The sequence below is a fragment of the Candidatus Bathyarchaeota archaeon genome (assembly GCA_026014745.1).
In the GTDB taxonomy this organism is placed as follows: Archaea; Thermoproteota; Bathyarchaeia; order Bathyarchaeales; family Bathycorpusculaceae; genus Bathycorpusculum.
The window spans coordinates 459,012-689,697 of the sequence record JAOZHS010000002.1; the positions used below are offsets into that span (position 1 = coordinate 459,012).

Sequence of the window (230,686 nt, forward strand, 5' to 3'; positions counted from 1 at the left end):
GAGCGCGTCACGGATGGCTTCGTTGCGGCTGTTATAGACCCCTTTCTCGATTAGGGTGTTTAGAAGGTCAAGGTAACGTTTAGTTAATCGGATAGTTATTCGTTCTCGTTTGTTTCCATCGGACACGGATTCATCGCCAACAGAGATTAATTTAGGTGTACGAATGGTACATCTCTATGTACCCACTACGCACCCACGATATAAGTTCTTGGCAGACACCAAGACACCATTTATCTGCCACTACAGGGGGCGCCAAATAAACCTTACCGCTAAAGAAGACAAAAATTCGGGGCTTCCTTAACGAAAAGTGCCCATTATCACTCGGTACCCACTTTCCCTTGATAGAATCGTGCAGTTGCCGAAGGTTTTTTCAAAAAGGGCAGGGAGGGCTTTGGCGCCGATTTTGCTGCGAATCACCATCTGGAATGTGCCGTTAGTTGCCAATACTTTGGGCGCCTGTGATATTATTGCTTTGACTGTATCCATACCCGCACTTACTGGCGGATTGGACAGAACACAGTTGAAGAGTGTGCCTTCCACGGGTTCGTATAGGTAACCATACTTTACTTCGGCATTAGAAATCCGATTGGCGGATAGGTTCTGTTTAGCTAAGCGTACCGCGCGGATGTTTACGTCTGTTAGTACGACGTGGAGTTGGGGGTTTGTGGCGGCTGCCACGATGCCTACGGCGCCATATCCGCATCCGATGTCGAGCACGTTGCCGGTTTTTGGTAGAACCATGGCTTCGATTAGGATTTGGGTGCCGTTGTCGATTTTGCGTTTGGAGAATACGCTTGAGGAGGTTAAGAACTGGAAGTTTTTGCCGAGGAGGTTAGCTTTGATTATGCCGAATTGGTCGTTGCATTTGGGGGCTGAGGTGAAGTAGTGTTCAGTGGGTTTTGGGGGTTTGGTCATGGGGTTTTTCACTGCCCGTCTTCCAAACTTTCGGGTAAGTTCCTCGGGGCATAAGCACCCGCGCCAAAGATGCAGCCTCGCCATGGTTCAAGTCAAGGATTTCTTGGGTTGAGAGGGTTGCTTTTCCCAGCGCGATTACTTCGCCTTTGAGGGTAAAGATTGCGACCATGGAGGTTTTTTCTATGCCGCTATCGACCGATAGAATGCCTGGGATGGTGAGGTTGGCGCCGTGGCAGAGGGCGTCAACAGCAGAGTCGCGGACAACGATTTTGGGGAGTTGCGCCAACGCGTTTTCCATGGGTTCAATAAATTTATGCAGATAAGCAGGGTCCTTGGTGGTTTGGTACTGGCTGAAGTAGTAGGCAACGTCGTGTAGGGTGACGCATTTTGGGCTGGATTCCATGAAGGGTCCTGCGCGGCTACGGCGGAGTTCTTGCATGTGTGCGCCAACGCCAAGGACTTCTCCGATGTCGAAGCATAATTTGCGGATGTAGGTTCCGCCTTCGCATGCGACTTTGAACAGCACGTTGCGACCATCACGTTCGAGGTAATCGATGTAGTAGATGCGGCGGGTGCGGATTTGTCGTTTGACCGCAGAACGGAGGGGTGGGCGTTGGTAGATTTCGTCTTCAAACTGGCTAAGAACATAGCGGATTTGGGATTCGTCCACGTCGCCGTGGAGTTTAAGCACGCAGACGTATTCTTTGCCGCTGTATAGGAGGGCTTGAACCATTTTTGTGGCGTCTTCAAGTGTGATGGGTAAGACGCCTGTGACTTTGGGGTCGAGGGTTCCGCCGTGTCCGATGGTTGGGATTTGGAGGATTCTTTTGGTCCATGCAGCGACCTCGTGGCTTGTTGGGCCAGCGGGTTTGTCGAGGTTAATGGTGCCAAATTGGATGATTTGATTGGGTGAGCGCTCCGCTGGTTTGCAGCCGTAACGCGGGTCAGTTGAGTCTTCGGCTTTTATGCGGGTTTCACGTTTGGTTTCCCAAGGCGGAAGGGTTCGAGGCACAGGATAGCTTCTCCTACCAGACAAAAAGAAAGTGAAGTAATTAAAGGTTAAAACACGAAGGGGTTTACTCGTCTTCGGTCATGGCTTCAGTTAAGCCTTGAGCCTGCAGAGCAGAGGCAACATCATCGTCAGAGGCGCCACGTTTAATGTCGAGCTTCTCTGGCAGCGGCATAACATGGCCAATGTTGACGCGGCGGCGTTTAATGCCAGTAACCTTTTTGGGTCCGGTAACTAATACGAAGCTTTTATCCATGACGTCAATGATGACACATTTACTGCCGGCTTCACGACCAGCCACTTTAATGCAAATTCTACCGACTTCAATAGCGGGCATGTTTAGAGTTCTCCTAAAAAGCAATACTACCATCGGGAAATATAAAGCCTAACACTACGCTAACCAGAAAAACGGCGAAACCCACAGCTCAATAGGCAACATAAGGCTATCGGGATAGGACAGTTGGAGGTACCTACCGCTCACTTATTTTTGGCGAGGATTTCTACTGGTTTTCAACATGCTAATGAGCTGTTTCTGCGTCAATAGTGACCTACCCCCCTTAGGTTTCTGCATAGAACCACTAATAGGCTCCAAATATGCCCGCTTAGCCCCTCCCCTCTATCGTTTCTGCATAGATTGGATATTAGCATCCAAATAAACCCCAAATCGGTTAGTTGACAGCAAAGCAAACAGCAGAAAAAGATGTCTACAGAGGGTTTTGTTGAATTTGTGTGCTGGGTGCTCTGATGTAGGGAACCAAGGGGAAAACCTTTGAGGAGATACCCTACCTCTGGAGGCAATGTGTTTCGAGAGCTTCTTCAGAGCACCTTTCAGCCGATTGTTTGGTCAAAATCTTTTGCCTCATGTATAACGATAGGCGCTGTTTTGCCTACATATCAAATTGGATGCGGTTTTCCGCAGACAAAAAACTCTATTGATAAAAAAATCCTAAACTTTTTTTAAAAAATAAAGCATCATATCAGCTTGTTCGTGCCCAAGTGGTGTCGAAGTAGATTTGGCAAAGGGCAACCAGAGCAGGGTTAGTGGTCCACAAGTCAGGTCCTTTTGTTAAGTGTATGTTGGGGTCTAACGCAATCGAGGCGGAGACTCCATCGAAAATGATTATGGCAGCAACGGACGAGTTGGGCGTTGTTTTTAGTTCAAAATTTGGGTATTTTTGTAGAGTACTGTTGACCCATTTGGGGTTTGAACAGTTAGGCGGTTTATCCGTCAGTATTCGCACTACCACGCCTCGTTTAAGGGCCTCTTTTAAAAGAACCTCGAAAAGAAAACACGCTTTTTTAAAACGCCCCCAGCTAGTAACCATTTCAAACCTTTGCTCAGTCTCAGATAGGGCGTTTTGATATTTTTTGGATAGGTTGCCTTCGCAGATTTCACCAAAAGAGGGCCTAACAATAACAGAGGGTAACTGCTCGGTTTGGTTGAACTTTTTGGATAGGTTTTTTACTTTTTGGGTTAGGTGTGTCAGGTCAATTGTTTTCTGGTTTAGCAGTATCGCTAAGCCTTCTGAGACGGGTACAGCGGTATAAGTTGTGGGTAACGTAACGTTTTGCCTAACTAAGCCCAACAGTCGCAGATCATCAAGTAAAGGATAAACCTCTTGGCGATTAATTACGGCTAATTTCGCAATCGTACGCGCCCTAGCCTCGCCACACCTCAGAAGGGCCAAATAGACATGCGCCTGCCTACTAGAAAGACCTAAACCAATTAATGTATCCACATCTTCGATGCTAATTCGCGGTTTATCGGTATAAATGGGGATGATTTGGGCAGATTGTAAGTCGACGCTTAAAGATTGAAAATCGCAGTCTGTTTCTTCGGGTTCTTTGGCATTATGAATAGCAAAATCGGTCAACCGACTTTTTTTCCGAGTACGCATTTAGCTATTATTTCGGAATTTTACCTTTTAAATCGCTGTGATGGATAAACTATACATACGATAGTATAGTAAACAAATGCAAATACATTAAGCGGTTTAGACTATTTTAGTAAAATAATTAAAGGTTAATACGTACTATGAAAAAAACTAAGACGGTCACCAATAATGCCTGAAAATGAAAACTCATTATCAATCCGGAAAGTAGTTCCGTCTTCAGACCAAGAAGAAATAGACATCCTTGTAAATTTAGGCTGTTCGTTCTCTCAATCCCGCGTCTATTTGGCTTTAATCCAGAATGGCAGTTCCACTATAGGGTCAATCGCAAAGGTTACGGGAATACACCGAGAAAACCTATACAAAATCATCCACAGCCTCATACAGAAGGGACTTGTCGAACAAGAAGTAGATTCCCCCAGCAAGTACTACGCTTTGCCACCCGACGAAGTATTGACCATGCTGATTAATCGTAGGCAAACGCAGATTTCCCAACTTAAAATACAATCAGAAGCAGTTGTAGAAAAGCTAAGGAAAAAAAGGTTACAAAATGCTGTAGGCGAAAACGAAAATGCACACTTTATAGTAGTTTCAGGAAAGGATATTGTAATTGAGCGGCTTAAAAAAGTGCTTGATAAAACTCAAATCAGCGTCGATACAGTGACTACCCAATTACGTTTTTCTCAAGCGATAATAGAATTCGCCGAAGGTTATCGGCAAGCCTTAAAGCGAGGCGTAAAAATTCGATTAGCAACAGAAAAATATGTTCCTGAAAAGGAAGCACTTGAAATTCTAAAAGAACTAACAAAGAATCCCGATTTTCAAGTCAAATGTTTTCCCAATCCTTTACAGGCTATTGCGGCAATATTCGATAAAAAAGAAGCCCACGTTTCAATATCCGTGACCGCTAACCTTTCAGGCGCGGCGGGTTTATGGTCGAATAATAGCTGCTTTACAGCGATAGCACAGGCTTATTTTGAAGAAAAATGGAGAAATTCAACCAATTTACTCTAACAGTGAAACAACATAAAAAAAATTAGATAGCCGAGGCAGAGTTCTGTGTTCTATAGATTATGGTTCTGTTTTTGTTCGTTTTTTCAAGAATACGAAAACGAAGGGCAAAATTATGAGGACAAAAGTAACGAGAAGAAGATATGTTGCGTTTGGCGTTGAGGGCGCATCGTTGTCTGATGGGCTGCTGGAAGCTGGTGTTTGGGATGCTGACGGCGTCCCAAAATTTGAACCACCGTAGCCTAATGCTTCACAACTAATGACGTCTCCTGAATCTGCCCAGAGCATCACTTCAATGTAGGATACACTCCCCTGATGAAGAGAGGTTAGGGGCAAATCAACAATCCAGATGGGATACAGAACCGTGTAGTCCCCGCTGGACAAAAACGACACGTGTGAACGGATGTGTTCTTGGGCGATGTCGCTTGTGGAAATAGAGTAGTTTGTGGTTGTGTGTTGTAGGGCAATGTCTTGGGCTTCTTGCTGGGAAGTATTGACCTCGGAGTTGCCTAACGTGTAGATGCTGCGGTCGTCGTGGAAATCTGTAACTTCTGAACCCTGCACGCTCAATCTGAGTCGATTATAATCCGCATCGCGAACCACGTTGCCGCAGGTTATCAGCGTTCGGTCGCCTTGAACGTTCACTTCTATTAGGAGATTGTCAACCGTTTCGGTAGAATTAACCGAAAAATCAGTGTTCTCTAGTAAAGTTCTGAATTGTGTTAGTTGGGCGTCGCCGCTGTAGGTTTGGTAGCGTTGCAGAAAAGCCAAAGCTGCAGCTTTAGTGTCAGAAGCCAAGGGCAAAGCATAGTATGGGGGTCCTTGCGACAACTCATCGAACGAGCAGGTGGTTAGGGTGGAGCCCCAAAAAGTGAATGACACAGTCAAAACGCTTGTGCCGCAGCGGTCAGGTGAAATCAACAGCCCCGTAGAGTCAAGCCGATATTGACCCGTAGATTGAAACATGTTTGCAGAGCTGTTTGCGGTCAGAAGCGCCTGATACTTTGAGAGGTCAAGCCCAAAGACTTTATCCAAAAAATCCAGTACCTTTTCGGTGTCTACGGGTGGCGCAGCTTCTGCAAAGTCTAATGGCACAACAAATGCACCTAAAAGGATGGATAGAACAATGACTGCTTGAAACGTTCTGTTTAGGGGAAACCTCAGTACACGTTTTGGCATCGCTTAATTGACCTCTTTAGGGCTGCGTTAACCGATACGTACGGGGTGGGTGATGCCATAAGAGGCTTTTCGTCAAACATATTTGACTAACCAAAAAATAGTCTTAGTCAAGGTTTCTTGACAAAGTTAGCGGGCGAGTTCCCGAATGTTTTAAAGCGTAGGGCTGACATTAGTTGTTTGCAAGTTCAGGGGTTTGCTTTGAATTCAAGTTACCATTACATGCAGTTGCCACGCGAAGTCATCGTTGGACGAGGCACCCTTAACTGTATCCCCGACGTTGCACGGCGTCTGGGGCTGCACGGCAAGGCGCTAGTTATTTCGGGGCAGAGAAGCTACGATTTAGCGGGCCAAACCATCTGCAGCTTTTTAGAGCAGTCAGGATTGCGTGTAGATGTGGTCAAGATTAAAACCATGAACGAAGCCGACCTCGTCTTAATTGAAGAACAAATCGAAGACGTGGAACCACAGGTTCTCTTCGGCGTAGGCGGCGGCGCCATAATCGACGCAGCCAAAATCAGCTCCTGCACCCAAGACGTCCCCTTCATAAGCGTCCCCACCACCGTCAGCCACGACGGCATCGCCAGCCCCCTCGCATCCTTTAAAGGCTCAGATAAACCCTACTCCATCCTCGCCCAAGCACCCCTCGCCATCATCGCAGACACAGAGGTCATCGCGCAGGCGCCATGGCGATTTGTGGTCAGCGGTTGCGGAGACATCATATCAAAATTCACCGCCGTCAAAGACTGGAAACTAGCACATCTAGAAAAAGACGAATACTACGGCGGTTACGCAGCCAGCCTTGCATTGATGAGTGCCAAGCTAGTAACAGAAAATGCCCAGTTAATTGTTAACCGAGAGGATGAGGGGTTGCGGGTGCTTTTGGAGGCATTGATTAGTTGCGGTGTTGCCATGAGCATCGCGGGAAGCAGCCGACCCTGCAGCGGAGCAGAACACCTCTTTAGCCACGCGCTTGACCTAATCAGCCCCAACCACGCCATGCACGGCGAACAATGTGGAGTTGGCGCGATTTTCACTTCTTTTCTGCACGGCTCCAATTGGCAACGCATAAAAGCCACTCTCAAACAGATCGGTGCACCCACCACAGCCTACGAATTAGGCGTTAAAGATATGGATGTGGTGAAAGCGTTGCAGGTTGCAGTGCAGATTCGCCCCGAGAGGTACACTATTCTGCATAAATTGAACTTGAATTTTGACGCCTGCGAAACGGTAGCCCGCGCGACAGGCATTATTTCTTAGGAACGCGTAGGGGTTGGAGCAGGGCGAATTGGTTGCCTTCAGGGTCCTCTGCCGCAGCTATCCAGCCGACTTCGGGCACTTCCTGTGTAGGTTGGGTGACTTTGCCGCCGAGCTTCTCAATCTTTGCTAAGAAGCTATGGATGGATTCAACCGCGAAATAATTGATAGGTTTGCCTTCGGGAATCTGCTTTTTGTACATGCCGCCATTGACGCCGGGACGCTGCATCATGCCGTTCTCGTCCGTTGGAACGGTCTGGATGACCCAATAATCAATCGGTCCAGGCGTCTGCGTTATTTTCCAGCCAAACACCTGCTCATAGAAAGTTTTGAGTTTCTCAACGTTATCGGCTGGGATTTCAAAATGGATTATTGTGTGGTCCATTTCTGGTTTTCACCTCCCTCACAAGAGGATATTGAAATGGTAAACGACTACAATATCTACTATAGAGCATGAGGAATTAAGAGTTTCCTTGAGCCAACAGAGTTAGAGGCTTACTGTAATTTGCATTGCGTTGAACCCTAAAGGGCACTTTGCGCACAGTCACCGTTTATTCAGCAAAGATACTCACAAGTAGGTCATGAGAAAGTAAACAAAAAATTAAGAAAGAAAAGAATGGTTAAAGAATTTACTCTTTAGCTTTTGCTTCTTCGACAGGAGCAACGGGTTCAGGGGCTGGGACAGGTGCGGCGGCGGGTTTAGGTTCAGATTTGAAGGTTTCCACGAAGCTTGTTTCAGCGAGTTCAGGTAGGAATTTCTGGATATCCATTGCGATGCCGCGTTTTGCGATTTGGACGCCTTCTACGTAGAAGGTGTCTTCAGGCATGTCGATGGTGAGGCTTTGGTCTTTTAGGGTTAGTTTGAATTTGGATTCTTCCACTACGGGGATGCGGCGGTGAATAAGTGCGCCGATTTTAGCTTCAGCGGTGTCGAGTTTTTTGGTTGCGGTGACATCGTAGATGAGGGTTCTGCCTGCAAGGGGTGGGTTGAAGTCAAGTAGCACGCGGCCTGCGCCTATGGCACGGACTGTGGCTTGTTTGCCTTGGAATTCGATACGGGCGCCGATAACGGGGTTGATTTCTTTGGCGTAGAGTTGTTTTATTGGGACGCGGCGGATTTTTTCGGGGTCACGTGGACCAAATGCTTTGTCCGCAGGTATCTCTACGGTTTGGGCTTGTTCTATCTCCATGCTTAGGAGGGATTCGTCGAGGGCTTTTAGCACCCAGCTTTCGCCGACAACGACGAGTTTAGGTTCATAAATTTCGCCTTCTTTGTGAAGGTGCTCTTTTTTTGCAACGTCTTCTTTGGTAGTGTCGAAAACTTCGTTTGTCTCTTTTACTTTGGCTACGTAATCGATTAGTATGAAATCTCCTTTTTGTAGGGCCATCTTGAATCATCCTTGTTTTAACGGGGAACTGTAAGAGTTTCAAACGCGCATAAAAACTTTGTCCAGCAAATAACAGGGTTACGTTTCCTACGCAAACAATTCAGACAAACGCTAAGAAAATTTAGAGTTCGGCGTGTTGATTAGTTAAGACGTCGCTTATCGAGTGGATTTCGTAATGGTTAAAAAGCCGTCGGAGGGCGTCTTTGACAATTTCAGCGTGGTTCTCATAGAGGCCACCTTTGATTAGGCAATCCATACCTTCAAGGTATGGGGGCGCCATAGCTACTGTCACCTGTTTCCGTTGGTTCGTCACAATCTTCCATTTCTCCTATAATTACTGTTAAGATAGGGAGGCTTTTTAAGCTTAAATTGGATTCAGAACTCGGACATGCATACAACCGCCAAAACTCCAGCTTTAACCCTCATATTTACCTAAAACGCCATTCCTTAACTCATATGTCACCCCCAAACGCGCCGCCTCATACAAATCCGTTGACGTCGCCACCACTGTCACCCCCTCCTCCCGATTAATCCGCCCCAACATATCCCAAACCAACCCTGAATTCTCATCATCCAAACTCGAAGTCGGCTCATCCGCCAACAACACACGCGGACGATTAACCAATGCCCGAATCAACGCCACCCGCTGCCGTTCACCCCCGCTCAAACTCTCAGGAGACCGCTCCGACACAGCCTCCAACCCGAAATACCCCAAAAGTTCACTCGCCCGCGCTCGACGCTGAGGCTTCTTGACGCCTGCTAGCGCCATCGGCAACTCGATGTTCTCCATTACAGACAGCGTGGGCAAGAGGTTAAAGAATTGGAAAACCAGCCCAAACTGATGCAGCCGCAAACTGGCTTTTTGGTCGTCCTTGAGCGTCTGGGTGTCCTGTCCGAGGTAGGTAACGGTGCCATGGGTGGGGGTTTGTAGGAGTCCGAGGATTTTGAAGAGGTTGGTTTTTCCTGCGCCTGATTTGCCGCGTATTGAGACGAATTCGCCTTCGTGAATGGTTAGGTCTACGTTTTTTAATACTTTGGTAGCGCCGTAGATTTGGGAAACGTTGGTTAATTCTACGAGGGGCTTAGGGTTTTGCGTAAATGGTTACCTCCGGGTTCACATAGATGATGCTATAATTTGAAAGCGTGCTTGTCCAGTTCTGGGGCAACTCGACGGGACTGCTCTGATAGAGGACAAATCCATTGCGGTACATTTGACCATAAACGTAAATGACATCGGGTGCGGTCGCGTCTTCGGTGAAGTAGCGTAAGCCGCCAAGCACGTTTACCGTCTGGTTGTAGTAACCGCTAAGCAGATAGGAGACTTTGACATCGCCAGTGACTGTTTGATTGTCGTTGTTTGTTGCAGTCCAGCCCGCCGCTGCATATTCGGAGGGTTCATAGCGCCAGAAATACCCCAAATAGGGCTCCTGCAACGAAACTGCCGCGTATAAACTAAAAGAGTTAACCACCACCAAAAAGACAATTATAGCTGCGGCTGCGACTTTGGGCAAAGCCTGGCTTTTTTTCCATGAGCGCCGGGTTAGTTTGTAAATGCCGACAGCTACCAGCAGCATCATAGGGGGCAAAAGGAAGTTTAAACATCTAGACACCAAACCGACGCCATTAGGGAGGTTACCAAAGAAACAGTACAAAGCAAAACCAATGACGGGCAGCAACCAAAAAAACGGCAAAAACAGCGATAAACCCCGATTATACAGCCTGTTGAGCGCATAGATACAAAACGGCGTAGTCACAATAAAGGGCAAGGCAAACAAAAAGTAAGATCCAGGCAAAAGTGGGGCACCCGACAAAACGGGTAGCTGAGTCAAGACAAAAAAAAGGGCAACAAGCACGACTAAACCTAAAGCAGCCTTAAGGGCGGTTCTAGACGGCGTGCCACGTTTTGGCGTGAAAATTATGTAGAGGGCGGCTGTTAGGGTGAGGGCTTGGTAAGCTGCTACAGAGAGCAAATCGCTTGCGATGATTGTTTGAGGCAACGCCCAGTAGGCGTAAAGCCCAAAATAAAGCACCACCGCCACCAAGAGGACGACAAAGTAGTAGAAGTTGGATTTGTTAGAGTTGGTTTGCGGTTGGGGTTTGCTGAAATAGAAGGCAAGGGTGAGGCTAGCTATTATACCCAGAGTGAGAAACGCTGTGAGTTGATGGGTTAACACGAGCCCAACCGAGAGAAGAGAAAAAGCTAACGTTCCTTTCCAACCGTGCCTCAACAGGAAAACCAGAATTAGCGTTATGTATATGGGGTTTGCGAAGGTTTCCTTGGTAACGCCAGCTGTGAATAGAGTGTAGGGAAACGCTGTAGCTAAAAGGGCAGCAGCAATTAGGGCAATTGTGGTATTCTGCGTGATTTTCTTGACCAGCACAAAGTAAATCGGGATGGTTAAGGCGGCGACTATGGGAACAGCTATCCCCATAACGCTCATAGCGGAGGAATCGGTGAGTTCCGATATGGCGACTCCAAAGATGCTGACTGCGGGCATGTAATTGTTGTATCCGTCAAAGAGGTCACTGTTAAGCGGGATAGGCGTGTTCTCCATAAGCAGCTCGGTGTTTCGTATTAGGGGCCACGCGTCAGTGGAGAAAGGCATACCCGTTATTAGGGTTGGGTAGAGCCGTAAAGCCATCCCAAAAGCAATCAGCATCAAGAGGAGGAGATAGATTTTGTTTATGGATTAAACCTCCTGCGAGATATGCTTAGGCTGAGCAGCAAGAAAAGAAAAACAAAGTTTGCGACGACAATAAGGGGTTCAAACTCAAAAACAAGAGCGTGAGACAATACTTCAAGGGTACCGAGGTTTCTGAAAACCGTCATCACCCCCGCGCTGACTAAAGTTCCGATTACGGTTGCAACTAAAGTCCAGCCGAGCAATTGCAGCACGAGGTCCAGTTTTAAGTTTTTACTTGAAACGCCAAGCGCACGCAACGTTTCCAATTCCGCAGAATGCTGCTTAAAAAATAGGGTTAACGCGCATAGGGCGGTTCCACTCGCCAACGCTAAAACAGCCACGGACAAAATTAGCAGGGTTTCTTTGCTTACGCCGTAACGGTCAAGGTAACTTTTCATGAACTGCTGAGAATCCTCAACGCTTACTTTACCAGTCAGGTTGAGGTTGGCTTGAGGCAGCGGAAGAAGAGCTTCGAGTTCACGTTGGGTTTCGCTTTTAGGAGTCGGTGCAGGTTGACTAGTTTGGTTAGATAGGATGTGGGTGAGTTGGTTACTGTTGACTATTTGGGGGTCAATTTTGGTGCGTATCAGCGTAACGGTGTCGTAGTTAAGACCCCGCAGCCATTGTCCAACATAAAGCGGCACCAGAGCTTCATCATCTAAAGCGGAGTTAGACTCGAAAATGCCTTTGACAGTTAGTTGCACGTATTGACTTGACAACACGCCAAAGGCAAGTATTTGGTCACCGATTTTGAGGCTGAGTTTTGAAGCAAGTTTTTTTCCGATAAGGGCAGAGTCGGTGTCACTCAACGTCAAGTTTTCGCCCTCCAACATCGTTAACGAGTTGAGTTTAACGAGCTCATCTGGAAGAACTCCCCGCACAAACACAGATTGCCCCTCAATAGTTACGGGCGCGATAACTTCGGGGCTTGCCGCAAGCACCCCATCTACGGTAACTATTGGGTTGATTAGACTAAGCCATATCGTACCCGTGAATGGTGTGGCACCTACGTTGCTATAAACCGCCAAAATATCGGTTTGTTGCCCCGCATAGTTGGTGAATCCATTGTAGAAGCCCAAGAAACTATTGGCGGTTATGGAGAAAAGAACGGATATTAAAGACAAAATAACGACGAAACTGAGGACCCGAGGCGTTTTGAGGTAACGAAAGCGAATTAGCGTCAAAGGGGCACCTCCCGTACGACTGATCGGGCTGCGTTAAAAATTGGGTAGAGACTTCCAATCAACGCTGCGGCAAGGGCAGGCAACAAAATTGCGGCTGCTTGCAGGGGCTCAAGAAACGGCGCCAACGCCATGTTACCCCAAACCCAACGCACACCCGTAGCCGCCACCTGAGCCCCAACAACACCCAAAGCTACCCCTAACGCTGCACCAACAAGGGCAACAATCAAGGTGTACGCGAAAAGCAGGCTGATAATCAGAGGTTTTTGCGCGCCCAAACCTCGAAGAGCACCCAACTCGCATTGAGCTTCATGGATTAAACGAGCCGTCAAAACATACGCAGCAGCCAAAACTACAACATAGATTGCGATTGACCACAAGGTTATGAAAAACACAGTTTGGTTGTTTATGTCCTGAGCAAACGTCACGGTCTGCTGGGTCTGGAGGAGTTTTGTGTCAGCGGGGAGCGTTCGGGTAAGGTTAGATACGGCAGCGTTGTTTTTTAGGGATAATTCTATAAATGAGACCGACCCGCCGTTTTGGGTTAAGGCTTGGAGGCTGCTAAGCGGCATGACGATTTCTGTGTCAACCTGCTTGTTGGCTTGTATAACGCCTACAACCTTAAACGTCGCCGCATGGTCTCCAACAGTTACGGTCAGGTTGCCGTTCAGGTTGACTCCTGCAAGTTTGGAGCAGATAACGCCAATGTTTGTCTCCGCTGGATTTTGGCTTATGGAACCGTTGATGTAAGCGTGGTTATTTTTTAGAAATGCCTCTAAATCGTCCACGCCGCGGACATCTACGCTTAGGTTGGCGAATTCCGAGGTGAGGGCTGCAGGGGTTATTTGTTGGGCAACTGCATAGGCGACATCAGGGTTGCTTTGCAACTGGATGACATAGGCATAATCTACGTGACTATCAAAGAGTCCCTGCGAAGTTTTGCTTACCAAAAGGTAGGTTTCACTTATGTTCGCCAACTGTGTTAAAGAGGCGGTTTGGGCGGCGACATTGTTTAGTAAGGAAAAAATCGAGGCTACCAACGCGATTAGCAAGGCGATGGCGAATATGGCGGACGCTGTGCCTTTTTTCCGAAGAAGCATTTTGAGGATTAAGCGTCGCATGCCTATTCTCCAATAATTAAGTTAGGTGACTGCTGTGACGTTTAGCCAGAGTTGAGCCCAACGCTGAGGCTGGTACTGGTTTTGGTTTGTGGTTTCGTTATAAAACCAAAGTTCAAAAATGACCCGCTGGTTGTCGCCGGGTTGAGTCAAATTTATTGTGACTGGAAAAATCCAAGATTGGTTGTTTGCAAGAACCTGCTCAAACATCCAAATCGGCTCCACGGGGGCAGGGTTGGTTTGGGTGTAGTTGTTGCCTACCTTTACGGGTATGGTGTAGAGCATAGGTTTGCCCATTTGGTTATCCACGTAGATGTAGAGTTTAACGGGTTGGTTGACAACGATTTGGGAAGGATAATCGCCCAGCTTCTGGTTTGGGCCCAAAAGTCCCAGAGCAGTAAAGGGTTCAGTTTGGCTGGGGGGAAAATAAAATTCGGAAAACGTGACGGCTGCCACAAGAACGGTGCCTGCTAAAATTAAAGCGCAGATTTGCCGGAGAGTCACAACGAAAGATTTCGATTTTTCTACGGGTTGGAAAGTGACACGGTATTTTTTGTGAAGTTTAAACCAGACCTGCAAAATAAGCCGTGGACCCCAAAAATACGCCACAACACCTACAATGAGCAGGCAACAAACAACTATCAAGGGAACAACGGGGATGGGAACAGATGCAGCTTGTTTTAGGTCTTGGGCGGTTTGGGTTACGTTTTGGATTTGGGTTTGGGCTTGGCTTGTCAGCGTCGCGGCTTTTTGGGAGTCGGTTTCTTGTTGGGCTTGGTTCGTTAGGTTGAGTGCTTGGTTAAGTTGGTCGATTAGGCTGCTAGGGTCAGCGCCTGCGTGATAGGCGTCTAGGATAGCTTGGTAGGCTTTGTCCACTGTGTTTTGGGTGGGTTGTTGGGCGTTGACTACTGCGGCGGCTAACGTCAAAGCCGTCAATAAACAACCAATCAGAAACAGTTTAGGCATCATTAGTCTGCCAGCCACTGGATACAAATCTAGCCAGAAGACATATATAAAAATTCTATGAAACCCTTTCTAGTGATAGGGAGCCAATGAAATGAACGGTGACCTACATCAAATAATTCTACAAACTGCCCAAAAACTTGGTCAACCAACATTATCAGAACTAATTGACAGCATTACACAACAGAAAGGCGTAAAATTCGATGACGCCGCCCAAGCAGTGTATACTGAATGGAAAAGAGGCAACCTAAACCTCACAACACCCAACCCAGCCACCTCATTTACAAGCTACCTACTTAGCTTAGAAAACTCGGGATTCTGGGCAGTCACAGTTTTTCTAATTGTAACTACAGTGGTTGCCTTCACGGTTGAATCCTCCGTGCTGCTCTTTGCCCGTTACGCGTTAGGCAGTATTTTGGTTTTTTTCCTGTGTGGGCTTATGCTTATGATGGCGCTTTATCCGCGTAAGGACGATTTAGGTGGAGTGGAGCGGATTGCACTGTCTATTGGGTTTAGTCTAGTAATGGTTACTTTTGTGGGATTGATACTAAACTATACGCCGTGGGGGCTACAGCTGGGAACGATTATCGTCTCGTTGGTTGTGATTTCAGAGATACTGGCGGTGGTGTGGGTTGTTCGGAAATTTAGGTATCATATGATGGCTCTTAGGGTTTAGTGTGAAGCTTCGACTGGTCAGTTAAACCTTATTAAATGCCTTTTACACCTTGAATAAATGCAGACAATTGTCATATAATTGTCATCTATTTGTCAGCCAGACAGGGGGAACCTGCCATTTTATCAACCAACAAATACACTTCTCTAACGTTAGGCTTAACATTAAGCGGAACCCTACTCAGCATCCTTGCCTACTTCCTACTACATTCAACTCCAATAACAGCACTAGGAATATCCATTGTACTTTTAGCAACAGTCTCGTACACCATAACCAAAGAACAGCCTAAAATTCCGCCACAAGCCAGCGCAACTCTGCTAAAAACAGGCGTAGAGAACATCTCCACACTCGTGGAAGAACTTGGCCTAAAAAACCAAGCTATCTACCTACCTTCCTCAATAACAGGAAATAAACCAAAAGCGCTAATCCCCTTAGAGTCAACCATCGAGTTCCAACAGAAACCTCTACCACAAAGACTCATAGTCAAATATGGACCCAAACCAAACCACATGGGTTTACTCATCACCACAGCGGGTTCCTCAATTAGCGAAAACCTAAAAGCCAAACCTGATGGTTCAGCAGAGGACGTGGAAACAGCGATTTCGCAGGTCATAGTCAACACTATGGACTTAGCGAGCGCCGCCCGCGTAATTTTCGGTAATCAAATGGTCATAGTTGAGGTGCTAAAACCCAGATTTGAATATGACAAAATGTGGATTTACCAATGCATCGGCAGCCCTATTGCGTCGATAGTCGCGTCGATTGCTGCCCAAGTTCTAAACCGACCGTTAAGCATCCAAAAAGAAACTTTTGGCAACGGCAAACACAGCATTGAATTAAAAGTGCTGGAGAAAACAAGTTGAGAGCCCCCGAAAGATGGTTACTGTCTTTCGCATTGACTTTTACAATCACCAACGTTGTTTTAGCATTCATCAGCAACGCCGGTTTAAGCCTCTACCTTGCAGTTTACATTATTGAATACTTGGTGTTAACATTTTTCCTCGCGCCACGGGACCCAGGCACTCAAAAAATCAGTAACCTCATCAATTATGTGCTTTTCAGCATTTTTATTTTAGTGGTGATTCAAAAAGTCATAGAAATCTGGGGGGCAAATCTACCATGAAGCGCCCAACAGTAATTCTGATTTTGTTGATGCTAACGTCCACTTTTACTTCCTGCGCTACAGCATCTGAACCAGGATATATTCCTCATGAGGACCCTACAGGCACCCAGGGCACAAGCATCGACGCATATTATTTTCTAACTCAATATGCAAGCATCTTTGCTCTTTTAGCAGACAAAAAATTCGAGAATGCCAGCCAATTAACTCAAGACGTGAGTCGCATCAAACTTCCTGAAGATATAATCTTCATACTAAACAGGTATAACAATTTAACACAACAATTAATCAGCACCTTAAACCAACTCCAAAACACACTAGATAACGCATCGGCGTTACTTGACCAAAATAGGCTCAACGAAGCAGAACGCGCCCTCAATCAAGCTGGAATTTTGGTTTTGCAAGCCCGGAATTATTTAGGCGACCTCAAAGACGCCACAACCACGGTGAGCAAAAGATTAGGGATATGGGCTGCACCAGCAGATAGCGACATACTCCAAGCCTACAACCGACTTGAAAGCATGCTTCAAAGACTAAACGACCTCATAGACCGATACTACGAACTGCTTAAGCAGGCAAAACAAAGAGCAAAGGAGATAGCTACAGAAAACCTAAGCGCTACAGAATTGACACTGAACCTAAGCGTAACTGAATGTTTCGTGGGAGAAACCGTGACAGCCTTGGGGATTCTAACTGCAAATGGAAACGGCTTGGGTAACCAAGAAGTGAAACTGTTTTTAGACAACAATGAAACGGCAACGGCAAAAACCGATTCAAACGGCGCTTACAGTACAGCCATAAAGATTCCCTACAAGTATGTAGAACATGTTTTGATTAACGCGAAATATACTCCAGAAGGCAGCAACAAAGATGCATATCTGGCGTCAACAAGCCCCACGGTGAGGTTGAGGGTTCTTTTTTACGTAACAGTCTTGGAGATAGATGTGCCCAAGGAAGCTTACCCCGGGGCACCGCTCACTTTGCAGGGTAACGTCACAACAGAAAACGGTCCCCCGCTCAACCCACGTCAAGTGCAAATTCGACTTGACGGCAGCAACCAATCAGAGGTCCAAACTAATGATGCAGGGCGCTTTACGTCGCAATTCATAATTGACGCCCGTGTAGAGGTCGGTAACCATAACTTAACCGTCAATGTCGACCCCGAGGGCGTTTATACAGGAGCAAATGGACTTTTCACGTTAAACATAACGAAGAAAGCCACAGATTTGCAGGTGGAGACGCCTACGTTTATTTTTCTTCCCACACAAATACAGGTTAGCGGAACAGCACATGTACAAGACAAGCCCCTAAACAATGCCAAAATAATAGTTGACTTCTTGAACATTTCCAAAACGACTCGAACAAACACCGACGGCACCTTCAACATAACCTTAGACATACCTGTAGATACTGTTTTAGGCGGGTACCAGACGCTTGAGGTGGAAGTGCAACCTGCTCAGCCATGGCAAGCGCCCGAACAAAACCAAACAGGCGTTTTTGCATTGAACATTGTAAGCATCTGCGTAGCGTTGGCGTCTTCTATAGCGGTTGGAGTTGGAGCATATCTCAAGTTCTCAAAAACAAAACAGAACAACAAACCGCAAACGGTAATCAAAGAACAAATAAGCCAAACCCCCGAAAAAGCGCCAGCCATTTTTGAGCCAGTCAGTTTTGAGGGAATAAAAGGGCAGATTCTCAAAGCATATCTGGAAGCACAAAAAGCAGTGCAACAAGCAACAAAACTAACCTTGGAATCTAACATGACACTGCGTGAATATGCTCATCTTATAAGCGCCAAAATAGGGGAAGCTGCCGCGGGATTTTTTGAGTTGACCTCTTTGGCGGAAAAGAGTCTTTATTCGCCGCATGAACCTCAAATAGAAGACGCTGAAAAAGCAGAAGATTCAGCGAGCAACATTAGGAGGTTTTTGTCTGAGGGTTCCTAAGGTTTTGTTGTTATTGATTTTCGGGGTTATCCTGTTGCTGTGTGTGGTTATCTGGTTTTATCCACCCGTGGGAGATTTTAATGTAGAGAACCCCTCATGGAACGGCTTAACTGCCTTTAGCAGTCAAACCAACGCCACACCCGTAACGTCAATGGATAAACTGCCCGCCCAGAGCCAAAACACGGCGCTAATCATAATCCCCTACAGCGAATACACCCCCGCTGAACTTGAGCAAATCAAAAATTACGTTGAATCAGGCGGAACACTTCTGGTTATGGATGATTACGGTTCAGGAAACCAGATACTGGAAAACTTGGGCGTGAACATCGAATTTGTTGGTAAACCACTTCTGGATCCCTTGTTTGATTATCAAAACAAACAGTTACCGATAATTACAGATTTTAAAAATACCAGTCAAACCGCCAATGTAAGCAGCGTAGTTTTTAACCACGCCACAAGCCTAAGGATCTTAGCAAATTACACAATCCTTGCCTATTCATCGGGTTTTAGCTTCATCGATGAAAACAACAATCAAGAATGGGACAACGAAGAAACAGTTGGAGCCCAACCAGTGGCGGCTTATACACAAATAGGAGAGGGTTATGTGGTTGCGGTTGCGGACCCAAGCGTGCTGATTAACAGCATGATAAACCTCAACGACAATCAACGATTCATAACCAACCTCGTGCGCATCCAAAGCAGCAACCCCAAAATCTACCTGGACCAAACACACCTAATCAACTCACCGCTAAGCGACGCCAAAACAAGCCTCAACCTGATTTATTCCGCTGCCGCTTCACCAATAGGGATCGTCTGTGTAGTGGCGGCGCTTTTGGCGGTTATGTTATACCCTTTTTACAGGAGGAACAAAAATGATTGAAGAGAAAACAAACAACGACGTTGCAAACAAAATTCTAAGTGAAATTGCAAAAGTCGTGATTGACAAAAGAGATATCCAAGAACTCCTTCTAATCGCGCTTCTAAGTGAAGGGCACATCCTTATTGAGGGTCTTCCAGGAACGGCGAAAACTTTGCTTGCGAAAACCTTTGCCCAAGTCATCGGGGGGCAATACAAAAGAATACAATTTACCCCCGACATGTTACCCGCTGACGTTACAGGCTTCTATCTCTACACACCGGACGGAAAAAGCCGCTTAATCGAAGGCCCCATCTTTGCCAACATTGTCTTAAGCGATGAATTAAACCGCACCACTCCACGAACGCAAGCCGCCTTAATCGAGGCCATGCAGGAAAAACAGGTTACATTAGAGGGCGAAACCCGCTTTCTACCTAGGCCCTTTATGGTTGTAGCCAGCCAGTTACCATACGGGTCAGAAGGAACATACCCGTTAACTGAGGTGCAAACGGACCGTTTCATGTTAAGTGTTTGGAGTGACCATTTAGATGAGGAATACGAAAAGCAGGTGCTCCAAAAAATTGACTACATAGAACAGCCAGACATTAAACCCGTGGCATCCTTAAGCGAGATTATGGCAGTTCAGCAGCAAATAAAAAAAGTCTATGTTTCTGAAGAAATCCGCCAATACATCATTTCGTTGCTTAGCTATGCTAGAGTCGACCCTGATGTGGTGGCGGGTCCAAGTACAAGAGCAAGCATTGGACTTTTCAAAACCGCAAGAACCCTCGCGTTTCTGCAGGGCAGAGACTACGTGATTCCAGATGACGTAAAAGCCCTCATAGAACCAGTCTTCAAACATCGCCTAATAGTTAAAACCGAGGCTGAAATGGAGAATGTGACCCCCAAAACCATCGTTGAACGTCTGCAAAAAGAGGTGCCTGTTCCAAAAATCGAATAAACCATGGAGCAACAAGATGGCGTCTCACTCATTTTTAATCCTAAAAATATATTTTGTGATTGTTTTGTTAGGGGGAACACTAGTTTCGCCACTACCCCTATTCGGTTTAGCCCTCGCATTGCTTCTGCTACAGGTATACACTGCAGCTAAACCGCCTCAGCCAAGTGCAAACATAGCTATAACAATCGCAACCCTGATTTTTGCGCCTTTAACATTGACAATGCTTGTTGGCGAATGGGCGGCAGTTCTGTTTATCCTTCCGGGAATTGAACTCTTAGATTTGAACCTGCAAGCCAACAAAACGTCACCGTCGGCTTTCTCAAAAGTCCCCCGAAGAGCCACAACAGTGTCGAAAACACTTGTTGCAACCTTGGCAGTTGCCTTCCTCGCGGCTCTAACCCTTCAAAACATAACGTTGCTTCTCGCCGCGTTTGTGGTATTGATTTATTTAGCGGCAATTTTAGGGTATAGTCTGCATAAGATTCCGCTAAATCCATTAAAGGAGACAAACACCTGGAACCGTATCATAGTCGGCAACACAGCCAACAATCACACAAAGATAACCTCAAAAACCAGCCTGCCACTCACCGCCACTTTAACCTCAACAGAACCGTGGGTTGTAGTGGAACCAAAAAAACTCATATTCACAAACCAAACCCCTGAAAAAATAAGCTTGACCTATACGCCTCCGCTTGCGGGACCCTCAAGCCTGCAGTTACAAGCCATCACCCTTGACCCAAGGGGACTATTACAACATAATCAAACGCTTGAACCACTCAGTCTACACATTATCCCCCGCGCTAAATACGCTCGGTGGCTTGCTGAAAAATACCTCAAACAGACCACTTCCGGAACTACTACAGCGGCAATTCTGCTTCCGCGCGCGTTAAAGACTGCTAAACAGGGGATAGAATACTTTGGCAACCGCCTCTACAGTCCCGGAGATAGACTTCGAGACGTAGATTGGAAACACACTATCATGCTTAATGAATTAATCACTAAGGAGTTCACGGGTGCTCAGGGGCAACCCAACATCATTGTTGCAGATTTGATGGTCAATGATGCCGAAGGCGCAGACCAACTTGCCTACAACATGGTTATGGCAGCATTAACCTCAGCTATGGCAGCGTTGCCTGCAGGACTAGCGGTGTATAACCAAAAAAAAGTTATTGCAGCTACTCCGCCTGAGGAACCAGCGGAAACCCTTAAAAAAACCTTGAATATAACCCAAAAAATTGTAGTCCAAGACCCGCCACTGAAACTAACTAAACCCCCCGAACTGGTTATAATAAAAAAAACAATTCGAGACCTAAACCAAACCCAAACGCAACCCGCCCAGAAACTCGCAGAAATGATGCAATTCGAGTATGAAGCCATCTTCAACTCGGCAAAAACACATCCAGCTATGCAAGCGCTTAACCGAGCCATTAGCAAGACACCACCACCCGCTACTTTGACGGTTGTATCCAAGTTCGGGTATGATGCGGATGCGTTGATAGTATCCTTGGAATTACTAAAAAATAGAGGGTATGGTAACATCCGCGTTTCTACAGATTAGCTTGTCTAGCAAAGGTGTTGCTTGGCAAGCCACATAGCGGAGCGACTGAAAAAATAACAAGTTTAAACCTAAAAAATTGTTTACAATACATTAAAACCTCAAATTATTAATTAAATTCAGCTTAATCCAATTGATTTATATCACATCAAGCACAAATATTCTTCAGGTAAAGGCGTTATGAGCACGGTTAATGTTGCCATAATAGGCTGCGGATGGGCCGCAGAAAGCCACATATCAGCATGGAGACAAGTCAAAAACTACAACGTAATATCCGTAGTAGACATTAACGAAACCCTGGCCTCAAAAACAGCAACAAAATGGAACATCCCCTCAAACTACTCATCCATGACGGAAGCCCTAAAACAGCAAAACGTCGACATCATCGACATCTGCACACCCCCCAAAGCTCACAGACCCCTAGCAGTTGAAGCCATGGACAAAGGCAAATCCATCCAAATTGAGAAGCCGCTAACTATGACCATAAAAGAAGCAAAAGAAATCGTAGATTGCCAAAACAAGACCGGCTTAATGGCAGGAGTTGTTTATAATTGGCTGTTTGAGCCATGCGTTATGGAAGCCACCGACGCCGTAAAAAAAGGGGAAATAGGTGAAGTCATTAACGTAGAAATCCAAGCCCCCATGCTCCCGACCGATTCAATGGCGGCCAATGAACAACACTGGAGCCACAAGCTGCCGGGGGGAAGATTCGGCGAGTTCCTCTTGCACCCCATATACATATTGAGGAACTTTTTAGGCGATGAACTCAACCCAGTTAGCGTCGCGGTAAGCAAAATAGGAAACATCCCATGGATGAAATACGACGAGCTGACCGCCATCTTAAGCCATAAGGGCAGATTTGCAACAATCTACGCCTCGTTTAATTCGCCCTTTCCAGGAATCTTCATCAACATATATGGCACAGAAGGGCTCATACGGCTGGATGTTATAAACTCAATCTACATGATACTTCCCAAAATTGATGTGACAACCAAAACTAGCAGGTTAGGAGTATATTCACGTGAGTCTGGGCAACTCACTAAATCAGTAGTCAAAAACCTCGGGTTATACGCATCCAGAAAATGGATGTCGGGACACGAAAAATGCTTGAAAATGTATGCCGAAAGTTACCTCAATCACGGCCAGCCTCCAGTCACCCTTGAAGATTCCTACAAGGACACCATAGTGCTAGAAAAAATGTGTAACCTTATCGACGCAAACGAACCCTGAATTAAGAACGCTTTAAACCAACGATTACCAGTTTTTCATTCAACACTTCTTCTCTATGCAAATCAGGAATTTTTTTAGTTAACTCACTCCAAATCTGATCAGACATAACATCGCTTGCCTTAGGTGTAGACGGCGAAGAATAAGAAACGTGCACTTCGAAATAGTTTGAGAAAGCTTCCACAAAACGTTTTGCCCTAAACTTGTTTAGATGAGCAGGCAAAACAAACTTGCAGCCTCGAAGATGATCCCAAGGTTCAAACTCCGAGAAATTAGCCCATTGTGGGTTATGTCCGCCCGAGATGCTGGTGAATAGGTGAATAATGTTTACGGTTATCCCCCCATTTTTTAAGACTTCAAAAATTCGTTTAACAGCCAACTCAGGGTGTTCAAGATGCTCAAAAAGATCTTTGGACACCACAATATCGGCGGAGTTGTCCTTTATTGTTGTCAGCAACTCTACGTTGTCTTGATGAAAACATAATCCGGGGATTGCCTCATAATGCTGGTGGTTTAACAGAATTTTTTGGTAATTGATCCTTTTGTGGGTTAAATCAAGCTGAACAAAACGCGAGGTTTCAACAAAACCATTTGCCTTAAGAGAAGCAAAGTAGTTACCCAGAGAAGGTCGCTGAAATATGTAGGAACTGTCAAGCCCCACTACGTGGTGACCATCGAGCGCAAACAGTAACGTATGCGGGAAATGTTTGCCGCACCCCAAATCCAGTATTACTCGCGGTTCCGCCAAAAAGTCCCTGCCTAAATATTGCTGGATTTTCTGGGTAAGGATGGCGTGTGCTTGGAGGTCGTTTTTTGCCCTATAGGGTTCTTCTTCTTTGAGAACCATTAAAACATATTTTAATGGATTAGGTGGCAAAAGTCCATCCAAAATTGAAAAGTAATTATTTTTGGTGATGGGCGTAAATTGTGCCGTCTAACTCACAGATGTTAAAGTCTGCTTCATGAAGCATACGCTGCACATCAATAGCTAACTGAGGTGTGTGGGTATCGATTACAAATTTGACGTTAGGTTTTTTGAGTGTTTGACTCGCACCTTTTAGGATGTCAAGCTCGGCACCTTGTGTGTCAATCTTTATGATGTTTGGAGAGATACCTAAGCCGCCGACTAAATTGTCCAAAGTTAAAGCTTTAACAGTTATTTTGCGGCCAGTATAGGTGTCAGAGAAGCCGTCTCGGATGTCGGTTTTTATTGTGTGACCTCCGCTACTTCGGCATTCAAACAAATTCACGTCTGATGACACATTCGAAATTGCCACATTCAACAAGTGAATGCTTTTCCGTTTAGGCATATTTGATTTCAAAAAGCTGTAATTGGCAGGGTTTGGTTCCACAGCCACCACGCTGTCAGCGCCGCGCATGACTGCTTTCAGGGAGTACATGCCATGATGAGCGCCGATGTCGATGACAGTTATACCTTTGACAAGTTTGAAACCGTTGAGTTTTTCTAATCCGTCAAAAAAGAAGGTGTCAATCACCTGTAAACCATGAAACAGGTCTGTCGTAAAAGTTACCCCACAAACATTCAATTTGCCCAGAAACCTGCCCAAAGCATGGTATAATATGAATGAACGGAGTTTATGGGGAAGAACAGCAAGCATGAGGGTCAATAACCCAAATTTGGGGCTGGCCCTAATCAGCGAAGAGTACTCTCTATATTTAAAAACAATATCCAACTTTTTTCACAGTCCATTGAGTTGATTTATGGGGAAACCCGAAGGTCGTAGGATGTAGTTGAGTAAACTATGTCATAGTTTGAAGCGGTAAAGTTCCCCGGAGACGCTATAAAATAAGAATCGTCCACTCTCACAAAATAAACAGACGAAGCATCAATTACTCGTGAAATCTCATACCAGTTACCCTGAGGTACATCGCCATAGGTTCCAAGGCACAACGCAACATCGTATTCATCTACGGGCAAATCAACTGGCGCCACATTATATACTACATACGCGTTGTCAGTCGCGGTTTCATTTAGAAACTCCGCACCTAAGTAGACGGCGCGGTTAAAAAAGGGCAGTTGACGAGGTTGTCCGTCTAAAGTTGAAGTGAACCAGTTGGACTGCTGTGCTAATGAACCTACAGCCATGACGGCGATAATGACCGCCATTAACGAGAGGCGGAGTAACTTTTTGGCGTCACCTATTTTCTCGTAGAGAAGCACAAGCCCAAAAGAAGCTAACAAAGCAAGACCAACAAAAGCGAAACTAAGAATTCTTTGACCTAGCCCCCCCACAAAGCTAACGTTATAAAACCGAATCAGCATAGCAGCAAAAAACAACCCAGTACAAGTGAGCACAAAAACTGTTGTCACCGACAGTTTTAAGGAAAAAAGTTTGCGCAACCCAAACAACCCGAGCAGCAACAACAACACATATTGTGCTATGGCAAAAAAAATGTTGAAAGGCGATTTATCGGGCATTATCGCAGAAGTCTGCTCGGATGAGAAGGCACGAGTGAACACGTCTAAAACGCTGTTGAATCCGGTTTCTAGGACGCCCTGAGAAGCGGATACGGAAACAAAAAAACCCCAAAACGCCACTAACCCAATAGCTAATCCAACAAATTTTATGTAACGCGAGTTTTTAGGTGCAAAAAGGGCGAATAAAACCAGAAAAGCCACCATCATGTAGGAGGTGAAGTGGTGCCCCATAACTACTAACAGCATGACAGCGAATGTTAAAGCGATGTAACTGACTTTTTTGACGCCTTCAAATTTAAGGAAAAGCGCAAAAACCAGAAGCATCATGGGGAAAGCTAAAGATTCCCGGACAAATTGAGAATGGAAAAAAGTGCTCGAATAGGACGTTAAGAAGATGATTGAGGAGACGCCGGCGACTTGTAAGGTTGCGCCCAATTGTGTGAAGATTGTTAGAAGAGAATAAACCAAAACAACACATAACAAAGGAAGCAGAATAAACCGCCATAAAACAAAGGGATCCAACCCCGTCACTTTTGAAGAGGAAGCCGCCAAAACGTGTATGGCTGGAAAAGAACTGTACTGATACGTTCGCCTGTTATCACCTACTTCCCCAACTGTAAAATGAGTAGATTGAGTTATGATGTCGGCGATTCGGTAGTCAATCATTGAGTCGGAAAACCAACCCTCCCCATATGCGGGTTCAGCGCTAACTATGGGACCGCACTGGGAGATAGCAAGCAAAATCAATGAAAAAACTACAAGTCTCCAACTTGGCTTTGCTAAGCAAATGATTATTGGGGGTATAAAGCAGAGAACCACAAACAAATAAAGAATCGGTGAACGGGAGAAAAGATAAAGCAGGGGCAACACGACAAGTTGCCAGCCGATGAGTAATTTGATAGGTAACTTCAAAGGGTACTTACCCAAGATTCGGTTTGCAAAGATTTCTGGCAAGCATCAAGAATACCAATAACCGCCAAACTCTCAAATGGAAGAACGGGAGGCGCCCTATTTGCGACTACGCAGGAGAGAAATTGGTTAATGAAATCTATATGCCCGTTTACTCGGCGAGCGTAAACACCTGAAACTGCATCCAACCCAATTTTGAGAACCTGCATCGTAGAATGCATTTGCGTATTTACAATAGTCTTGGAGGAATGCGTATGGGTGAGCAGGTCATATTTCAGGTCAATTTCCGCATTGGAACCAGTACCAAAGAGGCGCATCTTGTTTTCGCCATCGCCGCCCAAATAGGAAACATCAAGGTAACCAAACACTCCGCTTCGAGTTTTTAACAATGCTACCACATGAGTGGGGAACCCATAGCTTTCAAATGGGTCAGACCCAACAGCTAACACGTCAGTTACGCCACCGACAAGCCAGTTAAATAAGTCGATTTGGTGAACAGCCGTCTCAAAGATTATGCCCCCTGAAAGTGCAGGGTCACGAAGATACGAAGACGAGGGCACACCACACATGTGAAAGGTCATGTGGGAACCCAAAAGTTTACCCATGCATCCCTCCTCAACCAGCGATTTGACTTTCTTGGCGCTGGACAGGAAACGATAATTTTGGATCGCGGACAACTTTACCTTTTTTTGCTCAGCGGCATCCACGATTTTTTTTGCATCACCATAATTGAATGCTAAGGGTTTTTCCACCATCACGTGATGACCGCTACTTACGGCGTCGAATGCGATTTGGGCATGCAACGCAGGCGGAGTACAGATGTCGATTACATCTAAATCAGTATCGAGAATTTCGCTGTAGTCTGAGAGACACTTTTTAATGCCGTACCGTTTGGCGGCGCTTTTAGCAAGGTCAATGCTCACATCAACTGCAGCCGCTAATTCGACTCCGGGAATTTGCGTTAAGATAGGCAGGTGAACTTCGGTGGCGATTTTACCGCAGCCCACTATACCAACTTTTAATTTGTGTCCTGTCATTTTTTTAACACTTTTTTGGTTGAAAGATACGTTTTGGTTAAAACAAAATCCAAAAACATGTAGCGGCTCAGTTGGGGAGTAGCATTGAGAGTGCTGCTGACAGCCCCGTATTTTTTATTACCCAAGGCTTTCTGTTGGGCTTTCTCTAAATGCACGATTTTTTGGGGGTTACATTTCAAAGTGACCGCACATAGGGCGTCAACGGCAACGGGGTCAACGCCACCCAACAACAAACCATGATTCCTCGGAATACCCGCAGACGGACCAAAGAAGCCCTCCAAAACGAGGATGCCATCAACAAGCGAGAAGTCGGGTTTTCGCATCAAATTCGCGTCCACGATTACGTCGTCTAAAAAGGGGTGGTAGTCAATTTTGCGTTTATAGGGTAAGCAGCCAAACTGGTTTTTTAGAATACAGGAAATACCAGTCATAGTGTGCCGTTTAAGTTTGGCAAGGCTTACAAAAAAGTCGCATTCTAACAAGGTATTGGGAACGTCAACCTCTTTGAAATGAAAACCATCTATGGCTTTTTTGGTCAAGGTATCCTTGGATAAATTAATTAGCTCCACGCCTAACTCCGACGCAAGCTTCTCAAAACCCAACCAACGGTACAGATATTTGACGTATTCACCGGTTGAATCGCTTTCAACAAGACAGATTGATTCAGGTGCACAGTTGTCTTGAAGATATTTTACCAAGGCAGCCACTACTCGCGGGTCGCTTGTTACTCCTGTTTCATAGGACCGGGCGCAGCTTAGGTTGAGTTTGATGGCGATTTTGCCGTGGCTGGGTACTTTGGTTTGGGATAAAGCAAAGATTTTAGCGATGCTGCCATAGCAACCGCCGATGTTTGTGTGTTCAATGACAACCCTTGACGCGTTCATGATGTTTCAGGGGTTCTGTTTTTATTTAGGTTGATTTGAACCAAATCGAAGAGACCTTGAGTTAACCCAACAACCTTGAGGGCCGTATCAAGGAATACGTTGAATGGAATAATTGCAAGTTCACTTTTTGTGAATTTCTTTCTTGCCCTAAAAACAATCGTTAACGCATAGAGAAACAAACCGGTAACGCCTAAGACGAACTCAACGCCGATTATGGTCAGGATGTTTTGGGGAAAAAGAAAACCAAAAAGCAGGGTTACAGCAATGAAGCCAAGCAGGGCGCCGCATAAGAGATACGTGGTGAAGGCTGCGGAGTAATGGGCTTTTAGGCTAGTCATGAAAATGTCACGCTTCGTTAGGACCGGGACGCCATAGCGCATGATTTTTCGGATTCGATAAGGGCTCTCGGCGTGGCGATAATGATTTATGGCGATACGGGGTTCAAACAACAGTTGGTTTTTTGTGTTGGGTTCACAGAACATTCGGACGTGAAGTTCGGATTCTTCCCAGTACTTAAGCGACGGGTCAAATCCGCCCAATCTAAAGAAAGCGCCCTTTTGGTAAGCAGAGTTGCAACCCTTAATTCGAAATACTGCGTCAATATCAGAAGCTGTTTCTTGACGACCATACGTGTCAAAGATGCCACGGCTTCTACTGGACAAGGTGTCATCTTCAACGTTGACATCTAAGCCGCCGAAAGCAGTTAGATGGGGATTTTTTGCAAAACAATCATAGACCTGGCGTAACCAGTCAGGGGGGAAAAGGCAATCGTCGTCTGTGAAAACAAGTATGTCGCCTTTGGCGTTTTGGGCGCCAACGTTGCAGGCGCCGCCTCGGGTACCATAGTTTTCGTAACAGACAGTGACGGGAAAAGCGGAAGCCAATCGTACGGTGTCATCGGTAGAGTGCCCATCAACAATTATGACCTCAAAGCTCTTGAAGGACTGGTGGAATAGCGATTTAAGGCAGTTGCTGATGCGTTTAGCAGAGTTCTTGGTAGGTATGATTACGGACAGAGCGTAAGTTTGAGTTTCTGCCAAGAGGGTTTCTTCACTCATAGGGGCACTGAAGAAAAGGGCATAGAATAGTCATTTTCAAGCACAGAGTGGTAGATTTTTAAAATGCCCTCGCTAACTTCGTCCCAGGAATAGAGTCTTTGCTCCGCCAAATCTCTTTTAGAGTAATTGGCCAAATTCGGCGAAGCCAGCACAGATAACATGCTCTCGCAGATGCGCTGCGGAGTAATTGGAGGGGCAATACCCACACTTAAGCCATTGTTAACAAAATCACTTAAAGCAGACGTGTTAGCGACCAAAGTTGGGGTACCTACCGCTATCGCTTCAGCGACAACCATGTTAAAAGCCTCCAATTCGGAGGGCATTACACACAAAGAGGCAGATTGGTACTCATCAAAAAGCTCAGACTGCTGCAAATTAGATTTAAAGACTACCCGGCCTTGCAGGTTTGCTTTCTGAATGTACTGTTTTGCGGTTGATTCGTAACTACCCAAACCTACAGCAGTCAAGGTCGCGTCATATTTTTTTTCATTCACCAGTATGTCGAAGGCTTTTAAGAGTTTATCAAAGTTTTTTTGTTTCTCCAACCGACCAACATACAAGATTTTTGATTCACTAGGAGGCTTCCAATGACGGTTGCTGATTTGAGTCCAATCAATTGCGTTTGGCAAAACGACTGTTCTGCCAACTGCTTCGCTGAAATGTTTCTCGAATAAGTGTTGCTCGTAGGGGGAAACACAAATTATTCGGGAAGGAACCTGAAGAACACTATGCATAATTGACCGATAAAACCTAAGAAGAATATTTCGTTCAACCGAATAGGACCGCCCGTGATAATGGGGCGTAAAAACCAGAGGCTGAGTTTTGCGTTTACCCAACAACGCCGCAAAGGAAGAAAATGCTTGGAAGCTTTGAACATCCATAATGTCAGCGTTGCAATGTTTAACTGCACCATAAATCTGGGGGCTTGATAGGACATATGCGCTTTTAGGCCCTGAAGAACGGTACCGCCGCACTGCAACCCCGTTGATTTCTTCTTTAGAGGGAAGGTTACCTGAATAATCAGTTGTAATAACGTCAACCTCTACTCCCTTCTTGACCAGACGAGTTGCCAACTCATATAATCTCACTTCTATACCGCCAATCTTAGGGTAAAACTCGGGAGAAATAAAAGCGACACGCAATAGAAAATGCACTGTTATTTTATCAAAAACAAGGGGTACCGACGAAACTTGTAAGAAACGTAGCCGAGACCAAAAAAACACATCAACAAAACAAAAACCTTAGCTTTCCGAAACCCAATCCGAGTTTCGCGAACCATAGAAGCAAAGATATCCACCGTGAGTTCTTTTAGCATTTTAGACCGCATTGATTCGCGCCTGTTTTTGGAGTACCATTTGTCGGCGTATCGGGCTTCGGCGCATCCCTGCCAGAACGCGTATTTTTTGATGTACTTGTTACTTAACCGATTAGAATACACTTTATGGTGAACCCATACGTCAGGGTTGTAAATTATGGATTTCTGGGTTAGCGCGGTTATTTTCATAGCGAAATCGTTGTCTTCGTTGGGGAACCCAAGTTTTCCCTCGGCACTTGCGCCAGCGCCCAAATTAACGGGAAACTGGGCAAATTTGAAAGCCTCCGCCCTAAAAGACATGTTAACACCCGAGGAGAGGTTGGTTTCGCGTTCGCTATTCCAGCCTCGAAAAGCGGTGCAGCCAATCATCCAGTAAAGGGACTCAGGAAACCAAGAATCGGACTTATCAATCCACAGCGGCACCGCTTGACCAGTAACGCCTATGGCTTGAGGATACCGCCGATAAGTCTCTATCAGATTTTCTGCCCAGTCAGGAGACAAAATCGCATCGTCATCAGTTATAGCAATTATTTTCCCAGACGAGTTGGCTATACCCAAATTTCTAGAAAAAGAAATGCCTCGTAACCCAGGACTAAATATAACTTTAACCTGCAAACCGGAATCTCCAAGGTGACGCAAGAGGTCATGGTAGAGCTGCTTTGATTCTTCAACCACCACAATTACTTCTATGTCGGAGCGGGTTTGTTTTCCCGCTGAATCCAAAAACTCAAAGAGGTCTTTTTTTCTTTGAGCATTATACGTTGGAACTATTACGGATAAAGCGGGTTTCATGGACAGATTCTCTGTTTTGGCGTTAGGTTTTGTTTTAAAAACTGGAAGGTTTCGATTGCGTGCGCTTGCTTTGAAACGCCTACAGCGACCCCGCGGAGGTTGGGCAGACCCTTAAGGTAGTCAACGGCCTCGGGTACACTCAGGTAGCCGGAAGCCAAAACGTTCATCGCCAACACGTTAGCCTCAGATAGCGTGTTTAGAGCTGCTTCACATTCTTCTCGCGAGGGGTTCATTTGAAAACCGACCGAGTTAAAAGGCGCCACTAAAACAACATCATCAAGGCTTAATCGCCATTGACGGATTTTTTTGAGCAACAATGCGAAATTGCGGGTTTCAAAACCTGCCACAACGTTATGTGACTGAACCTCGGCGATGAATGATTCAAAAAACCACTTCAAATCCAGAGCTAAAGCCATGTCGGTCAGCAGTTCGTGCAGCAAAACCGAGTTTAACTCGCCTTTTTTTCCTGATGCAGACTTAATTTGGTCAATCTCCAGCGATAATAAACCAGCTAAGAGACACTTAACATCGCGTTTAACGACGCCCTGAAAACAGGCAAGTGCCGCACCAGCGTCATGGGAGGTTATCATTTGATGAGTAAAATCTTTAACCATCCCCTCCATGCCCTTCTGACCGCTTACCCTCACATAATCAACTGCGCTGGGAACAATAGCGTGAAGATTCAGGGTTACGGAGGGGTTTTTGTTTTTTAGGGCGCCCAGAATGGATAGCATGCGATCATTGACGGAGAACATGAAACCGTCTGCGCCGTTTCCTATTGCTGTGAGAACCAGTTCAGCGCAGTAATCAGGGCTAGTTATATCGTTGACTCTGACGCGTGCACGGTCCTGTGATAGGTGGTTGACGCCTTGGAAAGCGTTGTCGCCGACTAAGAGCAAAGAATCGGTTTTAGGATATTCGCTGGTATTCATCGATTATTCTCTCGACTTTTAGGGCAGCAAGAAAGTCTGGTTGTGCCACGCTGCCTTCGGCTATGGAGGCAATGAAGGCTTTGCTTTCTCGATAGTATTCGGGTGCGCCAAGAAGAAAATCAACGTTATCGCCCAAGTTTAACCGGTACAACTTAGTTGGAGCCTCATCGGGGCGTTTTAGTGTTAACTGGTCATCATTGACGTTTATGGCGCCTTTTGTGCCATCAAGTTCTAACCCAATCTCAGGTAAACGGTAACCGGCCTTGCACCATGAAGCATCAACCATCCCCACAACATCTTCACCTTCAACGTTTATGGTAAGGGACTCGACGAAGCCGCTGTTGTCGAGTTTATTTTCCCGTTTAGAAACCACTTTTAAGTCGCCAAAAAAATGCAACGACAAATCAATCGCATGTGAACACAAATCGCGCAACAGCCCACCTCGTGCAAGAGACGCTTTTTGGGCTTTCTCACAGTCGAGCGTTGAGAAGTCAGAAGAATACGCATATGCCTTAAACGAAACGGGTTTGCCGATGGTACCATTCTGCAGAAGCTCATAGGCTTTTTTGAAGGTTACAGCGTAACGGCGTTCGTAGCCAACCATGTTTTTGCCACCGCTGCCAGCGGCTAGTTTGCAGATGATTTCGGCTTGGTCAACAGAGGAGGCAAGTGTTTTTTCGACAAAAATATTTGACGTAATATTTTCTTTAAAGATGCTCTCAACGATTTGGGCGTGTGACGGAATTGGAGTAGTAACGTAGACAACATCTAGATTTAATGTTGCAAAATCATCCACTGTGTTTACGAACGTGATTTCTTTGAGGGCATTTTTAGCAAAGCCAGTTATCAGTTTGCTTTTGTCGCAGGCAGCTACAACTGTCACGTTTGGCATGGCACTAAGCATGCTCATGTGCAAAAGCCCCATTTTGCCCAGCCCCACAATCCCTGCACGCAACAAAACAAGCACTCAGCTTTTAGGAGAATCGTTGTCGCAGAATCGCAAAAACCGCTTTAAACCCCTGCGTCCCCATTGGTAATTTGCTGTTACCTGTTTTTCTGCCAGTATCTCGGCAATGTATCTCTGCAACTTTTAACCCTGCCTGCTTTATTTTCACGCAAAGAACAGGTTCATAGTCAAACTGGTCATCAGATAGGCTGATTTTGCTTAGGCAACTTTTCCAGAACGCGTTATAGCCGCAACAGACGTCAGTGTACTTTGTGCCGTATAGGAAGTTTGTGTAGCGCGCCAACATTTTGTTGCCGATTTTTCTGTGAAACGGCATAACAGGATCCGCGTCTAAAAAACGGGAACCTTTCGAAAAATCGTAGCCCTGAAGAAGCATAGAGACAAAGATAGGGATCTGTTCGGGGTCAGTTGAGCCGTCGGCGTCTAAGGTTACAATGATTTCTCCAGTAGCGTTTCGAAAACCATACTTCATTGCAGTGTCTTTTCCGTGTCCAGGCTGATAGAGCACTCGAATAGAGGGCAGAACCTGTTTAGCAACGGAAACCGTGTTGTCAGTAGAGTGCCCATCTACCAAAATGACTTCTGAGATCCATTTGGGAATTTTTCTTACCACCGTGGCTACGTTTGCTTCCTCGTTTAAGGTGCAGATTACCACAGAAACCCGGGGGAAAACAGAAGATACATTTTCGTAGCCTAGAGTCATTATTAACCAATTAAGAGGATAATTGAATAATGCAGTGTTTGTGAGCTGAATCATAGGCTGCATTGACAAGCTGCAAAACCCTTAAACCGTCAACACCATTTGCAAGCGGCTCACGGTTTTCACGAATTGCAGCTGTAAAGTCCTGCCACTCCAAAAGCCATGAGTGGTCTTCACCTCTAAATTCAGTGACTTCTTCAGTGAAGGGTTTGGAGCAATCTTTTTTGCCAAATACTAAGCGTTCCGTGCCATAACTGCCGCCTAAACCCTCTACCGTTAGGTAGCCCTCGGAGCCGAAAACCTCAAAGGAAAACAGGTTTTTCCATTGACTTAAACTTGCATGGATAGAAGCTATTCTACCTGAGGTTGTTTTTAGAAGGAGAAAACCGTTATCCTCCACCTTTTTTAAATCAGGGATGTAGTTAGCAGTAAAAGCTGCAACTTCGCTAAAATCTCCCAGAAACCATCGGGATAAGTCGATGGCATGCGTGCCTTGATCCATTAATTCGCCGCCGCCCGCCATCGTGGGGTCTGCACGCCACTCTTTGCCGCAGTTAGGACGCGCACCGATGCCGTATCTGCAACGAACAAATTGTGCTTCGCCGATTTCGCCTGCATCAAAAAGTTGTTTGGCTTTAGCGATTGCTGGGTGGAAACGGTGGTTTAAGCCACATTTGAGTTTTACCTTATTGTTTTTTGCGGCATCCACCATTGCCTGACCATCCGAAAGTGAGGTGGCTAAAGGTTTTTCACATAATACGTGTTTGCAGGATTCCATGGCGGCTATGGCGATTTTTGCATGTAAATGTGGAGGAGTGCAAATTACTACGGCGTCTAAATCGTCACGCTTAACGACTTGTTCCCAACCTACGGTGGCTTCGCACGCGCAGGTTTTTGCTAAATCCCCCGCCTGCATCGGCTCCTTAGGGTCAGCGCTTACCACGACAAGCTGGTCTCTTGCGGCGCATATTATTGGGGCTCTTCGGCATCCCTGCAAACCTGAACCAACTAAGCCAACCCTCAAGACAAATCAGCCTCCGCAAAAACCAGGTTTTTTCCCCGTCCAGTTCCCAGATAAGTGAACCCAAACTTCTCTAACATGACTCCGTCAAGCATATTTTGGGGGTCAATTATTATTGGAGTCTTCATGGCGGTTTTGATTTTTGTGAAGTCGAGGTTTTTGAATTCGGGCCATTCGGTTACGAAGATGAGGGCTTGGCTTTGCTGGGCTGCTAAAAGAGGGTCCGAGAAGAACTCGAAGTTGTAGGTTTTTAGTTCCGACAAGTCCGCCTTTGGGTCGTAAGCCTTGATTTTGGCGCCTTCTGCCTCGAGGGTTTTTATGATTTCTAAGGCTACCGAGCGACGCAACGTGCTGGTTCCAGGCTTATAGGTTAACCCGAAAACAGAGAAAGTGAGACCGTCAAGAGAACCAAATAGTTGTTTGAGTTTTACGAGGACTGCTTGGTTTTGTTTTTGGTTAACTCTAAAAACGGCTGTTACCAACTCCATCGGGCAACCATGTTCTGAGCCTACTTTTTGAAGCACCTTAACATCTCGGGCTAAGGTACCTCCGGAAAAGCCCAATCCGGGCTTAAGCAACGCATTTGGTCCAATTCTGCTATCGAGCCGTAAAGCTTGAGCGACCTTCAAGAAGTCGGCGCCGACGCAGTCACAGAGGTTGCCAAGTTCATTGGCGAAACTTATCGATGTTGCGAGAAAGGCGTTTAGGGCATGTTTGGTCATTTCGGCAGATTTTAGGTTCATCCGAATTTTTGGGCAGTTAAGCGGCTTGAATAATTCGGCGACTCGGTCAAGTGTAGCTTGGTTGTCTGCACCCAAAACTAACAGGTCAGGTTTCATGAATCTGGAGATGGCTTGACCTAATCGAAGGTTCTCAGGGACGTAGGCAACTTCAAAATCCAGCAGATGCCGCGCCTGTTTGATTGATTCTTTTATTTGGTTACAAGTTCCAACGGGCACTTGACTACTCAGGATAATGATTGAATGCTCTTGTATCCAAGGCGTTAGAGACCTGATTGTCTGGAAAATGCCGGACAAGTCAACTTCGTCATTTTCATCAACGGGCGTATCATAAGTAATCAAAATAAAAGATGAATCTTTGACTGCGGCTTCTAAATCAGTAGTGTATCTTAGCCGTTTTTGTTGAATATTCTTCGAAATAAGTTCGTCGAGTCCCGGCTCAAAGAGGGGAGGCACGCCCTCATTTAAACGAGAAACTTTTTCAGAGTCTGCATCTACACCGGTTACGTGATAGCCTAATTCGGCTAAGCACGCCGAATATATAGAGCCAAGATGCCAAATACCAACGACACAAACGCTGACGGTCTTCATAGTCAATCAGTTTGTGGTAAATATTTTTTTATGACAGCCATTTGTTGACTGTGCCGTTGGGGTATTAAGCAGAAAAAATCCACGAAGTGAGGAAAAGTTATGAGACGCTCCATTTCGTTGGCGCTTAGACAAGGAACGATAGTGTCTTTACCCAAAAAATATACAGAATAACCATGTTCAGTTAGCAGATTAAACAAGTCTTGAATTGTGAAGCCAAAGTCCTTTAGCCAAGAGGGAAACGCCTCCAGCATCAACATTGGCGGAGAGGGACCTTGCAAAAGTTTTTCCATACCTTGCAACACCAGCATTTCAGCACCTTCCACGTCCATCTTAACAAAATCCACCCTTTCGATGTGGTTGACTTCAACGTAGTTATCTAAAGTTTGCAGGCGGCAATCAAAGGATTGCACAGATTGAGAACGCCAGCAAGCGTAGGTATGGCCAGTTAATGATGCCTCGGTGGTTTCAGAGATAGGCATGTATATTTTTGCGTTTCCTAAATGGTCACTCAGGGCGATTTCGTTTAGAACCACCTGCTTTTTTATTGGAGATTTAGCAACGTTTTGGGACAATTTTTCGAAGGTTTGAGGTACAGGCTCGAAAGCATGGACTTTCCCGTTGGGTCCTACAACGTGAGAAAGGAGGATAGTGAACTCGCCGATGTTTGCGCCAACATCAAACACGATGTCGCCTTCTTTTACGCCGCGTAAGAAAACAGAAATCTGTGTATTCGACTTATGCATCAGGGATAGAGCAGTTTCTAAAATATCAGGTTTGAAGAGGACATTGGGAAAGCGTATCACCAGATAAGTGCTTACTCGTTTCCATATCTGATAAGATATACGCTTGATTTTTAGTGAGGCGTTTATTGGTTTTTTTACAGTTACAGTCAAAAAAACTTCGACACCTAAAGGTGCTGTAGGGTCCATCGGGCGGTTTGTCTAATTGCTTCTTCAGAAGGCACCGACTGCTTCCAACCGTGCTTCTTTATCTTTTCAATGGACAAAACGACTTGAGGATTATCGCCAATCCAGCCGCGATTTCCACCACTGTAGCGACGGGGGACTTTGGTTTTATCTAAACCCAGCTCGTCCATGATAAGGTCTGCGACATGGTCCACACTGGTTTGTTCTTCTAAGCCTAAATTGAAAATGTTGGTTTTGCCATGGGCGCGTCTGTAGCCAATCAAAATGCCTTCCACACAGTCCTTAACATGCAGGTATTCTTTGCTTTGTTTTCCGTCGCCTAAAATTTCGAGTTCGGAGGGGTTATTTTTGAGTTTATGAGTGAAATCCCAGATTACGCCGCGTCTGCAACGTTCACCGATAACGTTTGCGAAACGGAAGGCCCAAAACTTTAGGGGTGCAAACTCTGTGTAGGCTTCAGTGTATGCTTCACAGGCAAGTTTTGAAGCGCCATAAAGCGAGGTTTGGTAGGGGAAATAGGTTTCAGGGGTGGGCCGCAGGGTTGCTTCGCCATAAACCGCGGATGTGGAAGCAAAAACGAGGTCAGAGACGCCGTTCTTTATCATGGCGTCCAAAACGTTGAGGGTTCCGATGAGGTTGTTGTCTAGGTCGGAACGATGGTCAAGAAGGCTTTTTCGGATGTTAGCTTGGGCGGCTAAATGGAACACAACATCGTGTCCGCTGAAAATTCGATTTAAGGCTTCAGCGTCTTTTATGTCAACTTGGTGGACTACCAACCGAGTGTTCCCTGCATGTTGAGCCAGATTTTCCATGCGACCACAGGACATATTGTCAACAACCGTCACCGTGTGACCTTCTTGGAGTAGACGGTCAACAAGGTGGCTACCTATGAATCCTGCGCCGCCTGTCACTACTGCATTCATTTTTTAACCTTCAATCCAGTTTTTTGTAACACGCCTAAGCGTGTAAATGTCAGATAAAGCCACAGTCCGAGGCATATTCTGCCAGTCATCCCAAACTGCACTAATCAGTTTGCCACTCAACCAATCAGACTCTTTAGAAGCAAGAAAAACCGCAAGCGACACCGGTTTCTCCATGGGGGTTCCGCCGGTTGCCTTGATTTTTTGGGCGTTAGCAAGTCCTTCTTTGCCGGCTAATTCGCCAGCAGCTATAACATCATCTTGAAGACTTGTCGCTATACCCCCAGGGGCAATGGCGTTAACTTGTATGTTGTAGTCTTTTAGTTCTTCACTTATGGTTTCAGTGAAACGTACCACAGCCGCCTTGGAGGCTCCATACGCTGAGAAGTTAGGGTGTGGGTTAGCTGCGCCTCCGCCTGACATGTTGATGATTTTTCCCGAACGCTGCTTAATCATAAACGGCAAAACCGATTTGCAGCAAAGAACTGTCCCGATTAGGTTTACGTTAATGGTTGCTATCCATTTGGCGACGTCATTTTTGAATAGGGGACCTATGGGGCCAAACATACCTGCACAGTTCACCAGTACGTCAATTTTAGAAAACCTATCTACAGCAAAATCAACTAAGCTGTTGACGCTGTCAGGGTTTGAGACATCTACTTCTTTTGAAGCAGCTTCTGCGCCTAATGTTTTGATTTGATTAACTGTGTCGTTAAGCTCGGAGCGGGTTCGAGAAGCGACCACGATTTGGGCGCCTTCACGGGCAAACGCTAAAGCAACAGCCTGCCCAATGCCTCTGCCTCCGCCTGTAACTAACGCAACTTTATCTTTAAGCTTCAAGCGTACATTTACCCGAAGCACTGAAGTGTTCGTTGCATGCCCTGTAAGCCTCATGGGTTCCAATGTCCCACAATGGATCTGCCAAAGTATAACCATAAACGGGAACACGCTGATAGAGCCATTCCAAAAAATGCCCCGGCTGATCCATCGGCAAACCCAACGTCAAATACTCGTTAAACAGCTTGCTTATCGACTTTGGAAACATGTAAACAGCGCCGCCTACGAGTAGAGTTTTGGGGTTAGAGGGTTTCTCGGTGAACTCCACGATTTTCCCCTCCTTGTCGAGGGCTACAACCGCACATCTCTTAGCTTCCTCAACATCAGCCACCTCATAGGTAGCTACTACGGGGGCGTTTCTGCGGTAAAAGGCATCTAACATGCCAGTCAAGTCATCGTTGAACATACCATCGCCCGCCAACACCAAAACATCGTCAAGCGGAGAGGACAAAATGATGCTTGAAAGGGCTTTGACAGCGCCAGGTTTTTGCGCCTCGCTCACAGTGTCGTCGGGTACAAGCTCAATGTTAGAGTATCCACGGCTGTCTAGCCAAGCCTGAAACTGCGACTGAAACAGCATGTTGGTAGATAACACAATCTTGCTCAGGGGAGGCTTGAGTGCATCGATTTTTTCGATAATGTAGTCAAGTATGGGTTTACCGGCTATAGGTAGAAGTGCTTTGGGGGTGTTTTGAGTTAGAGGCCAGAGGCGCTTTGCGTATCCTCCAGCAAGAACAATAGCGTACACTAAGCCATCACGGTTAACACTTTTTCGACGGTAGCTTCGGATTTTTTGAATTCAAGCCAAGCTTGGTCAAATTCTTGAATGGTATCTTCGGTTTTCTGGTGGAAGGGCATCTGCAAAAGCACCTTTGGCGTTATGGTTATGATGTCAGCGCCCGCCGCTGCTGCTTGAGCTACATCGTCGGGTGAGCGGATGCTGCCCACGATGATTTTTGTTGGGAGATTGCTTTCTTGGATTATTTTTTTGGACTCTTGGATGACTTTCACTGGGTCGCCGCCGGAATCTCGGACGCGGCAGAAAAAGATGCTGGCGTAAGTTGCGCCTGAAAGAGCGGATAGTAGCACCTGATTGGTGGTTATGAGGCAGGTGATGTTGGTTTTGATTTGGGCATTATGCAGTTTCTTTGCCAAAGTGAGACCGCGGCCGTTGCCAAACATGGGCACTTTGATAACTATGTTTTGGGGATTCCAGCTGGAGTACTCTTTAGCCTCTGCGAGCATGGCTTCGTCAGATTCGTTTGTTTTTGTTACTTCAATGCTAAGGGGCGCATCGATTGCGGAGAGGATTTCTTGGACGCGTTCCTGGAAGTTTACGCCTTTCTCGTTGGAAAAAATCTTCTGATTTGTGGTGACGCCAGAAATGACGCCCCAAGGCAGAAGCTGTTTTATTTCCTCTATATTTGCGGTATCAAGGAATATTTCCATTGTTTAGTCACTTCACTTTTAATAATTTCTGAGGCTTCAAGCAGGCTAGACGCGATTATGTCGGGTTTCGCGTCCATTTCCTCCATGAGCCTACAGCAGTCACATTTTTTTTGTCCAATCAAAATTGATTTACACCCCGCAGCGTTCCCCGCTTGAATGTCAGTTAAGCCATCACCAATCATGTAGCAATTCGAGAGGTCCAAACTGAAGTCTTCAGCAGCCTTGAGGATTAAGCCAGGGCGTGGTTTGCGGCAGTCGCAGATGGTTCGTAATTCGGGGTCTTTTGCTTTGGGGTGATGCAGACAGTAATATTCCGCGTCTACGAAGGCATGTTGCTTTTCGAGAAGATGCTTCATTTTTTGGCAGATTTTATCAAAAAGTTCCAGCGTTGTTTTACCTTTAGCGATTGCAGGCTGGTTAGATACCACTATAACTTTGATGCCTAACTCGTTGAAGGCGCGGATAGCTTGGGCTGCGCCAGGGATGAGTTTGTAGCTTGCGGGGTTTAGAGGTGAATCTATTAAACCGTACTCGGGGAAAAAGACGAGTTGATTAATTACGCCGTCTCTGTCTAGAAAAACTGCGTCAATCATTCATTTTCCGACTCTATTACTTCGCACGTTTCAAAAATGGTGTGTTCGATGCCTGACTGCGTTAAGTAATTCTTGATGACGCCCCGCACCCGTGACGCTTCGTTATCGGCGCTGTCTACCCAAACAATTATGCGTTTCATGCCGAAGAACTCCGTGAGATATTTTCTCGAAGACCTGCACACATCAGATGGGTAAGGACAGCATGGAAGCCTTCAACTTGAGGGGTAGAATTTACGGGGGCAACAATACAGGCGTCTGCAATCTGCTTAAGAACGCCGCCATCAAATCCAGCGAGAGCGATGACTTTGCCGCCGTTGTCCTGTACCAGTTTGGCAGCTTTTAGCAGGTTCTGGGACCACAGTCCTGCTTTGTCTGCGCCTGAACCACCGTGAACGCTAAGGACAATGAATAGGTCGCCGTTATTGAGGAGATTTTTTAATTGCTCTGAGTAAACGTTTTCCCATCCTAAGTCGTTCGTTAACGCCGAAACTAAAGGGATGTTATCGTTTAGGCAGATGACTCTAAAGCGCGGTTTACCTTCGACACAGGTGAATTTGGCGAGGTCGCATGCGAAATGTGTAGCAGTGGAAGCTGAGCCGCCGTTGCCTGCGATGAAAACCTGTTTGCCTGCCTTCCATGTGTCATAGAGGATATTGATCGCGTTGTTTATGTCTTGTAGGGATATGTGGTCGGTGACAACTCGGGTTTCTTGGAGATAATTTCGAATAAATTCTTCACTCAGTTCTATACACCTCTAAAGATGGAGAGATATTTTTGAGCCATCAGGTTCAAAACAGAAAGCAACTTCCCGTAAGCCTTCCTTCGCCATGGCTTTGCGCAGTTTGTCGCGTCCATTCTCGCAATAAAACATCAAAAAGCCTCCGCCGCCTGCACCCATAAGTTTCCCGCCTAAGGCACCGTTTTCAAGACCCCGTGTATACCATTTGTCTATGGCGTTGTTAGAAATCGTGTTTGAAGTTTGTTTTTTAACCAGCCAGTGCTCATGTTGTAGCCTGCCGAACTCGGTTATGTCTCCTTTTTCGAGCGATTTTTTTACTTTGAAGCCGATTTCTTTGATTTGATGCATCGCCTCAAGTTCTTTTGAGCCGTCTTTTTTGACCGCAAAGCCTTGCTCGCATAACACTGTAGAGGAACTGCGTTTGATTCCGGTGTAGAAGAAGACCAAGTTGTTTTCGAGTTCCCGGATTGCTTCATCGGGGATGCTAAGCGGAGAAACCACAACTTGTCCGCTGGGTTTTATGTCAAGGCAGATGAATCCGCCAAATGTTGCAATGAAGGTGTCTTGGAAGCCGCAGGGTTCTTTTAGAATCTCCATCTGTAAACGGCAGGCTTCCTCAGCTAACATCTGTCGAGTTAAATGCTCGTCTTTGTACATGTGAAGCGCATGCAGAAGCCCCACTGTAAAGCTGCTAGAAGACCCTAATCCCGTTTCAGCAGGCAGTTCAGCAATAGAGATTATTTCCAAGTTGCTTTTTAGTTGTAGCATCTGGAGGGCTTCGCGGATAACGGGGTGCTTGATGTTTGTTATGGGTGACACGATTTCAGTTATGGAATAGCTTGCGCGGATGGGTTCTTCGAATCGTTGGTTAATCACTAGGTAAATGTATTTGTTTATAGCTGAGGTTACCACGAATCCACCATAATTTGAGCTGTACGATGGCAAATCGGTTCCGCCGCCGCCTAATGTTAATCGAAGAGGGGTTTTGCTTACAATCAAAAATTACACCTTTAGCCGCAAGGTTTTGTGGGGTCTCATCGCGGAGTTGAGGAGATTAGAATGAAGAGTTCTCCCGCTCGACCCTTTCACACCATGTTATAGTAATGGTAGAATGTTTTGCGACTGAAAATCAGATGATTGGTTTAGAGGTGAAGGTTGTGATGTTCCAGTTTGGTTTATCGATAGATACCGGATGAAACAGGTGTCTTTTGCCCATTTAGAAGCAGTTCTATTGCCCCAGTCTTCTGCGATTTTGCTTATTTTTTGTGCTAAGGGTCGCCCATAAGTGTGCATTCGGTATGTAAGGGGGCTGATTAAGCCGCGGATGCCTCCGATAGCGGGTAGCAGTTTTTGCGTATACTGGGTTAGTATTTTTAGAAGCAGGGTGCTTTGGATTTTGTCCACGGTTTGGATTACTGCATCAATAAAGCGGCGCTTATCTAAGCTTAGGATACGATACCACGAATTGTGGCTTCGCAAAGATTTCCGTTTGAGGGTGGATAAAAATTTTCGTCCACCGGCACGTATCATAGCAAAGATGCCGCAATCCAGTTTTCCTTTTCCATACTCCAATGTGGATTTTTCTGAAAACGCAAGGGATTTAGCCATTATTAAACCTCTTTTTTGTTATCGGGAGTTTTTGTTTGATTTTCCAGTCGCTCAAGGATGCTTGTGCAGACGTTTAGGCAGTTTTCGCAGAGGTTGAATCCGTATTTGAGGAGCAGAATTTTTTTAGTTTCTTTGCAGATGTCGCATTTCCCGATTTGTGTGCCGATGAGTAAAATATGTTCGGGCTCAGGGTCGCTTTGGGCAGCGACTTCGTAGGTGGAAGTTTTGGTCACGCAGAAACACCTTGTTTCAGCTTGAATTTGACCCAGAATGCAATGCGGGGTCTAATTCGTTGATATTTTTTAGAAAGCAAAGTCCGCGGTTGAGCAGGGTTCTCCAAATTATATTCTCCTACGATTTACGGCAGACAAACAGTGAATATTTGTCTGCTACCTATATTAAACTTCTCATCAAAACAAGAAACGAATAAACTCAAATCAACCGCTGCAAAATCACCCGAAGATGACAAAAACAGGCAGAATGCGATTCATTTATTTTTCACACCGAGAATCTATCCAACCCAGAGACCAAACCATGCCAGATAACAAAGAAAAAATCACGATGCTCCACGGCGCAGGCGGCACAGTAATGCATGACCTCGTCAAAAACTACGTCGTCAAAGCCTTCGGCGGCATAGGAAACGCAGAAGTGCCCCTAGAAGCCATGGATGACGCGGCAGTGGTTGGCGACACCGTAATAAAAAGCGACAGCCACGCCGTAAAACCCATCTTCTTCCCCGGCGGCGACATTGGACGCATCGCCATATCCGGCACCGTCAACGACATAGCAGCAGTCGGCGCCCAACCCTTCGCTTTAGCCTGCGGATTAATCCTTGAAGAAGGCTTGCTCATTTCTGATTTTGAACGCATCCTTGCCAGCATGCGACAAACCTGCCTTGAAGCCGACGTTGGCATTGTCACTGGCGACACCAAAGTCGTAGAGAAAGGCGCACTTGGCGGCTGCGTCATGAATGTTTCAGGCATTGGCAAACGCACCCCCGCCTTAGAACACAACCTAAGCGTTGCTAGACAGTATCGCAGCGTCGCGGCTCGATGGACCTTAGACTCTAACCTTGCGGCAGGCGATAAAATCATACTCACTGGCGCCATAGCAGACCACGGCTTAGCCGTCCTATCCGCGCAGCAGGGATTATCGTTTGCTAGCAAAATAGAATCCGACGTAAAACCCCTCAACCGCATGATACAGAAACTATTCGCCGAAGTCGGAGGCGTAGTCGCAGTAAAAGACCCCACTCGAGGCGGCTTAGCGGATGCCAGCAACGAGTGGACAGAGAAATCCAAAGTTGGCATCCTAATCCACGAAGACAAAGTCCCCATTCACCCAGATGTGCAGACAGCCTGTGACATGCTCGGATTAGACCCCCTAGAAGTGGGAAATGAAGGCAAATACATCATAGGCGTCGTCGCAGAGAAAGCTCAAGAAGCCTTGGCGTTTCTTAAACAGACCCCTGAGGGCAAAGAAGCACAGATAATCGGAGAAGCCACCAAAGAGTTCCGGGGCGTAGCCATGCAGACAGTTGTTGGTGGCAAACGTATCATTGCGCGTCCAGTCGGCGACCCCGTCCCAAGAATCTGCTAAGCAACCGAAAGCAGTTATGAAAGCTTCCTTTTGCCCTAAGATCTTGGTCTTGTGGAGAAAAAATCAGGCTATACATGCATTCACACTCACACTGCGGCGGCTTCAACATAAAACTATGTTAAGCGTGTGGTAAAATATGGTTACTCCACACCCAAACAGACGCAGAAACACGCCGCAAACCCAAAAAGCAGCCGCAGACGCAATCCATCTTGTAAAATTTTTAAAATCGCCACACCCACACAAAGAGGCAAAAACGAAAAATCGATCTACTGCTAGAGGGGGGATTTGGATTAAACAGTTGCGGCATTTTTTGCCCAGACACGGCAAGTACCTTCGCTACTAACCATGCAAGCACCTACGGGTTTTTGCGGTGTGCATTCTTTGAGGAAGAGGGGGCATTGGTTGGGTTTGATTTTTCCGATTATGACGCGGTGACATTGGCAGCCCGTCTGGAGGTCTCTGCCGTGCTCGACGTGAACGTCATATTTGAGGCGAGCGTCGTACTGGGAGAGGGTTGGGCGGAGTTTTAGGGCAGAGTTGGCGAGGTTACCGATGCCGCGCCAGTTGCCGTCAGCTACGGTGAAGGCTTTCTTTATCATTTCTAGGGCTTTGGGGTTGCCTTCGGGTTTAACGACGCGTGGATACTCGTTTTCGAGTCTAGCGTCTGTTTCGCTGACCTGTTTTAGAATCATGTAGACGGCCATTAAGACGTCGAGGGGTTCGAACCCTGCCACAACCACGGGCATCCGATACTCCCGTGTGAACAACTCATAAGGTTTTAAACCCGTGATGGCACTGACGTGTCCAGGCGCGATGAAGCCGTCGATTTGGAGGTCATCAATACCGAGCAGCAGCTCCATGGCAGGCGGGATTAGGCGGTGACAAATCAAAAAACTAAAGTTGCTTGGCAAATCACCTAACGCTTCAACCGCGGTGGATGGCGCAGTGGTTTCAAATCCGACTGCGAAAAACACGAATTCCTTGTCAGGTTCAGCCTTCGCCATTGCTACGGCGTCGGAGGTTGCGTAGACCACTCGGACATCGGCGCCGGTTGCTTTTGCTTCTATGAGGGAGGATTCGCTGCCTGGCACGCGTAAGACGTCGCCGAAGCAGGTGATGACTTTGCCTTGTTTTGCGAGTTGTACGGCTTCGTCGATTTCTGATGCGGGGATGACGCAGACGGGGCAGCCAGGTCCCGCGATGACTTCGACGTTTGAGGGTAGAAGGCTGCGTAGACCGTAGTGGGTTATGGTCCATTCGTGTGTTCCACAGACGTGGCAGATTTTAACTTCGCCCATTTTGGAGGCTAAAGTTTTGATTCTTCGGGCTATGGTTTGTGCGAGGTCGGGGTTTCGGAATCGAAGGTCTACAGCCACAGGATTCGCCTTGCCTATTCTTGTCCTTTGGCTAAAATGTCATTCCAGAGGCTGAGGGTTTCTTTGGCGTCGTTTTCTTCGATTAGCTGAATGGCGTATCCTGCGTGTACCAGCACGTAATCGCCGACTTTAACGTTTACCAGCGAAATGTTGACCTCGCGCAGTACACCCTGTCCGAAGTCCACGTGGGCTTTGTCGCCGCTTAAGTCCATAACTTTGGCGGGAATAGCTAAACACATAATTATCAGTCTATAAAAGACGTATTTTGTGCGATAAAAACAGATTGGTCAAAAACCACAGAATCCTCCAACAACCGCCTGACCAAACGCGACGCCCCCGTCGCCCGCCGGAACCGCCTCATGAACCACAAACCGCAACCCCGACGCCTCCACTACACCACGAATTTGCTGGGCAAGAAGCAGATTGCAGGCTGCGCCGCCTGTGAAACCCACAGTTTTGATGCCTTGAGCTTGTGCGTTTTGGACTGCGATGGTAGCGAGCCCTTTTGCGAGGTAGGCGTGGGCAGAGTAGGCTAAGTCTGCTGTGAAGAGTTTGCTTTTGTTTTCATAGATTGCCCTTATCAGGTTGGTGGTTTGTAGTACGTCACCTTGCAGGACAGGAGCAAGTTTGAGGGCGTCTTTGCCGCCTAAAGCCGTTGATTCGAGCTTCATGGCTGGTTCCCCCTCGTAGCTTCGCGCAAAACAAACCCCTAACACAGCAGCAACGGCGTCCAAAACCCGTCCGCAACTGGTGGTTTCCACGGCACCTAACCCTTTTTGAAGTTGATCGAGGATGAGTTGGGCTTCGATTTCTCCATGGGGCAAGTGACTGCTGTTGCCTATCAGCCATGCTCCGATGTCTATGCCTGCTTTGTTGAGTATGGCTGCGGCAATGCGCAGAGGGTAGCGGCTGGCTAAGTCTCCGCCCAAAAGCGGCTGCGCCTCAAGATGCCCCAACCGCCCAAAACCTGCTTCGCCGCAGACACATTGGAGAACTTCGCCGCCCCAAGCCCCGCCGTCTGAGCCGTAACCGTAACCGTCACAGACAACCGCAACGACCTCGTCTAAACCGTGTTCCGCCATCAACGCCGCCGCATGAGCATGATGATGTTGCACCTGAATCAGCGGCAACCCAGCGGCTTGCGCCATTTCCTTTGCCATCGCGGTAGTGTTGAATTTGGGGTGCAAATCGCAGGCGACGGCTTGGGGTTTGCTGTTGGTTAAATGTTGAAGGTGACGTGTTGCTTCGGCGAGGAAGGTCTGGGTTTCAAGGTTTTCGACGTCGCCGATGTGTTGGCTCAAAAACGCCTTGTCGTCGAGGAGTATGCAACTGGTGTTGTTGAGTTCGCCGCCTAAAGCGAAAACAGTGCGTTTTGAGGGGTTTTTGAGTTTTATGGGTGTAGGGGCGTAGCCGCGGCTTCTGCGCAGAAACACCTGCTGTTCGCCGTGGGTGCGCATGACGGTGTCGTCGCATCGTTGGGCGATTTGGCGGTTATGAAACAAGAAATAATCGGCTGTGCCGCCAAGTATGCGGAGGGCTTCGGCGTTGTCTTTGACGATGGGTTGGTTAGCGGGATTAGCGCTGGTCATAACAAACGCTGAGTCAGCAACTTCGTCAAAGAGCATGTAGTGGAGCCCCGTGTAGGGGAGCATGACGCCGACGTTATGGAGGTGGGGCGCTACTAGCGGCGAGAGGTTGTATGAGTCGTTTTTGTTTAGGAGGACGATGGGACGTTGGGGGCTTGTAAGAAGTTCTTTCTCTTTTGGGGAAACATCCGCGAAGGCTTCGACGGCTTGGAGGCTTCTTGCCATGAGCGCGAAGGGTTTTTCGCTGCGATGCTTGGTTTGTCTAAGCCGCTGCAGGGGCTCCTCGAGCACGGTTGAAGCCGCGAGATGGAAGCCACCATAGCCTTTCACCGCGACTATGCTGCCTTCGGAGAGGAGCGTGCCCGCGAGGCGTATTGGGTCACAGGAGTCTACAGGCCGCCCCGTATTAGTGGTAAGGTACACTTTGGGTCCACAGGTGGAGCATGCCACGGTTTCGGCGTGGAAGCGTCTGTTAGCTGGATTCTCATATTCTCTTTGGCAGAAGCCGCATAGCGGGAACTCTTTCATGGTGGTGTTTTCGCGGTCGTAGGGCAAGTGTTCGATGATTGTGAATCGTGGACCGCAGTCGGTGCAGGTTATGAAGAAGTAGTCGTATCGGTGGTCTTTGGGGTCGCGGAGTTCTTTTAGGCATTGGTTACAGATGGCACCGTCAGCGGGGATAACAGAACCCGATTGTTTAGCGGTGCTGCTGCTTTGGTGAATTGCAAATGTGTGATATTGGTTGGGTCCTGAAAGTTCGGTGCGGTTTACGTGTTCGATTTGGGCTAGCGGCGGCTTAAGAGAGGTCAAATCCGTCATGAAACTCTCAACACTTCGCAGGGTGCCTTCTAAGAGCACTTCTACACCTGCGTCGCCGAGGTTGCGCACGTAACCTGTCAAACCATTTTTGACGGCGATACGGTAGATGAAGGGACGAAAGCCGACGCCTTGCACGATACCTGTGATGCCGAGTTTAACACGCAAAGCCTAAACCTTAGCTATCTGTGGGTCAAGTTTTTCTCTTATACATTTCGAAATTCCCCGAGAACCACAAGGGGGCGTTCTATGCGCAGTATTAAATAGAATAGCAGCAAATAACAAGCTTGAGTGTACCTCAACCATGGGAGCATTAGAAGAGATATTTGCGTTCCTTACTGGTGGAAGCATCGGCGGTCTAACACCGATTATCTTTATGATTATTCCCTTGATTGTCGGCTTAATCATTGGATACCTCGTGCATAAGTTCCTAAAAATCGCCGTCATAATCGCCGTTATCAGTGCAATCGCCATTTACTTTGGCTTCCTAAACATCAACACCGCCGCTATGGCTCAACTTGTCGACCAGTATGGACCAATGGTGGTTCAGTATGGAACACTGTTGATAGGCTTACTGCCGTTAAGCATCGGATTAATCGTAGGCCTAGCAGTGGGGTTCCTGCTCGCAAAATAAACCAACCAACCCCTCTTCTTTTTTAACCAGCAAAAGAGTAGTCAGGCTATTTTTTTGGGGGAAAAGGGGTAGCTTTAAAATACAAAGCCATACCTTTGAGCAGTCATGAAAGCCGTGACGTTTGCAGTTGCATTCATCCTAACCATATGCCTAGTCATCGCAGGCGTCATACTCTACCCCGAAATGTTTGGGCAAGCGGTCACGTCAAATAACGAGTTTGTATTTGCCATGTTTTTGGGACCATTCTGTATGCTACTCGTTTTGGGGTGGATAGGCGAAAAACTTGTTCTGCGGGTTTTAAAGAAAGAGTAACGGATCCTCTAACAGGTAGCGGCGCTTCGATGTTGACTTTTGGTTTTTTTAACAGTAAGATAATTAGTTGTCAACACGCAAACTCTATGTTTGGTGAATGACATGAGTGTGTATGACCAGTTTCAGCGCCCCACAGGACGCAAAGGCAAAATCGTTGCCGCAATGATGAACCACGGACACAAATCACTCACCACATGGGGCTTAACACACGTAACCATCAACCCAGACTTTGTGATTTTGGATGCAGGTTGTGGCGGCGGCAAAACCATCAACCGATTAGCCAAACGGGTCCCCAACGGCAAAGTGTATGGCATCGACTATTCACCTGATATGGTGGCGTACGCGACGAAACTAAACAAAAAATTCGTCGACCAAGGCAAAGTCGAAATCACTGAAGCCGCAGTTGACAAAACAGGCTTCTCAAACGGCTTGTTTGATTTGGTGACGGCATGTGAAACCTACTATTTCTGGCCCAGCCTATCAGATGCCTTCAAAGAAATAAACCGAATACTAAAACCAAACGGCAAGCTCCTCTTGATTAATGAAATGGTCAAAGACGGCGTCCACGACGTTAAACAAGCCGAAATCATAGAAAAAACACACGTACACCTCTTGACGCTTGAAGAGATAGAGAGTATGCTGCAAGCCGCAGGGTTTGTTGGTGTGGAGGTTTCAAGAAAAGAGCAGTCACCGTGGAACACGATTGTTGCCCAAAAACCAGCTGATTAAGCGCGTTCTTTGAGGGCGCGTTTGAGGACTTTTCCAGCGGCAGTTAAGGGCAAAGCATCTAAAAACACGACGTCGCGGATTGCTTTGTAGGCGGCTACTTTTGCGTTAACGTAACCTTTGATTTCTTCAGCTGTAGCACTAACGCCGTCTTTTAGCACGATATAAGCGACTGGGATTTCGCCTGTTTTGGGGTCGGGTTTACCGACGACGGCACATTGTTTTACGGCGGGGTGTTCATAGAGCAGGTCTTCGAGTTCGCGGGGATAGACGCTGTAGTCTTTGTATTTGATGAGGTCTTTTTTACGGTCCACAATATAGCAGTAACCGTCCGCGTCGATTCGGGCGATGTCACCTGTAAGCAGCCAACCGTCGCGGAGCACTTGGGCGGTTTCGTCTGGGCGATGCCAGTAGCCTGCCATGACTTGGGGTCCCCGAACAGCCAATTCACCCCTCTGACCCACACCAAGGGGCACGCCAGTTTCGGCGTCCACAATTTTGGCTTCGGTATCGGGCAGCGGCAAACCAATCGAGCCCACCCGCAACGCCAACGCCTTATCCACAGGACTACAATGCGTTACCGGCGACGCCTCCGACAATCCGTAACCCTCCGCTAAAAAGCCCCCTGTCACCTCCATGAAGCTCCTCTGCACCTGTGGCGGCAAAGCGGAAGCACCAGAAATACACACCCGCACAGACTTCAAATCATAGTTGCCTAAGTCAGGGTAGTTGATTAGCATCGTGTACATGGTCGGTACCCCGCAGAACACCGAAACATGCTCTTGCTGGATAGTGGTGAGGGTTTTGACGGGTTCAAACTTGGATAGAAGCACCATTTTTGCGCCTAAACTGATGGGGACAGTTAGGCTGGTGGTTAAGCCGTAGATGTGGAAAAGCGGCAATGCCGTGAGGAACACGTCTTGGCTTGTGCCTTTGATGGTGGCGGCGAAGGCAACTGCGTTTGAGACGAGGTTGCGGTGGGTGAGCATGGCGGCTTTGGGGGTTCCTGTTGTTCCGCCTGTGTATTGGAGGGCAGCTAAGTCCACAGCGGGGTCAAACTTGAGTGAAGTATGGGAGGAGGATGCTTCTAGGAGCAGTTGCCTAAAAGAAAACGTGTTTGGAAGAGAAGGGGAAGGGGATGTTTGGGTATCGTAATCGTTTAAGCCCGTGGTTATAACGTTTTTTAGGGGTGTTTTTTCTCTAACTTTCTCCACAATGGGGAACAGAGAGTCTAAAGTGACGATTGTTTGGGCGCCTGAATCGCAGAGCTGATATTCTACCTCGCGTTCCCGATGCAGCGGACTAATCGTTGTCACCACCCCGCCTATTTTTAGGGCTCCGAAGTAGCTGATTACGAATTGGGGGATGTTGGGCAGATAGAGCGCCACACAGTCACCTTTCTTGGCGCCTAAAGTGGATAGGGCATTTGCGAATTGGTTAGCCAAAATGTCGAGTTGCGCATAGGTCAAGGTATTTGCGCAATAGGCAATTGCGACGTGGTCGGGAAAGTTTTTTGCGTTTGCCTCAAGCAACCCCGAAAGAGGCACCTTTGGATATTCTAGGTGCTGGAGGGTTTTTTTCTGAGGGGACAAACGCATCATCTTATGGTGTAGATTCAGGTTCAATTACGACGGCTGTTCCCGTTGCCGAAAATAGCAAAATCCCATTCTGGGTACCCATGTCAGAAGTTTCCACATCTAAGCCTACAATCGCGTTGGCGCCTAAAGCAATTGCGCGGGATTTGGCGCGTTCAATGGCTTCCCAGCGTGCCTTCTCAACCTCAGCAGTGAAAGCGGTGACTTCGCCACCCATCATGGATTCAAATCCAGCGATAAATTGGCCAAGTATACCGCGGGTGCGAGGAGTCAACCCCGTAACTACGCCGAGAACTTTGGTGATTTTGTAACCCGCCACCATAGGAGTAGTCACTAACAGGAAGGGCTGGTTTTGGGTAAGGGAGGCTCCGCATTTGGGGCAAAAAGATGCGCCGTCAGGAGCATAGTTTGAGCATCGGGGGCAATTCATAGGGGACACCTTGGCAGTCTATGGATACGCTTGTTATAAAAGCTGTTGCCAACCAGAGACAGGCGTTATTTGAAGGTTAAGCGTTTAGGCTTGTTTTTTATTTGGATTTTGCCGTCTGAGTCTTTTAGTTTACTAGTGTGGCGGTAGAACTCGTAGATGTGCTCCATCTCCTTGGTGTAGGCAAAAGAGTAAGCGATGACTTCGGATAAGTCGAAGTTTAGGGTCAAGGCGTTGTCGGTGATTGTGAAGAGTTGGTCTTGGGGCTTATCGGTTAAGATGACGGTTACGACGTCGCCGACCTCAAGTTTGTCACCGAGCGTTTCGCCGCTGCCGAACGTTTCACTTAAGCTTATGGTGCCGCCATAGTCAAAGACGATACAGGGTTTGCCGTTGCGTATCGTCGCCCAGCAAGCGAGTTTGGGATTTTGGGTTTCGAAGCGGTTTTTGAGGGCAACGAAGTCTTCGGGTTTGATTTGTATAACGAGGTAGTTACGCCAAGTTTTTGTTTCGTCTTCTCTTAAGTGAAAGAACTGCATATCAACCACCAAGGTAAGCTTGAGTTCCCGATAAATAACTTCCTCCAAGCGGCGCGGAAAAAAATCTTTAAGCACCGCCCAACAAACAAGCACATGACTGAGAAGTGACACCGATGGATGAATGGAAAGCTAAACTCAAAGCGGACCCATCAGCATGGCTCCTAGAAGAAGATAACCCCTCTGTGCGATACTTCACCCTAACCGAACTTTTAGCAAAACAAAAAGACGCTACCGAAGCATCTGAAGCGAAAAAAGCCATAATGACCCAAGGCGTAGTCCCCAAAATCCTCTCCAAACTCAACAGCGATGGCTACTGGGGAACCCCCACAAACTTCTACACCGCCAAATACAAAGGAACCGTATGGCAGCTATTGATTTTGGCGGAACTCGGCGCAGACCCAACTGACTCCCGCGTCAAAGGCGCCTGTGAATTCATACTCAACAACAGCCAGCACCCCCAGAGCAGCGGCTTCGCGATGGCGCGTTCAGAGAGGGAGGGCGGCGGCAGGCAAAGCGCGGTGATTCCCTGCCTGACAGGCAACATGCTTTTTAGCCTCATCCGACTGGGCTACCTCGACGACCCACGGGTGCAGGCGGGGATAGATTGGATAGCAATGTTTCAACGCTTTGACGATGGGGATGGAGCAGCCAGAGGCGAGTTCTATGACCGCTTGAAGGCGTGTTTTGGCAAACATACCTGTCATATGGGCGCCGCTAAAGCCCTAAAAGCCCTCGCCGAAATCCCCGCAGACCAAAGAAGCGCCAAAACAAAAGCCACCATCGAAGCCGGAGCAGAATACTTCCTTAAACATCACATCTTCAAAAAAAGCCACGACCTAACCAAGGTTCCTAAGCCGGGATGGATGAAATTCGGGTTTCCCTTAATGTACCAGACTGACGCGTTGGAGTTGCTGGGAATTCTTGCAAGCTTGGGGTATAAAGATTCGCGTATGCAGGAGGCGGTGGATTTGGTGCTTTCAAAACAGGACGAGCAGGGCAGATGGACGCTGGAGCACAGTTTTAACGGCAAATTCCAAGCCAACATTGAAACGGTAGGGCAACCCAGCAAGTGGGTGACGCTAAAAGCGTTAATTGCCATAAAACAAGTCTACAGCTAAGACGCGGTACATGGAGATAACCATATTTACGCTAACAAAGAAAACAATCCGTCAGCAGCAGGAAGGTAAAGCTTGAAAACCATAATTGTACTGTACTCTTACCATCATCTTAATACTCAAAAAATTGGCGAGGTTTTTGCAAAAATTCTCGATGCAGAAATCAAAAACCCCAAAACCACCGACCCAGCAGAAGTAGCAAATTATGATTTGGTGGGGTTTGGAGCAGGAATCGATAGCGGAAAACACTACAAGGAACTGCTAGATTTCGCCGATAACCTACCAGAGGTTAATGGTAAAGAAGGATTCATTTTTTCCACCAGCGGAATTTCAAATCCCAAATACCAAACCAAAATACACACTGAGCTGCGAGAAAAACTGCAAGTAAAAGGTTACCAGATTGTTGGCGAATTTAATTGTCACGGATTTAACACAAACAGTTTCCTCAAAGCTTTCGGCGGCATGAACAAGGGCAGTCCAAACGCAGAAGACCTCGCCAACGCAGAGGAATTCGCGCAGAACCTGAAATCCAAAAAATAATTTTGGTGCCGGGGGCGCGATTCGAGCACGCGACCTTTGGACAGGGGCGTTTGGCCCTCTAGTTCTCCAGATTATGAGTCTGGCGCCCTGGCCAGGCTAGGCTACCCCGGCACATTTGCCTCTTCGGTTTTTACACCGATGCCATCTTAGTTTCCAAACATTGATTTAAACCTTAAGCCCCAGCCGCACCTTTGACAATGCACAGGAAGAATCCAGCGACGTACCTTTTAGAAAAATCGTTTCAGACTTAACTGGCACCTGCTAAACACTTGTTTGCTGCGACAGGATAGATAGAGACCTACCGGTTTTTCACCAATACTGACCTACCCCTCTATGGTTTCTGCAATGAGTTTCTAATATGCTCCAAATATGTCCGCTTAGACCCTCCCCTCTCTATCGTTTCTGCATAGAACCACTAATAGCATCCAAATAGGAGCCAAATAGGTTCAATGTAAGCATCTGAAAGCATTGAACAGCACAATGCAAGCGGGCTAGCATTGTCCATTCGGTTGGTTTCTGCCATATCTCACCTAAGAGCCTCAAGCCGACTGCGGCTATGAACAATCTTGCCATTGAAAAGGTCTAATAAAAATCTGCATCCAAGCAGTTAAACACTGATTTTCAACATACTAATAACTCAACTTTCAACCAATAACCCTCTATACCCCAATTAGGAAAAAGAGTCAGCTCAGAGACTTACCTCCGCCCTTATGTAGAGTGTACAAAGCAACATGCCAGTTTTGAAAAGGAAAAGACCCAAACAAGCCCCAAAAAGCATGTATTGTCAAACCTGCAAGTCGCCCCTAAGTTATGAAAGGGGTTAGGTTTAAATTCTGAGGTCTTACAAGCAACTAGTCATGAAACTCTTACCTATACTTGGAGGTGTTGTGGCTGCGGTTGTGTTCTTCTTCGCAGTCATATTTGCGCTTGCAGCTTCGGTTGCGGCGCCTACCACGCGGCTTGCCACCAGCGGCATCCTATTCGTCATAGGCATCGTCATAATCGTCGGCGTATACTATACCACGCGCAAACCCAAAACCGTCATCCAGCGCTTTGAGGTCTCTGGGCAAATGGGTGCTGCCCAAATCAAATGTCCCCACTGTGGCGGCAGTGTTGAGGCTAGCCAAATCCAAATATCGGGTGGTGTGCCTTATGTTAAGTGTCCGTATTGTGGGACAACGTTTGAGGTTGTTGAGAAACCAAAATGGTAAACCTCCGCGTGTTTGTGTTTGTTGCGTTGTTGGCTGTGGCGCTCTCAGCCTCCACCCTATGCCTCGCAGGCGCTCAAAGCAGCTTAGCGTATACAGTTGATCATGAATGGGCGCAGATATTCATCAATCAGGACGGCACCATCGACTTAATCTACAACATTTCTGTCACGATTACACAGGGGTCTATGGGTGGCTTCTATGTGGGGCAACCCAACGGCGACTACACGATTGGGGAAGCCCGTGACCAAAACGGGAACCCGCTTGAGGTTAACTATGCTGATGAGGGCAGCAACTACCGGGTGGATGTGCTTTTTAACCCGCGGTTGCAGGCGGGTCAATCCATGTGGTTTGAGGTCTCCACTAACGTGGCAGGCATGATAAGCAACGACACCCAAAACCCCGGCAACTACGGCATGCAATTCATCCCCCAGTGGATAAGCGACACCCCAATCGACGATGTGCGCATCCAAATTGTGCTACCCCCGGGGGTTTCTACAGGTGACGTGAAAACCACACAGGAGAGCTATTACAATGGCACATCTATGGTGGATGGGCAATTGGCTGTTTACTGGGAACGCCCCCAAATCGGCGCAGGCGAACAGTTTATGGTTGGGGTCTCTTTTCCCAGCAGCGCCCTACCCAACTACACGCCCTCCGAGCCTTCAAGCGGTGGCCCCGATCTCTCCATAATCTTCCCAATTATCTTCGGCGTCTTTGCACTTATCCTCATCATAGGCGTCATACGTGTTGCGCGAAAATCAGCCTACACTTCGCCTAAAGTCAGCATGGAGACACTCGGCGTCAAACGCGGCTTAACCGCCGTGGAAGCCGCTTACCTCTTGGACCTAAAACCGCCTCAGCTAGTCACCGCCATCCTCTACAGCCTACTTCAAAAACGCGCGGTTTGGGCACAAGAAACCAAGCCCTCCCTCAAACTCAAAGTGCTCCCACCCTACGAAGACAAAGTCGGACCCAAAGACAGTCCCCTGCGTTACTACGAAATAGATTTCCTCCGCGCTCTCCGCGCCGACGGAACCCTTGACGAAGAGAAACTGGCGCGAACAGTTATGTTTCTGCGAGATACGGTGGAGCAGAAGATGGAGGGTTTCAGCCGCAAGGACACAGTGGCGTATTATGGGCGGATTGTAGCGGAGGCTTGGACGCAGGTGGAGCAAGCAGGAACCCCCGAGTTAGCCTCTAACGCTTACGATCAGCAGCTACTTTGGCTCATGTTAGACCCCAACCAACGCACCAAAACCGAAACCGCATTCCGAGACCGCGTGTTCACGCCTAACCCGTTGTGGTTCTGGTGGTGGTACGGCTACACAGTTTATCATCCCCACCCCACCTATGTCCCCAACGTTTCCGTACCAGCCCAGTCGGGTCCAGCCCCAACCATTCCCGGCGCCCAATTCGCAAACAACATCGCTACAGCCATCGAATCCACAGGCAACAACATCGTAGTCAACCTCGAAAAATTCGCCAACTCCATCGTCCCCGCCCCACCCAAAGCCAGCCACGAACCAGCTCATAAAGGAGCCAACTGCGTATGCGCCTGCGCCGCATGTGCCTGCGCCTGTGCATGCGTCTCATGCGCTTGTGCCTGCGCTGGAGGAGGCGGACACTAAAATGAGTTTCCTCAAAAAACAAAAGATACCCACAGGACGGTTTAGCTACCGCGCCGAAGACAAATACAAGGGCATGTCCCTGCAGCTCCGCGTTGAACCCAGCAGACAGGGCGTCATGGCGATTAACGCTAACACGATTCTGCACCTCAACCACACCGCAACCGCACTGGCATACTTTTTCATGCAGGGGCTACCTCAAGCGGAGGTGGTTAAGAAGATGCGAAGTCTCTACCGCGTCAGCGAGCAAACCGCCAACGCCGATTATGAGCAGCTTGTCTACACGATTAGTACGCTGGCGCAGACCGAAAAAATCGATCCCGTTACGTTTCTGCGCATCGAAAAGGAGGATCCCTTCACTTACCAGTACACCGCCCCGCTACGCATGGACTTGGCGTTGACTTTCCGTTGCCAAAACGACTGCGTGCACTGCTACGCTGGAGGACCACATGAAACCCCAGAATTGACGACGGAACAGTGGAAGGCAGTCATTGACAAACTCAGCGACATCGGTGTCTTCATCTTAACCTTTACCGGCGGCGAACCCACACTCCGAGACGACCTGCCCGAGCTTTTGCTGTATGCTCAACATCGTGGCATGGTCACGGGGCTAATTAGCAACGGGCGCCGCCTCAAAGACCCCGCCTACGTGGCACAATTAGAAAAGTCTGGGCTGGACTTTGTCCAAATCACCCTTGAATCCCACAAGCCATCCGTACACGACGCCATGACTCAATCTGAGGGCAGCTGGAAAGACACTGTGGTAGGCATCAAAAACGCGGTGCACTCCCAAATCTACGTCTCCACCAACACCACCCTTAGCAAACAAAACGCTGACCACTTCCTAACAACCATCGACTACATCAAAGAACTCGGCGTCGACGCATTTGGCTGCAACAGCCTCATCTACAGCGGTAAGGCGTCCCAAGCCAGCGATGAATTTGCGCTGTCCATCGAGCAGCTTAAGGTGCTGTTGCCGCAGGTCCGCGAAAAAGCGCAGATGCTTCAACTCAAATTCCTCTGGTACACGCCCACGCAGTACTGCCAATTTGACCCCGTCCAATACGGGCTGGGCCTAAAATCCTGTACAGCGGCTATGATTACGGCATGTGTCGGACCCAACGGCGACGTGTACCCCTGCCAAAGCTACTTCGAATCACTCGGTAACATCCTCACTAAGCCGTGGGATACGATTTGGCGCAACCCCCTTGCCGAAAAGCTCCGCAAACGCGAATACGTGGAGGATAAGTGCAAGGATTGCGGTCAGTTGCAGGTTTGTGGCGGCGGATGCCCCCTTGAACTCCAAAATAAAAATATCAATAATCAAGCGGAAGGGGGCGCTTAACTTAGCTAAGAAATCCTTCGTTGTCGCAATTATTTCGGCATTAATACTGTCGATGCTATCCGCAGTTTCTTTTGCTAGCGCCAATTTTATTCCAACAAATGCGGAAATTGACTTAATGGAGCCCTTGCCTAAAACAGTTAAAACCTACGATGCGGCGGACATCCCCATTGTTGTGGTTGTGAAAGAACCCCTCAATGCACCACAAAACTATCATCGCATCACCAACATTTACTACAGCATAGACGAATACCCGAACACAGAAATAACAAATATAACCGAATCGGAGAAAGATTGGTTTAGCGGCACCTGTACGGAGTATCGTGCAAGCGCAAGCATAGCGAATTTAACAGCAGGTAACCATACTTTGAGGGCTTACAGCGTTGATGACCTTGGAAATCGCTTATCAACAACTCGCGAATTTGCATACCAACCAGATTTATCCTCAAACGAAATAAATACTGAATCTTCAGGTTTTGATTATACACCTGTTTTGATTGTTGGTTTAATTGCAATCAGTGTAGTTGGATGCGGCGTATTCTTTTTCAAAAAACACAAAGCTCAGCCGCTAACCTAAAAGGGTAGGGTAAACAAATTTATCCTAAGAGCCGTAATTCTCTTTTGGCAATGGCTGACTTGTAGGTTAAGGTATAATGGAGTCCATGCAGAAGCCCCGCCTTGTTGTTTTCGACGTTGAAGGAGTACTTATCCCCAAAAACCGCTTCTTCTTTGAAGTGGGCCGAACCTTGGGGTTCTGGAAGCTGATTCGACTGCTCCTGTTGGGTTTTCTCTATGAAGTGGGCGCGCTTAGACTAGATTCTGCTCTTCGCCGCATCTTTGGCGAAATGCACGGCATGAAACTCGAAACTATGGCGGAGGTTTTTAATCGGATTCCCGCGTCGCCTTATCTGCAAGGTTTTTTTGAGCAACTCCACAGTCGCGGCTGCAAAATCGCGCTTATCAGCTCTGGGCTGCCCACGATTCTTGTCGAGAAGTTAGCGGAATGCGTCGGCGCACAATACGCCTATGGCATTGACGTGGAGATTGTGAACGGTAGAGTGACAGGGAAAATTGGGGGCGATGCCATCGAAAAAAATGGCAAACTCAAAATCTTTAGCCGCATCATCACCCAAGAGAACCTTCGCCTACGGGACTGCGCCGTGGTGGCAGATGACCGCAATAACAGTTGCCTCTATTTGCCAGGGATGCTTAAAATCGGTTTTAACCCCGACTTCGTATTGCGGGTCAAAGCGGACCGCGTCGTGAACGGTAGACTCCAAGGCATAATCCCCATAATCGACGGCGAACCCCACAAACGCTCCTTTCCCTCCACCAACGATTTCGTTCGTGAAGATATCCATGCTTCAGGCATCTTTATGCCCGTCATCGCCTCCCTCATCGGCGTCCCCATAGTCGCATCCATAATCATTGTAATCGCCATAATCTACACGGCATCCGAGCTTTTCCGTCTCCAAGGCCGCCAACTCCCCTTCATCTCCGCCGTCACCCGCCACGCAGCTTCCCAGTCAGAAATCTACGGTTTCGCCGCTGCCCCGCTCTATTTTGCCTGCGGCATAGTTTTGACGTTGGTGCTTTTCCCTGCTCAAGCCGCGGGGGCAGCCATCGCGATGTTTTGCCTCGGCGACAGCACGGCTTCTTTGTTTGGCGGGATGATTTCGACGTCTCTGCCGTTTAATAAGGGTAAAACTTGGGAGGGGTCTTTGGTGGGTTTCTTTTTTGCTTTTTTGGCAGGCTGCTTCTTTGTTCCGCCTCAAATCGCGTTGATAGGCGCCGCAATAGCCATGACAGTAGAAGTTTTGCCGCTACCCCTAAATGATAACGTACTCATACCCGTCATAACTGGCGCAGCGCTGACGTTGCTACTTTAGCTGGTAGAGGGCGTTTTGGTAGTCTTTGACGTAGCTGTTTTTTCCCTTCTTGACTACGGTGTGACCTTCCCCTTGTAGTAGTATGGTTTGGGTTTCGACGCCGCCGGGGTATTTCTCGTTAATCATGCCTTTTACTTTGAGGGTGCGCCAGTAGGGTGTAGTGTCGGTTTTGCCTTCTTGTTTTTGTTCTTCTGCGGCGTTGGCTGCTATCCACGCAAAAATGCCCGTGGTGATGGGACAACCGATGGTGGCGCCATGTTTAACGGCTAAGGCTTGGCGTATTTCATTAATGGTTATCACTTTGCCCTCGGGAACCTGCCGCATGTACGCGTCTACTTCAAGAGGCGCAGGTATGACAACTGTTCCTGTGCCCCAGCTTTTGCGCAGTTTATCGTTAATTGGAGAAACTTTGGGGCAGCCTTTGCTGTCGTGGAGTTTTTCTTGCCAAGTAGGCTTACGTTTTGGCATAACAACAACCATTTTCTATTCGGTGGAGGGGTTATTTTTGTTTTTCCTGCTCTGTTTTTGTTGTGATTAGATTCATTTTTTGTTGGTGGCTGAGTTTTTTGATTTCGCGTTCCCGCTTCATTGCTTGGCTTCGGTTGTCAAAGGTTTCGGTGTAAGCGAGTTTTTGGGGTTTATGCGCTTTGGTGTATCTGGCGCCCTTCCCTTCCGTGTGCTGTTTGGTGCGTTGGTCTATGTCTTTGGTGTAGCCTGTATAGAAGCTGCCATCAAGGCATTGCAGAATGTAAACGTAGAACGCCATCGGGTTTAGGGCTCCATAACTTGGGTAATGTAGTCAGGGACGACCCCTTTGTGCATTGCCCTCTTAAGGTAAGCTTCAGGGTCAATTTCCTGCACCCAAGCGAGATCCACATCAATTATGTAAATTTCATGTATGCGCGCGTTGCGGATTTCCTCCTCCGTAACCGGGGGCTTTTTGTAGTAAGCGTCACAGAGGTTTTTTATCTGCTCGATTTCTTGGTCAGTGCGGTTCCGCGGCGGCTTAGCCAAAATACGTGGAAAAGGCAAAACATAATGCGGCGGCACACCCAACGCGAATTTGCCTGCGAAGCTACTGTAACGGATGATTTTGCTGGCTAACCGCGCCGTCGTATAGGTCAGGGGGGCTAGGGCGTTTTCGGGTGGGATGTAGCCTGTTTCGATTTCTATTATGAGGTTGCCTAGTCCTTTGGTGCCGAGTAAGTCGCAGGTTAAGAGGCTGTTTAGGGGATATTCAAGTTGGACCTCGTAGGCTCGTTGGATGAGGTATTTGGCGCAGGTTAGCTCCATAACGGAGTGATTAATCTTTACTATGTTTTCTCGGTGAAGCTTGATAAGCCACTCTCTTAACTCGTCGAGCTTCTTTTTTTCAAGCTCACTGGTATCCCAGTTGAGCCTCTCTAAAAGTTTAGTTAAGTCCTGCTCAAATTTTTGGCGATTACTCATTTCCATTTGCCCATATACGTGGCTGCTAGACTATCTAGTTGCATTTGGTATATAAGCAGAAAATGATGGCTGACGAAGACTTCTCTGTCGTCAGTTGTTGGGTTTCTTATATTTTGGTGATTACGAGTCGGGTGTTGGGGACATCGACTTCTACGATTTTGTAGCCCGCGAATTCTTTGGCTTGACCGAGGATGTTTTTGACGACGACTTTGTCGGCATCCACTTTGGTGTAGATTACGTCTTTGAATTGGACTTTTCCGTCCGCTATTACGTCAAATTCACACATGATGTGTCACTAAAATAAGTTTGAAGATTCTTAGTTATAAGGAGTTTCACCTAAAACCGAAATAGTCCATATCGCTACGATGAGAATTTGTGGGTCGCTTTTTTTGTCAATGCTTTTTCTAACAATAAATTTATTGGATTGAAACCTCAAGGATACGTTGGTGAACGCGTGTGTCCTCGGATAACGATAACAATTTCCCTGAATGGTTCAAGAAACGCCGCAACCCCTCCAAAGACCCCTTTTTCGGCGACATAGATGACATGTTTCATGAAATGGAGAAGTTAATGGATGAAGAATTCAAAACCTTCACCGAGAAGGTTCCAAAAGAATTCGTAAAGGAACGCAAGCTTCCCGACGGCAGCACCGTCAAGGAACTGGGTCCGTTTGTGTATGGTTACAGCATGAAGATTGGTCCTGATGGGAAACCGGAAATTCAAGAGTTCGGCAACGTCAAAAAGGGCCTCAAAGGAACCCCGCAAATCAAAGAGGAACGGGAACCCCTCGTGGATATCATTGAGGATGAGCGAGTTGTCCGTGTGGTCGTGGAGTTGCCTGGCGTGGAGAAAACTGACATTAAACTGCACGGTACCGAGGATTCACTGGAGATTTCGGTGGATACCAGCCAGTACAAGTATTACAAAGAAGTGCAACTACCAACCAAGGTCCGTGTCAAAGAAGCCACCTCCACTTACAAGAATGGCGTGCTGGAAGTGGTGCTTCCAAAAGCGGAGCCCTCAAAGCCCCGCGGCGAACCCATAGACATCAACTAAATCCCTTTCATAGTAGCTAGTGTAATGATGACTGACTCCTCAGAAGTGGATACCCTAAACGCCATATGCCGCGAAGCCAAAGCAGCAGGTAAACTCTCAGGCGACAACCTAACCAGCCTCTACGAGTTGTTTGGGCAACGCTTCACCAAAGCCCTTGACGCCTTAACCGAGGGCAGAGTCAAAAAATACGTGTTCAAACCCTCAGGACGGGTGGTTTGGATTGTGCTGGGGCGCGAACGCGACTACCTCATTATGCCTGAAGCCGAGTTTTGTCCCTGCGATGACTTCTACTTCCGTGTGCTTGACAAAAAAGTGCATATGTGCTATCATCTTTTGACACAGAAGTTGGCGGCGAATCTGGGTTGGTTTGAATTGTTTGAAGAGAACGATGAATGCTACGATATGCTCATGAAGGAGTGGAAAAAAGCTACTCCTTAAATATGAAGATGTGCAAGAGTAGATAACAACAGGAGAACCTCTATGGATTTAACGGGCTACTTCACAATCTTGCAATATGTCCTTATGGGCTCAGTGTTTATTGCATTAATGCTCATCTTCCTCTATGCCTACTATGGCAAGGAAGATGAAGAAACCGAAGAAGAATAAGCCGCCCCAACTTCCCTTTTAACTTCTTGGGCGTCTATTCAATACCCAAAACAAGCCAACCATTATTACAGCAATAATTATGCTAATTGTTATTAGCCAGCCTGAGTCGGGTCCCGCGCCGAACACTATCGGTATGGGTCCGATGAATATGACGCCGCCCACACTACCTGACCCGTCTGCCATGAATGCGGCAACAGCCAAAACAGTCACACCCACAAACACAAACCCTATCCCCAACATTATAAGCCTCAAAAATCGACTCGAAACCGCGACGCCTTCTTCAGGGGATTCTTCTTGGCTCCACATTTTACCTCACCAGCCAATAATACACCAGATACGCAATTAACGCCATGATGGTTAGCGCCAACGCGAGCAATAGCACGGTTTTTACGGATTTTTTGTCTGTTCCAAAAATAATTGGAATGGGACCAATCATGATTATACCCGCCGCATGCGTCTCGTTTTTCCCTTCAGCCTCGCCTTCACCTTTGCTACCGCCTCGTCTGAGCGAAGCCAAAATCACCGCCAACACAATCACCACTATCCCAGCCACAATCAATGCGGTGCCCACGGTGTAAAAGACCGCTAAATCCATTTCAGCAGCGCCTCAATCAAACAGAACATGCGATTTTAATAAACATAGCCAACTTCCGCGGGTTTAGCAAAAAATTAAAAGCCCCCGCACCCTTAACGTGTCGGCGCATATGACCACCCAAGACCTCATCGCAGAGTTGCTCTCAAAAAACCCCCAGCTTAGCCAAGAGCAAATCTTAGCGCAGCTTCAAGCTGAACGCGCCAAAACCGGCGGGTTACTAGGCGATGAAACCCTGCTGCGGTTGATTGCTGCCCGATGCGGCGTCGCGGTCGCGCAGACTCAGTTTCAAAACAAAGACACCCTCTGCACCAGCCGCCTCTTCAAAGGCTTATACGATGTAACGGTGACGGGGCGTGTGGTTGCAGTGTTTGGGGTCAAGACTTTCCAAGGCGAGGAGAAGTCAGGCAAGTTTGCGACTTTGATGCTAGCCGACGAGGAGGGGCTGTTGCGGGTGGTGCTGTGGAATGAACAAGCAGAACTCGTGGAACGGGGCGAACTGAAAGCTGGGCAGTCCGTGCGGTTTGTACATGGCTACACACGCGACGACCGCTACGGCAAAACCGAGCTACACATGGGCAACAAGAGCCTAATCGAAATCGAACCCGACGCCAAAGCACCCGACATATCCTTTGAGAAGTTTACCACAAAAATCAAAACCCTCAACCCAAACTTGGGCAACGTTCATGTTTTCGGCACCATAAAAGCAGTTTTTGAGAAACGCAGCTTCACAAAAAATGACAACACTGACGGCGCCGTGTTGCGTTTGGTTGTGATGGATGATTCTGGCGAGGCAATAGTGGTTGCATGGAACGAAAAAACCGTCGAGGTAGAACACGCTAAACCGGGTATGCGGCTGCTTTTGGTGAACGCACGCGTTAAAGACGCCTCAAACGGCGCAGTTGAGGTTCATGTGGATTCTAACACGTTTGTTTCGTTAGGTTCAGAAAAAACCCTTTGAGACGGGTCCCAAATAAAAAGCGCCATCAACAGTTAACGTAAGAAACAAACTTGACAAAATAAAGAAGAAAGAGGTTTAGATTTTTTGGATGATGGCATCGGTTATTTCGGTGCCTTTGGCTTCGCCGCCGAGGTCATGTGTGCGGACTTTGCCTTCTTTTAGCACCGCGATGACTGCGTTCTCGATTTTTGCGGCTGCCTCTTTTTCGCCTAGCCAATCCAGCATCATGGCGCCTGCCATTATGGTTGCGATGGGGTTAACGCGGTTCATGCCTGTGTATTTGGGTGCGCTGCCATGTACGGGTTCGAACATGCCGTAGGTTTCGCCGATGTTGGCGCCTGCTGCTAAACCAAGGCTGCCGGTGACTTGTGCGGCTTCGTCGCTAATGATGTCGCCGAAGAGGTTGGTTGTGACCATGACGTCGTATTTTTCTGGTTGCTTTATGAGTTGCATTGTAGCGGCGTCTATGTGAAGGTCGTCAACGGTGACTTCGGGATATTTCTGTTGAGCTTCTTTAACTGCATCTTTAAAGATGCCATCAGTGATGCGCAAAATGTTGCCTTTGTGGATGTAAGTTAAGTGTTTTTTACGTTTCATAGCCAACTTGAAGGCGAAGTCAGCCACACGTAAGGAGGCTTCTCGGGTGATTACTCGTAGGGCGACGCCAACGCCGGGGGCAAGAAGTGACTCATCGCCTGAATACATGCCTTCAGTGTTTTCTCTGACCACGATTAGGTCAATGTTGGGTTTGAGGGATTCAACGTTGGGGAAGGTTTTGCATGGTCGCACGTTGGCATATAGGTTGAACATGCGGCGTAGGGTGACTGCGACGCTGACGGGTGCGCCGGGTTCTTCGGGGGTAGTCATGGGGCCTTTGAGGCATGCATCGGTTTTTTTGATGAGTTCTACTGTTTCTTTTGGCAGGTTTGTGCCGTATTCGGGGATGCAGTGGGCGCCTGCTTCGCCATAGACAATGTTAAGTTTAAAGTTGCTTTTCTTTTGGACTGCATCGAGGACCTTAACGGTTGCCTCGGTGACTTCTGGACCGATGCCGTCGCCTTTCAACGCGGCGATGCTGTAAGTTTTAGTCATGGGCTTTCCTTCTGGCTGTGTAGAATAATGTTTTTGCTTATCTGCTTTCCTGTTAATGACATGCTTTTTTGCACGCGTTCTGTCGCTACTGCCAAAAGATCTTGTTGTTGTTAGTTAGTTTACACACAAACTACTAAGTGCCCAAAACAATAATCAAGACTACCGCCTGAGATAAAAACATCAAGCGGCAACAGGTTGGGCAAATAAAATTGATCTATCAGGCGTTAAAAGATAGCGTTTTTTTGTTTCTTCCCTTAATTACTTGGATACTTTTGTCATGCGTCCTTAGTTATCTGTACTTAAAGGATAAAAACAAACGTAAACTGGTTTTCTCCATCGGCATTTTTGTATCTGCCTTTGGCTTCTATAACAACTTTATCGAAAGTTTAGGTTTTACTCCCATTTTCCCGTTTTCGGGGTGGCTATTTATACCAGTAGCGCTAGCGGTTGTTGTCGCTGCATTGTCCAGCCTCTTTAAGGTTGAGAATTTCCAGAAGCCCTTTATCATTTTTCTGACTGGGACAGTGCTATCTGTTATTGCATTTTTTGTGCAGTTTCCGTTTCCAACCCTGCAGTTAGCATTAACGCTTCTCTTTATGGCAACCTCAGTGCCGATTTTGATCTATATTTTCTTAAAAAGCCGTGCGTCACCTGACCTCTACTTCCTCTTTGCAACGTTGTGTTTCTTGTTTCAGGGGCTTGTCTCTAATATGGGAACTTCGAGGGATATACCCGTGCTTTTAGCTATCTTTGGCGTTGTATTCATTGCGCTCATGTTTAATATGCCTGAGAAAGTCAATCCCAGCAATTTGCCGTCCTTTATTGTGCTAGAGAAAAAACTCGACGAGGCAAACCAGCACCTCAGGCTGATGGAGGCTAAGCTGATTAAAGCTGAAAGGCTAGCGGCCATAGGTGAACTGGCAGGCATTATTGGTCATGATTTACGTAACCCATTGCAGGGCATTATGGGGGCTACGCATTACCTAAAAACACATGCCAAACGGCAGTCAGACACAGCTTGCATTGAAATGCTAAATGAAATTGATGACTGCATCCTGCGAGCTGACAAAATAATCAACGACTTAATCGAGTACTCACAAAACATCACTTTGGTACCGTTATTGACTAACCCTAAAACGTTACTCACTCAATCGCTTGGTCAACTCAAGGTGCCCGCCAATATTGAAATAAATAATAAGACAGCCGCCCAACCAGAATTAACCGTTGATGACTATAAGATTCAGCGGGCGTTTAATGCGATAATGAAGAATGCTTTTGATGCCATGCCCGACGGCGGCACGCTCACCTTAGAAAGCGCAGAAGACCCTGACTTTGTTGTTTTCCGCTTTCAAGATAGCGGTGTGGGTATGGATAGGGAAACTCAAAGCAAAATTTGGATGCCTATGTTTACTACTAAAGCTAAGGGTATGGGGTTTGGTTTGCCTATATGTAAACGCTTTGTGGAAGCACATGGCGGCAAAATCTCTATACAAAGCAGTATCGGTCAGGGCACCACAGTTACGGTGTTGCTGCCCAAAAAATTCAGCCCAACTAAATAGCAGACTATACTTCGTATTCTTGGTCTGTGTAGAGTTTACGGTGGTCCTCGATATACTGCTTGTTTGCATCTTTCTCTTTGTAGGCGTGACGAAGGATAGCGGCATTTGTTTTGACGCGTTGAAGCCGTTTCTTGGTGTTGTTTTTTTCCTGCAGTTTTATGACGTCTTTGGGTTTGCTGAAGACCTCTTTGGTTCCGTCTTCTCGGGTTCGCTCCACCTTAATGCAGTTGTCCACCATGCAGTTAAGCACGCAAGCGCCACAGTAAACGCATAGGTCATCAATTATGCCCACTTCGCCAGTGCCCCAGTATAATGCGTTGGTGGGGCATTCTTTTACGCAAATCTTGCATTGACCGCCTACACAGGTGAATTTGTTGATGCTGATTTTGCCATCTTTAAAAAGTTCTTTCATTCTTGTTGGTTCGAGAAGTTCTTTGCGCCGCTGCTTTCGCTCCTCTTCTTCGCTTACCTGCGTTTCGTGGGCTTCTTCCTCAGCCATCAAATCGAATATGTTAAAGTTGGATGAGGATTTATCAGGCATCTAACTAATCACAACTACAGGAGCTATTGCCAAGAATAGGTTTCATGAATTATAATTACTTATCCGTGGCTTTTTCTGTTTTATACCGTGAATTTTCTTCGAGTAGACGCACATACAGGTAGCCACAAACCAAAGCAGTCCTGTTTTGTTTCTTATAGAGCATCTTACCCGCATATGTGGATTACCTAAAACCATATACATTTAGCCGCTAATCCTACAACGAGGATGCAGCATCTGACTAACCCCAAATTCGGCGTATTCCTACCCTTCTATGCCTTCCACGCTCCAACGCCCCAAGAACACTTCCGCCAACTTAAAAACATAGTTTTAGAAGCTGAACAGTTGGGGTACGATTCAGTTTGGCTCGATGACCACTTGATGTATAAAGAAATGCCGATTCTGGAATCATGGAGCACCCTATCCGCCCTCGCAGCTGTAACCAGCCGCATCCGCCTCGGCACCATGGTTACCTGCAACCTGCACCACAACCCCGCAGTGCTTGCCAAAGCCGCCGCCACCCTTGACTGTATCTCAGATGGCAGATTAGAATTCGGGTTAGGCGCAGGCGTGCAGGAAGCTGAGCATTTAGCGTATGGGTTCGGTTTCCCCAAAGCTGGCGTACGTGTCCAGATGTTGCGGGAAGCCTTAGAAGTTGTGACAGCGCTATGGGAGCAGAAAAAAGCCACATATGCTGGCAAATATTACTTGGTAAAAGATGCGGTTTGCGAACCTAAACCCCTCCAGAAGCCTCACCCACCCATAACCGTGGGCGGCACAGGCGACAAACTGCTCCGTGTCACCGCACAGTACGCTGACCGCTTCGACTGGGGCTTTTTACCCAGCATAGACGAATACAAACGTAAACTCATCGTTTTAGAAGCACACTGCAACTCACTTGGCAGAAACCCAAACGAAATAGAGCGAAGCTGCTGGCCAAGTGGACAAATCCTAATTGCCCCCGACCAAAGTGCCTTAACGGAAAAACTCGCTAAATACAAATCGCCCAACCAAACCTTAGAAGACTACAAAAAATACACAATGACGGGCACACCTAAAGAATGCATAGAGCAATTGCAGGGTTATCGCAACTTAGGCGTATCTTATTTCATGCTCTTCTTCGCCGACTTACCGAACCTAGAAGGACTCCGAGTATTTGCCCAAGAAGTCGCAGGGAAACTTTGTTAGAGGTCGCCTCGCGCGATGTGCCCTAACTCGTGTAGGATGATTTTTTCAATGGTATTATAGGGTTTTTTTCTAATCAAAATCATGTACTCGGCGTCATCTGAGCCTTCGTCAGCGTTGAATACGCAGGCGTCTGTTCCGCCTATAGATAGTACGCGTCCCCATTCGGCGAGTTCACGTATGGAATCCTCTGGGCAATGTAGATGCGCCAAAATGTGGTTGAAGTCTTTGTCGTTTAGCTTTAAGGCTTTGATTTTTGGCAAGGGTTTGCTGCTCAGGTTTTTCCAAGCCGACACCAGTTGCTGTATAGGTATGGGTTCAGCTTTGATTTCGATGCCTTCCACTAAAACCATAAAAAACCGTCCGATGGGCTGGTTAGCCGCTTAGAGTAACCAACGGGTTTAACTGTAAAAGCGTTTGCAGTTGTACCCCTACAACCACAGCCCGCTCCCTTTTTTGCTATTTGTAGTTTAACAGTAGATCAAAAAGTTTGTTTGGGTGTTGATTCTTATGGAGAAAAAACTGTCTTTACATGTCCCCACATGCACATGGTGGCGGTTTCAACATGCGTCTATGTTGGGCGTGTGGGAGAATCTGGTTATGCCACACCCAAACAGACCCCAAAACAGGCAGCAAACCCAAAAAACAACCCCAACCAACAGCTAACTTGTGGCATACCGTAAACCGCCACACCCACACAAAGAGAAAAAAACAAAAATTTGATCTACTGATAAATAAGGGGTGGGGGTAGGCCGCTAAGCTGACGCCTTTTATCTTAGAGGGATAGGGAGATATCGGTTGGTTTGAATGGCTTTTTTGGCCGTAAAATTGCTTAAAGGGAGGTAGCATGATTTGAGGTTTTGACAGGCAAATAACCTAATAGACCAGGCTAGTGCCCGACGGCATTGGGCAGGCATTGCTTTCGTTGCGGTATTTATTTAAACTTGGAAAGCCACAGTTAGCGGTATTATTAATTAATATATAGTTGGTGCATAATCAAGATACCGAGGACTGCATGGCTTGGTATGGTATGAGGATCCCTTAACGGTGTTGGCAATCGCTTTAGTGATAATAATCGCCTGCGGCACCCTGATTTTTGTCATGCGCTGGTACAGTAACGGTGAAAAGAAACCTAAACCCCAAAAACAACCAAGCCAACCCCAAGTCGACCTCCAATACACCAGCAACACACCATTTAAAATATCCAAAAGCATCCCAGGCACCCAAGCCAACACAGCCAAAGACGAACTCCGCATGCTCGACCTTGAACGAGAAATCCTCGGAGACGCCATCCGACGCCTCTATGAAGCCCAAGCGGAAGGCAAAATCACAGAATCTGAACGCGACAAACTCGCCGCATCCTACAAGCTCCGCATGAATAACATCAAAGAATCCATCCAAAAAGACGAATCCATCATCGCCCTACATGAGCTTGAAGGCATGCAAGAAGACCTCATGAAGCTGTTTAGCGAACGATTCGGCGAATTAACAAGCAAAGTTGAAGAACTCCGAGGCCGCATCGACGTCAAACCCATCCGCGAAATCCCCATAAAACCCATACCCCAAACCCCAATCCAAATCGAAAAAGCCGAAACAGAGGAAGAAGAAGAGGAAGAACAAGCCGCCCCAGCCACCCCCTCAGCTGAAGATAAGCCCAAAAAGAAGCGCAAACCCCCAGAAGAAAAGACCGACCAAAAGACGGAAGCCGAAAGACGTATAGAGTCGATTCGCAGTGAAGTGGAGAAAGTCCTTGACAAGTTAGGGCAAATGGAAATCGAAGGATAAAAAAATGGACACTATCCAGTTAGAAAAACAGAACTCTGCCAACGCAGCCGTAGCGCACGTTAAAGACGGCGACGTCGTCGGGCTTGGAAGCGGCAGCACAGCGTTACTCGCCATTCAAGCAATTGGCAAACGCATCCAAACCGAAAACCTCCACATTTTAGCTATCCCATCCAGCTACCAAGCATTCTACGCAGCCGTTGAATCAAAAATCCCCATAACCACCCTCGACGAGCACTCAATAATCGACGTTACCATCGACGGTGCAGACCAACTCACCCCTGAACTTTACCTCATAAAAGGAGGCGGCGCGGCATTAGCTCGAGAAAAAATCGTTGCATCCGCCAGCAAAATCAACATCATAATCGCTGACCAACAAAAAAAAGTCACATACCTCGGCGAAAAGAACCAGTTCGTCCCAGTCGAAGTCATCCCCTTCGCACTCGCACCTGTCAAACAAAAAATCGCCGACCTCGGCGCTAAACCCGTCGTGCGGGAAGGCAAAGGCAAACTCGGCCCCATCCTGACCGACAATGGCAACGCAGTCATAGACGCCTACTTCGGAGAAATCCAAGACCCAGCCACGTTGGCGGTCAAGGTGAAGATGATTCCGGGAGTTGCCGAAACAGGATTCTTTGTAGGTTTAACAGATTTGGCATATGTTGGAGTCGGCGACAAAGTTGAAAAAATAGAGCGTCGCAGCAAATAAGCCGTTTAACATTTTATTTACGCATATTTTGATTAATTAGAAGCCTAAAAAAGGGGTGCCGATGGCGGCTAAGCCGCTCACCATTGTTTCCAAGGCAACTCATCCATGTACTCGTTAAGAGAGCGGATAGAGTTACCGTTTTTACCTTTCTGTTTGAGTACATCCACCAATGCAGCTGCTAACTGCAAGTTGGTGATGACGGGGATGTTGAATTCTACTGCTTGGCGTCGAATCGTGTAACCGTCGGTTAGGATGTCGGAGATGTCGCTGCGTTTGTTTGCCATGGGCACGTTGATGACTAAATCGATTTTGCGTTCTTGGAGGTAGTCGAGTATGTTGGGGTTCACTTGGGCTTCTTTAACTTTAAACAAGGTGGTCGCATTGATACCTGCAGCGTTTAACACGTCAGCTGTGTGCGCAGTTGCATAGATTCTAAAGCCCATATCCGCAAGCGCTTGTGCAATGGGTACGACACGTTTTTTACGTTGCACATCGCCGCCGACGCTGATAAGCACCGCGCCATCTTTGGGGGGCATAGCGAATTCGGCAGATTGCAACGCTTTGCTGAATGCGTCAGAGAAGTTCTCGCCGATGCATGCGACTTCGCCTGTGCTAAGCATCTCTACGCCCAACACGGGGTCAGCGCCACTTAACCGCATAAAGCTGAATTGCGGAACCTTCACCCCAACGTGGGGCGCAACCTGCATAGGAGAAAGCTTGACGCCGTCGATTTTTTTGCCAAGCATCGCCAGAGTCGCAAGATCGATGAGATTTATGCCGCGACATTTGCTCACAAAAGGCATAGAACGGGACGCGCGGAGGTTGCATTCGATAACGTTAACGATGTCGTCTTTGACTAAGTATTGGATGTTGTAGGGGCCATGGATTTTTAGGGCTTTTACGATGCTTATGGTTGCTTGTTCGATGTCTTCTTGAACTTCAGGTTTTAGTGCTTGAGGCGGAATGGTCATTGTGGCGTCTCCGCTGTGCACACCTGCATTTTCGACATGTTCCATGATAGCGCCGATAAGGACGTTTTCTCCGTCTGAGACGCCATCAACCTCAACCTCTTTGGCGTGAGTTATGAATTTACTAATGACGACAGGATGGTCGCGTCCTACTTTTGCCGCCAAATTGAGGAAGTTCTCAAGAGACACCTCGTTGTATGCGACACGCATCGCTGAGCCCGAGAGAACATAACTTGGGCGAACAATAACAGGATAACCGATTTTCGCCGCAAACCGTTTCGCTGCATCAATGGATTGGAGTTTACTCCAAGGCGGTTGCGAAATGCAAAGTTGATCAAGGAGCGCACTAAATTTGGAGCGGTCCTCAGCTAAGTCAACGTCTTGGGCGGAGGTTCCAAGGATTTTTGCGCCTGCATCACTAAGAGACATGGAAAGATTATTTGGGATTTGCCCGCCCACGCTGGTTATGACGCCCAACGGGTTTTCCTTTTCGTAGATGTCAAGAATGCGTTCGGTGGTGAGTTCTTCGAAGTAGAGTTTGTCGGAGACGTCGTAGTCTGTGGAGACGGTTTCAGGGTTGTAGTTTACCATGATGGCTTCTTTGATGCCGTTCTTTTTGAGCGCCCAGATTGTGTTAACACCACACCAGTCAAACTCTACACTAGAACCGATACGGAAGACACCTGCACCCAGCACGATAACTTTGCTTGGGTTGTTAGTAAGTTCAATGTCGTCTTCGTCGCCGCCGTAGGTGAGGTATAGGTAGTTGGTTTTTGCTGGCCACTCTGCAGCTAAAGTGTCGATTTGTTTAATGGCGGGGATGATGCTGTGGCTTTTGCGGAAGGCGCGTATGTTAGCTTCTTTGGTTTCTTGGCATTTTGCAATTTGCGCATCAGAAAAGCCGAGGCGTTTGGCTTCGCGGATTACGGAGGCTGCGGAGGCGTCAGCGAGGTTTAGGTTGCAGAGTTGGGTTTCCATGTCAAGGATGTTTTGGATTTTGTAGAGGAAGAAGGGATCTACGCCGCTTAGGCGATAGATTTCCATGATGGGGATGCCCATTTTTAGGGCTTTGCCAATCTTGTAGAGACGTTCGTCAGTGGGATGAGCCATTTCGTCTCGGAGGCGTTCTTCAGATTCTGGTTCGGAGTCTTCGGGGTTGCAGACTAAACCGATTTTGCCTGTGTCAAGCATGCGCACAGCTTTCTGCAGCGCCTCTTCGAAGCAGCGGCCAATCGCCATAACTTCGCCTACGCTACGCATTTGAGGCCCAACGTGGCGGTCGGCGTTTTTGAATTTCTGAAGGTCCCAGCGGGGGATTTTTACTGTGATGTAGTCGAGCGCTGGTTCGAAGCACGCAGTGGTAACTTCGGTTACTTTATTGATTAACTCGGGCAGCGTGTAACCCAAGGTAAGTTTAGTGGCGATGTACGCCAGGGGGTATCCGGTGACTTTGCTGGCAAGAGCTGAGCTGCGGGACATGCGGCTGTTGACTTCGATGACGCGGCATTCCTCAGATTTAGGATGAAGCGCCCACTGGATGTTACATTCACCAACGATTCCAAGGCAACGAATGGCGTTTATGGAGATGCTTCGGATTTGGTGGTATTCACGGTTGGTCATGGTTTGCGAAGGTGCCACGACAATGGAGTCGCCTGTGTGTATACCCATGGGATCAAAGTTTTCCATGTTACAAACGGTTAAGCAGTTATCAGAGTAGTCCCGCATGACTTCGTATTCGACTTCTTTCCAATGTCCCACGTACTCTTCAACGAGGACTTGGCTGATGCGGCTCTGGGCAATACCTATGGTCACGATTTCTTTAAGTTCCTTGGGGTCATGGGCTACACCTGCGCCTTTGCCGCCTAAAGTGTAAGCAACCCGAACCATAACGGGGAAACCAATTTCCTCAGCAATTTCTAAGGCCTGTTTTACGCTGGTGGCGGCGCGGCTTTTGAGGTAGGGTACGCCGGCTTTTTGCATTGCTTGGCGGAATCTTTCGCGGTCGCCTGTGTCTTCGATTGCTTTAACGGGTGTTCCTAATACTTTTACGTTGTACTTTTGCAGAATTCCCGTTTTTTCGAGTTCTAAACCGCAGTTAAGTGCAGTTTGACCGCCAAAACCTAGGAGGATGCCGTCGGGGCGTTCTTTGGCGATGACTTTCTCTACAAATTCAGGGGTTACTGGGAGGAGGTATACTTTTCCTGAGAGGCGGGGGTCTGTTTGGATGGTAGCTATGTTGGGGTTGATGAGAACTGTTTCAATGCCTTCTTCATGCAGCGCTTTTAGGCATTGACTGCCGCTGTAGTCGAATTCGGCTGCTTCCCCAATTTTGATTGCGCCACTACCGAGAACCATTACTTTTTTTATCCAGTCAAACTTGGGCATTTACTTCGCCTCCAAGGTTTTTGCAAATTTATCAAACAGCAGTTCAGTGTCGTAGGGTCCAGGCGAAGCCTCAGGATGCCATTGCACTGCAAAGACGGGTTTGGTCTTGTGGCGGACGCCTTCGGTGGTTTTGTCGTTGGGGTTGATGAACCATGGTTCTAGTTGGGTATTTTTGAGGGAATCCATGTTTATGGCATATCCGTGGTTTTGGGTGGTGATGTAGCAGCGGTTGTTGTTTAGGTCGAGTGCGGGCTGGTTTTGGGCGCGGTGACCAAATTTAAGTTTGTAAGTGTCGCCGCCCAAAGCTAAAGAGAGGATTTGGGCGCCTAAACAGATGCCCATAACTGGGAGCTTGTCGGATAGAGTGCGGATGGCCTCGATGGCTGTTGTGCATTTTTTGGGGTCGCCGGGGCCATTGCTTATGAACACTCCATCAGGGTTATAGGAGAGAATATCGCTAACCGATGTGTCGTAGGGTACGCGTACAACGTTTATGCCTCTTTTGAGGAGGTTGCGGATGATACTGTATTTGACTCCGCAATCGATGAGTACAACGGTTTTTTTGCCCTCCACACTGTATGTGACGGGTTGTTTTGTGGAGACTTCTTTTACGAGGTCGGTTTGGTTGGGGTCAGCGATGTTTTTGCCACTCTGCAAGAGGACGTTGACATCGGGTTCTTCGTCTTCGTCGAAAACTTGGATGATGCCCAGCATGACTCCGTGGATACGGAGTTTTTTGGTTAATCTGCGAGTGTCGATTCCGTAGATTCCTGGGACGCCTTCGTCAGCTAACCACTGGTCGAGGGTGCGTGTAGAAGCCCAATGGAAGGGTTCAAGGCAGAGTTCATGAATGATTAAGCCTTGCACTTGGATGTGGTCGGATTCAAAGTAGAGCGGTAATCCGAGGTTTTGTTCATTGGATGGTACGCCGTAATTGCCTACCATTGGATAAGTGAAGGTTAAAATCTGCCCCTTATAGGATGGGTCAGTTAAGGCTTCAGGGTAACCAACCATTTGGGTCGAAAAAACGACTTCTCCGCTGATTTTACCTGTTGCGCCAAAACCTTTTCCGATAAATGACGTTCCGTCTTCAAGGAGCAGTATTGCTTTTTTGTTATTTTTGGACGTGCTATGTTGTGGGACCAAAGCCCTATTCAACCTATCAGTTTAGATTTTTAAGTGTTACGTTTTTGGGGTGGTTCGAAAGAGAATAGTCACGGACGGTTTGGTTGAGCGTGTTTTCTGCGTTTGCAAGGCTTGTTTTGCGTTTATCTATGGTTGTTTGTGTTTGGTTCATATCGGTCTTTCTTTGTGTGATGGCTCTTTCAACTTCTGCGGGTGAGGGTCCACCTTGGACTTTATATGTTTCGATTAGTTTGCGTGGATTTGTGCATGAAACTATATCTTCGCTCTTTACCGTCAAATCGACGTTTGCGGTTTCCTTTGCGATTTTCTGCAGCAAAAATGGAGTTGCATCAAGCAAAGTTTGCTTTGAATCAACCAAAGCCTTCACCAGCGCCCCAACAATCTTGTGAGAAGTGCGGAAAGCAACGCTGTATTTGGCTACAAGCATGTTAGCGAGTTCGGTTGCGCCTACAAATCCTGCAGCAGCTTTTGTTTGGATGTCGGTGGAGACTTTTATGTTGGGGATAAGCTGAGTGAATATGTTTAGGGAAGCTTCCAAGTTGTCAGTGACTGCCCAAAGTTTCGGGGTGACCTCTTGGAAGTCAAGGTTATAGGTAGTTGGCAAGCTTTTAACGATGGCTGTAGCGGCTACAAAATCGCCCAATGCGTAGCTTGCCCGGGCTCGGATTACTTCGAGGACTTCAGGATTCTTTTTCTGGGGCATAATGCTGCTGGTGGAGGTGAATTCGTCAGGCAACTCGATGGTGCCAAATTCGGCAGAACTCCAAATGATGAGATCTTCAGCTAAGCGACTCAAGTTTACCGCAAGCAACGCAAGCGCTGATTGGGTTTCGAGGATGAAGTCGCGGCTGCCCACGGCGTCTATGGAGTTTTCTAAGACTGCATCGAAGCCTAAGAGTTCAGCGGTTTTTTTGCGGTTAATGGGGAAACTGGTGGTTGCTAACGCGCCTGCACCAAGCGGACAAAGGTTTACGCGTGAATAAGCGCTTTCTAACCGCGCCAAGTCTCGTCCCAACGCATCGAAATGCGAGAGTAAATAGTGACCAAAGGTGACAGGCTGAGCCGCCTGCAGATGCGTATAAGCCAAAATGACGGTTTCTGTGTGCTTGGAAGCCGTTTCGAGTAGGCTCTTTTGCATGTTTTGCACTTCTTGCATAATGCAGAGGAGTTCCTTGCGGAGGCGCATGCGGATGGCTGTGGCAACTTGGTCGTTTCGGCTCTTTGCAACGTGGAGGTTACCGCCGACTTCGGGGCCAGTTTCTGCTAGTACGGCTTCTTCAACTGCCATGTGGACGTCTTCGGCGTCGGGATCAAGGGTCGGTGCTGAGAGTTTCTGTAGTGCTGCTAGGATTTTTGCGCCGTTTTCCCATTGGATAATTTTTTGCTCCATCAGCATGGCAACATGTGCTTTGTTGATTGCCAAAACAGCTTCAGCTAAGCGCACGTCGTCTTTTCGGGATGAACAGAACTTGGCAACGTCTTCTCGTACGTTCCCCAAGCGGCCTCCATGCAGCATCTTTGACGTTTTTGTTCATCCTCCTTTAAAATAATGAAAAGTTAGGCTTTCTTAGCCTTGCCTTTCTTGGCGGTTTTCTTTAGCTGATTATACATGCGGCTTTGCATGCCCCACAACTCGATGAAGCCTTTGCTGTAGGATTGGTTGAAGCTGGTTTTTATGTTGTAGTTAGCGAGGTTTTTGTCGTAAAGTGAGTTGGGTGAGCTGCGTCCGATGACTATGAAGCCGCCTTTGAAGAGTTTAAGTTTGACTTCGCCGGTGACGTTTTCTTGGGAGCGGTTTATGAAGGCATCTAAGTCATCTTTGAGTGGGTCAACCCACAATCCAGTGTAGGCTAAGAAAACCCATTCTGCATCAACTTGCTGTTTAAAGAGAACCTCATGGCGAGTCATGACCATTTTTTCAAGGTCTTTGTGAGCATCCAAAATGACCAAGGCAGCGGGGCATTCGTAGACTTCACGAGACTTCAACCCGACAGTGCGGTCTTCGATGTGGTCGATTCTGCCGACGCCGTTGCGTCCAGCGATTTTGTTAACTTCAGCTATAAGCGAGAGAGGCGCCATTTTTTTGCCGTTAACCGCAACAGGCACACCCGCCTCGAAAGTCAGCGTTAAAATTTCAGCTTTATCGGGAGCTTTCTCCGCAGCCACGGTCCATTCATAAGCATCTTCAGGGGGTTCTTGGCTTGCATCTTCGAGCAAACCGCATTCAATAGCGCGTCCCCACACCGAGGCGTCGATACTGTATTTTTTGGCAGATTCAGAAACGGGGATGCCTTTGGTTTTAGCGTATTCTATTTCCTCTTCGCGTGTTAGACCCCATTCGCGTACAGGCGCGAGGATTTTTTTGTCAGGGGCTAAGGCGCCTAAGGTAACGTCGAAGCGGACTTGGTCGTTGCCGCGACCTGTGCAGCCATGAACAAGGCCTGTTGCACCTTCTTTCTCAGCGATTTCCACCATCTTCTTGGCAATCAAAGGCCGTGAAAGAGTGGTACTGATGGGGTATTTGCCTTCGTAGAGGGCGTTGGCTTTGATGGCTGGGAAAATGTAGTCTTTAGCAAATTCATCTTTGGCGTCGATGCTGTAATGTTTGAGGACGCCAAGTTTGTGCGCTTTTTCTTCAGCTGCTTTGAGGTCTTCGCCTTGACCCACATCAACAGTTACTGTTATGACTTCTGCATCACATTTTTCTTGGAGGTACTTAATCAAAACGGATGTGTCTAATCCGCCGCTGTAAGCTAATACAAATTTTTCTTTCGTGGTTTGGTCCCCCATTTTTTAGTGTAAATTGTTTTCCTTACCTCGGGGGCTGTATTTTTAAAGGTTGTGACTTTTTTGTTACTTAACAAGCTTTAAATGTCCCAATTGATACACCAATCAAACATTATGACTGTAGCCCAAAACGTCCGCAACCACCTACGCAACAAACCCTACCTACTCGAAGCCCTAGAAAAAGGCATAGTCAATCTAAGCGAACTTAGCCGCCAAATCCAAAGCGAACTCAAAACCGAAGACACCAGCGCCATAAAAGCCGCACTGCGTCGATATAGCGAAGAACTCCAAAAACACAAACAAAAACGTGAAGAAAAAGTCCTCCACCTTCTCAAACGCAGCAGCATCGCAGTCTATGACCGCAAATCCGTCATGATAACCAGCAAAGAACTCCCCCAAAAAACAGGCATGAAAGTCGACCTCCTCGACAAATTCGTGTACCTCCTTGACCGAAGCGACCTTCCCGAACGTGTCTCCGCTCTGGTGAAAAATGACAACTGCACCATGATAGTCATTCACTCTCCCGAAGAGTTGGAAGCTACGCCTGGTGTTGTTGCGTTCCTTGCCACCTTGCTGGCGGAGCAGAACGTGAACATTGTCGAGTTCATTTCCTGCTGGACCGAGACCATTATGGTTGTGGATAAGAAAGACAGCCTCAAAACCTACGAGGTTCTATCCAACTTGGTAGGCTAACACTCCACTTTGTTGCCCACTTTATTTTGCCCAAATCAACCTAGCCGAGTTTAGAACGACAAATAGGGCATTTCCTTCATGAATTACGGCTGCTAAAACGGGATTAATGACGCCACTTGCAGCCAAAGTAACGCCGATTATATTTATTGTCAAGGCGAAAAGGATGTTTTGCTTAATCAGACTAACCGTCTTGCGCCCAATTTTTATCATCTGTGGAACTTTTGAGAGGTCATCTGATATCAACACCGCATCGGAGGTTTCTATTGCGACATCGGTTCCAGTCTTGCCCATGGCTACGCCCACATGAGCTGCAGCTAATGCGGGTGCATCGTTGATGCCGTCGCCGACCATTAGGATTTTGTTGCCATCCCTTTTTAGTTGCTTGACATAATCAACTTTGCCTTCAGGTAACAAATCTGCAGCTACTTCGGTGATACCCACTTGATTAGCTATGGCGTGGGCTGTTGAAGAGTTATCCCCCGTCAACATAACCACATTCTTAACCCCCACACTTCGCATATCAACAACCGCCCCCGCCACACCTGCTCTAGACACGTCAGCGACGCTAACTGAGCCAATTACCAACCCGTTTTCGGATACCAGAAAAACTGTTCTTCCAAGCGCTTTCTGCGTATCTAAGTTTTCTTGGACCTCTTGTTCAAGGGTAACCTTCTTTGTTTGAAACAGCTTCTCGTTTCCAGCTAAGACTTCTTTGCCCTTATAATTAACCATGACACCTTGACCCGGAAAGACCTCAAACGTCGAAGGGTCTTGAGGGCAAATTCCTTCGGTGCTAGCTTTTTCTAGGACTGCTTTTGCCAGCGGATGCTCGGAGAATTTTTCTGCAAGAGCCGCCAAAGTGATAACTTGCGCTTCAGATTTGCCGTTGAACGTTTTTATGTCGACAACTTGGGGGGTACCTAAGGTCAAGGTTCCTGTTTTGTCCAAGACTACGGTATTGGTTTTACCTACGGACTCTAGGGTTGCGCCACCCCGAATAAGTATGCCCCGTTTCGCAGCGTTACCAAGGCTAGCAACTACCGCTGTAGGAGTGGCTAAAGTAAGGGCGCATGGGCAAGCAATAACTAAAGTTGAAACAACAGCGATTACGTCACTTGTAAAAATGTACGTGCCAATTGCAATCACCATTAAAACTGGCGCAAAATATCGCGCATAGCGATGTGCAATCTTTTCGATAGGAGCCCTGTTTGCCTGTCCTTCTCTGATGAGTTTAATGATGTGGGCAAAGGTTGTATCTTCACCGACTTTTTCAGCCCTAATCTCCAAGGCACCCAACTCAACAATAGCCCCAGAGAGCACCTTGCAGTTGACGGATTTTTGGACTGCTATCGATTCGCCAGTTAAAGAGGCTTGATTTATGGAACCTGTTCCACTTAGGACTTCACCGTCGATAGGAATTTTCTCCCCGGGTTTGACTAAAACCATGTCGCCTACTTTGACTTGTTCTATTGGAACGTTTAGTTCTTTGCCGTTTTTGCGTACACGTGCCGTTTTTGGCGCCGATTCTATGAGAAGTTGAATTGCTTTAGATGTTTTCTTAGCTGTGTAATCTTCAAGTATTTCGCCACCGGACAGCATCAGAACCACTAGTGCTGCGGCCAAGTATTGCCCTACTATAACACCAGCGATTATGGCTATTGTTGCAAGTAAGTCAACATCAATATCTTTTTGCAACAAGGCATGGATGGCACTAACAGCTATGGGTGTACCGCCAGCCACTACCGCGACAAGGGCCAAACCATCACTAGCCGTGTAAGGTAGAATCTTTAGGGCACCACTGATGAAACTGGTTATGGTGAAGATCGTGCAGGCGGAGAATAGAATCAGGTGCCAGTTGCTCATCAGAAAGGGCTTTGCGCCGGTTAGTTGGCTGGTCATCGGTAATCCACTTATGCCATGAATTTCATGAGTGCCACTTTGAGGTCTTCGATTGCTGTTTCGCCTTTACCTTCCTTGGCGGCTTCTAAAACGCAGCTCTCCATGTGGTCTTCTAGCAGTATTCTGCCAACTTGGTTTAGAGCTGCTCGAACTGCACCAACTTGGAGCAAAATATCTGGGCAGTCTTTGTCTTCTTCAACCATCTTCCGTAATCCGCGGATATGTCCTTCTATTCGGGATAAGCGGTTTATGACTTCTTTGTGCCTTTTATGCTGGGTTTCATGCACATGCAAACTAATATCCCCCTGGGGGGGATATGTGACGGGAACAAATTAAAGTTTTCTAGAAGAAAGAAAACAAGAAAGTCTGGATTTGGGCAAATAACAGTGAAGGCTAAGGCAACGCTTCACCAATAGGTTTTTCCCGAGAATGCATAAATAATAATAGCCATAGTCGATAGTTAAGCTAACTTAACACAATTAACCTAACACGCAGGAGAGAATAACCCGTGGTACATCAGGAATGCATAAACTGCAAAACAACCTACAGCATAGATGAGATTGTTTACTTCTGCAAAAAATGCGGAGACATCCTCGAAGTAAAATTTGACGGAACCGAACTGTCAGAGGCAGTGAAAACCAGCGACTGGAAAACCAAGCCGCTCTCTGTTTGGCGATACCGCCCGTTTATGCCCATCCATGAAGCAACCAAACTAGTCACCCTCGGAGAAGGCGGCACCGGACTCCACCGCAGTGAACGCCTCGGCAAAGAGTTAGGCATCAATAATGTCTACGTAAAAAACGAAGGCGAAAACCCAACAGGCAGCTTCAAAGACCGCGGCATGACCGTCGGCGTCACCAAAGCCGTCGAGTTGGGCGCTCGGCATGTCATCTGCGCATCCACAGGCAACACCAGCGCAGCCCTCGCAGCCTACGCCGCCCGAGCAGGCATAAAATGCACCGTACTCATTCCCTCGGGCAAAATCGCCTATGGCAAACTTAGCCAAGCCATGATTCACGGTGCCAAAGTCCTCCAAGTTAGAGGCAACTTCGACGAGGCACTGGAATTTGTGCTTAAACTCGCCGAGAAACACAAAGACATCTACCTGCTCAACTCAATTAACCCCTTTCGCATAGAGGGACAAAAATCGTTAGGCTACGAAATCTGTGAACAACTCAACTATGAAGCACCCGACCGCATCATCATCCCAGTTGGAAACGCAGGCAACATCAGCGCCGTCTGGAAGGGGCTCAAAGAATTCTACGAGTTAGGCTTAATCAAGAAACTTCCCAAAATGACAGGCATTCAAGCCGCAGGCTCCGCACCCATCGCGCAAGCCATCAAAGCTCATAGCGACAAAATCGTCCCCGTCGAGAACCCAGAAACCATCGCCACAGCCATCCGCATCGGTGCGCCTGTGAGCTGGAAGAAAGCCGTTAACGCTATCCGCGAGTCGCATGGAACCGCCGAAACCGTCACAGACGAAGAAATCTTGGCGGCACAGAAGCTGCTTGCCAGAATTGAAGGCATCTTTGTGGAACCAGCCAGCGCCTCATCCATTGCAGGCTTACACAAACTCATCAAGAAAGGCGTAATCTTAGAGGATGAACGCGTCGTCTGCATAACCACTGGCCATGGCCTCAAAGACCCTGACACCGCAATAAAGCAATGCGAAAAGCCAGTTGAGGTTGATGCGGAAATTACAGCGATTGAGGAAGCGTTGGGTTTAAAGAAGGCGCAGGTAGTAATAGCACGGTGAGGTAGAACATGAGGATTATTTTGGTTGGATACGGCGTTGTAGGCAAAGGCGTTACAACGATTCTTGCCAAACGCACCGTCGAGAAAGTCAAAGACTACGGGTTTAACCCCAAAATCGTAGCCATAGCAGACATCGATGGCGCAGTCATCAACCCCCGCGGATTCACCCCAGAAAAGCTCGAGGCAATTAAGCAGCGGGGCTACCCGATTTCAGCTGACCCCGAATATGGACATCCAGGCATAAAGGCGCTTGAAGTCATCGAATCCGTTGAAGCTGAAGTGGTGGTCGAAGTCACCCCGGTCAACATCCAAACCGCTGAACCAGCCCTCTCACATATCACCACCGCATTCAAAACAGGCAAACACGTCGTCACAACCAACAAAGGACCTCTAGCCCTTGCTATGCCCGCATTGACCGAGCTTGCTGAGTATAACAATGTGTATTTCCGTTTTAGCGGCACAGTCGGCGGCGGTACCCCCATGTTGGAGTTCGCTAAACGTTGCCTTGCAGGCGACCGCATTTTGGGCATTAAAGGCATCTTAAACGGCACGACCAACTACATCCTAACTGAGATGCTTCAAAACAAAGTTAGTTTCCAAGATGCCCTGTCCAGCGCGCAGAAACTGGGCTATGCAGAGCGGGAACCCTCAATGGATATTGACGGCTTTGACACTGCCTGCAAAACAGTCATACTTGCCAACTGGATACTTAACCAGAAAGTCACCCTCCGAGATGTAGACCGAACAGGCATCCGCGACGTTACCTTAGATATGCTTGAAGACGCTTCCAAGAGGGGCAATACAGTTAAACTCATCGGCGCCCTAGACGGCGTCAGCAAACCAACCGTGAAACCCACAGAAATCCCCAAAACCAGCCCGCTTTGCGTGAGTGGAGTCCTCAACGCCGTAACCTACCAGTGCGAATTCGCCGCTGAACAAACCATTATCGGCAGAGGAGCAGGCTCTATTGAGACGGCAGGCGCTGTTTTAAGAGACCTCTTAGACATAAGACATAAGTTAGCAACTAAACTACTAACGTAGAAGAAAAGTGAATTACGCCATGAAAATAGTGATGAAGTTCGGTGGAACCAGCGTTGGCACAGGCGAAAACATACGCCACGTAGCCGAGTTAGTTACCCAATACTCGAAGAAAGATAACAAAGTAGCCGTTGTTGTTTCGGCATTGGCAGGCGTCACTAACGAGTTGATTGAGACTGGATGTAAAGCTAAAAAAAGCGACGAACAAAACATCCAAGCATTCACTGCCCGACTGCTCAAGAAACACAACGAAGCCATCACAGCCGCCATCACCAGCAAACAGATCCAAAAAGAAGTCGCCGAAATCACCGAAAAAACCATCGGCGAACTCGAAAAAGTCTTAACTGGCATCTGCTATGTAGGCGAACTCACACCTAAATCCAAAGACTACGTTATGTCTTTTGGTGAACGCCTCTCTGCACCTATCGTTAGTGGAGCTATACGGGACTTCAATGCGGAATCACAGTTCTTCACAGGCAAAGACGCTGGCATAGTTACCGACAGCAACTTCGGCGACGCCGACCCCCTCATGAACTATACAACTCACCTCGTTCGAGAACGACTCAGCCCCCTGCTTGAAAAGGGCGCAATTCCCGTCGTCACTGGCTTTATAGCCGCTAACCAAGATGGCGTCGTCACCACAGTCGGTCGAGGCGGCTCAGACTACACCGCCACCATCCTTGGCGTCGCTTTGGAGGCTGACGAAGTGTGGATATGGACTGATGTGGACGGCATAATGACCACTGACCCTAAACTGGTATCCGCTGCCCGCATGCTGCCGCAACTGAGTTATAAGGAAGCGGCGGAAATGGCGATTTTCGGCGCTAAAGCCATGCATCCACGCGCACTTGGACCAGTTAGTAAAGTCGGTATTCCTGTGCGTATCCGCAACACCGCTCACCCCGAAAACAGCGGCACTTTAATCACTAAGGAACCAGCAAAAAATGAGACAAAACCCGTCAAAGCCGTAGCCATGATAAAAGATGTCGCAATGGTAAACGTTTACGGAGCCGCCATGGTAGGTGCTCCGGGCAGCTACGCCAAGGTCTTTGAAATCTTGGGCAGAAACGACATAAACATCATGATGCTATCCGCAGCGGCTTCAGAAGCAAACATATCCATAATAATCAAACGCGGACTCTTAGGCAGAGCAATCAGCAACCTCGAAATAGCGTTGCAGGAACGGGGCGGCTTAGTCAGCGAAGTCACCGCCGAAGACGATGTCGCCGTAATTGCAGTTATGGGTGCTTACATGAAGGGCACTTTGGGTGTCGCCTCAAAAATCTTTGACACCGTAGCCAAACGGGGCATAAACATCCGCATGATTGCACAAGGCAGCTCAGAACTCAACATCAGCTTTGTCGTTAAAGAAAAAGACGGAGCAGCAGTCGTAAAAGCAATCCATGAAGAATTTAATCTCGATAAGGCTTAATGCCTTTCTCTTTTTGGTGAAACCTTGGGAACAACCAAGAACCCAATTAAAAATTAGGATCAGACTTTTTCAGGTATTTCGAGCTTTAGCTGCCTCTTTAATGTCTTGTATCTGTTTCTAACCGTAACTTCCGTGACTCCTGCGGCTGCAGCGATATCTTTCTGGGTTATCTTTTCGCTATTCTGCAAACAGGCTATGTAGAGCGCAGCTGACGCCATACCCATTGGGTCTTTTCCTGCTGCAACCCGTTTCTGCCGCGCTTCTCGTAGTATTGCAATGGCAACGCCCTGAGTCCGTCCAGAAACACCATTCGCCTCGGCAATCTTTGAAACATATGTTAAAGGGTCAGAAATCGGCATGTGAAAATCAAGCTCCCTCAACAGCAAACGGTAGCAGCGGGCAACATCTTTCGCATCAACAAGGCTAGCCTCACTGATTTCGCGAAGAGATCGGGGTGCCCCGTTTCTGCGGCAAGCAGCATACAGAGAGGCTGCGACGATTCCAGATATGGATCTTCCACGAACTAGACCTTTATCGAGTGCTCTTCTGTAAACGACGGCAGCTTGCTCTTTGACGGACGGCGAGAGGGAAACTTTACAAGATAAACGCTCAAGTTCCGCCATGGCTTGAGCCAAGTTGCGGTCAACAGACGAGTGTACGCGGCTTCGAATTTGCCACTTCCTAAGACGCCACATTTGCAGTCTGGTTGATAAGGGCAGTTTTCTTCCTAGTGCGTCTCTATCAACTTGGCTGATTGTTGTGGATAATCCTTTGTCATGAATTGAATAGGATGTTGGCATGCCAACGCGGCTTCGTGAGGTTTTCTCTTGCTGAGTAAACGCTCGCCACTCGGGACTTTTATCTAGCATCTGCTCATATAAAACGAGACCACAGTCGCCGCAAACGGTTTCGCCAGTGTCATAGTCATGAACAAGATTTTTGCTGGCACATTCAGGGCAATTTTCAGTTAAGCGCTGTGGCGTTTTTGGGGCTTGGGGGGTTATACTCATTTTTTCTGCTCCGTTACTTGCCCAGAACGTCACTAAATCATAAAATCTGATTAAGGTAAAAATGCTCGATCTGCGCAGTTAACTTAGAAGGGGGGTGGTTGTTATTATACATGATTTGTTTTGGGAGTTATATTCAGGTGTTAAATGCCATTTTCACGTTTATGTTGGCAATATTCCCCCAGTTTAGAGGCTCACCTACTTGTTGCTGCCCAAACGCAATCACAACACTTTTTATGCATTCGACAACTGCCTTTTTGCAGTAATTCTGAGGGCACCCATTTGTTTAGAGAACTGATTAAAGCTAACAGGGAAGGGTCCGTTAAAGTCATAGCTGCCATCGTGATTGTTGTAGTCGTGGTTGCGCTGGTCGCTTTAGGCTTCTATTACTATAACGCTTATCATAATCTCAAGTTTGAGTTAACCAGTGTTGGCGTGGAGAATCTTAGCGTGCAGTCGTTTACGCTTAATTTTGGGTTAACCATCAATAATACCAATCTGTTACCCGTCTATATTCCAAGCGGTTCCTTTGAAATCTACATAAACGGTCAGCATTTGGGCGCTGGAACATTTAATTCTGTAACGATTGGAGGCAACAGTTTAGGCGAAATCGTGTCGCCAGTTACTTTTAACACCACCGATATCCCCTCAGTCATATACTTCCTTATTGTTGGAGGCGGAAACATTACGGTAGCTGCTAATGGCGCAATTAACGTGTGGCTGTTTGAGGTTCCATTCAACACTACCGTTTACGAAACAAAAGTCACTTAACGTTGAATACATGTTGTCAAACTTGGGGCGGGGTTATGTTCAAATAGTTCAGCCCGATAGTTTGGCTTGGTAGTTTCCGTATATAACCTACCTTAAAAAACCCGGAAGAAATACAGATGAAGTTTAACGCTAAAAGATTGGCAGTCTCCACCATTTTAGCCGCCTTATACGCGGTTGGAGTCATAGCATTAGCCCCTATAGGTTTTGGAATTTATCAAGTCAGAATCGCAGACGCCCTCTTACCGCTGTCTATGATTTTTGGGTTACCAAGCGCCATCGGTTTTGGTTTAGGATGCTTAGTCGCCAACGTCTATGGTGGATTAGGAATAATCGACATCATCGGCGGAGCCGTAGCCAACATCGTGGCTTGCACATTGGCATACTATATTGGACGCAGAGGTGGAATCGCACGTCGGTTCATCGGAACTGTGGCAATAACGGTTGCAGTAACGTTGATTGTGGGCGGTTACCTTTCGTTGCTCTTTGAGGTCCCCGTAGAGTTTGGGCTACTGGGGATATTTGTGGGCTCCGTTGTGGCTGTAAACTTTGTTGGGTTCCCCTTAGAAGAGGCAATACGTCGAATCCCCCTCTTCAAAGATTAGCCCAAAAAAACCACAGTGCTAGGACGATGGTACCCCTCAGAGAGGTGCGACACGTAGGCTAATCAAAAATCTCTATTTTCTCCACCTTACGAGACTCCGCCTCAATGAGACTGTAATACACAATTATCAAAGACAAAATCATAGCTATCCCAAAAATAAGGGCTTCACGGGGCATACCGACTAGCAAAGCTATGAGACCAACGATACCCGCTATGGAAAGAACAGGATAAAGCGGCGTTTTGAAGGTAGCAGGGGCTTTTTTGCGTCTAAAGTGAATTAGGGCAAAGCTGCTCATGAGGTAGCAGAAGAGAATACCAAAATTGCTTATCGAGGCCATTACGTAGATGTTGCCGGAGAAAAGCATGATTATGCCAATGACGGCTGAGATTAAAACGCCGTTAACGGCGACATCGGTTTTTTGGTTGTATTTGCGGACAAATTTTGGCAGCAGCTTGTCGGTGCCGATTTGATATAGCACACGGGAGGAGCCCAAAATCATGGCAAGCGCCGCTGAGGTTGTAGCAATCAGAGCACCAATCGACACTAATACGAATAGCCACTGAGGCGCACACGCGGTTTTAAGTGCATAAGATAGAGGGTCAGAGGATATGGAATATTGGTTTGCAGGCATCAAAAACAGCAACGCTACAACCACAAAAACATAGAGAACTATACTTATCACGACTGATGAGACTATGGCTTTAGCTGCACCTGAACCGCCGCCTTTAACGTCCTTGGTTATGGTGGAGATGGCTTGGAAGCCAGAGTAAGCAAAGAAAATCACAACGCTGGCAGCAAAAATGGAGCCGATACTCCCTGCTTGGTCCCAGTTGAAATTTGTTTGAGCCACGGAGGGGTTGCTAAGCGCAAAAATGGCTGCGAACAATATGAAAATGAGAAGAATCGAAATTTTTATTATCACTAATCCGAAGTCGGCTTTGGCAGCTTTGCTAACGCCTAAGAGATTAATAACCGTAAGTATCAAAATCAAGACGATAGCAAACACGATGGAGTAGTTACTGCTTAAACCGAGTAGACTGGTGAAGTAGGAGCCAAACCCCAAAGATATTGGCGCTATGGAGGAAGCGTAAGCGAAGTAGAGCATTATGCCTGTGATGAAGCCAAGTTCGCTGCCAAACGCCTCGTTAACATAAGAGTAGGAACCACCTTCTGCGTTGGGCATAATTGACCCTAACTCACCCAGCTCCAACGCCACAATCAACGCGATGACACCGACAAGCACAAACGCCAAAAGCGCCGCAGACCCCGCCAAAGCAATAGCGGTTCCGCTCAAAACAAAGATGCCCGCACCGATTATGGCGCCTAAACCCACGGCGGTGGCTACTTTAACGCTTATGGTCTTGCCTGACAGAGGGGACACCAAACGCCTAATGTCCTAAGGTGCCTATCAAGTTATCCATACAACACGCCAAACCCACATCTATTGCCCAGAGCACTGAATAACCTCAGCTAAAAGATCCTGCCAAGTGTCATTTTTCGTTTTTTTAGTGCCCTTGCCAAGCCAATACGGGTGGTCAACCTGTCTGAGCATTGGCAAGTCGTTGTCACCATCCCCGATTCCAAAACTCACAATGTCTTGGTATTGCTGCAAAAACAGGTTCTTGAGAATTGAAACGGCTTTTCCCTTATCACTACAGCCTAAAAGGTGGTAGTAGCGTCCGCCTTTGTTGAAACAGAGCCCTTCCGCTTCTATGGCATCCAACACTTGTTGCGAGTTTCCTTTAAGGATTTTGAAGGGTTCATCGTACTCGCGATCTTTTGATAACGCCGCTAAACTGAGAGGTAAACCGCTGTCTTGCGCGACTTCTTCGATACTTAGGTCTCCATATCCAACAATGTCCGCGGAGGTTTTTCTTTTTAGGGCTAAGAGTTTTTCTCGTACGGTTGCATATGGAGTACCAAGTTCGATTACGCTGTAAGCCTCAGTTCGTTTAGTGAACGGATAAGTGACGCTAAAGAAGCCTTGGGGAATAAAGATGGCGGAGCCGTTTTCAACGATAAAGGGGTCAACTATGCAGAGTTGTTTTTGGTAGAACTCGATTTCGCTTTTTGTTTTGCTGCTCGCCAACACGATCGAGGCATCACGGGCTAAAAGCTCGCGTAGGATGGGTTGGGTTTCTGAGTAATCGTATTGGTCATCAAGAATTGTTCCATCGAGGTCAGCGAAAACCAGAATCTTGACGTTTTTAGGTTTCAATGGCGTTCTCACGGAGTTTCTCTCTAATATTAGGCATCGCAGCGATAGCACGCAGCCAATCAGGCAACTGCGCCCGCACGGGGTTCTCCAAATATTTCTGTCCACCCGAAAGAATAACAGAGGACAACAAGTCCACGTTGGCTTCTTCTTCGTGGCGGTCAAAACTGAGATTGTTACAGGTTGCATCGGCGTGGTATTGTCTGATTTTGTCTTGAGCAGCTCTGCGGTAAGCCACTTGGAGACTGATAAGGAAGGGTTGTGAGACTTCCATGTTCTCCATTTCGGTTAGGGTACGGAGCAAGGTGACGAAACTGTCTTCAGCGGTTTTTAGTAACCCATCTGGACCTATAGGTTTATGCCGATGCTCATAAAAGCCGAGGTCAACCTCGCAGATGCGACGGTAGGCTGCATTTCGATAAAGTTCTGCCAGCAGCCCTAATTCAAGGCCCCAGTCACTGGCGACGCGAAGATGTAGGGATAAGTCGCTGTAGAGCGCAATTTCGCCAGCAAGTGGATAACTAAACGATTGCAGATACGTTAAAAATCGTGAGTAACGGAGTTTTTCCTGCAAAATCTCTAGCAACGGAGATATGAAAAGACGATGAATGCGACCGTAGAAGCGCCTTTTTTCAAAGTTAATTCGGGCATAGTACCCTTTGGAGAAGAAAAAATCCAGCTTAGGTTCAATCACGGGGTATAGGAGTTTGGTGGGTAACATTTTGTCGTAGGAAACAATGTCAGCATCATGAACTGCAAAAGCCCGCAACTCAAGAGAGGCAATGCCCATTGCAAGCCACACATCCTTGCCTTTTCCTGATAGCTGCGTTACATCAAGTCCGCTCCTCTTGAGTTCCTCAAGAACATTCAGCACCGCGGGTTTGTTGCACCAGATTACCTCACAGGGCACCTTAAACCCTCGGCATAAACGCAAGGCGTCCTCGTAATTGTCAGCCTCTTTGGTAGACAGCGCTATGAAGACCTTTCTGAGATAATCGCATTTGTTTATTTCTTCAACCATTTTGGTTAAGCCGGGGCTTTTGATGTCATCTCCGAATATGGGTATGATTAAACCAGAAGGAAACTTTGGTTTTAATGCCCTGAGCCGTTCGCTCATGGTGTTAAAGTCGAATGTAAAATCATGGATATTCGCGATTTTCCGTTGGTTAATATCCATAGAAGACCACCAATCTAAAGAGATTACTAATACTATAAATGGCTTTTCGGTTTGCAGCTTTTACAAAATACTGCCGCTAGCTAAACTTAACAGCAAACCTTCTGCACCAACAATTGCATCATAAAAAAACTACCGGGAAACCGATGCATCTGCTGAATAGTACTTTTCCATCAAGTAAGGCTTCAATGCCTCAAAAACAGCGGCTTCCTCCGCAAGATGCTTTTCGGCTTCATCTCTGCTCTGCAACCAAGTTTCCTTAAGGAAAACTGCCACGCGACCAATCCACAATATCCGGAGGGCATCAATCAGTTTTTCGTGGCCATAGGAGGGTTTCTTGTGGTATTCTGCGATGAAGGAGTAAACTGTTTTTGCCCAAACTTCAGAGGAAAAGTCGACCTCCATAGTTGTTTCCAGATGTTTAAGTTGCTCAAATTTTTGCACGAGCTCTTTGTCTAAGAAAGACTCGTAGATGGGCATATGAACGTTGAAGTTGTTTTTGAAGGCATCAATGGTGGCGGGCAAAGAGACCTGAATCTGCTCGGGCGCCACTGCGTATTGGGCTTCGCCTACAAATTCTGTTTTTGAAACCCCCTCAGCATCTTTCCAAGCGGATTCGTATTGTTCAATGCAGCTAAACATGGTGTTAATGACTTGCCTAAACATCGAGGATAACTGGCTTGAGGGGTCTTTGGGGTCATGGCTTTTTATGCCTAGGCGCGCTTGCTGGATCTTGTAGCCTTTTGCTATAGCGGTCAGGGTTTCGAAAATGTCGATACCGAAGCGGCTTATGTCGTCATTTTTCCATAAACTGGAATCTAGGAGGTCATTGACTAATTCTATTGATAACCCGAAGTCGCCGCCTATAGGCTGGCGGATATCTTTGCCGAAGACGCTGCGGGTTATGGGGTAACAGAGGAAGTTAGTTATGGTGCCGTCATATTTTCGGCGGTTATAGAAGGGCGCAACAAACCCTGTGCCAGTTAATGTTGGCGTTATGAGTAGTTGCATCCATTCGGGGGTGATGCTGCGTAAATCTGAATCGATTAATGCGACGCTACGGGCTTTTAGGGAGCGGGCGGCTTCAAAGATTGCTTTAATTGCGGTACCCTTGCCTGATAACCCCATGTAGAGAGCGGGTATAAGTTTAACAGCAGAAGGCAAGTTTACTTGTTTAACTGAAGCCAAGGTGTTATCAGCAGAGTTACCGTCTGAGACGAAAATAACGGATTTGAAGTTAGGAAAATACTTGTCTAACCCCTTAATTGCTTGTGAGAGAACGTAGCTTACAGTTAGGGCGTTGTTGAAGGAGGGAATACCAACAATGATGTCAGCTCGTTCTATGTCGTGGAGATAAATTTTTGCGTCTATTGATAAGGCAGAATTCTCGCTCATTTCGGCGCACTCCATTATTTTAATGGTTTTTGTTAAAAAAAGGTTTGCATAAAATCGGTGGTATTACCCAGAAGATTTAAGCCGCAGCTTCCAGCTTTTTTTGTGGTGGCACGTGTGGCAAAATTGGATTTATCAGCAAAAACAGCGCAGAAGCTTCAGGTGATGCTGGGCAAGGGAGACTATGACTTTTTAGGGTTCACCTTCAACACGCAAACATGCACGTTAACAGACAATTTAGGCGACCCACAAAGCGCTGAGTTATGCTTGAAGATTTTTCCCATTTTGTTGCGGCATTATGCTGAAGGGAATCCTGCAGCATTGACGGGTAAACGCATAAAATTCAGAGATGTCCCCGGAGGCTACGCTTACGAGGGCGCATTTGTCCGAAACGCCATTCACCCCATTGAGGAAGCATTCGGCAAAACACCCGAAGATTTGACCAAAGCCGCCTTACGCCTCGGTGGAGCCACCCTAAGCCTTGGAGATGACTCTACAGAAATCTTTGCCCTCAAAGGCATCCCCTTAACATACATCCTCTACAGCTCCGACGAGTTTGGAGCGTCGGCAAACATACTCTACGATGAATCCGCAAGCCACTATTTGCCTACGGAAGATTTAGCAGTATTAGGCGAGTTAACCACCAGTCGGCTACTTGCAGCAAAACGGGTTTAAGTTGATTGTAGAATTATGCCTAATTTGTTTAGGTTCTCAAACATTGCACAGTGTCCTAGGCCACTAAAAATTTCCAAGTCGCTGGATACTGTTTTGTGTAGGTCATACGCGTTTTTTACGGGGCAGGTTTTGTCTTGGTCACCCGTCCAAATAACAAGTTTACCCAAAGGAACTTCTGTGAAGCTGATGCCCCACGGCTGCATAAACAGTTGATGCTCATCTAACACCGCATCAATGCCGTCTTCGCCTTGTCGAAAAGCCTCCAGCATCGCCTCATACATCAAATTCAGCCAAGTTGGGTCAGAGAAAAACTGCAAATCACTCGCAGAGCAGCCATGCAGAAGCTGTTTACCAGGTGGTGTCGCCAGAAAAGCTGCGGCATCCCCTTTGGCGCGGCGTAGCGAATGAGCTAGTTGCCGCATGGCGATGCGTCCCGCAAACTGGAGTTTCATGATGTAGCGGGCAAGTGGCATATTGTTGTGTGCGGTGGAGACGTCAAAGGGTAGGTTGGGGGCGCCCACGGTTACGGCTTTGGTTACGCGCTCAGGGTACGCGGCTAAGTAGGCGAGGGCGAAGGCTCCGCCGCCGGACCAGCCTAAAATTCCAAATTGTTTTAAGCCTAAGTGTTGGGTTAAGGCGTTGACGTCGGGGTTGAAGTCTTGGATGTTTCGTCGGGGTTTATAGGTGGATAATCCGTAGCCGGGGCGGTCTATGCCGATGAGTTGTAGGGAGTGGGTGGTTGTGAGTTGGGTTAGAAGGAGGGTTTCGAGGCGGCTGCTGGCGGTTCCATGGAAGTATATAACGGGTGTGCCTTGTCCTGTGATTGCGTATGCGAGTTTGCGGTTGTCGGGGAGGGTGAGCGTTTGGGTTGTCATGTTGGGTGTCATCTGTGTGGGGAATGGTACTATTAGGATTTGTGTTGGGGGATAAGGGGGTTAATTTTTGTTGAATCTATCGGGGGTACCGTTGGGATAGTTCGGTGCCCCCGGATAGACCTCAGATTTCTACGGCTTTTTCTATGATAGATGGCAGATTTTGTCTGGGTTTTTGGGCAGGTGCGGTTTGTTGTCGTGTGGTTTTTGACGTTTTGTTTAGGCAAGCAAACTTTATAAACCTTGCTTTAACATAAGTTAAATACAGGTTGAATTACTGGGTGGAAAAACAACCAATATTGCTCAACAACTCATAAACCCAAATTAAAACTAAACCTTATATGGTAAGCCCCCCAAACCCAACCAGAACAACCACAACAAACGCAGGCCAACAAATGTTAACCAAACAAATCCAAACACACAAAGACCCCCAAAACAACTTCATCTACCCCCAATACAAACAAAACAACATCACAAACATACCAAACACCATACAACACCTACTCCTAAAAAACAAACAACCAAAAAACCCCCTGCAAAAAAAGGTTGAACCACTCGTCTCCAAAGAAACAAACAAAATTGTCCTACTCGTAATTGATGGGTTCGGATTTAACCAATTTTTAAAGCATCACCAACAAAACCCTTTTTTAAGCAACCTCAGCGACAAGGGCGAGGTAACCCCAATAACAAGCGTTTTTCCTACCCAAACAACCAACGCCCTCACATCCCTAAACACAGGCTTAACACCTCAAGAACACGGACTCTTTGAATATTTCATATATCTAAAAGGCATCGGTGTTGTCAATGCCTTACGGTTTGAACGTTTAGGCAACAAACGGCATAGCAAACCCGAGGACGAAGGACACGACCCCAGCGTAATGTTGTTGAAGGGAAAAACAATTCACAGCACATTAAAAGAAGAAGGCATCCCCAGCTGGACGCATATGAATTTTTCAAACGCCACTAACGCCGCCTCCAAACTGATTTTTCAAGACAGCACCGTAATACCGGCAGTAAAAGCATCAGATTGTATTGTGCAGCTAAGAAAAAATCTTCAAGAAACCAAAGGCAGCGGCTACTTCTTCATTCACCTTGACACGATAGATACGGTTTCACATGAGTATGGACCGGATAGTGAAGAGTACAACGCAGAGCTTTCAGCGTTAACGTATTTGCTGCATACGGAATTGGTACAGAAACTCGACGCCCAAACCGCCAAGGAAACACTCCTAATACTGACTGCGGACCATGGCGGCGTCAACGTAGACCCCCAAGAAACAACATATCTGCCCAGAGCACCCCTGAATTTTTATGTAGAAAAACATAGACCCATACCACCCACCGGTAGCCCCAGAGAAATCTTTCTACACATAAAAGAAGAAAAACTCAACCAGACCAAACAGTGGCTCCAGCAAGCAATCGGCAAAAAAGCACAGATACTTCAAACTAAAGAAGTTGCTGCGAGGGGCCTTTTTGGGGATGGGCAAGCGAGTGAGGACTTTTTTGAGCGAACAGGCAACCTTATGATTATACCCTATGAGAATGGGACGGTTTGGTTTGAGAGTCGTATGGGTCGGCGTATTCCTTTTTTGGGGCAGCATGGCGGGTTAAGTGAGGACGAGATTTTGGTTCCGTTTGGAGCGGCTATGCTGGATAGGCTAAAAGTGTAGTGCTCTCAAAACTGGAGACCTCAGATGGTTACCCCGCCCGTATTTATCAGTGGATCAAAGTTTTGTTTTGTCTCTTTGTGTGAGTGGGGCGGTTTACGGTATGCCACAAGATAGCAATAGGGCGCTATTGTTTTTTGGGTTTGCTTTGCGTTTTGGGGCCTGTTTGAGTGTGGCATACCTGAATTTCTACACATGCTCAACATAGAGGCATGTTGAAGACGCCGCCATGTGCATGTGAGGGCATGTATAGACTGATTTTTTTTACACAAACACCAAAACCACTATCTGTTTACTTTTTGGGAGGGATGGGCGGATTTCAATTAGTTAAACAAAAATTTTAATAATGCACATTCATTTTTTTGATGGGATGATGGAGAGGGAACCCTGTGGACCACAAACCAAAAAACAAAATAAAAGAAATCAAAGCAGCAGTTTGTCCAATCTGCGGTTGTCTATGCGACGACCTAGAAATAACTGTCAAAAACAACGAAATCGTAAAAATGAAGAACGGTTGCGCTGTATGCGAAGCAAAAATGGTCCACGGATATAAAACCGAACGTATCCGAGAACCATTAATCCGTAAAGAGGGCAAACTAGTCCCCGTAACCCTAGACGAAGCCATCCATAAAGCTGCCCAAATCCTCACAGACGCCAAATACCCCCTGTTATTCGGCTGGGAATGCTGCACAGGAGAAGTCCAAGGCATCGGAGTAGAATTAGCTGAAGAATTAGGCGGAGCAATAGATAACGTTTGCAGCATCTGCCATGGACCCTCGATGATGGCGCTACAGGAAGCAGGCATACCCAGTTGTACTTTGGGGCAAGTTAGGCACCGTGCTGACTTAATCATTTATTGGGGAGCCAACCCATGGGCGTCCCATCCAAGGCATGTTGAAAGATATACTGCGTTCCCAGAGGGTCGCTTTCAGGACAGCGGATGGAAAAGCTACATGCAGAAGATGAAGGCAACCGCCGGCAAAAAGAAAATCGATGCAGCAGCCCGCCGGGGAACAACCACTTATCAACCACCCGCCATCCCAAATAAGCTCCAAGTAGATGCTCCACCCCAAAGCCTCAACAAAGATGGACGAAAACTGATAGTTTTTGACCCCATCAAAACCATGACCGCTGAAGTCGCAGACTACTTCGTACAGGTCGAACCCAACAAGGATTACGAGATATTTGAAACACTTCGATGTTTAGTAAATGACCAAGATGTAGACGTTGACACAGTTGGCGGAGTCCCAGTCGAATACCTAAAGGAAATCGCAGACCTCATGGTAAACTGTGAATTCGGCGCAATATTCTTCGGTTTAGGCTTAACAGCGTCGGCAGGACGATTTAGAAACATCGAAATAGCCGTCAAACTAACCCAAGACCTCAACCGAAAAACAAAATTCGCAATCATGCCCATGAGAGGCCACTTCAACATTGCAGGCGCAAACATAGCGTTCACATGGCGAACAGGTTACCCATTTGCAATCGACTTCTCCCAAGGCTACCCCCAATATAACCCCGGAGAATTCACAACCATCGACCTCCTAAAAAACAACGACAACGACGCCACCTTAGTCATAGGCGCAGACCCAGGTGCACACTTCCCAAAACCATCAATGCAGAAAATGCTACAACACCCCTTAATCGTCATTAACCCTGACATGAACGGCACCTCCCGCCTCGGCGACGTAGTTTTTCCGACCCAGTGGTGCGGCATAGAAATCGCAGGCACAGCCTACCGCATGGACACCGTGCCCATAACCGTCAAAAAGCTTGTAGACCCACCCCCCGGCATCCCAAGCGACGAGGAAATCCTAACAAGAATCCTCAAAGAGGTCCGAGAAATCAAAGCAAAAAATGCAGAACAAAACAATACGGAAGCACCAAAAGTCAAGCGGGTTTCAAAGAAAAAAGAAGCTAACCCCCAGATGGGTTTAGTTCCGCGACGGTTAGAAAAACAGCCCCTCTAAAAAGGGAACTAACCATTTTTTGGTTCTGAGTACATAAATAGTTCAAACACAAAAAAGATACGGTATGTGGGATTATCTGGTTGTTGCCGCGGCAATAGCCGTGTTACTGGCTGCCCTCCTCTACATACGGTCCATGTTTAGGGGAGGTGCTAAACCTAACAGGGTATCGTGGTTTATGTGGTCAGTGGCGCCCTTCATAGCAACAGCAGCTGCAATAAGCAGCGGAGTCAGTTGGGCGGTCTTACCTGTTTTCATGTCAGGCTTGTTGCCCTTCCTAATATTTATCGCATCATTTTTCGCTAAAGACGCCTATTGGAAACTCTCCAAATGGGACTACCTCTTCGGAGTCCTCTCCGCTTTAGCCCTAATCCTGTGGTACCTAACCAACGACGCCAACATCGCTATATTATTTGCAATTGGAAGCGACGGATTCGCCGCCATACCAACCTTACGTAAAACGTGGACATATCCTGAGACAGAGTCAGTTTGGCCCTATGCAGTAGGCATATTTAACGCCGCCAGCGTTTTTGCAGTTGCCCAGATTTGGAGTTTCTCAGAGATAGCATTTCCAGCCTACCTCATAGCAATCAACGCACTGATGCTGATATTTATATTCAACAAAAAAGTGATACCACAAAAACAAGTACCAAACAACATTTAATGCCAACTTAAAAGAAAAAAAGAAAAGGAAAGAGGGCTTGGTTATGGGCGTTTTCTTATCAATAACAAAGCCAGCATCACGCCGATTATGATAACCACGACTATGATGCCAATCGACATAGGTATGAAGTACATGTCAGCGATGGATTCTGCTTGTGCGGGCAAAGGAGTTGCTGTGGCAGATAGTTCAGAAACGTAGGTTGATGTTTCTGCGGCTGACCCATAGTAGGCTTCGGAGCCTTGGAATGTGGCGGTTATGGTGTATTGTCCGGGTACGTTTGGTGTGAGCCATGCGTAGCCAAAGTTGCCGCTAACGTCGCTTGTGGTGTCGCCGATGTGGATGTAGTTGCCGTTGGGGTCAACTGCGTCTATGGATACTGGTACGCCTGTTGCGTTTGTAGGCTTTGCCTGCTGTTGATAGAGATATTCCATCCAGCCTTTTTGGCTTTCGACGGATACTGCGGCGACGCCTGCGGAGAAGCCTTCTTGTTCAGCGATTTTTTTGGCTCCTGCACATTGGTCAGTTACGGTGCCTCGTATCATAGCGACGGATTCTGCGGGTATAGAGGTGTCTGGTGCAGTGACTGTTGTGGCGCTTGGGCCTTTGCCGAAGCAGTATATCTGGTTGTCGTAGATGTTGAGGGCAACTAGGTAGCCGTCTGAGATTGCGAAGTTGCTGCCGCTGGCGCCTCCGGGCAAGCTTACACCGAAAAGCGAAAATTTCCAGAGTTCTTCACCGTCGGATGCGTTGATGCAGCGGACGTATGAGCCGCGGAATAGGGGTTGGCCGGGTGAGTGTTCGCAGGTGCCTAGATAGATTTTGCCGTCAGCGATGCAGCCTATGCCTACAGGGTAGTTGCCGTAGGGGGATTCGAAGCCCTCGTTTGCTGCTGTGAATTTCCATGCGAGTTCGCCAGTTTTCATGTCGTAGGCGTATAGTTCTCCGCCATATCCGTAACTGAGAAGTTTGCCTTGGTAGATGTTGCTGCCGACTCCGTAGACGTTCATGGGGTTTTCGCTTTCGGTTGGGCCCCAGATTTGTTGTCCAGTTTCGAGGCTGTATCCCCACCATCGTCTGGTGACGCCTTCGTTGAGGACAAATACGCCGCTTTCGGGATCCACGGTGGGTCCGCTGATGCCTCTATAACCGATGACACCTGTATTAGCGGGCACCTCAGTTTTTGGCGTGGTATAGGTTATGTTCCAAAGAAGCGTACCGACAGCACCTTTGCTTCTGTCAAGGTTTAGCGCCCAAAGGTTACCTGGAAGAACTCCGCGGTCGTCGTTGTAGCCGAGTGTTCCGCCGATGACGTATTTGTCGTCGCGCACGGCAAGGATGCTGCCCTGCACATCAGGTATTGAGACGTTGTAGAAGAAGCCGTGACTTCCGTCGTATGTCTTATTGAGGACGGGCCGCCAGTAGTAGTAGTTCTCCATTTGGAATACGCTTTCTTGGTTTTGCCATTGCTGCTGGGTACCTGGCCACCATATAGCTTGAGTAGTATTCCAGACGGTCAAACGTTTGTTTGCTCCTGAGCCTACGAGGTTAAAGTACAGTATGCTGCCGTCGTTGCCGTAGACTTGGGTGCCTGAGGTGGATACATTTGCTATGCTGCAGATGTAGTTGCCTGTGTAGGCGTCAAACATCATCATTGGACTCGCTGGACCTGTGGGTGGACCATACATGGGCGCTGGTACGCCTATGCTCCAGAGGTAGGGTATGCCGCCGTATTGGTCAAAGTTATTGTAGACGAGAATTTGACCGAATTTTAGAGATTCGCCATAGATTGTTCCTGCAACGGGGGGTCCCATTGGTTGGGTTACGGAGCCTGTGGTGTTGTGGAAGTATTCTTCTTCGCCAGTGTAGAGATTAAGGCAATGCCAACCGTATTGAGGGTTTGATTTGGTATTGTAGTAGAGATTTCCGTTGAGGATAATTGGGGGGTCAAAGAATAGGCCTTCGTAGTGTATACCGTTGTAGCCTTCGGTGCCAAAGCGTTCGTCCATGATGCCGCCAGCCCACATCGGGGTCGCCCACATGACATGAGCGCTTTCGGGACCGGGTCCATAGCCAAAGCCAGTGGTTGAGTTGACTTTTTGTGCGGCGCCTGCCAGCCAATTCCCTGCAAGGGTGTACCAGTTTCTATTCATGTTGTTGATTGGGCGAGTCCAGAACTCGGAGGGTAAAGGTGTTTCTGACCATTTCTGTATTGGGTCCTGCTGGACAGCAACATTTACGGGGTCGCTGGAGCTTGCTAAGAAAGTGTCATTCCAAAAGGCATAGCCAGATTGCTGCGGTATTGAGTAGAAGGGGTTTGTGGGTTGACCAGTTATTTTGTGTTCAACCATCTTCGCGACGAAGGTGTAATTGCCAGTTTCGATGGGGGTGAAGTTTGTGTAACTGCCGCCTACGGGGTCAGATTCGAAGGGACCTAACGTTTTATTTTGGCCATTAGGCGAGATAACGTCAATCGTGAAGGTCCATTTGTCCCCGAAGGTACCTTGAGCGGTTGGAGGTACTGCATTGCTCCAAAAAACCAGCATGATTTCTTGGCCAACGCCTACGAGGTTAGCTGAAGCGACCAGGTAAGTCCATGTGGGAAAAGATTTTGGGGGGTCATGTGCGCCAGTTGAGGGGACCATCGTTAGTGAGACAAGCATTGAAATCGTTAGAAGAGAAATCGTCAAAATTGCTAATAATTTATGATTTATTCTTTTCATTTTTAATCTTCCTTTTTTAATGAAGAATAAGAAACGCTATACTAGCTACTTATCATGATGTGGAACAGGGTTTTGCGACAAAATGCACGAAAAATGGTGATGCCGTAGGCCATTTTTCAGGTTGACATCGGTGGAAGGGCTGTTTGGTCAGTTGTTTTTGCCCAGACAGCATCAAAATATGCTTGGCAAGGTTTGGTTAAAGCAGGATTTACACTCCATAATTCGGGTCCGCGGGCAAGGCTGGTTTCCGGGCTAAAAGCGATAGCTACAGTCGCATGGTCAAAAATTGCAACCACCGCGGACAGCGACTGAAGCTGAAGCCTCAACTCAAAACGCCCCGAACCCAATAATGCGTCTTGCACCCATTTTGGCAACTGATGACTATACGGTTTCTCCGTCAAAACACGCAAGGTCACACCTCTTGAGAGTGCCTTATTTAAGGGTACTTCAAGAAGACGACTTAGCTGCTTGAAACGTTTCCAACTGGTTATAATTTCTATGGTTTGGCGAGTTTGTTTTAGGGTTTTTACGTATTTTTTGCCTCGGTCGCCCTCAATCACTGTGCCAAAACAAGGCTTCACATCCACCGCTACAGGCAAAGACTGGCTTAACCGCTCGGTTAATTGCTTGGCTTTTTGACAAAGACCACTCCATTGAATCGTTTTCCTTTCCAAAAGCATAGCCACCGCCTCCGAAATAGGAGTTGCCTCAAAAGTTGAAGGCGCTGAAACATGGCGTTGAACCAAACCTAACTGCAACAAACCATCCAACAGACGATAAAGCTCCTGACGATTTACCCCCGAAGACCCAGAGATATCTTGCACTTTAGCATCGCCAGTTTTAAGCAAAGCTAAATAGACATGCGCCTGTCGCACTGTGAGCCCCAATCCAACTAGAACGTCTACTTCATCCAAACCAGCCCCGGATAGCCCAGATTGGCTAAAGGTTTGCAGTGAAGTTGGCGATTTAGTTAGAGTTTTTTGCATTAGCACTCAGGCTCATTTTTCGCTAAGCGAGTATTTAGTTATCTATTTGCGCAATGTTTTTAAAAAATTATGCATTACTTAGCACAAAATTACAAAAAATTAGCATAAACAAAAATATAATAGACTAAAATTTTACCACACTGACTAAACCGCTGGGCAAGATGAAAGGTTTTGCTATTATTGTGGTTAGAGGGCGTAGGCTTGCTTCTCGATTTTGTAGAGGCACTCGGTTTCGCCCAGAATCAGCAGAGTGTCGTTTTCTGCCAAGGTAAACCCTGGGTCAAATAGGGAAGATACCACTTTACCATCGCGAATTACGCCGATTATGGAGCCGTACTTGGAGATTTCTTGCAGGCCTTTGCCGATGAGTGGGGAAGACCTAAAGATTGTGAATTCCGCGATTTCTTTTGCCCCAATTTTCTCTGAGAACACGATGCCAACTAAGCCTTTGGTTACGGCTGAGAGCGCTAGCAGATGCCCCACGGTGACGGAGTCGGGGATAACCATGCTTGCGCCTGCGGTTTTGGCAGTGTCAACTAAAGCGGGGTCATGCACTACAGAAATTATGCGAACGTCTTGCCGCAGTTTGCGAGCAGTCAGCAGAATAAGCATGTTCTCCGCGTCTTGTTCATGTGCGATAACCACCATCGAGGCTTGGTCGATGCCCGCTGTTTTGAGGGCTTCAATGGGTTGGGTTTCGTATTCAAGTACCACAAACACATCTCGTTTTAGCAGTTCATTATAGGTATTTGGGTCCTTGGTCATGATGACATAGTCGAAGCCTAACTCTTCGAGTTTCTCAGAAACATACTTACCCAAATGGCTGTAACCGAACACTATTACGTGTTTTCTTAGCCGCTTCATGAGTTGCTTTTGGGCTTCGCTTTTTGCAAGTTGACCGTCAACTAACATGCTAACCATACTCTGGACAATAGATGCTAACGCGCCAACCGATATAAGAATCAAGACTATTAAAAGCACTGCTTCGGTGGGGTCAATTGTGAAAAAGTTGCCGCCGTTTGGAATAAACATGCCAACTGTGGTTATCGTCGAGACCGAAGCCAAGAACGCGCTGATTGTGGGTAAATGGTCAAAGTAGTAATAGATGACCCCGCCAAATAAGAACATCAAAGCAAGCACTATGACTTGACGGTAAACTGCTTTAAAGAAGGCTATTGGTCCGTAGAAGGCTTGATAGAAAACGAAACTGAATCTTCGGGTCTGTCTTCTGATGAGTCCTTTGCTTGGGCGCCCAAAAATCACTTCCTCCTCGTTCAATCCCTCAGTCTTCCGTTGCATTTGATGGCTTTTGGGTTTAATTGATTACGCTATTAGATAACAATTCCTGTTTTTGAAGTTAAAATGCCACTTGTTTAACTTGGGGGGTAGGAGCTATTGCTTTTGGGATTTAATATAAATTGCAACATTAATCGGTGCAGCCGACTGACCCACAAAATCTGACAAGCTACCCGACCATTTGGGGGCCGAGTTCGCTGTGAACCCAACAGTTTCGGAGATGCCACGCCAGAGTAACGCTTTGTCGTAGTCGCGTGCGTCTTGGGGCATGAACTCAAAAATGCTGCGGCTCGCCACAATTACTAGCTTTTTCTTCATGCGGCTGATGGCGACGTTTACGCGGTTGAGGTTTAGGAGGAATTCGCTTTCGGTGCGGACATAGTCAGGGTCGCTTACAGTGCTGGAGATTATTATGAGGTCTGCCTCGCCGCCTTGATAACGCTCCACTGTGTCAACGCGTATGTTGCCAAAGCCGTCGGCAAGCATATTCTTGAGCAGCCCCTTCTGCGCGTTATGGGGAGTTATGACGCCGACGCTCTCGGTTGGTGCATTGCGCACCAGCATCTGCACAATCGATGCCTCCACCAAGTTAGATTGAAAACTCTCCGCCTCATCATGCACAACTAGGACAAACACGTTTTCAGGCTGCAAAACCACGCCTAACCCCTCCGTTTTAGGCTGGCAAGATGGCAACATCTGGTGCTGGTCAGAGCGGAAATCGATGCTGTCTTTTTCGTAGACCCATTCGCGCAGAAAGTCAGCGACGACGGCGTGGCATCGGTGGCTTTCGCAGAGGCGCTCAGCAGGGATGTTGGCGGGATGTGTGCATTTGATTCGTTCGATGCCAAGGTCCTCGTTACGTAGTAGACGGAGGAAGTCCATGGCTGAGAGGAAGGATGCCATTTCTTCGAGGGTTCGACGGTCTTCTTTTTCCCAGTTATGCGCCACAATCGGGGGGAGCTGGCGGTGGTCGCCTGCGACTAGGATTTGGCTGTTTTTGGAGAGAAAACTGCCTGACAAGATGAGTTCGGGAAGCCGCATCATGCTCGCTTCGTCCACGACTAGGAGGTCAAAGAAGCCTTCGCCCCAAGGCGGTTCGGAATCGCCGATTTTCTTCATCAAGCCATACAGGCTGGGGGGAGTCACGCATAAGATAAGCGGGTAGGCGCCCATTACCTCGCGGGTTAGGGTAGATTGGTTCATGAGGCAACCCGTGAGTTCCTCAACGGTTTCCTCGTCCTCGTTGTAGTTGAGGTATTTAACACCTTCAATCGGCGCCACAGAGGAAGAATTGCTGCTAAGGACACGGAAGATTTGGAGGTCTTTTAGGTCCTTGCCGCCTGCAACAGAGTATTCCTGCCAACACCGCGCCAGCTTAGCGACGAATTCTTGAATGGCTTTATGCGTGGGCGCAACCATCAAAACCCTACACCGAGACGCCCGATGCGCCGCTACATGCGCCAAAACGGCTAGCTGCAACGTTTCGGTTTTGCCTGTGCCCGGTGGACCCTGCAACATAACAATCGGCTCCGCACCAAACACACGCTCCACAAACCTCGCCTGCTCTGGTTTAGGTGGAAACTTTCGATGCTGCATCCAATCCAGAAATGGCTCCGCAGCAACCTTAGGCAAAGCCTTATGGGTGGACCCGCCAGTTTTGCCTGCTAAATACTCAGCCAAAAGGTGATAGAGTACGTTGTTGGCGGCGTAGTCGAGGCATTTGGCGGCGCGGTCGGAGATAATATCATCGGCTAATTCATCGAGGATGTAGACGCGTCCTTTTTCGAAGAGTTGCATGTACTTGTTTTGGGCTTTCTCGGGGTCAGTGGTGGGGAGGTTGTGCCATGCGCTGTATTTGCTGCCTCTACCTGTAGGCCACGTCACGACTTTAACTGCGATTTCGAGTTTGGCAACGTCAACTTTGTCGACGATGGCGCGGGCGGATTTCTCCACCTCAGAGGGGCTGCGTTTCTGGGCTTCCTCAAACTGCCCATTCGCGTTTCGCCGCAACTCGGTGATGACCATCCAGTCGCCGCTGCTTGACCCGTCCGAACCTTTGATGCGGCATGCGTTTGCGACGCAGTCAGCTTTAGGCAACCCTATGTTTTCGTAGACAAGTTTGCCGCGGACAATGAACTCCAAGTCGGATTCGAACACGTTGGTGCATTCAAAAATCAGCGACCGCCCCGACGCAACCCGCTGATATGGCAACATTGCATAATGCTGATAGAGCTCTTGGCGCTTAGAGAAATACTCCAAATCCAAAAACTCTCGGCAACTACGCTCTAAGGTAGCGGTGCCCAAAGAGAATTCGGAGATTGTTGGGATGGGTATGGGTTTTTTGCCTAAGCGGCGGTTGCGGATGTTTAGTGACCGCTCGATGTGTTCGAGTATTAGGCAAAGGGTTTGCCCCATCAAGGTGAGTTCTTCGTCGCTGATGCGGCGTGTTTTTTGGTTGTAATCGCACCATTTGCGTTTTTCCAGCAAAATCTTAGACGGACCCTTGACTGGCTCAAAATTGTCCAATCGTCCCTTTGCGCCCCAGATGTATTCTATGGGCAGTTGGTCGCCGAAACGGGCACGGGCGGGATAGTAGCCGTCGTTGGGGCCTTCTTTTAGGAAGGTTATGGAGCCGTCGGGGTTACGGTGGAAAGGCAGAGAATAGTTGAATAAGCCATCACGGAAAACCAAGCTCAAGTCCACGGTGCTGCCGTCTTTGCGTTTGGTGGTCCATTGTTTGCGGTCAAAGTAGCCTGCTTGGTCCAGAATCGGCAGCAAACCTGAACTGTGAAATTTGAGGGCTTTTCTATGCACCACTTCGTCTTGGAGGATGGAGAACATGGGTTGGTCGATGGCTTGACGGAGCCCGAGGAGGTCGCGGACAGCGTGGGCGCTCATGAGCGAATTTTGGCGCGTGACAGCTTTCATTAAGATGTCGCGTTCTTGGCGGCTAAAAAAGTAGAGATGAATGGGGGCTTCGTCGGGGCTGCCTATGGCAACTGCGATTTTGTTGATAACGGCTGTGAGGTCAAAGAAGAATTTCTCAAGTAGCGAGCGTTCTGCGTCTAAGCCAGCTTGATGGTCATCTGGAAGAGAACCAATAACGTGGGAGACACTCAGGGGTTCACCTCGGTAGCGAGTGCAGCTGACCCGTGCACTAATCAAAGAGACGAGGTCAAGCATGTAGTCCCATTCGACGAAGAGATACACGCGGATCATGCAGTCGGGGTTCGCCATCAACGCGGCATCTGTGCCTAAAGCGGGGGCGTCTTCGGGTAGACTGCCATATCCCGTGCCGGTTAGCCAGGGCATCCAGCGGTTCTTGTTAGCAAACTGGCTATTGGGACGAATGCCGCCTAACATGTACTGGGCGCGTTCAATCAACCAGTCAAGTTTAGGTCCCACAATGGGGTCGGTTGAGAGAAGATGCACCTTTTGGGGGTCACGAGCGGGGAGGTTTTTGAAGTCATAGGGGCGCAAATCGTTGTTTTGCGGGACAAATTTGAGTTTTGCAAGGTCCTCAAGTTTGGAGATGCCGTAGTGGCTGAGCGCTTTTTGTTCGCCTCGACTTAAATTCAGCAGGGAGATGCTTTCGTTTTCTACGGAGCAGACGATGCAACACTCGTTGAAACCACAGTTGTCACATCTCCAACAGAGCTGATACTCCACGGTTTCGAGGGGAGTTTGTCGGATGCGGTTTAATTCGCCGTCTTTGGAGAGGAGGCGTTGAACATCTTGGATTAGGGGACTTAGTTTGAATTTGGGGAGGCTCTCAGCGTCAAGGCATGTGAGGTCGGTTTCGCGGTTGATTACGCCGCCTTCAACCTCAACTTTTGAGGCTAAGCCGCCGAGTTCTCTTGAGAGGAGCAGCACATAGATGGCGACTTGGATACGATGGGCTGTCTGTTCCTTCCAAGAAGCCTTTAGCTCAAAAATGCGGACTTTGACTTTGCCGTTTTTTTGGGGCCAAATCGCAATCAAATCAGCGATGCCTTTGATGTCCCACACCCCGATGGCTCCTTTCATGGGAACCTGATAGAGCAATATGGGACGGTTGTCAGCTTGTTCGCCTTTGGAAATCTGGGTTTCGATAACGTAGTGGAGGTAATTCATGGAGTCGGCAGCTTTTCCCCAGCCATACTTATGTGGGTCGTAGCGGTCAAAGTCGAAGTAGTCGGCGGCGTTTGCTTTGAGTTCTTCCACCTTTTTTTCTTCAAGGGCTTTGCCGACGCCGTAAAGTAGCGGGCTGATGGGTTTGAAGGCTTCGACCCATTTTCGGCGTTTGACTTCTTTGCCTTCAGATTTTAGTTTAAAGAATCGGGGGCAACAGTTGAAACGGATGTATTCGGCGATGCCTGACGCGGTTAGGGAACCGTCGGTTGACTCGTCATCTGAAACGTCTACGTTGATATCAATGCCGCCGTCACTCACGCTTCTGCGCCCTCTGGTTACGTGTTGTCTTTAACTTATTTGGGCATTATTGTATTTACCGCCTAATCAACTGCAAACCCACCGAAACAGAACCAAAGCAGCAGCCAGTTTAGAGAAAACTTATGTTGCGATACACCTAATGTATGGCATCGACAATTGTGAGCCGCGATGCCCAAACACGACAATCCGCAACCCAGCAAACAATCCACCCTTGATAGGTTACCCGACGCACGCCCCAAAGACGGCATCGACATCATAAAACAGCCCCCCGAAGAAGAAATCAACATCACCCAAATCAGTGCGCAACCCAAAGAGGATGACGAGTTAGCCCTCAAAATCGCGTTCAAGTTGCCCTCTCGAATGTCGTTTTCGCGGTTGAAGGCGGATTTGTGGTTTGACCGTGAACCCTGCGGTTCGGTGTTGATTCGAGTGTTGCAGGGTCCGTTGGCTACTGCTGAGTCAGAGTTTGGGATGGTTCTGGATATGCGAGGAATCGCGGCAGGACGGCATATTGTGGGGGTTGAGATGTATGGGCTGTGGGGAGAAAACGAGAAACACTGCAAAACCATCCAAGAAACCACTGTGGATTATGTGCCAGTGAATCGTCAGGCGCGTCTTGTGCGGGTGCCAAGCGTGAGGAGTGTGGCAGGTGCAGATTTAGCGGTTGTGTCCAGTTCAGAGAACAACCTTTACAGAGAGATTGAACAAACAATAAAGAAAGAGCACGCTAGCAAAAGAGATAATTGGTAATTCATTAAGGAAAGCCACGATTAACGTTTTTGTCCTTTAGGAGGAAGATGAGACCGCATTTCTTTCTTTTTGGCTTCTTTTTCGCGTTCTTGCTTCTTTTTCTGTGCAATCTGGGTATTCTTGTTTTTCCGTTTCATGACACTCATATAGGCACCTCAGCTAGCACTCAAACGTCATCCGCTCTCTAAAACGTTCCCTTTTTAAGGGCATAAAAAAATCAAAAACGCATGCTTTTTCTGCATTTTTCTTTACTACGTTAAAAGAGAGAAACAAAAAAAGACACTTCTCCGTCAAGTTTAAGTGTAAAAAACACTACCCATAGTAGCGATTGGACAGGTCATTTTTGGCGAGAAAAACATTACTCTGCGGATGCATCTACGAAGAAAACGAATGGATGCTAATACGAGTCAAAGAGTGCGAACACCACTATAAGGAACGGCACCGAAAAGTCGAGTACCGCCCCAAAGCGGAATGCAACCGCAACGACACCCGAGGAGAATAGCACCTCGAAAACATTAACGAATGCCTAAGGGGGGTAGGTCGATATTGGCTGAAAACAAGCGCATAAGCATGTTGAAAACTAGTAAATATTGTTCTGCCCAACTCTAAAAAAGGAAGCAGATACCCCTCAAAGGGTCACTATGTGCCCAAAGTTGCGACGCTACATGTAAACCTCTTAAGCTGCAACTCTTAGTTTGTAGGTATGAAAATTGTTAGTGCCTGCCTTCTGGGCGTCAACTGCAATTTCGAGGGCAAAAACTGGTTAAGTTCTCAGCTACGAAAAGAGTTTGAACGGGGCGAATTGTTTGTGGTTTGCCCTGAAGTTTTCGGCGGTTTATCTGTTCCACGGGTGCCAGCGGAGATTGCAGGCGGTGACGGCAAGGACGTATTAGATGGTAAAGCCAGAGTGCTCAATATGGAAGGCGTCGATGTAACCGCCGAGTTTCTTAGAGGCGCCCAAGAAACCCTTCGTATTGCCAAATCAGTTGGCGCAACCGAAGCCCTGCTTACAGAGAAGAGCCCCTCTTGTGGCTGCGGAAAAATCTTTGACGGCACTTTCACAGACAGATTCATCACTGGCGACGGCGTAACAGCTGCCCTGCTAAAGAGGAATGGCGTGAAGGTGACAACGGTTAGGGTTACGTCTTAGATGCTACGTAGCACAATCATCGTGTTGCTCTTCATGATGCCTTCGACGTGGCGGATTTTCTCGATGCATTCGTTAACTTCCATAACGTTCATGCCGCCTATAACGACGATTATGTCGTATTCGCCTGTGACTTCGTAGGTGGTTTCAACGTTGGGTATGACCTGGATTTTTTTGGAAACCTCTTGCGTTGGGTAGGCGGGGTTAATCGCAAGAAGCGTAATGGCTTCTGCGCCTTCGGTTACGCCGATTTTGACTGTGAACTTTTTGATGACGCCATCTTCGGTTAGGGTTTTGATGCGTTTACGTACGGCACCCTCGGATAAACCGATTTTACCACCTATATCAGCGTAGCCTGCGCGTCCATCATTTTTTAGAAGTTTGAGAATTTGTTTGTCTTTTTCATCCATTCCCATCACGGGCAGATGATATTTGGCGTTAAAAATTTAACGTTTTCCATATTCAGCTCATTTTGACGGTACGTTTTTCGTTAACTTCGGCTTCAAGTTACGTCTAAGGCAGATGAGGTTCGGCTTCTGCTCGAGTCTCTGTGGGGGCTTCTGCGGGGGGTTCCGTAGGGGTTTCTTCTGATTGTGTGGAGGGCTCTATGGGTTCTGATTCTGGTTCGTCTGCTTGTTCTATTGGTTTTGGTTCTGATTCTTGTTCTTGCGCGGGTTCTGTGGGAGTTTCTACGGGTTCTGACACTTCGGGCTCTTTGGCGGGTTCTCCTGCAATCTTAGGTTTTGATTTTCTGCTCAAGATATTTCTGCGTGATTTTTTGCCATGGTTTGAGTTGTGGTTGGGGTGAGGCTCCTTGGTCCGCGAGAACATGACTAGGAAAGTGATGATTTCGACACGGCCTACAAGCATAAGGAACATGAATAACCATTTGAGGGGTAACGCCAATGTGGGAGTCACAATACCAACGCTTAGTCCCGTGGTAGCCATGGCGGAGGTTGTTTCAAACACCGCATCCACAGGGTGGTACCCATAGGTTGTAACGATAAATGAGGCAACGAATATGAGACCTAGTGTTAAGAATACAAAGATGCCTGTTTGTATAATCATTGGGTCATCGTAATCTTTGCCAAGCGCACTAAGTTTAGTGTCCTTCTGGCTAATGGTGTCCACGATGGCTTTTTTGACGGATTTAAGCAAAACGATTATACGATAAATTTTCACACCGCCAGCAGTGGAAAGACTGGCGCCGCCAATAAACATCAAAGAAATCAAGTAAATTTTGAGGTTATCAGCAAAGGAGGATACGTCAAGGTAGCTATAGCCAGTGGTGGACATGGTACTTAGAATTTGAAAGGTTGCATCATAGGCAGATAAACCAAAAAACGTTGTTACTCCAATGATGGAGACCACGGCGACGCCTATGAAGAAGCTGAATTCGGACTTTAAGAATTCTTTGAATTTTTTGTTGAAAAGCTGGGCTACGAGTGCAAAGTTGGTTGCGCCTAAAACCATGCTTATGGGTATAATGACGTTTAGGGGCGCCGTCGTAAATGCAGGACCAACGTCGTTGACGGGAGATACACCGCCAGTGCCAAGCGCTGCAAAGATGAAGGACGCCAACTGTATGAGGTCATGGTAACCGAAGAGGTATCCTGAAACGATGGCGATAATTGTGTAGCTGCAGTAGATGGTTAGGATGAGGAAGAAGGTTTTTTTGATTTTTTGATTCTTGCCGTTGAACCCTAAGGTGCGGGAAAGTTCCTTTAATTTGATTTCAGGATAAAAGAAGGCTAACATAAGCAAAACGATGCCTATGCCACCGACAAACTGAGTTATACCCCTGTAAAGAATCATTGATTGAGGAAGGATTGAAACGTCTTCTAGCACAGTGAAGCCAGTGGTGGTGAAACCCGAGGTGGATTCAAAGATACTGTCGGTTATTCTCTGTGGTAGAGGTCCTGAGGGGATACCGATGTAGAGGTAAGGGAGGGAGCCTACTAAACTGAGGACCAAGAATACAATGACCATCAGAGTGCAGGATTGCTTGAAGCTAAGTTCTTTTCTTTCACATAAAGCATTGAGAAAAAATCCCAATGCAAGAAAGGTGCTGGCGGCAATAAAGAGCCCAACTGTGGCTGCAGTTTCACCTAGAATAAGCGAAACCACTATGGGAATTAGAATAAAAATTCCCGCTATTTGCAGTACAAAGCCTAAGTTAGCCAACAGAGCGCTCTTCATAATGGAAAAAAATAATTAACTTTACCGTTTTTATGTCTTTTCCATATTTGGCGCCTAATGGCTGTCTTGCTTAAATAATTACCCGCCTTTTTGGGGTGCACCAAATGGAACATTACGAGTCCAAGTTGTAACAAATTGGTCACAATGTTTAAAAACTAAGGTGAATCTATCAGAAAGACATTTCCCAAAAAATCAAAGTGACGATAAGAAAATGATAAAACAAGCAAATATGAACCCCCAAGAAACAAAAGCCATCAACAAAGCTAAATGCCCTGACTGCGATGCAGAACTAGACGTTCCAGAAGACACTGAAGCGGGCGAAATTCTTAGCTGCCCCGGCTGCGGACTTGAATTAGAAGTCAAACAGATTAAAGGTGGCTGTGTAGACCTTCAAGAGCTAACCATTGAAGGCGAAGACTGGGGCGAATAAACAGTTTTCAAACAACCCCTTTATTGTGTTAAATCACCATTTTAAGAAAAATTTTAAACGGAGGCACACACAGCGATGAGCATTGCACTTCTCTATGAGCGCTCCGAAAACGACGAAAACGGCATCAAGCTTACCGCGCAGCAACTCGGCATAGACTTAACCTACATCCCATTCCGAAAAATCGCCCTGTCAATAGGCAAAAACGGGTTTTTAGCCAAAACCAAAGGCAAAGACTACACCTCAACCATCGATAACGTCCAAGTCGTGCTCAATCGGGCGCAGAGCAAAAACCGTCGCCTTCAAGCCTCCTACATAATGGAGATGCTGGGCAAACAAACCCTCAATACCAGCCAATCCGAGTTTGTCTGCTACAGTAAACTGCGCACACTTCTAAATTTCCACAAAGAGGGCCTGCCAATTCCCCAAACCGTTTTCGTACCCTGCGATGCAGTAGACACCATGAAGAACGGGCGGGAAATCCACAACGAAAAAGACGTCGCAGACCTCTTTGAACAAAACCTCACCTTAGACAAAGGCATCGTAATCAAAGCTGACGCGGGTACCCATGGCAAAATGATTATGCTCTCCAAAACCCGCGACCAACTCGAAGCCAACATCCTAGAAACCAAACCATCCATAATCAACCCCATCGGTATCGTAGCGCAAGAAGTCATCCAGAAATGGTTCTACGACCTACGCATAATCGTTTACCAAGCCAAAGGCAAAGCCCCCGTCTGCTACCCAGTCGCGATGGCACGTGCAGGCTTCAAAGATTTCCGCACCAACACATTCCTAGGAAACTTGGTGTTCCACGCCAAACTACCCCTAGAAATTCAAGAGTTAGCGGTAAAATGCGGCAAAACCCTTGGCGCAGAAAGCCCCGCATGGATTTTTGCGTTAGACGCCATGGTGAATGTGGGCGAAAACAAAAACGCAGACGAAACCACACTCAAAGCCGAACTCGACAAGGCAAACCAAGCGTTTGCGCCTGTGCAAAAAGTAAAGCAGGATGAAACCCGCCTAACCGACTTCGAAGGCTGGAACAACAAGCTTGAAGCCTCCTTTAAACTCTACAAGGACTCAGCAGCTTACCAAGCGGTTAGCGGCATAATTGAGGAGAGTATAGATAAAAATAAGGGCGCGTTGGTGTTTCATGAGTCGAATTCTTGTCCAGAATTCTGGGAGAACACTCGGCTTGCAACGGGGCTAAACGTGGCGGTGCCCCTGCTGCAGAGCGCCCAGAGCCTAATTGACCATTAATTAAGAGAGAGGAAAACAAAAATGCGAATAGGTATAATCGGCGGTTCAGGATATGTAGGAAGCGAACTCCTACGCCTGTTATTACTCCACCCCCAAGTAGAAGTAACTATGGTTACTTCGCGGCAAAGCGCAGGCGAATTCGTCTTCAACCTGCACCCTAACCTGCGAGGTTTAACCCAACTAAAATTTGTCCCCCAAGACATGGCTGAACTTCAAAAGAACTGCGACATAGTTTTCACTGCCACCCCACACGGCGGCTCAGTTAACTTGGTCCCTAAACTACTATCGGCAGGACTAAAAGTCATCGACATGAGCGCCGACTTCCGCCTCAAAAACCCCGCGGACTACGATACCTATTACGGCTGGACACATGCACACCCCGAAATGCTCAAAGACGCCGCCTACGGCTTGCCTGAATTGCATCGGGAAGAAATCAAAAACGCTAAGCTTGTGGCTTGCGCTGGCTGTGAGGCTACAGCTGCGATTTTGGGCTTAGCACCCTTAGTCAAAGCGGGCTTAGTTGACAAAGACAAGATTGTTGTGGACTTGAAGGTGGGTTCCTCTGGCGGAGGCAGCAAACCCAACGTTGCCAGCCATCACCCTGAACGCTTTAGCGGCGTGCGTCCCTACAAAGTAGTTGGTCACCGTCACATCGCCGAAGTTGAGCAAGAACTAAACGCGTTAGGCAGCGAACAAGTCAAAATATCGTTCACACCTCATGCTGTTAACATGGTTCGCGGCATCCTTGCCACCATCCACACCTTCCCCAAACAGCCCCTCGCCAACAAAGACCTATGGAAGGCACTCCGCGGCATGTACGGCAACGAACCCTTCATACGCATAGTAAAATACCTAAAAGGCCCCTACCAGCTACCCGACCCCAAAATCACCACGGGCACCAACTTCTGCGATGTCGGGTTTGAAATCGACGAACACGCCAACCGCCTCATAATGTTCTCTGCACTTGACAACATGGTTAAAGGCGCCGCAGGGCAAGGCGTTCAATGCCTAAACATTTTAATGGGTATCGATGAAACCACAGGGCTTAAGAGCACTGGGTTCCACCCCATCTAGGTGATGGCTATGCTGCTCGTTATTAAGATGGGCGGAAGCATCCTCAAAGAAGGCGCCTCAGGCGACCTCATAAGTGACCTCAAAGAAGTCGCTCAGCAACATAAAATCGTCTTGGTTCATGGCGGCGGAGTTGAAGTTACTGAAATCGCCTCAAAGTTGGGTAAGGAACAGAAGTTCATAATGTCACCCGAAGGTTTCCGCAGCCGCTACACGGATAAAGAAACCATTGAAATCTACACCATGGTTATGGCTGGCAAAATGAATAAGCAAATCGTCTTAGCACTTGAAGCTCAAGGCATAAACGCCGTCGGCTTAAGCGGACTTGACGCAGCGACCCTCCAAGCTGAGCGTAAAACCAGACTTATCGTGGTGGATGAGCGGGGACGCAAAAAAGTCATCGATGGCGGCTACACGGGCAAGATTACCCAAGTCAACACCGATCTCCTAAAGCTTCTTCTCGAAAAAGGCTACGTGCCGATTGTGACGCCGATAGCGTTAAGCCAAGACAATGAACCCCTAAACGTTGACGGCGACCGCACCGCAGCCATACTCGCAGGGGCACTAAAAGCCGACAAACTCATCCTGCTAACCGACGTAGAAGGCTTAATGCTAAAAGGCGAACGCGTACCCAAAATTGCAGCCACTGAAGTTAAAGAAGTCCTCTCAAGCATCGGCGGCGGCATGAGCACGAAGGTTCACGCGGGGCTGGAAGCGCTAAATCAAGGCGTCAAAGAAGTCCTCGTCACGTCAGGCACAGCAAAACAACCCATCACATCAGTTCTAAATCATCAGGTTGGTACAGTGATAACTAGTGAATGAAAAAGAAGTTATGGAAATTGAAGATTGCTTCTTAGCAAACGTATTCTCCAAAAAACCCGTCGTATTCACTAAAGGCAAAGGCGCCCTCTTATGGGACATAAACGGGAAAGAATACCTTGATTGCTCAAGCAGCTACGGCGTAGCGTTACTGGGGCATTGTCACCCCAAAGTTGTAGCGGCTATTCACGCTCAAGCTGAACAACTCATAACCTGCCACGGCGCTTACTATAATGATAAACGAGCGGAATTCATGGAGAAATTAATCAAAATCACCCCCAAAGGCCTCACCAAAGCCTTCCTATCCAACAGCGGCGCCGAATCCGTTGAATGCGCCATAAAACTTGCTCGCAAAGCCACAGGCAAACCCGAAATCATCGCCCTAATGGGTGCCTACCACGGCAAAACCATGGGTGCCCTCTCGGCTACTTGGGATAAAAAATACCGTGACCCCTTCATGCCGCTGGTGCCAGACATTAAGCATGTTGCGCCAGACAACGCGGATAAAATCCGTGAAGCCATAACTGACAAAACCGCAGCCGTCCTAATGGAGCCAATCCGAGGTGAAGGCGGCATCCGCGTTCCCCCCAACGGTTACATCCAAGAGGTCCGTGAAATATGCGACAAACGCGGTGTACTTTTAATTTTTGATGAAGTGCAAACCAGCTTTGGACGCACGGGCAAACTCTGGGGAGGCGAAAACTGGGGAGTCACCCCCGACATAATGTGCTTAGCGAAGCCGTTTGCGGGTGGGTTACCCATCGGAATAACCGTCGCCCGACATGACCTCATGGCCCAATTCAAACTCGGTGAACATTCCACAACGTTTAGTGGTAGCCCCTTAGTTTGTGCCGCAGGATGCGCCGCCATCGACGCGTTATTTGAGGATAAGCTGGTTGAGAAAGCCGCTGCCAATGGTGCCTACCTTAAGTCGCAGTTAGAAGGGTTGGCTGCTAACCATAAAATGGTTAAAGAAGTCCGTGGCTTAGGTTTAATGCTGGGTATGGAACTCCGCCATGAGGTTTTAGGAGTCATCCTAAAGACTTTGGAGCGGGGGGTTCTGGTGTTGGATGCCGGTCGAACCGTCATTCGTATGCTCCCACCGTTGGTTATCACTAAGCCGCAAATTGACCGCGCAATCAGCGCGTTAGACCAAGCATTGGAGAAAGAAGAAAATGAACGAGCAAACAGCGGTTCGGTTTCTAACTAACGTCCTGGGCATATACAGCCCCTCAGGACAAGAACAGGATATAGCTAACTTTTTAGCGCAACGAATGAAGCAGATGGGCTTTGAGGTAGGCATAGACGCTATCGGCAACGTCATCGGCGTGGTCGGGGAAGGGGACCCTGTTATTTTGCTATGTGGCCACATGGACACTGTTGCAGGTCACATGCCACTCCGCGTTGAAGAGGGAAAAATCTTTGCCCGCGGCGCCGTAGACGCCAAAGGACCCTTAGCGGCTATGATTATGGCGGCGATTGCAGCCTCAAAAGAACCCGACTTTAAAGGCAAAATTCTCATCGCCAGCGTTGTAGAAGAAGAAGCCACAAGCAAAGGTGTCCGTCACCTAATCACGCAAGGCATCAACGCAGACTACGCCATCTTCGGTGAACCCAGCGGCGTCGAAAACATAACCGTTGGCTACAAGGGACAAATTCAACTAAAAATCCAAGTCAAAACCGACACAGGTCACGCCTCTACTCCTTGGCTCTACGATAACGCACTGGAGAAAGCCTACGAGTTATGGAGCCAAATTAAAGCCGCCTGCTCTTACCCATCAATGGATCCTCAAGAAACGCCCTTTACATCCATCACGGCTTGCTTAGTTAAGATGGAAGGGGGACAGGGTGACTCGGTTATTCCTTTTGAAGCCGAAATGATGATTGACGTGCGTGTACCTATCCAGTTTACCACCTCGCAGGTATACGATAAGATGGTTAAAATCATCGCTAATTATCAGGCAATGCACCCTAAAATCTCGGTTAAACCCAGTATCCAAGACACTGTAGAACCCTTTGAAGCTAACAAATCCTCGCCACTGGTTCATGTGCTGTCCTCGTCAGTACGCAAAGTCCTCAACAAACCCGCCACATTGCTACGCAAAACAGGAACAGGCGACATGAACCTCCTCGGTAAAGCCATGAACTTACCCATCGTCACCTATGGCCCCGGCGACTCCCACCTTGACCACACCGTAGATGAACACATAGGAATCCAAGAATACCTCGACTCCATCGCCGTCTACAAAGATGCCATCCTAAAACTCGCAAAAATCCACAACAAAACAGCCCAACAAAATCCCTAAAATCAGACCCATCAGCTCAGAGACCGCCCCCCTCCCTTATATTAATTGTAGTAAGAAGAAAGCGAGTCCGCAAGAAAGCCCCTAAAACGGCAAAAGGCTATTTTTACGCGTGTTTTCGTTTATGATAACCGAGCAGAGCAACAATTACCAACACTACACCTACTACTGCTAATGCTGCGGTAACTTGCAACCAAACATCGCCTCCTCTGCTATAATCAGGAATATCCGTGGAGGATACCGCGGAAAGGTCAACAGGTTGGTTAAGGGGGTAGTGGTCAACATTGTTTTCGTCAATGCAGTAGATGCCTTCACCAGTGTAGTCGCTCCAGTAATTGCCCACTAGACCGTTATCCCAAGCAATGCTGTCTGTGGCATTTATTGTTCCCGTATAATTGTATCTTGCTTGGAGTTCAGGGATGGATTCTGGAGGCCAATACTGGTATTCCACATTCGCGTTTTTTACATTACCGATAAAGTTGTTACTGTAAACCAAGTTATCTGAACCCGCGGGAAAAACTTTGAAACCTGAATCGTCAGGATGGACTAATAGATAATTTTCAATGTTTGTGCCGTTATTGTTTTTTTCAATATTGTTATCGTAAACGTTTGAGTTATTACAGTTTCGAAATGTTATTCCATATCCGAATTCATTAAGGCGTTGCCCTGCGTTATCGGTAATATTATTTTTACAGACGGTAACGTTTGAGGTTTGTTGAAGGGTTATTCCAAAAGTGTTGTTAAAAATATTATTGTAACTTACCAGTGCACCCTCAGACGCTGATAAACCCAGGGCTCCTGTATTTGCTGTGATTTCATTCATGCATATTTCAGCATTTATCGAATCACTAAGACTAATTGCATTGCCGTTATTGTTGAAATAATTTTCCTTAATTGAACAGTTAAGAATTTGGCTCTCAGAAGAAATCCCTGAATGAGAGTTAATTATGTTATTTCCAGATATCGATATCCCAGAGAGCTGAATAGCGCCTCTAAATACAATAGCCATCTGGCAATTTGTGAAGGTAAATCCTGAAATCTGCACGTTTGAGGCGGCAACAGTGATTGCATACAAATTTGCTCGTCCATCAGGCGAAATGGATTTCTGATTTCCGTCTAGGATAGTACTGTCTGGGTCTTGACCAATTAATTTTAAGGGCTTGTTTATGCCCAACCATGCGGCGGCATAGGTTCCGCTCTTTACGAATACTGTATCTCCGGCGCTGGCATTGCCTAGGGCTGCTTGTAGGGTTGGGTAATTGTCAGGCACTATGATTGTTTTGGGCTGTGTCAACTGCAAAGAGATAAACCCTGCGGTTATTGACACCGCTAAAACAGCGATTAAAAATGCAACCATGCGCCGTTTCATGAGGTAGTGGTGGTTAGCGATTGATTAAAAGCCTTGCCATAAAAAGTCTCTTTGGCTAAAACAGAAAAACCGCACACACAGGCGTTGCTACGTCGGTTTTTGCGTAAATATTATATTGCTGGGCTGCCTTTTCGATTGGCGTTAGTGAATTCACTTTGTCTAACCCAGGCAGCACTCGAACGGTAGCAGAGATTAACGAGAAAATCCGCAAAGGCGACGCGCAGGTTTTGACAGCTGAAGAAATGAAGCGACTGGTTGAATCCAGCGGCGTTGAAGTGGCTTTTAAAGAAGTTGACGTCGTAACCACAGGCACCTTTGGCGCCATGTGCAGCAGCGGCGCCCTAATTAATCTTGGCCACGCAGACCCACCCATCAAAATAGGGCACGCATGGCTAAATGACGTAGAAGTCTGCCACCCCGGAGCAGCAGTGGACATTTTTGTCGGCGCAACCAACATGTCAGAGAAGCAACCATTTGAATACGGAGGCGGACACGTAATCTCCGACCTAGTCGCAGGTAAAGAAGTGGAGCTCCGAGCAACATCCCACGGCACCGACTGCTACCCCCGCACCTCAGTTAAAACCACCCTCACCAAATACGACCTCAACCAATTCTATCTGCTCAACTTCCGAAACTGTTACCAACGCTACAACTGCGCCGTCAACAGCAGCGACGAAACCATCTACACCTACATGAGCAAACTGCTGCCCAAATTCCGAAACGCAACGTTTAGCGGCGCAGGCGAACTCAACCCACTGATGAATGACCCAGATTATGAAACCATCGGGTTAGGCACCCACATCTTTCTGGGCGGCGGAGACGGCTACGTCATCGGAGAAGGCACCCAACATAGCCCCAAAAACCAAGACGGCACATTGATGGTGAAAGGCGACGCAAAAAAAATGAGCCCCGAATTTCTGCAGGGCGCAGCTTTCACGCGGTACGGCACCTCGATGTATGTGGGTTTAGGCATCCCCATTCCCATCCTTAACCTTGGATTAGCAAAGAAAACAGCCATCCGTGACAGTGAAATCTTTACCGACATCGTAGATTACAGTGTACCACGGCGTGACCGCCCCAAGTTTGGCAAAGTCAGCTACCAAGAACTAAAATCAGGCTCCATAACCGTAAACGGCAAAAAGGTCAGGGTAAGCTCGCTTTCCAGCCTTAAAATGGCTAATAAGGTTTCTGAGACGCTCAAGTCATGGATTGAAGAAGCCAACTTCTTCTTAACAGAGCCAGTTGAGCGGCTGCCCACCAACACGGTGTTTAAACCAATGCGGCAAACCGAGGAAATCCCCTTCGTCGTCACCGTCATGCATTCCGCCGTGACCTGCACTGAAGACGAAGAAATCCGCGCCATAGCCGAACGCATAGTCACCAAATCCGTCAACCACATCGTCGTGGTAGATGACGCCTGCAGACTACGAGGCATCGTCACATCATGGGACATAACCCGCGCCATGGCAGAAGGCAAAAAAGCCTTAGCCGACATTGAATCCCGCAATGTCATAACCGCTAAACCCGACGAGCCGCTGGAAATAGCTTCTAAACGCATGGCGCAACACAACATCTCCGCGTTACCTGTTATAGATGTGGACAAGAAGGTACTTGGTATAGTTACTTCTGAAGATGTGTCAAAACTGCTAGGACGGCGAAGAAATGACTAGACTACTCATCAGGTTTAGTGAAGAACAAGTTTCAGAACCCATCGCAGCCCAAATCATCATCGAACACAAAGTACCTATGGTTATTTTATCAGCGCATGTCAATTCGAAGGGCGGCGAAATCTTAGTTGAAGTCCCCGACGAGATGCAAGAAGAAGTCGTGAATGCTTTCCGTAAACGCAAAATCGAAGTCACGGTGCCCAAACTCATCGAAGTTGACGCCGAAAAATGCTTCAGCTGCGGCAGCTGCGTAGCGCTTTGTCCAGTCGAAGCCATCAGCATCAAAGAAGACTACACCGTACAGTTCGACAAAGCCAAATGTGTAGGAAGCACCTGTAGCATCTGTGTGGATGTTTGTCCCGCCCGAGCTATAAAATCGGTGAAACAGAACAACAACGGAACACCCCGCAAGCAGAGTTAAGAAAAATTGACGGGCAACCTGCATAAGGAAAAGTTCGCGTTCAAAGAAGCCCAATGCACCATAATTTCTGACACGCCCCTAGGAATTGAAAACGCAAAACAGTCTATCAGCCGCAACTATCAAGAACTCGAAGCCCACGTAGCGGCAAACCCCAAATTTTCCTGGACTTTAACACCGATTTCGGTTCCTGAAAAGCCTCTTGTTGCAAAATTGATGGCGCAAGCCGCACAGAAAGCTGGAGTGGGACCAATGGCGGCTGTGGCGGGCGCAATCGCGGATTTAGCCGTCCAAGACATGCTACAGGCAGGTTGTAAAGTTGCAGTGGTGGAGGATGGTGGTGAAATCTCAGCCCAAGCTGACAGGCCCATCGACATTGCAGTTGCGGCAGGAGATGAACCCCTTTCTCGGCGTTTCGGTTTCCGATTAACTGAATTCCCAGTCGGCGTTGCGACCAGTTCAGGCAGATTCAGCCATGCCCTCAGTTTCGGCGATGCAGAGGCGGCAATTGTGTTTTGTAAAGATGCTACTTTAGCTGACGCCGCCGCTACTGCTGTTGGAAACGTCGTAAAAGGTGATGACGCCCAAGCAGTCATCCAAACGGCATTAGACAAGGGATTGGCGATTGAGGGCGTTGAGGGAGTGTTGATTGTCTATAAAGGCGAAGTAGGGACAACGGGGAAAATTCCGCCGATTATTAAAGTGACTTAGCGGAGATTTTCTTTTTTATCGTGGGTGCAAAGAGCAAACCAAACGCTGCCCCCAAAGCGATGCCGAGCCCTATGTTGCCAAAGACGTTACCTATTATGGCGCCAAAAGCTGTACCAAACACTAAGCTTATGCCAGCTAAGGAGACGGATTTTTGTTCTGTTTTCATGATTTCACCTCCTCAAAAAGTTGCCAAGTTGTTGTAGTAGCAATGAACGCCAAAAAAGGCATGACGATTGCCCAGAGTACCACGTTGACTTCGAGGTATGCCGCAGCTGTTATGCCTATTGCCCACAATAGCAGGTTGCCCAATGTTGCGCCTAAGCGTTTTTTCTGGAACAACACTACTTTGTTGTAGCTGGCGGTTTTTAGTAGGAGGCTGTAGGCGTCTTTGCCCATAGGTGTGAGTTCGTATTTGCCGTTTTTTTGGGTTAGGAAGGGTGCGAGTTCGCGGAGATGATAGGATAGGGTTGGGCTGTCGGGGATTTTGTTGGTGTTTAGGATGTCAGTGAAGCTTATGGTTTTCTTTTCGCCGATGAGTCGAAGGATGTCTCGCCGTTTCTGGTTTTCTAACGCTTTAAAGACGTCTTGTTCGAGGTTATCGAATGCTTCAGTTTTTTCTGCCAATCTTTTCACACTCAATAGTGTGTATAGCATAAGGTGGAAATAAGCTGCTACGTGTAGCAGAGTTTAGTAAAAAATATTTTACTAACTTTAGACGCAGCGATTGCGTAAAATTAGGCTGAAAAATCGTCAGGAAGCAAACAAACCCTTAACTCAAATCCGAAAGGCTTATATGTTGTTGGGATTGACTGATTTGGCAGGTTCGAAGCATGACCAACGCCTCAAACAAAAAAACAGGCAACGCAGCACTGTTCCAGAGCTTCGACTACGTCTTTTATTGGTACGGTTATTTTCCTTAAGCCCAGAACTGCAAAATTTTTGGAAAACGGTTCTGGGCAGCAAATGGGTGTAACACAAGATGAGTGAACTCTCTAAACGTAAAATTGTGGTTAAATTCGGCGGCAGCAGCCTAGCTGATCACGAGCGCCTCCTTAAAGCAGTCATGGCAGTGGTAACGGAAGCAAAAAAGGGCACCAAAATCGCCGTGGTCGTATCTGCCATGGGCAAAACCACCGACGTATTGATGACCACAGCTAAAAACACTTCAAACGGTAAACTAACTAAACACGAGTTGGATGACATCCTCTCTATGGGGGAACGAACAAGCGTACGCATCTTCGCCGCGGCGCTCCGCAACAATGGTGCAGACGCCTGCTACTTTGACCCCATGGACAGCAAATGGCCCATCATAACAGATGAAGCATTCCAAAACGCTAATCCCCTGCTTAAGGAATGCAGCAAAAACATCAACGAAGGCGTCCTGCCCCTCGTAGAAGCAGGCACCATACCAGTCATCGCGGGTTTTGTGGGCAAAACCAAAGAGGGCAAAATCACCACGTTAGGCAGAGGCGGAAGCGACACCACCGCGTTCCTCTTAGCCGAAGGCATAGGCGCAGACCAAGTCGTACTGGTAACCGACGCTGAAGGAATAATGTCTAGTGACCCCAAAATCATAGCCTCCCCCGAACTGTTACCAACCATAAACGTAAACACACTCGTTGGACTCGCCGACTCTGGCGCCAAATTCATCCACAGCAAAGCCCTCAAATACAAACCCAAAGACATCGACGTCAAAGTCATCAGCAACCAGCATGGCGACCTAAGCAGACCCGGCACCATAATCACAGGTGCACTTGCCTGGGAACTTGACGCCGAAATCGCCAACGTCACACCCGTTGCGGAAATCACGGTGATTGGCGATGGCTTGTCAGCTAACCCCAAAGTCGTCACCGAAATAATAGAGAAAGTCAGAGAACACACCATGCTTTTGGGCATGTCGATGAATACCAACAGCGTCATCGTCTATGTCGCCCAAGAAAACAACATACACGACCTCTTCAACGAAATCCACAAAATTACCGTCAACAACAAAGAAACCATCGCCATGGCAATCAAAAAAGACCTCGTCTTCATCAAAACCAGCGGTGTCGGACTCGAAGAAACCCAAGGGCTCATCGGCAAAATCAGCGAGGACCTCCGCGTTGCCGGAATAAACATCAGCGGAATCCTCACCATAACTTCAAGTATCTTGCTGTTTGTAGATTGGAATGAGCGCGAGAAGGCGCTAAAGTTAATTAAAAACTCGCTTAAAACACACTAGAGGCAAAAGAAAATGAACGTTGGGAAAACACGCAGATTAAAGCGCATCACGCAATCCGATAACCGCACCGTAATCGTACCCATGGACCACGGCGTCACCGTTGGACCCATAGAGGGCATCATCAACATGCAAGAAATCACAAACAAACTCGTCCGCGGCAACGCCGACGCCATCCTTGTCCATAAAGGCATAGCCAAACGCATCGACACAGGCAACGCAGGTCTAATTGTTATGCTCTCAGGCGTCTCTAACCTTAGCCCTAATCCCAACGGCAAAGTCCAAGTTTGCAGCGTAGGAGAAGCCCTTCGCCTCGGCGCTGATGCCGTCAGCGTACATGTTAACATAGGCGCCCAAGATGAAGACAAAATGTTGGCTAACATGGGTAAAGTCAGCGAAGAATGCGAACACTACGGGTTACCCCTCTTAGCAATGATGTATCCGCGGGGACCCCGAATCCCAAACGAACACGACGTATCCGTCGTCGCCCACGCAGCCCGCATCGGAGCCGAACTTGGCGCAGACATCATAAAAACCAATTACACAGGAAGCATTGAAAGCTTCAAAACGGTAACGGAAAGCTGCCCAGCCCCAGTCGTCATCGCTGGCGGCCCCAAATGCAAATCCCTCGACGAGGTACTCCAAACAACAGCGGATGCTATTTCAGGAGGAGCCGCGGGACTCTCCATTGGACGCAACGTGTTCCAATGTGAAGACCCCACAAAGATTACCCAGGCGCTATCCGCCATCGTGCACAAGAATGTGTCGGTAGAGCAGGCACGCAGAATTTTAGGTGAGAAAACGTGAAGGAACTCTGGATAGAAACCCAGAAAAAAGAAGCTCTATCTAACCTGATTAACCAATACTGCGATGTCGCTGTTGTAGGCGACCAAGCGTCTTTTGTGGCAACCAAACAAACCCTCACAATAGCGGCACCCAAAACCGAAGCAGACCTCACCAAACCGCAAAAAGTTATCCGCATTTGCATAAGCGACAAAACCACTGAAAACCTCACCGTAAAAGCGGCGGAGGCAGGAGCCGCCTACATCATCATTGACACTGCTAACTGGCGTGTCATTCCACTGGAAAACCTTATCGCCCGTACGAAGGGCAAAAGCAAACTAATCGCCGAAGTCGCAAACGCCGAAGAAGCCAAAGTGGCGTTGGAGACGCTTGAGTTAGGCACCGACGGCGTACTGCTGAAAACCTCTGACTCTGAGGAGTTGCTAAAAACCATAGCTATCGTCAAACCCGAAGCCCTAAAACTTGAAATGGCAACTGCAAAAATCACCGCGACCAAACCCATAAGCAACGGCGCCCGAGTCTGCGTAGACACCTGCGACCTTATGAAAACAGGTGAAGGCATGCTGGTCGGTAGCCAAAGCGCAGGATTATTCCTAATCGAAGCCGAAGTCAACGAGAACCCATACGTGGCATCGCGACCTTTCCGCGTCAACGCAGGCTCATGCTCCATGTACACGTTGGGCAACCTACAGACGACACGTTACCTCCAAGAGTTCAAAGCAGGCGACGAAGTCATCCTCGTAGACCGAGAAGGCAAAACTCGCAAAGCCAATGTGGGACGCATAAAAATCGAAATCCGACCGCTTATCCTCGTCGAAGCCGAAGTGCAAGGCAAAATAATTAAGACCATACTGCAAAATGCAGAAACCATCCGCGTCGTCACCCCCAAAGCTTCCAAACCCGTCACCGAACTCAAAGCAGGCGACGAAGTCGTGGTGCACTTAGCGGCAAAGGGCGGTCGGCACTTCGGCGTTTCGGTACCTGACGAAACGGTGATTGAGAAATGACCCCCAAAATCTGCGTTTCAATTCTCCCCAAAAACACAGCCGAAGCACTAAAACTAATCGGGCAAGCAGAACAAAACCAAGCTGACCTCATTGAAGTGCGACTTGATTGCCTTGAGGAAACCCGTAGCCTAACTGAACTTACCAGATGCACTAAGCTGTCAATGATTGCCACCAATAAGCTGCAAACTGAGAATGGCTTCTTTGAGGGCAACGAAACAGAGCGGCAACATACCCTCTACAATGCGGCTCAAAGCGGATTTACATACGTCGATGTCGATTTTTCAAGCAGCAAACGGGATGAAACGCTTAGCCAACTCAAAGCCTTAGGCGTTAAACCCGTAGTGTCCTTTCACAAATTCGACGGCGTCCTTAGTCCTTCAGCTATGGAGAAGATTCTGGATGAAGAAATCGCCAGCGGAGCCGCCATATGCAAAATCATAACAACCGCCAAACACGTCGAAGATAACTTGGCGCTGCTGAGCTTTGTGACGTTTGCCTCTGCAAAAGCCAAACTGGTATGTTTCTGTATGGGGGAGCAGGGTAAGATTTCACGGTTACTTTCGCCTCTTTTTGGCGCCTTCTTTACTTTTGCCAGCTTAGAGAAGGCAAGCCAGACGGCGGTGGGACAGATGAGTATAAGTGAGTTAAAGTCTGCTTATACTCTATTGGGGATTTAGTAAATGGCTATATCGGGCAAAACACGGGTCTGCGGAGTTATAGGTGAACCCATCGAACACAGCCTAAGCCCCATAATGCATAACGCAGCGTTTCAAGCCCTTAACTTGGACTATGTGTTTTTGGCGTTTAGAGTAAAACCAGCCCAGATAGAAGACGCCGTAAACGGCATGCGTGCTCTAAACATCCGTGGCTTAAACGTCACCATGCCCCACAAAACCAGCGTCATAAAACACCTCGACCGCGTCGACTTATCTGCACAAATCGTAAATTCCGTCAACACCATCCTAAACAAGGAAAATCTACTCTTCGGCTTCAACACCGACGGCATAGGCGCTCTCAAAGCATTACGTGAAAACGGCGTGGAACTCAAAGGCCGAAAAATCCTCTTACTCGGCGCAGGAGGAGCAGCCAGAGCCATCGCGTATACGTTAGCTAAAGAGGCGGATGAACTCACCGTGCTCAACCGCACCGCTAAAGATGCACAGGCACTTGCTAAGCAACTGGGAAAGGCACTTAACAAAAAAATAACTGCTGGGTCACTTTCTCCAAGTGACATTCAGCTTAATCTTCAGGACTCAGACATACTCATCAACGCTACCTCCGTAGGCATGAAGCCTAAACCCGACGAGAGCCCAGTTGACCCCAAATTGCTCCGGTCCAACTTGGCAGTTATGGACATCGTCTACAACCCCCTTGAGACCGAGCTGGCACGGGACGCTAAAGCCGTCGGCGCCAAAGTGGTAAGCGGTGTGGAGATGCTGATTTATCAGGGAGCAGCCTCATTTGAGATTTGGACGGGGAAATCGGCTCCCGTAGAAGTTATGAGGCAGGCAGCACTAACTCACTTACAGAGGGTCTAACTGTGACAAGAAAAGCAACCGCAGTGGCACATGGCGCCGCAACAATAGTAAACGCCATAGCCCTTGGCAAAGGAGCAGCATTCGGCGTAGACCTCTGGACCAAAGCAAAAGTCGAATTAACCGAAAAACCCAGCGTTATAGAAGCCGAAATCGCCTCTGACCCCAAAGAAAGCACCCTACTAATCGAGAGAACAGCGCTACGAGTTTTGCAGCATTTTCAGTTAGAGAAGTGTTTCGGTGCCAAAATAAAAACTGACTCAAACATCCCCATCGCGCGGGGACTGAAAAGCAGCAGCACCGCCGCCAACGCTACCGCGCTTGCCATGGTTGCCGCGTTAGAGAAAAGTCTTGATGATTTGGAGATTGTAAAGATTGGTGTGGAAGCTGCCTTTGACGCGAAAGTCACTGTTACTGGCGCCTTTGATGATGCATGTGCATCCTACTTCGGCGGCGCAGTAATTACAAATAACAAGAACAGAGAACTGCTAAAACAGCTGGCTCTGCCCAGCGATTATACAGTGCTGTTTCATGTTCCGCCCCAGAAAGCCTACACCATCAACTCAGACGTGGAGCGGCTACGCACGGTTAAGCCGCTGGTGGAAGTCGCATTCCAACAAGCCCTAGAAGGCAGAATCTGGGAAGCCCTCACCCTCAACGGGTTGATTTATTCGACTGCCCAAAAACTCAACACCACCATCGCCATCGACGCGTTGGCTGCAGGCGCCGTCGCGGCTGGGTTATGCGGCAAAGGACCCGCCACAACCGCAGTAACCCCAAACGACAAAGTCGACAAAGTCAAAGCTGCCCTGCAAGCTTACGAAGGCGAAATCCTCACATCCCACATTAACCAACAGAAAGCCAAGGTGATAAAATGACGGAGATAACCGTCAAAAACACCCCCCAACTCAACGGCGCGGTCTGTGCGCCAGCCTCAAAATCCTACACCCAACGCATGCTCATAGCAGCAGCCCTATCCAATGGAATTTCAAGGATATCTAATCCGCTTCTCTCTGAAGACACCGAAGCAGCTCTCCGCGCAGTAACCGCATTAGGCGCCACATTCAAAGCTGAAGACACCTGCTGGACAATCGCGGGGGCATCACCTCTCCGAGGAGCAGTGGAGCCGATTGATTGCGGAGAGTCGGGAGCGACGCTACGGTTTATGGTTCCTGTGGCTGCGCTTGCGGAGACTTCTTCGATTTTGGTGTTCCGGGGATCTATTGAGCGGCGCCCCATCGAACCGCTGCTTACAAGCCTCAAAGAATTAGGCGCAGAAGCCCACGTAGGCAAGTTTGAGGGAAAAGACGCTGTATTCGTGGAAGGCGGCGGCATACGAGGGGGCAAAACCAGCATCCCCGGCGACGTAAGCTCCCAATTCATCTCAGGCTTAATGTTCGCGTGTCCCATGGCAAAAACAGCCACCGAAATCACCCTAACCACACCCTTAGAGTCGGCGGATTACGTGAAAATGACTGAATCCGTGCTTGCCATGCACTCCGTAGGGGTAGACGTTAAGGAGAACTGCCTCGCGATACCCGCTAATCAGACGTTCAAGGCTGTTGACGGTACCGTACCCGGAGACTTCTCGTCCGCGGCGTTTCTGCTTTCAGCGGCAGCCATAACTAAAAGCAAAGTTGTGGTAAACAATCTCAATTATGAGTCTGTGCAGGGCGACAAAGCCATCCTCACTGTGCTCAGAAAAATGGGCGTCAACGGGAAAGTCTGCGCAGATAGCATCGAAATCGAAGGCACCAGCAACCCGCTAAAACCCGTGGAGGTTGACGCCAAAAACATCCCCGACCTCGTCCCAGTCATCGCGGTGCTGGCGTGTTTTGCGAAAGGAACTTCACATATTTCTGGTGCGCGTAGATTGAGGCTAAAAGAATCGGACCGCTTAGCGTCGGTTTCGTCTGAGTTGTCTAAGATGGGCGCAGAAATCAAGGTAGACGCTGACGGCTTAACCATAAAAGGCAAAAAACTGCATGGTGCAGTCATAGACCCCCATAATGACCATCGAATCGCCATGTCCTGCGCGGTTGCTGCTTTGAGTACTGAGGGGGAAACTGTTATTACGGATGCGGAGTGTGTCAGAAAGTCTTATCCGCAGTTCTTTGTACATCTTAAAGCGTTAGGAGCAAATGCAGTTGGCGGGAAACTCGATAGGTAAAGAATTCACAGTCACCAGCTTTGGAGAAAGCCACGGCAGCGTCATAGGCGTCGTCGTGGACGGTTGCCCAGCGGGGTTGCCGCTCTCGGAAGCTGATTTTCAAGAGGAACTGGACAGGCGAATCCCAGCGGACACTCGAATTGTTTCGGCACGCAGAGAAAAAGACACCGCCAAAATCCTAAGCGGCGTCTTCGGCGGCTTCACCACAGGCGCCCCCATCACCGTCACCGTTGAGAACCGCGAGACCCAATCCAGCGACTACGACGCCCTCAAAACCCTGCCGCGCCCCAGCCACTCCGACTACCCTGCGCATATCCGATACGGCGGCTTTAATGACTACCGAGGCGGCGGACGCTTCTCGGGTCGAGTTACCGTGTCGCTCATCATGGCAGGCACCATAGCCAAGAAGCTACTGGGCAGATACGACATCGACGTCTTAGCCTACACGCTTGCCATTGGACAAATCAAAACCGACAAGCAATTCAGTACGGCTGAAATCCGCAAAAACCGCTATGCAGCAGCTACCCGTTGCCCCGATTTAGCGTGTTCAGAGAAGATGGAGCAAGCCATCATCGCGGCTAAAGCGGAAGGAGACAGCCTTGGCGGCGTCGTGGAATGCGTTGCGCTAAACATGCCCAGCGGCGTTGGGGAACCATTATTTGACACGTTGGACGGCGATTTAGCTAAGGCGCTGTTCTGTGTTCCCGCCGTGAAAGGCGTGGAGTTCGGTGTGGGCTTTAAAGCTGCAGAGCTTAAGGGCAGCCAAAACAATGACGCTTTCTTGGTGAAGGGCGGCAAAGTTGTTACAGCCACTGAGAATGCAGGCGGCATTTTAGGCGGCTTATCCAGCGGCATGCCAATCGTCACCAGAGTTGCCATTAAACCTACACCCTCGATTGGTAAGGAGCAGCAGACTGTTAATCTCTCAGCTATGGAAGACGCCTCTTTGTGTGTGAAGGGTCGGCATGACCCCTGTGTGGTTCCTAAAGCGGTACCCGCCGTGGAAGCCGCAGTCGCAATCACTCTGGTTGATCATCTCATCCGCGCCGGCGTCATACCTAAAGTCCTCAAGGAGCACTAACCTTATGGCAGACATATCGGAACATCGCAAAAAGATAGATGCAATCGACGACCAAATCCTCGCCGCCCTATGCGAACGTATCAAAGTCTGCAAAGCCATCGGCGAGGAAAAAAAGAAACAAAACATACCCATACGTGACGCCTCAAGAGAAAACGCACTCTATCGCCGCATCAAAACTAAGGCTGCAAAGTTGGGTTTAGATGCGGGGCAAGTTGAGGCGGTGTACCGCGAAATAGTTAATATGTGCAGTGCCGTTCAGGAGTAAGGAACTCTTAACGGAGAGTTGCAACCTATGCTGTATGAGATAAATGAGAAAGCCCTCAAACTGGAAAGTGAAGGAAAAAAAATCATCCGACTAAACCTCGGCGACCCAGACATGGCTACGCCCCCCGAAATTGTCGAAGCCGCCTATGCATCTATGAAAGCAGGGAAAACCAAGTATTCTTCTTCTTATGGTGAACTTCGGCTTCGGCAGAAAATTGCAGAAGTCCACGGCGTTAAAGCAGAAAACGTCGTCATTACCCCCGGCTCTAAGTGGGGAATATTTGCCAGCATGTTTTTGACACTCAAAAGCGGCGGCAACGTCATCATCCCAACCCCCTATTGGACCGCTTACGATTTAATCGCTAAAAGCTTCGGTGCCAAAGTGAAACTGCTCAAAACCACCTTAGAGAGCGGTTGGAAAGTTGACTTAAACCAACTTCACGACTTAATCGACGACGAAACAAAAATGATTATCCTAAACAACCCTAACAACCCCACCAGCAAAGTGATGGATACCAAAACTCTCGACGGCGTAGTTGACATAGCCAACGACCACGGTGTCACTGTGCTCTCTGACGAGGTGTATGGTGCAATCAGCTTTAACCCCACCAAAAGCATCCTCGAATACGGCGCCGACTCCAAACACATTCTATCCAACGGCTTTAGCAAAACATTCACCATGACAGGCTGGCGCATAGGATACCTTGTCGCCAACAAAATGTTCATCGACAACGTCACCAAACTTAACCAAATCACCGTAAACAACGTCCCCGTCTTCATCCAAGATGCTGCATTAAAAGGCTTAGAACTCCACAAACAAATCGCGGAATCCATCAAAGCCAAATACAAACAACGCGCAGACCTTGCCAGCGCAAAACTTGCAGCGTCAGGCTTCAAATTTACAAAACCCGACGCACCCTTCTACGTGTTCCCCAAACGCGACGGCTTAGACGGTGAAAAATTCACCCTTGACCTCCTCGACCGCGGCGTAGCAGTTGCACCCGGAACCTCCTTTGGAGACTACCGCGAACACTTCCGTATCAGCCTAACCGCACCTGATGACCAAATCGAAGTTGCATTAAATAAAATCTGCGAGGCGCCTCGATGAGGACAGCCGTTCTCGGCGCGGGCAAAATGGGCGTTTGGTTCGCTAAATTCTGCAAGGAAAAAGGCGACACCGTAGTCCTCGCTGACCGCAAAGCTGAGAAACTGGCAAACCTCAAAAAAGAGTTAAACGTAGAAACCGCAGATTTCGCAGATGCCGTACGTGGCGCAGACCGTGTACTCATCTGCACCTCCATCTCTTCTTTTGAAGAAATCATAAAACAAATCGCGCCTGCTACTCATAAAGGGCAAGCAATCATGGATATCTGCTCAATCAAAGAATACCCCGTCAACATCATGCACCAATATATAAAAGACGCCTTGGTGTTGGGAACTCACCCAGTTTTTGGTCCAGGCAGCAATGGCGTGGCACACAAAGCCTATGTCTTAACCCCCACAAACCCAGAGGAAGAGGCATACGCCGAGAAGTTCAAGGCATGGCTGGAGACAGAGGAAGCCCACGTCTTCATCATGACCCCGCAGAAGCATGACGAGTTAATGTCGATTGTTCTGGGGTTTGCGCATTTTGTGGGTTTAGCCGCCTGCGAAACGTTGCTTGAACAACCAAGCTTCACGGAATCAAAGAAACTCGCGGGCACTACATATCGTATGTTGTTCACTTTAGCTGAAGCTGTAGCCCAAGAGACCCCTGACTTATACGCCAACATCCAGACCAAACTCGCTGGAATAGGAAAAATCGAGGAAACCTTCATCGCCAACGCCCAAGAATGGGTTGAGTTAATGAAAAACAAAGACACCACCGCCATCATGAAACGTATGGACCAACTGCGCAGCAAGCTTTCCAAGGTGGACGGTGAATACGGCAAAAGCTATGAAGTAATGTATAAGATGCTACAATCAACAGAGGAATAAACACCATGAAAACACTATTAGTCAACTGCTACTTGGATGGCACCAAAATCCACGAATTAAATGACGTGCTAAATAGGTTCACCGCCTGTGTAACTGTTCCTTACACGAAAATCCAAAAAGATTACCAGATTAGCGAAGGCATAGGCGCCGTAGTGATTAGCGGCTCAGAGGCGCACATAAATAAACCCGAGGATAAGGCAAAATTCGACGGCGTCATGCACCTAATCCAAAACTGCAGCGTTCCACTTTTAGGCATATGTTTTGGGCACCAACTCCTATGCTCAACTTTCGGAGCCAAAACAGGCACTCTAACTCAACCAGTTATCGACAAATTTGAACAGGTAAACGTCATCCAAACAGGGGATATTTTGAGCCGATTCAGAAGAGGCCAAACGGTTCCGCTGGCACAGAACCACAATGACTATGTCCTTAAAGACAGCCTCGACTCAGCGGGCTTAAACCTCTTAGCGGACTCAGCTAGCTGCGAAGTGGAAGCCGTCAAACACAAAAACAGACTATTCTTCGGCGTACAATTCCACCCAGAACGAGTCACAATAAACGGCGAAACACATCTGGAAGGCCACAAAATCATAGACAACTTTTACGCAAACAACGTAAAACGTCTCGGAATCTAACCAGCTGCCTCCTCTTGCAGCCCTCTTTTAATGTGTTTAACGCAAAATCTAATTACTGCCAACGCCAAGCAATAGGCAAACGTGACCTCTAATGGAAAACTGCGCAAGATGCGGCAAACCACTTGCTTGGAACGAAGAGCGAATGGTGTTCTGGAATAAGCAGCTCAAAAAAGGGTACATGCGATGGTTCGTCGTGGGTTCGATGCAGATGGGGAAACGCAAAGAATTCCCAGAGTACAAAGGCAAGAAGCTCTGCCAACTCTGCGCACATGAAGTCTTTCTCTCAGCCCCAGATTCTTACAATAGTCCACAGGTCACCCCACAAGCCACAGCCTCAGTAAGCGCCGAAGATGCAGCCGCCGACTTCGCATCATTGCGGGCTTTTCTTACCCAAAACGGCGTGGTAGCTTCCGCGTTTAACTGCCCCAAATGTAACAATATGGTCGACATCCCCGAGGCAGGGAAACTGTTAATCTGTAAACACTGCGGCAACCCAATAAAAGCAGCAGACATCTACGAAAAAATCAAAGCCCTAATAGAATAGCCTGTCGCTTTTTCTCTTTGTGTGGGTGTAGCGTTTTTTGGAGTGCCACATGTCTGCTTAAGAATCGGGTTCTGTTTGGCGTCTGCAACGGTTTTGTGCGTCTGTTTCGGTGTGGGTAGACGGTTTTCTGCACACGTCCAACATAGCTCTATGTTGGAGCCGCAAGGTTGTGGTTGTGGAAGCATGTTGTTATTGTTCCATTTGTAACATTAACGTTACAAGAAAAAGGAGAAACCGATAATTTTTAGATGACTCGGGGATAGGACCCCAGAATCTTGACGAAAGTCGCATACTTCTCCAGTGCCGCTAACGCTTCGGCGCATCGCTTCTCTGTTCGGTGTCCCTCGAAGTCTAGGTAGAAGTTGTATTGCCAGGCGGTGGTTTTGGTGGGGCGGGATTCGATACGGGTGAGGTTGATGTTTCTTGATGCGAATTCGCCGAGTGCATGGTAGAGGCTGCCGGGGGCGTGTTTGGCGCTAAAGATGATGCTGGTTTTGTCATCTCCCGTGGGGGATGAGTCTTCGTGGGCTAAGACGAGGAAGCGGGTGTAGTTGGAGGGGTTGTCGGCTATGTCTCGGGCGATGATTTTCATGCCATAGAGGTCAGCGGCTTTTTCGCTAGCAATCGCCGCGGCTGTGAGCAGACCTTGTTCTTTGACGAGTTTTACGCTACCTGCAGTGTCATAGGCGGGAACGATTTCCCAGTTGTGCTTCTCGAGGTAGTGGCGGCACTGCGCGAGCGCTTGGGGATGGGAATAGACGGTTTTTATGTCTTCGAATTTTGCTTTGGGGTCAGCGATAAGCACATGAGCCAGTTTTACGGCGACTTCGCCGCAGACTTTCAGGTCATAGGCTAGGAAGAGGTCGTAGTTTTGGTTGACGCTGCCTTCAATCGAGTTCTCGATAGGCACCACCCCGTTTGGGACGGTGCTTGTTTTTACGGATTCAAACACTTCGCGGAAATCCTTACAGGGGACGGGCTCTACGGTTCGGCCGAAAAACTTGTAGACTGCCATTTCACTATAGGCGCCTGTTTCTCCCTGATAGGTTACTTTCACGGTTTAGGTCCCTGCTTACGATTCTTTAGGAGCAGCTTGTTTATACCGTTTATCATTGCTTCAACCGAGGCCATGACGATGTCTTCTCGTGCGGCACGTGCTGAGACGAGGTTGCCTTTTTCGTCTTCAACTTTTATGACGACTTCAGCGACTGCGTTGCTTCCTCCAGTGATTGCTTCTAATCTGTATTCGCTTAGGCGGATTTTTTCCATGTTGCTGGTGAGCTTCTGGATGGCTTTTAGCACTGCATCTACGGGTCCAACGCCGGTTTCGGCTGCAACGTATTCTTTGCCATCTAAGGTGAGGCGCACGGACGCGGTCGGGATGACTTTGATGCCAGTGACAACTGCCATGTCGCAGAGGTCCACGATTTTTTGTTCCCCAACCACTTCACCCATAACAGCAGAAGTCAACGCGATTAAGTCAGCGTCGGTGACCATTTTGCCTTTGTCGCCTAGTTCTTTGACGCGTTTGACGATTTCGCCAAGTTGTGCTTCGGTTGGGTGGATACCGATTTCGGCTAGTTCAGCTTGGATGCCATGGGTGCCTGCCAGTTTGCCTGCGACGAGTTTGCGGGTTCGACCGACCAGTTCGGGGCTAATCGGTTCAAAGGTCAGGGGTTGCTCGGTGACGCCACGAGTGTGGATGCCGGATTCGTGGGCAAACGCGTTTTCGCCGACGATGGCTTTGTTGACTTGCACCGCTACACCTGTTAAAGAGGAGACCATGCGGCTGGTGCTGTAGAGTAAGCGTGTGTTTATGTTTGTGTTGTAGCCGTAGACCACGTGTAGGGTGGTGACTACTTCTTCTAGGGCTGCGTTTCCTGCGCGTTCGCCTAAGCCGTTAACTGCTGTGTGAACTTGGTCTGCGCCTGCTTCAACTGCGGCTAAGCTGTTAGCGACTGCCAAGCCGAAGTCGTTGTGGCAGTGAGCGCTGATTGGGACTTTTATGTAGGATTTTATTTCTTTGAAGAATTCATAGGTGGTTTTCGGTATCATGCAGCCTACGGTGTCGGGAACGTTTAGGCTATCAATACCTGCGTCTTGGGCGGCTGTACAGATTTTTTTCAGAAAGGGCAACTCGGTGCGGGTGGCATCCATCGGGGAGAATTCGCATGGTACGCCATGCTTCTTGACGTACTGGATGGATTCTATTGCGGAAGTCAATACCTGCTCAGGTGTCATGTTTACGGCGTGTTTCATCTGCACTGGAGAAGTTGGGATGAATATGTGGATTAAGTCAACGTCGCAGTCTAATGCTGCGTCTATGTCTTTTTTGGTGCATCGAGATAACGCGCAGATTTTTGAGGTTAAGCCGAGTTTAGCGATTTCTCGGACGACTTTGCGTTCGCCGTCTGAACTGCTTGGAAAACCAGCCTCGATAATGTCTACGCCTAATTTGCTTAGTTGCTGTGCAATCTCAATTTTGTCTTCGGCGGTTAAAGAAACGCCGGGGGTTTGTTCCCCATCGCGCAAAGTTGTATCCAAAATACGGATAGTTCTTGACTCATTCATTACAGACACGACTATTTTTCTGGCATTGCTGCAGCTATAGCCTCGGCCATTCCGACAGTCGTGGTTTTTCCGCCTAAGTCTGGAACAGATTGATGATTTTCCAGTGCGTAGACCACGCCTTTTTCGATGGCTGCTGCGGCCTTTATGCATTTGGGGTCATTGTATTTTTCGCCTAGCCAATCCAGCATCAGTTCAGCTGATAGGATCATGGATAGGGGATTTGCGGTATGTTTACCTACTCTGTTAGGTGCAGAACCGTGGATGGGTTCGAATAAGCCGAAGTTGTCACCTACGTTTGCGCCTGGAGCCATACCTAAGCCTCCGACTAGTTGAGCTGCTTCATCACTTAAGATGTCGCCGAACATGTTACAGGTACACAATACGTCGAAGGTTTCGGGTTCTTTGATGAGGCGCATGGAGGCTGCGTCAACGTATAATTCGTTGAATGCAATGTCAGGGTAGCCTTTTGCTACTTCGCGACATACATCGCGGAATAAGCCGTCGGTGATGCGCATGACGTTAGCTTTGTGGATGGCAGTGACCTTCTTTTTGTCGTTGCGTAGGCGTGCCATTTCAAAGGCCTTCTTGGCGATACGGGTGCAGTTTCCTCGTGTGATAGTACGTAAACAGAGGGTAGTGTCGTTGCCTATGGTGAATTCTTGGCCTTTGTAGACGTCTTCGGTGTTTTCGCGAACAAACATCATGTCGATGTTGGGTCGTGCTGCTTCTACTGCGGGGTAGGTTTTGATTGGGCGTAGGTTTGCGTAGAGGTCGAAAATGTAGCGGAGTTTAACGATGACGTCTGCTGCGGATTCGCCGACGGGGCCTTTCATGCAGGCGTGGCTGTTTTTGATTTTCTCCACGGTGTCTGCTGGGAGGGCAACGCCGAGCGTCTCAAGAGCAATGTCCCCTGCTGGGACTTCAATAACCTTTAGCTTTAAACCGAATTTCTTTTCGGAAGCTTCTAGGACTTTTAGTGTGGCTTCGGATAGTTCCGGTCCGATACCGTCTCCTGGGATGAGAGATATTTTATATTCTGTCATTTTTTCTTCCTCCGTAAATTCTCGATTAATCCGCCGTCCGCCAAAATCTCTAAGATGAAAGGCGGCAGCTTTTCGACTTGGAATTTTTTGCCGTTAGATAGGTTGTCTATCTTGCCAGCTTCAAAGTCTACGGTCAATTTATCGCCAGTTTCAACCGCAGTTGATATGCCTTTGCACTCAATTACGGGTAAACCGATGTTGATTGCGTTGCGGAAGAAAATCCTTGCGAAGGATTCGGCGATGACGCATTTTACACCCGAGTACTTTAAAGCTAAGGGTGCCTGTTCGCGGCTGCTACCGCAACCAAAGTTTTTGCCTCCAACCACGATGACGCCGTCTTTGGCTTTGTTGACGAATTCGGTGTCTAAGCTTTCCAGTGCATGTTTGCCTAACTCGTAGGGGTCTACTAAGATTAGGTATTTGCCGGGTAAGATGACGTCGGTGTCGATGTTGTTGCCGAATTTTATGGCTTTAGCGGTTATTTTGCTGTTCATGCTTTTGCCTCCAGAGTGGTTGGGTCAGTTATTTTTCCTGTTACCGCAGACGCTGCTACAGTTGCGGGCGACGCTAAGTAGACGTTGGCTTTGGTGCTGCCCATGCGTCCGATGAAGTTGCGGTTGCTGCTGGATATGCAGGTTTCTTCTGCTGCCAATAAGCCGATGTGACCGCCTAAGCAGGGTCCACAAGCTGGGCCACAGACGATTGCGCCTGATGCTGTGAAGATGTCTAATAGCCCTTCTTTTAGAGCGTCTCTCCAGACAACCTGTGACGCGGGGATTACCAATGCGCGGACGCCGTCTTTGACTTTTTTGCCCTTTAGGACTTGGGCGGCTATGCGTAGGTCTTCTAGTCTGCCGTTGGTGCAGGAGCCAATGAATACTTGGTCTACGGGTACGTCGCCGACTTCAGAGATAGGTTTAACGTTATCTACGGATGATGGGCAGGCGACTTGGGGCTCCATGTTTGATACGTCGAATTCGACTGTGCGTTCGTATTCTGCGTCTTTGTCACTTTGCAGGGCTTTGAAGTCAGGCATGACTGGGATTTTGCCTTGTAGGAATTCTTGGGTGATTTTGTCGGGGGAGATTATGCCGTTTTTGGCGCCCATTTCCACTGCCATGTTGCATACGGTCATTCTGCCAGCTATGCTCATGGATTGGATTGTGGGTCCAGTGAATTCTGCGCTTTTGTATATGGCGCCGTCTACGCTTAGTTTGCCGATGATGTTTAGGATTAGGTCTTTTGGTGTGACGTATTTTTTGAATTTGCCTGTGACGGGGATTTTTATGGCTGAGGGAACTTTTAGCCAGATTTTTCCTGTTGCCATGACGGCTGCTGCTTCAGTTGAGCCGATGCCTGTGGCGAATGCTCCGAATGCGCCGTAGGTGCAGGTGTGGCTGTCGGCGCCTAAGATGACGGTTCCGGGGGTTACGTGTCCCTGTTCGGGCATGACTTGGTGACAGACGCCTCCGCGTCCTACGTCGTAGAAGGGGAGGTTTTGTGTTTGCGCGAAGTTGCGCATGGTTTTGTGTAGTTCTGCGGCTTTAACGGATTCCGCTGGAACTTGGTGGTCTAGGATGACCACTACTTTTTTGTTATCCCAAACTTTTGGGGTGCCTATTTTTTTGAAGGCTTCTACAGCTAAAGGTCCTGTTAAGTCATGTATCATGACGACGTCGACGTTGGCGTCAACGATTTCGCCAGAATGCACAACTTTTTTGCCAGAGGCTTTAGCTAAGATTTTTTCTGTAATATTCATTGTTCATACCTTTGTTAAGCTCAGTTCCACTTAGTTATGGCAATTTTTTAAGAACAGACAATTAAGTATTTCCACCATGTAATTGGGGTTTATTCGTCGATTCTTATTGATTTTGCTCCTCGGGCCAATGCAGTGATACCTGTGCGTGCAAGTTCAAGTACACCGAAGGTTTTCATCAAATTCATAAACGCATCGATTTTATCTGGTCCACCAGTGATTTCCACAGTTAAGCTGTCGGTTGAAACGTCAATGATTCTGCCACGAAAGACATCCACGAAGTTGATGACGTCACTGCGTTCTTTAGAGTCGCCGATCTTCACTTTTATCAAAGCCAACTCGCGCATAACAAAGTTTCCCTGCTCCAACTCACCGACTTTTAGCACGTCGATTTGTTTAGCGACTTGTTTAACGACTTGGTCAACTGTTTTTTCGTCCTCGTTGATGGTTATGGTCATGCGTGCGATGTCAGCGTTTTCGGTGGGTCCCACAGTGATGCTTTCGATGTTAAAGTTCCGACGACGGAACAAATTCGAAATCATATGTAGAACACCGGGTTTGTTCTCCACTAACACAGATATGACTTTGGTTCTTTCAGCTTCCATTAATAGTCACCTCTCTGTTGGGGTAATCCACAGCCCGGCGGCACAAACGGAACCACGTCGGTTTCGGAGCCGATAGGCACATCGATTACCGTTGTAACCTTACTGGTTAGTGCTGTCTTAACTGCTTTGTGGAACTCATCCATGCTGCCCACGCGGAAACCCTGCGCTCCGTAAGCTTCCGCTAACTTGACAAAGTCAGGGGTTTTACCCAAATTGACTGCCATGTAGCGGCGGTTGTATAGGGTGCGTTGCCACTGCGCCACCATGCCTAAAACACTGTTGTTCAGCACGATAACGGTGACAGGGATGTCTTCTGTGACGCTGCAGGCTAATTCCTGCTCAGACATGATGAAGCTTCCGTCTCCTGCAATGTCCACGACTGGTCGGTCGGGGCAAGCGACTTTGGCGCCTATGGCTGCGGGGAAACCGAAGCCCATGGTTCCAAGCCCGCCTGAACTGATGAAAGTGCGGGGCTTTAACGCCTTAAAGTACAGCGCTGACCACATCTGGTTCTGACCCACCTCTGTAGTCATAATGCCATTCTCAGGCAACAGAGTCCGTAACGCCATCAGAATGTTTTTGGGCAAAACGTCCCGTGGTAAATCCCTCAGCAAGGGGCTTAGCTGCTCTTTGGCTTCTTTAACGCGTTTAGTCCAAGCGGTGCCTTCGCCTTTTTGCAGCTTCTGGGAGGTTGCAGCGATTAATTGTTTGAGGGCGATTTTGGCGTCGGCAACTATGGGCACGTCGACTTCGATGTTTTTGTTGATTTCCGCATTGTCGATTTCAATATGAATCTTCTTGGCTTCTGGCGCGAAGGTGTCAAGGTTGGCGGTTGCGCGGTCGCTAAATCGTGTGCCAACTGCTAAGAGCACGTCGCATTCACCCATCAATCGGTTGGCTGCGGGGTTGCCGTGCATTCCGATGCTGCCCACGGATAAGGGGTGAGTTTCTGGGAAGGCTCCTTTGCCCATGAAGGTTGTTGCAACGGGTGCCATCAGCAAATCGGATAGTTGCATGATTTCATCTGAGGCGCCTGAGGTGATGGCTCCGCCGCCGACTAAGAGCAGGGGACGCTCAGCTTTGGCTAGTAATTCGCTGGCTTGGCTGATTTTGGCTGGGGCTGGCTGGGTGATTAGTTTGTAGCCGCGGATATGGACTTTGTTGGTGAATTCCACATCTGCGATTCCTGACTGGATGTTTTTAGGTAAATCAATCAGCACTGGTCCGGGCCTGCCGGTGGTTGCCAAGTAGAATGCGTTGTTGACCATAAGAGGGATTTCTGAGACAGCACGGGGTTGATAGCTGTATTTGGTGACTGCAGTGGCTATGCCGATTATGTCTGCCTCTTGGAATGCGTCTTTACCAATCATGTAGCTGGTGTTGACGCCTGCAGACGGCACCTGCCCTGTGAGAGCTATCATGGGCGAAGAATCCATGTAGGCATTAGCGATGCCTGTGACGAGGTTTGTGGCGCCTGGGCCGCTGGTTGCCATACATACGCCTGCGCGTCCGCTGGCTCGTGCGTATCCTTCGGCTTCGTGAGCTGCACATTGTTCGTGGCGTGCCAAGATGTGGCGTATCTTCTTGTTGCCGCATAAGGTGTCGTATACTGGGAGGATAGCGCCGCCTAAGATGCCGAAGATTGTATCAACGTTTTGTTTTTCAAGGGATTCTAAGAGTGCTTGTGCACCAGACATTTTAGTCATGTTCCAATCTGTCTCCTGTATTTGTTTTAAGAATTATACTGTCGTCTCGGAAAAATTGTTGCTGAAAGGCTGTGAAATATTTAGAGGTTAACCTGGGCATGTTAGAAGAAGTATACCCGACGATCCCAGCTATGGAGGTGACGATCCCTCATTTTTCTTGCCTCTTTAATAGTCCACTTTCTTTTTACCGTAGACCTCTATTCAAATAAAAAGCTTGCGGTGCCACTAAAGCTTTGGGGCACTCGAAGACTCAGTTTAGATAGCGCCGTATGCTCCGAACCTTTATTTTTCTATACCTGCATAGTGTAGGTGTAGCTTAATTTTTAGAGAAGTAACCGATATGGTAGACGAGGTTTTTACTGACACCATCATAAACGTGGTGATTATTGCGGTAGCGTTTGTTGTCCTAAACTACGCCAGCAACCTTGCCATCCACAACGCCGTCAAAGTCGCAAACATCACGCGGCTAGGCAAAACAGCCATAGGCTTTTCGCTGATTGCGTTCTCCACTTCGCTGCCCGAGTTGGCGGTGGCAGTTACAGCTGCCCTCTCAGGTGGGGCGCCGCTTTCAATTGGCAACGCGTTGGGTTCAAACATTTTTAACATCTGTGTTGTGGTGGGTTTAGCGGGGTTGTTGCTTCACTTTCATCATGTGCGACAAAAACGTCGTCACCCCAAAGAACCCGCTAAGCACCCCAATCCCAACATCGTGTTTTCCTTGGCTAAATCGGAGTTAAATAGCATCTACTTTGGCTTATTCATCTCCTCCGTCATACCCATCATTTTAATCTTCATCTCCACCGCCACCTGGATAGTTGGCTTAGTGTTAATCGGCATATTCATCGGTTACATGTACCAACTCACAAAAGTCCGAATCCCCACCGAAGACGCAGAACCCGTAAAACCAGAAGAGAAACGCAGAATCAAAAGAATCATCGCCCTCACCCTTGCAGGCACCCTAGGTGTGGTAGCAAGCGCGTATTTTCTGGTGGAATCCGCTGTCAGCATTGCAGAAACCGCGGGGCTATCTGAGCAGGTAATCGGCGCCACCATCATCGCGCTTGGAACCAGCCTCCCCGAATTAACGTTGGATTTGAAGGCGCTAATGAAGGGACACTCAGGTTTAGCGTTTGGCGACATCGTGGGCAGCAGCTTCGTAAACATCACTCTTATTTTGGGAGTGTCGCTTTTTCTACCCGCACTGCTAGGCACCCCCATAGTTATGTCAGTAAGTGTCTTCCAGAACCTTGTGCTGTTCTCGATTGTGGCAAACCTGTTCTTCTGGTACTTCCTATCCAGAGGACATATAGGCTACAAAGAAAGCCTCGTATTCCTATTCATCTACGTGCTATTTTTAGTGACAACCATAAGTGCACTCTAACACTCAACCCACCTAAATTTAGAAGCCCATATTTGGAGCGTGGATAGGGATTTTGGTTGCTTTAAGCGCAGCAAACACCACTCCCACAACAAGAACTGCGCAAATTATCCAAATAGGCAACTCGGGCACAGGCGTGGGTGTTGGTTGGTTTGTTGAACCGATGGCGTAGACTTTGCCGTCGTTTGAACCGACATAAACTATGCCGTAGGCGACTGCTGGAGAAGAATAGACCTCGCCATCTGTGGTGTAAGTCCAGATTGTCGCGCCAGTTTTGCTATCTATTGCATAGACTGCGTGTCCCCTTGGATTATCATGGGTCAAAATAGAGTTTTCGTCAGAACCAACGAACACTAATCCCTCAGCAACCGCGGGGGAAGAATACCGAATCGAGCCGATTGTATGATTCCACAGCAACGCACCAGTTGTTACATCTATTGCCGTGATGCCTCCAGGTTGAATAATTGCTCCGCCGATACCTGTGGAAACGTAAACTACCTCATTGGCAATTGCTGGCGTAGAGTGAGAGACAGCGCCCACGGTATTGCCCGACCAGACAAATGCGCCACTAGAAGCGTCCCATGCCTGAAGTTCCTGAGGTTCCATGCCTATAAGAACCAAGCCGTCACCGATTGAAAAAGAAGAATGCCCATTATAATTTGAGCCCCTATGACTCCAAGATTGCTCTCCTGACGTTGCGTTTAAAGCCGCAATGTCTCCTGCGGAACCTCCAATGTAAACCAGCCCATTATAAACGGCAGGAGAAGCCCAGGTCCTGAAGGAAGGGATATACTGCCACGTGAGATTACCTGTTGAGGCATTAAAGGCATAAAGCCGACCACGGTAATCGGGCGTATTAGCAACCGTAACGTAGACTAAACCATCGGCGACGGCTGTTGCAGAAATCTCATCAGGGTACCCTGAGTCGGTAGGGCTTTGCCAAATTAAATCGCCTGAAGAAGCATCCAACGCGAATACCGCATGACCATGATACCCTCCGACGTAAACAACCCCGTCAACTACTGCGGGCGAAGACTGCACGGGACCAAAAGTGTTGTATTTCCAAAGCAGGGAACCATCAGAAGCGGCTAAAGCATAGACGTAGCCGTCGTCTGAACCCACATAAACTACTCCATCCACAACAGCAGGTGAAGCTTTAACCGCGCCACCTGTGCTAAATGTCCAAAGGGTTTGGTTGGTTCGGGGCGCCATCGATTTGGAGTACCCTGTGTGGGTCAGGTCATGGTTGAACATTGGCCAATCATCAGCTTCGGCGGCGTTTACTGGCAACCCAGCGGGAAAAATGCTGACAAATAGAAAAAGCACCAGCGTTGTCAGGGCAAGTTTAATCCAGCTTGGCTTCTTTGAGGCCATAATACTGTTTTGAGTTCTGGAGTTATACATTTTTGCATAATTCAACTCGAAAAGTCGGAAATTGGGTTAGTCAGGGAATGCCTATTTATACTTTAATTAAGGGAGGGAGTGGTTCTGGTGCATTTGGGGGTGATGCCATGAAAAAATCTTCATGGTGCGCATCGGGTCACAACATAATTTTTGAAACAAAGCGGCAAGTATCTTGTTGTGTGTTACATACAGCGGCAGTCTTTTATTTGTACCAAGAAATATATCGCTCTGGGACACAGAATGGACGAAGTCAGCAAAAGAAACCTCTTTTGGCTAGTGGGAATCTTTTACAACAGTTTGACTGGTTACATTTTTTGGAGATTTTTAGACGAGGTAGCAGCCATGTTTGAAACATGGATGTTAAATTTGGAAGGGTTATTTGCTGTTTCCATGTTCGTGAGTGGCTTAGCACTTATTGGTGTTTTAATAGGATTATGGAAAAAGACCCCACACTTATACACAGATTTATCCTTTGTAACAATACACTTTATCCAACGAAACGGTACACCAGACGAACCTACTAACCCTACATACATTTTGGATAGTAGGGCCGATAAAAGAATAGCTTATTCTGTAATATCTTTACCTAGTTGGTTAGTGCATAGTGTAACAAATGGGAAATTTGTCTGCGTGCCACATGATAGTGAAACAGCACTTAAAGCCGAATTTATTCAACAGGGGATTACTATCGAGGAAAAACAAGAACCAACCCCTCGAATGTTAGGTATAAGGTGTAGGACAAATAACTCGCTTTTTATACACGAAAAGCCGCTAGATGAAAAACAATTATCCGTTTTGAAAAGCAAAAAAATTGATAATATTAAAATTGTATATTTGCATCCTTGGTTGCGAAAAGAGGTTTCTCCTCCAGCTAAAAGACTACTTATAAAACAATGTTCGCCAACACAATATGAGGTTTATGAAGGAATCGCCCATGATTTAGAATTAACAGATAATGAGATTCTTGGTTTCCAAAGTTATTCGATTTTTCCTTGGGAATTTTCTATTCGATTTTGGTGTTGGCGTTATCCACATTTATCGTTTCACCGTCATGCGAAATACATTAAATGGCATTATTCATTAAGTCAGTTAGAAAAAGATTATTGAGACTTTTCTTGGTTCTATCAAGTCTGCGGTATTCAAAAATAAGAAATTAATATAGAAAAATAGAGAAGGCAAACAAGTCAATGGGCTGGTAAATTATCCAAAAGTAACGTAAATTCTTTTTGAATTTGTCTCGTCAACAATAGACGCTATTGGCACACTTCTTTTAACTGCCGCTATACCGTCTTCGCAAGATTGCTTTGTTGTATATGTCTCGCTTGTAGCTATTATTTCATTGTTATCGGCTTTTAAAACCCAATAGAATTGTTTATTGCTTGAGTCTTTTATTGCAAATTTTGCCAGTTTTTGTCACCTCAAGCAATTAAGTGTAGTTTTGGGGGTTAAAAAGCGTTAACATAAATATGTTATCAGATGCAGGGGAGGTGAGTGAAACTGAAATGTTTGTTAAAACGGCTAGCGTAAATTTTTATTTAAAATGGAAGTAGCTTTCAAGTCCACGATGTAAACGGTTTTGAAGTAGGGGCTGTTAAGCAAATCAGACATTACCTCAGGGTGATTATCGCCATAATAGGCTTTCACAACCGTTAGCAGGTCATCCTCGCTTACTTGCTGTCCGTCCTTTAAGCCTAAGTCTTGGATTACGGCTAGGGCTTTCTTGTCATTTTCCATAATAATCCATCTTGGAATTTCATTGAGTGCCCTACCAAATAGTTAGGATAATAATTTGGACGATGGTGTTTTTCGCACTCGTTCTAATAGGACTTTTGTAATTTCTGACCTTTCGGAACAAGCTAGACGTAACTCGTCGTGTATCCTAGTATTACCAATGTTTGAATACCAAACATGGGTTAATATTTGAGCACGATTGGCTTCATCAATTGCGGGCATAAAGTCGCTATCGCCTGTAACTAAAATGGCTTTGTTAATATTGTCCTTCCATATAGCCCTAGTTAAGTCAACTGTTAGTAAATTATCAACTCTTTTCTGTTTGTATTTAGTAACTCTATCTCCACAATTAACACATTGAGTATCAATGCGGCTAAGTTTACCCAGTCTTACTTGAAATCGGGGATAAAGTTTCAAATTGTACATAAACTTATCAAATGTTGCCTTTTTTGTTTTTTCGATAGTCGTTGGTATTGCACTTTGAAATGGCGGAGCGTCATAGTAAAATGTAAAAAGGCGTTCATAGTTGCCACAAAGTAAATCTGAAAACTTACAAAAATCAACATCATAAACGCCGAGATTTTCTCTTACTTTAGCAAAATAACCGCCATCTATGAAAACAGCTGCTTTATCAGCCATATAGTTACCTCTCTCCCTACTTGTCGGTAACTAGTATATAAAACAAGATTATCACTAAATACATACGACTGCCTGCCGTCCTCGACGAACGGCAGCGAAAACAACATGGATTCAATTGGACAGATTTACTTATAAATTTATTGGCTTGCTTTTTTTGCATTCTGAATTAGGGTTATCCACTTGTTTTTGCCTTCGATGGTTATTCCACATGCATCTGCGGGGGTTTTTCCGTTTAGAGCTTCGTGTGGTCGGATGTAGTTGTGGTAAAGTTGGTAGCCTTGTAGGATTGGTGTTTGTTTCTTTTTGAGTCCACGCATTGTTTTTTCGCGGTCTCGGATTTCTCCGTTCATGCGTTCCATTTTGTTGTTATTGTGACATTTGCCGTCAAAGGTTATTTTTCGGGTGTGGACTGATTGGGGAAAAATATCTTTGGCTGACACTGCATAGGTTGGTAGTCCGTCGGTGATTATGGTTTGGGGTTGCTTTTTGGCGATGCGTCGGGCTTGCATGAATAACTGTTTTGCGTCGTGTTTGTCTTTGCTGTCGGCTACTTCTTGGGCTATCCAGAAGCGTGTTTCGTCGTCCATCATGGCAAAGAGGTATTTGAGGTTGCCTTTGACTTTGATGTATACTTCGTCTGCTCTCCAAGTGTTTGACACGTTGGGCTTTATCTTTTCGAGGTAGGTGTTCATTAGTGTAACATATTTTTTGACCCATCTTAGTATGGTTGAGTGGTCTACGTTTATGCCTTGGAGTTTTAGGAATTTTTGGACGTTGCGGAAGGATTCTCCTGTGAAGTAGAGTTGCATGGCTGAGGTTACGATTTGGGGTGTGGCTTTTAGTTTTTGGAAGCCTAAGTTGATTGAGAAGCGTTTGCCGCAGGTTTTGCATAGGTATCTTTGTATGTCGCCGTTTTGGTTGTGTCGGATTGCGTTTTTGACTATGTTTTCTGAGTTGCAGTATTGACAGGTGTGTACGTTGACTTCTGGGATTACTCGGTTAACTTTGACTTCTGCTCGGATGGTTAATGAGAATTTGACGGCGTGAATGTGTTTGCACGTGGTGTGTCGGTAGGTGTTATCTGGGCAGTCACAGAACCATTCACCGTCTATCTTGTTAATGGTGTATTCACCGTTGCCGCTTTGAGATTTTACGATGTATAGAAGTTCATCTATGCGTGTTACTTGTCCGTTTGTGTTTGCGATTGTTTGTCCGCGTTCTTCTCTGGTTGTAGTGTGTTGGGCTAACATGCTTATACCTACACGTATACCTAAGCAATAGGTTACTTAAAAGCTTTTAGGTATAAACATAGGTATATTAAAATACTGCTCAGGGCTAAATTATACCTAACCGAGGTATAACAATGGGAGAAATAACATACCTAAACAAAGCCTCACCCAAAACAGAATCACTCAGAACAACCGTACCACGAAGCATCATAGCCCAATTTGGGCTAACCGAATACGACAAATTAGAATGGATTTTAAAGGCTGAAGGGGGCGAGCTAATCATTCAAGTTAAGCCACAAAAAGGAGAGATTCGCTAACATGATTCCATTAGCAAATATTCTAACAATTACGGGCATACTTATACAGACGGGAGTCATATTTTGGACGGTAAGGAGTATTTTTTACAGTAAACAAAAATATCAAAATCAAGAAAAAAATGAATGGTTTGCTGGTAACGTACAACAAAATAGGGAGCGGCGAGAACAAATTCCCGTCATGATTGCCCTCGTATTTGCATCTATTCTTCAAATCGGGGGGTTGTTGCTTTAATACGCACATCACCCGCCATGCACCAGAGAGAAGAAATTTTTAGCGCACCCGAAGATGCACCAGAACCGAGGGAGTAGATCCTCAAAGGTAGCTGAGGCTGCATGAATCCAAAAATGGAGAAACTGCAGAAAGAAATTCTGCTGTTTAGGCTTTGTTGGCGCCGTTGCCGCTTTTGCCGTTATAATCGGTTGAGAGCACGTTCATGGCGCTTATGACGGCTTCCATGCTGGCTTTAACGATGTCTTCACGGACGCCCATAGCGGTTACGGTTCGGTTGCCTCTGCGCATGTGCACAACGACTTCGACCATGGCGTCGGTTCCACCTGTGATGGCTTTGACGTTGTATTGCTCCAATATGATAGGTTCGGATTCGCGTATGGCATTCTTAACCGCGTTTATCGTTGCATCTACAGGACCCACACCGACAGCGGTGCCCCAAGCGTCTTTACCGTTAACTTTCAGCCGCACAGAAGCGGTAGAAGTTACTTTGTCACCGCCAACGAACGTCATTTCCTCAAGCTGAATCGGCCTAACGCCGCCTAAGCCCATAACGTTTTCTGCAATGGCGAGAACATCTGCGTCCATGACTGTTTTGCCTTTGTCGCCGACTTCTTTTATGCGTTGCATGATTTCTTTGAATTGCTGCTCAGTGGGTTGTAAGCCGAGGTTGGCGAGGTCGTTTTTGATTGCGTTGCTACCGCTGTGTTTGCCCGGTGCGATGCGACGTGTGCATCCGACCAGTTCGGGAGCGATGGGTTCGTAGGTAAGTGGGTTTGCAAGCACACCTTGGGTGTGTATGCCAGATTCGTGGGTGAATGCGTTTTCTCCGACTACGGCTTTGTTGGGTTGGGTGTGGATGCCTGTTAGGCGGCTAACCAACTGCGAGGTGCTGTATAGGAGTTCGGTTTTTATGTTTAGGTCCGCATGGTAGAAGGTGCGCAGTGCAACAACGATTTCCTCAAGCGCAGCATTGCCTGCTCGCTCGCCCAAACCGTTTATGGTTGCGTGGCACCACTCGACGCCTACGCCTAACGCGGCGATAGAGTTTGCGACTGCCATTCCAAAGTCGTTGTGGCAGTGCACACCCATTGGGACTTTGATGTTTTCTTTGAGTTTAGTAAAATATTCGATTGTGCGTTCTGGTGTAAGGTACCCAACGGTGTCACAAGGTGTAACTCGGTCTACTCCAGCGTCAACTGCGACCTCGAATACTTTTGTCAGGTAAGCTAAATCGCTGCGTGTTGCGTCTTCGGCAAGCAACTCAACGATTAAGCCGTGGTCCTTAGCGTACTGCACACTCTCCTCGGTTAGCTGGAGCACTTGCTCACGGGTCTTGCGAAGTTTACACTCGATATGCAAATCCGAGGTAGGTATAATCATGCTCATGGTGGAGGCGCCGCTCTTGATTACGGCGTCGATGTCTCCTTTGGTACCTCTGCCAGCGCTACTGACTTCAGCGCGCAAACCCTGCTTAGCGATTGCACTAATGGATTTGAGTTCGCCTTCAGAGACTGCCGCGAATCCGGCTTCGATAACGTCTACACCGAGTTCGTCTAGCCGCTGGGCTATACGCAGTTTGTTTTCAGGAACCAAGGATACTCCGGGTGTTTGTTCACCATCACGCAGGGTGGTGTCTAAAAATTTCACGGGTTTAGGGAAGCGGTTGAATAAAGCAATACCCCATTTAAATCACATCTCTCTTTTCAGGGTGAAGCGGCAATATAAAAATTATGGTTAGTTTCACCGTCAAGCTGTTTGGGGGAGCTTAATTACAAGGAACCTAAACACTCCCGTCCCAGTGTTTTTTAGCAAATGCGCAATCCCCTTTGGACTATCAATAACTGTGTCTTTTTCTACTTCGTGGGTTTCGGTGCCGATTTCTACAATGCCTTTGCCTTCCAGAATATAGAAAAACACATCCACGGGTGTAGTGTGACGCTTTAGTGCCTGACCCGGCGCTAGAGCCATGTGAATCACTTCGGCGTCGGGGGTTTGGTAGATTTTTCTTGCATCTACGCCATGGGGGTTTTGGAAGGGGTTTGTTTCTTGAACCTTAACGATTTTCATAAGTAACATATGGGGGGCGTGAATAGTTTAGAGTTGCCCCTAAAATTTACGGGTTTCTTGATGCGTATGATTTAAATTATAAAAGAAGCAATACATACAAATTCACTCCAAAAGGCACATACGCACATAACAAAACTAGCGAAAAATATTCCATTTCTCCACATATTATAGTTTACAAACGTTAAATATTTATACCTGAAAATACCAAAAAACGTAACGATAGTTGCCTAATTGGGCAATTGAGGGATAAACTCGGCATAACTGACTCATTCAGAGCCACTTCAGCCTTTTATCTCCGCCCTGACCGGCTTGCCCAGCTTTAGGCACCTATCATTTTAGCCTTCAATCCACCAATTAAATATTTAAAAATTATTAACACGAATCTGGCTAGCCTGCTTGGTCAATTTGCACCCCCAAAAAGGGCACAAACAATCAAAAATGATAGCAAAAACGCAATAGAACCAATATTATTTGTAAGGTTAGAAGAGGTGTTGCCAGCTTTCCCAGGTTCACGTGGCCTAAGACCACACTACAGCTGGAAACGGAACACGGTTTAACTTCTGAGTTCGGTATGGGATCAGGTGGAACCCGTGCCCTTTGGCCGGCAAACCTGCACTTACACGTGTTTGATGCTTATAAGGGTTGTTTTCGCGTACACCCAAAAAAGCCGCAGACAAAGCAACCCGTGTAATTCCAACTCGTTGGCAACACTATTTGGGGTCTATTTGGTTGCTAATATTCAAGGTATACAGAAAAGATAGAGGGGGAGGGCGAAGCGGGCATATTTGGATCCTATTAGTGGTTCTATGCAGAAACCTAAGAGGGGGGTAGGTCACTATTGACGAAAAAACAACCCATAACGATGTTGCGAACCTTTAGAAATCCCCGCTTCAAATAAGGGAGGGGTCAGTAGGAAACAAAAGCAAGATTCTGCAAAGCTATTCTTTTTGTTGGAGCCAATCGGCGAGGGTGACTTGGTTAGTGTTACCAGTTTTTTCTAAGCTGACGATGCCGCGTTCCGATAGGCGGGCGATGATTCGGTGTGTTTGGAGACGGCTTAGACCTGTTTCGGCTTTGAGGTATTTTTGAAGGTATCGGCCGTTGTGGGTTTGGAGGGTGTCGATGATTTTGCGTTCGTCTGGGGTGAGGGTTTTTGAGATTGAGTCGTAGGCGGCAACTGGGCTGGCGGCGGGTTGGTTTAGGTTTAATGGTGTGGGTGCTGGTGAGGGGCTTGTTCGGATTTGGGGGTAGATGAGGTAGTAGGCTAATCCTATGATTCCTATTACGGTTAGGGCGATGAGGACTATGTAGAGGGCGCCGAAGAAGGGCAGCCATGATTCAGAAGAGGCTTGTACGGTGGCGCCGTTCATCATGCCGCCCATTTGTCCATGTTCGTTCCACATTTCGTTCATCCAACTGTAGGGGTATTGGGGTGTGGAGAAGATGCTGAAAGCGGCTATGGTGGTGGCTATTAGGGCGGCTATGGCGACTGTTAGGGTGATGAGGAAGAGGTTGACTCTTTTCATGTTATATCTAAATTAGACTTATCAGCCGTGGATTTAAGCATTTATCAAACCAAACCCACTTCCCCAAGCAGAAACCGTTTCAAAAAACTGTTTCAAAACCGTTTCAGCCAACATCCAAACCACACGCACCCCAATAGATAAGTGAGGTGAAAAAATGAAAGCAAAACTAATCCTCGCAACCGTCGCCATAGCACTCGTCGCAACAGTCCTCGTCGGCGTCGCCGCGGCTCAACTGCAAGGCATCCAAACCCAAGCAACCACCGCCTATCAAACCAACCTCCGAGGCATCAACCCAGAGACCAATCAACCTTACTGCACTAACAACGGCACCTGCACAAACACCTACTGCAATGAAACATGCGCAGGTTACTGTTGGAATAGCACAGACACATGCGCCTGCCAAAACCAAAACGGCAACTGCTACGGCTATGGCTGCGCAGAACAAACACAAAACCAGTACCAATGTGGCGCTGGCTTCATGGAAAGAAACAGTTTCGGACGAGGCTGCTCCAGATAAAGAGCACCACCACCGCCTCTTTTTTATTCGATTGATGTGGGCTTGTATCTAGAAAGAATGCCCTTGCTGAATTTTGGCGCTCTAGGCTTCCACTCCTTTAGGCGTGCTTGTAGTTCTGCCTCGGAGATTTCGACCTTGAGGATTCGGTTGGGGATGTCGATGGTTATGGTGTCACCGTCTTTGAGGGCTGCTATGGGTCCGCCGTCAAAGGCTTCAGGAGCAACATGACCAATGCTACCGCCTCGGGTAGCGCCACTAAAACGACCATCAGTTATCAGCGCAACGGATTCAGCTAAACCCATACCGGCAATAGTAGCGGTTGGGAACAACATCTCCGGCATACCCGGTCCACCTCGTGGTCCCTCGTAACGTATGACGACAACGTCTCCAGCTTTGACTTGTTTGCCACGTATGGCGGTTAGGGCTTCCTGCTCAGAATCATAGACTTTGGCTGGGCCAGTGTGCTTCATCATGCTTGGGCTAACGCCTGCGGATTTAATGACGGATCCTTTGGGAGCAAGGTTGCCTGTGAGGATGGCTATGCCACCTTCTTTGTGCACAGGATCACTAAGTGGTCGAATGACGTTTCGGTCTTGAACTTGGGCGGTTTGAATGTTTTCGCCGACCGATTTGCCACTAACGGTAGGCAACTCCAAATGTAGCAGACTTTTGAGTTCTGCCATGACTGCGGGGACACCTCCGGCAGCGTCAAGGTCTTCCATAGCGTAAACGCCGCTTGGAATCATACTGCAGATGTGTGGTGTCTTGCGACCGATAGCATCGAAGGTGGCTAAGGGCAAAGTGAGGCCTGCTTCTTTTGCGATGGCGGGCAAATGCAGGGTCGTGTTGGTTGAACCGCCCAGAGCCATGTCGACTGTGATGGCGTTTTCGAAAGCTTCTTTGGTTAGGATTTGTGAGGGTTTGAGGTCCGCTTCGACGAGTTTCATGACTTGTTTGCCTGTGGCTCGTGCAAGGCGGATTTTGAGTGCGCTCGTGGCTAGGGTGGTTGCGCATCCGGGTAAAGACATACCGAGGGCTTCGGTCATGCAAGCCATGGTGTTGGCAGTGAACATTCCGCTGCATGAACCGCATCCGGGACAGGCGTTGGTTTCAAGCTCAAGAAGTTCGGATTCGCTGAGTTTGCCAGCGGCGACTTGACCAACTGCTTCAGGCATGCTTGAGTAGCTAACTTTTTTGCCGTGATGTCGACCCGCTGCCATGGCGCCTCCAGTAACCATGATTGATGGGACATCGAGGCGTGCGGCTGCCATCAGCATACCGGGGGTAATCTTGTCACAGTTGCTAATCATAACTAACCCGTCGAGGCTGTGGGCGCTCATCATTATTTCCACGCTGTCCGCTATAATCTCGCGGGACGGCAACGAGTAACGCATGCCTAAGTGTCCCATAGCGATTCCGTCGCATACGGCGATGGTGCTGAATTCAAAGGGGATGCCGCCGGCGGATAGGATGCCTTCTTTGACGGCTTCGCCGATGTTGCGAAGGTGGATGTGTCCGGGAACGATGTTGGTGTAGCTGTTGGCTACGCCGATGAGGGGTTTTGCAATATCGTCGTCTTGTAACCCAAGCGATTTAAGCAGGGCGCGGTGGGGCGCTTTTTCGATTCCGGTTTTGATGGTGTCACTTCTCAACTTAATTACCTCGAAACAAATAACTGGTGATGACTATTTGTGTGTGTTGCTGTTAAATTTTTGTGTAACACAAAACCTTTTCCGCCAACCAGCATAACTGGAAACCTCTGAAGTACCCCCTCGCCTATTAAAAGTACATACAGCAAGACAACTCTGGGTTTCAACAGATTGGCTTTTTTATTTAGGCGCTTATTTTTGGTGGTGGACGCACCTTTTTTCTGCCGAGTTTGACCCGTAGGGCGACACGGTAGAGTTTACGCAGTGACTTTACAAGTTGCTCAACGGTTGGTGCAGTAGAGAAGATTAGGGGGATTTGTTCGTATTCGGCGATGCGTAGGGCTTCTTCGTCGGGGCTGGTTTTGTGGAAGACGACGATGCGGGGTTTTAGGCTACTAACGCGCACAATCATCATTGGTAAAGCCCCTGCGTCTACATTGGTGAAAATAAGCGCTCGGTCAGTGGTTGCGCCGAATAGTTGAGCGTATTCTGCGCCAGAGTAGGCTTCAACTGCCTTTCGGCTGTCAACTACGGTGTAGCCGTTGACTTCTTTGATGTACTTATCCTTGCAGGCGACCACTTCGCCGTTGATGGCTCGGCAGAGGTATTCGACTCGGACGGGTATGGGAAACTCGCGGAGGTCTACGACTGCCATGCTAGGGGAGCTCGTTAGTTTGGCGAATTCGCGGATGAAACGGCTACCTTTAGCTTCGTCCAATTGAAGAAGCGCGAGTACGAAGCGACGAATAAATTTAGCTCCGGGACTTTTGCGACGTCCACTCTCGTAGTCACTCACTACAGAGGAAGAGAGCTTCATGGCTTCGGAGAGGTTAATCTGTGAGACGGCGAAGAGTTCACGCCATTTCCGCATCGTAGCACCGGGTCTGCCTGAGAGGATAATTTCTCCGGCGATTCTTCGAGCTAAAACTTCTCTAAGACTAGGCGACACAGACATTAAACAGACGCTTCCTGCTTGCACTCTCCTTCAATCTTGAGATATATAAAACTATAACGTTTTTTCTAGGACAACTCCAAGTTCCCGAAGTTAAACGATGAAAATTAGAACTATCCCTGCCACAACCGCCACAGCCCCCAAAATATTACGCAGGGAAACTTTTTCTTGGAAAAATAAAAACCCAGCTAAAGCCGCAAACAGAGGAGAAGTCGAAGATATCGGAACAGCTTGAGTTTCGGGGATGTTTAGAAAGCTATAGTTCATCAGTAGCCAGCCTAAACCATTGGCTATTAATCCACCTATACAAAGCAGCACCACTGTTCGTCGACTAATCTTTAGAAAACCATGGTCTCTATCCAGAAGCGGAGCCAAAGCTAAAAGAACCAAGGCCATTGCAGCAATCCGCACAGTAACCAAGGCATAATTTGCTGACAAACCACTCACCGTCTGGGGAGTAACAGCAACATCCATAAGCGTCAAACTAACCGACCAAGCCACCGCAGTAGCCAAACCCGCCGCAACCCCCAACCACATTGATGTGCGCTTGACTCCCGAGGCTGCACCATTTTTCTCCATACTCAACAACCATATACCCAGCAAAATAACGGCTGCACCTACAAGAGCCGCCGCCGATAAAGGTTGACCCAGCAGAAACACCGCCCAAACCAAACTAAACAGGGGATAGGAGGTTGCAAGAGGTACCGCCCGCGAGACGCCTATCGTCTTTAAGGCAACCATGTAGAGGGTGTCACCGATGCCTAAGCCGACTAAGCCACTTATTATAACCATAACTATGACCCAGAGGGGCAAATTCGCTAAGACATCTGCCTGCCCCAGCAACAAAAATACAGCGACCAGCACGCCAGCGTTTGTGGCACAACGCACAATGTTTGCAGAGAACGGCTTAGTACTAGATAGTGCTTTGCGGTATAGTAGGGGCGCAATTGCCCAGCTTATAGCTGCGCCAAGAGCTGCTAACTCGCCAATCATCCATTCACTTAACCGTTCTTTGATCTAGAATAAAATCTTATTTATAAGGAAGTTTTGCGTACTAGGCTTTAACGTTCGCCGTCTCTTGGCAAAAAACAAAGGCGAGTGAACGTTTCGTCCGTTGCGAAAACAACTAAAAAAAGGAGTGAAAAGAAAATGTCTGAAAAAGCTAACGACGTAATCTTCGTTGGAAACAAACCCCCCATGAGTTATGTGCTCGCCATAATAACGGCATTCTCTTCCGGAGCCCAAAAAGAAATCACCCTCAAAGCACGAGGCCAAGCCATCACCACCGCAGTCGACGTTGCAGAAATCACCAGAAGCCGCTTCATCAAAGACCTCAAAGTCAACAAAATCGCTATCGGTACTGCCGAGATGCCACCCAGAGAAGGCGAAAACAGGTCACGTATGGTTTCCACGATAGAGATAACTCTATTGAAGGCATAACCATAATTGACTAAAAAGAGAGTTTTTAGCTCTCTAACTCTTTTTACTGCTACTTTTTAGATATGTAGTCGTTGACTTTTGTCACTATGCCGCTGAAGGCTTTTGCCGCCACAGAATCAGGGTGCGCAACAACAAAGGGTGTGCCATTGTCGGTATCAACGCCTACTTCGGGGTCAATGGGAATGCTGCCAAGGAAACGGACGCCCGCTTCAGCAGACATCTTTTCGCCGCCGCCAGAACCGAAAATCTCAGTTTTCGTTCCACAATGAGGACAAACAAACCCACTCATGTTCTCCACCACACCGATGATGAACATGTTTAGGCGTTCAGCGAAGGTGATTGCTTTCTTAACCACCGCACTTGACAATCCAGTGGGCATGGTTACGATGACGACGCCGTCAAGGTCAGGAAGCAATTGAGCTACACTAAGAGGCTCGTCACCCGTGCCAGGAGGCAAATCGATAAACAGGTAATCCAGTTCGCCCCAGACAATATCAGAGAGAAACTGTTTGATGGCACGCATCTTTAGCGGACCACGCCAAATAGTGGGCATCTCAGCGCCTAAAAAGAAGTCTATGGACATTACTTTCATGCCTAAGGGTCCGTTGACGGGGAAAATTCCGGGGGGACCACTCTTTGCTTGCTGACCGTCCAGACCCAAGAGTCGAGGCACGCTGGGTCCATGGATATCAGCGTCTAGAACGCCGACTTTGTTGCCTGCTTTGGCGAATGCAGCTGCAAGATTAACTGTGACAGTGCTTTTGCCGACGCCGCCTTTGCCGCTTATAATTGCGATTTTATGTTTAATTTTACTCATGCGGTCTTTGAGTTGTTGCTGTTCCTGTTCTTGTTGTTCACGGTAAGCTTGAAGTTGAGCCATATTTCTCTCTAAGGACGCCATGAAAACACCATACTATACGATTGGCTAGGTTGATTCTTAGGAAAACTAAAAAAGGTTATGGCAGCAATTAGCCGAGTTTATAGCCGATTTTACGCAGAAAACCACGCCGCGCCGCGATATCAACATCATCTTCAATTCCTTTGCTTTTGAAGCCATCCACAACGCCCATGATTCCTCGACCATGCTCAGTCTCAGCAACCAACACCTCCAACGGATTAGCCGTAGCAGCATACACCATGCACACTTCAGGCACCTGCCTGATTTTGTCAAGGACATTTAGCGGGTAGGCGTTTTTGAGGAAGATTACAAAGCTATGTCCACAGGCAATTTCAAGGGCGGTTTCTGCTGCCAGCCGCCTCAGTTGGGGGTCGTTGCCTTCATGGCGCACAAGACAGGGTCCAGAAGCTTCACAAAAGCCGACGCCGAACTGGATGTTAGGCACAGAGTTTATGAGGGCTTCGTAGAGGTCTTCAGCGGTTTTTATGAAATGCGCCATACCCAAAATGACGTTGCAGTCTGCAGGTACAGAGACTTTTACGGTTTTTAGATCCACAGGTTTTCCTCCAAGAAGTAGTTGGTGTTTTAGGATATAACGTTTAAAGATCGATTGTGGTGTGTATGACAAATCTTATATCCATCGTCATGCTGCATAGACAATTATGCAATAGGCGGTTGCATAAACCATTGAGGAGTTGAAAGTAGAGTGTCAGATAAACAAATGTTCAAGGCAACCTGTTCTGAATGTGGTCAAGAATGTGAAGTTCCATTCAAACCAGACCCCAACAGGCCAGTTTACTGCCGTGAATGCTGGGCGAAGAAAAGGCCCCCACGTGCACCCCGACGATATTAAAGGGTTCCAATCACAGTTTATTCTTTCTATTTTTTCAATTTCTCGATGGATTTGGAGAGGGTTTTTGTTGGGATTGGCAAAACCTAAATATCATTGAACCGCTACACATTCGGAGAAGAGCCACCTTGTGGGCTGGTAGTTCAGCTGGTATGAACGCTTGACTTGCACTCAAGAGGTCGGGGGTTCAAATCCCCCCCAGTCCACTCGTCGAAACTTTTGGATATGTTACAGAACTCATTTAACCGGCTAGAAGTAGGATTCAGCGTAGTCTAAGTCAAAAAGGTCTCAGTAAAAAGTAAACTTATGAGACTTGTTTGAGAAATTCATTGGCAGTTCCACGGTAAACGTCGCTGCTGTCCGGTCCATAGTCATTGGTAGCGTCCATCAACACTGCTACAGCTTGTGTTTCGGATTTGTCTATCTTCGCCAAAGCGCCAGCTGAATTCAAACGAACCCATTTGTTCTCGTCACTTAGCGATCTTCTAAGGGGTTCGATTGCCCTTCTGTCCGAAATAGCGAATAGCGCTAGGGCAGCTCCCATACGCGCTTCAGCGCTTGGGTCTGTAAGCACTTGAATTAGGGGCTCAACCGCTGGTTTACCGATTCTTGCCAGAGTCGTACTAGCTATTCCGCGGATATTTGCATCAGGGTCTGAGAACAACTTTATGAGCGGATCGATGGCTGGTTCACCTATAGAGCTTAGCGCTACTATAGCGTTTAATTGAAGAGCAGCGTTTTTCTCCTTGATTGCTGCGATTAAGGGTTCAATGGCGGGAGCGCCTATTTTGGTTAGGGCTTCGTTGAGGTAGCTGATTTCTACGACGCCCGTGGGTGGAACTTGACGGAGGTCATTTATTATAGGGACAATTGCGTCGGGACCGATTCTTGCTAATGCATCCAATGCTGGTTGCCGAAGACCTTTGTCATTTGTCTTGACAAGTCTTATAAGTTCTTTGAAATCGCGTTGTTGTTCCAATTTTTGAATGTCAGGTTTTCCAAAAAAAGGCATAATTGCACCACAAAAAAAACCCCATTATTGAATTATAAAGCTATTGGCATAACTTCGTTTGTATTGTTTGAGTCAGACCTGAGCCTTCTGATGGGGAGAGAGGCGAATCCTACGACCGCAAAGGTTAAGGCGCAGATATTTTGCAACCCACTATGCATAGGTCTTTAGAGCAGAAAAGCTATACCTCAGGCAGTGGTCCGGTTAGAGCCAACTTGATTTTGAGCCGTTGATTTATTTAAGTAAGCTCCAGAGTGGTGGGGATTGAGTTCCAAGGTTTTTTCATAGCACTTTATTGCCTGTTCAGGACGCCCTGTCTTGATGTAGTAGTTTCCTTTGTTGTACCAAGCGTCTGCGTATTGAGGGTTGATTTCTATCGCTTTATTGTAGTATGCCAAGGCTTCGTCAAAATGGCCCAATTTTATTAGGCTGACGCCTTTGTTGTTTAATGCTGCCGCATTTAGCGGGTCAATTTCCAGAGCCTTATCATGGCAGTATATCGATTCATGAAAGCGACCCAACCGGCGCAGGCTTGTTCCTTTGTTTATCCAAGCGTTTATTTTTTTAGGATCAATTTCCAGAGCCTTATCACAGCATTGTAGGCCTTCATCAAAGCGCCCTAAACCAGCAAGACTTATCGCTTTATTACTCCAAGCGTCTGTACTTTGCGGGTTGATTTCCAAAACCTTGTCATAGCATTCGATCGCTTCATTGAAACGTGCCAGTTCTTGAAGAGCAACGCCTTTGTCGTTCCAACCTCTTGGATTTTTTGGGTTTATTTCTATGGCTTTGTCGTGACATTTTATGGCTTCATCAAAACGTCCAAGTCTGCCTAGAGCGTTTCCTTTATTAAACCATGGTTCCGGGTAGTTAGCATTCATCTGTAAAGCTTTATCATAGCATTGTATTGCTTCTTCATAACGACCCACCCTTTCAAGGCTAGCACCCTTGTTGTTCCATTCCCAAAATTCGAACTCCGTTACCAATGGAAGTCCCACTGTTTCGCCCGTTAGTCCTTTAAGAAGCGATTCCAAGTCTACCCTCAACTCCTTAAAGCTTTGATATCTTCTCTGAGGCTCTTTCTCTAAACACCGTTGAACAACTGAGAAAAGGGGCGAGTTAAACCGTGGAACTGGAGCGTGACTGTGTAAACGAGACATTTCATTGTGAAACCGTGTCTGCTCTTCATAAGACTCATCTTTTGGCCAAGTTGTTAAAAAAGGGAGAGCGCCGCCTGCTGCCATCTGGTATAGAACAATTCCAAACGCGTAAACATCGCTCCTTTCGTCACAAACCTTTGCATTAATGAAATGCTCGGGTGACATGTATGGAGGCGTACCATAATTACTCTTAATCGAATCTAAACCGCTGGCTAAACCGAAATCGGTTATTTTCACTACACTATTTGAAGTAATCATTATATTTTCGGGTTTTATGTCACGATGGGATTTTATTCCTTTTGAGTATGCGAATTCAATGCCATGGCAGAATTGAATTGCCCATTTTATGCTCTGGGATAAATCAGGTGGCTGTTGCTTTAGATAGCCAGCTAGTGAATTCAAGCCCATCTCGTTTGGAGTGATGTATTCCATGCCAATATAGAGGCGTCCGCCCACTTCATCAACAAAGTAGGCACGAACAATGTATGGATGACGTTCTATTTCGGTCCAGGTGTAGGCTTCTTTTCGGAATAGCTCCCTTGCCTCAGCATCGAAGAGGCACTTTTCGTTGAAGGTTTTGAGGGCATAAACCTCTCTTGTTTCATGTGAGTAAACTAAGTAGACTACGCCGAATCCGCCGTGCCCCACTTCTCTAATAACTTCGTATTTCTCGCCTATGAAATTGCCTTTTTCACTCGCTACGAATCTGTGTATAGCATCGATTGCTTGATTTGTTAAACCTATGCCTTGATCTGCTTTCTCATATGCAAGTTGAACTCTAGCGGCGTCAACCTGTCGGCCTAGTGCTTGGTACATGTGCATGAGGTGCATTGGCGCTTCGTACTGGTTAGGATTAGTTGCGAGCGCCATTTCAAAATAGTGTAATGCATTGTCAACCTTTCCCGTGTAATCAAAAACGCATAATTCTCCGAGCATCAAAAAAAGGTAATAGCCTAATGCATTTTGCTTAATTTTGTCCTCGCCCAAGGCGGATATGGCTTGTTGGAGTGTGTTCCAAGCGCCTTGAGGGTCTTTGACCCTTTGTTTTTGTATTCTTGCTTTCCAGGTGTAGGCGTCAACTAACTGGGGATCCAACTTTATTGCGCTATCTAAATTTTTTAATCCGCTTTCCACAGCATTCGGATAACGGGTTGGGAAGTCAGAGTCTCGGTAGTCTAGGACCCCGAGTCCCAGATAAGGTAGGGCATAAGATTCGTCTGTGGTAAGGGAGCGGGTGAACAGTTCTCGTGCTACTTCTTTATTGTTGCTGTAGTACTCGATGAGTCCGAGCAGAGCGATTGCCTTTGAATCTGATTTTCCCTCTCCATCAACATAGAATTTCAAATCCTCAAATGCCTTCTTTGATTTATCAAAAAATCTCGATCGTGACCTGAAGGCATTGTCAAGTTCTTTGTTGGCATTTGCCAAAATCTGGTCTGACAAGACTGTATCTGCCGCATTCCGCTCACCTGTTTGAGGCTCAGGGGATTTTTCGTTAGCGACTTCTGCAGCCTGTATGTCAGAGCCTTCATCTATTTTGTAACTTGACGGGGTTGTTTTGTCTAGCTTTTTCCCACAGTTTTTGCAGTAATCAAGCGTAATCGGCATCAGTTTCCCGCAGCCGCTACAGTTAACTTGACCTTCAGCAGTAGGGGGAGTTTTGATGTTTTGTGTTGTGACCCTTCCTTCAAGTTTCTTTCCGCAATTGCTGCAATATTCAAGTGAGTTGGGCATTGGTTTACCACAGCAAATGCAAATAACATGATCTTGTGAAAACTTATTTTCAGGTTTAAGTTCACTTATTGTGTTTTGCTGTTTTACGGTGGTAACCGTTGGTTCTTTTTGGTATTTTTGTTCGACTTTTCCTGCTGCCATTGCTCCAACTTTGGGGTCGAAAGAAACTTTGGATTCCATGACGCCCGTTGGTTTTGGTATTTTCTCAAAGTAATCTGCTAGTGCAAGCATACATTTTGGACAAATATTCCAATCGGAGGTATCTTGTGCAACAATGCTGTTCTTCCAACCTTCAAATACGGTTTCGGCGGGCAGAAAAGAGGGCAACAATCCTAAAGCAAATGGGTTAAAACCATTCTTGAATACTGCAACCCGCATGTCCTCTGAACTAACTAATACTCCGGTTCCCGGAGAACCACAGATATCACAAACGACTATAGTCAGTCACTCTTCTAAAAATAATCTCAATTCAATTATTGGTTTGGGATAGATTTACGCATTTCTATTCAACAATAAGTGTACTCTTTTAGGGAGATAACGAATCGATTGTTCTTTGTTTGATTAAGGAGTATCTTTAAAAAGAATGGGTGAGTTATACGGCGAATTGTTTTCTAATCAGTAGAAGGGAGTTCATGGTTGTGTTCGATACTTTTTGCAGCATATCCCTGAATTCATCATAGTCGAGGTTTTCAACGGGTCTTCTTAAGACGAGGTAGATTGTGTCGTGTTTTTCACTAAGTGCAAAGTGGGCAACGTCAGTTGAAAGGTAGTTCCATGCTAATAGTTGTCGGAAGAATACGACAGGGTTTTCTTTTGGAACTTTTACTACTGGAGAGGAAAAAACAACGTCAGGTTTGGCTTGATTTTGTAGCTGCATTACCCCAACCTCGGTTGTTATGGATGAGTATGTTATTAGTGTGTCAGCTAAAAAAGAGCCGCCGCTTGACGAGTCAGTAAGGGGGTTTTTGTTTCCGGTAAATTTATGCAGGTATTCGTTGATTTTATCAACCGCTTTTTTAAAATCACGAGGGGGCGCAAAAGTCATGTTTCAACCCTCATTTTTTTAGAGTTTAATTTGTTATTAATACCTTATGTTTTTGTAACTAACCATTATTTGCTTAAAAACTGTTAAGTAATTATCAGCCCGACCACTGCTACAAGTGAGCAGGTGAGTCCTGCAAGGAAAGTTGAAGCAGAAATGGTCCACAGTTTTCTTTTTTCTGGATAAATTGTATAAAAGAATATGAAGAAGGCGCTTAAAACAAACATCATCGCATTCAACGAAAGGACAAATCTTATGAGAAAAAGCGCGTCTTTTCCAATAATTTGTAGAGCCGCAAGGCTTAATCCTGCCAAAGTTCCTGGATAACAAGCGTTAATGATTGGCTTTATGAGTCTGTCCTCAACATCTCTCATAATCAGCCCTATAAGCAGTATCTTTTAGTTGTTTAAGTAGTTACCGTTAGCAGTTGCGTTGACTTTAGCCTCGTAGCCAATCTTTAAGTCCGAGTTTTTTAGCAAAAAACCTTAGCCGAGTTTCTCCACCGATAAGGATAATATCGCCGTGCTTCATTTTCACTCTGTCATTCTTAAACCATTTAGTACTTATTGTTGTACCGTTTGTGCTGTTGAGGTCTTCGTAGTAGTAGGCTCCTTCGGATTTGTCAAAGAGTATTTGCGCGTGAAACCTTGATATCTTTTGATCGTAAAGTAAACATATGTCATTATCGGGGTTTCTTCCGATAGTGAGTCGAGGCTTGTCAATCAAAAACTCTTTGCCCTTGTCCGGTCCGTTTTCAATGACTATCTTTGCAGGCTCTACTTCTAAGTTGTAGGCACGGGTCGTTGATATTTTACCATCGGCATTATTGGTGCTCATAACGACCAAAAATATTCATTCTCATATCGATATTAAAGTTGCTATTGAGGAATTTTCGATTAGTTCCAGTTGCCATCCAAGTTTAGGAAAGAAAAAGAGTGCCTGCGGGTCCACTTTGCAAAGAGTACAAATTCCTCTGTCCACCAGAATAACACGGATACATTTTGCGGATACTTTCTTTGCGTTCAAGGTCACCTACACGTTTTTCAACAATAACCAGTGCTTTGGCAAAAAAGCCTTATCTGACGTTAGCCTACCCGTTGCAAACTAGTTGTGACGACTCCAAAAGCAGCCGATAAACAATTGCCTTTTTTATTTGACCTTTTTCTGTCGATTCAGGAAAATTACAATCACTAACACTATACATCCAACCGCTGTAATTGCTACCGCTAAGATAGTCAATAAATTTCCTTCGAAAGGGGATGCGTTTGCCTGAGAAGGCGTCTTGTCATGCGGAGCAGTGAAGATTGGGGAAAAAGTTACCATGCCCAATCGGGGGTCGTTTTTGCTGTCGTATATAGATTGGCCTATAGCGTTTTCATCTGTTGTTCCCCACCAGTTATAGGCGACGTTTGTGTCGTTTTGAGTGGCGAGCACTAAATTGTACCCTATGTTACCGTAGATATCGTTGCCTATGACGGCGCTTTGATTACTGTTTAAGCTCCAGTTTACTTCTGACTGATTGTAAGTTGCAGGGTTGATAACTGGCGACACGAGTTTGATGCCGCAGTAATTGTTAGTGATTACGTTTTTGGTGACCGTCACGTTGCTGGAGTCAAGCGATAAGCCCACTTGGCAGCTTTCAATGCTGTTTCCAACGATTTGAACGGATGTGGCTCTTGAGTCAACATTTATTCCTACCGGCCAACCATTTTGCGTAATGCCGAAGGGGCTGTTATTTAATCCAACGATTCGGTTATTTGAAATGTCAGCGTTACTACTCTTCCGGATGGAAAGTAGAGTTGTGTTTTTTGTGGCAATGAAGGAATTATTTATTACACTAACTTGGTCACCGCAAATGTCAAGTCCATCAAAAAAGCTGTTATTGTATAGAGAACAGGGTATTATTGCTGAAACTCTGCCCATAAACTTGTTTTCTAATAGAGTCGGTCCCGTATGTTTTGGGATGGCAAGCCCGAAAACTCGCCCATAAGATTCAGCGGATTCATCTATGATGACTTTGCCGTTAAAGGTGTTATTTTGGAAAGTACCGTAGGGAGCCGCAGTCATTCTATCTATAACGTTGCCGGTAATAACCGGTAACCCTGAACACACGTCCAAGTTTTCTATGTCGTTGTTTACTACTCTCGCTGAGCCGCCTAATGCGTATAGTTCTGCGAGGTGGTTACCTGCTAATGTCGAGGCACCGTTATATATCTTGATGGAGCCTTCGAACGAAGAATTTGTTATAGTTATCGATTGGTCAGTATCAATGCTGATGCTTTTAGTGATCTTTGTGTACTCAAGAGCGCCTGCGCTGCCAACAGAAAAGGCAAGTATTGGATTTAGGTAAAAATAGGAACTCATGTCTATGGATTCATCGTAAAATGAAGAGGTAAATGTAATCATGCTCTGATTTGTTCCTTTCGCGATAAGTGTCCCATATACAAGTATTCGCCAGCCTGCCGTGTCGATTACTACGCCAGATTCAATGGTGAGCGTAACGCCAGATTTGATTGTGACCCAACCGTTTAGTTTTATTGGGCTCTGCGAAATGCTCCAAACAGTGTCCGAGAAAATTGTGCTCTCTTCGCCGTCCGCATCGTACACGCGGGCATTTACTACAGCCATCTGACAAACCAGCAAAACAAACAAGAACACAACAACCAGATGGAGCAGATACTTCTTCATGATTTGTAGTCGTGTGTTGCAAGCTTAAAGTTTTGCATAAAAATTTCTCGTGCAGCGCTAAGCTGCACTGCCAAGGATTGTATGCTTAAGTTTAAAGAGAGGCAACTGCTTTAAGGCGGCGCATGTGACGTTTGAGCATGACCACTTCTAAGACCGAATCTTGGCAAAGGTAGTTTTGAACAACCAGATTTTTGGTAGATCTAAAGTCACTTTTGAAAGTTCTCTGTTCGCGGCAATCTTTGACAAGGCGAAGCATTTTTTTGGTTTCTCCATTGAACATATTCTGGGAAAATGTGCCGCAATGCGAAAGATTAATGATTTTTTCCAGCACGCAGTCGGCTTCTTCTTTAGTCAATTTGGCACAAAGAAAAGGGAACTTGGCGAGTGATAATCCTAAGGCTTACGGAGGACAAATTCCCCCGGGTTCTCTCCAAATGTGCCAAGTTTAACCTTTTTAAAAAAACCTATTACATGCCGCCCGCAACAATTTTTTAGTTCAACTGAAATCGCTTCAGAAATACAGACATTCATAGAACAAGTTAGCGCTTTTTCCATATAGCCTTATAAGCTTAGTTAAAAATCAAATCAAAAAGGGAGAAAGGAGAATAATGCAAAAGCAAAAAGTAATTTCGTTAGTGGTAATTACAATTCTATTGTTATCATCAATCGCAACATTTGCTACGGTTAAGGCAAACACAGGTGGACCAGACTCGTTTGGTTACACCTACATGGACAGCAACTCAATCGGCGGTCCCGTCTACAACTGGGTAGAAATCAGCGGCACAGGAAACAGAATTCTAACCAGTTCAGATGACAGCTACGTCAGCAACATACCTATGGGCTTCTTCTTTAACTTCTATGGAACCGACTACAGTCAAGTATCAATCAGTAACAACGGCATCCTATTCACTAACTTAGGCTCAGGAGTATACACCAACCAACCAGTCACCCAATCAGGCATACACGGCTTCATCGCCCCCTTCTGGGATGACATAGTCACTTGGGGAAGCGCAGGCGACATATTCTACCAGACACTAGGAACAGAACCCCACCGCACTTTCGTCGTTGAATGGCAAGATAACCAACACTACTCCAGTTCACCCAGTGGAATCACCTTTGAAGCAATCATGCATGAAGGCAGCAACAACATACTATTCCAATACCAAGACACCAGCTTTGGAACAGGCGATGATAACGGTGCATCAGCAACTGTAGGAATTGAAAATCCAGATGGAGACATTGGATTACAATACTCATACAACCAAGCAACCCTCGCACCGGGCTTAGCGATACTCTTCAAGTTTCCAGCCTTCAGCGGCACAAACATGTTCCTATCAATGCGTGGACCAGCAAGCATGGATCAAGGCCACTCAATGACCTACACAATTTCCTACAACAACTTCGGCAGCATTGCCGGTCAAGACGTTGTGTTACAGACAACGCTTTCACCAGACGTTACCTTTGTGTCTTGTGCAAATCAAGACCCAGCCGTAGACCAAGGAACATACGATTCCGTAACCCACACAGTAACATGGAACCTCAACCAGTTGCCAGCGTTTCCAAATGGCCGTGGTTCTGCCTCAGTAACTGTCCGCATTCCAAACACCACTCCTGTTGGAAGCACCGTGACATCTTCATCTGAGATTAGCACCAGCACCCTTGAAACAAGATATGACGACAACGCCGCAGCAGTATCCACCTTAGTCACTGGAACCAACCTGCCCCCTGACGTGGATGTTGGACCCTTAAACGGTAACTCAGGCACTGAACCAATGGTATATTGGCATAACCCAATTACCTTCACTTGGACAGACCCCCTTTGGAATACACCTGTCGCTGCATATGCAGTTGACATAAACATACACGTTAACGACGGCGGAGCAGACATCTTCTCTGCAATGAGCGGACCAGACGCTTCTGGAACATGGACTTACACCGTCACATTCTATCCCAGACACGGAGAAGCCACAGTCACTTTCACGCCACATCGACCAAACACGGCAGATATCACAATCATATTCAATCTCTACATTGACCCAGCAGGATACGTCTACAACATTAACACAAACGCCCGAATCGAAGGTGCAACTGTTTGGCTACAGCGCCCCGATGGAGCAGGCGGATGGGAAAACGTCCCCGTGGGCGAAACACCAGCCATTATGCAACCCGACACAAACCCACTGATAACTAACGTTAACGGACAATACCAATGGGACACATTAGCAGGCACATACCGAGTACACGTTGAAGCACCCGGCTATGAACCAGCAGACAGCATCGCAGTCACTGTACCACCACCAGTCTTTGACCTCAACGTAGGACTTACACCCATCTCTGGCGGAGATACAACACCACCAGTCACCACACTAACTGTGGGAAACCCCAAAGTTGACGTAGCAGGAACAACCTATGTAACTTCCAGCACGCCCCTAACACTTTCTTCAACAGATGACAACAGCGGAGTGGCAACAACAACCTACCAAATCACAGGTACAGACTACGATTCAGGTTTAATGACCTACACAGTACCATTCTACTTAACTGACTTAAACGACGGCACGTATGCTATAACTTACAGTAGCACCGACAACGCAGCAAACGTAGAAACCGCAAGCACCGCAAACATAGTTCTTGATAACACGGCACCCCAAACAGGTAACGACTACGACAACCTATGGCATCCAAGCGACTTCACCGTAACGCTAACTGCAACTGACAACGGATGTGGAACCCAAGCAACCTACTACAAAGTCAACGGCGGAGCAACCAAAAACATAGCAACTGACGGTCAACCGACCATAACAACCGAAGGCGCAAATAACCAAATCGAATACTGGAGTGTTGACTTACTCGGCAACGAGGAGGCACACAACCTACTAACAGACATTAAACTGGACAAAACCGCACCTACCGGCTCATTAATGGTCGACTACAGAAGAGGTCTCACTAATTCAAAAACAGTCACGCTCTCCATAACTGGAAGTGACGAGTTATCAGGCGTCAGCAAAATGCGACTCAGCAACGACGGCACATGGGATACCGAAACATGGGAAACCTTTGCCGCGACAAAAGTGTGGACATTAGCCAATGGTGACGGCGTAAAAACCGTTTATTACCAAGTGCAAGACCAAGCAGGCTTAGCCTCACCTACATACAGCGCCACCATAACATTAGACACCACAGCACCCACAATTGACACAAGCCAAACAATAGTTCTGTGGAAATACCGTCAAGCACAGTTGGATGCATCCGGCACTACCGATAGTTCAGGCATATCAAGTTACACATGGAATTGCGGTGACGGAAAAACCGAAACAGGCCAAATGGTAATTCACTCGTTCCCGCACTTTGGATCATACGCGGTTACCTTAAGCGTTAAAGACAATGCAGGAAACGTTGCAAGCAAAATAATAGAGGTTACTTTCGCCACACCTGATTGGTACCTCGCTTCACTAAACAGCAACCCAACACCTGCACCCACCACAAACCCCACACCAACAGAAACTCCAACACCAACCGAAACACCAGAACCAACACCTGCAACAACAGCTACTCCAACACCAACAAGTGAACCTACCCCAACAGAAACACCGCTATGGATCATAATCGGCTTTGTCGTGGTCATATTTGCCGCGGTCCTAGTGGGATTCATGGTGTTTTCACGCAGAAAAAAATAGTCATTTGACTGCCCCTTTTTGGGGAACCTTTTCTTTTTTTATTTTAGCTTAAAACTCTTAATTCGGATTATCACTTCCTAAATCTCTTAAGTACGAATTAACCATACAACCTGCATTCGCCTGCTGGTAGTAATCAACCCATGCCTACAACAAACGCTTATCACTCAAGTTGCATCAACCAATTAATGAAGCGCATTCCAGCAAAATACGGGGGCATATTTTAGCAATGGCTAAAGCCAGAACAGTCCCGCATACTGTTGGCTTGAAACTAGTTTTTCATGGTGCAGGCATAAGTTGTTTAGCTGGAGCCGTATTGTTGGAGTTACTTGTTTTCATGGGGATATTAACACAGGGCACGTTTATGGGTGTGGAAAGCAACCCATTAATTTTAAATGCTGAAATCGGCTGCGCGGTCTTTTGTGTGATTTACCTTGGGTATGTTTCCATCTCAAGCATACGTTCACTGCTAAACTCAAAAAGATAAAATAGGCAGCCTTAAGGAAGATTCTTTTCTTAGATTTAATATCTCAGAGGGGCAAATCTCGCTATCCGCCTGCCGATTTCGCTTCTTTGTTCAGCGCTCCTATTGTATTTCAGAACAACAATAGTACAAATCCCTAACAAACCGCAACCCACCCAAGGTTTATTAAGATTCAATGTTTAAAGCAAGTGGTGACTAACTTGACTTTTAATTCAGACAGCAAAAAAATAACAATAGCCCCTAAAACATTAACAAACAAAACAACAATAAGACAGCCACAGCGAAACAAAGTCGTCATCTCTGTAGACATAAAAGTGTTAGATGAAGCAAAACCTGAAGACATCTCCAAAGGCACGGTTTACGCTTTTTCTAGAGGAGGCACACTTTTAGCCAAAACAAACTTGGACGCAAAAGGGACCGCCCAAGTAGCGGTTAATTTACCTATTTTAGAAACTGCCCAATCGCTTCGCCTCATCGTTGGTCCCGATCTAGCAGATAAACAAACCGTGACTGAACTACTGCGCCTCGGAGGAGAGCAAATCTACGTACAAGTACCACCCAAAACCTACCAGAAAAATGTAACTATTCAAGTTATTTCTAAGCAGGTCCTCTGTTGGGTCTTAAGCAGATGTATAGTTCGTGGAAGTGTATTCAAGAAAGTCGTAAGCGGCGGAATCACAATGGACCTTCCGGTATGCGGAGGGGAAGTTGAAATCTATGAAGTAGATCCCATCTGCATTCTGATTCCTAAACTGCCAATCGAAATCATTGAGCGCATAAGAGACTTCATAATAAAGCCTCCACCAATTCCCGATCCTATAGAAATCCGTGAAGAGCGCCCGACCATTGGTCCAATACCGCCTCAACCACTCATTATTGGCAGCAACAAAATAAACCAAGTTTTAGCCTACAAACAAACTCCCGAAACTCGAATGCTAAAACAAAAAATAAATTGCTTAGATGAATCCTATGTCGAAAGCAGCCCAAGCGTCCAATCACTGCTTGCAGGCGAAGACCTACAGAATCTGCGGATTTTAGCCCAAACAACAAATACCGAACAATTCAGACAAGTCCTAATCAACTATGGAACAATTACAAAAGCCATCATATGCTTGTTCCCATTCATAGCAGCACATATGGATTTAGTTGCCACCACAACTACAGCTGAATGCGGCAAATTCAAAGCCATGTTTTTCCGAGGATGCAACAACATCGACAAACCAGACCTCTACTTTAGAGTTAAACAAAAAATCTTCGCATTCTTGCCACCCATAAACATCTACGCACCAACCCCAATACTTTGCAACACCTTCTGGAATTATCAATGCGGCACACAAGAAGTAACACTCTACGTTACACATCCACTAGCTAGAACCTGCGCGCCCTGCCAACCTGTCGATGCACCACTAAACTGGGTCTTATTCATGGCAATCGGCAATCACCCCTTAAGTAAAATCCGTGGAACCAGTGTCCCACTCGCAGCAACCACCACATCGCAAAACCTTGGTTTAACGGATACAGATGCACCATTCGGTGAAACCCTGCGACCCAGAATTGAATTTGACAACAGCTTACGCGAAGATTTAGGCGTCAAATACTACCGAGTATCTTACCGAAAAGGCACATCAGGAACTTTCATTCCGCTAAATATGCCAATTAACCGACACTATACCCATGAAGTAGGCGACGATTTAGTTCTTGAAGTGTACAATCTTGGACCCAAATCAGAAAAATCCCCCGGCGTACCTTTAGAGAACCAAAACATATTTGAAATTCCCCCCGCGTTGCCGCCCATAGGACAATGGAGCATCCCCGACGCAGTTGAAGACACCACCAGCGCGAAATTCCCAACCTTAAACTTGGCTAACCTTCAAGACCCCGGCGTTATGTGGCCAGAAAGCGGACAATACCAACTTAAAGTAGACCTCTTTGATGTCGACGGAAAAATTGTGGACATTGATGCCTTAGATATTAAATTCCGTGTACCCAAATCAACAGATCTTTCGGGAACAATAGAAACCGAAGACGCAGCCAGCAGCACATTAGAAAACGGAATACCCTCAAGCACAGGCTTGATATACGATGATGATGGCGACGGCAAGAAAAGCATGATTATTAGCCTAAACATCAACAACAGCCTCTGCAAAGCTGAAATCCCCGCACCTACCCTCGACGGAGTCCCTGCAGGAGACGACTGCGGCGTTATGAAGTACGAGTTTGGCCCAGCACCACTCAAAGAACCCCAAGGAACAGTAACACTCTACTATCGACCAGAACATCCTTCAGGCGTCGGAACAGATGGATTTGCAACCTACAACTTCTCAATCACTCGAGGCGGAAACCCAGCATCTCTGATAGATTCAGGCAGAACACCCTTACCTCCAGCAACTAAATCGGCAACACGAACCGTTACAGAAATCCTTGGCATATGCGATACAGCAGGATTTGTTGAGCACATGCATGTGTATGCCATGGCTACCTCGGGATGGCGCAGACTCTATGAATACGACGCGCATGCAGTGAGAGGCTTTGTCTTAGCACCCAAAACCAAACATCCAGAACCATAAACCTAATTTCTTTTATTTTTTTTAAAAAAAAAGTCAGAGCGATTTTGGATCTTGGGTATTTTGTCTAAAATTATTTGACTTTTTTCGGTTTCTTTGAATGCCACTCGGCCTTTCTCCATAAAACTAAAAAAACAGGCTGACAGGCTTACGGTGACCATAAGGTTTCGGTTGTATGCCGTACTTTTTCCAGAATCGACGCCACAGCTTCAGGGGATAACCCCAGTTTTCGTTCGAGGTAGCGGCTATCTTGCTGGAGCAACTGTGGAATAAGCACAATACCCATCTCGACTAGCCGCAGCCGCACCGAGGGGTTTAAGCCTCGCAGACAACTCAAAGGATACAACCTGTGCCGTTCCACCACGTCACGTAGCCCCCAACCTTCCGGAGACGCCCAGCCCACTTGCAAAATCCCGCGGCAACCACCATAGTTGATGGCATGTTCAGAGTATCGGGTGTTAGTAACCAACAGGGCACGGTCAATTTTGACTGATGTTACGCCTTCGCGGTAGCCGTCCGTTACGTCTTCAAGTATTGCACGGGCTATGCGGCTCTCATCCAATCCTGTAAGAGCATGGTATTCAGCGTGATGTTTTGCCTCCACAAAATAGGTAACGCCGCCTTTAGATGCGATGGCGTCGACTTCATGTTCCCCGCACAAACCCCGTAGAATCGCGTTGGGTTGAACTTGAAAACCGCTGTAAGAAAGGAGCACACGCACAAAAGCCTCGAATTCGGGTTTAGACTCCATGAGGCTTATGCCACGTTTTAGGTCAAAGAGATGTCTCACTGCAGGTTTAGATTTACGCATGAGAATAAAGATGAGTTGGAGGATTCTTCTGGTAGGCATACCCTCGTAGACGTTGCCCGCTATTTTTTCTGCGACTTGAGCAGCGACTTCGGGGGTGGCGCCTAATCGGAGGCAGGTCTGGATGACTTTTGCTTTATCGAAGGGCTGTTTTGTGCCATCTGCTTTAGTTACAAAAAATACCAAGTGCGCTCCATCCTCATAGAAGATTGACTGGATAACGTTTTAATTTTGTGGGTTACCGTCATTGTAGTTCATTTTTTTGTTTTTTCTCTTTGTGTGGGTTTGGTGCTTTACGGGATGCCACAGGTTGGTTGTTGGTTTGGGTTGTTTTTTGGGTTTGCTTTGTGTTTTGGGGTCTGTTTGGGTGTGGTATAACTGGATTTACCACACGTTCAACATAGGTCTATGTTGAAGCCGTCGCCATGTGCGCGTGGCGACATGTAGAAACTGGTTTTCTTCCCACAAGAACCAACACCCAAACACAACGCGCACCAAACAATTTTTTATCTCGTTCAAAAAAAGGTGCAAAAAAGAAAAAAAGGCACACTACAAAGAGAAGAGATTACGGTTTATTCTTAAACACTAACCCACCGTTCTTCTCATCCACCACAATCACCGACGCCTTATCCACTTTCTCCGCCAAAATAATCTTAGACAACTCATTGAGCACATTCTTTTGGATAACCCGTTTTATAGGTCTGGCGCCGAATTGAGGGTCAAACCCTACTTTAGCAATGTAATCAATGGCTTTCTTGGTGACTTCAACATTAACGCCGTTTTTCTCCAGCATCTTCTGCACTGCTTTGAGTTGGTTTTCCACAATTTTTCGCACTTCCTCTTCAGTGAGAGGCTGGAACATGATAATTTCGTCAACACGGTTGAGGAATTCGGGTTTAATGGTGCGTTTGACGAGGTTGAAGACTTCTTCTTTTGTGTGGTTCCAGATTTCTTCGCGGTTGTCGGCAGTTACTTTTTCGAGGTTTTCTTGGATGATGTGGGAGCCGATGTTGGAGGTCATGATGATTATAGTGTTCTTGAAATCCACTGTGCGTCCCTTGTTGTCTGTTAATCGTCCGTCGTCCAATACTTGTAGGAGTATGTTGAAGACATCAGGGTGTGCTTTCTCGATTTCATCAAGGAGCACAACAGAGTAGGGTTTTCTGCGCACAGCCTCGGTTAACTGTCCGCTTTCCTCATACCCAACGTAGCCGGGGGGAGCACCGACCAATCTGGAAACTGTATGGCGTTCCTGATACTCCGACATGTCGATTCGGACCATGTTGTTCTCGTTGTTGAAGAGGAAGTCTGCAAGCGCCTTTGCCAATTCAGTTTTGCCAACGCCTGTTGTGCCTAAGAAGATGAAGGAGCCGATGGGACGTTTGGGGTCTTGCAGTCCAGCTCGGCTGCGGCGGATGGCATCAGAGACGGCGCGGATAGCGTCTTCTTGCCCGATGACGCGTATGTGAAGTTCAGTTTCGAGGTTAAGCAGCTTTTGCTTCTCGCTCTGCAGCATACGGCTAACGGGTATGCCTGTCCAGTGCGAAACTACCTCTGCGATTTCCTCTGCATCCACTTCCTCATTTATTAGGGGTGAGTCTTTTTGGATTTCCGAGAGTTTTGCTTTTAGGGTTTCGATGGCCTTGGTTGCTTCGGGGATTCTGCCATAACGAATTTCCGCCACTTTACCAAGGTCGCCGCGGCGGTTGGCATCTTCTTCCGTGAATTTTAGCTGTTCAATTTCATTCTTTTTGTTCTGGATTTGCTCCACAATGTCTTTTTCGGCTTGCCATTTGGCCTTTAGTTTGTTACGTTGTTCACTTAGGTTGGCGATTTCTTCGTTTAGCACTTTGAGTTTGGCTTCGTCTTTTTCTCGTTTTATGGCTTCACGTTCAATTTCTAGCTGACGGATTTTGCGTTCTATTGTTTCAAGTTCTTCGGGGGCAGAGTTGATTTCTAAGCGCAACTTCGAGGCGGCTTCATCTATGAGGTCTATGGCTTTGTCAGGTAGGAAACGGTCAGAAATGTAGCGCTGAGATAACTCAACAGCAGCAATTATCGCTTCATCCTTTATTCTGACATGGTGAAATACCTCGTAACGTTCTTTTAAGCCGCGAAGAATGCTAATCGCGTCTAGGGTATCAGGTTCATTAACCATTACTGGCTGGAAACGACGTTCGAGGGCTTTGTCTTTTTCAAAGTACTTCTGGTATTCCTTAAGCGTGGTTGCACCGATAACCCGCAGGTCACCTCGGGCTAAGGCAGGTTTTAGAATGTTTGCGGCATCCATAGCGCCCTCGCTTGCGCCTGCCCCGACCAGCGTGTGAATTTCGTCAATAAACATGACGATTTCGCCCTCAGATGAGATGACTTCTTTTATGACGCTTTTTAGGCGTTCTTCGAATTCGCCCTTGTATTTAGCGCCCGCTATTAGGGCGCCCATGTCGAGGGAGTAGAGTTTTTTGGATTTTAGGTTCTCGGGTACGTCACCGTTTACGATGCGGTGGGCTATGCCTTCGGCTATGGCGGTTTTGCCGACGCCTGGTTCACCGATAAGAATAGGGTTGTTTTTTGTTCGCCTCGATAGGATTTGGAGGACGCGGCGGATTTCTTCGTCTCGTCCAATGACGGGGTCAAGTTTTCCAGTTCTTGCCCGCTCATTTAAGTTGGTTGCAAAACGGTTCAGCGCGTTGTAGGTTTCATCTGTTGTTTGTGAATTCACAGTTGATCCCTTCCTCAATTGCTTAATTGCCTCTTTTAGTTCTTTTTCTGTAACTCCACTACTTTGAAGTAGCCTCGAAGCCGAATCGCCCGAGGATAGAATTGCTAGTAGGAGCTGTTCGAGGGAGACAAATTTGTCTTGGCTCTCAGCAGCTAACTCCTGAGCTTTTCGAAGAACCTTGTTAGAGTTAGTTGATAGGTAGTGTTCTCCGCCGGTGACTTTTGGCAGAGAATCAATCAGCCGCTCAAGCGAGCCCAAAAAGGCGTCCATGTTGATGTTGAAGTGTTTTAGCAGATAAGGAATCACATTGTCGTCAACGGTTAGCAGGGCTTTTAGCAGATGTGCTGGTTCGATGGCTTGGTTTTGCTTGGCAGATGCTATTTCTAAGGCTTTTTGGAGTGCCTCTTGTGATTTAACGGTAAAATTGTCAAAGCTCATAAAGAAGACTCGTTTGGCAAGATATTTGAATTTTTTTGCTTAGAGCCAGCTTAGGCTAATTAACCAAGGAAGAGCAGGGTTGGATAGAACGAATTTGAAGACGCCTTCTGCAACGCAGAAAAAGAAGGCCGCTACCACAAAGATTGCGCCGAACAGCGAGGGGTAGAGCTTGCTGGGTTTAATACCGATTAGTTTGCCGATTATGGCTAACTGTATGGGTGAGAGCACCACGATACCTAGAACGATGCCAATGCATCCGTATTTGTCAATGATTTTTCTGCCGCGTTGCAGCTTTTTTTCCAGCCATGGTCGAAGACCCTTTTTCCAATTCATCAACCCCTCTATCAGGTAAGTAACAAGCAACACGGATAAGAAATTGAGGAGGATAGCTGCCGTAAAAACAAACAGAGGGTCGTAGCCAATTGCCACTCCATACACTATCCCCATGCCGCATTCCAAAGTAAGAGATAACACGATGAAGATTGCAAGCTCGAACACTTATGCACCCATCAGCTTAGTGATTGCTCCTTCGTTAGGGAATATTAATTTTTTGGGTTAATGAGCAAAATAGCGGTAATCGGTTAAAGATGCAGAAGAGTAAAGTTCAGGGGAGTTATGCAAAAATTTATAGCGCAGTTGGCTAAACCAGAAATGGCGACCACGATGGATACAGCAGGCCTTAAAGCACTTCCAAAAACCGAAGTCCCAAAAGCAGCAGAAACCCTAACAGCAGGTGACCTTGATTTTCTGGTTGAAACCCTCAAAGAAAAAGATGACAAACTACGCTACAACGCCTTTTTACTGCTTCAGGCGCATTCCAAAAAACACCCCGCCGTCTATGCGTATTGGGATGAATTAGAAAAGAAACTTGACAGTGACAACTCGTATCAGCGGAGTTTGGGTTTGATGCTGCTCGCTGAGAATGTACGCTGGGATAGCGAAGGCAAATTCGGCGGGACAATCGGCAAGTACTTAGCGTGTTGCCAAGACGAGAAATTCATAACAGCCCGACAGGCAATACAAGGACTCCAAACCATCACAGAAGCCACAGGCAAATACAACTCACAGATAGCGGAGGGGTTGGGGAAGCTGGATATGTCGGTTTACAAGGAGAACCAGCAAAGCCTACTTAAAAAGGACGTAGCAAATGTCTTAAAAGCCATGCAACCAAAAAAGTAGGCTTCTCTTTGAAATAAAAAGAAAAAATGAAGGCTACTTGCAGTTTGCTGCCATTTTTCGCCTTGAAAGTGGCAGATTTTCGCTTTTTACAAAGGGTTATGCAGGAAAAACTAGCAGGTTTGCGTTATTAAGCTATATATAATGGCTCAGAGAGTTGATGAAATCGTATTACGGCTAATTGGGGTAGACCTGATGGATGAAGTCCTTGAAATGCTAGATAGAACCGCAAAGCGGATTCAAAAAACTGTAGATGATGCAAAAGATGCGAATGTGAAGCATTCGGTAATTTTTGACCAGCTCTTGTCTTCGACGGATGCCTCTCAGGAACAGAAAATGAGGGCGTTTGTACGTAAAACTGTGGAGTTGGAGCGGTTGGAATGGTTAAATTCTCAGTTGACTTTGCTGTATTCGCTACAGATTTTCGCCTTCAAAGTCAAAGTGCTCGAAGTCGGAGTGGAAAAAATCAATCAGCAACTCGTCCAGTCAGGTGTTTTGCAGAAAAGCGGCGAAGTGGAGGACATAAAAAAGAACATCGACGCCCTAAAAATCCTCATCGAAGCCCACTATGAATCGATGAAGGAGATCAATGAAACTCAAAACCAAAACTTAGCTTACATCAAATAAGCTAACTCATTTTGTTTTTAAATAAGTTAGGCGGGGAGCGTGGGGCTCCCGCTTTGCGGTTCTCCCTTCAGATAATATAATAAAAAAGAGCAGCCTAAGTGGCTTGTGCCACTAGGTTTTCTGCGTTATTCTTTTTGGGCTTAGAAGAGTTTTTCCCAGCTTGTTACTAAGTCTAGGACTTCTTGGCCTGCTTTGCCGCCGTAACTCTTTAGGCGTTCCCGAGTGTCTTTTTCTGCGATTGCTTTCTTTTGGAATTCTTGCATTTGGGCTGCTTTGTCGGTGAGGTATAGTAAACCGTCAGCGCCCGCGCGTGCCATACGGACTGATACGGTGAGGAGTTCGCTTGGTGTTGGGGTTTCTTTGGGGTCGTCGCCGGGGCCGATGACGTATAGTGCAATGTTTAGCTTTACGTCTTTGAAGAGTTTCTTGAAGTTACGTGTGAGCATTTCCCAGTACCAGGGTGTAGCGTAGTTCTTGCTGAACATGACGACGAACATTTCAGTTGTGAGTGGTAGCAAGTCGTCGAACCAGACGCCGAAACGTTCATAGTTGGTAACAGGGTCTGGTAGGATGCCGATGTAGAGTGGTTTTTTGGCTTTGTTGATTACGCGGTCGCTTGTTGCTGCCATGTAGTCGCTGACTTCTTTGCGTCTCCATTCATACCATGAGAGACCACTTTTTGCGTGGAGTTCTTTACAGCGTGGGCAGATGCAGTGGTGGTGTTCTGCAAAGTGAATGCTGTTTAGCCAGACACCTTGACTTTTGCGTGCTACGTCTTCCATGTAGTCTAGTTGTTCTGCTCTGTGTTCGGGTTGTGTTTGGCAGAGTACTTCCCAGCGTACGTTGAAGTTGTCGTTGGTTCTCCATGCGGGGCCTAGGTCTGATTGGCTAATCCAGTCAGGGTGTAGGCGTGCAGCTACGTTGTCACCGAAAATTGCGACGTTGCTGTACATATCAGCTTTGGGGGGTAATCGTCTTCCGACTTCAGGCTTAGTGCGGAAAAGGTCAAAGTCAAAGCCAGGAACTTTCTTAGCTTCAAACATGTATGTGCCGAATTTCAATTTGATTCTACCTTTTTAGAACAGAAAACGTGCGGCGCGGTTATAAAGTTTTGCGTAAAACCCCTCACCATAGGTTTCAAAAAACAAATTGCACACCCAAGGTTGCGTACAATAGCAAAAAGGCGCAAATTAAGTGTTAAGAGCCGTTTCTGAAGCCACACGCCAATCACAAAGTCAACAAATAAAACAATAATCACACAGCTTTGCCTGCTCACATCAGTTGCAACAGAAAACCCAAAAACCTAAACAGGCTCAAGCAAAAATTCTGCAAGTTATCTGCACAATCTTTTTAGGGCATGTGACTCCGCAAGTTTATAACCCCAACACAAAGAAAACTATAGACGGTACTACCATGAGTCAAATGCACTCCAAACAGCCCCAACAAGCCACAGAAGAATTAGGCGTAAATCCGCAGCGTGGCTTAAGCAGTCAACAGGCAGCGCAACGACTCAGCCAGTATGGCAAAAACAGTTTGGTGCAGCCACGCGAAATCCGCTTCCTATCAATTCTGCGAGAAGAAATCACCGAACCCATGATTCTGCTGCTCTTAGCCATAGGCGTCTTATACAGCGTTTTGGGGTTCCTTGCAAACACAGGGTTCACTGATGCAGCAACCATCATAGTCATCATAATAGTCCTTGTCCTAGCCGAGGTCTGGAATGAATACCGCGCCAAACGCTCCGTCAACGCATTACGGCAGTTAGCGCCTCCAACCGCGTTGGTTTTGCGGGATGGGCAACCCGTAGAGGTGGAGACTGCGGTGTTGGTTCCCGGAGATGTGCTTCTGCTTAAAGTGGGGCAACGGATTGCAGCTGATGCACGGCTTTTAGAAGCGTATGGATTAGAAATCGACGAGTCCTCGTTAACTGGTGAGTCGTTTGCAGCTCAAAAAGACGCCAAGGCCGTGTTACCAGCAGAGACGCCAATCATAGACCAAACGAACATGCTTTTTACGGGAACGGTGATTACGCGGGGCAGCGGAAGAGCCCTCGTTACAGCCACGGGCGTACGGACAGAGTTGGGTAGAATTTCAGGCATAACCCAAGCCGCCAAAGAACCCAAAACCGAACTGCAATTGGCGATGAAACAGCTTTCCAAGACGCTGGTTTGGGTGGCGCTGTTCTTTAGCATCTTAATCCCGATTCTCAGTTATGTTCGGGGGTTGCAGCCGGGTCCAGCCGAAGCTGTTCTATATGGGCTGTCATTGGCATTTGTGGTTATCCCCGAAGAGTTGCCCATTATCATCACTATGGTTTTGGGTGTGGGCAGCTACGCGTTGTCTCGTCGAGGCGCCATTGTTAAGCGGCTACGGGCAGCGGAAACTTTGGGCAACGTAACTGTTATAGCAACCGACAAAACAGGCACCATCACCGAAAACAAGATGCGCCTTGAACATCTCTACTTCGACGGCGCTGTCACCGCCTCAGTCAAGTTTGGACCTAACGAGAAATCAGCTCTACGAACGGCACTTCTTGCTAGCGATGCTCCGCGTAACTATAGCGATAAAGCCTTCATAGGCAACCCGATGGCACAGGCGATTCTTGAACGGCTAAAGCAAGAAAACCTCACAATCGCTGAACTCTCCGAGGGCTGGGTACTCAAGAACGAGTTAAGTTTTGATGTTAACCGCAAAGTTGCAAGCTACATCTACCAGTACGGAAACGCTCAGGTTGTTCTCTCGAGTGGGGCTCCTGAGAGAATCTTGGCGAATGCCAGTCGCATCTTGCTTCGAGGAGAGGAAACCGCAATTTCCGACGAGATAAGACAGGAAGCCACTCGGGTGATTGTGGAGATGGCAAAAAGCGGAGAGCGGCTGCTTGCGTTTGGCTACCACCGACTACCGGCGAATGATGAAGCTGGAGTCAATCTTGAAGGGAACATAGTATTTGTGGGGGTTGCAGGCTTCATTGACCCGCCACGAAGAGAAGTCCGCGGCGCCATCTTGAGCTGTCAACAGGCAGGCATCAAAGTCATCATGATAACAGGCGACCACCCCCAAACCGCCAAAACCATCGCGGGACAAGTCAGCATCCCAAACAGCCGCGTCTTAACTGGCAGCGACATATCAAACATGCCCGACAGCGAACTAAAAGCGGCGCTGCGGAGCACTTTTGTGTTTGCACGGGCAACTCCAGAGGATAAGTTGCGGTTGGTGCGGTTGCTCAAAGAGAACGGAGAAACCGTGGCAGTGACTGGAGATGGCATCAACGACGCCCCAGCGCTAAAGGAAGCCCACATCGGCATCGCCATGGGGTTGCGGGGCACTGACGTAGCTAAAGAAGCCGCAGACATGATTTTGACCGATGACAACTTTGCCACCATAGAAAACGCTGTCAAAGAAGGCCGCCGACTCTACAGCAACCTCCGCAAAGGCGTCCGATACTACCTCGCCTGCAAAGTTGCTTTAGTCAGCATCTTCCTTATCCCAATAATCTTGGGCATTCCGTTGCCGTTTGCACCTATCCAAATTATCGTGTTAGAGTTGTTTATGGATTTGGCGGCGTCTGCCACGTTTGTCGCTGAACCCCAAGAAGCAGGCGCTATGAAGAAGCCGCCCATCAGCGCCAGAGAACGCTTCATCAATAAGCAACTGCTAAGAACGCTGTTTTTGGGCGCTATTAGCCTCTTTGTAGCCGTGACAGTCACCTACCTTGTAGCGTGGTACACTGCCTCCGCCACGATGACCCCTGCCGACGCGGAAACCTATGCTCGAACCGTTGCATTTGCCACATGGATGTTTGGCCACATTTTCTTAGCTTTCAACTTCCGCTCTGAACAAGAACCCCTACTCAAAGAAGGCTTACTATCCAACAAGGTAATGCTACTCTGGGCGTTGCTGGTGTTTGCGGTTTTGGTGGCAGGCACCACTTTAGCGCCACTACAGGCAGCATTGCAGATTACGAGTTTGCAGGCGCTGGATTGGGTACTGGTGGTGGGGGTTGCGTTTGTTTCGACGTTTTGGATGGAAGCAGCTAAGTTGCTTGGCAAAAGGCTCTAACCGTCCACTTTTTTATCTGCATAGAAACATTTTGGGTTGATTTTGGTTAATTTTATTAGCTAACCCATCGTAAAGGGAGAGCTAACTCGGTGGGGAAATACTGGAATGGAGGGGAACAATGGGGTTGGTTATTCTCCAGACTTAATTCGCACAATAGCCATATTCCTAGTTGTTCTGGTGCACTGCTGTGGATTCCCCTATTTCATCGACTCAGACACAATCACTCCTCAGGTTGTTCTGGGGTGGTTCACATCGGATGTTTACGGCGCATTTGGCTACTTGGGTGTGCCCCTCTTTGTCATGCTATCAGGTGCATTGCTGCTTGAACCCACCAAAGCCGATGAACCGCTGGGTGTGTTCTTTAAGAAACGGTTTAACCGCATTGCATTTCCCATGATTTTTTGGAGCATTATCTACTTTATCTGGAGCTACTACATACACGGCAAACAATTATCGCTGTTCAACATTGCCCAAGGCGTAATCGGGGGAACCTACGATCACCTATGGTTTTTGTATCTGCTAATCGGACTCTACGCAGTAACACCCATACTCCGCGTGTTAGTCAAACATTTAGACCGAAAAAAATTCACCCTGCTACTTAGCCTGTGGTTCGTCGGCACCGTCATAACCCCGATAATCCACACCTTCACAACCCTTAGCTTCAATCCACTCATGTTTATTTTCATGGATTGGGTCGGCTACTTCCTGCTAGGCACTTATCTGGCGAAAAACAAAATCCGCTCAGGAATACTCTACGCCGCCTTCATTTTTGGATTATTAACAGCAATTATAGGCGACTGGCTCGTAACCGCCACGTTAGGCCACACCTACACAGGCTACTTCCATGGCTACTTAAGCTTCAACATGATAATCGCCTCCGCCGCCCTCTTCGCCCTACTAATCGCCATTCCACCCAGCCGCGCAGAAAGCCGTTTTGGCAGCGTTAACCGCGTGATTCACTGGATAGGGCACAATACGCTGGCGATTTACTTGCTGCACATGATTGTTCTTGAAACTCTTGCGATAGGGCTCTTGGGCTTCACCATACCCTACATAGATAACCCCATCATACGCATCCCCACCATGGCAGCGATAGTGTTTGTGATTACAGCAGCCATAATTTATCCCCTCTCAAAAATCCCCTACCTCAAACGATTAATCGGCTAATCAACCCGTAGAGCCTTTGCAAAAATCAGGCGGGAAAGCACGCAACTTTTTAACCCAAACCACTACATCAAGAGGTTGGAAGAGGGAAAAGGTGTGCCCATAAAATATTATGACGCCCCAGAAATCAAAAAACAAGTAGACCAACTAGCGCAAGAATGCGAGTTCTATCATGTGGTGCCCCAGTTTGTGTTCTGCGTCCGCAGCAGAGGCAGCAAAGCGCGTCGCACCATCGCCCGCATCCATGGGCTGGGCAAAATCTGGCAAGGCGTCCTCAACTTACCGCCATCTTACACCATCGAGGTCATCTCCGAGATTTTTGACAAGATGTCGCCTGAAGATAAAGAAAGAACGCTCATCCATGAACTCATGCACATCCCCGGCGGCTTTAGCGGAGGCTTTCGACCCCACAAGGGATATGTGGAACGCAAGAACGTTGAGGCAGTTTACAAGAAACTGTTAAGTGACCGTGTGGCGCGGCGTCAAAAACAGCTTTTTCCCCGATGAAAGACGCATGTTTTGGTGAAGGTTTTTAAGCCTCAAAGAAGCCAATTGGAAAGCCAAAGAATACCTAACGAAAAATTAAAAAACCCTCTATGTTATAGTTGGACAGACTAAAGAAACTTTGCCGCAACAAGGTGTCTCATTTGAAGCATGTTATGAAGAGTTTAAAGCACAATGGCATATACGTGCCCCCATACGACTCCAAAGGCTTCACCGTAAAAATCCAAGGGCAAACCTTCAAGCTTACAGAAAAAACCGAGCCTATGGCGATGGCGTGGACACGCAGAATCCTCTCCACCACCATAGCGCCACCAGACAAAGTGTTCAAACTGAATTTTATGCGGGAATTTCTCGGCAAACTCAAAGAAGAAAACCCCCAAGCCACCATACTTGAGGGCTTTACCAACAAATATCTGGATCAAATCGAGAATTCTCCAGACCCCCAAAACGACGGCGGCAAACCGTTAGCGTTAGATATCGATTTTAGCCAAGTAACCCGCTATGTCGAAGCCGATAAAGCTGCTAAACTTGCTGTAAGCAAAGAGGAGAAGAAAAAGCAGGCGGAAGAACGCAAAGAGGCACGGCAAAAACTCCGAGACCACTTCGGCTACGCAGAGGTGGATGGGCAACGTCTCGAGGTGGCAAACTGGACCGCCGAACCCAGCTGCTTATTTGCGGGACGCGGTGATCATCCGCAGCGGGGCAAATGGAAAGAAGGCCCCAGCCAAGAAGACATTACACTTAACCTTTCACCAAACACCCCCAACCCAGAGGGATGGAAAGGCAAAGTCACCTGGGAACCCAACAAGATGTATGTCGCCAAATGGATCGATAAACTCACAGGCAAAGTCAAATACGTCTGGTTCAGCGACACCGCATTTCTAAAGCAGAACCGTGAGATGGAGAAATTCAAAAAAGCCGAAAACCTAGGCAAACAAATCGGTCAAGTTGAAAAACACATCCTAAAAAACCTTGAAGCTAAAGAATTGGAACGCCGAAAAGTAGCCACAGTTGCTTGGCTTATCTTCGCGGTGAACATGAGGGTTGGCGACGAAAAGGACCCTGACGAAGCCGACACTGTAGGCGCCATCACCCTGCGTGATGAGCACATTAGCATCGAAGGCGACCAAGTTACCTTTGACTTCTTAGGCAAAGACAGCGTCCGATGGGTAAAAACCATCCAGGCCCCCGCCGCCGTCGTCAAGAACCTTGCTGCTTTCAAGAAGGACAAATCAGTCCAGTACCTCTTTGAAGGCATCGACAGCAAAAAAGTCAGCCGCTTCCTCTCCGAGAAAGTGCCTAAGCTCACCGCTAAGGTGTTTCGTACCTGGAAATGCACTAAAACCCTAAAAGAAGAACTGGACAAAAGCAGGGTAACCAAAGCTGACCCTGACTACAAAAAAACCTACGCGGCGAAAATGGCTAACTTCAAAGTCGCCGAAGTCGCTAACCACAAACGCAAAATCCCGCCCACCTTTGACCAACGTGTCGCAGAAAAAGAAGCCAACCTCAAAGAGCTCCAAGTTCAGCTGAAAACCAAAAAGGCAGAGGGCAAAAAAGTCGAGTCCATAGAAGCGCGTATTGAACGGGCTAAACTTGACATCGAACTCACCAAGCTCACCCGCGAATACAATCTGGGCACCTCGCTAAAAAGCTACATTGACCCCACAGCATATGTGAAGTGGGCTAAGAAAGTCAAGTTTGACATCGAAAAATTCTACCCTAAAACGCTACGCAGCAAGTTTAGCTGGGCGTTGCAACAGAAACGCAAAACCGAAGAATCCTGCCCCGAGTCCGAGTGCATCACCCCATGAGCATCAAGGAGACCCAAGAAGGCGTCCTCCTCACAATCTACGTGAAACCCAACAGCCCCAAATTCAAACTTGAACGAGACGGAGACGAATTCGTCGTTTACGCTACCGAGGAACCCCAGAAGGGCAAAGTTAACAAAGAAATCCTCAAAGAAACCAGCAAACTACTGGGCACCGCTGTGGAGCTTGTTTCGGGTGCGACATCGAGGCAAAAAGTGCTTTTAATCCGCGGCAAAGACAAAACAGCTCTAGAAGCCGCGTTAAGTAAACGGTTAATTTAGTAAAATTCTTAAGTTCTAAAAGCTGAAGGGCTTTATGCATAAGCGTCTTGTTTTAGGTGCCAGCGCATGCTTAATTGTTATCGTAGTTTCTGCTTCGCTGGTACTCTATGCAGAGACACTTACACCTCATTATGATACCGCTGATGGGGACAGTATCGTTTGGCAGGTTGGGTTAGAACATTTTGTGGATGATTTTGCCGTTGCAGATGGAAGAGTGTTCATAGCAGAGACCAGTGGGGGCGGTTTGCAGGGTTACGACGCGAACAATGGGCAGTTGCTTTGGAATCAAAGTATAGCGGGCACTCAAGTTGCTGCGTTTGACGGCAAAGTGTATGTTGCAACAAATGGGCTTAACGTAGACCAAGTTAATGAGCGTACAGGTGAAATTGAAAATTCTTATGGCGTTTTAGGGGATGAATTTTCATACAAGTGGAGCCCCACGTTATTCATCGCTGACAACAAATTGTTTGCATCCCACGGCAGCAGCATTGCCGTGTACAGTTTGGAGACTAACCAAGAACTCTGGTCCAATTTCATGCAGCATGAAGTGATTGGCGGCGCGAGCAACGCTTTGTCTAATAGCACTTACATCTATGTCCACTACAATCCTAATCGGGCGGCAACTTACCGTTTGAACCCCAATAGTGGAGATGAAATCTGGAAATATTCAGGCTCCACAGGTGCACCGATAACGTCAGGACAGCAGGTAATTTTGTGGAATTCTTTACCCAGTGAACTAATCATCAATGGAAGCATTCCGCAACAATACACAATGGTTTGTTTAGACGTTAACAGCGCAGAAAAACGCTGGGATTTTAACACAACCTCAAGCATCTTTGAACCCATCATACGCGAAGACGTGGTTTTGTTTGCTGCACATGACGGCTATTTTTACGCATTAAACATCTCAGATGGCAGTCTAAAATGGAAAATCAACGTTGACCCCCTTGACGTTATCAAGAACTCAGCCTCTATCAGAGGGGTTTACTTTTTCGAGAGGACAGCAAAACCGTTGCTTGATGCGGAAAATCAATCAGTCTATTGGACGCTTATTCGAACGGATATCGTCAAACATTATACCACAGAAGAGAGCAGTCCAGCAGGCATGGTTATTGCAGTGGATTTGCAAAATGCCAGCACCAAATGGTATACACCCCTCAACAGCAGCGCTGCATGTGTTGGCAATGGGGAGATGGCTTTGCTAAACAATCGACTGTTCGTCAGCGGCAATGCAGGTTTGCTGTGTTTAAACGCAGACTCAGGGGGTTGCCTGTGGGAGAGAAGCTTTGACCACTACGTCAACATACCCATAGTTTATGGAAACAGAGTGTTTGTGACTGCTGACACATACGTCATATCGTACAAATGAAGCCAAATTCCTGGGTGAATGCTGTCTCAAAAAGCAAGCACATAAGTTAAAATTACCTAAAAACAGACGGCTTATTGTGATTATTTATGAAAGCTGATAGCAAAACGCAAAACGAAGTAACCTCCACGCTTAAGCAAATGTTTGATGCTTACCAAAAAAGAGACCTAACAGCCATGTTAGCAGTTGTAGCGCCCGACAAGGACGTGATAGTTATCGGTTCAGGCGCCGACGAACGCTCCCTTGGTCCTGAAGAATTCGGCAAAAGCGCCAAACGCGACTGGGCACAATCCGAAACCGCATCAATCAACCTTGGAGACACCAAAGTATCCATGGCAGGCGTGATTGCATGGTTTGCCGCGGACGTTACTTTCCAATTCGCCATCAGAGGAGAACAATCCAAGTTGCCAGGACGCTTAACAGGTGTTATGGAGAAGCGTGAGGGTAAGTGGCTGTTGATGCAGATGCATTTCTCTACGCCCAGTAGCCAGCAGCAACAGGGACAATCATGGCCCCAAGCATAATGGGGGACCTATCGAAAATCGAAATATCCCTTTTAAATAGAAAACGAGTATTGTTCGTTTAAGCAGGAAAGGAGAGAAAGGAGAAAGATAAGCGAGGGACTTACACCCTCATCCCCCAACCACAACTTTTAGAGCCGAAAGTGACTGTTTCAGGGTATTTTTCGCGTCAGATATCTGTAAAATTAAAATAAACCGTGTTTAAACTCTCATGGAGCAAATTAGGATAGAAAACTCCATGAGCAGCCCAAACGAATATCGAAATATCCCCAAAACCATGTCCACCCAGCACCCCGACAACGCCAACGTGCCCGAGTGGAACAAAGACGAAGTCATCAACGGCAACGCCGAGGTTATGGAGGCATATTACGCATATAGCAATCTGGGCTGTCAAGAAGTCATGTGGGACAGCGAAGGCAAAGACACCGACACCCGCGTCGCCCGCAAACTCGTCCAAAAATACTGGGACTACTTTGCAAGCCACACCATCGGCGAAGACGTATTCCTCACATACCGTATCCCAAACCCCAAAATCGAGGGCGCCGAGAAAAAAATCATAGTTGAAACCTTACAGAACATCCCAGTCGCCTACGACGTGGCTTCGCTGGTTTACAAACGGGAAGTTGCCCCAATCTTTGAAGTTATCCTTCCGTTCACAACGGAAGCTAAAGAAATCATCATGCTCTACAACTACTACAAAAAAGCCATCGTCGAAGCCCAAGACGCCACCCTCTACGAGGGAACCACCGTCAAAGACTGGATAGGCAACTTCAACCCCAAAGCCATCCAAGTCATCCCCCTAGTCGAGGACTACGACAGCATCCTCCACGTAGACAAAATCGTGGCACCCTACCTTAAAGCCTTCAAACCCCGCCAGCAACGGGTCTTCATCGCACGCAGCGACCCCGCACTCAACTACGGCTTCATCTCCGCAGTGTTGCTCACCAAAATCGGGCTTAGCAAACTAAAAGCACTCGAAAAACAGCAAGACACAGAAATCCACCCGATTCTTGGCGTAGGTTCAAAACCGTTCCGTGGTCACCTTTCACCAGATAACATTGACAATTTCCTCGAAGAATACCGAGGCTTATCCACCGTCACTATCCAATCCGCCTTCCGCTACGATTACCCCCAAGAACAAGTCAAAGAATGCATCCAAATCCTCAACCAACGTCTCCCCAACGGCACCCCCCACATCATAGAAGACGAAGACCACGAAATCCTAACGACGATTTTAGAGAAGTGCCGAATACAATACGAACGCCAAATCGAGGTCATGGCGCCCTTTATCAACAGCGTCGCAGCATACGTGCCACAACGTAGAGCCCGCAAACTCCACATTGGACTCTTCGGATATAGCCGATGCGTCGCAGGCGTTTGCTTACCCCGAGCCATATCCTTCGCAGCTGCACTCTATAGCGTCGGGTTCCCTCCAGAATTCATAGGAGCCAAAGCACTCGCTGAACTTAACGATCAAGAATGGACTACCCTAAACAAGCACTACCTCAAAATGCACTCTGACCTCAAACTTGTCGGCGAATACGTCTCAATCGGCAACCTAAACATGCTCCTTGAAATGAGCCACGCAGTCGCCAAACGCTCAGGTATGGCAGAAGACAAACTCAAGGAAGCCATCACCACAGCTATAGAAGACCTCAACACCGTCGAACAAAAACTCGGCATCAAACTTGGACCCAAAGGTGTAGCTCAGCGTAAACATGAAAACTTCACCAACAACTTCCTACTCTCCTACCTACAAAAACAGGATACAGAAGCAAAAACGGCGCTCACAGAATCGGCGAAACTAAGAAAATGCCTCGGCTAGTCGCATCAGCAACACCCGTTAGAACCTATCACTAACCAGAAGCAAAACCACTACACTTTCTCTTTAAATTCCCATTTTGGGACTCTTTTTACGATTTATACTTACATACGGAGGGGCAGGTCTCTGAAGTGACCTCCAACTTGAGGTTGGCTGTTGGTTTCCTGTCCTTTTTAGGTTGACGAGAAGGGAGTGTTTGGGTTTGTTTTTGTCCAGAATCGGTCAAGTTGAAAGCTTAAAATTCATGAAAACTCTTAAATTATACAAAAGCCCACTCAAGAGGCAAGGTCTCTTCAATGTCGAATAACTCTAAGGTTGAAATCCAAAGTTACGATGAAACCCAGAAGATGTTTTACGTCAAATCGCCCTCCGGCGAGGTTGTACAGGTACAGGACACCTTTGCAGAGATGTTCCCGCTTTGGGCAAGCCGCATCCTCATCACCGCCCAAAACGAGAAATGGGCACAAATCGCCGCGTCCGTAACCACTGGGTTCGCCACAAGCGTCATCATGGCGCCCGCAGAAGCCGCCATCGAACGCTACGTACCCGCCGACCAAACCCCCGACAAACGCCCCGGCGTACTGGTACAAATCTACAATAGAGACCGATTCGAACTCAAACACCAACTCATGCAACGCATCGGGCAATGCATCATGACCTGCCCCACAACCACCGCATTCAACGGTTTAACTGGCAAACGCGTCCTCGCCGTCGGCAGCAGCCTCCGTTACTTTGGAGACGGCTGGCAGAAGAAAGCCCTAGTCGGCGGACGAAAATGTTGGAAAATCCCCGTTATGGAAGGCAACTTCTTCGTAGAAGACGGATTCGGCGCCATGGAAGGCGTCGCCGGCGGCAACTTTATGATATTCGCTAAAACTCAAGAGCAAGGCTTAGTCGCTTCTGAAGCAGCAGTCGAAGCCATACGCGCCAACGCCCCCGATGTCATAATGCCCTTCCCAGGAGGCGTATGTCGCAGTGGCAGCAAAGCAGGCTCACTCAAATACAAAATGAAAGCCTCCACCAACCAAGCCTACTGTCCCACCCTGCGCACCATCGTGCCCGACACCGTGGTTCCCGAAGGCGTAACCAACGTCTACGAGATCGTCATGAACGGCTTAACGCTGGACGCCATCAACAAAGGCATGGCTGAAGGCGTCTTAGCATCGCTGTCTTGCCCTGGAATTGTAAAAATCTCCGCAGGCAACTACGGCGGCAAACTCGGTCCTTTCAAGGCGTTTCTGCGTGATACAATCGGCGCACCCGCCCCAGCGGTTCCTGAAGCACCACCGGCAAAAAAGGCTAAAGCCTAACCCCGGTTTTTGGTCGCAACTTTTATTTGAGTCCTGTTAGCGTAAGTTATGCGGATTAACCAGTTAGTGAAGAAAGTTTGAGTACAGAAAAAAAGTCGTCTTTGGAGCTGTTTAGGCTAAGAAAAACAATCGATGCCCTAGCCCGCAAAGAAGGCAGCCACACCGAACTCATCACCATCTATGTGCCGCCCGACAAGCAAATCAGCGATGCCCTCAACCTGCTCCGCAACGAGTACGGCACCGCCAGTAACATCAAATCTAACGTGACCCGCAAAAACGTGCTTGACGCCATTGTGAAGGCACAGCAGAAACTCAAACTCTTCAAAGACCCCGGAGAAAAGGGCATAGTTATCTTCACCGGCGCATTGCCTCAAGAGGGCGGTGGACCGGGCACAGAACGCATGGAGTCCTATGTGATTGTGCCACCGGAGCCTATTCGGATTTTCCTTTATCGATGTGATAGCCGTTTTCACACGGAGCATCTGCAGGAGATGTTGCGTGAGAAGGAGGCTTATGGAATTTTGCTGGTGGATGCCAATAACGCCACCATCGCCACGTTGCAAGGCAAACACCTCAACATTATAATGCAGATGCATTCAGGTGTTACGGGCAAGACCCGTGCGGGTGGCCAGTCAGCGCGTCGGTATGAGCGTCTTCGCGACATGCAACTAAACGAGTATTACGGTCGTGTGGCGCATCATGCAGATGAAGTGTTTTTGCCAATCGACAACCTCAAGGGCATCATCCTTGGCGGTCCGGGTCCCACGAAGTATGATTTCCAGAAGGGTAATTACCTCAATTATCAGTTGCAAAACAAAATCCTTGACGTCGTGGACACCGCATATGTGGAGGAGCAGGGCGTGAAGGAAGTGGTGGATAAAGCGCCTGATATCATGAAAAAAGTCCGCTACATTGAAGAGAAAGAAATCATGCAGAAATTCCTCTACGAAGTCGGTCACGACAGTGGGCTTATTACTTATGGTGAAGCCGAGGTGCGTCGGTTAATGAATAGTGGCGCCGTGCGGCTGGTGCTGCTCTCTGAAGAGGTAGATTTGGTGCGTGTCATCGTGAAATGTAGCGCCTGCAACTATGAGGAGCAACATACAGTCAAAGGTAAAGACCTTGCCGCGTTTGAGCAGGGTCTAGTCGGCAAACCCTGCGGCGGTTGTCAAGCTCCCTCGCTCACAGTTGTGGATAAAAAAGACCTCGTGGACGACCTCGCCGAACTCTCACAACTAACAAACACCGACATCGAAGTCATTTCAACCGAAACCGAAGAAGGGCAGATGCTCAAAAACGCGTTTGGCGGCATAGCAGCCTTCCTACGATTCAAACTCTAAAACCGTTCTGATTTGCTGACAGAGGACTCACCCTCCCTTTTTGAGGTATAACGAGACAGGATTTCAACTGATTTTCAACATATTATTGGATAGGTTTTCAGCCAATACCGACCTACCCCTCTTAGTGTTCTGCGCCGCGATGAATTTATTGGGGCAGCCAAATACGGGGGCTAACGGATTTTTTACATCTGAGGTTGTGTTTATGAGGTTGTACGCAAATATTGAGTTGAAGGTTTAAGCTATGTCAGCGCAGGTTAATTGGCAACAGATTTTCGCTGAATTGAAAGTTAACATTTGGGAGGCAGTTAAACCCTGCCTTTGCTCGCTAAAGTCGCCTTTGCCAGATTTGGGTGTGGGCGCAGGCGGAGACCGAACCAAACCCGCAGATTTAGCGGCAGAAGGCGCCATTGTTGACACACTCCAGCGCTGGGGGATCTCATTTACGTTGGTGAGTGAGGAATCTGGCATCCAAGCCTATGGCGCCAAAGCAGAATCGTGCTATGTGACGACTGACCCCATCGACGGAACCACCAACCTCATGCACGGGTTACCTTTCTACGCCGCATCCATCGCAATCTCGGACAAACCCATGCTTGCCGAGGTGCATGCCGCTATGGTTGCAGACTTTATCCATAATCAAACCTACACGGCAATCCGTGGAGCAGGCGCCTACCGCAACGGCACGCCCATTCATACATCCAAAATTGTGTCACTTGATGACGCCGTAGTAGGCTTAGATGTCAACACTTACAAAACTAAACCCAACATCCCCACTTTTGCAGCTATAATTGAGAACACTAGGCATACTAGGCATTTTGGCGCTAATGCGTTGGAGGTCTGCTACGTTGCGGATGGTTCAACGGATGGGTTTGTGGATTTTAGGGGCAAAATACGCACCACTGATGTCGCCGCAGGCTTTCTAATCCTTAAAGAGGCAGGCGGAATAGTGTCTGACCCAAAGAATCAGCCCATAAATGTTCCCTTAGACCCCAAGCAGACCCTTGACTTCATCGCATCCGCCAACATGGAAATCCATAAAGCACTATTGGGTCTGGTCAAACCAAATGTTTAGTCTGCTGCTACCCAACCCAGCCGCCATGGCAAAAACCCCCCAAACCAAAACCCTTCTTATCTCTGACCCACACCTCGGCTGGGAACTCGAACTCCAAGAAAAAGGCATACACGTCCCCAGCCAAACCCAGAAACTCCAAACCAAACTAACCGCAATCCTAGAAGAATACAAACCCGACAAACTAACCATCCTTGGCGATGTCAAGTACACGGTGGTATCTAGTGAACATGCGGAGTGGCGGGATATCCCCGAATTCTTCCATCAACTCCAAACCCACGTCAAAGGCATTTCGGTGGTGCGGGGCAACCATGACGCTAACCTTGAACCGCTTCTCCCAGAAAACGTGGAACTCCTCCCCGCTACGGGGGCAGTGATTGGTGATGTGGGGGTGTTTCATGGGCATAAGTGGCCTTCGCCTGCGCTTTTAGGCTGCAAAACCTTGGTTATGGGGCATCTGCATCCTGTGGTGGTTTTCCTTGACCCTGCAGGGTTTAAGTTGACGCGGCAGGTTTGGATGCGAGCAACCATTGACACTGAGGCGTTGGGAAAGGTTTTGCTCACCAAGCAGGGCGTTAAGGTTGAAGGTTCAGTTGGGGAGACACTACAGAAGCATTATGGCGTCAAATTACGGGCGCAGGAGCTCTTTATTATGCCCAGCTTCAACGATTTTTTGGGTGGCAGACCCATAAACGAGACGCGTCCCAGAAAAGAAAGCGGCGCCGAAGCCCTCATCGGACCCGTGCTGCGTTCCGAAGCGGTAGATGTGGATAATTCGGAGCTTTACCTATTAGACGGCACATACCTAGGGACGCTTAACCAATTACGAAAATTATGACTACCCTCGGATTTCTCGGTCAGGTTGGCCGCTTCATAGACTCAAACGAAAGAGCGGCATGGATTGATGATTTCGTGCGAGACACGCCAACTCTTATATGTGCCACATAACATATGGCTAACATAGTTTAAGGGAGAGAAACAAAAAATGAAACTTGTAACAGTCTTATTGCCAGAGGCGTATCTGGAAGGTTTAGATGAACTCGTCCGAGCAAACATGTACCCCAGCCGAAGCAGCGTCATCCGAAGCGCAGTTCGAGACCTGCTCAAAAAAGAACTCTGGGAAAACAAACGCGGAAGATAACCGCGCCTAAATCCCCTTTATTGACTCACAAAGCATACGCGCTGCCCGAGCAGGATCAGCTGCATTCACTATTTCTCGTCCAACAATCAAGTAGTCAGAGCCTGCTTTGATGGCTGTTTCTGCCCCGCCGCCCTGTGCACCGACACCAGGCGAATAAATCGCGACGTTGCCGCCCAAAATCTGCTTGACTTCGGCGATTTTCTTAGGCACCGTAGCCCCCACCACCACACCGTCAGCACCCCATTTCAAAGCCTTCTTTGCAAAAGACACATACTGCGGCATCTGATTGCCCGTCTCAGCCTCCACAATGGTTTGCCCATAACCCTCCACGGCACCTTTGTGACTCATGTAGGTTAACAGGATTACGCCGCGTTGAAGTTCTTGGGAGACTTCAAAAATGGGTTTTAAGCCTTCTTCCCAACCCACAAACGGATTAGCGATGAGAGCGTCAAAGCCTGCAGCATAGTAGTACCGCGCGATGATTTGGTTGGTGTTGCCGATGTCGTTTACTTTGGCGTCCATTATGGCGAGCATGCCTTTTTCATGGACAAGCTTCACCAACTCCGCTACTCCATCAAACGTCCCCAAAGGCAAAGTGAGATGGTGGTTGAATTTTACGGCGCAGACGTAGGGGTGAACTGCCTCCAAAACCCCTCGAGCCCTATCAAAGAGGCTGTTTTTGTTGGGAACGGGTTCGAAGGGGAAGTCTAGGGCTAAGACGATTTTGGAGTTTTTGCTCTGAGATACATGCTGCATACGCTGCTTAAACGACACGTCAAATCCTCGCTTGTACTGTTAGCGGCTAGCTATTTCATTTTTTCCCTCAAACGCCTCCTAAACCGCAAAGGCGCATGCGAAAGTTAAAATTTCTCTGCTGCCAAGTTTGCCTAAAAACAATCACGTTTATTTGAGGTTGAAGAAGCATGAAGTTAACTGTTGCCCAAAAAGTCATCAGCAAACACATAGTCGAAGGCAAAATGCAAGCCGGAGAAGAAATCGCGCTAAAAATCGACCACACCCTCACCCAAGACTCCACAGGCACCCTGGCCTACCTCGAATTCGAAGCCATGGGCGTCCCAAAAGTCAAAACCCAACTAAGCCTCAGCTTCGTCGACCACAACATGCTCCAAAACGACTTCCGCAACGCCGACGACCACCGCTACCTCCAAGACGCCGCCGCCAAATACGGCATAATCTTTAGCCGCCCCGGCAACGGAATATGCCACCAACTCTTCTTAGAACGCTTCGCCCGCCCAGGCTATACGCTACTGGGAAGCGACAGCCACACCCCAACCGCAGGCGGCGCAGGTGTAATAGCCATCGGCGCAGGAGGCCTCGACGTCGCCGCAGCCATGGCAGGAGAACCCTTCTATCTCGAAATGCCCAAAATCGTCGGCATCAAACTCGTCGGCAAACTCCAACCCTTCGTCTCAGCCAAAGACGTAATCCTCGAAGTCCTAAGACGCCTAACCGTGAAAGGCGGCGTCAACAAAATTCTCGAATACTACGGACCCGGAGTAGAAACTCTTAGCGTGCCTGAACGGGGGACCATAACCAACATGGGCGCAGAAACCGGCGCAACCACCTCGATTTTCCCCTCCGACAACGTCACCAAAGCATTCCTCGCCGCGCAGGGACGAGAAGTAATGTGGGTAGAACTATTAGCTGACGAAGGCGCAGTCTACGATGAAACCCTCGAAATCGACCTCTCCACACTTGAGCCCCTCATCGCGTTGCCCCACAGCCCCGACAACGTCAAACCCGTCCGCGAACTCGAAGGCACCCCTGTGGATCAAGTCTGCATCGGCAGCTGCACCAACAGTTCCCTGCGGGACCTCAAAATCGTCTCCGCCCTGCTTAAAGACAAAAAAGTGCATGAAAACACCAGTCTCACCGTCTCGGCAGGTTCACGTCAAGTCATGGAGAACCTCGCAGTCGCAGGCGAACTTGAACCCTTCATACTTTCAGGCGCAAGAATCCTAGAGAACGCCTGTGGACCCTGCATCGGCATCGGACAAGCCCCACCCACCGCCGCCGTCTCATTACGCACCTTTAACCGCAACTTTAAAGGACGCAGCGGCACCCAAGACGCCAAAGTCTACCTCGTCAGCCCCGAAACCGCCGTCGCAGCCGCCCTAAACGGCAAAATCACCGACCCACGCAAACTCGGCAGCTTCCCCCAAATCAGCATGCCCAAAAAATTCTTGCTAAGCGACGCCATGTTTATTCAGCCCAGCTTCTGCGCAACCCACAAAGTAGTCATGGGCCCCAACATCAAGCCACTCCCAACCTTCCCGCCCCTGCCAGAGAAGCTCTCAGGTGAGGTGCTCATAAAGACAGGCGACAACATCACCACCGACGACATCATCCCCGGCGGCTCCGAAATCATGTCGCTACGCAGCAACATCCCCGAAATCAGCAAATACACCTTTGTCCACATCGACAAAACCTTCGCCTCAAGGGCACTTGAGAAGTGCGGCGGCTTCATCGTAGGCGGAGAAAACTATGGCCAAGGCAGCAGTCGCGAACACGCAGCCATGGCACCCAAATATCTCGGTGTAAAAGCAATCCTCGCCAAATCCTTCGCACGCATCCACCTCGCAAACCTCACCAACTTCGGAATCGTCCCCCTTACCTTCGCCGACAAATCCGACTACGCAAAAATTGAGCAAGGCGATGTGCTTGAGATTGCAGTAGACGGCTTGACGGAGACGCTGGTGGTTAAAAACTTAACCAAAGGCACCGAAATAAAAGTCAAGGTCAATCTTAGCGGCTTAGAGAAGGAAATGGTCAAGGCAGGCGGAAAATTAGCCTACATTAAAGCTAAACAAAAACAGTAAAAAACAGCAAGTGCACAGCCCTGTTCGAGTGTGCCCTTAAAGCCCCATTTCGGCTAGTTTTCTGGGGCTGTTTATTTCTATGCCTTTGGTGCCTGTGATTAGCCGTGTTAGCTTTGAGTTGGCTTCTGCGCCCATGGTGACGACGCGGTCGCCTTTGTAAGAAACCGTTATGGTTATGCCTTCGCGGCAGAAATCCTCAACTATCTCTCTAATCCACGGCATATCTTTTTGCACTTCCCGTAACCCATCGATACCGCGGTGGAGACTCTCCGTTAGACCTTTCTGTGTGGAGCCTTTGCGGGCGCTGGAAACGATTTCTTTTATGAACTGTTTGTCTTTGGCATTGACATCGATTTTTTTGTCCTGGACAATGACTTCCACGGCTTCAACATTATTTTGGCTAATGATTACTTTGCCTGATTTGAGAGACTCAACTAGCAAAGTAGTTAACTGCACGCTACCTCGCCTAAAATGGAAGTTTTAAGTTGCTTCTTTAGCCATAACAATGTCGAGTACGACTGCACCGTTGACGCGAGCTTTAAAGACGCCTGTGTCGAGGGTGAGGTCTTCGAAGCTGAGTTTGAGGTCGGATTGTTTACCTGCGAGTTTGTCGAGCACTGCAATAATTGTGTCACCCATGGTTTGAGCAGTTCGTTCCATTGATTCAGAAACATTTTTTTCCATTAAAAACACCACTAAAATTTGGATTGGACGCTATAAATACATAACCGACATAAAAAAATAAACAAACGCGTCTTGTTTGGATTGTTTTGCCTGAATTTTTTATTTAAAAAATTAAATTTTTATGGTTACCTCATAGAGGTAGTAACCACTTAACGGTTAATTAAAAAGGGGAAACTAAACGTCCCAAACGGTGCTGTTTTTGAGTTGCCAAACGACAACTAGCGTCATCTGGGGGTTATTGTAGCCCTGTACATTCGTTAGGGTGTCAAGGACGCCTGTTTCTTGGTCAAAGAACGCGGTAATGTAGTCATTGCGCCATGTGCTTTGGGTTGGGTCGTTGATGTCAAAGAACGAGTTCTCAACAGTGAAACAGTTTCTCACTCGGCTGCTGTTTGCATATGTTTTGGTGTCAGTACTGTTTACGATTAGGCCATCTGCTCCTGTTGGGCGTAGTTTATCGTTTTGTTGTAGGCCACCGGCATAGATAGCCCAGAAGCCATTTTCGTCGGTTTGGTTACCGTTTGATATGTCAATTGTGTTTTGGGATGTTAGCGAGGTTCCGTTTTGAAATTTCCATTCTGTGCTAAGAGACACAAATGTGCCCTGAACATCGGTTATGGTGACTTTGTAGTATTGTGTGGCGTTATATTGCCCGAACTCGGCGGGTTGCGTTGCGTTTTCGCCTGTCAAAATGGAAGTGCCGCGCAATTGATATGTGAATGAATCGCCAACGCTAACGCCAGCAACCACTGCTTTCGGTGTATTAGTGCTAGTGGCATATATGATGGCTGCAGAAGCCACAATCAAAACAACTACCAGAATGATTGCGAAGTAGACCTTTGTTGGGGTTCCTTTCTTTCGGCGGTACATAGCTTATTCATTGCCGTCAGGGACTATTTAGTTCTTTTCCCAAAAGCAAACCGTAACACCCAGCTTACACTCGCAGTCAAAGATCAACCCAAAGACATGTGTGCCATGTTAAAAACCCCAAGAGCAAACATCTGATTGCTTCCAAGATCGAAAAAAAGACAACAAAACGCACAAGCTACAAGCAAACCAATAATCCACCAAGCACTAAGCTGAAATAGAACACAAATTGTTAACTGTTTTTAAATTAATACGAACAAGCATGCATCGATTATGTTGTTATATTGAAATATGTCCAAGATGGACACAAGGTATAATAATCAAACTCTCGGTTGTCAATAGAGCTATTGGATGCCAAGGAATTGTTAACAGGGCAGTAGAGAAGGGGGATGCTTGTTGACAATACTACATCGGATAGCCTACGGTTGGGCCTTTGCCTAAAGAGTTAAAAAATGTTCAGCGAGTTGAATCCATGAACGACCTTAATCCTCCAGAGCACACCCTGCGGAAATTTTACGCTGCCAGTAACGGTTGCCCAGAAAACCGAATAGACACAGCTCGCGTCCAAAAATATTTAGTAACGCAAGGTTGGGAACCCGCGCCTAATTGGCAAAACGCGGATTTGATACTTTTCAATACATGCGGCCAAACCGACATAACGGCACAGCATTCCATTGGAATAATCAAAGAAATCGAAAACGGAAAAAAAACAGAACAGCAACTAATCATTTGGGGTTGCCTTCCCAAAATCGACATGGAACTGCTAAAAGAAAATATCTGCACAGGTCTTATATCTCCCGGCTCAGAATTACCTGAACTTCCCTCATTAATAAATGCAAAAAACACAATCGACATGGTCTCAGCCAACACAATTTCATCTAAATGGCCAGTCAAAAAGGAAAACGCTAAAGAGCACAAGCGTTTCAGCGGTTCACAGGTAAGTCAATTAACCAAAAAGGTTGTTTTATCATGGGAAGATTATCTGGGGTCTAGAATTAATCTTGTTCGAGTCAAGGACCCAACAATATTTTACATAAAAATATCTACCGGATGCCAAAACAACTGCGCCTATTGTGCAATAAGAAAATCCCGCGGAAAAACCCGCAGTAAACCCATCGGGACCATTGTCTCCGAATTTAAAGAGGGTCTACAAAAAGGCTTCAAACGATTCAGCTTTTTGGGAACTGACTTAGGCTCCTACGGAGTAGATATCGACACGGACTTAGTTAACCTATTAAACGAACTTACAAGCATTGAAGGCAAATACACGATTAGCCTCAGAAACATACATCCATACGACATGAATCGGATGCTGGACCGATTTATCCCTCTATTTAAAACTGGAAAAATCCCCTACATCGAATTAGCTGCAGAATCAGGCAATAACCGAATTCTAGAATTGATGAACCGAAAATACACCATCGAAGAATACAAAAACATAGTGAACACTATTCGGCAAACAAACCCGAACATAATTATCAGAACACAAATAATTGCGGGATTTCCAACTGAAACTGAAGAAGAATTCCTCGATTCGATGCGCCTTCTTGATGAGGTTATCTTTGACTATGTTGAGGTCTATGAGTTTTCACCCAGAAAAGGCACACCAGCCGAAAAAATGGAACAGCTACCCAACAAAGTAAAACGTGACAGATTTATAAGATTGTACAAAAAAGCCCTCTTAAACCGAACCGCACTAAAAATCAAAGACCTCATCTCAAACAAAATGTAAAACAATAGCTAAAGCGCAATCAATGCTCGTATCTTTATTGTTTCAGCAAAACAATCTCATTGCAATAAGCCCTATTACGAACAGCACCAAAGTAAGGTAAAGCTGGCGAATTCTGGTGCGTCCCTCTTTTATCGTGCGGCTGCGTAACAACTTGAGAGTTAAGTAGCCTACGACCAAATCGGTTGGGAAAATCAACAACAGATAGACAAGCCCAAACCAATCTACAAAACAGAGCACCAAGGTTACCGCAATAAATGAAGCAAACAAACACGTAGAGAACCGAAGCGCAGCAGTCCTCCCTCGGATACTTGCAAAGGTTTTTGCGTGCCGCTGTTTGTCACCTTCAAGATCCATGGCGCCTCCCGCAATTTCCTCCCCAAAATCAAACATGAAAGCCAAAGCGCCAAAAAGCCAGACAACGCCATTGAAAGCTTCACCTGCGATTACTCCGCCAAAAATAAACGTCATGGCAACAGAGGAACTCACCATCGCGTTCCCAGGCAGACCAGCGTCTTTGAGTTTCCAGTTATATAATACACCAACAGCCCAGAGTATAGAGGCAAGAATTAGTTGCAGGTACCCTAAAGCGGCAGCTGCCAAGATGCCAGAGGCTGAGAATACCAACATCAAAAGTTTTAGCTCAGAAATAGTAATCCTCCCAGAGGGCAGAGGACGCGTGGGATGATTAATCCGGTCGACGTTTAGGTCGAAATAGTCATTTGAAATCATCGCGGCACCAGAAATAAAGAAGCCGGTGAGGAAACCCAAAACCGCAATAGATACTGAGGGTAAATGCCCCAAGGCCAGTATCTCGCCGGCTACAACGCATATTCCTGCGGCGAGGGGCAACTCCGTTTTTAGAAGATCAGAAACCGCCTTGACTTTTGAAGTGAGGTTAACCAATTTATGCTCTCCTAAACTGTTTTTTGGGAAACAAAATGGGGAAGGAAATTCGCCGTTTAGCGAGGGTATACCTGTTTTCCTCACCAGCGAACCTGCAAAGAGGGCGACGGCGTATACCCTGTCTGAGAACTCTAGTGCCCCCCTTGAGCGAACTGCAAAACTGGTTTTTTGCGCGATAATATTCCGCCTAACTCCTGCGCCCAAGCACTAATTCGGCTTTTGTCTCTGTTATCAGTTGTTACGCGACCTGCGAACTTCATTCGTCCTCCAAAGACCTCCATGGCAACGGGTTTAACGGCAAGGTATTCTTTTGCGACCATTTCGAGGTAACGTTCCACTGCGGCAGGGTAGGTTTCCGGGTTTTCGCCTTGATACATGGCTGACACGAAAAGGGCCACGTTTTTGTCTTCAAAGTTGCTTTTTAGGAATTGCAATGCTTCTTTGTACCATTTCCCCATTCTTATGCCGCTGGCGACAACCACACTGCCGTAAGCGGAGAAATCGGGATGCCCGTTTCGACGTAAATCAACCAGATCAACGTCGAGGGCATATTGGTTTTGGAGGGTGTCTGCAATTAGTTGAGCGGTGTCTTCTGTTGCGCCGGATTTGGTTGCGAAGGCAATTAACACTTTATTCATTTTTTTGGCCTCCGGTTATGGTTTCTTGGATTTATATGCCATCAGAGCCATTGTTCCGAAGCTTGCAAGGATTGTTATGATGGCAAAGCCAGCGTGGAATTGTAGGCTGCTTGGTTCGATGGTTGCCGCTTGAGAGATGCTAAAGCCGCAGACGACGGTGGAAAAGGCGAAGAGGGCGGTTATGGCGATTCCGAGTTTTGTTAGGACATTCATTGTTTTTTCACCTCGGTTCTGTTTTGATTTCTTATTTGGTCAGGCGATAAGTCGACGCGGAGAGTTCCCTTGCTGCCGACAACTTCGAGCATTACGCCTTCAACGAATTCGGCGTGTAGCAATTGCCCGATTGTGCCTTCAACCAGCACGTTTTCGCAGGTGCCGTTGGCAAGGTTTATTGTTTTGAGGCATTCCTTCGATTTCAGTTCAATCGAGAAGGAATTTTCGCCATTTTTTTGCATTTTATTTATCTCCAAGAATCCATGTTGCAATAAAAAGCCATTAATGTTAGTTGACGAAAATACTAAATCACAAACAACAGTGTATACGTGTAAACATCGGTGATAATGTTGGATGGCGAAGGGATAGAGAATCTGTTTTTTAATTTATCCAGCAAAAGCAGACTAGACATACTACGCTCCATCAGTGTTGAAAACCTGCGGATGAACGAGATAGCCCGAAAAAACGATATAACCGCAACTGAGGCGTCAAGGCAGATTCAACGGTTACTAGATGAACTCATAATTGAGAAACAGCCAGACGGCTCATATACGCTGACAAGTTATGGAAAACTGTTCCTGCATTTTTTTCCAACGCTTGAGTTCATCTCCAAGCACAGACAATACTTCCTGAGGCATGATGTCTGGCGGCTACCTTCTCAATTCATCAGCAGACTTGGCGAGCTAAACGGCGGAACATTATATTCGGAGATAGCTGAAACCGTAAACAACATCGAAAAAATGATGCAAACAGCAGAAGAGTTCGTGTGGGTGTTAACTGACCAAGCCATGACTTCCCACAGTAACGTCATGATAGAGCAGGTTTCGAAGGGAGTCAAATTTAGGTCGTTAATCCACGAAAATATGAGGTCTAATCAGGTCAGGGTGTTTGGTAAAACTGTGGAGCGTCGAGTTTTGCCTTCTATTCCAGCGCTGGTTGTGATTACTGATAAAGAAGCTTTCCTTTCGCTTTTAGCCGTGGATGGCAAGATTGTTCATTCAGGCTTTTTTGGGAGCGACCCTAATTTTATGGGGTGGGTTACGGATTTATACCTCTATTTCTGGAACCAAACCAAACTTGGCTATCCAAAATTGGGGTAATATGAGGTTTTTTGTTGTTGTGCAGGATAGGTATTTATGCCAGCCCGATATAGACTGAAGAGTCTAGACCGATGAGTCTATATCCTAATTGGTGAGTGCACCATGGACAGATTCGAAAAACCCTTCGAACACAAACAAGAACTACAAGAAGCCGCACTAAAAGAATTCAACAAAAAAGGCTACAGCAAAGCCTCACTAAGCGGCATCCTAAAAACCGCAAAAATGAGCAAAGGCTCATTCTATTACCACTTCAAAAACAAAGAAGACCTCTACTTTGGCCTCATTGAAGTGCTCATAAACAAGAAAAAAGCCTTCTTGACCGAGAACGTTAAACCGGCAATGCTGGAAAAAGACATTTTCACCATCCTCAAATACCAAATGAAAGTAAGCATCAAGTTTGCCAACCGCTACCCTGAAATCGGAAAATTCTCTGAACGCTTCATCAAAGAAAAAGGCAACGCCATCTATCAAAAAGCACTCAAAAAATACAACTTCATGAACAACGACGCCCTCAAACCCCTAATCGACGCCTCACACCAGCGAGGCGAATTCAGGGAGGATTTGCCCCCAGAATTTGTCAGCAACATGATTGGCTACTTTCTCACCCACGCTGTAGAAATAACCCAGATGTCCAAAACAGACGACTACGAAGAGAACATCAATCACTTGATTGATTTTTTGAAAAATGGGCTTGAAAGAAAGGAGCAATTACAATGATGACTTTTACTTTTCCAGTAGGCTACTATGATTTGCACAGGACGAAAATTATCGATTTTCAGCTCAATAGGTGGTACTCGTTTGGTTACAGCCGCCTAGAAGACATGCAAGACGCCGCAAGCAAAATTCGCAACCTCAACGACTGGAAACCTGAGATGGTTCGACAGGCAGAAAAAGCCCTCACCGAAAACAGAACCCTCAACGCCGCATTCTATTACCGAGCAGCAGAATTCTTCACACCCTCCTCAGACCCCGATAAAGAGGTGCTCTACTCCAAATTCAAAGACATCTTCTACAATGTCGTCTTCAAAGATGAACCGCTTGAACGGTTCAGTGTACCATACGAAGGCTCTTTTCTGCCTGCACTGCGTGTGCCATCGAAAGGCTCAGAAAAGAAAGGCACCATAGTGATTCATGGAGGATTTGATTCCTACATTGAAGAGTTCTATTCGATGGCGTCTTACTTTGCAGGCCTAAACTACGATGTGGTCATGTTTGAGGGTCCCGGCCAAGGTGCAGCTTTGAAAGAGTTCGGTTTCCCTTTGATTTATCAGTGGGAAAAGCCGGCTAAAGCAATCTTGGACTACTTCCAGCTTGATGATGTCACTTGGCTTGGTATATCCATGGGCGGGTGGCTCTGCTTTAGAGCGGCTGCATTTGAACCCCGAATAAAAAGGGTAATCGCCTCAAGCATCGCCTACGACTACATGAAGATACCACCCAAGCCGGTTGCAGCTTTTGCTCGTTGGCTCTTCAACTATCCTCGCCTGATGACTTACTTGGCGGATTTGAAGATGAAGAAGATGCCTCAAGAGAACTGGGGCGCCAAAAATCTCATGTACATCACAAAAAAAGACAACCCCTATGAAGCCAGCAAAGTGCTATTGGATTTCAACGAAGAAAACCTCGAATCTGATTTGGTGAGGCAGGACGTGCTCATCCTCACTGGGGCTGAAGACCATTTTATTCCACTAAAAATGCATAATCTTCAAGTGAAAGCGCTAACGAACGCAAAGTCGGTGACCGAACGTATTTTCACTGAAGCAGAACAGGGACAAAACCACTGCCAAGTAGGGAACATACAACTTGCACTGGACACGATGGTTGACTGGATTTCAAAAAACAGTTAAAACTGAAGAAAGAAAGCCTAATAAATCCTAAATAGACCTATTTTTTGTGTTCTTTTTCCTTTCAACAAAGATTGTAAGATGATTATTTGATTGCATCCCACAGAATCCAACAACTAAACGACAAGAGCATCCGAAACCGAGAATACGTTCTATACTGGATGCAGTCTTCTCAGCGGATTCAACACAATTTAGCTCTCGAATACGCCGTCCAAGAAGCTAACAAACTAAACAAACCGCTTACAGTCTTCTTTGGCATCAAAACAGATTTTCCCGAAGCCAACCGAAGACATTTCCATTTTATGCTCCAAGGCCTAAACGAAGCCCAAAAAGCCTTGCAAGATAGGGGCATAAAAATGGTTATTGAAGCTAAATCTCCCGAGGTGGGAGCAGTGGAGTTGGCTAAAGATGCCTGTGTGGTTGTTGTTGACCGAGGCTACCTCAAGATTAACAGGTCAGGGTATAGATTTGTTGCCCAAAACATAGACTGCGCGTTGGTTCAGGTTGAGGATAATGTGGTTGTCCCCGTTAAAGAAGCCAGCGACAAAGAAGAATATTCAGCTGCGACGCTTAGACCCAAAATTCTCAAGAAAAAAGACAACTACCTCACTGAGATAACGCCCCAGAAGCCAAAAGTTGACTCGACAGGCTTAAAGCTTGATTCACTGCACTTAGACAATGTTAACGGCGTCCTTGACGAGCTCAAAGTGGATTCGTCAGTTGACGCATCAAGGTATTTTCAGGGGGGCACAAACCAAGCCATCAAACGCCTTGACGACTTCCTCAAAAACAAACTCCCCGAGTACCCACTCTACAAAAAGGACCCCACATGCGACTACGTTTCCAACCTCAGCCCCTACCTACATTTTGGTCAAATCTCACCGCTACATATCGCTCGACTTGTCCAATCCTCGGCAGCTCCTGAAGGCTGCAAAGAAGCCTTCCTTGAAGAACTCATTGTAAGACGAGAACTGGCAATAAATTACGTAACCTACAACCCAAACTACGACACATATGAGGGGATTCCAAAATGGGCAAAAGACACTCTTGCACGGCACCAAACCGACCGCCGAGATACCTACTATTACTTAGAAGCTTTAGAAAACGCAGAAACCTACGACGCCTACTGGAATGCTGCCCAACAAGAAATGCGCGTTACGGGCAAGATGCATGGTTATATGCGGATGTATTGGGGCAAAAAAATCTTGGAGTGGAGCCCAACGCCCCAAGAAGCTTTTGAGAGGGCACTGTATCTGAATAACAAGTACGAGTTGGATGGAAGAGACCCCAACGGTTATGCAGGGGTGGCGTGGTGTTTTGGTAAACATGACCGCCCATGGGGGAGCAGACCGATTTTTGGCGCTGTCAGGTACATGAACAGTAGGGGGTTGGAGCGGAAGTTTGATGTTGAAACGTATGTGCGTAGAGTGGCACAGTTGCAGGCATAGAGCAGATATTGTGTTCAGAATAATCTATATCTCACCAGTTTAAAGGAACTCAGTAAAAAGTTGGCAGGGGAGTTAACCCCAAAAAGCTGGGTCAAACGTGCCGTTTCTGCGAGCGCCATACTATCGTGTGCTAACGTCAACTGAACGCTTTTTGAATAACAAAAACGCCGCAAAACATGACCCAACGGCGACCAGAGCACCCAATTGGTATTCTGGAACAACAAAAAAGCCGCAGTTTCCGTCAACCGTCACATCAAGGTTATCAACTGCGTCTCCAGTGTCGTATTTGCCGTTCTGGTTTACGTCGACAACAATATCATAAAGTCCCGGGGCAGGATTAGCCCAGATAGCTGTTGTCGTCAATACACCAGCACCAGTGGTGGTCACGGTTTCTTTTCCGCCACTTTGATCTAAAAGCAAATCGTTTAATGACCATGTATCTTGGTGGGTTACTATGTAGATGTCAACTTTGTCCGCGCCGTAGAAGTATTGTCCTGATGCATAGATGGAGTCAGTTATGCTGAATTCGTTCTTTATTACTCCGGTTGAGGTGGTGCTTTGAACGGTGGCCGTGACAAGGGTTGTTTGAGGTTGGGAACCAGATAGAAGGAAGGGTAAAGCGTAAGCGTAATACCAAGCATTTGTTGTCCAAGTGAAAGTTGTTCCAGATGTTGGGGAAACGGTTGGGGTAAACGTGATATCGAGATATTCGCCAGGAGTTATCCTATTAGACGAGCTGGATGCAACTGCTTTTATCATGCCGGCAGATACGACGGGGGTATTCCAAGTTTTTGAATACGAATTGATTGTGGCTGAGGTTACGGTGTAGCCGGTCGGTATCGTTATTTCAAGGTAACCTATGTTTCTCCCCGAGGGGTTTGTGGCTAAATTGGTTACTCTAATTGTATATTGAAGGTTTGTTCCCGAGGTAAATTTGTCAGGGGTAATTGTTGACGTCAAATATCCGTAACCAATCTGAAGGGTTTGGACATCTGAAGTAGAAGCTCTCCAAACTCCACCCGTTTTGTACTCAGCAAAGTATGCTCTAACCTTTACGGTACCAGTTGCTGGTGGAGCATTGGATGTTTTACTGAAGTAGCCGTCTTCACCAATTGTGGCGGTAGTAAAATCATACCAATCATAACCTGTAGCATACTGCAATTTGACTGTCGCGCCATTGGGTACGGGAGACGCTACAACTTGACCAGAATAAAGGACACCTGATTGACTTGCAATAAGCATTGAAGGGAGCGAGTCTAGTTGGGTGGTTGTTGGGTAACTTACGGTTACTGTCCACGTTGAGGATACTGCTTCATTGTAGGTTTCGCTTCCGACGGTTTGTGTTGGGAAGTGTCCTCGGTAATAGTAGGTTCCTGTGGTGGATGGAGCTGTGAAAGTGGAACTGTAGTAGGTGTTTAGAGTTTGTGTTGTGGCCGCTGTTGTCCATGGACCAGATGAGCTTGAGCTAATTTGTAGTTCTACAGTAAGCCCACTTGGCACGTAATATGTGTAGCCGCCCTTTTGAACCCACAGATAACCAGAAAAGCGTATACCCGTCTCGTTTGGAGCAAGTGTAGATGAGCCTAAACTAAAAGGAAAGGAAGTTATGTCATATGATGTTGCCGCAGAAACTTCACTAACAACGCCGCATAATAGTAAAATAACTACCAAATTTGTCAATAGAAGAGATAACCATTTCTTCACTTATCAGTTCCCCTGTCGAGCGCAAAGTAACCAAATTATCGTATTTAATTCTTATTCCCGTAACTTGAGTAACGAGAAATAGCATTTAACCGCCCACCATAATTTTGCATATGATACATAAACGAGCTTTGAACCCCTCCAGCCATGTGGAAGCCCTGCGTTTCGGATTTTGAAACGGTTAGTTCAAAGTGTCCCTTAAATCAAACGCGGAATAATCTTGAAACACGAAAGTTGGAGGTAAAAATATGAAAAAAATCGTAGTGCTTGTCTTTTCCCTTTTAGTTGTCTGTGGAATGGTCTGCGGAATGGCAGCTGCCAGTGTTGGCCCTGCGCCCAACTCCGGCGATTGCATTCCAGATGGCAGCGGCTTTGACCAGCCTCAACATCTAAATGCGGGTAGTGGCATGGGTCCAGCACCAAATTCTGGCGATGGAATACCTGACGGAAGCGGGTTTTAACAAAAAGTAACCCCTCTTCCATTTTTTTATAAAATTACGCTCATGCCCACTTTTTGCGTCTAAGAATTGGGAAGAACGCCGCCTTTTAATCAACATACCTGACAGATATTTCGGTCAACAGTAACCTTGCAAAAATTCATAAAACAACACAAACACAATAAGCAGCTATGTACTGTAAAGGCAAGACTTTAACCACAATTATAGTTATTCTCTGCCTTTTATCAGTAACCTCTGCCTTTCCAAGGCTAACACAAGCTGAATCTGACTCTGAAAATTGGCCAATGTTTCGCCAAAACCCAGCCCACACCGCATCTTCAGGCGTCTCAGGACCGTCAGCGCCCAAAGTTCTTTGGACATTTTCAGATGGCGACAACGCTCTACGGGGTTCGCCTGCTATTGTTGATGGTAAACTATACATAGGTTCAGCAAACGGGAACATCTATTGCCTTGACGCCACAAATGGGCACGAAATCTGGTTTAACTTCAAAATAAACTCAGAAATCCAATCCTCCCCAGCAATTGAAAACGGCTATTTGTACATTAACGGCTGGGACGGCGTGATATATTGCCTAAATGCTCAAACAGGCGACATCGTATGGAAATTTGAGACTGGCTATGGAACAAGCGCTTCGCCAACAGTAGTTAACGGTTACGTTTATGCTACTTCACAGGATTGTAACTTGTACTGTCTAAACGCCTTAAATGGACAAGAAGCTTGGCGATTCTCATTAACCAGCCTTAAGGGACCGCCAACGCAATATGACATGACCTGTGGAGGCACCTCCCCAGCAGTTGTCGATGGTTACGTCTATGTCGGGGGCACAAACTTATACTGTCTAAACGCCGTCTCGGGGGAACTAAGATGGAGCTTTTCAGCAATCGTAGATGCTTCACCAACAGTTTATGAAGACAAAATCTATTTTTCTGCCCGTGACAAAAACGCCTACTGCTTAGATGCTTCAACTGGCAAAAAAATTTGGGAAAAACCCATCATAACATCGGAACTATACGGAGGAAGCGCGCCAGCAGCTGCAGATGACCGTGTATACTTTGGCAGTTGGGTTCAATGTGTAGATGCTTCTACTGGAGAAAGAGTCTGGCGCTATGGTACGGGAGACATCTACGCATCTTCTGCTCCGACGGTAGCGGGTCAATACGCATACTTTTGCGGTAATGACAACAACATTTACTGCGTCAAGGCAGCCACGGGGGAATATGTTTGGAAAACCAAAACCTCAGGGGACTCACCTGTTGTTGTTGACGGTGTTCTCTATATTGCAGGCAGTTCACTCGTCGCCTACTCAGACTCAGGCATTATCCCAATCCCAACACCATCCCCCAGTCCATACAATCCACAGTCTCCAACCCCAACTCCTTTAATATCAAAAGGCGCAATCGTTTCAATCCAAATAGTGATAATCTTCTCGATTGCTGCAATTTCAGCCGCCATCCTTATCTACGTAAGCAAACAAAGAGGAGGCGCACCCAAAACCGCCTTAAAGAAAGGTCTTAGACTCCCGATAGCTATTATCCTAATTTTCCTCATCGCCGCATCCTCAGCTATAGCGTTATATGAAAAAAACCAGAGCATTCCTAACAGCGAACCTGAATCTAATGTTCCATCAGGACGTCTGTGGCAGACCACGATTGGGAACTCTGAAAGTAGCATGGTAATGGGGAATGGAAAATTATTCATTGTAACCCGCCATGGAGCATATGCAAACGACGCCCTAGACGGACACTTAGTCTGGAAAAACGAAAACGTCTCGGGCACAAAAATTCAGTGGTACGATGACAGTGTATATGTTGGAGTATTTGGCTCGGTGGTGTATCGTCTAGACGAAAATACAGGAGAAAAAATCATGACGTACCCAGCACCTGGCTATTCAAAAAGTTCGCCAAGATTTGTTGTTGCAGACGGAAAAGTAATCGTGTCATATGATGGAACATCAGTTTTCGACACTAACAGTGGAGGGCTCTACTGGACGATTACACAACCCTTCACCTATCCTTGGATACCGTATCCAACACCAACATTAGGAGAATTAAGCAGTTCCGCAAAACCAAGCAACTATATCTACATTGCATATGGAGGCCGAGTGGACCAAAACAATGGCAACATGCTTTGGAACACAGGAAATCACTACGCATCAAACAACATTGTTACAGATAACAAAGTAATTTTTTGGAACTTCTGGATTGACGAAGCAAACCCAAACAATATTCTTTGTGTCGAGGCATCAAGTGGAAAAACACTTTGGAAATTCAATTCAGAACGCCCAATTTATCAACCAACCCTCTATGAGGGATTATTGCTTTTTCCAAGGGAAGAAGGCAACATATTTGCATTAAGGGTAAATGATGGCTCCTTAGCGTGGACGGTCGAGGGCGATGGCAAAGGAATGATGAAAGGCAATAATCTTCCAGCCGACGCTAAAAGTTTTAGTGACCCCTCAGTTTCCCAAATAGTCGTTGACCCTCAAACAAATAGTGCCACATGGGGTTTCCTGATCACCCAACGCCAAATAAACGGAACAAACGGCAACGACCTATACGTCGGAGACTTTACAAGTATAGCGCTTTCAGATGGTGCCATCCTACAAAAAACAAGCATTCAAAAAAGTGGTTCAATAGAAAATGGCGCAAGCTTAGGTTTGGCTCTTGGAAAAAAAGACTTATACTTGACTGCGGGTAACGACCTTTGGACTATTGATATATTATCTGGAAATTCATCGTTAATCGAGCACTTCAAATCAGCGGCAGGAACCATAATTTCAAACAACAACAAGGTTTACGTCGCCGCAGGCACGTATCTATCAGCCTATGAATAATTGAAAAGGCTGGTTATTTAGCGACAAACTGTGGACGGGCGACGGTTACGAAATTTTGAAGGCGCTTAAGTTTTAAGGTACAGGGGCGGGATTCGAGAACCCACATTTTGTTGGCGATATAGCCAGTTTCCCTTTATGCAGCTTCCTTCCCCTTTTTACTATAGCACAAATCGATGAATAATATTTCAAAATGGACTAGAATAACTATTGCCTATCAAACCAATACCTTTCTTAATACTACCATGTCCTTAAGTTGAATTCCTTCTTCGTAAATTGGCTCTGAATAATTGTCAACAAAAAAGTTCTCCCTAGCGCCAAACAACTCGAACCCTTCTTTACGATAAAACCGCAATATCGCTGAAACGTCTCCCGTTCCCACGACAATTGCCTTGAACCCTTTTTCCTTCGCTCTAATTGTCGCATCTCTCAGCATTAGTCTGCCGAATCCTCTTCCTTGACAGTTGGCAGCAACAGCAATATTTTTTATCTCAATCTCATCGCTGCTGATTGCTTGAAGCACGAATACACCAATGATATTGTCATTTTGCTCCAAGACGTAAATGTCAGAGTTGAAAATGTACCTCTTTATTGCTTCCTCGGTTGGGTCTGCAAGAAGTAACAAGTCGAAAGGTATCTCTTCATCCTTGCCAAGTTGCCTTATCATCTGTTTTTCTAATCCCTTTTTCATGTCATTATGCTTATTAGAATTTGACAATAGGTATGAAAAGGTTTTTCGATTTGGTGCATGGGGGTGGGATTCGAACCCCTAACACGCTGGCGACATCGCCAATTCTCCTTATTCTACGCAACCACTTTCCTTTTTTTAAGCAATTAGAAAACATATGAACCTTTGGAGCGGCGAATCCGATGGGATATGCTCCCAGTTCTCAGAGGTGACATCTCCAGCCAATCTTTTTTTGGAATTTCTATTCTTGATCTGTTCTTAGACTTTGCTGCGGTAGGATGGCAATTTAACCAGAAACAGGGAATTAGGCCTATTCGAAGATGAATAATTCATCAATCGTTGTATGTAAAGTTTTTGCGATATCATACGCTAGCTTGAGCGAGGGATTGTAGTTTCCTTTTTCTATGAAGAGTATGGTTTCTCTTCGCACTCCCACCTTTTTAGCGAGGTCTTCCTGTGTTAGGTCGTATCTTGCCCTCAATTCCTTTATTCTGGTCCGCATTGCTGTTATGGTTCTCCTTTTCTGCCAAAATACAATCGAAGCACAATAAAGGATAACGCGGAAACCAGGAGTGCAGCTATCAACGGGTAGCCTGCTTCGATTTCAGGCATTCCAAATAATTCTTTTCCAACGAAAGTAATCCACAGGTATGCTAAGATGAAGTATTGGCATATGAACATCGCGTAGTATGCCGCTTTCCCGTTTAGCTTCTGAGTTCTTTCATCCTTTAACGGAAAACCAGACTTTTTTTCTTTGATCATAGCGCGCGTTTTCCAAAGCGCTAAAACGCCGATTAGAATAATCAATACAAGTATTCCAATGCTTACGATGGGCCAAATGAAATCAGCCACTCAACACACCTCTATTTGATGTTTTGTTTTTTGATGATATGGATGCAAATGTAGCACCAGAAGTGCCGATCAAGCCAATTCCGACTATTCCTATAACAGTTGCAATGCCAGTATGCTTTTCTCCTAAGAGTGCATCTCCGAAAGCCATCAATACAGCTCCCGTCAAGCAAATTGCCAACCCCAGCGCAAAGATTGCTATCGCATATTTTCTCATTTTTTCAATCTCCGTCATTTATTTCACATATTATGTTATGTTTAAAACGCTTTAAGTTAGATATATGTAACATCAGGTATTTAACTGTTCTCGCTGCATCTCAAAAGCTGCGAAAACTCAGAAAGACATCTACCGCTTAGTCGAAGCAGGATTTGAATACGTTACCGAATTTGAAGGCCCAAAAATCCTTCGAAAAACAAAGCTATAGTCTGCAAAACATAAGTAACCGTCGCGGGACAATAGACCTGCCTATTTATTTATGGTGCAGGGGGTGGGATTCGAACCCACGAACGCCTACGCGAAAAGGGTCTAAGTCAAAAAACTGAGTCCTTAACTTTTGAAAAGATGCTCGGAGTCATTTGAGTAAACGCTGCAAAATGACGTATGCTGCCTTCTTATCTAATGGGTCGTTCCCGTTTCCACATTTAGGCGAGTAAATGCATGATGGGCAACCATCTTTGCATTCACAGGTCTCAATCAACTCAAACGTTTTTTCAAGTAAGGGTCTTATGTTTGAATAGAGGTTTTCTGAAATACCAATTCCCCCCTCAAAACCATCGTAAATAAAAATTGTCGGTTTTCCCGTGTCCACATGTACGGCTGTTGACAATCCACCTATATCCCATCGGTCACACATTGCAAACATTGGCGCCATCGCAATAATCGCATGTTCAAGAGCATGCAACCCACCGTCAAAATTCAAGCCAGCCTCTTCAATTTCTTCTCTGACCTGCTCAGGAACAGTAAACCACATACCTACCGTTGAGAAAGACGAAGAGGGCAAATCAAGCGTATGCTTTTTGAAAATTACATCATTAGCTTTTACTACATATGAAGGATAATTTTCAGTGATTGTTAATTCGCCCAAAGTCGTTTTGAATGTTTTTTGTGTTTCCTCCAATGTCTTCTTGATTGCTACTTCGACGGTTTTTTGTGTTTCAGTATAATAGTTGGTGCTCTCTTTCCGAACCGTTGCAGTACAATTTTCGAGGTTTAGTTCTTCTGAGCGGTAGGTTTCGCCCTGATGTAGCAGAATTGCCCCCGCATGGGTTTCTTCATAAGCCTTGTTTAAGGGAAGCGTTTCAAGAACATACCCATTGCAGAGCACCTTCACGGTTTTTCCGCTGATGCTTTCGAGGTTAACAACTCTGGTTGCCCGCTCCAGCCCAGAGTAAACCCAGCCTTGAGCGGTTTTTTTAAGAAGGTCTTTTTCTGAAAGTGCGTGTATGCTTTCTTTGAAGAGTTCTGGAAAGAATTTTTCGTCGGAATCGGTTAGGGGCAGCTCGTCAGCGGCGCACATAATGTGGCCTGAAGTGATTTGCCGATTATGCAGGTCAATAATTGCCTGCTCATGCGGTCTTTCAAAGAAGTCTTGGGGGTGCTTCATGAAGTACTGATCAAGCGGGTTCTGAAAGGCAACCAAGGTTACGGTTGAATCGTTTTTGCTTCTGCCTGCACGTCCGGCCTGCTGCCAGGTGGATATGACTGTCCCGGGATAACCCGAAATTATCACGGCATCCAATGAACCTATATCGATGCCGAGCTCTAGCGCGTTTGTTGAAACCAAACCGATCAAGTCCTTGGTTTTTAGACGATTCTCTATATCCCGTCGCTCTTGTGGAAGGTAGCCTGCCCTGTAGGCAGTTACTGCGCCGTATAGCTTGGGGTTTCTTCGTTTCAGGTCTTCTTTAGTCCATCGTGTTATAAGCTCAGCCATCTGCCGCGAAGTTGTAAAGCAAAGCGTTTGCAGGTTTTTCATGACGCTTACGGTTAGAAGGTCTTTAGTTTCTTGGTGCGTTGACCGGCGAACAGTTTTCTGTGGGTTCATGAACGGCGGATTCCAAAACACGAATGATTTTTTTCCTCTTGGGGAGCCATCGTTTGAAATTATTTCAAAATCTTTTCCGGTTAGTTTCTTTGCGTGTTCCTGCGGGTTAGCTATGGTTGCTGACGAGAGTATGATTTGGGGGTCTGCATGGTAAAAACTGCAGATTCTTAGCAGTCTTCGTAGAAGCATGGCTACGTTTGAGCCGAAAACGCCTCGATAAACATGCGCTTCATCAAGTATAATGTACTTTACGTTTTGGAAAAAAGACCGCCAAAGCGTATGCCAAGGCAAGTACAAATGCAAACCGTAAGGGTTAGTCAAAATTATCCTCGAATTCTCCCGTATAGATGCCCGTTGCTCTTTTGGTGTGTCGCCGTCATAAACGTTAGAATCCACTTTGATGCCGGTGCCCATCTCGATTTCTTGTAAAACTTTGAGTTGATCATTTGTTAGGGCTTTTGAGGGGTAAATGTAGAGCGCTGTTGCTTTTTTGTCGTTTGTGAGGGCGTCAAAAACAGGGATATTAAACGCCAATGTTTTTCCTGAAGCCGTCTGGGTGGCGATAATTACGTTTTTGCCTTGTCGGGCTTTGTTTATGGTTTCTGCTTGATGAGAATAGAACGTGATTTCCTTGTTTTGCAAGTAGGTGCTTATGTTTTCTGGAAGGGGTTTGTCCAACTCGCCATAGCATGCGTCTTGCGCAGGAATTATTTGAGTATGTGCAATAGGGGTTTGTTGAGTTTGCGTTTTTTGCGGGGTGGTTTCTTTTGAGGCGTTTACTGGTTTAGATTGTGACGGCTTACTGATTTGGGGAGGTCTGAAATTGCTTGGTCTGCTACCCCGCGTAAGAAAGGTGCCGCATTCTGTGCAGAATAAGCTCTGGGCGTATTCCTTTTGAGAGTGGGTTTTGCCACATTTTTTGCAGTAGTAAGTCGGCAACTTTTTTCCGACTACAATCTCTTATGTTATTATAAAAGCGCTATTGCCAAAATCAGCTTTTTACACATTCAACCACTGGAGGCGGCAATGTTTCATGATGATCTACCTGTTTAAAAAAATTTAATATCGAATATTGAATAGTGAACGGTCTACTTTATGCAACATATTCCTCGTGGAGAATTTATCTTTCATAATGCGGGGCAAGGGCTCTTCTATTCAAGATTAGAAAATCAGATTGGTGCAGGGGGTGGGATTCGAACCCACGAACGCCTACGCGATAGGGTCCTAAGCCCTACTCCGTTGACCTGGCTTGGAGACCCCTGCACACGTTGCCAAAGAAAAATAGCGCACTGCCTAATATTTATTTAATCAAAAAAAGCACCAACAAATCGCCAAACACCACTTTTTAGCTAAAATGCGTCTTGCGACTTCAAGGCAACAGATGTTTTAAATTTGTTTTCTCGCATTATTGATGGTATGGTTTTTGAGGGTTTTTTCCAGTGGCTAGGCAGCTTAACCATCTGGGATTTTATTCTAATCTTTTGGCTATTCCTCCTTGTTGACGCCGCCCGAACCATCGGTAAACCCATCATTTTGTTACTCCACAAACCATTCGAGAAAAAACCCAACGCCGTCTCTATCTATAGACCCAAAATTTCAATCATTATCCCCGCCCATAACGAAGAAGCCGTGATCGTGAAATCAATCAAATCTGCCTTAGACGCGGACTACCCCAACAAAGAAGTAATCGTGGTCGACGACGGTTCCAAAGATAGAACCTATCAGTTGGCAAGTTTTTTTGCCGCAAATGGCTCCATTAAGCTGGTTCACCGGGAAAAGTCAAGCGGAAGCAAAGCCATGGCGCTAAACTATGGTATCCTGTTCGCGTCTGGCGACGTGTTAGTCATGGTTGATGCTGACACGCTCATTGCACATGATGCACTCAACAAACTTGTTGCTACTTTAGATGAACCCGACGTGAGCGCTGCTTCAGGAAACGTTCGCATCCTCGGCGGAGACAGAGGCAAACGAAACCTCTTGGTTCGCCTCCAGGAATATGAGTATTTTGTTGCCTTCGATTTGGGACGCCGTTTCAGCTCCCTTATTGGAACCATGATTATTATTTCAGGCGCGTTTGGCGCTTTCCAAAGCAAAGAACTCAAGACACTGGGGCGATATGACAAGGACACTATCACTGAAGACTTTGATTTAACCATAAAACTACGCAAACTGCACAAAAAATTGGTCTATGTAGACGATGCGGTTTCATACACCATCGCTCCAGATTCTTGGAGGGCTTGGAGAACCCAGAGGATACGTTGGACTTACGGGGAAGCCGAGACCATTTGGAAACATAGAAATCTGTTTCGCCGCAAAGGCTTTGAACGGCGCTCAGTTTTAGCCCTCTATGACATGTTATTTAACGATGTAGTTTTGCTTGTGCTTAGGGCAGCTTGGTTTGTTAGCTTATTATTTATTTTTTCGTATACCATTCTTTACGTTTTTATTCTTATGTTCGTGATGTATTTTTTACTCGAGTTTTTTTCCGTGATTTTGGGCGCAGTCATATCGGGACACAAAAGTAACCTGAAATATTTACCGCTGGGACCCGTGATGGTTCTGTTTTATCGTCCCTACTATGCAATTGTGCGGTCTCGGGCTTTCCTGAAGTGGATGCTCAAAAAACCAACAGCTTGGTAACCTACGCGGGGTTGTAACTTGGCTGCATCGCTTCCTGTTTGCCCTTATCGGTTAATTCGTAGCTGAATTGGGTTTGCAATTTTCCCTCGTTTAGATCGAATTGTTCTCGGCATTGAGCACAAACAAAAACAATTTTTGGAATCGAGAAGAAGTGCTTATTGCTGCAACGGTAGCCGACACCTACTCTTCGGTAATCTACTCCTAACTGTTTCAATTCCTTGTTGCATTTTTCACAGAAAAGCGTGTCTCCACGGGTAAATTTGCCCTCAAAATCTACATTGCCGCATTTGAAATGTTCTATTATGTAGCCTTTTTCGTGGACACGACTTTGGCATTCGGGGCATTGCAGGAAAAATTCAAGCGCCAGCGAGTTACAATTAGGACAGTATATAGTTGAGCAGCTAGGCGTTTGGGTTACGTTGTTGGCTTTTATTAGGGGCTCCATTTTTTGAGGTAACTCTTCAGCTATGTAGCCAGTGTCATATGAGGGAACTAAACTCAGGGTAGGAACCGATTTTAGAACTCTCACGTCAGACAGAACGCTGAGTAAGGGAACTTTTACAACCTCATCGTTGCCTACTTCAGATGGCGGCACTTTGAGAAAGATTTTTCCGTCTTTTCCAGCGGACACTATAAGGACATCGTTGTGTTCATGTTCGAAGTTTGCTACAGTTACAACCCCGTCTTTGAAGACAATGTTTCCATCGGAGTTTGTCATTACAGAATCTGTTTCCGCCATCTGTTTGTACATGGCTCCAACGATTATGAGGTTGAAGGCTCTACCCAACAGTTTGATTTGCCTCACGAAATCGTAGGCTTCCTTTGAATTCATGTTCAGAGTCAAAGTGGTAAGGGTATCGATAATTATGAAACCATTTTTGATCCAATCCAAAAAGGGACCGAGTGTATTTATCAACATATCTGGCGTGTACTCTATGGCTTGAAGTGTCGGGCTTTCAATCAGAGCGTTTTGGCTATAGGTAAAGAGGTCAACAAAAAATAGGCTATAGTCACGGTCGTAAGCATCAATGTCTAAACCCAATCGTTTGAATTGTTTTTTGGTTTCGGCTGCGGGGCGATCTAAACAGACATATAAGCCCTTTAAGCCTTTTTGAAGAAAGTTACAGATCATTTGAAGAAGAAAATTGCGTTGGCTAAGGTTTGATTGACCGCTGATGCAGATACAAGAAGGAGAGACGATTCCTTCGTCCAAAAGTTTGTCAAGTTCAGGGAAACCCGTCGGCACATGTTCCAACTGTTTCACCATCAATTTTTAGCAGAGTTTAGAGATAAATCTTACTATGCTCAAAAGATACATGAGTTGCTGATGGGAATTTGGTTTTTTCAGCGTGTTTACGGTGAGAGGGAACCGTAAGCTCTTTATTTACTATCGTAATTGTTTTGGGGGCAGAGAAGAAATTTGCCTTCGTAGCCTAGCCCGGTGGGGCGTTACCTTGGTAAGGTAATGGTCGCGGGTCCAAATCCCGCCGAAGGCTCCAATTCTACCTCATTTTGCAAGGCAGGTTTATCCCATACCGTGCGTCTGAAATGGTTGGCATAAAAATTCTTAAGAGCCCACAAAGGAAACAAGAATCTGATGAAAACCAAAATCGACCTCAACACGTGGCCTAGACGAGAGCATTACGATTATTTTGGCAGCTGCGATGACCCCTTTTTTGGCGTGGTAGTTAACGTTGACTGCACAAAGGCGCATCAACGCTGCAAGAAGTTGGGGGAGTCGATTTTTCTTTGTTACATGTATGAGTCGATTAAGGCATTAAATCTGGTTGAGAATTTTAGGTACCGAATCATCGATGGCGAAGTGTGGCTCTTTGACAGGGTACATGCGGGCACAACGATTGGTCGGGGGGACTCTTTTGGCTTTGCTCTCTTCGAGTTCACCGATAGCTTCGCCGAGTTTAAGGGGATAGCCGAAAAAGAAATCTCTGAAGTCCAAAAAACGGTGGGGCTGCGGGTAGACGAAAACGCTCTGCGAATCGATGTTATACATTACACGACGTTGCCTTGGTTTAGTTTCACAGGGTTAAAGCATGAGAAGAATATTTCCCGCGAAGAAAGCATCCCCAAAATCGCGTTTGGTAAATTCTTTGAGGCTAACGGCAAAACCCTGATGCCTGTTTCCGTCAGCGCCAACCATGGCTTGGTCGATGGGTATCATGTGGCAAAGTTTTTAGAGTACTTTCAAGCGGGCCTAGATAAACCCGCCTAAAAGGGGTTAGTGTCGATTTAATTCTTTTAGCAACTCTCGCGCTTTGGTCGGTAGCTCGGGCTGTTTTCTGCGGTTCACAACCAAAAACACCAACCCGATAACAATCAGGGTTACCCCAAAAAAAGCTACACTTGCAGGGGGCAAAAGCCCGAATTCAAGCGAGAACGTAAAGAAGAGTATGGCGACGCCGATGCCAATCATGGTTAAATTACTTCGATAAGCTGTGGCGTGGAGCGCGAATTCTTTTTTGCCGTCTTCAGTTACCAGGAAGTAGCCTTGTTTTTCCTCAATCATGCCGGAGCTGATTAGGTAGTTCCAGTCGTAATGGAAGTGACCGTCGGATTTGTAGCCTAACGCGGAGCAGAGGCTAGATTTTACGCCAGGTTCAGCTTTGATTCGGCTGTTTGAAGCTGAGTAAATGAAGTAGAGTAACCTTGTACGAGGGGATTGAATATCGGAGTTTATTCCGCGGGATTTAGCCAATTACTTCTTGTGCTCCTATAGGGTAGCCGCTACCTCCATTATAGAGGTGGGTAGCTAAATTTTGTTTGTATATTTTTATTATAGTTTATGGGTAATTTATCTACCTCTAACACTCAGAGAGGCTGCTCTTAACTTTAGCTGTGCGGCTCTAACTGTTAGGGCTATATCCAGTGGCAACATTAGGGGTACAGGAACCCGAAAGGGAGGAAAACAGGATGGCGACAAGTTTCGAATACTGCAAAACCTTAGCAATGGAAGGCTCAATCCTACTCATACTAGGCGTAGTTCCATACGTCGGCTGGGTCTTAGGCATCGTAGGCATCTTTCTTTTAGTCCGAGCCATGAGAGAATTCGCCAGCTACTACCAAGACAACAGCATCTACCACAACGCTGTTGGCGGCATCAAATATTACATTGTTGCCTTAATCGCGTTAGGAGTTTCAGGCGCAGGATTCATCGTTGGCTTAGTCGTCACAGATATAGTCAGTCCATTGAGCGTAGGCAACGTTGTTGGAGTAACCGTTGGCGCCGTATTCCTTGTCGTCGCGTTCATATTTTACATACTTGCCGCTGCTCGACTAAGAAAAACCTTCAACGCGTTAGCACAGAAAACAGGGGAACACTCGTTTGCTACTGCAGGCATGCTGCTCTGGATAGGCTCCATCTTAACAATAATCGTGATAGGTTTACTGCTAATCTTCATCGCTTGGGTATTTGCAATAGTTGGGTTCTTCTCCATGAAGTCACCCATGCAGAAGCAATACAACTCGCAAACCTACGAATACACTCCATCACAACCTCAACCCACAACAACCTCAACAGAGACCTATTGCTCAAATTGCGGTGCCCCACTAAAGCCTCAGGACACTTACTGTTCTAGCTGCGGCAAAAAAGTGGAATAAAAACACTCATTTTCTTTCATTATCCTCGAAATAGAAAAGCTGGGTTTAAACATAAAAAATAGAGAAATATGTAATTTATCTTACCAATCGATATAAGAACCGCCAGTCCATTGGTTGCAGAGGCGACAGAGATGCAGCAACTAGACAAGAAAACGTCCTCCACGTTCAACATAGGCATCAACGCCCGCATGATTAAAGAAGTCCTCAAGGGTCCCATAGACGCAGAAGAAGTTGACCTCATAGAAATCAGTATAGGCGATTCAGGCGTCCTCAAAAAAGAAATCGACTACAAGCTCCTTGAAGAATTCCGCAGCTTAAGCAACAAATTCTCCATCCATGGCCCCTACACCAACGACGACTATTTCGGTAACACGGTAAACTGGGGTGTACTTAGCAAACGAAACTTTGAGGTTATGGAAAAAGTGTTCACCATCGCCGACTATTTAGATGCCCAATACATCGTGCTGCACGGCGACAGGGCAGATGGCGACTACCGTGAAGCCTTCCTAAATGTTATTGCCAATCTAAAACAACTTGCCAAGATGGCAGCCGACCACTCCCTAACTCTGCTACTGGAGAACCTGCACAAAGAAAAACGCGGAGACCGCATCGGAGTCCTACCCCACGAAATCCTGCAGGTACTCGAAACGGTGGATGAGGAGAATTTGAAGTTCTGCTTTGATGTTGGACACGGAAACCTATCCGCAAACCAATACAGATTTGAACTTACAGACTTCGTAGTCAAACTTGCACCCTATCTTTCCCATATGCATATCCACGACAACATGGGCATTCCTGAGGTTGTGGATGAGCGATTCGGCGACCAGCATCTCCCGGTAGGTATGGGAAAGATCGATTACAACAAAATCTTTAGCGCCATCCAGGGCTTGAACGTGAAGAATCTGGTTTTAGAGTTGCGCCCTCAAAACGACAAAGAAGCCGTCCTCAAAAGCATAGCTCTTCTGAATGATGCAAGAAACTAACCTGCAACAGATATCCTAAGAGGGTAGGTCGTATTGGCGTTTTTTTAGGTCAAACCATAGAGGGCAGGTTGGGGTTGGTTTTGGAAAAAGCTTCTTATTCCAAAGCCGCGTGTATCTTCGTGAGAGGGGAAACGTGGTTAACTTCTCATGGGATAAACGTGAAATTAGTCTTTTAGCGTTGGTTCTTGCCGTTTCCGCTTTAGTTAGGGTTCTGCTGTTTCCCCTACAAGGCTACCAAACCGACACGAATTGTTTTACTTCGTGGTTTAGCACGGCGACAACTTACGGCATACACGACTTCTACCAGAATGCTGGATTTGCCGATTACCCACCGTTTAACGTTTACATATTCTGGTTCTTCGGCTCATTGGCAAACGCCGCTAACCTCAGCATGGCAGCCATGGTTAAAGTCGTCCCCAACCTCTTCGACTTAGCCACGGGACTGCTCATTTACATGTTTGTCCGTCGGCAAGCCACCTTTAAAGTTGCCTTACTCTCCACCGCCCTCTACGTCTTTAACCCCGCAGTCATCTACAACGCTGCAGTCTGGGGGCAATATGACGCCGTCTACACCTTCTTCTTGGTGCTTTCGCTGTTTCTGGCGCTTAAAGACAAACCCGAAGCCGCTGCTATCACGTTCGCGTTAGGCATACTAGTAAAACCGCAGGGCATCGCGTTAGCGCCGCTGCTCATACTATTGATTTACATGAAGAGCAACGTAAAGCGGCTACTCACCTCTATTGCAGCATTTGCCTTGATGGTTCTGCTGGTGGCTGCGCCGTTTGAGTGGACTGGCGGGAACCCCATAACGTTCCTTAGCAACATCTATTTTGGCGCCTACGGCGGCTACGCCGTTACCTCGGCAAATGCGTTTAATCTATGGGGGCTGGTTGGTCTTTGGGCGTCAGATGCAGGTGGCTTATTCATCGTGGGTTGGGCACTGTTTGGAGTCGCCACAACATTCACGCTCTTTGTCCTGTATAAGCGGTTTGGATTTTCAGGCGATTACCTTGCGATTTTCGCGGCGTTTATGCTGTTGTTTAGCTTCTTTATGTTACCCACGCGAATTCATGAACGTTACATGTTCCCAGCAATAAGCATGCTCGCAATAATGTTCCCCTTACTAAAGAAAACCCGTCTACTGTACGGGGTTTTGACGGCAACCTTGTTTGTTAACGAAGCCTACGTGTTAAACGCGCTTGTCGCTGCTTACCCCGGATTTGCAGACCTAAGAGGAGACCCTGTAGTTTTGGCGGTGAGCGTTATCAATTTATTAATGCTCGTTTATGCTGTTTATCTGATGTGGAATGAACTTAAGGGGCAGGGATGGCTAAAAGCCCATCCAGCCAAAGAACCGATTGAAGTGGGGGGAACAACATGAAGCTTAACCTAAAACTCAAAATCACCAAACTCGACGTAATCACCGTAGTCATACTGTCAATTGTGTTCCTCTCGTTTGCAACATGGAATCTGGGACAGACCCAATCGCCCACGACCACCACGCAGATCACCGGTGGTCAAAGCTTCTACATAACCTTAGATGCCCCCGTGAATGTGAAGTCTGTGGATATCTTGCTCAAGCAAGGCGCCATGAACGTGACGATTTCCGCGGGGTCACCAAGCAACTGGCAGAGCGGAATTGTTAACGCGTGGCCGCAGTCAGATTCGGGGTTCTCGGAAGATTACTATAAGTGGCATGAAATAGCCATCGACGAAACCACCCAGTATCTCAAATTCAACTTTTCCCAGCCAGGGGGCTACAAAACTAACCTCGCCGAAATAGCCGTGATAGACCAAGGGAACCAATCGGTACCTATCCAATCCATCACTAACATCTCAGGCGACAACCCTGATCTCCAAAACCTTATTGATGAACAGAACTTGGTTGTGTACCCGGCGGATTATCGAGAAAACACCTACTTTGACGAGATCTATTTTGTCCGCACAGCTGAACAATACCTCAATAACCAGATGCCATATGAGTGGACTCATCCGCCGCTGGGCAAACTCCTTCAAGCGGCAGGCATCGCCATGTTTGGTTTTAGCCCCTTTGGATGGCGAATAATGGGCGTCGTTTTTGCCACCCTCATGATTGCCCTCATATATTTCCTTGGTAAAGAATTGGTAGGCACCTGGATAGGCGGATTCTCTGCGGCGTTTCTCTTAACGTTTGATTTCATGCATTTAACCATGGGACGCATGGGAACCGCTGACACCTACGTCGTATTCTTCAACTTAGCATCCCAGTTATGCTACTTCATTTACCTCAAAAACGTCATAAAAGACGGCTGGAAAACAAGCTTGCTGCCCTTGGCGTTGTCGTTTGTGTTTTTCGCCTTAGGCTTCTCCTCCAAATGGCTAGTACTCTACGGCTTTGCAGGGGAACTGCTGCTTTTGCTGGCGCTACGCTTAAACGATGTTCGAAAGACGGCAGGTAAATTCTCTGAGAAACTCTACGTCTTCGTCGACCGACCCTACCTACAAGTGTTAATTTTAATTCTGGTGGCGGTGGGAATCTACTTCCTAACTTACGTACCCGACATGCTCGCCGGACGCTCACTGCTCAATGTGGTGGAACTGCAGAGTTCAATGTACATCTATCACTCCACCCTCACCGCGACGCATCCTTTCTCTTCGCCGTGGTTCAGTTGGCCACTTCTCTTTGACCCCGCCAACGCGGCAGTTCATGTTCCTGTTTGGCTAGAATCTGCCAATAACTTAGCGCCTAACGGGTTTAATTCAAGCATAGTCTTAATGGGTAACCCAGCGGTGTGGTGGGTAGGTTTCGCCGCAATCGTCTCAATAACTCTACTTACCCTTCGGAAGTTTTTCCCCAAGGAATTTAACCTAAAAAGCTTCATCAACGACTTCAAAGCCTCTATCAAAAGTTTTAGCCTCAAAGACAACATGCCAGCGGTATTTTTGGTTGTGGTGTTCTTTTTCCAATGGGTCCCCTACATACTAATCTCGCGAGTCGTCTTCATCTACCACTTCTACATCAACGTCCCAATCATCATTTTAGCCTCAGCATTCATCATAAGCAGATACTGGAACAAAAACTACGTAAAACTCTTAGCAGCCATCTACTTTGCAGCCGTTGTTGCGGTATTTATTCTGTTTCTACCCGTCACCACAGGCGTTCCTACCTCCCCCTCAACTATTCAGAGCTTACACTGGTCAGGAACCTGGGTGTTCTAGATGACACAACCCAGCAAACCCACCGTTTCAGTTGTTTTACCTGCCTACAACGAAGTGGACTATTTGGAGCCAGCCGTCACCCAAATCAGCGAAGCCCTAAAACAAAGCAACTACACCTACGAAATCATCATTGCAGAAGACGGCAGCACCGATGGCACGGACAAAAAAGCCGAATCCCTCGCCCAAACTGTTCCCTGCGTACGCCACATTCACCGTGACCAGCGACAGGGCAGAGGCATAGCGCTAAATCATGCCTTCAAAAACGCGGAAGGCGAAGTTCTAGCATACATGGATTTGGATTTGGCCACGGACCTAAAATACCTAAAACCTCTCATTGACGCCATAACCGTAGAAGGCTACGACTTTGCCACTGGTTCACGTATGATGCCAGAAAGCAAAGCCGAACGCACAATGCGGCGAAGCATCAGCTCAAAAACTTACAATTTTCTTGTGCGGCACCTGTTAGGCTCTAAACTGCGTGACCACCAGTGTGGCTTCAAATCGTTTAGGCGAGAGCCACTGTTGGGGTTGTTGGATTCTGTGGGGGCGCGGCATTGGTTTTGGGATACGGAGCTTATGGTTCGCGCTCACGGTGCGGTTTTTAAGATTAAAGAAATTCCGGTGGAATGGAAGAGCGGTCGCGCGACAAAGGTTAGTTTGGCGAAGGATTCTTGGGATATGTTTTGGCAGATTATGGCACTATGGTGGAAGCTTAAAGTAAAAAAGAAGTAGAGTTTTTAGCGGTTGGCTAGTAGCACGAATGCTCGGGCAAGTAGTGAGAGACCGAAAATCAAAATTATGCCTGCCCAGAAAACGAACCATTCTGCGGGTTGAGCCAAATTGACTAGATAAGTGATGGTGAGGTAGCTTGTGCCCAGCCAGAAGACAGTGTTTTCAACAGTCTCCGCTCTACGCGATAGCGGCGAACGTAGGTAAATGCGCAACGCTAAGATTATGATTTCAAGGAACCCTACGCCTATACTGAATTGGAAGACCGCCGTGTAGAGGTCAACGTGGGCACCTGGGTTTAGGGGTGCAGGTAGCGAGATGCCAGTGTTGGGAACCTGCGTTAAGGTTAAGGTAGAAAAGAAGTTAACGATGTCATCCCAGAGCGTGCCAGCATGGAGGAAATATACTACTGCAAGTATGATGAAGAGGGAGCCTATGTATATGGCTGTGACAAGGTTCTCCTTTTTCTTCTCAGGCAAAGAATGCGTGTTAAGCTCATTTACCAATCGGTTTTTTCCCCGCCAAAATATGACTCGTTTGGAACATATACCTTTCCCTTTAGATGGCTAACTGCACATTTTAAATACTCAGAGCTGAATAAAAATAGATGCAGGTTGATTTGATGTCGTATTGTCCAAAATGCGGCAATAAAGTTGAAGAAAACATGGTTTTTTGCCCCCGCTGCGGCGCATCCCTCAAAGGCGCAGCACCACCCGTTCCTCCAGCACAACGCAGAGACGAGAAAGCTGAGAAAAACGAGAAACAAGAGAAAAACCAGAACAACGAGAAGGGCGAAAAAAACGAGAAAGGCGAACTTGGATTCGTGGGTTACCTTATCGGCGGCTTAATCCTCATCACCATCGGGTTATTCTCGATTCTTAGCCTCAGCAACATCTACACTTCAGGGGAAAGCTGGGCAGTCATGCTGCTAATCATAGGCGTCATCATCATTATCGGCGCAGTCTATGTTGCATTAGTTGCACGCCGACACTCTCCCCGCCCAAATTAGAGCAACCAACCCAGAAACGCCCGATAAAGACGATGCTCAAGCAGCGTCAAAGTAGTTCGGCGCCCAAAAATCCGAAAATAATTGTTCCCCGCAGCCTCCACCATGTCCCCTATGTCGTAGCGTGGAAACATACAAGACGAAATTACGAGTCGCCCCCACTCGCCCCGTTTGAGTTCATGCAGCATCTTGACGCCGTTTCCTGTGGCAACTTCAAAGAAGTAGGCGTCGTAGTTGGGGGTTATGTAGGGGTAATCGTCGATTTGCTGTGCAAACGCGCCTTCGGTGGCAGTGTACATTTCTATGATGGGTACATCGCCAAAGTAACGTTTTAGGACGGGGCCATATTTGAATTGGATTTTGCGCACGCTGGTACAGAAAAGCGCTTGGAGTTTCCAGAGGTCCGCTGGACGTTTGCCATGCACCCTTTTGACGTAGCGTGCAAACGAGAGAATAACAGGTGTTACGCCCATGGTGGCGGTGACATTTTCGTTGACGGCGGCTTGATAGGCGAGTTCGAAGCGTTTCTCCCAGTCTTTGCGTCCAATACCGCTTCCTAACGCGTCGATTTGTTCCTGTCGGGGCAGAAGGCTAACGCGGTCAAACATGGGGTTTAACCTTGCGTAGGTGCCGCTACTGTATCCGAAAGTGACTTCTTTGCCCTCACTGTTTAAGGTGCGCACTGCGGAAGGAAAGTTAAGGTTTAAGATGACACCTAAAAAGACGTTGTAGTTGTGCTTTTTGACGGCGAAATTGATGAGCGCCCGAGCCCCGCAGTCATAGATTTGTTTGAGGTGCGTTTTGGTTGCGGGTAACACTTTGCTACGGCCTGTGGAGCCTCGGGTCATAACCCAACATTCTGGCGGTTCAGAAAGAAACGTCTGATACCCACTTTCTCTGACCTGCGAGAGGTAGGGTGCGAGGGCGGGGTATAAGAGTATGGGAAAATTAGCCCGATAATCGGCTATAGTGCTGATTTGGTTGGCATGGTGGGCTACGCCGTAGTCGGTTGTGGCATATTTTTGTAGGAGGTCTTGGAGTACCTGTTCCTGAGCTTTTTCGGGGTCTTCTAAGCTATCGTACCACGGCTGAATAAACGGCCGCAGAATAGTGTTAATAGCCTCGTCGTCGGGTAACATCGTGCAACACATTTAGTTATGAACTGCTTATATGCTTCACCACAACTAGAAGTAACCACCAGCCTCAAAGGATGAATATTTATGGCAGAAATCGTGCAGGAAACCGCCCAAAAAATCCGCCTCCTCCAAGTACAAGGCGCACGCAACGTCGCCATAGCCGCAGTCAAAGCCATCCAAACCCAAGCCCAACAAACCAAAACAAAAACCAAAACCGCCTTCCTTGAGGAACTCAAAGAATCCCAAGCCATCTTTTTTGCCTCCCGCGAAACCGAACCACTTATGCGCAACGCCATCCGTTACCTCATAAAACAAGCCCAAACCGCAGCGACAGAAAAA

Annotated in this window: 231 protein-coding genes, 4 tRNA genes and 1 rRNA gene (2 of these 236 only partly in view); 110 read left to right on the forward strand and 126 right to left on the reverse strand. The window is 47.1% G+C overall.

Annotated elements, in window-relative coordinates:
• The 5 genes from NWE92_09060 to NWE92_09080 all read right to left on the reverse strand — a co-directional run.
• Window positions 1-126, reverse strand: the 5' portion of a protein-coding gene (locus NWE92_09060) for a ribbon-helix-helix domain-containing protein (protein MCW4029776.1). It extends 87 nt beyond the left edge of the window; the window shows 126 of its 213 coding nt (coding positions 1-126); it begins with the start codon at window positions 124-126; its stop codon lies beyond the left edge, outside the window.
• Window positions 127-297: 171 nt separating this feature from the next.
• Window positions 298-915, reverse strand: a complete 618-nt coding sequence (locus tag NWE92_09065; GenBank protein ID MCW4029777.1) for a methyltransferase — start codon at window positions 913-915, stop codon at window positions 298-300.
• Complete coding sequence (locus NWE92_09070) at window positions 890-1,927, reverse strand: RNA-guided pseudouridylation complex pseudouridine synthase subunit Cbf5 (GenBank protein MCW4029778.1); 1,038 nt, start codon at window positions 1,925-1,927, stop codon at window positions 890-892. Before NWE92_09070 ends, NWE92_09065 begins: the two co-directional genes overlap by 26 nt.
• 64 nt (window positions 1,928-1,991) lie before the next feature.
• Window positions 1,992-2,261: a 50S ribosomal protein L14e gene (locus NWE92_09075; protein MCW4029779.1), complete on the reverse strand. Its 270-nt coding sequence runs from the start codon at window positions 2,259-2,261 to the stop codon at window positions 1,992-1,994.
• 640 nt (window positions 2,262-2,901) lie between these two features.
• A complete protein-coding gene (locus NWE92_09080; GenBank protein ID MCW4029780.1) occupies window positions 2,902-3,822 on the reverse strand; it encodes a hypothetical protein in 921 nt (306 codons plus the stop codon).
• A 165-nt stretch (window positions 3,823-3,987) separates the two neighbouring features.
• On the opposite strand from NWE92_09080, the gene NWE92_09085 reads away from it, so the two are divergent.
• Window positions 3,988-4,830 (forward strand): hypothetical protein, encoded by an 843-nt coding sequence (locus NWE92_09085; GenBank protein MCW4029781.1) that lies wholly within the window; start codon window positions 3,988-3,990, stop codon window positions 4,828-4,830.
• A gap of 57 nt (window positions 4,831-4,887) precedes the next feature.
• Here NWE92_09085 and NWE92_09090 read toward each other — a convergent pair whose 3' ends face one another.
• Window positions 4,888-5,922 carry a hypothetical protein gene (locus NWE92_09090; protein ID MCW4029782.1) on the reverse strand — a complete coding sequence of 345 codons (1,035 nt, stop codon included), beginning with the start codon at window positions 5,920-5,922 and terminating at the stop codon, window positions 4,888-4,890.
• Window positions 5,923-6,204: 282 nt separating this feature from the next.
• On the opposite strand from NWE92_09090, the gene NWE92_09095 reads away from it, so the two are divergent.
• A complete protein-coding gene (locus NWE92_09095) occupies window positions 6,205-7,263 on the forward strand; it encodes an NAD(P)-dependent glycerol-1-phosphate dehydrogenase (GenBank protein MCW4029783.1) in 1,059 nt (352 codons plus the stop codon).
• Here the strand turns inward: NWE92_09095 and NWE92_09100 are convergent.
• The 8 genes from NWE92_09100 to NWE92_09135 all read right to left on the reverse strand — a co-directional run bounded on the left by NWE92_09100 (window position 7,253) and on the right by NWE92_09135 (window position 14,600).
• On the reverse strand, window positions 7,253-7,645 hold the full coding sequence (locus tag NWE92_09100; GenBank protein MCW4029784.1) for a VOC family protein: 393 nt from the start codon (window positions 7,643-7,645) through the stop codon (window positions 7,253-7,255). The genes NWE92_09095 and NWE92_09100 overlap by 11 nt on opposite strands.
• 244 nt (window positions 7,646-7,889) lie before the next feature.
• Window positions 7,890-8,648 (reverse strand): peptidylprolyl isomerase, encoded by a 759-nt coding sequence (locus NWE92_09105; GenBank protein ID MCW4029785.1) that lies wholly within the window; start codon window positions 8,646-8,648, stop codon window positions 7,890-7,892.
• A 121-nt stretch (window positions 8,649-8,769) separates the two neighbouring features.
• On the reverse strand, window positions 8,770-8,928 hold the full coding sequence (locus NWE92_09110) for a hypothetical protein (protein MCW4029786.1): 159 nt from the start codon (window positions 8,926-8,928) through the stop codon (window positions 8,770-8,772).
• Window positions 8,929-9,063: 135 nt separating this feature from the next.
• Complete coding sequence (locus NWE92_09115; GenBank protein ID MCW4029787.1) at window positions 9,064-9,699, reverse strand: ABC transporter ATP-binding protein; 636 nt, start codon at window positions 9,697-9,699, stop codon at window positions 9,064-9,066.
• Between the two features lie 31 nt (window positions 9,700-9,730).
• The gene (locus NWE92_09120; GenBank protein ID MCW4029788.1) at window positions 9,731-11,311 is read right to left on the reverse strand and encodes a hypothetical protein; all 1,581 of its coding nucleotides are present in this window, start codon (window positions 11,309-11,311) and stop codon (window positions 9,731-9,733) included.
• A 20-nt stretch (window positions 11,312-11,331) separates the two neighbouring features.
• The gene (locus tag NWE92_09125; GenBank protein ID MCW4029789.1) at window positions 11,332-12,516 is read right to left on the reverse strand and encodes an FtsX-like permease family protein; all 1,185 of its coding nucleotides are present in this window, start codon (window positions 12,514-12,516) and stop codon (window positions 11,332-11,334) included.
• Window positions 12,513-13,634, reverse strand: coding sequence for an ABC transporter permease (locus NWE92_09130; protein ID MCW4029790.1), 1,122 nt, complete (start codon window positions 13,632-13,634; stop codon window positions 12,513-12,515). Before NWE92_09130 ends, NWE92_09125 begins: the two co-directional genes overlap by 4 nt.
• Window positions 13,635-13,655: 21 nt before the next feature.
• On the reverse strand, window positions 13,656-14,600 hold the full coding sequence (locus NWE92_09135) for a DUF1616 domain-containing protein (GenBank protein MCW4029791.1): 945 nt from the start codon (window positions 14,598-14,600) through the stop codon (window positions 13,656-13,658).
• Between the two features lie 88 nt (window positions 14,601-14,688).
• Here NWE92_09135 and NWE92_09140 point away from each other — a divergent pair, with 88 nt between their 5' ends.
• The 8 genes from NWE92_09140 to NWE92_09175 all read left to right on the forward strand — a co-directional run bounded on the left by NWE92_09140 (window position 14,689) and on the right by NWE92_09175 (window position 22,935).
• Window positions 14,689-15,270: a DUF1616 domain-containing protein gene (locus tag NWE92_09140; GenBank protein MCW4029792.1), complete on the forward strand. Its 582-nt coding sequence runs from the start codon at window positions 14,689-14,691 to the stop codon at window positions 15,268-15,270.
• Window positions 15,271-15,359: 89 nt separating this feature from the next.
• Window positions 15,360-16,130, forward strand: coding sequence for a hypothetical protein (locus tag NWE92_09145; protein ID MCW4029793.1), 771 nt, complete (start codon window positions 15,360-15,362; stop codon window positions 16,128-16,130).
• 32 nt (window positions 16,131-16,162) lie between these two features.
• Window positions 16,163-16,390 carry a hypothetical protein gene (locus tag NWE92_09150; GenBank protein ID MCW4029794.1) on the forward strand — a complete coding sequence of 76 codons (228 nt, stop codon included), beginning with the start codon at window positions 16,163-16,165 and terminating at the stop codon, window positions 16,388-16,390.
• Window positions 16,387-18,333: a hypothetical protein gene (locus NWE92_09155; GenBank protein ID MCW4029795.1), complete on the forward strand. Its 1,947-nt coding sequence runs from the start codon at window positions 16,387-16,389 to the stop codon at window positions 18,331-18,333. Before NWE92_09150 ends, NWE92_09155 begins: the two co-directional genes overlap by 4 nt.
• 13 nt (window positions 18,334-18,346) lie before the next feature.
• Window positions 18,347-19,213, forward strand: coding sequence for a DUF4350 domain-containing protein (locus NWE92_09160; protein MCW4029796.1), 867 nt, complete (start codon window positions 18,347-18,349; stop codon window positions 19,211-19,213).
• A complete protein-coding gene (locus NWE92_09165; GenBank protein ID MCW4029797.1) occupies window positions 19,206-20,150 on the forward strand; it encodes a MoxR family ATPase in 945 nt (314 codons plus the stop codon). Before NWE92_09160 ends, NWE92_09165 begins: the two co-directional genes overlap by 8 nt.
• A 16-nt stretch (window positions 20,151-20,166) precedes the next feature.
• Complete coding sequence (locus NWE92_09170) at window positions 20,167-21,708, forward strand: DUF58 domain-containing protein (protein ID MCW4029798.1); 1,542 nt, start codon at window positions 20,167-20,169, stop codon at window positions 21,706-21,708.
• A 177-nt stretch (window positions 21,709-21,885) separates the two neighbouring features.
• Entirely contained in the window at window positions 21,886-22,935 is a 1,050-nt protein-coding gene (locus NWE92_09175) for a Gfo/Idh/MocA family oxidoreductase (GenBank protein ID MCW4029799.1), read from the forward strand.
• A gap of 1 nt (window position 22,936) precedes the next feature.
• On the opposite strand, the gene NWE92_09180 is transcribed toward NWE92_09175, so the two are convergent.
• The 20 genes from NWE92_09180 to NWE92_09275 all read right to left on the reverse strand — a co-directional run bounded on the left by NWE92_09180 (window position 22,937) and on the right by NWE92_09275 (window position 41,183).
• A complete protein-coding gene (locus NWE92_09180) occupies window positions 22,937-23,779 on the reverse strand; it encodes a class I SAM-dependent methyltransferase (protein MCW4029800.1) in 843 nt (280 codons plus the stop codon).
• A 55-nt stretch (window positions 23,780-23,834) separates the two neighbouring features.
• Entirely contained in the window at window positions 23,835-24,428 is a 594-nt protein-coding gene (locus NWE92_09185) for an FkbM family methyltransferase (protein MCW4029801.1), read from the reverse strand.
• Between the two features lie 224 nt (window positions 24,429-24,652).
• Complete coding sequence (locus NWE92_09190) at window positions 24,653-26,284, reverse strand: hypothetical protein (GenBank protein MCW4029802.1); 1,632 nt, start codon at window positions 26,282-26,284, stop codon at window positions 24,653-24,655.
• Window positions 26,281-27,318 carry a Gfo/Idh/MocA family oxidoreductase gene (locus NWE92_09195; GenBank protein MCW4029803.1) on the reverse strand — a complete coding sequence of 346 codons (1,038 nt, stop codon included), beginning with the start codon at window positions 27,316-27,318 and terminating at the stop codon, window positions 26,281-26,283. The genes NWE92_09190 and NWE92_09195 overlap by 4 nt, the downstream gene beginning before the upstream one ends.
• Window positions 27,315-28,202 (reverse strand): DUF362 domain-containing protein, encoded by an 888-nt coding sequence (locus NWE92_09200; protein MCW4029804.1) that lies wholly within the window; start codon window positions 28,200-28,202, stop codon window positions 27,315-27,317. The genes NWE92_09195 and NWE92_09200 overlap by 4 nt, the downstream gene beginning before the upstream one ends.
• A complete protein-coding gene (locus NWE92_09205; protein MCW4029805.1) occupies window positions 28,199-29,260 on the reverse strand; it encodes a glycosyltransferase family 2 protein in 1,062 nt (353 codons plus the stop codon). Before NWE92_09205 ends, NWE92_09200 begins: the two co-directional genes overlap by 4 nt.
• Window positions 29,257-30,414 carry a glycosyltransferase family 4 protein gene (locus NWE92_09210; GenBank protein MCW4029806.1) on the reverse strand — a complete coding sequence of 386 codons (1,158 nt, stop codon included), beginning with the start codon at window positions 30,412-30,414 and terminating at the stop codon, window positions 29,257-29,259. Before NWE92_09210 ends, NWE92_09205 begins: the two co-directional genes overlap by 4 nt.
• Before the next feature lie 2 nt (window positions 30,415-30,416).
• Window positions 30,417-31,367 carry a glycosyltransferase gene (locus tag NWE92_09215; protein MCW4029807.1) on the reverse strand — a complete coding sequence of 317 codons (951 nt, stop codon included), beginning with the start codon at window positions 31,365-31,367 and terminating at the stop codon, window positions 30,417-30,419.
• Window positions 31,364-32,299 carry a hypothetical protein gene (locus tag NWE92_09220; protein MCW4029808.1) on the reverse strand — a complete coding sequence of 312 codons (936 nt, stop codon included), beginning with the start codon at window positions 32,297-32,299 and terminating at the stop codon, window positions 31,364-31,366. Before NWE92_09220 ends, NWE92_09215 begins: the two co-directional genes overlap by 4 nt.
• Complete coding sequence (locus NWE92_09225; GenBank protein ID MCW4029809.1) at window positions 32,277-33,266, reverse strand: Gfo/Idh/MocA family oxidoreductase; 990 nt, start codon at window positions 33,264-33,266, stop codon at window positions 32,277-32,279. Before NWE92_09225 ends, NWE92_09220 begins: the two co-directional genes overlap by 23 nt.
• 7 nt (window positions 33,267-33,273) lie before the next feature.
• Window positions 33,274-33,969 carry a glycosyltransferase family 2 protein gene (locus NWE92_09230; protein MCW4029810.1) on the reverse strand — a complete coding sequence of 232 codons (696 nt, stop codon included), beginning with the start codon at window positions 33,967-33,969 and terminating at the stop codon, window positions 33,274-33,276.
• 10 nt (window positions 33,970-33,979) lie between these two features.
• Window positions 33,980-34,990 carry a Gfo/Idh/MocA family oxidoreductase gene (locus NWE92_09235; GenBank protein ID MCW4029811.1) on the reverse strand — a complete coding sequence of 337 codons (1,011 nt, stop codon included), beginning with the start codon at window positions 34,988-34,990 and terminating at the stop codon, window positions 33,980-33,982.
• Window positions 34,987-36,318: a nucleotide sugar dehydrogenase gene (locus NWE92_09240; GenBank protein ID MCW4029812.1), complete on the reverse strand. Its 1,332-nt coding sequence runs from the start codon at window positions 36,316-36,318 to the stop codon at window positions 34,987-34,989. The genes NWE92_09235 and NWE92_09240 overlap by 4 nt, the downstream gene beginning before the upstream one ends.
• 2 nt (window positions 36,319-36,320) lie before the next feature.
• Window positions 36,321-37,211 (reverse strand): FkbM family methyltransferase, encoded by an 891-nt coding sequence (locus tag NWE92_09245; GenBank protein ID MCW4029813.1) that lies wholly within the window; start codon window positions 37,209-37,211, stop codon window positions 36,321-36,323.
• A 14-nt stretch (window positions 37,212-37,225) separates the two neighbouring features.
• Entirely contained in the window at window positions 37,226-38,167 is a 942-nt protein-coding gene (locus NWE92_09250; protein MCW4029814.1) for an SDR family NAD(P)-dependent oxidoreductase, read from the reverse strand.
• A 3-nt stretch (window positions 38,168-38,170) separates the two neighbouring features.
• The gene (locus NWE92_09255; protein MCW4029815.1) at window positions 38,171-39,004 is read right to left on the reverse strand and encodes an SDR family oxidoreductase; all 834 of its coding nucleotides are present in this window, start codon (window positions 39,002-39,004) and stop codon (window positions 38,171-38,173) included.
• A complete protein-coding gene (locus tag NWE92_09260) occupies window positions 38,994-39,749 on the reverse strand; it encodes a nucleotidyltransferase family protein (GenBank protein ID MCW4029816.1) in 756 nt (251 codons plus the stop codon). Before NWE92_09260 ends, NWE92_09255 begins: the two co-directional genes overlap by 11 nt.
• Window positions 39,749-40,450 carry a hypothetical protein gene (locus NWE92_09265; GenBank protein MCW4029817.1) on the reverse strand — a complete coding sequence of 234 codons (702 nt, stop codon included), beginning with the start codon at window positions 40,448-40,450 and terminating at the stop codon, window positions 39,749-39,751. Before NWE92_09265 ends, NWE92_09260 begins: the two co-directional genes overlap by 1 nt.
• Complete coding sequence (locus tag NWE92_09270; GenBank protein MCW4029818.1) at window positions 40,420-41,043, reverse strand: HAD family hydrolase; 624 nt, start codon at window positions 41,041-41,043, stop codon at window positions 40,420-40,422. The genes NWE92_09265 and NWE92_09270 overlap by 31 nt, the downstream gene beginning before the upstream one ends.
• A complete protein-coding gene (locus NWE92_09275) occupies window positions 41,040-41,183 on the reverse strand; it encodes a hypothetical protein (protein MCW4029819.1) in 144 nt (47 codons plus the stop codon). The genes NWE92_09270 and NWE92_09275 overlap by 4 nt, the downstream gene beginning before the upstream one ends.
• 47 nt (window positions 41,184-41,230) lie before the next feature.
• On the opposite strand from NWE92_09275, the gene NWE92_09280 reads away from it, so the two are divergent.
• Together NWE92_09280 and NWE92_09285 are read left to right on the forward strand one after the other, a co-directional pair.
• Window positions 41,231-41,386 (forward strand): hypothetical protein, encoded by a 156-nt coding sequence (locus NWE92_09280; GenBank protein ID MCW4029820.1) that lies wholly within the window; start codon window positions 41,231-41,233, stop codon window positions 41,384-41,386.
• Window positions 41,387-41,558: 172 nt separating this feature from the next.
• Entirely contained in the window at window positions 41,559-41,690 is a 132-nt protein-coding gene (locus NWE92_09285; GenBank protein ID MCW4029821.1) for a hypothetical protein, read from the forward strand.
• Between the two features lie 107 nt (window positions 41,691-41,797).
• Here the strand turns inward: NWE92_09285 and NWE92_09290 are convergent, their stop codons facing one another.
• The 3 genes from NWE92_09290 to NWE92_09300 all read right to left on the reverse strand — a co-directional run bounded on the left by NWE92_09290 (window position 41,798) and on the right by NWE92_09300 (window position 43,623).
• Window positions 41,798-42,781 carry a galactokinase gene (locus NWE92_09290; GenBank protein MCW4029822.1) on the reverse strand — a complete coding sequence of 328 codons (984 nt, stop codon included), beginning with the start codon at window positions 42,779-42,781 and terminating at the stop codon, window positions 41,798-41,800.
• Window positions 42,782-42,877: 96 nt separating this feature from the next.
• Window positions 42,878-43,390: a hypothetical protein gene (locus NWE92_09295; protein ID MCW4029823.1), complete on the reverse strand. Its 513-nt coding sequence runs from the start codon at window positions 43,388-43,390 to the stop codon at window positions 42,878-42,880.
• Window positions 43,391-43,392: 2 nt separating this feature from the next.
• Entirely contained in the window at window positions 43,393-43,623 is a 231-nt protein-coding gene (locus NWE92_09300) for a hypothetical protein (GenBank protein MCW4029824.1), read from the reverse strand.
• A gap of 301 nt (window positions 43,624-43,924) precedes the next feature.
• Between NWE92_09300 and hypE the strand changes: the two genes are divergently transcribed.
• Complete coding sequence (gene hypE / locus NWE92_09305) at window positions 43,925-44,989, forward strand: hydrogenase expression/formation protein HypE (protein ID MCW4029825.1); 1,065 nt, start codon at window positions 43,925-43,927, stop codon at window positions 44,987-44,989.
• 290 nt (window positions 44,990-45,279) lie between these two features.
• Here hypE and hypD read toward each other — a convergent pair whose 3' ends face one another.
• From hypD to hypF, 3 genes are read right to left on the reverse strand one after another with little or no spacing between them, the layout of a single operon-like run.
• On the reverse strand, window positions 45,280-46,320 hold the full coding sequence (hypD, locus tag NWE92_09310) for a hydrogenase formation protein HypD (GenBank protein ID MCW4029826.1): 1,041 nt from the start codon (window positions 46,318-46,320) through the stop codon (window positions 45,280-45,282).
• Window positions 46,321-46,379: 59 nt separating this feature from the next.
• A complete protein-coding gene (locus NWE92_09315; protein ID MCW4029827.1) occupies window positions 46,380-46,604 on the reverse strand; it encodes a HypC/HybG/HupF family hydrogenase formation chaperone in 225 nt (74 codons plus the stop codon).
• Between the two features lie 48 nt (window positions 46,605-46,652).
• A complete protein-coding gene (gene hypF, locus NWE92_09320) occupies window positions 46,653-48,935 on the reverse strand; it encodes a carbamoyltransferase HypF (protein MCW4029828.1) in 2,283 nt (760 codons plus the stop codon).
• Window positions 48,936-49,071: 136 nt separating this feature from the next.
• On the opposite strand from hypF, the gene NWE92_09325 reads away from it, so the two are divergent.
• The 3 genes from NWE92_09325 (at window position 49,072) to NWE92_09335 (ending at window position 50,442) form a co-directional block, all read left to right on the forward strand.
• Window positions 49,072-49,401, forward strand: a complete 330-nt coding sequence (locus tag NWE92_09325; protein MCW4029829.1) for a YhcB family protein — start codon at window positions 49,072-49,074, stop codon at window positions 49,399-49,401.
• Window positions 49,402-49,506: 105 nt separating this feature from the next.
• Complete coding sequence (locus NWE92_09330) at window positions 49,507-49,713, forward strand: hypothetical protein (protein ID MCW4029830.1); 207 nt, start codon at window positions 49,507-49,509, stop codon at window positions 49,711-49,713.
• A gap of 102 nt (window positions 49,714-49,815) precedes the next feature.
• Window positions 49,816-50,442, forward strand: coding sequence for a class I SAM-dependent methyltransferase (locus tag NWE92_09335; protein ID MCW4029831.1), 627 nt, complete (start codon window positions 49,816-49,818; stop codon window positions 50,440-50,442).
• On the opposite strand, the gene NWE92_09340 is transcribed toward NWE92_09335, so the two are convergent.
• The 3 genes from NWE92_09340 to NWE92_09350 form a co-directional block, all read right to left on the reverse strand.
• Complete coding sequence (locus NWE92_09340) at window positions 50,439-52,031, reverse strand: long-chain fatty acid--CoA ligase (protein MCW4029832.1); 1,593 nt, start codon at window positions 52,029-52,031, stop codon at window positions 50,439-50,441. The two genes, NWE92_09335 and NWE92_09340, sit on opposite strands and share 4 nt — an antisense overlap.
• A gap of 10 nt (window positions 52,032-52,041) precedes the next feature.
• A complete protein-coding gene (locus NWE92_09345; protein ID MCW4029833.1) occupies window positions 52,042-52,464 on the reverse strand; it encodes a heavy metal-binding domain-containing protein in 423 nt (140 codons plus the stop codon).
• Window positions 52,465-52,529: 65 nt separating this feature from the next.
• On the reverse strand, window positions 52,530-53,000 hold the full coding sequence (locus NWE92_09350; protein MCW4029834.1) for a hypothetical protein: 471 nt from the start codon (window positions 52,998-53,000) through the stop codon (window positions 52,530-52,532).
• Between the two features lie 113 nt (window positions 53,001-53,113).
• On the opposite strand from NWE92_09350, the gene NWE92_09355 reads away from it, so the two are divergent.
• Entirely contained in the window at window positions 53,114-54,118 is a 1,005-nt protein-coding gene (locus tag NWE92_09355) for a nitrogen fixation protein NifH (GenBank protein ID MCW4029835.1), read from the forward strand.
• A gap of 72 nt (window positions 54,119-54,190) precedes the next feature.
• Window positions 54,191-54,655 carry a flavodoxin family protein gene (locus NWE92_09360; GenBank protein MCW4029836.1) on the forward strand — a complete coding sequence of 155 codons (465 nt, stop codon included), beginning with the start codon at window positions 54,191-54,193 and terminating at the stop codon, window positions 54,653-54,655.
• A gap of 3 nt (window positions 54,656-54,658) precedes the next feature.
• Here the strand turns inward: NWE92_09360 and NWE92_09365 are convergent.
• Window positions 54,659-54,766, reverse strand: a tRNA-Met gene (locus NWE92_09365).
• Between the two features lie 746 nt (window positions 54,767-55,512).
• Between NWE92_09365 and NWE92_09370 the strand changes: the two genes are divergently transcribed.
• From NWE92_09370 to NWE92_09390, 5 genes are all read left to right on the forward strand, one after another.
• Complete coding sequence (locus NWE92_09370) at window positions 55,513-55,866, forward strand: hypothetical protein (protein MCW4029837.1); 354 nt, start codon at window positions 55,513-55,515, stop codon at window positions 55,864-55,866.
• Window positions 55,860-57,494: a DUF2207 domain-containing protein gene (locus tag NWE92_09375; protein MCW4029838.1), complete on the forward strand. Its 1,635-nt coding sequence runs from the start codon at window positions 55,860-55,862 to the stop codon at window positions 57,492-57,494. Before NWE92_09370 ends, NWE92_09375 begins: the two co-directional genes overlap by 7 nt.
• Window position 57,495: 1 nt before the next feature.
• Window positions 57,496-58,836: a radical SAM protein gene (locus NWE92_09380; protein MCW4029839.1), complete on the forward strand. Its 1,341-nt coding sequence runs from the start codon at window positions 57,496-57,498 to the stop codon at window positions 58,834-58,836.
• Complete coding sequence (locus tag NWE92_09385; protein ID MCW4029840.1) at window positions 58,787-59,410, forward strand: hypothetical protein; 624 nt, start codon at window positions 58,787-58,789, stop codon at window positions 59,408-59,410. Before NWE92_09380 ends, NWE92_09385 begins: the two co-directional genes overlap by 50 nt.
• A 76-nt stretch (window positions 59,411-59,486) precedes the next feature.
• Window positions 59,487-60,722, forward strand: coding sequence for an HAD-IB family phosphatase (locus tag NWE92_09390; protein MCW4029841.1), 1,236 nt, complete (start codon window positions 59,487-59,489; stop codon window positions 60,720-60,722).
• On the opposite strand, the gene NWE92_09395 is transcribed toward NWE92_09390, so the two are convergent.
• From NWE92_09395 to NWE92_09410, 4 genes are all read right to left on the reverse strand, one after another.
• Window positions 60,714-61,190, reverse strand: a complete 477-nt coding sequence (locus NWE92_09395) for an MGMT family protein (GenBank protein ID MCW4029842.1) — start codon at window positions 61,188-61,190, stop codon at window positions 60,714-60,716. The genes NWE92_09390 and NWE92_09395 overlap by 9 nt on opposite strands.
• 31 nt (window positions 61,191-61,221) lie before the next feature.
• Window positions 61,222-61,488, reverse strand: a complete 267-nt coding sequence (locus tag NWE92_09400) for a GIY-YIG nuclease family protein (GenBank protein MCW4029843.1) — start codon at window positions 61,486-61,488, stop codon at window positions 61,222-61,224.
• A 5-nt stretch (window positions 61,489-61,493) separates the two neighbouring features.
• The gene (locus NWE92_09405; protein ID MCW4029844.1) at window positions 61,494-62,171 is read right to left on the reverse strand and encodes a hypothetical protein; all 678 of its coding nucleotides are present in this window, start codon (window positions 62,169-62,171) and stop codon (window positions 61,494-61,496) included.
• Between the two features lie 106 nt (window positions 62,172-62,277).
• Window positions 62,278-62,457: a CooT family nickel-binding protein gene (locus tag NWE92_09410; protein ID MCW4029845.1), complete on the reverse strand. Its 180-nt coding sequence runs from the start codon at window positions 62,455-62,457 to the stop codon at window positions 62,278-62,280.
• A 170-nt stretch (window positions 62,458-62,627) separates the two neighbouring features.
• Here NWE92_09410 and NWE92_09415 point away from each other — a divergent pair, with 170 nt between their 5' ends.
• The 3 genes from NWE92_09415 to NWE92_09425 are packed head-to-tail and all read left to right on the forward strand — an operon-like array spanning window position 62,628 to window position 63,833.
• On the forward strand, window positions 62,628-63,227 hold the full coding sequence (locus tag NWE92_09415; GenBank protein ID MCW4029846.1) for an Hsp20/alpha crystallin family protein: 600 nt from the start codon (window positions 62,628-62,630) through the stop codon (window positions 63,225-63,227).
• Window positions 63,228-63,251: 24 nt separating this feature from the next.
• Window positions 63,252-63,665: a hypothetical protein gene (locus tag NWE92_09420; GenBank protein ID MCW4029847.1), complete on the forward strand. Its 414-nt coding sequence runs from the start codon at window positions 63,252-63,254 to the stop codon at window positions 63,663-63,665.
• A 42-nt stretch (window positions 63,666-63,707) separates the two neighbouring features.
• Entirely contained in the window at window positions 63,708-63,833 is a 126-nt protein-coding gene (locus tag NWE92_09425) for a hypothetical protein (GenBank protein ID MCW4029848.1), read from the forward strand.
• A gap of 18 nt (window positions 63,834-63,851) precedes the next feature.
• Here the strand turns inward: NWE92_09425 and NWE92_09430 are convergent, their stop codons facing one another.
• Both NWE92_09430 and NWE92_09435 read right to left on the reverse strand, forming a co-directional pair.
• Complete coding sequence (locus NWE92_09430; GenBank protein MCW4029849.1) at window positions 63,852-64,139, reverse strand: DUF131 domain-containing protein; 288 nt, start codon at window positions 64,137-64,139, stop codon at window positions 63,852-63,854.
• 1 nt (window position 64,140) lies between these two features.
• Complete coding sequence (locus NWE92_09435; GenBank protein ID MCW4029850.1) at window positions 64,141-64,428, reverse strand: DUF131 domain-containing protein; 288 nt, start codon at window positions 64,426-64,428, stop codon at window positions 64,141-64,143.
• Window positions 64,429-64,537: 109 nt separating this feature from the next.
• Here NWE92_09435 and NWE92_09440 point away from each other — a divergent pair, with 109 nt between their 5' ends.
• On the forward strand, window positions 64,538-65,386 hold the full coding sequence (locus NWE92_09440) for an OB-fold nucleic acid binding domain-containing protein (protein MCW4029851.1): 849 nt from the start codon (window positions 64,538-64,540) through the stop codon (window positions 65,384-65,386).
• Between the two features lie 75 nt (window positions 65,387-65,461).
• Here the strand turns inward: NWE92_09440 and NWE92_09445 are convergent, their stop codons facing one another.
• Window positions 65,462-66,478, reverse strand: coding sequence for an isocitrate/isopropylmalate dehydrogenase family protein (locus NWE92_09445; protein ID MCW4029852.1), 1,017 nt, complete (start codon window positions 66,476-66,478; stop codon window positions 65,462-65,464).
• A 524-nt stretch (window positions 66,479-67,002) separates the two neighbouring features.
• Here NWE92_09445 and NWE92_09450 point away from each other — a divergent pair.
• Window positions 67,003-68,037 carry a HAMP domain-containing histidine kinase gene (locus tag NWE92_09450; GenBank protein MCW4029853.1) on the forward strand — a complete coding sequence of 345 codons (1,035 nt, stop codon included), beginning with the start codon at window positions 67,003-67,005 and terminating at the stop codon, window positions 68,035-68,037.
• Window positions 68,038-68,041: 4 nt separating this feature from the next.
• On the opposite strand, the gene NWE92_09455 is transcribed toward NWE92_09450, so the two are convergent.
• Window positions 68,042-68,578: a 4Fe-4S dicluster domain-containing protein gene (locus NWE92_09455; GenBank protein MCW4029854.1), complete on the reverse strand. Its 537-nt coding sequence runs from the start codon at window positions 68,576-68,578 to the stop codon at window positions 68,042-68,044.
• A 225-nt stretch (window positions 68,579-68,803) separates the two neighbouring features.
• Between NWE92_09455 and NWE92_09460 the strand changes: the two genes are divergently transcribed.
• Entirely contained in the window at window positions 68,804-69,763 is a 960-nt protein-coding gene (locus NWE92_09460; GenBank protein ID MCW4029855.1) for a TIGR03560 family F420-dependent LLM class oxidoreductase, read from the forward strand.
• Here NWE92_09460 and NWE92_09465 read toward each other — a convergent pair.
• A complete protein-coding gene (locus NWE92_09465; GenBank protein ID MCW4029856.1) occupies window positions 69,760-70,113 on the reverse strand; it encodes a hypothetical protein in 354 nt (117 codons plus the stop codon). The two genes, NWE92_09460 and NWE92_09465, sit on opposite strands and share 4 nt — an antisense overlap.
• Window positions 70,114-70,780: 667 nt before the next feature.
• Between NWE92_09465 and NWE92_09470 the strand changes: the two genes are divergently transcribed.
• Together NWE92_09470 and rpiA are read left to right on the forward strand one after the other, a co-directional pair.
• Window positions 70,781-71,545 (forward strand): hypothetical protein, encoded by a 765-nt coding sequence (locus tag NWE92_09470; GenBank protein MCW4029857.1) that lies wholly within the window; start codon window positions 70,781-70,783, stop codon window positions 71,543-71,545.
• 4 nt (window positions 71,546-71,549) lie between these two features.
• On the forward strand, window positions 71,550-72,251 hold the full coding sequence (gene rpiA, locus NWE92_09475; protein MCW4029858.1) for a ribose-5-phosphate isomerase RpiA: 702 nt from the start codon (window positions 71,550-71,552) through the stop codon (window positions 72,249-72,251).
• Window positions 72,252-72,328: 77 nt separating this feature from the next.
• On the opposite strand, the gene carB is transcribed toward rpiA, so the two are convergent.
• Genes carB through NWE92_09495 form a run of 4 tightly spaced genes read right to left on the reverse strand, consistent with a single transcriptional unit; the run spans window position 72,329 to window position 79,540 of the window.
• Window positions 72,329-75,604 (reverse strand): carbamoyl-phosphate synthase (glutamine-hydrolyzing) large subunit, encoded by a 3,276-nt coding sequence (carB, locus tag NWE92_09480; GenBank protein ID MCW4029859.1) that lies wholly within the window; start codon window positions 75,602-75,604, stop codon window positions 72,329-72,331.
• On the reverse strand, window positions 75,605-76,750 hold the full coding sequence (gene carA / locus NWE92_09485; GenBank protein MCW4029860.1) for a glutamine-hydrolyzing carbamoyl-phosphate synthase small subunit: 1,146 nt from the start codon (window positions 76,748-76,750) through the stop codon (window positions 75,605-75,607). It abuts the gene before it with no gap.
• A 16-nt stretch (window positions 76,751-76,766) separates the two neighbouring features.
• Entirely contained in the window at window positions 76,767-78,248 is a 1,482-nt protein-coding gene (gene argH / locus NWE92_09490) for an argininosuccinate lyase (protein ID MCW4029861.1), read from the reverse strand.
• A gap of 59 nt (window positions 78,249-78,307) precedes the next feature.
• Window positions 78,308-79,540, reverse strand: coding sequence for an argininosuccinate synthase (locus NWE92_09495; GenBank protein MCW4029862.1), 1,233 nt, complete (start codon window positions 79,538-79,540; stop codon window positions 78,308-78,310).
• 81 nt (window positions 79,541-79,621) lie between these two features.
• Here NWE92_09495 and NWE92_09500 point away from each other — a divergent pair, with 81 nt between their 5' ends.
• Window positions 79,622-80,230 (forward strand): ACT domain-containing protein, encoded by a 609-nt coding sequence (locus NWE92_09500; protein ID MCW4029863.1) that lies wholly within the window; start codon window positions 79,622-79,624, stop codon window positions 80,228-80,230.
• A 21-nt stretch (window positions 80,231-80,251) separates the two neighbouring features.
• Here NWE92_09500 and NWE92_09505 read toward each other — a convergent pair whose 3' ends face one another.
• Window positions 80,252-82,129, reverse strand: coding sequence for a cation-translocating P-type ATPase (locus NWE92_09505; GenBank protein MCW4029864.1), 1,878 nt, complete (start codon window positions 82,127-82,129; stop codon window positions 80,252-80,254).
• A gap of 11 nt (window positions 82,130-82,140) precedes the next feature.
• Window positions 82,141-82,416, reverse strand: coding sequence for a metal-sensitive transcriptional regulator (locus tag NWE92_09510; GenBank protein MCW4029865.1), 276 nt, complete (start codon window positions 82,414-82,416; stop codon window positions 82,141-82,143).
• Between the two features lie 221 nt (window positions 82,417-82,637).
• Here NWE92_09510 and thrC point away from each other — a divergent pair, with 221 nt between their 5' ends.
• The 3 genes from thrC to NWE92_09525 are packed head-to-tail and all read left to right on the forward strand — an operon-like array spanning window position 82,638 to window position 86,357.
• Window positions 82,638-83,888 (forward strand): threonine synthase, encoded by a 1,251-nt coding sequence (gene thrC / locus NWE92_09515; protein MCW4029866.1) that lies wholly within the window; start codon window positions 82,638-82,640, stop codon window positions 83,886-83,888.
• 8 nt (window positions 83,889-83,896) lie between these two features.
• Complete coding sequence (locus NWE92_09520; GenBank protein ID MCW4029867.1) at window positions 83,897-84,928, forward strand: homoserine dehydrogenase; 1,032 nt, start codon at window positions 83,897-83,899, stop codon at window positions 84,926-84,928.
• 19 nt (window positions 84,929-84,947) lie between these two features.
• On the forward strand, window positions 84,948-86,357 hold the full coding sequence (locus tag NWE92_09525) for an aspartate kinase (GenBank protein ID MCW4029868.1): 1,410 nt from the start codon (window positions 84,948-84,950) through the stop codon (window positions 86,355-86,357).
• A 59-nt stretch (window positions 86,358-86,416) separates the two neighbouring features.
• On the opposite strand, the gene NWE92_09530 is transcribed toward NWE92_09525, so the two are convergent.
• Entirely contained in the window at window positions 86,417-87,367 is a 951-nt protein-coding gene (locus NWE92_09530; protein MCW4029869.1) for a transcription initiation factor IIB, read from the reverse strand.
• A 279-nt stretch (window positions 87,368-87,646) separates the two neighbouring features.
• Between NWE92_09530 and NWE92_09535 the strand changes: the two genes are divergently transcribed.
• Window positions 87,647-88,135: an LEA type 2 family protein gene (locus tag NWE92_09535; protein MCW4029870.1), complete on the forward strand. Its 489-nt coding sequence runs from the start codon at window positions 87,647-87,649 to the stop codon at window positions 88,133-88,135.
• Between the two features lie 116 nt (window positions 88,136-88,251).
• Complete coding sequence (locus NWE92_09540; protein MCW4029871.1) at window positions 88,252-88,737, forward strand: QueT transporter family protein; 486 nt, start codon at window positions 88,252-88,254, stop codon at window positions 88,735-88,737.
• A gap of 58 nt (window positions 88,738-88,795) precedes the next feature.
• On the opposite strand, the gene NWE92_09545 is transcribed toward NWE92_09540, so the two are convergent.
• The 4 genes from NWE92_09545 to NWE92_09560 all read right to left on the reverse strand — a co-directional run bounded on the left by NWE92_09545 (window position 88,796) and on the right by NWE92_09560 (window position 93,521).
• Window positions 88,796-90,118, reverse strand: coding sequence for an APC family permease (locus NWE92_09545; protein ID MCW4029872.1), 1,323 nt, complete (start codon window positions 90,116-90,118; stop codon window positions 88,796-88,798).
• A 60-nt stretch (window positions 90,119-90,178) separates the two neighbouring features.
• Window positions 90,179-90,955 carry an HAD-IIB family hydrolase gene (locus NWE92_09550; GenBank protein MCW4029873.1) on the reverse strand — a complete coding sequence of 259 codons (777 nt, stop codon included), beginning with the start codon at window positions 90,953-90,955 and terminating at the stop codon, window positions 90,179-90,181.
• Window positions 90,945-92,129, reverse strand: coding sequence for a glucosyl-3-phosphoglycerate synthase (locus tag NWE92_09555; protein ID MCW4029874.1), 1,185 nt, complete (start codon window positions 92,127-92,129; stop codon window positions 90,945-90,947). The genes NWE92_09550 and NWE92_09555 overlap by 11 nt, the downstream gene beginning before the upstream one ends.
• 129 nt (window positions 92,130-92,258) lie before the next feature.
• Window positions 92,259-93,521 carry a cell wall biosynthesis glycosyltransferase gene (locus NWE92_09560; protein ID MCW4029875.1) on the reverse strand — a complete coding sequence of 421 codons (1,263 nt, stop codon included), beginning with the start codon at window positions 93,519-93,521 and terminating at the stop codon, window positions 92,259-92,261.
• Between the two features lie 114 nt (window positions 93,522-93,635).
• Between NWE92_09560 and NWE92_09565 the strand changes: the two genes are divergently transcribed.
• Window positions 93,636-94,193, forward strand: coding sequence for a DUF3786 domain-containing protein (locus tag NWE92_09565; GenBank protein ID MCW4029876.1), 558 nt, complete (start codon window positions 93,636-93,638; stop codon window positions 94,191-94,193).
• Here the strand turns inward: NWE92_09565 and NWE92_09570 are convergent.
• Entirely contained in the window at window positions 94,190-95,068 is an 879-nt protein-coding gene (locus tag NWE92_09570; protein MCW4029877.1) for an alpha/beta hydrolase, read from the reverse strand. The genes NWE92_09565 and NWE92_09570 overlap by 4 nt on opposite strands.
• Window positions 95,069-95,406: 338 nt before the next feature.
• Between NWE92_09570 and NWE92_09575 the strand changes: the two genes are divergently transcribed.
• From NWE92_09575 to NWE92_09585, 3 genes are all read left to right on the forward strand, one after another.
• Window positions 95,407-96,735, forward strand: a complete 1,329-nt coding sequence (locus NWE92_09575) for an alkaline phosphatase family protein (protein ID MCW4029878.1) — start codon at window positions 95,407-95,409, stop codon at window positions 96,733-96,735.
• 386 nt (window positions 96,736-97,121) lie between these two features.
• Complete coding sequence (locus tag NWE92_09580) at window positions 97,122-98,702, forward strand: formylmethanofuran dehydrogenase subunit B (GenBank protein ID MCW4029879.1); 1,581 nt, start codon at window positions 97,122-97,124, stop codon at window positions 98,700-98,702.
• 64 nt (window positions 98,703-98,766) lie between these two features.
• Window positions 98,767-99,363 (forward strand): hypothetical protein, encoded by a 597-nt coding sequence (locus tag NWE92_09585; GenBank protein ID MCW4029880.1) that lies wholly within the window; start codon window positions 98,767-98,769, stop codon window positions 99,361-99,363.
• A 41-nt stretch (window positions 99,364-99,404) separates the two neighbouring features.
• Here NWE92_09585 and NWE92_09590 read toward each other — a convergent pair whose 3' ends face one another.
• The 4 genes from NWE92_09590 to NWE92_09605 all read right to left on the reverse strand — a co-directional run bounded on the left by NWE92_09590 (window position 99,405) and on the right by NWE92_09605 (window position 108,796).
• On the reverse strand, window positions 99,405-102,083 hold the full coding sequence (locus NWE92_09590) for a PQQ-binding-like beta-propeller repeat protein (GenBank protein ID MCW4029881.1): 2,679 nt from the start codon (window positions 102,081-102,083) through the stop codon (window positions 99,405-99,407).
• 116 nt (window positions 102,084-102,199) lie between these two features.
• Window positions 102,200-102,997 carry a hypothetical protein gene (locus NWE92_09595; GenBank protein MCW4029882.1) on the reverse strand — a complete coding sequence of 266 codons (798 nt, stop codon included), beginning with the start codon at window positions 102,995-102,997 and terminating at the stop codon, window positions 102,200-102,202.
• Between the two features lie 258 nt (window positions 102,998-103,255).
• The gene (locus NWE92_09600; protein MCW4029883.1) at window positions 103,256-104,368 is read right to left on the reverse strand and encodes an NAD-binding protein; all 1,113 of its coding nucleotides are present in this window, start codon (window positions 104,366-104,368) and stop codon (window positions 103,256-103,258) included.
• Between the two features lie 93 nt (window positions 104,369-104,461).
• Entirely contained in the window at window positions 104,462-108,796 is a 4,335-nt protein-coding gene (locus tag NWE92_09605; GenBank protein ID MCW4029884.1) for an AAA domain-containing protein, read from the reverse strand.
• Window positions 108,797-108,964: 168 nt separating this feature from the next.
• Between NWE92_09605 and NWE92_09610 the strand changes: the two genes are divergently transcribed.
• Window positions 108,965-109,546 carry a hypothetical protein gene (locus NWE92_09610; protein ID MCW4029885.1) on the forward strand — a complete coding sequence of 194 codons (582 nt, stop codon included), beginning with the start codon at window positions 108,965-108,967 and terminating at the stop codon, window positions 109,544-109,546.
• 20 nt (window positions 109,547-109,566) lie between these two features.
• Here NWE92_09610 and NWE92_09615 read toward each other — a convergent pair whose 3' ends face one another.
• Complete coding sequence (locus NWE92_09615) at window positions 109,567-109,692, reverse strand: hypothetical protein (GenBank protein MCW4029886.1); 126 nt, start codon at window positions 109,690-109,692, stop codon at window positions 109,567-109,569.
• A 197-nt stretch (window positions 109,693-109,889) separates the two neighbouring features.
• On the opposite strand from NWE92_09615, the gene NWE92_09620 reads away from it, so the two are divergent.
• Both NWE92_09620 and NWE92_09625 read left to right on the forward strand, forming a co-directional pair.
• Window positions 109,890-110,048 (forward strand): hypothetical protein, encoded by a 159-nt coding sequence (locus NWE92_09620; protein MCW4029887.1) that lies wholly within the window; start codon window positions 109,890-109,892, stop codon window positions 110,046-110,048.
• Window positions 110,049-110,249: 201 nt separating this feature from the next.
• Window positions 110,250-110,696, forward strand: coding sequence for a DUF523 domain-containing protein (locus NWE92_09625; GenBank protein MCW4029888.1), 447 nt, complete (start codon window positions 110,250-110,252; stop codon window positions 110,694-110,696).
• On the opposite strand, the gene NWE92_09630 is transcribed toward NWE92_09625, so the two are convergent.
• Together NWE92_09630 and NWE92_09635 are read right to left on the reverse strand one after the other, a co-directional pair.
• On the reverse strand, window positions 110,693-111,109 hold the full coding sequence (locus NWE92_09630) for an Lrp/AsnC family transcriptional regulator (GenBank protein MCW4029889.1): 417 nt from the start codon (window positions 111,107-111,109) through the stop codon (window positions 110,693-110,695). The genes NWE92_09625 and NWE92_09630 overlap by 4 nt on opposite strands.
• 97 nt (window positions 111,110-111,206) lie before the next feature.
• On the reverse strand, window positions 111,207-112,892 hold the full coding sequence (locus tag NWE92_09635) for a hypothetical protein (protein ID MCW4029890.1): 1,686 nt from the start codon (window positions 112,890-112,892) through the stop codon (window positions 111,207-111,209).
• 229 nt (window positions 112,893-113,121) lie between these two features.
• Here NWE92_09635 and NWE92_09640 point away from each other — a divergent pair, with 229 nt between their 5' ends.
• From NWE92_09640 to NWE92_09665, 6 genes are all read left to right on the forward strand, one after another.
• Window positions 113,122-113,322 (forward strand): lysine biosynthesis protein LysW, encoded by a 201-nt coding sequence (locus tag NWE92_09640; protein MCW4029891.1) that lies wholly within the window; start codon window positions 113,122-113,124, stop codon window positions 113,320-113,322.
• Between the two features lie 75 nt (window positions 113,323-113,397).
• Window positions 113,398-114,582, forward strand: a complete 1,185-nt coding sequence (locus NWE92_09645; protein ID MCW4029892.1) for a hypothetical protein — start codon at window positions 113,398-113,400, stop codon at window positions 114,580-114,582.
• Between the two features lie 21 nt (window positions 114,583-114,603).
• On the forward strand, window positions 114,604-115,656 hold the full coding sequence (argC, locus tag NWE92_09650; protein MCW4029893.1) for an N-acetyl-gamma-glutamyl-phosphate reductase: 1,053 nt from the start codon (window positions 114,604-114,606) through the stop codon (window positions 115,654-115,656).
• A gap of 9 nt (window positions 115,657-115,665) precedes the next feature.
• The gene (locus NWE92_09655) at window positions 115,666-116,475 is read left to right on the forward strand and encodes a [LysW]-aminoadipate/[LysW]-glutamate kinase (GenBank protein MCW4029894.1); all 810 of its coding nucleotides are present in this window, start codon (window positions 115,666-115,668) and stop codon (window positions 116,473-116,475) included.
• Window positions 116,468-117,682, forward strand: coding sequence for an acetylornithine/succinylornithine family transaminase (locus NWE92_09660; GenBank protein ID MCW4029895.1), 1,215 nt, complete (start codon window positions 116,468-116,470; stop codon window positions 117,680-117,682). Before NWE92_09655 ends, NWE92_09660 begins: the two co-directional genes overlap by 8 nt.
• Window positions 117,648-118,778, forward strand: a complete 1,131-nt coding sequence (locus tag NWE92_09665; GenBank protein ID MCW4029896.1) for a M20/M25/M40 family metallo-hydrolase — start codon at window positions 117,648-117,650, stop codon at window positions 118,776-118,778. The genes NWE92_09660 and NWE92_09665 overlap by 35 nt, the downstream gene beginning before the upstream one ends.
• Window positions 118,779-118,881: 103 nt before the next feature.
• Here NWE92_09665 and NWE92_09670 read toward each other — a convergent pair whose 3' ends face one another.
• Window positions 118,882-120,144, reverse strand: coding sequence for a right-handed parallel beta-helix repeat-containing protein (locus NWE92_09670; GenBank protein ID MCW4029897.1), 1,263 nt, complete (start codon window positions 120,142-120,144; stop codon window positions 118,882-118,884).
• A gap of 155 nt (window positions 120,145-120,299) precedes the next feature.
• Between NWE92_09670 and NWE92_09675 the strand changes: the two genes are divergently transcribed.
• From NWE92_09675 to NWE92_09685, 3 genes are read left to right on the forward strand one after another with little or no spacing between them, the layout of a single operon-like run.
• Window positions 120,300-121,814, forward strand: a complete 1,515-nt coding sequence (locus NWE92_09675; protein ID MCW4029898.1) for a homocysteine biosynthesis protein — start codon at window positions 120,300-120,302, stop codon at window positions 121,812-121,814.
• Entirely contained in the window at window positions 121,807-122,232 is a 426-nt protein-coding gene (locus NWE92_09680) for a 4Fe-4S dicluster domain-containing protein (GenBank protein MCW4029899.1), read from the forward strand. The genes NWE92_09675 and NWE92_09680 overlap by 8 nt, the downstream gene beginning before the upstream one ends.
• A 6-nt stretch (window positions 122,233-122,238) precedes the next feature.
• Window positions 122,239-122,940 carry a UPF0280 family protein gene (locus NWE92_09685; protein ID MCW4029900.1) on the forward strand — a complete coding sequence of 234 codons (702 nt, stop codon included), beginning with the start codon at window positions 122,239-122,241 and terminating at the stop codon, window positions 122,938-122,940.
• Here the strand turns inward: NWE92_09685 and NWE92_09690 are convergent.
• Window positions 122,927-123,106, reverse strand: coding sequence for a hypothetical protein (locus tag NWE92_09690; GenBank protein MCW4029901.1), 180 nt, complete (start codon window positions 123,104-123,106; stop codon window positions 122,927-122,929). The genes NWE92_09685 and NWE92_09690 overlap by 14 nt on opposite strands.
• Complete coding sequence (locus NWE92_09695) at window positions 123,103-123,564, reverse strand: helix-turn-helix domain-containing protein (protein ID MCW4029902.1); 462 nt, start codon at window positions 123,562-123,564, stop codon at window positions 123,103-123,105. Before NWE92_09695 ends, NWE92_09690 begins: the two co-directional genes overlap by 4 nt.
• A gap of 100 nt (window positions 123,565-123,664) precedes the next feature.
• On the opposite strand from NWE92_09695, the gene NWE92_09700 reads away from it, so the two are divergent.
• The 14 genes from NWE92_09700 to NWE92_09765 all read left to right on the forward strand — a co-directional run bounded on the left by NWE92_09700 (window position 123,665) and on the right by NWE92_09765 (window position 135,175).
• The gene (locus NWE92_09700) at window positions 123,665-123,913 is read left to right on the forward strand and encodes a hypothetical protein (protein MCW4029903.1); all 249 of its coding nucleotides are present in this window, start codon (window positions 123,665-123,667) and stop codon (window positions 123,911-123,913) included.
• 6 nt (window positions 123,914-123,919) lie between these two features.
• A complete protein-coding gene (locus NWE92_09705) occupies window positions 123,920-125,161 on the forward strand; it encodes an aspartate kinase (GenBank protein ID MCW4029904.1) in 1,242 nt (413 codons plus the stop codon).
• Between the two features lie 12 nt (window positions 125,162-125,173).
• The gene (locus NWE92_09710) at window positions 125,174-125,965 is read left to right on the forward strand and encodes a 2-amino-3,7-dideoxy-D-threo-hept-6-ulosonate synthase (GenBank protein ID MCW4029905.1); all 792 of its coding nucleotides are present in this window, start codon (window positions 125,174-125,176) and stop codon (window positions 125,963-125,965) included.
• Complete coding sequence (locus NWE92_09715; GenBank protein ID MCW4029906.1) at window positions 125,962-126,969, forward strand: 3-dehydroquinate synthase II; 1,008 nt, start codon at window positions 125,962-125,964, stop codon at window positions 126,967-126,969. The genes NWE92_09710 and NWE92_09715 overlap by 4 nt, the downstream gene beginning before the upstream one ends.
• On the forward strand, window positions 126,966-127,646 hold the full coding sequence (locus NWE92_09720; protein ID MCW4029907.1) for a type I 3-dehydroquinate dehydratase: 681 nt from the start codon (window positions 126,966-126,968) through the stop codon (window positions 127,644-127,646). The genes NWE92_09715 and NWE92_09720 overlap by 4 nt, the downstream gene beginning before the upstream one ends.
• A 3-nt stretch (window positions 127,647-127,649) precedes the next feature.
• Window positions 127,650-128,507 (forward strand): shikimate dehydrogenase, encoded by an 858-nt coding sequence (locus NWE92_09725; GenBank protein ID MCW4029908.1) that lies wholly within the window; start codon window positions 127,650-127,652, stop codon window positions 128,505-128,507.
• Between the two features lie 2 nt (window positions 128,508-128,509).
• On the forward strand, window positions 128,510-129,382 hold the full coding sequence (locus tag NWE92_09730) for a shikimate kinase (protein ID MCW4029909.1): 873 nt from the start codon (window positions 128,510-128,512) through the stop codon (window positions 129,380-129,382).
• The gene (gene aroA / locus NWE92_09735) at window positions 129,379-130,674 is read left to right on the forward strand and encodes a 3-phosphoshikimate 1-carboxyvinyltransferase (GenBank protein ID MCW4029910.1); all 1,296 of its coding nucleotides are present in this window, start codon (window positions 129,379-129,381) and stop codon (window positions 130,672-130,674) included. The genes NWE92_09730 and aroA overlap by 4 nt, the downstream gene beginning before the upstream one ends.
• Window positions 130,652-131,755, forward strand: a complete 1,104-nt coding sequence (aroC, locus tag NWE92_09740) for a chorismate synthase (GenBank protein MCW4029911.1) — start codon at window positions 130,652-130,654, stop codon at window positions 131,753-131,755. The genes aroA and aroC overlap by 23 nt, the downstream gene beginning before the upstream one ends.
• Window positions 131,756-131,759: 4 nt before the next feature.
• Window positions 131,760-132,020: a chorismate mutase gene (locus NWE92_09745; protein ID MCW4029912.1), complete on the forward strand. Its 261-nt coding sequence runs from the start codon at window positions 131,760-131,762 to the stop codon at window positions 132,018-132,020.
• A 27-nt stretch (window positions 132,021-132,047) separates the two neighbouring features.
• Window positions 132,048-133,127, forward strand: a complete 1,080-nt coding sequence (locus NWE92_09750; GenBank protein ID MCW4029913.1) for a pyridoxal phosphate-dependent aminotransferase — start codon at window positions 132,048-132,050, stop codon at window positions 133,125-133,127.
• A complete protein-coding gene (locus NWE92_09755; protein ID MCW4029914.1) occupies window positions 133,124-133,996 on the forward strand; it encodes a prephenate dehydrogenase/arogenate dehydrogenase family protein in 873 nt (290 codons plus the stop codon). Before NWE92_09750 ends, NWE92_09755 begins: the two co-directional genes overlap by 4 nt.
• A 5-nt stretch (window positions 133,997-134,001) precedes the next feature.
• Window positions 134,002-134,631 carry a gamma-glutamyl-gamma-aminobutyrate hydrolase family protein gene (locus tag NWE92_09760; GenBank protein ID MCW4029915.1) on the forward strand — a complete coding sequence of 210 codons (630 nt, stop codon included), beginning with the start codon at window positions 134,002-134,004 and terminating at the stop codon, window positions 134,629-134,631.
• Window positions 134,632-134,722: 91 nt separating this feature from the next.
• A complete protein-coding gene (locus tag NWE92_09765) occupies window positions 134,723-135,175 on the forward strand; it encodes a hypothetical protein (protein ID MCW4029916.1) in 453 nt (150 codons plus the stop codon).
• A gap of 244 nt (window positions 135,176-135,419) precedes the next feature.
• Here the strand turns inward: NWE92_09765 and pheA are convergent, their stop codons facing one another.
• The 7 genes from pheA to ilvB form a co-directional block, all read right to left on the reverse strand.
• Window positions 135,420-136,232 (reverse strand): prephenate dehydratase, encoded by an 813-nt coding sequence (gene pheA / locus NWE92_09770; protein ID MCW4029917.1) that lies wholly within the window; start codon window positions 136,230-136,232, stop codon window positions 135,420-135,422.
• Window positions 136,229-137,746, reverse strand: coding sequence for a 2-isopropylmalate synthase (locus NWE92_09775; GenBank protein ID MCW4029918.1), 1,518 nt, complete (start codon window positions 137,744-137,746; stop codon window positions 136,229-136,231). The genes pheA and NWE92_09775 overlap by 4 nt, the downstream gene beginning before the upstream one ends.
• Window positions 137,747-137,757: 11 nt before the next feature.
• Window positions 137,758-138,789 carry an isocitrate/isopropylmalate dehydrogenase family protein gene (locus tag NWE92_09780; GenBank protein ID MCW4029919.1) on the reverse strand — a complete coding sequence of 344 codons (1,032 nt, stop codon included), beginning with the start codon at window positions 138,787-138,789 and terminating at the stop codon, window positions 137,758-137,760.
• Window positions 138,786-139,283, reverse strand: coding sequence for a 3-isopropylmalate dehydratase small subunit (locus tag NWE92_09785; GenBank protein ID MCW4029920.1), 498 nt, complete (start codon window positions 139,281-139,283; stop codon window positions 138,786-138,788). The genes NWE92_09780 and NWE92_09785 overlap by 4 nt, the downstream gene beginning before the upstream one ends.
• Window positions 139,280-140,548, reverse strand: coding sequence for a 3-isopropylmalate dehydratase large subunit (locus tag NWE92_09790; protein MCW4029921.1), 1,269 nt, complete (start codon window positions 140,546-140,548; stop codon window positions 139,280-139,282). The genes NWE92_09785 and NWE92_09790 overlap by 4 nt, the downstream gene beginning before the upstream one ends.
• 89 nt (window positions 140,549-140,637) lie before the next feature.
• Entirely contained in the window at window positions 140,638-141,150 is a 513-nt protein-coding gene (ilvN, locus tag NWE92_09795) for an acetolactate synthase small subunit (protein MCW4029922.1), read from the reverse strand.
• Window positions 141,150-142,856, reverse strand: a complete 1,707-nt coding sequence (gene ilvB / locus NWE92_09800) for a biosynthetic-type acetolactate synthase large subunit (protein ID MCW4029923.1) — start codon at window positions 142,854-142,856, stop codon at window positions 141,150-141,152. The genes ilvN and ilvB overlap by 1 nt, the downstream gene beginning before the upstream one ends.
• A gap of 340 nt (window positions 142,857-143,196) precedes the next feature.
• Between ilvB and NWE92_09805 the strand changes: the two genes are divergently transcribed.
• Complete coding sequence (locus NWE92_09805; GenBank protein MCW4029924.1) at window positions 143,197-144,237, forward strand: sodium:calcium antiporter; 1,041 nt, start codon at window positions 143,197-143,199, stop codon at window positions 144,235-144,237.
• Window positions 144,238-144,255: 18 nt separating this feature from the next.
• Here NWE92_09805 and NWE92_09810 read toward each other — a convergent pair whose 3' ends face one another.
• A complete protein-coding gene (locus NWE92_09810) occupies window positions 144,256-145,608 on the reverse strand; it encodes a PQQ-binding-like beta-propeller repeat protein (GenBank protein MCW4029925.1) in 1,353 nt (450 codons plus the stop codon).
• A 270-nt stretch (window positions 145,609-145,878) separates the two neighbouring features.
• Here NWE92_09810 and NWE92_09815 point away from each other — a divergent pair, with 270 nt between their 5' ends.
• Window positions 145,879-146,745 carry a hypothetical protein gene (locus tag NWE92_09815; GenBank protein MCW4029926.1) on the forward strand — a complete coding sequence of 289 codons (867 nt, stop codon included), beginning with the start codon at window positions 145,879-145,881 and terminating at the stop codon, window positions 146,743-146,745.
• Window positions 146,746-146,838: 93 nt separating this feature from the next.
• Here the strand turns inward: NWE92_09815 and NWE92_09820 are convergent, their stop codons facing one another.
• The 4 genes from NWE92_09820 to NWE92_09835 all read right to left on the reverse strand — a co-directional run bounded on the left by NWE92_09820 (window position 146,839) and on the right by NWE92_09835 (window position 149,258).
• Entirely contained in the window at window positions 146,839-147,030 is a 192-nt protein-coding gene (locus NWE92_09820) for a YegP family protein (GenBank protein MCW4029927.1), read from the reverse strand.
• Between the two features lie 126 nt (window positions 147,031-147,156).
• Complete coding sequence (locus NWE92_09825) at window positions 147,157-147,372, reverse strand: hypothetical protein (protein MCW4029928.1); 216 nt, start codon at window positions 147,370-147,372, stop codon at window positions 147,157-147,159.
• Window positions 147,373-147,414: 42 nt separating this feature from the next.
• Entirely contained in the window at window positions 147,415-148,008 is a 594-nt protein-coding gene (locus tag NWE92_09830) for an NYN domain-containing protein (protein MCW4029929.1), read from the reverse strand.
• Between the two features lie 137 nt (window positions 148,009-148,145).
• The gene (locus tag NWE92_09835; protein ID MCW4029930.1) at window positions 148,146-149,258 is read right to left on the reverse strand and encodes an IS6 family transposase; all 1,113 of its coding nucleotides are present in this window, start codon (window positions 149,256-149,258) and stop codon (window positions 148,146-148,148) included.
• A 113-nt stretch (window positions 149,259-149,371) separates the two neighbouring features.
• Here NWE92_09835 and NWE92_09840 point away from each other — a divergent pair, with 113 nt between their 5' ends.
• Window positions 149,372-149,554 carry an AbrB family transcriptional regulator gene (locus NWE92_09840; protein MCW4029931.1) on the forward strand — a complete coding sequence of 61 codons (183 nt, stop codon included), beginning with the start codon at window positions 149,372-149,374 and terminating at the stop codon, window positions 149,552-149,554.
• 376 nt (window positions 149,555-149,930) lie between these two features.
• Here the strand turns inward: NWE92_09840 and NWE92_09845 are convergent, their stop codons facing one another.
• The 4 genes from NWE92_09845 to NWE92_09860 form a co-directional block, all read right to left on the reverse strand.
• Window positions 149,931-151,433 (reverse strand): 2-isopropylmalate synthase, encoded by a 1,503-nt coding sequence (locus NWE92_09845; protein ID MCW4029932.1) that lies wholly within the window; start codon window positions 151,431-151,433, stop codon window positions 149,931-149,933.
• 99 nt (window positions 151,434-151,532) lie between these two features.
• Window positions 151,533-151,853, reverse strand: coding sequence for a cupin domain-containing protein (locus NWE92_09850; GenBank protein ID MCW4029933.1), 321 nt, complete (start codon window positions 151,851-151,853; stop codon window positions 151,533-151,535).
• A 489-nt stretch (window positions 151,854-152,342) separates the two neighbouring features.
• A 5S ribosomal RNA gene (rrf, locus tag NWE92_09855) occupies window positions 152,343-152,462 on the reverse strand.
• Window positions 152,463-152,791: 329 nt separating this feature from the next.
• Window positions 152,792-153,379: a hypothetical protein gene (locus NWE92_09860; protein ID MCW4029934.1), complete on the reverse strand. Its 588-nt coding sequence runs from the start codon at window positions 153,377-153,379 to the stop codon at window positions 152,792-152,794.
• Window positions 153,380-153,533: 154 nt separating this feature from the next.
• Between NWE92_09860 and NWE92_09865 the strand changes: the two genes are divergently transcribed.
• The gene (locus NWE92_09865; GenBank protein MCW4029935.1) at window positions 153,534-153,896 is read left to right on the forward strand and encodes a hypothetical protein; all 363 of its coding nucleotides are present in this window, start codon (window positions 153,534-153,536) and stop codon (window positions 153,894-153,896) included.
• A 23-nt stretch (window positions 153,897-153,919) separates the two neighbouring features.
• Here the strand turns inward: NWE92_09865 and ilvD are convergent, their stop codons facing one another.
• From ilvD to NWE92_09880, 3 genes are all read right to left on the reverse strand, one after another.
• A complete protein-coding gene (ilvD, locus tag NWE92_09870) occupies window positions 153,920-155,548 on the reverse strand; it encodes a dihydroxy-acid dehydratase (GenBank protein MCW4029936.1) in 1,629 nt (542 codons plus the stop codon).
• A 181-nt stretch (window positions 155,549-155,729) separates the two neighbouring features.
• Window positions 155,730-156,500 (reverse strand): transcriptional regulator, encoded by a 771-nt coding sequence (locus NWE92_09875; GenBank protein MCW4029937.1) that lies wholly within the window; start codon window positions 156,498-156,500, stop codon window positions 155,730-155,732.
• Between the two features lie 90 nt (window positions 156,501-156,590).
• Window positions 156,591-157,490 carry a DMT family transporter gene (locus NWE92_09880; GenBank protein MCW4029938.1) on the reverse strand — a complete coding sequence of 300 codons (900 nt, stop codon included), beginning with the start codon at window positions 157,488-157,490 and terminating at the stop codon, window positions 156,591-156,593.
• 156 nt (window positions 157,491-157,646) lie between these two features.
• Between NWE92_09880 and albA the strand changes: the two genes are divergently transcribed.
• The gene (gene albA / locus NWE92_09885; protein MCW4029939.1) at window positions 157,647-157,937 is read left to right on the forward strand and encodes a DNA-binding protein Alba; all 291 of its coding nucleotides are present in this window, start codon (window positions 157,647-157,649) and stop codon (window positions 157,935-157,937) included.
• Between the two features lie 49 nt (window positions 157,938-157,986).
• Here the strand turns inward: albA and NWE92_09890 are convergent, their stop codons facing one another.
• A complete protein-coding gene (locus tag NWE92_09890) occupies window positions 157,987-158,838 on the reverse strand; it encodes an Mrp/NBP35 family ATP-binding protein (GenBank protein MCW4029940.1) in 852 nt (283 codons plus the stop codon).
• Window positions 158,839-158,905: 67 nt separating this feature from the next.
• The gene (locus NWE92_09895) at window positions 158,906-159,391 is read right to left on the reverse strand and encodes an adenosine-specific kinase (protein MCW4029941.1); all 486 of its coding nucleotides are present in this window, start codon (window positions 159,389-159,391) and stop codon (window positions 158,906-158,908) included.
• A gap of 165 nt (window positions 159,392-159,556) precedes the next feature.
• On the opposite strand from NWE92_09895, the gene NWE92_09900 reads away from it, so the two are divergent.
• On the forward strand, window positions 159,557-159,688 hold the full coding sequence (locus NWE92_09900; GenBank protein ID MCW4029942.1) for a DNA-directed RNA polymerase: 132 nt from the start codon (window positions 159,557-159,559) through the stop codon (window positions 159,686-159,688).
• A gap of 129 nt (window positions 159,689-159,817) precedes the next feature.
• Window positions 159,818-159,891: transfer RNA gene (locus tag NWE92_09905), tRNA-Ala, on the forward strand.
• A gap of 98 nt (window positions 159,892-159,989) precedes the next feature.
• On the opposite strand, the gene NWE92_09910 is transcribed toward NWE92_09905, so the two are convergent.
• The 7 genes from NWE92_09910 to NWE92_09940 all read right to left on the reverse strand — a co-directional run bounded on the left by NWE92_09910 (window position 159,990) and on the right by NWE92_09940 (window position 167,673).
• A complete protein-coding gene (locus NWE92_09910; protein ID MCW4029943.1) occupies window positions 159,990-160,664 on the reverse strand; it encodes a HEAT repeat domain-containing protein in 675 nt (224 codons plus the stop codon).
• 218 nt (window positions 160,665-160,882) lie between these two features.
• Window positions 160,883-163,966 carry a tetratricopeptide repeat protein gene (locus NWE92_09915; protein ID MCW4029944.1) on the reverse strand — a complete coding sequence of 1,028 codons (3,084 nt, stop codon included), beginning with the start codon at window positions 163,964-163,966 and terminating at the stop codon, window positions 160,883-160,885.
• Window positions 163,967-164,180: 214 nt separating this feature from the next.
• Window positions 164,181-164,633 carry a YbjN domain-containing protein gene (locus tag NWE92_09920; GenBank protein ID MCW4029945.1) on the reverse strand — a complete coding sequence of 151 codons (453 nt, stop codon included), beginning with the start codon at window positions 164,631-164,633 and terminating at the stop codon, window positions 164,181-164,183.
• Between the two features lie 83 nt (window positions 164,634-164,716).
• Window positions 164,717-165,004 (reverse strand): hypothetical protein, encoded by a 288-nt coding sequence (locus NWE92_09925; protein ID MCW4029946.1) that lies wholly within the window; start codon window positions 165,002-165,004, stop codon window positions 164,717-164,719.
• Window positions 165,005-165,068: 64 nt separating this feature from the next.
• Window positions 165,069-165,467 (reverse strand): FHA domain-containing protein, encoded by a 399-nt coding sequence (locus NWE92_09930; GenBank protein ID MCW4029947.1) that lies wholly within the window; start codon window positions 165,465-165,467, stop codon window positions 165,069-165,071.
• Between the two features lie 312 nt (window positions 165,468-165,779).
• Window positions 165,780-167,318 (reverse strand): right-handed parallel beta-helix repeat-containing protein, encoded by a 1,539-nt coding sequence (locus NWE92_09935; GenBank protein MCW4029948.1) that lies wholly within the window; start codon window positions 167,316-167,318, stop codon window positions 165,780-165,782.
• A 91-nt stretch (window positions 167,319-167,409) separates the two neighbouring features.
• Entirely contained in the window at window positions 167,410-167,673 is a 264-nt protein-coding gene (locus tag NWE92_09940; protein ID MCW4029949.1) for a hypothetical protein, read from the reverse strand.
• A 253-nt stretch (window positions 167,674-167,926) separates the two neighbouring features.
• Between NWE92_09940 and NWE92_09945 the strand changes: the two genes are divergently transcribed.
• From NWE92_09945 to NWE92_09955, 3 genes are all read left to right on the forward strand, one after another.
• On the forward strand, window positions 167,927-170,995 hold the full coding sequence (locus tag NWE92_09945) for a PKD domain-containing protein (GenBank protein MCW4029950.1): 3,069 nt from the start codon (window positions 167,927-167,929) through the stop codon (window positions 170,993-170,995).
• A 169-nt stretch (window positions 170,996-171,164) separates the two neighbouring features.
• Complete coding sequence (locus tag NWE92_09950) at window positions 171,165-171,479, forward strand: hypothetical protein (protein MCW4029951.1); 315 nt, start codon at window positions 171,165-171,167, stop codon at window positions 171,477-171,479.
• 197 nt (window positions 171,480-171,676) lie between these two features.
• Window positions 171,677-174,043, forward strand: coding sequence for a hypothetical protein (locus NWE92_09955; protein MCW4029952.1), 2,367 nt, complete (start codon window positions 171,677-171,679; stop codon window positions 174,041-174,043).
• Window positions 174,044-174,188: 145 nt separating this feature from the next.
• Here the strand turns inward: NWE92_09955 and NWE92_09960 are convergent, their stop codons facing one another.
• The 3 genes from NWE92_09960 to NWE92_09970 form a co-directional block, all read right to left on the reverse strand.
• The gene (locus NWE92_09960) at window positions 174,189-175,034 is read right to left on the reverse strand and encodes a restriction endonuclease (GenBank protein MCW4029953.1); all 846 of its coding nucleotides are present in this window, start codon (window positions 175,032-175,034) and stop codon (window positions 174,189-174,191) included.
• A 379-nt stretch (window positions 175,035-175,413) separates the two neighbouring features.
• Entirely contained in the window at window positions 175,414-178,008 is a 2,595-nt protein-coding gene (gene clpB, locus NWE92_09965) for an ATP-dependent chaperone ClpB (protein MCW4029954.1), read from the reverse strand.
• 39 nt (window positions 178,009-178,047) lie between these two features.
• Window positions 178,048-178,506 carry a small multi-drug export protein gene (locus NWE92_09970; GenBank protein ID MCW4029955.1) on the reverse strand — a complete coding sequence of 153 codons (459 nt, stop codon included), beginning with the start codon at window positions 178,504-178,506 and terminating at the stop codon, window positions 178,048-178,050.
• A 117-nt stretch (window positions 178,507-178,623) separates the two neighbouring features.
• On the opposite strand from NWE92_09970, the gene NWE92_09975 reads away from it, so the two are divergent.
• Both NWE92_09975 and NWE92_09980 read left to right on the forward strand, forming a co-directional pair.
• A complete protein-coding gene (locus NWE92_09975; protein ID MCW4029956.1) occupies window positions 178,624-179,187 on the forward strand; it encodes a hypothetical protein in 564 nt (187 codons plus the stop codon).
• Window positions 179,188-179,328: 141 nt separating this feature from the next.
• Entirely contained in the window at window positions 179,329-179,811 is a 483-nt protein-coding gene (locus NWE92_09980) for a hypothetical protein (GenBank protein ID MCW4029957.1), read from the forward strand.
• A gap of 140 nt (window positions 179,812-179,951) precedes the next feature.
• On the opposite strand, the gene NWE92_09985 is transcribed toward NWE92_09980, so the two are convergent.
• Complete coding sequence (locus NWE92_09985; GenBank protein MCW4029958.1) at window positions 179,952-180,872, reverse strand: hypothetical protein; 921 nt, start codon at window positions 180,870-180,872, stop codon at window positions 179,952-179,954.
• Window positions 180,873-181,092: 220 nt separating this feature from the next.
• On the opposite strand from NWE92_09985, the gene NWE92_09990 reads away from it, so the two are divergent.
• From NWE92_09990 to NWE92_10050, 13 genes are all read left to right on the forward strand, one after another.
• Window positions 181,093-183,870: a cation-transporting P-type ATPase gene (locus NWE92_09990; protein MCW4029959.1), complete on the forward strand. Its 2,778-nt coding sequence runs from the start codon at window positions 181,093-181,095 to the stop codon at window positions 183,868-183,870.
• A gap of 105 nt (window positions 183,871-183,975) precedes the next feature.
• A complete protein-coding gene (locus tag NWE92_09995; protein MCW4029960.1) occupies window positions 183,976-185,037 on the forward strand; it encodes an acyltransferase family protein in 1,062 nt (353 codons plus the stop codon).
• A 93-nt stretch (window positions 185,038-185,130) separates the two neighbouring features.
• A complete protein-coding gene (locus tag NWE92_10000; GenBank protein MCW4029961.1) occupies window positions 185,131-185,541 on the forward strand; it encodes a putative metallopeptidase in 411 nt (136 codons plus the stop codon).
• Window positions 185,542-185,681: 140 nt separating this feature from the next.
• Window positions 185,682-187,352: a DNA topoisomerase I gene (locus tag NWE92_10005; GenBank protein MCW4029962.1), complete on the forward strand. Its 1,671-nt coding sequence runs from the start codon at window positions 185,682-185,684 to the stop codon at window positions 187,350-187,352.
• Window positions 187,349-187,630: a DUF167 family protein gene (locus NWE92_10010; GenBank protein ID MCW4029963.1), complete on the forward strand. Its 282-nt coding sequence runs from the start codon at window positions 187,349-187,351 to the stop codon at window positions 187,628-187,630. Before NWE92_10005 ends, NWE92_10010 begins: the two co-directional genes overlap by 4 nt.
• 34 nt (window positions 187,631-187,664) lie before the next feature.
• Window positions 187,665-188,999, forward strand: coding sequence for a PQQ-like beta-propeller repeat protein (locus NWE92_10015; GenBank protein ID MCW4029964.1), 1,335 nt, complete (start codon window positions 187,665-187,667; stop codon window positions 188,997-188,999).
• Between the two features lie 86 nt (window positions 189,000-189,085).
• The gene (locus tag NWE92_10020; GenBank protein MCW4029965.1) at window positions 189,086-189,520 is read left to right on the forward strand and encodes a nuclear transport factor 2 family protein; all 435 of its coding nucleotides are present in this window, start codon (window positions 189,086-189,088) and stop codon (window positions 189,518-189,520) included.
• Window positions 189,521-189,728: 208 nt separating this feature from the next.
• A complete protein-coding gene (ppcA, locus tag NWE92_10025) occupies window positions 189,729-191,342 on the forward strand; it encodes a phosphoenolpyruvate carboxylase (GenBank protein ID MCW4029966.1) in 1,614 nt (537 codons plus the stop codon).
• A 344-nt stretch (window positions 191,343-191,686) separates the two neighbouring features.
• On the forward strand, window positions 191,687-192,649 hold the full coding sequence (fhcD, locus tag NWE92_10030) for a formylmethanofuran--tetrahydromethanopterin N-formyltransferase (GenBank protein MCW4029967.1): 963 nt from the start codon (window positions 191,687-191,689) through the stop codon (window positions 192,647-192,649).
• Between the two features lie 77 nt (window positions 192,650-192,726).
• Window positions 192,727-193,989, forward strand: a complete 1,263-nt coding sequence (prf1, locus tag NWE92_10035; GenBank protein ID MCW4029968.1) for a peptide chain release factor aRF-1 — start codon at window positions 192,727-192,729, stop codon at window positions 193,987-193,989.
• A 241-nt stretch (window positions 193,990-194,230) separates the two neighbouring features.
• Window positions 194,231-195,061 (forward strand): D-fructose 1,6-bisphosphatase, encoded by an 831-nt coding sequence (locus tag NWE92_10040; GenBank protein MCW4029969.1) that lies wholly within the window; start codon window positions 194,231-194,233, stop codon window positions 195,059-195,061.
• Complete coding sequence (locus tag NWE92_10045; GenBank protein ID MCW4029970.1) at window positions 195,054-195,896, forward strand: metallophosphoesterase; 843 nt, start codon at window positions 195,054-195,056, stop codon at window positions 195,894-195,896. Before NWE92_10040 ends, NWE92_10045 begins: the two co-directional genes overlap by 8 nt.
• A gap of 147 nt (window positions 195,897-196,043) precedes the next feature.
• Window positions 196,044-196,199 carry a ribbon-helix-helix domain-containing protein gene (locus NWE92_10050; protein ID MCW4029971.1) on the forward strand — a complete coding sequence of 52 codons (156 nt, stop codon included), beginning with the start codon at window positions 196,044-196,046 and terminating at the stop codon, window positions 196,197-196,199.
• A 6-nt stretch (window positions 196,200-196,205) separates the two neighbouring features.
• On the opposite strand, the gene pyrF is transcribed toward NWE92_10050, so the two are convergent.
• A complete protein-coding gene (gene pyrF, locus NWE92_10055) occupies window positions 196,206-196,973 on the reverse strand; it encodes an orotidine-5'-phosphate decarboxylase (GenBank protein ID MCW4029972.1) in 768 nt (255 codons plus the stop codon).
• Window positions 196,974-197,122: 149 nt separating this feature from the next.
• Between pyrF and NWE92_10060 the strand changes: the two genes are divergently transcribed.
• A complete protein-coding gene (locus tag NWE92_10060; protein MCW4029973.1) occupies window positions 197,123-199,039 on the forward strand; it encodes an aconitate hydratase in 1,917 nt (638 codons plus the stop codon).
• A gap of 36 nt (window positions 199,040-199,075) precedes the next feature.
• Here the strand turns inward: NWE92_10060 and NWE92_10065 are convergent, their stop codons facing one another.
• The 3 genes from NWE92_10065 to NWE92_10075 form a co-directional block, all read right to left on the reverse strand.
• Window positions 199,076-199,495, reverse strand: a complete 420-nt coding sequence (locus NWE92_10065) for a hypothetical protein (protein MCW4029974.1) — start codon at window positions 199,493-199,495, stop codon at window positions 199,076-199,078.
• Between the two features lie 24 nt (window positions 199,496-199,519).
• Window positions 199,520-199,723 (reverse strand): hypothetical protein, encoded by a 204-nt coding sequence (locus NWE92_10070; protein MCW4029975.1) that lies wholly within the window; start codon window positions 199,721-199,723, stop codon window positions 199,520-199,522.
• 174 nt (window positions 199,724-199,897) lie between these two features.
• On the reverse strand, window positions 199,898-200,593 hold the full coding sequence (locus tag NWE92_10075; protein ID MCW4029976.1) for a hypothetical protein: 696 nt from the start codon (window positions 200,591-200,593) through the stop codon (window positions 199,898-199,900).
• 469 nt (window positions 200,594-201,062) lie between these two features.
• Here NWE92_10075 and NWE92_10080 point away from each other — a divergent pair, with 469 nt between their 5' ends.
• Entirely contained in the window at window positions 201,063-202,322 is a 1,260-nt protein-coding gene (locus tag NWE92_10080) for a radical SAM protein (protein MCW4029977.1), read from the forward strand.
• A gap of 42 nt (window positions 202,323-202,364) precedes the next feature.
• On the opposite strand, the gene NWE92_10085 is transcribed toward NWE92_10080, so the two are convergent.
• The 4 genes from NWE92_10085 to NWE92_10100 form a co-directional block, all read right to left on the reverse strand.
• Window positions 202,365-203,225: a UbiA family prenyltransferase gene (locus tag NWE92_10085; protein ID MCW4029978.1), complete on the reverse strand. Its 861-nt coding sequence runs from the start codon at window positions 203,223-203,225 to the stop codon at window positions 202,365-202,367.
• Window positions 203,226-203,356: 131 nt separating this feature from the next.
• Entirely contained in the window at window positions 203,357-203,863 is a 507-nt protein-coding gene (locus NWE92_10090) for a hypothetical protein (protein ID MCW4029979.1), read from the reverse strand.
• Window positions 203,864-203,878: 15 nt separating this feature from the next.
• Window positions 203,879-204,076 carry a hypothetical protein gene (locus NWE92_10095; protein MCW4029980.1) on the reverse strand — a complete coding sequence of 66 codons (198 nt, stop codon included), beginning with the start codon at window positions 204,074-204,076 and terminating at the stop codon, window positions 203,879-203,881.
• Entirely contained in the window at window positions 204,073-204,318 is a 246-nt protein-coding gene (locus tag NWE92_10100) for a hypothetical protein (GenBank protein MCW4029981.1), read from the reverse strand. Before NWE92_10100 ends, NWE92_10095 begins: the two co-directional genes overlap by 4 nt.
• A 99-nt stretch (window positions 204,319-204,417) precedes the next feature.
• Between NWE92_10100 and NWE92_10105 the strand changes: the two genes are divergently transcribed.
• The 4 genes from NWE92_10105 (at window position 204,418) to NWE92_10120 (ending at window position 208,468) form a co-directional block, all read left to right on the forward strand.
• Window positions 204,418-205,176 (forward strand): hypothetical protein, encoded by a 759-nt coding sequence (locus NWE92_10105; protein MCW4029982.1) that lies wholly within the window; start codon window positions 204,418-204,420, stop codon window positions 205,174-205,176.
• A 102-nt stretch (window positions 205,177-205,278) separates the two neighbouring features.
• Entirely contained in the window at window positions 205,279-205,893 is a 615-nt protein-coding gene (locus NWE92_10110) for a TetR/AcrR family transcriptional regulator (protein ID MCW4029983.1), read from the forward strand.
• Window positions 205,890-207,023, forward strand: coding sequence for an alpha/beta hydrolase (locus NWE92_10115; GenBank protein ID MCW4029984.1), 1,134 nt, complete (start codon window positions 205,890-205,892; stop codon window positions 207,021-207,023). The genes NWE92_10110 and NWE92_10115 overlap by 4 nt, the downstream gene beginning before the upstream one ends.
• An 86-nt stretch (window positions 207,024-207,109) precedes the next feature.
• The gene (locus NWE92_10120; GenBank protein ID MCW4029985.1) at window positions 207,110-208,468 is read left to right on the forward strand and encodes a deoxyribodipyrimidine photo-lyase; all 1,359 of its coding nucleotides are present in this window, start codon (window positions 207,110-207,112) and stop codon (window positions 208,466-208,468) included.
• Window positions 208,469-208,588: 120 nt separating this feature from the next.
• Here the strand turns inward: NWE92_10120 and NWE92_10125 are convergent, their stop codons facing one another.
• Entirely contained in the window at window positions 208,589-210,172 is a 1,584-nt protein-coding gene (locus NWE92_10125) for a hypothetical protein (GenBank protein MCW4029986.1), read from the reverse strand.
• Between the two features lie 245 nt (window positions 210,173-210,417).
• Here NWE92_10125 and NWE92_10130 point away from each other — a divergent pair, with 245 nt between their 5' ends.
• Both NWE92_10130 and NWE92_10135 read left to right on the forward strand, forming a co-directional pair.
• Complete coding sequence (locus NWE92_10130) at window positions 210,418-210,630, forward strand: hypothetical protein (protein MCW4029987.1); 213 nt, start codon at window positions 210,418-210,420, stop codon at window positions 210,628-210,630.
• Between the two features lie 167 nt (window positions 210,631-210,797).
• Window positions 210,798-213,461 carry a PQQ-binding-like beta-propeller repeat protein gene (locus NWE92_10135; protein ID MCW4029988.1) on the forward strand — a complete coding sequence of 888 codons (2,664 nt, stop codon included), beginning with the start codon at window positions 210,798-210,800 and terminating at the stop codon, window positions 213,459-213,461.
• Window positions 213,462-213,675: 214 nt separating this feature from the next.
• On the opposite strand, the gene NWE92_10140 is transcribed toward NWE92_10135, so the two are convergent.
• From NWE92_10140 to NWE92_10165, 6 genes are all read right to left on the reverse strand, one after another.
• Window positions 213,676-214,149 (reverse strand): GNAT family N-acetyltransferase, encoded by a 474-nt coding sequence (locus tag NWE92_10140; GenBank protein ID MCW4029989.1) that lies wholly within the window; start codon window positions 214,147-214,149, stop codon window positions 213,676-213,678.
• 307 nt (window positions 214,150-214,456) lie between these two features.
• Window positions 214,457-214,648, reverse strand: a complete 192-nt coding sequence (locus NWE92_10145; protein ID MCW4029990.1) for a helix-turn-helix transcriptional regulator — start codon at window positions 214,646-214,648, stop codon at window positions 214,457-214,459.
• Between the two features lie 5 nt (window positions 214,649-214,653).
• Window positions 214,654-214,998: a DUF2178 domain-containing protein gene (locus NWE92_10150; protein MCW4029991.1), complete on the reverse strand. Its 345-nt coding sequence runs from the start codon at window positions 214,996-214,998 to the stop codon at window positions 214,654-214,656.
• Window positions 214,991-215,230 (reverse strand): hypothetical protein, encoded by a 240-nt coding sequence (locus NWE92_10155; GenBank protein ID MCW4029992.1) that lies wholly within the window; start codon window positions 215,228-215,230, stop codon window positions 214,991-214,993. The genes NWE92_10150 and NWE92_10155 overlap by 8 nt, the downstream gene beginning before the upstream one ends.
• A gap of 337 nt (window positions 215,231-215,567) precedes the next feature.
• Window positions 215,568-217,979 carry a DEAD/DEAH box helicase gene (locus NWE92_10160; GenBank protein ID MCW4029993.1) on the reverse strand — a complete coding sequence of 804 codons (2,412 nt, stop codon included), beginning with the start codon at window positions 217,977-217,979 and terminating at the stop codon, window positions 215,568-215,570.
• A gap of 236 nt (window positions 217,980-218,215) precedes the next feature.
• Window positions 218,216-218,303: transfer RNA gene (locus NWE92_10165), tRNA-Leu, on the reverse strand.
• A gap of 153 nt (window positions 218,304-218,456) precedes the next feature.
• Here NWE92_10165 and NWE92_10170 point away from each other — a divergent pair.
• Entirely contained in the window at window positions 218,457-219,680 is a 1,224-nt protein-coding gene (locus NWE92_10170) for a glycosyltransferase (GenBank protein MCW4029994.1), read from the forward strand.
• A gap of 1 nt (window position 219,681) precedes the next feature.
• On the opposite strand, the gene NWE92_10175 is transcribed toward NWE92_10170, so the two are convergent.
• Complete coding sequence (locus NWE92_10175; GenBank protein MCW4029995.1) at window positions 219,682-220,926, reverse strand: hypothetical protein; 1,245 nt, start codon at window positions 220,924-220,926, stop codon at window positions 219,682-219,684.
• Between the two features lie 176 nt (window positions 220,927-221,102).
• Between NWE92_10175 and NWE92_10180 the strand changes: the two genes are divergently transcribed.
• Window positions 221,103-221,179: transfer RNA gene (locus NWE92_10180), tRNA-Thr, on the forward strand.
• Window positions 221,180-221,277: 98 nt separating this feature from the next.
• Window positions 221,278-221,910 carry a chloramphenicol acetyltransferase gene (locus tag NWE92_10185; GenBank protein ID MCW4029996.1) on the forward strand — a complete coding sequence of 211 codons (633 nt, stop codon included), beginning with the start codon at window positions 221,278-221,280 and terminating at the stop codon, window positions 221,908-221,910.
• 6 nt (window positions 221,911-221,916) lie between these two features.
• Here the strand turns inward: NWE92_10185 and NWE92_10190 are convergent, their stop codons facing one another.
• On the reverse strand, window positions 221,917-222,393 hold the full coding sequence (locus NWE92_10190) for a hypothetical protein (GenBank protein MCW4029997.1): 477 nt from the start codon (window positions 222,391-222,393) through the stop codon (window positions 221,917-221,919).
• A gap of 215 nt (window positions 222,394-222,608) precedes the next feature.
• Here NWE92_10190 and NWE92_10195 point away from each other — a divergent pair, with 215 nt between their 5' ends.
• The 5 genes from NWE92_10195 to NWE92_10215 all read left to right on the forward strand — a co-directional run bounded on the left by NWE92_10195 (window position 222,609) and on the right by NWE92_10215 (window position 228,208).
• On the forward strand, window positions 222,609-223,295 hold the full coding sequence (locus NWE92_10195) for a DUF996 domain-containing protein (protein ID MCW4029998.1): 687 nt from the start codon (window positions 222,609-222,611) through the stop codon (window positions 223,293-223,295).
• Window positions 223,296-223,426: 131 nt separating this feature from the next.
• Window positions 223,427-224,278: a sugar phosphate isomerase/epimerase gene (locus NWE92_10200; protein ID MCW4029999.1), complete on the forward strand. Its 852-nt coding sequence runs from the start codon at window positions 223,427-223,429 to the stop codon at window positions 224,276-224,278.
• A gap of 133 nt (window positions 224,279-224,411) precedes the next feature.
• A complete protein-coding gene (locus tag NWE92_10205) occupies window positions 224,412-225,659 on the forward strand; it encodes a glycosyltransferase family 39 protein (GenBank protein ID MCW4030000.1) in 1,248 nt (415 codons plus the stop codon).
• Entirely contained in the window at window positions 225,656-227,476 is a 1,821-nt protein-coding gene (locus NWE92_10210; GenBank protein MCW4030001.1) for a glycosyltransferase family 39 protein, read from the forward strand. The genes NWE92_10205 and NWE92_10210 overlap by 4 nt, the downstream gene beginning before the upstream one ends.
• A complete protein-coding gene (locus NWE92_10215) occupies window positions 227,477-228,208 on the forward strand; it encodes a glycosyltransferase family 2 protein (GenBank protein MCW4030002.1) in 732 nt (243 codons plus the stop codon).
• Window positions 228,209-228,213: 5 nt separating this feature from the next.
• Here NWE92_10215 and NWE92_10220 read toward each other — a convergent pair whose 3' ends face one another.
• Window positions 228,214-228,711 (reverse strand): hypothetical protein, encoded by a 498-nt coding sequence (locus NWE92_10220; GenBank protein ID MCW4030003.1) that lies wholly within the window; start codon window positions 228,709-228,711, stop codon window positions 228,214-228,216.
• Between the two features lie 116 nt (window positions 228,712-228,827).
• Here NWE92_10220 and NWE92_10225 point away from each other — a divergent pair, with 116 nt between their 5' ends.
• Window positions 228,828-229,214: a zinc-ribbon domain-containing protein gene (locus NWE92_10225; GenBank protein MCW4030004.1), complete on the forward strand. Its 387-nt coding sequence runs from the start codon at window positions 228,828-228,830 to the stop codon at window positions 229,212-229,214.
• Here the strand turns inward: NWE92_10225 and NWE92_10230 are convergent.
• Window positions 229,211-230,350, reverse strand: a complete 1,140-nt coding sequence (locus NWE92_10230) for a GH3 auxin-responsive promoter family protein (protein ID MCW4030005.1) — start codon at window positions 230,348-230,350, stop codon at window positions 229,211-229,213. The two genes, NWE92_10225 and NWE92_10230, sit on opposite strands and share 4 nt — an antisense overlap.
• An 81-nt stretch (window positions 230,351-230,431) precedes the next feature.
• Here NWE92_10230 and NWE92_10235 point away from each other — a divergent pair, with 81 nt between their 5' ends.
• A protein-coding gene (locus NWE92_10235; GenBank protein MCW4030006.1) for a ribose 1,5-bisphosphate isomerase crosses the window boundary here: on the forward strand, window positions 230,432-230,686 show its start. Its footprint extends 663 nt past the window's final position; the window shows 255 of its 918 coding nt (coding positions 1-255); the start codon lies at window positions 230,432-230,434; its stop codon lies beyond the right edge, outside the window.

What these genes read in the sequence shown, in the direction of transcription:
- NWE92_09610 (MCW4029885.1), top strand. Translation starts at nt 108,965, where the DNA reads ATGCCCAAACACGACAATCCGCAACCCAGCAAACAATCCACCCTTGAT.
- NWE92_09355 (MCW4029835.1), top strand. Translation starts at nt 53,114, where the DNA reads ATGGATGAATGGAAAGCTAAACTCAAAGCGGACCCATCAGCATGGCTC.
- NWE92_10155 (MCW4029992.1), bottom strand. Translation starts at nt 215,230, where the DNA reads ATGACGGAGATTGAAAAAATGAGAAAATATGCGATAGCAATCTTTGCG.
- NWE92_09625 (MCW4029888.1), top strand. Translation starts at nt 110,250, where the DNA reads ATGAAAATTGTTAGTGCCTGCCTTCTGGGCGTCAACTGCAATTTCGAG.
- NWE92_09640 (MCW4029891.1), top strand. Translation starts at nt 113,122, where the DNA reads ATGAACCCCCAAGAAACAAAAGCCATCAACAAAGCTAAATGCCCTGAC.
- NWE92_10050 (MCW4029971.1), top strand. Translation starts at nt 196,044, where the DNA reads ATGAAACTTGTAACAGTCTTATTGCCAGAGGCGTATCTGGAAGGTTTA.
- NWE92_09505 (MCW4029864.1), bottom strand. Translation starts at nt 82,129, where the DNA reads ATGACCAGCCAACTAACCGGCGCAAAGCCCTTTCTGATGAGCAACTGG.
- NWE92_10185 (MCW4029996.1), top strand. Translation starts at nt 221,278, where the DNA reads ATGAAAACCAAAATCGACCTCAACACGTGGCCTAGACGAGAGCATTAC.
- NWE92_09530 (MCW4029869.1), bottom strand. Translation starts at nt 87,367, where the DNA reads ATGAGTATAACCCCCCAAGCCCCAAAAACGCCACAGCGCTTAACTGAA.
- NWE92_09280 (MCW4029820.1), top strand. Translation starts at nt 41,231, where the DNA reads ATGGGTAAGGACAGCATGGAAGCCTTCAACTTGAGGGGTAGAATTTAC.
- NWE92_09575 (MCW4029878.1), top strand. Translation starts at nt 95,407, where the DNA reads ATGGTAAGCCCCCCAAACCCAACCAGAACAACCACAACAAACGCAGGC.
- NWE92_09435 (MCW4029850.1), bottom strand. Translation starts at nt 64,428, where the DNA reads ATGGATTTAGCGGTCTTTTACACCGTGGGCACCGCATTGATTGTGGCT.
- NWE92_09915 (MCW4029944.1), bottom strand. Translation starts at nt 163,966, where the DNA reads ATGCGGGTTGCAGTATTCAAGAATGGTTTTAACCCATTTGCTTTAGGA.
- NWE92_09425 (MCW4029848.1), top strand. Translation starts at nt 63,708, where the DNA reads ATGGATTTAACGGGCTACTTCACAATCTTGCAATATGTCCTTATGGGC.
- NWE92_09285 (MCW4029821.1), top strand. Translation starts at nt 41,559, where the DNA reads ATGACTCTAAAGCGCGGTTTACCTTCGACACAGGTGAATTTGGCGAGG.
- ilvN (MCW4029922.1), bottom strand. Translation starts at nt 141,150, where the DNA reads ATGGAAGCTGAAAGAACCAAAGTCATATCTGTGTTAGTGGAGAACAAA.
- NWE92_09405 (MCW4029844.1), bottom strand. Translation starts at nt 62,171, where the DNA reads ATGAGTAATCGCCAAAAATTTGAGCAGGACTTAACTAAACTTTTAGAG.
- NWE92_09780 (MCW4029919.1), bottom strand. Translation starts at nt 138,789, where the DNA reads ATGACAGAATATAAAATATCTCTCATCCCAGGAGACGGTATCGGACCG.
- NWE92_09890 (MCW4029940.1), bottom strand. Translation starts at nt 158,838, where the DNA reads ATGGCGTCCTTAGAGAGAAATATGGCTCAACTTCAAGCTTACCGTGAA.
- rpiA (MCW4029858.1), top strand. Translation starts at nt 71,550, where the DNA reads ATGGACACTATCCAGTTAGAAAAACAGAACTCTGCCAACGCAGCCGTA.
- NWE92_09670 (MCW4029897.1), bottom strand. Translation starts at nt 120,144, where the DNA reads ATGAAACGGCGCATGGTTGCATTTTTAATCGCTGTTTTAGCGGTGTCA.
- NWE92_09775 (MCW4029918.1), bottom strand. Translation starts at nt 137,746, where the DNA reads ATGAATGAGTCAAGAACTATCCGTATTTTGGATACAACTTTGCGCGAT.
- NWE92_10215 (MCW4030002.1), top strand. Translation starts at nt 227,477, where the DNA reads ATGACACAACCCAGCAAACCCACCGTTTCAGTTGTTTTACCTGCCTAC.
- NWE92_10100 (MCW4029981.1), bottom strand. Translation starts at nt 204,318, where the DNA reads ATGCAAAAAAATGGCGAAAATTCCTTCTCGATTGAACTGAAATCGAAG.
- NWE92_09900 (MCW4029942.1), top strand. Translation starts at nt 159,557, where the DNA reads ATGTTCAAGGCAACCTGTTCTGAATGTGGTCAAGAATGTGAAGTTCCA.
- clpB (MCW4029954.1), bottom strand. Translation starts at nt 178,008, where the DNA reads ATGAGCTTTGACAATTTTACCGTTAAATCACAAGAGGCACTCCAAAAA.
- NWE92_09395 (MCW4029842.1), bottom strand. Translation starts at nt 61,190, where the DNA reads ATGCCAAAACGTAAGCCTACTTGGCAAGAAAAACTCCACGACAGCAAA.
- NWE92_09370 (MCW4029837.1), top strand. Translation starts at nt 55,513, where the DNA reads ATGAAACTCTTACCTATACTTGGAGGTGTTGTGGCTGCGGTTGTGTTC.
- NWE92_10010 (MCW4029963.1), top strand. Translation starts at nt 187,349, where the DNA reads ATGAGCATCAAGGAGACCCAAGAAGGCGTCCTCCTCACAATCTACGTG.
- NWE92_09765 (MCW4029916.1), top strand. Translation starts at nt 134,723, where the DNA reads ATGGAAAACTGCGCAAGATGCGGCAAACCACTTGCTTGGAACGAAGAG.
- ilvB (MCW4029923.1), bottom strand. Translation starts at nt 142,856, where the DNA reads ATGACTAAAATGTCTGGTGCACAAGCACTCTTAGAATCCCTTGAAAAA.
- NWE92_09840 (MCW4029931.1), top strand. Translation starts at nt 149,372, where the DNA reads ATGGGAGAAATAACATACCTAAACAAAGCCTCACCCAAAACAGAATCA.
- hypE (MCW4029825.1), top strand. Translation starts at nt 43,925, where the DNA reads ATGCCAGATAACAAAGAAAAAATCACGATGCTCCACGGCGCAGGCGGC.
- NWE92_09710 (MCW4029905.1), top strand. Translation starts at nt 125,174, where the DNA reads ATGAACGTTGGGAAAACACGCAGATTAAAGCGCATCACGCAATCCGAT.
- carB (MCW4029859.1), bottom strand. Translation starts at nt 75,604, where the DNA reads ATGCCCAAGTTTGACTGGATAAAAAAAGTAATGGTTCTCGGTAGTGGC.
- NWE92_09500 (MCW4029863.1), top strand. Translation starts at nt 79,622, where the DNA reads ATGTCCCAATTGATACACCAATCAAACATTATGACTGTAGCCCAAAAC.
- NWE92_10060 (MCW4029973.1), top strand. Translation starts at nt 197,123, where the DNA reads ATGAAGTTAACTGTTGCCCAAAAAGTCATCAGCAAACACATAGTCGAA.
- NWE92_09195 (MCW4029803.1), bottom strand. Translation starts at nt 27,318, where the DNA reads ATGACAGGACACAAATTAAAAGTTGGTATAGTGGGCTGCGGTAAAATC.
- NWE92_09835 (MCW4029930.1), bottom strand. Translation starts at nt 149,258, where the DNA reads ATGTTAGCCCAACACACTACAACCAGAGAAGAACGCGGACAAACAATC.
- NWE92_09215 (MCW4029807.1), bottom strand. Translation starts at nt 31,367, where the DNA reads ATGAAACCCGCTTTATCCGTAATAGTTCCAACGTATAATGCTCAAAGA.
- NWE92_10145 (MCW4029990.1), bottom strand. Translation starts at nt 214,648, where the DNA reads ATGCGGACCAGAATAAAGGAATTGAGGGCAAGATACGACCTAACACAG.
- NWE92_09325 (MCW4029829.1), top strand. Translation starts at nt 49,072, where the DNA reads ATGGGAGCATTAGAAGAGATATTTGCGTTCCTTACTGGTGGAAGCATC.
- NWE92_09350 (MCW4029834.1), bottom strand. Translation starts at nt 53,000, where the DNA reads ATGCAGTTCTTTCACTTAAGAGAAGACGAAACAAAAACTTGGCGTAAC.
- NWE92_09085 (MCW4029781.1), top strand. Translation starts at nt 3,988, where the DNA reads ATGCCTGAAAATGAAAACTCATTATCAATCCGGAAAGTAGTTCCGTCT.
- NWE92_10115 (MCW4029984.1), top strand. Translation starts at nt 205,890, where the DNA reads ATGATGACTTTTACTTTTCCAGTAGGCTACTATGATTTGCACAGGACG.
- NWE92_10080 (MCW4029977.1), top strand. Translation starts at nt 201,063, where the DNA reads ATGAACGACCTTAATCCTCCAGAGCACACCCTGCGGAAATTTTACGCT.
- fhcD (MCW4029967.1), top strand. Translation starts at nt 191,687, where the DNA reads ATGTTTTACGTCAAATCGCCCTCCGGCGAGGTTGTACAGGTACAGGAC.
- argC (MCW4029893.1), top strand. Translation starts at nt 114,604, where the DNA reads ATGCGAATAGGTATAATCGGCGGTTCAGGATATGTAGGAAGCGAACTC.
- NWE92_09755 (MCW4029914.1), top strand. Translation starts at nt 133,124, where the DNA reads ATGAGGACAGCCGTTCTCGGCGCGGGCAAAATGGGCGTTTGGTTCGCT.
- NWE92_09345 (MCW4029833.1), bottom strand. Translation starts at nt 52,464, where the DNA reads ATGAATTGCCCCCGATGCTCAAACTATGCTCCTGACGGCGCATCTTTT.
- NWE92_10110 (MCW4029983.1), top strand. Translation starts at nt 205,279, where the DNA reads ATGGACAGATTCGAAAAACCCTTCGAACACAAACAAGAACTACAAGAA.
- NWE92_09830 (MCW4029929.1), bottom strand. Translation starts at nt 148,008, where the DNA reads ATGGCTGATAAAGCAGCTGTTTTCATAGATGGCGGTTATTTTGCTAAA.
- NWE92_09445 (MCW4029852.1), bottom strand. Translation starts at nt 66,478, where the DNA reads ATGACTAAAACTTACAGCATCGCCGCGTTGAAAGGCGACGGCATCGGT.
- NWE92_10210 (MCW4030001.1), top strand. Translation starts at nt 225,656, where the DNA reads ATGAAGCTTAACCTAAAACTCAAAATCACCAAACTCGACGTAATCACC.
- NWE92_09105 (MCW4029785.1), bottom strand. Translation starts at nt 8,648, where the DNA reads ATGGCCCTACAAAAAGGAGATTTCATACTAATCGATTACGTAGCCAAA.
- NWE92_09825 (MCW4029928.1), bottom strand. Translation starts at nt 147,372, where the DNA reads ATGGAAAATGACAAGAAAGCCCTAGCCGTAATCCAAGACTTAGGCTTA.
- NWE92_10230 (MCW4030005.1), bottom strand. Translation starts at nt 230,350, where the DNA reads ATGTTACCCGACGACGAGGCTATTAACACTATTCTGCGGCCGTTTATT.
- NWE92_10095 (MCW4029980.1), bottom strand. Translation starts at nt 204,076, where the DNA reads ATGAATGTCCTAACAAAACTCGGAATCGCCATAACCGCCCTCTTCGCC.
- NWE92_09270 (MCW4029818.1), bottom strand. Translation starts at nt 41,043, where the DNA reads ATGATTGACGCAGTTTTTCTAGACAGAGACGGCGTAATTAATCAACTC.
- NWE92_09810 (MCW4029925.1), bottom strand. Translation starts at nt 145,608, where the DNA reads ATGGCCTCAAAGAAGCCAAGCTGGATTAAACTTGCCCTGACAACGCTG.
- NWE92_09925 (MCW4029946.1), bottom strand. Translation starts at nt 165,004, where the DNA reads ATGAGAGATGTTGAGGACAGACTCATAAAGCCAATCATTAACGCTTGT.
- NWE92_09725 (MCW4029908.1), top strand. Translation starts at nt 127,650, where the DNA reads ATGGCTATATCGGGCAAAACACGGGTCTGCGGAGTTATAGGTGAACCC.
- NWE92_09590 (MCW4029881.1), bottom strand. Translation starts at nt 102,083, where the DNA reads ATGAAAAGAATAAATCATAAATTATTAGCAATTTTGACGATTTCTCTT.
- NWE92_09720 (MCW4029907.1), top strand. Translation starts at nt 126,966, where the DNA reads ATGACCCCCAAAATCTGCGTTTCAATTCTCCCCAAAAACACAGCCGAA.
- NWE92_09745 (MCW4029912.1), top strand. Translation starts at nt 131,760, where the DNA reads ATGGCAGACATATCGGAACATCGCAAAAAGATAGATGCAATCGACGAC.
- NWE92_10195 (MCW4029998.1), top strand. Translation starts at nt 222,609, where the DNA reads ATGGCGACAAGTTTCGAATACTGCAAAACCTTAGCAATGGAAGGCTCA.
- NWE92_09615 (MCW4029886.1), bottom strand. Translation starts at nt 109,692, where the DNA reads ATGAGTGTCATGAAACGGAAAAACAAGAATACCCAGATTGCACAGAAA.
- NWE92_09805 (MCW4029924.1), top strand. Translation starts at nt 143,197, where the DNA reads ATGGTAGACGAGGTTTTTACTGACACCATCATAAACGTGGTGATTATT.
- NWE92_10020 (MCW4029965.1), top strand. Translation starts at nt 189,086, where the DNA reads ATGAAAGCTGATAGCAAAACGCAAAACGAAGTAACCTCCACGCTTAAG.
- NWE92_09380 (MCW4029839.1), top strand. Translation starts at nt 57,496, where the DNA reads ATGAGTTTCCTCAAAAAACAAAAGATACCCACAGGACGGTTTAGCTAC.
- NWE92_09330 (MCW4029830.1), top strand. Translation starts at nt 49,507, where the DNA reads ATGAAAGCCGTGACGTTTGCAGTTGCATTCATCCTAACCATATGCCTA.
- NWE92_09135 (MCW4029791.1), bottom strand. Translation starts at nt 14,600, where the DNA reads ATGATGCCTAAACTGTTTCTGATTGGTTGTTTATTGACGGCTTTGACG.
- NWE92_10045 (MCW4029970.1), top strand. Translation starts at nt 195,054, where the DNA reads ATGTTTAGTCTGCTGCTACCCAACCCAGCCGCCATGGCAAAAACCCCC.
- NWE92_09495 (MCW4029862.1), bottom strand. Translation starts at nt 79,540, where the DNA reads ATGGGGGACCAAACCACGAAAGAAAAATTTGTATTAGCTTACAGCGGC.
- NWE92_09865 (MCW4029935.1), top strand. Translation starts at nt 153,534, where the DNA reads ATGAAAGCAAAACTAATCCTCGCAACCGTCGCCATAGCACTCGTCGCA.
- NWE92_09520 (MCW4029867.1), top strand. Translation starts at nt 83,897, where the DNA reads ATGAGGATTATTTTGGTTGGATACGGCGTTGTAGGCAAAGGCGTTACA.
- NWE92_09080 (MCW4029780.1), bottom strand. Translation starts at nt 3,822, where the DNA reads ATGCGTACTCGGAAAAAAAGTCGGTTGACCGATTTTGCTATTCATAAT.
- NWE92_09200 (MCW4029804.1), bottom strand. Translation starts at nt 28,202, where the DNA reads ATGAACGCGTCAAGGGTTGTCATTGAACACACAAACATCGGCGGTTGC.
- NWE92_10070 (MCW4029975.1), bottom strand. Translation starts at nt 199,723, where the DNA reads ATGGAAAAAAATGTTTCTGAATCAATGGAACGAACTGCTCAAACCATG.
- NWE92_09945 (MCW4029950.1), top strand. Translation starts at nt 167,927, where the DNA reads ATGCAAAAGCAAAAAGTAATTTCGTTAGTGGTAATTACAATTCTATTG.
- NWE92_10200 (MCW4029999.1), top strand. Translation starts at nt 223,427, where the DNA reads ATGCAGCAACTAGACAAGAAAACGTCCTCCACGTTCAACATAGGCATC.
- NWE92_09440 (MCW4029851.1), top strand. Translation starts at nt 64,538, where the DNA reads ATGACCACCCAAGACCTCATCGCAGAGTTGCTCTCAAAAAACCCCCAG.
- NWE92_09785 (MCW4029920.1), bottom strand. Translation starts at nt 139,283, where the DNA reads ATGAACAGCAAAATAACCGCTAAAGCCATAAAATTCGGCAACAACATC.
- NWE92_09220 (MCW4029808.1), bottom strand. Translation starts at nt 32,299, where the DNA reads ATGAATACCAGCGAATATCCTAAAACCGATTCTTTGCTCTTAGTCGGC.
- NWE92_09585 (MCW4029880.1), top strand. Translation starts at nt 98,767, where the DNA reads ATGTGGGATTATCTGGTTGTTGCCGCGGCAATAGCCGTGTTACTGGCT.
- NWE92_09935 (MCW4029948.1), bottom strand. Translation starts at nt 167,318, where the DNA reads ATGAAGAAGTATCTGCTCCATCTGGTTGTTGTGTTCTTGTTTGTTTTG.
- NWE92_09860 (MCW4029934.1), bottom strand. Translation starts at nt 153,379, where the DNA reads ATGAAAAGAGTCAACCTCTTCCTCATCACCCTAACAGTCGCCATAGCC.
- NWE92_10140 (MCW4029989.1), bottom strand. Translation starts at nt 214,149, where the DNA reads ATGAAAAAGGGATTAGAAAAACAGATGATAAGGCAACTTGGCAAGGAT.
- NWE92_09815 (MCW4029926.1), top strand. Translation starts at nt 145,879, where the DNA reads ATGGACGAAGTCAGCAAAAGAAACCTCTTTTGGCTAGTGGGAATCTTT.
- NWE92_09400 (MCW4029843.1), bottom strand. Translation starts at nt 61,488, where the DNA reads ATGGCGTTCTACGTTTACATTCTGCAATGCCTTGATGGCAGCTTCTAT.
- NWE92_10130 (MCW4029987.1), top strand. Translation starts at nt 210,418, where the DNA reads ATGAAAAAAATCGTAGTGCTTGTCTTTTCCCTTTTAGTTGTCTGTGGA.
- NWE92_09635 (MCW4029890.1), bottom strand. Translation starts at nt 112,892, where the DNA reads ATGAAGAGCGCTCTGTTGGCTAACTTAGGCTTTGTACTGCAAATAGCG.
- NWE92_09750 (MCW4029913.1), top strand. Translation starts at nt 132,048, where the DNA reads ATGCTGTATGAGATAAATGAGAAAGCCCTCAAACTGGAAAGTGAAGGA.
- NWE92_09170 (MCW4029798.1), top strand. Translation starts at nt 20,167, where the DNA reads ATGGCGTCTCACTCATTTTTAATCCTAAAAATATATTTTGTGATTGTT.
- NWE92_09690 (MCW4029901.1), bottom strand. Translation starts at nt 123,106, where the DNA reads ATGAAAACAGAACAAAAATCCGTCTCCTTAGCTGGCATAAGCTTAGTG.
- NWE92_09600 (MCW4029883.1), bottom strand. Translation starts at nt 104,368, where the DNA reads ATGCAACGGAAGACTGAGGGATTGAACGAGGAGGAAGTGATTTTTGGG.
- NWE92_09335 (MCW4029831.1), top strand. Translation starts at nt 49,816, where the DNA reads ATGAGTGTGTATGACCAGTTTCAGCGCCCCACAGGACGCAAAGGCAAA.
- NWE92_09570 (MCW4029877.1), bottom strand. Translation starts at nt 95,068, where the DNA reads ATGACAACCCAAACGCTCACCCTCCCCGACAACCGCAAACTCGCATAC.
- NWE92_09460 (MCW4029855.1), top strand. Translation starts at nt 68,804, where the DNA reads ATGCAGCATCTGACTAACCCCAAATTCGGCGTATTCCTACCCTTCTAT.
- NWE92_09880 (MCW4029938.1), bottom strand. Translation starts at nt 157,490, where the DNA reads ATGATTGGCGAGTTAGCAGCTCTTGGCGCAGCTATAAGCTGGGCAATT.
- NWE92_09975 (MCW4029956.1), top strand. Translation starts at nt 178,624, where the DNA reads ATGCAAAAATTTATAGCGCAGTTGGCTAAACCAGAAATGGCGACCACG.
- NWE92_09420 (MCW4029847.1), top strand. Translation starts at nt 63,252, where the DNA reads ATGATGACTGACTCCTCAGAAGTGGATACCCTAAACGCCATATGCCGC.
- NWE92_10135 (MCW4029988.1), top strand. Translation starts at nt 210,798, where the DNA reads ATGTACTGTAAAGGCAAGACTTTAACCACAATTATAGTTATTCTCTGC.
- NWE92_09455 (MCW4029854.1), bottom strand. Translation starts at nt 68,578, where the DNA reads ATGCCTGATAAATCCTCATCCAACTTTAACATATTCGATTTGATGGCT.
- NWE92_09295 (MCW4029823.1), bottom strand. Translation starts at nt 43,390, where the DNA reads ATGGCTAAATCCCTTGCGTTTTCAGAAAAATCCACATTGGAGTATGGA.
- NWE92_09760 (MCW4029915.1), top strand. Translation starts at nt 134,002, where the DNA reads ATGAAAACACTATTAGTCAACTGCTACTTGGATGGCACCAAAATCCAC.
- NWE92_09630 (MCW4029889.1), bottom strand. Translation starts at nt 111,109, where the DNA reads ATGGGAATGGATGAAAAAGACAAACAAATTCTCAAACTTCTAAAAAAT.
- NWE92_09920 (MCW4029945.1), bottom strand. Translation starts at nt 164,633, where the DNA reads ATGACTTTTGCGCCCCCTCGTGATTTTAAAAAAGCGGTTGATAAAATC.
- NWE92_10040 (MCW4029969.1), top strand. Translation starts at nt 194,231, where the DNA reads ATGTCAGCGCAGGTTAATTGGCAACAGATTTTCGCTGAATTGAAAGTT.
- NWE92_09180 (MCW4029800.1), bottom strand. Translation starts at nt 23,779, where the DNA reads ATGGTTCTCAAAGAAGAAGAACCCTATAGGGCAAAAAACGACCTCCAA.
- NWE92_09065 (MCW4029777.1), bottom strand. Translation starts at nt 915, where the DNA reads ATGACCAAACCCCCAAAACCCACTGAACACTACTTCACCTCAGCCCCC.
- NWE92_09240 (MCW4029812.1), bottom strand. Translation starts at nt 36,318, where the DNA reads ATGAAGACCGTCAGCGTTTGTGTCGTTGGTATTTGGCATCTTGGCTCT.
- NWE92_10015 (MCW4029964.1), top strand. Translation starts at nt 187,665, where the DNA reads ATGCATAAGCGTCTTGTTTTAGGTGCCAGCGCATGCTTAATTGTTATC.
- NWE92_09140 (MCW4029792.1), top strand. Translation starts at nt 14,689, where the DNA reads ATGAACGGTGACCTACATCAAATAATTCTACAAACTGCCCAAAAACTT.
- NWE92_09465 (MCW4029856.1), bottom strand. Translation starts at nt 70,113, where the DNA reads ATGGTTTTAGTGGAAGGCATCGAAATCAAAGCTGAACCCATACCTATA.
- NWE92_09430 (MCW4029849.1), bottom strand. Translation starts at nt 64,139, where the DNA reads ATGTGGAGCCAAGAAGAATCCCCTGAAGAAGGCGTCGCGGTTTCGAGT.
- NWE92_09205 (MCW4029805.1), bottom strand. Translation starts at nt 29,260, where the DNA reads ATGAGTGAAGAAACCCTCTTGGCAGAAACTCAAACTTACGCTCTGTCC.
- NWE92_09560 (MCW4029875.1), bottom strand. Translation starts at nt 93,521, where the DNA reads ATGAGCGAGAATTCTGCCTTATCAATAGACGCAAAAATTTATCTCCAC.
- NWE92_09980 (MCW4029957.1), top strand. Translation starts at nt 179,329, where the DNA reads ATGGCTCAGAGAGTTGATGAAATCGTATTACGGCTAATTGGGGTAGAC.
- NWE92_10090 (MCW4029979.1), bottom strand. Translation starts at nt 203,863, where the DNA reads ATGAATAAAGTGTTAATTGCCTTCGCAACCAAATCCGGCGCAACAGAA.
- NWE92_09850 (MCW4029933.1), bottom strand. Translation starts at nt 151,853, where the DNA reads ATGAAAATCGTTAAGGTTCAAGAAACAAACCCCTTCCAAAACCCCCAT.
- aroA (MCW4029910.1), top strand. Translation starts at nt 129,379, where the DNA reads ATGACGGAGATAACCGTCAAAAACACCCCCCAACTCAACGGCGCGGTC.
- ppcA (MCW4029966.1), top strand. Translation starts at nt 189,729, where the DNA reads ATGGAGCAAATTAGGATAGAAAACTCCATGAGCAGCCCAAACGAATAT.
- NWE92_09100 (MCW4029784.1), bottom strand. Translation starts at nt 7,645, where the DNA reads ATGGACCACACAATAATCCATTTTGAAATCCCAGCCGATAACGTTGAG.
- NWE92_09540 (MCW4029871.1), top strand. Translation starts at nt 88,252, where the DNA reads ATGAAGTTTAACGCTAAAAGATTGGCAGTCTCCACCATTTTAGCCGCC.
- NWE92_09315 (MCW4029827.1), bottom strand. Translation starts at nt 46,604, where the DNA reads ATGTGTTTAGCTATTCCCGCCAAAGTTATGGACTTAAGCGGCGACAAA.
- NWE92_09165 (MCW4029797.1), top strand. Translation starts at nt 19,206, where the DNA reads ATGATTGAAGAGAAAACAAACAACGACGTTGCAAACAAAATTCTAAGT.
- NWE92_09265 (MCW4029817.1), bottom strand. Translation starts at nt 40,450, where the DNA reads ATGGAAATATTCCTTGATACCGCAAATATAGAGGAAATAAAACAGCTT.
- NWE92_09175 (MCW4029799.1), top strand. Translation starts at nt 21,886, where the DNA reads ATGAGCACGGTTAATGTTGCCATAATAGGCTGCGGATGGGCCGCAGAA.
- NWE92_09665 (MCW4029896.1), top strand. Translation starts at nt 117,648, where the DNA reads ATGAACGAGCAAACAGCGGTTCGGTTTCTAACTAACGTCCTGGGCATA.
- NWE92_09375 (MCW4029838.1), top strand. Translation starts at nt 55,860, where the DNA reads ATGGTAAACCTCCGCGTGTTTGTGTTTGTTGCGTTGTTGGCTGTGGCG.
- NWE92_09645 (MCW4029892.1), top strand. Translation starts at nt 113,398, where the DNA reads ATGAGCATTGCACTTCTCTATGAGCGCTCCGAAAACGACGAAAACGGC.
- NWE92_09555 (MCW4029874.1), bottom strand. Translation starts at nt 92,129, where the DNA reads ATGGATATTAACCAACGGAAAATCGCGAATATCCATGATTTTACATTC.
- NWE92_10225 (MCW4030004.1), top strand. Translation starts at nt 228,828, where the DNA reads ATGTCGTATTGTCCAAAATGCGGCAATAAAGTTGAAGAAAACATGGTT.
- NWE92_09230 (MCW4029810.1), bottom strand. Translation starts at nt 33,969, where the DNA reads ATGACTCTAGGCTACGAAAATGTATCTTCTGTTTTCCCCCGGGTTTCT.
- NWE92_09155 (MCW4029795.1), top strand. Translation starts at nt 16,387, where the DNA reads ATGAAGCGCCCAACAGTAATTCTGATTTTGTTGATGCTAACGTCCACT.
- NWE92_09525 (MCW4029868.1), top strand. Translation starts at nt 84,948, where the DNA reads ATGAAAATAGTGATGAAGTTCGGTGGAACCAGCGTTGGCACAGGCGAA.
- NWE92_09930 (MCW4029947.1), bottom strand. Translation starts at nt 165,467, where the DNA reads ATGAGCACCAATAATGCCGATGGTAAAATATCAACGACCCGTGCCTAC.
- NWE92_09410 (MCW4029845.1), bottom strand. Translation starts at nt 62,457, where the DNA reads ATGTGTGAATTTGACGTAATAGCGGACGGAAAAGTCCAATTCAAAGAC.
- NWE92_09250 (MCW4029814.1), bottom strand. Translation starts at nt 38,167, where the DNA reads ATGAATGCAGTAGTGACAGGCGGCGCAGGATTCATAGGTAGCCACCTT.
- NWE92_09790 (MCW4029921.1), bottom strand. Translation starts at nt 140,548, where the DNA reads ATGAATATTACAGAAAAAATCTTAGCTAAAGCCTCTGGCAAAAAAGTT.
- NWE92_09110 (MCW4029786.1), bottom strand. Translation starts at nt 8,928, where the DNA reads ATGGCGCCCCCATACCTTGAAGGTATGGATTGCCTAATCAAAGGTGGC.
- NWE92_09705 (MCW4029904.1), top strand. Translation starts at nt 123,920, where the DNA reads ATGAGTGAACTCTCTAAACGTAAAATTGTGGTTAAATTCGGCGGCAGC.
- NWE92_09130 (MCW4029790.1), bottom strand. Translation starts at nt 13,634, where the DNA reads ATGCGACGCTTAATCCTCAAAATGCTTCTTCGGAAAAAAGGCACAGCG.
- NWE92_10075 (MCW4029976.1), bottom strand. Translation starts at nt 200,593, where the DNA reads ATGTACCGCCGAAAGAAAGGAACCCCAACAAAGGTCTACTTCGCAATC.
- NWE92_09655 (MCW4029894.1), top strand. Translation starts at nt 115,666, where the DNA reads ATGCTGCTCGTTATTAAGATGGGCGGAAGCATCCTCAAAGAAGGCGCC.
- NWE92_09995 (MCW4029960.1), top strand. Translation starts at nt 183,976, where the DNA reads ATGGAGGGGAACAATGGGGTTGGTTATTCTCCAGACTTAATTCGCACA.
- NWE92_09390 (MCW4029841.1), top strand. Translation starts at nt 59,487, where the DNA reads ATGGAGTCCATGCAGAAGCCCCGCCTTGTTGTTTTCGACGTTGAAGGA.
- NWE92_09680 (MCW4029899.1), top strand. Translation starts at nt 121,807, where the DNA reads ATGACTAGACTACTCATCAGGTTTAGTGAAGAACAAGTTTCAGAACCC.
- NWE92_09275 (MCW4029819.1), bottom strand. Translation starts at nt 41,183, where the DNA reads ATGAAACGCATAATTGTTTGGGTAGACAGCGCCGATAACGAAGCGTCA.
- NWE92_09075 (MCW4029779.1), bottom strand. Translation starts at nt 2,261, where the DNA reads ATGCCCGCTATTGAAGTCGGTAGAATTTGCATTAAAGTGGCTGGTCGT.
- NWE92_10170 (MCW4029994.1), top strand. Translation starts at nt 218,457, where the DNA reads ATGGTTTTTGAGGGTTTTTTCCAGTGGCTAGGCAGCTTAACCATCTGG.
- NWE92_09875 (MCW4029937.1), bottom strand. Translation starts at nt 156,500, where the DNA reads ATGTCTGTGTCGCCTAGTCTTAGAGAAGTTTTAGCTCGAAGAATCGCC.
- albA (MCW4029939.1), top strand. Translation starts at nt 157,647, where the DNA reads ATGTCTGAAAAAGCTAACGACGTAATCTTCGTTGGAAACAAACCCCCC.